Source organism: Leucobacter massiliensis, assembly GCF_002982315.1.
GTDB classification, from domain to species: domain Bacteria; phylum Actinomycetota; class Actinomycetes; order Actinomycetales; family Microbacteriaceae; genus Leucobacter; species Leucobacter massiliensis.
This window is the reverse complement of the sequence record NZ_MWZD01000013.1, coordinates 111,368-337,977: the sequence shown is the minus strand read 5'-3', so window position 1 is coordinate 337,977 and position 226,610 is coordinate 111,368. Positions and strand designations below refer to the sequence as shown.

Below are 226,610 nucleotides of genomic sequence, written 5' to 3'. Positions count from 1 at the left end.
TTCGTACAGGGGGTGCTTATGCCGCCCGTTGACCTTCACCTTCTCCATCAGCGGGAAGGTCACGCCGTAGCTCGTGGAGCAGAAGGTCTTGATCTCCTCGGCATCCCCGGGCTCCTGATTGAGGAACTGGTTCGAGGGGAATCCGAGGACCGTGAAGCCGCGATCCGCGTACCGGCGCTGCAACTCCTCCAGCTGCGTGTACTGCGGGGTGAGGCCGCAGCGCGAGGCCACGTTCACGATGAGCACCGCGCGGTCGGCGTAGTCGGCGAGCGACGCGGCCTCGCCGTCGATGGTGGTGAGCGGAATGTCCCGAAGTTCCATGTCCCCAGGTTACGCCCGCCGACCGAGTGCGTGCGCAGAATCGCCGTCCAGCGCGTGCCGTCACATCGCCGCGGCGGCTAGGGTCTTCAGTACGAGCCCGAAGCCGCACGTTCCGGTGCGCCGGCCCGGACCGCAGCCGAGGAGAGGACACCGATATGAGCGACGCCACCACGCCCGGCGCACCCGCAGGCTGGTACCGATCCGAACGCCCCGGACAGCTCCGCTACTGGGACGGCACTCGGTGGACCGAGCACTACGCGCCGGATCCTGCAGCGAGCCCGGCGCCTGCAACGCACGCGGGGCCCTCCGCTCCGCCCGCCGCCTCGGCCGATGCGCCCGGCGCCGCCGCGCCCGGAGCTGCCGCAGCCGCCCCCGCGCCCAGCCGCCGCTCGCTCCCCGGCATCGCGATCGCGGGGATCGTGGTCGGCGCCGTGCTGCTGCTGGCCGGGGCGACCGCGGGCATCGGATTCGCGGCCGGGTGGTTCGGCCCTTCGTCGAGTGTGTCTGAGGCGCGGGAATCGCCCGAGACCGCCGAGCCGCCCGCCTCGCCCGAGCCCTCCGAGAGCCCCGGCACCGCCCCGGGCACGGGGGACACGAGCTGCGACCCGGACTCGCAGGAGGCCACCTCGCTCACGATGTCACTGGTGATGGGCGTCAGCTCGAGCCGCTACACCGCCCACCCCATGTCGGTGACCCCGGCGATCGAGGAACGCCAGGGCCGGTGCCTGCTCACCATGACCGCGGTCCTCGACTCCGGATCGCAGTTCACCGGAGACGACCTCAGCGGCCTGCTGAGCCTCGTCGACGAACACGCCGACGAGGTGCCCGACTCGGTCGAGTACCTGCAGTTCAACCTCCTCGACAGCGACTTCTCGACCCCGCTCTCCCTCGCCGACGCCTTCACGGAGCTCGGCGGCGACGCGACGGGCATCACGGCCGAGAGCGGCGTGATGTTCCCGATGAGCGCGATCAAGGGAACGGAATGAAGCCCCTCGGCACGGCGTTGACACTCGCGGCGGCCGAGTCCGGCCGCTCAGGATGAGGAAAGCAGGTTGAACGGAATGGACCCGGCTCAGGACGACGCCGTGATTGCGCAGGAGATCGACGGGGCCGAGGCGCTCAAGCGCGCGTTCCGCGAGCACCCCGCAGGGGTCTCGCTCATCACGGCACAGACGCCCGAGGGCCCGGTGGGCCTCACCGCCTCGAGCGTGTCCTCGGTGGGCATCGATCCCGCAGCCCTCTCCTTCTCCGTGACGCGGGCCACCGGCAGCGCCGGGGGCATCCTCGGCGCCGACAGCTACCTGGTGCACCTGCTCGACGCACGTCACGCGGGGATCGCCCGCTCCTTCGCGGTCTCCGGCGCGGAGCGCTTCACGCCCGATCAGGGGTGGAGCACGCTGCCCACCGGAGAGCCCTACCTGCCCGGCACCCGGGCCGCGCTGCGCTGCCGCACCCTGCACTCACTCCGGGTGGGTGACTCCGCGATCGTCGTCGCCGAGGTGCTCGGCGCCGTCTTCGGATCCTCAGCGGAGCCGATGGTCTACCACGATCGCGCCTTCCGCGGACTGGGTGAGGGGCCGCTCGGCGGCCCCACCGCCTAGGCTGGGGCCACGGGACGAAAGGACGGGGACATGCCGGAACAGCAGCAGGATCAGCAGCAGATGGGCGCCTACGTGGTGGGCGGCGAATCGTTCGAACGCGACACGAACTACATCGAGGACCGGATCGTCGCCGATCCCGCAGCCGTGCGTGCCCTGCCCGCGCCCCCGAAATCGAAGGTCGGCTCACTCGGCTTCGGTCTGAGCGAGGGCGCGCAGGCGTGGCCGGTGGAGCCGGGACGCTACCGGCTCGTCGCGGCCGCCGCGTGCCCGTGGGCGAACCGCACGCTCATCGTGCGCCGCCTGCTCGGCCTCGAAGACGTGATCTCGCTGGGCCGGCCCGGCCCCGTCCACGACGCGCGCTCCTGGACCTTCGATCTCGATCCGGGCGGGATCGACCCCGTGCTCGGCACCGAGCGACTGCAGCAGAACTACTTCACGCGCTTCCCGGGCTACCCCCGGGGGATCACCGTTCCCGCGATCGTCGACGTGCCCAGCGGCGGGGTCGTCACCAACGACTATCCCCAGATCACGCTGGACTTCTCGACGCAGTGGCGCGAGTTCCACCGCGAAGGCGCGCCGGATCTGCTGCCGGCGGAGCTCACCGAGGAGATGTGGCCGGTGATCGAGCGTGTCTTCACGGAGGTGAACAACGGCGTCTACCGCTGCGGATTCGCCGGCAGCCAGGCCGCCTACGACGACGCCTACGCGCGTCTGTGGGCGGCGATGGACTGGCTCGAGGAGCGACTCGCGACGCGCCGCTTCCTCATGGGCGGCAGTATCACCGAGGCCGATGTGCGGCTCTTCACCACCCTCGTGCGCTTCGACCCCGTGTATCACGGGCACTTCAAGACCAATCGGAACCGGCTCACGGAGATGCCGAATCTGTGGGCCTATGCCCGCGAGCTGTTCCAGACCCCGGGCTTCGGGGACACCGTCGACTTCGTCCAGATCAAGCGGCACTACTACGAGACCCACACCGACATCAACCCGACGCGGATCGTCCCCGACGGGCCCGATCTCTCGAACTGGCTGGAGCCGCACGGCCGGGAGCGCCTCGGCGGCGCGCCCTTCGGCGAGGGCACGCCTCCCGGCCCGGTGCGCGAGTCCGAGCGCGTCACCGCCGGGCACAGTCCGCTCGTCCCGGCCTGACCCCGCGGAAACGGGAGGCACGAGCGGCCGGGCCCGTTGGCCGAGCACCCCGCACGGTCTCGGAGGACGTCAGCTCGGATCGACGGGGATCCCGACCGTGTTCAGGTTCCGCGCCTTGTCCCGGCGCTCGACGCCGAGGCTCAGCACCGCCAGGGCGAAGCCGAGCACCGCGAGCACCGCGCCCACCCATCCGGGCGCGAGGTAGCCGAGCCCGCCCGCGATCACCACTCCGCCGAGCCAGGCGCCGAGCGCATTGCCCACGTTGAAGGCGGCGTGGTTGATCGCGGCGCCGAGCAGCGCCGCCTCGTGCGAGATGCGGATCAGCCGCGTCTGAATCGAGGGAATCAGCGTCGAGGAGGTGAGGCCGAGCAGGAAGACGCTCACGAACAGGCCGACGGCCGACTGCGCGAGGAGCGTGTAGAGCGCCAGGACCACGATGAACGACACGAAGCCCCACACGATCGTGCGCTGCAGATTGCGGTCGCTGGCCCAGCCGCCGAGCAGATTGCCGACGGTCATCCCGACGCCCAGGCAGGCGAGCACCCACGGGACGACACCGGCGCCGAGTCCGGTTTCGCGGGTGGTGACCTCGGCGATGTAGGAGTACACGGCGAAGAAGCCGCCGAAGCCGACGCAGCCAACGGCGATCATGATCCAGGTGCGCGGATTCGCCAGCGCGGAGAGCTCGCGCAACGGGCTCCGCTCAGGGTTCCCCGGGAAGCGGGGCAGGAAGATCAGTGCCAGGAGCAGCGCCGTCGTGTAGATCACGGCGACGAAGACGAGCGCGAGCCGCCAGCCGAAGGACTGTCCCATCCACGTCGCCAGGGGCACGCCGAAGACGTTCGCGAGCGTCAGTCCGGAAAGTGCGAGGGCCACGCCGCGCCCCTGATTGCCCGGTCCCATGATGCGTGCCGCGAGCAGCGAGGCGACACCGAAGTAGGCGCCGTGCGGGAGCGCCGCAATGAAACGGAATACGGCGAGCGAGCCGAATCCCGGCATGCACGCCGAGGCGATCGTGGCGACGATGAAGATGCCCAGCAGCCAGAACGCCAGCGTGCTCTGCGACATGCGCGCCCCGAACACGGCGAAGAGCGGGGCGCCGACGACGACCCCGAGCGCATACGCCGTGATGAGAGCCCCCGCCTGCGCGATGACCGTCTCGGGAGACTGCTCGAAGCCGGGGATCAGCTCGCGTGCGATATCGGGAAGCAGGCCCATCGCCGCGAACTCGGTGACCCCGATGCCGAAGCCGCCGAGGGCGAGGGCGAAGAGCGCGAGTGCGCGGCGGAGCGGGGTGTTCAGCGGCATGACGCCCTTTCGCGGGTGGCGGGTGCGGGTGCGGGTGCGGTGGCCGGCGCGCGCCGGATCGGCACGGCGGCAGCGATCCGACCATGCTACCCGTGAGCGGCCCCCCGGTGCGCGGCCCGCGGCCGCGGCCGGTCATCTGTCCGGATCCGTGCCCCGAACTGGCGTGATCCGCGCGGAGGGGCCGTCGTCAGCGGCGCTCGCGGTTCCACCGCGCCACGGCTGCGGAGATCTGCCCGAGCTCGTCGACGTCGACCCTGCAGCAACCCCCGATGAGGCGCGCGCCGATCGCGGCCCACTCGGCGACGTGCCCGGCGAGCGATGCCGAGCTGCCCGACCAGCTCCGGGTGTCCGCGTGCCACTGCTCGCCACTGTTCGGGTACACGACGAGGGGGAGTGCGCAGGCCTCCCGCATCTCGCGGAGTGCGGCCGCGGCGTCCGCTGCGGCGCAGCAGTTCACGCCGACGGCGATCAGGCCGCGGGTGCGGGCGGCGAGCCGCGCAACGGCGGCGGGGGAGTCGCCCGAGGGGAGCTTCCCGTCGACGAGGGACACGCTGAGGATGCCGGGCGTGTGGCACTCCGCCAGCTCGGCCGCGAGGGCCTCCGCCTCGGTGAGCGACGGGATGGTCTCGCAGAGCAGCGCATCGGCCCCTGCTGCGTCGAGGGCCCGCAGCCTCGGCCGATGCCACGCGCGGAGCTCCGCGACGCCCACGGCGGAGCCGTAGTCGCCCGTGTACTCGCTGCCGTCGGCGCGGGCCGCGCCGTAGGGCCCGATGGAGGCCAGCACCCAGCGGGGCTCACCGGGAACGGAGGCCTCCGCAGGCGCGTCGGCGGCTTCCCGCGCCAGTTCGACGCTGCGCGCGAGCAGCGTCGCGGCCTCGTGCGCGGGCAGGCCGGCGCGCGCGAAGCCGTCCGCCGTGACCTGATACGAGCAGCTCGTCGCGATCCGCGCTCCGGCGGAGAAGTAGTCGGCGTGAGCGGCACGCACCTCTTCGGGTCTGCTGCGCAGCACCTCCGCCGACCACAGGCTCCCGGTGACGTCGTTGCCGCGGGTCTCGAGCCGGGTGCCGAGGCCTCCGTCGAGGGTCAGCGCCCCCGCACGCAGCGCCTCGGCCAGCGTCGGCTCGGCCCGCTCACCAGCCACGCGCCAGCCAGGCTTCGAGGTCGGGCTGCTCGTGGGCGATCGAGGTGTCGTCCCCGTGGCCGGGGCTCACCCGCGTGTCGAGCGGGAGCGTGAAGAGCTTGCTGCGGATCGAGTCGACGATGCCCTCGAAGCTGGAGTACTCCCAGCGGGTCGCGCCCGGCCCGCCCCGGAACAGGGTGTCGCCCGAGAAGACGGTCCGGATCCCGGGCAGCGCGAAGCACACCGATCCCGGGGTGTGGCCCGGGGTGTGCAGGGTGACCACGCTCTCGCCGGCGACGCGGAACTCCGCGCCGTCCGCCAGCTCGAAGTCGGGCCTGCGGTCGCCGTGCACCTCCTCCCACAGGAACAGATCGGCGGGATGGAGGTAGAGGTGCGTGTCGAGCCGCTCCGCCGCCTCCACCGCAGCGTTCACGTGGTCCTCGTGCCCGTGGGTCAGCAGGATCCCCAGCGCCGTGCGCTCGCCGACGCCGCGCACGATCGCCTCGGCGTCGTGCGCGGCGTCGATGACGAGCGCCTCGGAGTCGTCACCGAGCACCCAGACGTTGTTCTCGAGCTCGAAGCCCTCCGGAGGGAACTCGGCCCGGCCCACGCCGATGAACCCCCTCGTCTCGATCCGCTCGATGCGTAGCCCGCTCATGTCTGCACCTTTCAGCGGGCATCCTCGCCCGCGCTCGAACAACTCCCCGGAGAATCCTAGGCCCGCGTGACGACCACGGGGCAGGGCAGCGCCTGCAGCACGCCGTGGCTCACCGAGCCGAGCAGCAGCCGGGAGATGCCGCCGCGGCCGCGGCTGCCGACCACGATCATGTCGGCCCGTTCCGCGGCCTGCACGAGCGCCGCCACCGGCGCCGACTGCACGATCTCGCGGCGCACCTCGAGGTCGGGGTAGCGCTGGGCCAGGCCGGCGACGCCGATGGCGATCGCCTCCTCTGCGGCTGCGCGCTGCGACTCGACGAGCTCCTCGCTCCACAGGTACTCGAGGCCGGGGGTGAGCGGAGGCATCCAGGCGTAGACCGCGATCAGCGGCACGCCGCGCGTCGAGGCCTCCTCCGCCGCGAAGGCGATGGCCCGCTTGGAGGGTTCGGAGCCGTCCACGCCCACGACGACGCCGGTGCGGCTCACCGCGTCCGCATCGTCGGCGGGGATCACCGCCACCGGGCAGTGGGCGGTGGCCGCCGCCTTCACCGCACGGGTGCCGAAGAAGGATCCTGCGAAGCGGCTGCCGCCGTGGGCTCCGAGAACCAGCAGATCGGCGTGCTTCGAGGCCTCCTCGAGCTCGGCGATGGGGTGACCCACCACCGCGGTGCCCGTGATCTTCCCCGAGAAGCCGAGGCTGCGCGCGTACTCGGTCTCGCCCTGCAGCATCTGCTCGGAGGCCTGCTGTGCCTCCGAGAGGAAGGCGACGCTCTCCGAGAGGAACGAGTCGTCGGCCACGTGCAAGAGCTCGACCGAGGCCCCGCGCTCGGTCGCCCGGGCCAGGCCCCAAGCGAGAGCCGCTCGGCTCTGCTCGGATCCGTCGACTCCGATGAGGTACTTCTCCGACATTTCGGTTCCTTTCCCTTGGCGTTCCCGAGCGCGGGCCGCGCTCAGGCCTCGCGCACCGGGAGGTGCGCGGGATGGTTCCCGGCGAGCTGTTCGATGATGCGCACCACCTGGCAGCTGTAGCCGTACTCGTTGTCGTACCACACGTAGAGCACGGCGCTGTCGCCGGTCACGATGGTGGCGAGCCCGTCGACGATGCCGGCGCGGTTCGAGCCGACGAAGTCGGTGGAGACGATCTCGGCCGATTCGACGTAGTCGATCTGGGTGCGCAGGGCACCGGTCAGCGAGACCTGCTCCAGGAAGGTGTTGAGCTCGTCGCGGTCCGTCTCGCGCTCGAGCTGCAGATTGAGGACCGCCATCGACACGTCCGGGGTGGGGACGCGGATCGCATTCCCGGTGAGCTTGCCCTCGAACTCGGGCAGTGCCTTCGCCACGGCCTTCGCGGCGCCCGTCTCGGTGAGCACCATGTTGAGCGCCGCCGAGCGGCCGCGGCGGTCGCCCTTGTGGAAGTTGTCGATGAGGTTCTGGTCGTTGGTGTAGGAGTGCACCGTCTCGACGTGGCCGCGCTTCACCCCGAAGCGGTCGTTGATCACCTTGAGGACGGGGGTGATGGCGTTGGTGGTGCAGGAAGCGGCGCTGAGGATGGTGTGCTCGTCCGTGATCTTGTCGCTGTTCACGCCGTAGACGACGTTGAGCATGTCGCCCTTGCCGGGCGCGGTGAGCAGCACGCGGGAGATCCCCTGGTTCTGCAGGTGCTGGCCGAGGCCCTCGGCGTCGCGCCACTTGCCGGTGTTGTCGACGAGGATCGCGTTCTTGATCCCGTAGCGGGTGTAGTCGACGCTGGCCGGGTCGTTCGAGTAGATGACCTGGATGCGGACACCATTGGCGAGGATCGCGTTCTCGTCCTCCAGCACCTTGATGGTGCCGTTGAAGGGGCCGTGCACCGAGTCCCGGCGCAGCAGGTTGGCGCGCTTCGCGAGGTCGTTCTCGGATCCCTTGCGCACGACGATGGCGCGCAGGTTCAGGCCGCGACCGCTGCCGGAGTGGTCGATGATGATGCGGGCGAGGAGCCGCCCGATGCGGCCGAAGCCGTAGAGCACGACATCGGTGCCCTCGCCGGGCTGCGCGTCGAGGGCGGGCGCGAGCTGCTCTCGCAGGTAGGCGTCGAGGTCTGCCGAGCCGCTGCTGCGGAAGCCGTTGGCGAGCAGGGCGAGGTCGACCGACACGGGACCCGGCTGGATGCGCGCGAGCGCGTCGACGACCGCGGAGGTCTCGCTGAGCGAGAGCTCGACGTCGTCGATCTTCCGGGCGAAGCTGTGCGCCCGGATGATGTCGATGGGTGAGCGGCCGACGAGGCTGCGGCCGTGAACGGACATCACCACGTCGTGGTCGCGGTAGAGCTGCCCGATCTGCGGAATCATCCGCTCTGCGAGTTCCTGCTTCGCCTTCCAGGTCTCAAGGTGAGCATCGGCACGCTGAATCATGTGAACGGAGGGTTCCTTTCAGTGGTGTGAAGAGGTGTCGGCCTGCCCGCCGGTGACGCCGCAGCGTCTCCGTCCAGTATCCCACGCTCATGACGCCGCGTGACACCGCGATTACCGGGCGCGGCGCCCGGTCGCGCAGGCTGGAGAGGTGCGCTGCGGCGGGGGCCGCGGCGCGATCCGCATCCGACTCGAACCACCCTGAGGAAACGTCATGACCTTCTCGAAGCGCGGCGTGCTCGCCGCATCGCTCACGGCCTTCGCACTGCTGCTCACCGCCTGCTCCGCGCCATCCGGAGGGGATGCGGAGGACGATGCCGGCGCGACCGTCAAGCTCGGCGTCGTCGGCGCGAGCGACCCCTACTGGGAGACCTTCGTCGACGCCGCCGAGGAGGAGGGGATCGACGTCGAGCTCGTGAACTTCGACGACTACAACCTCGCGAACCCCGCTCTTGCCGCGGGCGAGATCGACATCAACCAGTTCCAGCACATCATCTACCTCGCGCAGCACAACAACGCGACGGGCGATGATCTGCAGCCCATCGGCGCCACCGCGATCTACCCGCTCGGGCTCTACTCGGAGCAGTACGAGAGTGTCGAGGACATTCCCGACGGGGCCACCGTCGCGATCCCCTCGGATGAGACGAACCGGGCCCGCGCCCTGCTCGTGCTCCAGTCGGCCGGGCTCATCACGCTCAAGGACGGTGGCACCGTCGTCTCGAAGCCGGACGACATCGACGCCGGGAAGTCCCGCGTCAAGGTGCAGGAGCTCGACGCCGCGCTCACGGCGACCTCGCTGGGCGACGTCGCGGCCGCGGTCATCAACAACGACTTCGTCGAGGACGCCGGGGTGAAGTTCTCGGACGCGATCGCGCAGGACGACCCGAGCGATCCGGCCGCGTTCCCCTACATCAACATCTTCGTGACTCGCGCCGACGACACTGAGAACCCCACCTACCTCAAGCTCGTGGAGATCTACCAGAACACGCAGGAGGTGCTCGACGGCGTGTACGAGAACTCCGGCGACACGGCGGAGTTCGTGAAGACCCCCGCCTCGGAGCTGCAGGAGAGCCTGGCGAAGGTGCAGGCGGACATCAAGTAGGGTCGAGCGGGCGCGGCGGCGGTGTGAGTGCGGCCGGCGCGCCCGCCGCTTCCGGCAGGCGCGGCCCGGCCGGCCCTGCCGAGGCGTGCGCCGGAGCTGCAGGAGCGAGGAGAGGAGGCACGATGACCAGGGTGAGCATCGCGCAGGTGAGCAAGGAGTACCCCGCGCGCGGCCGCAGCGGCGGTACGGTGACCGCCGTCGACGAGGTGTCGATCGAGGTGGCGTCGGGCGAGATCCACGCGATCATCGGGTACTCGGGCGCGGGCAAGAGCACGCTGCTGCGCCTCATCAACGGGCTGGAGCGCGTCACCTCGGGCAGGATCCTCGTCGGCGACCAGGACATCTCCGCGATGCGCGAGCGGGAGCTGCGCCGCGAGCGCACCGGCATCGGGATGATCTTCCAGCACTTCAACCTGCTCCGCTCCCGCACCGTCAGCCAGAACGTGGCCTACCCCCTCGTCGTGGCCGGCGCGCCGAAGGCGGAGCGCGCCCGCCGGGTCGTCGAGCTGCTCTCCTTCGTGGGCCTCGCCGACAAGGCCTCGGCCTATCCCGAGCAGCTCTCCGGTGGCCAGAAGCAGCGCGTCGGCATCGCCCGGGCGCTCGCCACGAACCCCGGCGTGCTGCTCGCCGACGAGGCGACGAGCGCGCTGGATCCCGAGACCTCCCAGGAGGTGCTCGCGTTGCTGCGCCGGGTGAACGCCGAGTTCGGCATCACGATCATCCTCATCACCCACGAGATGGAGGTGGTGCGCGGGATCGCGCACCGCGTCACCGTGATGGACGGCGGCCGTGCCGTCGAACAGGGCGACGTCTTCGACGTCTTCGCCCGCCCGCAGACGGACACGGCACGCCGCTTCGTCGCGACCGCGCTGCCGACGCGGCCCGACCCCGCCCACCTGCTGCGCCTCCGGGAGCAGCACCGGGGCAAGCTCGTCGCGGTGACCTTCGCGGACGGCCGGGTGGACCAGCCGATCGTGTTCCGCACCCTCGCCGAGCGCGGCATCGACGTCAGCATCGTGCACGGCGGCGTCACCGAGGTGGGCGGCCGCAGCTTCGGCACCCTCACCCTCGAACTCATCGGAGACGAACTGCAGGTGGAGCACGGGATCGCCGCGCTCGGCCAGCAGGCCGAACTGGAGGTCCTCGCCTGATGGACGCGATCATCGAGTTTCTTCCGAAGGTGCTCGTCGCCACCGGCGAGACGCTGCTGTATGTCGCCATCGCGCTGCTCGTGGGCGGTGCGCTGGGCCTGATCGTCGGCGTCGCGATCGTCGTCACCCGCAGGGGCGGCCTGACGCCGAACGCCGCGGTGTACGCGATCCTCAACTTCCTCGTCAACTTCTTCCGCCCGATCCCGTTCCTGATCCTGATGGTGGCCCTGCAGCCCCTCGCGCGCGTCGTCGTGGGCACGGGCATCCAGAGCCCCGCCTTCGTGTTCGTGCTGTGCTTCGCGGCGACCTTCGGCATCGCGCGCCTCGTCGAGCAGAACCTGCTCACCGTCGACCCCGGCGTGATCGAGGCAGCCCGCGCGATGGGTGCCGGACCCCTGCGCATCATCCTCACGGTGCTGATCCCCGAGGGCCTCGGCCCGCTGATCCTCGGCTACACCTTCGCGTTCATCGCGATCGTCGACATGTCCGCGCTCGCCGGCATCATCGGCGCCGGCGGGCTCGGCAACCTGGCGCTGCAGTACGGCTTCCGGCAGTTCAACCCGTGGATCACCTGGGGCACGGTGCTCGTCATCATCCTGATCGTGCAGCTCGCGCAGCTCATCGGCAACGCGCTCGCCCGGAAGGTGCTCCGGAGGTAGCCCGGGATCGCTCCGGAGGTGGCGCGGGATCGCTCAGGGCTCGGCCGCGGACGGCGGCGAGCGGGGCTCGTGCTGAGTGCAACTAGGCTCGGGGCATGAGCGATTTCACGGTGGCGGATCTGCGGCGGGCGTGCGAGGAGCTGTGGCCGGTCGGCACGGCGGAGTCGTGGGATCGCGTGGGGCTGGTCTCGGGAGCGGGCGACGCGCCGCTGCGGCGCGTGCTGCTCGCCGTGGACGCGGTCGAGGCGACCGTTGCCGAAGCGCTGGAGTGGGGCGCGGACGCGCTCTTCACCCACCACCCGCTGCTGCTGCGCGGCATCCACACCCTCGCCGAGGACACGGCGAAGGGTGCGCTGCTCGCCCAGCTGATCCGCGGCGGCTGCGCGCTCTACGCGGCGCACACGAACGCCGACCAGCCCGAGGGGGGCGTGTCCGCGGTGATCGCCGAGCGGCTCGGGCTGCACGGCGCCGAGGCGCTGGTGCCGGGGGACGGGCCGCGGCCGGGCGAGGTGTTCGGGATCGGGCGGATCGGCTCGCTGGCCGAGCCGGAGAGCCTGCGCGCCTTCGCGGAGCGCATCGCCGCGATCCTGCCCGTCACGGTCGGAGGGGTCCGCGTCGCGGGTGATCCCGGGCGGCGCGTGTCGCGGGTCGCGCTGCTCGGGGGCGCCGGCGACAGCCTGCTCGACCATCCGGCGGTGCGCGGCGCAGACGTGTACCTGTGCTCCGATCTGCGCCACCACCCCGCGCAGGAGTCTCTCGAGCTCTCGGCGGCCGCGGGCGGGCCGGCGCTCATCGACGTCGCCCACTGGGCGAGCGAGTCCCTGTGGCTCGACGGGGCGGCGCAGCTGCTGGGGGAACGCCTGCCCGGCGTCGAGTTCCGCGTGAGCCGCCTGCGGACCGACCCCTGGACGTTCTCGGTGGGCGCCTCCGACGGCCTGAGCGGATAGGCTTGCGGCTATGAAGGCAAGCCCTCGCCAACAGCAGCTGCTGCTCGATCTGCAGCAGCTCGACCACACGATCGCCCAGCTGCGCCGCAAGCGCTCCACGCTGCCCGAGCGGGCCGAACTCACCGCGCTCGCCGAGGAAGCCGCGGCGGTGCGCGACCGCTACATGGCGGCGCAGCGCGAACTCGACGCGCAGAATGCCGACATCGCCCGGGTCGAGGCCGATGCGGAGATGGTCCGGCAGCGCCGAGCCCGTGACGAGCAGCTGCTCGCGGCCAGCACCTCCAGCAAGGAGGCGCAGGCTCTGCAGGGCGAGCTCGACACGCTGCTGCGGCGCACGCGCGAGCTCGAGGACCGTGAGCTCGAGCTCATGGAGGTGCAGGAGCGTGCGCAGTCCGCGTTCGACGCTGCGGCGGCGGCGCTCGCCGGGGTCGACGGCAGGCGCGCGGAGCTGCAGCAGCGCATCGATGAGGCCGAAGGGCGCCTCGACCGCGAGCTCGCCGGGCACGCGGAAGAGCGCGCCGGCCTGGCCGCAGAGATCCAGCGCGACCTCGTGGAGCTCTACGAGGATCTCCGCGGCCGGATCGGGATCGGGGCGGCACGACTGCGCGGCAACGTCTCGGAGGCGAGCAACATGGCGCTCGCTCCCGCCGAGCTGAGCGACATCCGCGCCGCTGCGCCGGACGAGGTGGTCTTCTGCCCGGGCACGGGCGCGATCCTCGTCCGCGTCGAAGAGGAGTAGACTGGGCCCCGGAATGGGTCGGTGAGACGGTCGCGTCGATGCCGCGGCTTCGGTCGCGGGATCGCCGAGGAACGTCCGGGCTGCGCAGGGGAGAACGGTGGGTAACACCCACCCGGGGCAACCCGCGAGAAAGTGCAACAGAGAGCAGACCAGCCGTCCCGGCTCAGCCGGGCCGGTCCGGGTGAAAGGGTGGTGTAAGAGACCACCGGCGTCCGTGGTGACACGGGCGGCCAGGCAAACCTCGTTCGCAGCAAGGCCAGACAGCAGGTGATGACGCGCCCCGCCGAGCCTGCGGGTAGGCCGCTAGAGGGTGCCGGCAACGGCACTCCGAGAGAGATGACCGTCACCGTCCGCTTCGGCGGGCGGGACAGAACCCGGCGTATGATCCGGCCCATTCCGCCCGCCCCTCCGGCGCGGCTAATCGGAGACCGTGAGCAGCTCGAAGCCGTCCTCGCGCACGACGACGGTGTGCTCGAATTGCGCGGTGAGGCTCTTGTCGCGGGTGGTCACGGTCCAGCCGTCGTCCCACTGCTCCCACTCGTGGGTGCCGAGCGTCAGCATCGGCTCCACCGTGAACACCATGTTCGGCTTGATCACGTCGCCGTAGGCGGGTGCGGAGTCGTAGTGCGGGATGATGAGCCCGGTGTGGAACGCGGAGCCGACGCCGTGACCCGTGAAGTCGCGCACCACGCCGTAGCCGAAGCGCTTCGCGTAGGTCTCGATGACCCGCCCGATCACGTTCACCTCGCGCCCCGGCTTCGCCGCCCGGATCCCGCGCATCATCGCCTCGTGGGTCCGTTCGATCAGCTGATCCGCCTCTTCCGAGACCTCGCCCACCCGGAAGGTGCGGTTCGTGTCGCCGTGGAAGCCGTCGAGGTAGGCGGTCACGTCGACGTTGACGAGATCCCCCTCGCCCAGCACCGTGTCGTCGGGCACGCCGTGGCAGATCACCTCGTTCACCGAGGTGCAGGAGGAGGCGCGATAGCCGCGGTAGCCGAGCGTCGACGGGTAGGCGCCCTGGGAGACCACGTACTCGTGCGCGACGCGATCCAGCTCGGCCGTCGTCACGCCCGGTCGCACGGCCGCGCCCACGGCGTCGAGGGCGCGGGACGCGATGCGACCGGCGGCGCGGATGCGGTCGATCTCCGCTTCGGTGTAGGTGTTGTCGCCCGTGTAGGCGGGCGGGGCGGCGAGACCGACGTAGGGCCCGGCCCTTATACACATCTGACGCCGCCGATGGAAAGCAGGGTGGGGGGCCTCGGGGGGGGCGGCGCGCTCGGCGGGGAATGCGGCGGGGAACGGTGCGGGCGGGCGGCAGCGCGCCCGGCACCAGGTGGTGGTGTGCATCGAAGGGCATGCTCCTAGTCTATGAAGAGCACCCGGCAGAGCGCCGGTGCGGAGAGGGAGAGATGAGCAAGCGCGACTGGGGCGTCGAAGACCCGGAGGAGAGCTACTGGTACAACCGCCGCACGGGCGAGGTGGAGCGGGGACCGCAGTCGCTCGCGGTGGATCGGCTCGGCCCGTTCGCGAGCGCGGAGGAAGCGGCGCGGGCGAACGAGATCGTGGCCGAGCGGGCGCGGAAGTGGGCGGAGGAGGACGCGGCGGAGGACTGAACGGGGCTGGGATCCGAGTTCCGCGTGGCCCGCGCGGAGCATTGCGGTGCTGTAACACGAACGTCACGCGACCGCGATAGTCTGGGGCTGGCGGTGCGGGCGCGCCGCCCGTTCCGTGCGCAGGACGCGCGGGACGCGCCTGAGCGAACGGAGCCGGTGTGAGCAAGCAGCGCGATTTTGTTCTCCGCACCATCGAGGAGCGCGGCGTGAAGTTCGTGCGCCTCTGGTTCAGCGACGTCTCGGGGACGCTGAAATCGGTGGCCCTGGCGCCCGCAGAGGTGGAGGGCGCGTTCAGCGAGGGGATCGGCTTCGACGGCTCGGCGATCGAGGGATTGACGCGCGCCTACGAGTCGGATCTGCTCGCGGTTCCCGATCCTTCGACCTTCCAGCTCCTGCCGTGGCGCAGCCAGACCGCTCCCACGGCGCGCATGTTCTGCGAGATCCGGACGCCCAACGGGGAGCCCGCCGTCGCGGACCCGCGGAATGTGCTCAAGCGCACGCTCGCGAAGGCCGCCGAGCGGGGATTCACCTTCTACACGCACCCCGAGATCGAGTTCTACCTGCTCAAGTCGAAGGACTTCGGCGCCGAAGGCCCGGTGCCGGTGGACCGTGCCGGCTACTTCGACAATGTGCCGGGCGGCACCGCGCACGACTTCCGCCGGGAGAGCGTCAACATGCTCGAAGAGCTGGGCATCTCGGTCGAGTTCAGCCACCATGAGGCCGGGCCGGGGCAGAACGAGATCGATCTGCGCTACGCGGACGCGCTCACCACCGCCGACAACATCATGACCTTCCGCACGGTCGTGAAGGAGGTGGCGATCGCGCAGGGCGTGCACGCGACCTTCATGCCGAAGCCGCTCGCGGGCCAGCCCGGCTCGGGCATGCACACCCACCTCTCCCTCCTGGAGGGCGACACGAACGCCTTCTACGACGCCGGAGCCCGCTACCAGATCTCGCAGACCGGTCGCCGCTTCATCGCGGGGCTGCTGCGCCACGCTCCCGAGATCACCGCGGTCACGAACCAGTACATCAACTCCTACAAGCGGCTGTGGGGCGGCGACGAGGCGCCCTCCTTCGTGAGCTGGGGGCACAACAACCGCTCCGCGCTGGTGCGGGTGCCCATGTACAAGCCCGGGAAGGGCGATGCGGCGCGCGTCGAGTACCGCGGCATGGACAGCGCGGTCAACCCCTACCTCGGCTTCTCCGTGCTGCTCGCAGCTGGGCTGAAGGGCATCGAGGAGGAGTACGAGCTGCCGCCCGAGGCCGAGAACAACGTGTGGGCGCTCAGCGACGGCGAACGCCGGGCGATGGGCTTCGATCCGCTCCCGACGAGCCTCGACCACGCGCTCGCCGTGATGGAGCGCTCGGAACTGGTTGCGGAGACGCTGGGGGAGCAGGTCTTCGCCTACTTCATCCGCGACAAGCGGCGCGAGGTCTCCGAGTACCGCAGCCAGGTCACCCCCTACGAGCTGTCGTCCATGCTCGACACGGTGTGAGCCGTGGCCGGCGCGGAGCAGGGCGCCGCGCGGCCGACGCTGAAGCTCGCGGAGGTCGCGCGCGCCGGATTCCAGGATCTTTCGGCCGCCCGGGACGAGCTGCACGGGCTCGCGGAACCGCTGGGCGTGCCGATCGGCGTCCTCCTCGACGCCTTCGCGCAGGCGGCCGACCCCGACACCGCGCTGGCGCGGCTGCGCAGCCTCGTCGAAGCCCACCCGCAGACCCTCCGCGGCATCGAGCCGCCCTCGCTGCGGCGCCTCGCGCTGCTCTTCGGGGCGTCGCCCGCGCTCGGCGACTTCTTCGTGCGCAGGCCGGAACGGCTCCGGAAGATCCTCGACTCCGGGGGCCGGCTCATCGGGGCCGTCGAGGCGAGAGACGCCCTGCTGGCGGCCGTGCTGAGCCGCCCGGGCGCGGGGGATCGTGAGCCCGAAGTGCTCACCGCGGACGAGGGCTGGAACGCCCTGCGGGTGCGCTACCGGGAGTTGCTCGCCGAGCTCATGCTGCACGATCTGCGCCTCGGCCGCTCGGGGCGGGCCACCGAGGCCTTCGAGGGGGTCGCGCTCTCGCTCTCGGGTCTCGCCGCGGCGGCGATCGAAGCCTCGCTCGCGGTGGCCAGAGCGGGCGCCGCGGCCGGCAGCGGCGGCGCGCCCGTCGACCCCGAGCGCCTCACTGCGCTACGCCTCGCGGTCGTCGCGATGGGCAAGTGCGGCGCCGAAGAGCTCAACGTCGTCTCCGACGTCGACGTCATGTTCATCGTGGAGAGCGCCGACGAGGAGGCGCTCTCCGGGGACGCGCTGATCCGGCTCGGCACGCGGATCGCGAGCGAGACGATGCGCGGGATCCACGATCCCGCGATCGAGCCGCCGCTGTGGCAGCTCGACGCGAACCTGCGTCCGGAGGGACGCCAGGGCCCGCTCGTGCGCACCCTCGGCTCGATGCTCAGCTATTACGAGCGGTGGGCGAAGGGCTGGGAGTTCCAGGCGCTGCTGAAGGCGCGGCCGCTGGCGGGCGATCTCGAACTGGGCGGCCGCTTCGTCGAGGGCACCCGTGAGGCCGTGTGGGCGTCCTCCTCGCGGGAGGACTTCGTGGGATCGGTGCAGCGCATGCGTCAGCGCGTGACCGAGCACATCGCCGACGAAGAGCTCGAGGTGCAGCTGAAACTCGGCCCTGGCGGACTGCGCGACATCGAGTTCAGTGCGCAGCTCCTGCAGCTGGTGCACGGGCAGTACGACGAGCGGCTGCACCTGCGCGGCACGCTGCCCGCGCTGCGCGCGCTCGTCGAGGGCGGCTATGTGGCGCGCAGCGACGGTGAACGGCTCTCGGAGCACTATCGGGTGCTGCGCGTGCTCGAGCACCGGTTGCAGCTTCGCGATCTCCGTCGCACGGCCCTCATGCCGCGCGACGAGGAGGGCCTGCGCTTCCTGGCGCGCGCGAGCGGGCTCGCCGCCACCGGGGGCGAACTGCTGGCGCTCTGGGAGCGGACGAAGGTCGAAGTGCGCGAACTGCACCTGAAGATCTTCTACGCCCCGCTGCTCAGCGCGGTGGCCGCGCTGCCGGAGGAGGAGCTGATTCTCGGCAGCGAGGAGGCGCGGGCGCGTTTGGCCAGCATCGGCTTTCGCGATCCCGACGGCGCGATGCGGCACCTCGCCGCGCTCACCCGCGGCACCTCGCGCCGCGCCCGCATCCAGCGCAATCTCATGCCCGTGCTGCTGCAGTGGCTGGCGGAGGGCACGGATCCCGACTACGGGCTGCTCGCATTCCGGCGGGTGAGTGAGGCGAACCGCGAGAACCCCTGGTATTTGCGGCTGCTGCGCGATGGCACCGTCGCGGCCGAGCGGCTGACGCGGGTGCTCTCGTGCTCGCGTTTCGTGGCGGAGCTGCTGGAGACGATCCCCGAAGCGGTGGCCTGGCTCGACCGCGACGATGCACTGCAGCCCGTCCCGCTCGACACCCTCCTCGACGAGATGCAGGCGATCGCCTCGCGGCGTCCGAGCGTCGAGGCCGCCGCCGAGGCGCTGCGCACGGTGCACCGGCGCGAGGTGCTGCGCCTCGCGATGGGCCGGGTCGTGGGAGCGATCGACGACCACGCGGTTGCGGCCGGGCTCGACGCGGCCCACACGGCGCTGCTGGAGGGACTGCTGACGGCGCTGTTCCAGGCGGAATCCTCGATCGACGCCGGCACCGGCCAGCCGGGCGCGGGCGTCGGTCTCGAGCTGGCGCTGATCGGCATGGGGCGCTACGGCGGGGGAGAGCTGGGCTTCGCCTCGGACATCGACCTGGTCGCCGTGTACCGAGCGCCCGCCGAGGTCGCGCCCGAACGGTCGGCGCGGACCGCCACGCGGGTGGTCTCCGAGCTGCGCCGCCTCGTCTCGGATCCGCGATTCCCCGTCGACCTGGACTTCGACCTGCGGCCTGAGGGCAAGAACGGCCCCCTGGCCCGCAGTCTCGACGCCTACCGGAGCTACTACGAACGGTGGTCGGTCACGTGGGAGGCACAGGCGCTGTTGCGCGCGCGTCACGTCGCCGGCAGCGCTGATCTCGGTGCGGAGTTCATCGAGATGGCCGACGCGATCCGCTACCCGAGCAGCTTCGGCGAGGAGCAGGTGCGGGAGGTGCGGCGCATCAAGGCGCGTGTCGAGGCGGAGCGGCTGCCCCAGGGCGCCGACCCGAAGCGCCACCTGAAGCTCGGCCCGGGCGGGATCAGCGACGTCGAGTGGCTGGTGCAGCTGCTGCAGCTGCGGGAGGCGCGGCGCCACGAGGAACTGCGCACCGTGTCGACGGAGGAGGCACTCCGGGCTGCGGCACGGCTCGAGCTGCTCACCGCGGAGGAGTCGGCGCAGCTGGGAGACTCCTGGTGCTTCGCCAGCGAGGTGCGCTCGGCGCTGAAGCTCTGGTCTGGGCGGGGCTCGGATGTGCTGCCGGCGGCCTGGTCGGAGCTGGAGGGGATCGCCGGGGTGCTCGGCCTCCCGGGCGGGCACACCTCGGAGCTGGAGGAGCGCTGGTTCAGCGTGTCGCGACGTGCCCGAGCGGTATTCGAACGGGAGTTCTTCGGCTACAGCGATGATGCGCTCATCTCGCACTACTGAGCGTGCCGCCGCGCTCTGCCGGTCCGTAACGCGCACGTCACCGAAACGCCCCCGAAAATTCATTCCTGAAGACTAGCCAGGAACGTTATCGAAGCGTAATGTGATCGTTATGCAGTACTTACAATCATTTCTCGAGGCCCTGCTCGCCGAAGACGGGGCCGAGTTCGAGGACGAACTCGAATCCTGACCGACCGCGCCGCCGCGACAGCGACGTCGCCCGACCACACAGCTGAGGCCCCGATCCGAACCGGATCGGGGCCTCAGCCATGTTCTGGCGGGGCGTCATCCGTGGACTCGTCCGGCGCTCTCATCTCATCTGCCGCGCTCCACCGAGCCGACGAGCGATCCTCTGGCCCGGCCGCCCGGGCCGGGCGGGGCGACGGAGAGGGTCGCGTCCGGACCCGCGCGTGTGGCTGGGACCATCTGGAAACCTCGGGATTCCGCGTCACTTTCCGCGGCACATCGACACAGATAAGGAGGTCCACCTCACAGAAAGAAGGTCCGCACCTCATGATCATCTGGAAAGGCTGGGGCATCATCCCGGTCCTCTACGCACTGCTCGCGGCTGTGCTCCACGCCTTCATCGGCGCCGACCTCCTGCACTTGCCTGCGGCTCGCCTCGGCATCTCACTCGGAGTCCTCCTGCTGCTTGCGGCAGCCGCGACCTGGTTCTCCGGCGTGGCGATGAACCGGACCAGGCCTGAGCGCGCGGTCGAGTTGTGGGCGAAGGAACGTCGCCAGCAGCTCGACACCCTCGTCCAGAGCGGACAGTTCTTCCTCGGCCCGGGGCAGCCGCAGCCGACGTCATTCGAGGAGGCGCAGCGCATGTCCGACGAACTGCTCGCTCACGAGGTCGCGGAGGCCTCGCAGGCGGCGCGGAACCACCACACGCTGTTCTTCATCCCCTACCAGTACGTCGCCTTCTTCACGGCCGCCTGCGCCCTGCTCCTGATCGCTCAGGGCACCTTCGGCAGCGCGAACTGACGCGGGCGCCGAGCGTTCCTCGGCCTCCAGCGCCAGGCGAACGAAAACGCCCTCCACGACGCAGCGTCGTGGAGGGCGTTTCCGTGTCCGTCCATCCCGGAGGCGCGGGGGAACCGGACCGCGATCAGCGGAGGCAGGCCGAGGCCCGGCGTCTACACGCCGTAGTAGAGCTCGAACTCGAAGGGGTGCGGGCGCAGCGCCATCGGAGCGATCTCGTTCTCACGCTTGTAGGCGATCCAGGTCTGGACGAGTTCCTCGGTGAACACGCCGCCCTCGAGCAGGAACTGGTGGTTCGCCTCCAGCGCGTCGAGCGCCTCCTCCAGGGATCCGGGCACCTGGGGGATGTTCTTCGCCTCCTCCGGGGGCAGCTCGTAGAGATCCTTGTCGATCGGCTCCATCGGCTCGATGCGGTTGCGGATCCCGTCGAGGCCCGCCATCATCTGCGCCGCGAAGGCGAGGTAGGGGTTGCCCGAGGCGTCGGGGGCGCGGAACTCGATGCGCTTCGCCTTCGGGTTCGAGCCGGTGAGGGGGATGCGCACCGCCGCAGAGCGGTTGCCTGCCGAGTAGGCCAGGTTGACCGGGGCCTCGTAGCCCTTGACCAGGCGGCGGTAGCTGTTGATCGTCGGGTTGGTGAAGGCGAGCAGTGCGGGGGCGTGGTGCAGGATCCCGCCGATGTACCAGCGGGCGATATCGGAGAGCTGCGCGTAGCCGTTCTCGTCGTAGAACAGCGGCTCGCCGCCCTTCCAGAGGGACATGTGGGTGTGCATGCCCGAGCCGTTGTCGCCGAAGATCGGCTTCGGCATGAAGGTGGCGGTCTTGCCCCACAGCTCCGCCGTGTTCTTCACGACGTACTTGAACTTGAGCACGTCGTCCGCGGCCTTCACCAGGGTGTCGAAGCGGTAGTTGATCTCGGCCTGACCGGGCGCGCCGACCTCGTGGTGCGAGCGCTCCAGTTCGAGCCCGGCCTCGATGAGGCGCAGCGAGATGTCGTCGCGCAGATCCGCCTGCTTGTCGACGGGCGACACGGGGAAGTAGCCGCCCTTCTCACGGGTCGTGTTGCCCAGGTTGCCGCCCTCCATCTTGCGGGCGGAGTTCCAGGAGGCCTCCTCGGCGTCGACCTCGTAGAAGGTGCGGCGGGGGGTCGTCTCGTAGCGCACCGAGTCGAGGATGTAGAACTCGGCCTCCGGGGCGAAGAAGGCGGTGTCGGCGACGCCGGTGGAGACGAGGTACTGCTCCGCCTTCTTGGCGACCTGGCGGGGGTCCTTCGTGTAGATCTCTCCCGTGCGCGGGTTGAAGATGTCGCAGATGAGTATCAGCGTGCGCTCGGCCCGGAACTGATCGATGTAGGCGGTGGTGACGTCGGGGATGAGCTGCATATCGGACTCGGCGATGCCCGCGAAGCCCCGGATCGACGAGCCGTCGAACATCTGGCCGACCTCGAAGAAGTCGAGGTCCACGGTCGCGGCCGGGATGTTGAAGTGCTGCTGCACCCCGGGAAGATCGGTGAACCGGATGTCGACGAACTTGACGTCCGTCTCCGTGATGAAGTCGATGACTTCCTGCGGGGTGTTGAACATGCTGCTCCTTTTCGCCTGTGCGGAGTTCCGATCGGGGTCGCGGTGCGACGCCGAACGGTTGCCATCAACCCTACGCGACGGGGATTTCAGAAGCGTGAGTCTCATGTTTCGCGCGTGTTACGCGGCACTTGCCGGCGATCGCGGGCCCCGATCCCGAAACCTCATCGCAACCGGAGCACGCACCGGGCGACTCCCTTCCGCCTGCCCGGGGGCGTCTCAGGCACGCACCAGGACGGTGCCGGGGATCTTGTCGTGGAAGCCGCGATGGTCGGAATCCCACACCAGCACCGGGATCACCAGGCACAGCAGCAGCGTCCGCACCACCGGCCGCCACAGGCCGATCCATCCGCCGCTCAGCGAGAGCACGCGCATCCCGAGGATCCGGTGGCCGAGCGAACCGCCGATCGTCGGAATGAACACGATCTGCATGAGGGCGAAGAACAGGTAGTTCCACCACTCCGGGTGCGGGCCGCCGATGAGCAGGTAGGCGGGGAGCGCCGCGAGACCCCAGTCGATGCAGATCGCGAGCACGCGACGTCCCAGTCGTGCCACGGAGAGCGGCCCGGTTTCCGGGAGCCCGAGGCGCTCGCCGGGCCAGGCGCTGGGTTCGAGATCGCCGAAGCGCTGAGGCTGGATCTGGGCCATCGGATCAGCGGGGACGCTGCGAGCGGATGCGGTTCGGATCCATGCCCTTCGGGATCCCGACCGGCGCCGCCTGCAGCGAGACGAGGCGGTTGTACACCGCCGCGACCTCGCGTCGGTTCAGCTTCGGCTTCAGACGCACGAGCGTCTTCGAGAGCTTGGGGAGGGGAACGCCGTCCCCGTCGGGCCCGACGTAGAGGTGCACGACCTCGACGTTGCGCATCGCGCGACGGATCTTCCGCTCCTCATCGGCGGCCATGCGCTGCGTCCCCTGACGGGAACCCTCGGAGATGAGGACGATGCCGCCGCGGCCGACCACGCGGTACACCGCGTCCTGATTGCGGTTGATCGCGACCGGTACCTCCGAGCCGCGCCAGGAGCGGCGCAGCGCGCTCTGCACCACGGCACCGACGGCGCCGGGACGGCCCTCGATCTGCTGGTAGGCCATGCGCTCGGCGCGGCGCCCGAGCACGATCATCACGAGGAGGATGCCGACGAGCACACCGGTGAGCGGCCACAGCACCCAGCCGAACCAGTTGCCGCTGAGCAGCCAGGCGAGCAGCACCGAGAGGGCGACGGGCGCGACGAAGGAGAGCAGCAGCGCCCAGGGCAGATTGCGATCGTGGACCTTGGTGGTCTTGTAGATCTCGATCATCTGCCGGATGCGACCGGTCTTCTTCGTCTGCTTCGCCTGCTCTGCTGCCATGTTTCAAGGGTATCGTTTCCCTGCCTCCGCGCGCGCCACCGCGAAGGGGAGCGCATCGGAGTTCGCTCACAGCTGCGCCGGGAACGGGCGATGAGCGGAAAGCGCTCACAGCAGCTGCGAGTCGGTGCCGCGCGGTCGACGCGGGCGGCAGGATGGATGCATGGGCGACAGACGGCGGCGCGGTGCCGCGCAGGAGACCCGCTGCGGGGGAGCGGCGGCGCTCGCCGGACGCGTGATCCGCGTCTGCGCCGCCGGGATCGAGTTGCGCAGCGCCGGAGGCTGCGCCGGCCCCGACGGGCGCGAGCCGCACAGTCCCGCCAGGCACGACGCCGGATGCGCGGCGCTCGGGCTGCCGCTGCACGGGCTGCGCCGGGCGCTGCGCCGCTGGGATGGATGCGGTGCCGCCCCGCTGCTCGAGGAAGCGCTGGACGACGCGATCGCCGAGATCGGGTCCGCCGGGGAGCGCTGGAGCCGGGAACTCGCCGAGGAGGCGGTGGCCTTCGCGATCTGGCGCCGCATCCCTCATGCACTCGCCGACGGCGGGCTCTCGCAGACGGAACGGGCCGCGTCACCCGAGGGAGACGCGGCCCGTGTCCAGCGCGAGAGAAGGGGTCAGATCCCGAGCTGAGCCTCGAAGTCGCCCGCCTCGAGCCGCGCCCGGAGCTGCCCGAGGAAGCGGGCGGCGTCGGCGCCGTCGATGATGCGGTGATCGTAGGAGAGCGCCAGGTAGACCGTCGAGCGGATCGCGATCGCGTCGCCCTCGGGCCCCGACACCACGGCCGGCTTCTTCACGACAGCGCCCGTGCCCAGGATCGCGCTCTGCGGCAGGAACACCAGGGGGGTGTCGAAGAGCGCGCCCCGGGAACCGGTGTTGGTGAGCGTGAAGGTGCCGCCGGCGAGCTCGTCCGGCTTCAGCTGGTTGTCACGCGTGCGCGCCGCGAGATCGGCGATCTCGCCAGCGATCTCGGCGATGTTCTTGTCGCCTGCATCGCGCAGCACGGGCGTGAGCAGCCCCTTCTCCGTATCCACGGCGATGCTGATGTTCTCCGTGGCCGGATAGACGATCGAGTCCCCGTCAACCGTGGCGTTGATGATCGGGAAACTGCGGAGCGCCTCGGCCGCGGCCAGTGCGAAGAACGGCATGAAGGAGAGCTTCGAACCGGTCTTCGCGAGGAACTCGTCCTTCTTGGCCTGACGCAGGCGCGCGACGCGCGTCACATCGACCTCGACGACCGTGGTGAGCTGTGCGGTGCCCTGCAGCGACGCCACCGCACGCTCGGCGATCACCTTGCGCAGGCGGCTCATCTTCTGGGTCGTGCCGCGCAGGGGAGAGACCTCCGCCGGGGCCGGCGCGGGTGCCGCCTGCGCCTGGGACGCTGCAGGGGCAGCCGATTGCCGGGCCGACTCCGCAGCGGCGAGCACATCCTCCTTGCGGATCCGCCCGCCGACGCCGGTGCCGCGCACGGAGGCGAGGTCGACGCCCCGCTCGTGGGCGAGCTTGCGCACGATGGGCGTGAGGTAGCCGGGGGCGTCAGCGGGTGCCGAGGCCTGAGGCGCCGCAGGCGCGGCCTGAGCGGACGGCTGCGCGGGCTCGGCCGGCGCAGCGCCGTGCGCGGGTGCCGATGCCTGCTGGGCGGGGGCGGCTTCGTCCGCGTCGGCGGACGGCTGCGCCGGGGCCTCCGAGGCGGCCGGGGCCGGAGCGGGCTCCGCAGCAGGGGCTGCGGGCGCTTCGGGCTGCTGCGCGGGCTCGGGCGCCGCCGCGGGCGCCTCATCGGCGGATCCGGCGGCAGAACCGCCGACGCGGGCGAGCACGCCGCCCACCTCGACCGTGTCGTCCTCCTGCACGAGGATCTCCTGGAGCACGCCGGCGACGGGTGAGGGCACCTCGGTGTCGACCTTGTCCGTCGAGACCTCGAGCAGCGGTTCGTCCACCTCGACGGTGTCGCCCACGCTCTTGAGCCAGCGGGTGACGGTGCCCTCCGTGATGCTCTCGCCGAGCGAGGGAAGCACGATCTCCTGTCCCTCGCCTCCGGAGCCCGCGGCCTCGCTCTGCGGCGCGGCGGCAGGCGCGGCCTGCGCGGCGGCAGGCGCGGCCTGCGCAGCGGGCTCGGGAGCGGCGGCGGGCTCGGGAGCAGCGGGGGGCTCGGGAGCGGCGGCGGGTGCCGCCTCGGACGCGGCAGCCGGTGCCGCGGCTTCGGCGCTCGCGCCGCTTCCGCTGCCGTCACCGACCGTGGCGAGCACGGCGCCGACCTCGGCGGTCTCGTCCTCCTGCACGAGGATCTCCTCGAGCACGCCCGCCACCGGCGACGGGATCTCGGTGTCGACCTTGTCGGTCGAGACCTCGAGCAGCGGCTCGTCCACCTCGACGGTGTCGCCGACGTTCTTCAGCCAGCGGGTCACCGTGCCCTCGGTCACGCTCTCACCCAGTGCGGGGAGGACCACCGATTCACTCATCGTGCATTCTCCATTCGTTGCTTCACAGTCTGTGCGCCGCGGATCAGATCGCGTGCAGCGGCTTGCCGGCGAGCTTCAGCATCGTCTCGCCGATCGTCTCGTTCTGGGTGGGGTGGCCGTGGACGAGCGGGGCGACGTCCTCGGGGTGCGCCTCCCAGTTCACGATGAGCTGAGCCTCGCCGACGAGCTCGCTCATCCGCGCGCCGATCATGTGCACGCCGACCACGGGACCGTCGTTCACGCGGACCGCCTTGACGGTGCCGGCAGTCCCCAGGATGGAGCTCTTCGCGTTCCCGGCGAGGTTGTACTCGTAGCTCGTCACGTTCTCCGCACCGAACTTCTCGCGGGCCTTGGCCTCGGTGAGGCCGACCGAGGCGATCTCCGGATCGCAGTAGGTCACCTTCGGGATGTTGACGTCCTCGACCACGACCGGGTTCAGCCCGGCGATCTCCTCTGCGACGAAGATGCCCTGCTGGTAGCCGCGGTGGGCCAGCTGCAGGCCGGGAACGATGTCGCCGATGGCGTAGACGCCGGGCACATTCGTCGCGAGCCGCTCGTTTGCGAGCACGAAGCCGCGATCCATCTCGATGCCCACCTCTTCGAAGCCGAGCCCCTGGGTGACGGGGCCGCGCCCGACGGCGACGAGCAGGTAGTCCGCGGACACGGTTGCGCCGTCCTCCAGCGAGACCGTGACGCCGTTCGCGTCCTGCGAGACCGACTTGAAGCGCACGCCCAGCTTGAAATCGATGCCGCGCTTGCGGAAGGCCCGCTCGAGCTGCTTCGAGACGGACTCCTCCTCGTTGGGCACGAGGTGGGGGAGGCCCTCGATGATCGTGACCTCCGCGCCGAAGGAGCGCCACACGCTCGCGAACTCGACCCCGATCACTCCGCCGCCCAGGATCGCGACCCGCTGCGGCACCTCCTGCAGCTCGAGCGCGTGCTCGCTGGTGATGACCCGCCCGCCGATCTCCAGGCCGGGAAGCGTCCGGGAGTAGGAACCGGTCGCGAGCACGATGTGCTTGCCGGTGATCGTGTCCCCGCCGACCTGGACGGTCGTGGGGGAGGTGAGCTTGCCCTCGCCGGCGATCACGGTGATCTTGTTGGCCTTGAGGAGGCCCTGGAGGCCCTTGAACTTGCCGGCGACGAGGTTCTCCCGGAAGGCGTTCACCCGGGCGACGTCGATGCCGTCGAGACTCGTGTTGATCCCGTAGTGCTCACCCTCGCGCGCCACATCCGCGATCTCGGCGGCGTGCAGCAGCGCCTTGGTGGGGACGCAGCCGCGGTGCAGGCAGGTCCCGCCGAGCTTGTCCTTCTCGATGACTGCGGCGCTGAATCCGAGCTGCGTGGCGCGGATCGCCGCGGCGTATCCGGCGCTTCCGCCACCCAGGACGACGATGTCAAACTGCTGATCGGCCAAGTGGGATCTCCCTCGGTGTGTTCGCAACGGTGACAGCGGCCCGGACTGGTCGTCGGACGCACTGCTATCAACCCTACACCGCGGGCCGAGGCGGGCTCGGGTGCTCCCCTGGCGGGCTCCGGGTTCGCTCAGGGCGTGACAGGATCGGGGTCCGCCTCGGCCCGGCCTTCATAGGATGGAAGGGTGACGGAATCGATCTTCTCGGCAGAGTATGCGGAGCGCCGCGCCCTGGTGCCGCGCGGGCTGCCGCTCGTCGTGGTGATGCAGGGGCACAGCGACGCGGGCGGGGTCGTCGAGCAGCTGGAGGAGTACTTCTGGCAGCGCTGCGCGCCCGAGGAGGTCCTGCGCTTCAATTCCGACCTCCTGCTCGACTACCGCGCGCGCCGGCCCATCATCACCTTCGACGAGGATCACCTCGTGGACTACGCGCCGGAGGAGCTGACGCTCAGCCTCGCGCACGACGAGCTCGGCGGGGCATTCCTGCTGCTCTCCGGCTACGAGCCCGACTTCCGCTGGGACGAGTTCATCGACACGGTGCTGCTGCTCGTGCACGAGTTCGAGGTGTCGGTGACCGTGTGGACCCACGCGATCCCGATGCCCGTCCCGCACACGCGCCCGATCTCGATGACCGTCAGCGGCTCGCGCGACGAGCTGATCGAGGCCCGGTCGGTGTGGCGGCCCAAGACGAAGCTCTCCGCCTCGGCGGGGCATGTGCTGGAGTACCGGCTGCACAGCCTCGGCGAGGAGGTCGTCGGCCTCGCGCTGCTCGTGCCGCACTATCTCGCGAACACCGAGTATCCCGCGGCCCTCAGTGCTGCGCTCGACGGCCTCATGGAGGCCACGGGATTGATCCTCGCGACCGATGAGGTGCGCGAGCAGACGAGGCTGTTCCACGCGCAGGTCGACTCTCAGATCGCCGAGAGCGAGGAGTCGCTGGAGATGGTGCGCACGCTGGAGCGCCGGTACGACGCCTACATGGAGGATCGGACGGTCCGCTCCCCGCTGATCGGCGAGGACGGAACGATACCCACCGCGGAGCAGCTGGGGAGCGAACTGGAGCGGTTCCTCGCCGAACGGCAGCGCGACGCGAACGACGGCGGCCGGCCCGAGAGCTGAGCGCACAGAGCGCCCGGTCCGAGCCCGGCCCGAGACGTGCAATAATTGATGTCCTAGCCCATTCAATCCGAGTGGTCGCCCGCAGCGCGGGAATGATTCGGACTTGACATGGGTTTTCATGCTGTGAGCACCCGTCGGCGAAGCCAGGGGTTCCGGCGGGGATCCGAGACAGAGAGGCGGCTGCGTGGCAACTGCATCCACGACCAAGACTCGCGCTCGTTCCGCGAGTGCGGACACGACGGTTGACGAGGCGAACGCGGGCGCGGAGGGCGCCGCCGCGACGAAGAAGCAGACGACGGCCAAGAACCCTGCGGCGGCGAAGAAGCCCGGGGCCGCGAAGAAGTCCCCCGCGAAGAAGGGCGGGACCAAGCGGGCCGCCAAGACGGATCTCGTGGACGAGGCCGTGGCCGAGGATGCCGCGCTCGACGAGGCCGCCGAAGTCGTCGAAGACGAGAAGAAGACGGTGACGCCGGACGAGCCGCTGCCGACCGGTGCCATCGTGCTGAAGGCCTCCGACGAGGAGGACGTGCCGACCGTCACCACGGCGATTCCCGGGGCGACCGCCGATCCGGTGAAGGACTATCTCAAGCAGATCGGCAAAGTGGCGCTGCTCAATGCGGCCGAAGAGGTCGAGCTCGCGATGCGCATCGAGGCGGGCCTGTTCGCCGAGGAGAAGCTCGCCACCGAGAAGGACCTGCCGAAGAAGCTCGAACGGGAGCTGAAGTGGGTCGCGCGCGACGGTCAGCGGGCGAAAAGCCACCTGCTCGGTGCCAACCTGCGCCTCGTGGTGTCGCTCGCGAAGCGCTACACCGGACGCGGCATGCAGTTCCTCGACCTGATCCAGGAGGGCAACCTCGGGCTCATCCGCGCGGTCGAGAAGTTCGACTACACCAAGGGCTTCAAGTTCTCGACCTACGCGACGTGGTGGATCCGCCAGGCCATCACCCGCGCCATGGCCGATCAGGCACGGACGATCCGCATCCCGGTGCACATGGTCGAGGTCATCAACAAGCTGGCGCGCGTGCAGCGTCAGATGCTGCAGGATCTCGGTCGCGAGCCCACCCCCGAGGAGCTGTCGCGGGAACTCGACATGACCCCCGAGAAGGTCATCGAGGTGCAGAAGTACGGCCGGGAGCCGATCTCACTGCACACGCCGCTGGGTGAGGACGGCGACAGCGAGTTCGGCGACCTCATCGAGGACACGGAGGCCGTGGTCCCGGCTGATGCCGTGGGCTTCACGATGCTGCAGCAGCAGCTCGAGCAGCTCCTCGACTCGCTCTCGGAGCGCGAAGCGGGCGTGATCCGCATGCGTTTCGGTCTCGGTGACGGCATGCCGAAGACCCTTGACCAGATCGGCGACACCTTCGGCGTGACGCGCGAGCGGATCCGCCAGATCGAGTCGAAGACGATGGCGAAGCTCCGCCACCCCTCGCGCTCTCAGCAGCTGCGCGATTACCTGGAGTGATGCGGCGACTGCGGTACGCGAAAGCCCCGGCCTCGGCCGGGGCTTTCGCGTTGTCGCCGTGCGGCGCGGCGTGCCGCTCTCAGGCGTTCAGCCGGTGGCTCTCGTCGTGCCACGCTTCGGCCATCGGGCGCAGCTTGGCTTCGTGCTTGTTTGCGTGGTGGGCGCAGAACAGCAGCTCGCTGCCGCCCAGCATCGCCCGCACATAGGCCTGCGCCCCGCAGCTGTCGCAGCGGTCGAGCGCGGTGAGCGGGCGATCAGCAGCCTCGACGGCTGTGGCGCGATCCTGCTCGAGCGTCGTCATGGCGTCCCCCGTTCCTCGGTTGCGTGGTGCTCCTCACCCGGTTCGGGGAGTGCACCTCCATCCAAGCACGCCAGCGCTGAAAGTTCGCGCCCGGATGCCGCCGGTTCGCTGTGCGCGTAGCAGGCGGAGTCCGCGGCCACCCCGGTTCCTCACTCGCCGTGAGCATGGGGCGGGAATGTCGGTGGTCTGCTCTAGGGTGTGTCTGGTGAATCCGCGTCGGCGATCGCGCAGCTGACGCAGGGTGCACCAGACAGGCCCTCGCTCGGGCCGATGCGTCGTCGAACACAGAGGAGATCCCCCAGTGGCAGCACAGCGGTCAGCGGCCTCACCGGCCGAGTCCAGCTACTCCGCGAGGCACCTCACCGTCCTCGAAGGTCTCGAAGCGGTGCGGAAGCGTCCCGGCATGTACATCGGGACGACCGATTCGCGCGGCCTCATGCACTGCCTGTGGGAGATCATCGACAACTCGGTCGACGAGGCGCTGGCGGGCCACGGCGACGAGATCGGCGTGACCCTGCACGACGACGGCAGCGTCACGGTCTCGGATAACGGCCGCGGCATCCCGGTCGATGTGGAGCCGAAGAGCGGGCTCTCCGGGGTCGAGCTCGTGTTCACGAAACTGCACGCCGGCGGCAAGTTCGGCGGGGGCGGCTACGCCTCCTCCGGCGGCCTGCACGGTGTCGGGGCCTCCGTCGTGAACGCGCTGTCGTCGCGTCTCGATGTGGAGGTGGACCGGGACGGGAAGACCTGGGCGATGTCGTTCCGCCACGGGGAGCCCGGCATCTTCGCCGGTGACGGGCCGGACAGCCCCTTCACTCCCTTCGAGCAGTCCTCGGAGCTGCGCGTGGTGGGCAAGGTGAAGAAGGGCGCGACGGGCACGCGGGTCCGGTACTGGGCCGACCCGCAGATCTTCCTGTCCTCCGCCCGTTTCGAGCCGGAGTCGCTGATCGCCCGCGCTCGCCAGACCGCCTTCCTCGTGCCTGGACTCGCGATCGAGATCACCGACCGGCGGGCCGAGGCCCTCAGCGATTCGGGCGAGCCGGCCGTGCACCGCTTCGCCTACGAGGGCGGACTCTCGGAGTTCGTCGACTACCTCGCGGTCGATGCGCCGCTCACGGACACCTGGCGCGTCACCGACACGGGCAGCTTCACCGAGACCGTGCCCGTCATGGACGAGGCGACCGGGCACCTCGTGTCCCGCGAGGTCGAACGCCAGTGCGAGGTGGACATCGCCATGCGCTGGGGCACGGGCTACGACACCGAGGTGCAGAGCTTCGTGAACATCATCGCGACCCCCAAGGGCGGCACCCACCTGAGCGGCTTCGAGCAGGGGCTCACCAAGTTCTTCCGCAAGCAGATCGAGCAGAACGCGCGCAAGCTCAAGGCGGGCGGGGACAAGCCCGAGAAGGACGACATCCTCACGGGGCTCACCGCGGTGGTGACGGTGCGCGTGCCGGAACCGCAATTCGAGGGCCAGACGAAAGAGGTGCTCGGGACCGCGGCGGTGCGCTCCATCGTGTCTCGCGCGATTGTGAAGGGCCTCGAGACCCGCTATGCCTCGAGCAAGCGGGACGACAAGGCGCAGACCGGCGCCCTGCTCGAGAAGATGGTCTCCGAGATGAAGGCGCGGATCGCCCTGCGCGCCCAGCGCGACACGGCACGGCGCAAGAGCTCGCTCGAAAGCTCCTCGCTGCCGGCGAAGCTGATCGACTGCCGCTCGAAGGACGTCGCCGAGACCGAGCTCTTCATCGTCGAGGGCGACAGCGCGCTCGGCACGGCGCGTCCCGCCCGTGACAGCGAGTTCCAGGCCCTGTTGCCGATCCGGGGCAAGATCCTCAATGTGCAGAAGGCCTCCGTCGCCGAGATGCTCGGCAACGCCGAGTGCGGCGCGATCATCAAGGTGATCGGCGCGGGCTCCGGACGCGACTTCGAGCTCGACTCCGCCCGGTACGGCAAGGTCATCCTGATGAGCGACGCAGACGTCGACGGCGCGCACATCCGCACGCTGCTGCTGACGCTGTTCTTCCGCTACATGCGACCCATGCTCGAAGCCGGGCGCGTGTATGCGGCGGTGCCGCCGCTGCACCGCGTGGTCGTGCAGAACGCGGGGCGCAAGCCCAACGACGTCGTCTACACCTACAGCGAGAAGGAACTCCAGGGGCTGCTCGCCGATCTGCGACGACGCGGCAAGAAGTACCAGGAGCCGATCCAGCGCTACAAGGGCCTCGGCGAGATGGACGCCGATCAGCTCGCCGAGACCACGATGGACCGAGAGCATCGCACGCTGCGGCGCGTCCGCGTCGAGGACGCCCACGCCGCCTCGCAGGTCTTCGAGCTGCTCATGGGCAACGAGGTTGCACCCCGCAAGGAGTTCATCGTCGACAACGCGGACGATCTCGACCGCGAGCGGATCGACGCCTAGGGGCGCGGCGGCAGCCGCGCAGTGAGCCCCCGCGGATTCCAGAGGACGGGCTCGGCGCGCGCCTACGGCGCCTCGCCGATGTGCGCGGCGGAGCCGTCGATCGCCTGCCCGGATCCGTCGCGCTTGCCGAGTTCGGTGGGCAGCGTGCGCGCCGAGCCGTCGGCTGCGAGGGCGCGAGGCTCACCGGTGCCCACCCACGCACAGGCGATCTGGTCCTCCCACTTGAGGAAGCGCTGCGCGCGCACGCCGCCGGTCGCTCGGCCCTTCGCGGGGAAGTCGGCCCAGTCGGAGATCTTCGCAGTGGCGACGTCGGTGCCGGGCAGCGTGATGGAGCTGTCGGCGATGGTGACGACACGGGCTTCGGCGCCGGCGGGGACGGATCCGGCGAAGACCACCCGCGCCTCCGGGGCGAGGCGGATGCCTGCCATGCCGCCCGCGGGGCGGCCCTGCGGGCGCACCGAGGCGGCGGAGAAGCGCAGCAGCTGGGCGTCGCTCGTGATCACCGCGATCTCCGCGTCGTCGGGCGCGGCGAAGACGCCGACGAGCCGATCGCCGGGCTTCAGGGTGATGAGCTCGAAATCGGGTTTCGCGGGCAGATCGGAGAGCAGCACCCGCTTCACGGTGCCCTGCTCCGTGAAGAGACCGACCGGGGTGGCGTCTTCGAGGGGCACGAGGCCGACGACCCGGAGCTTCTTATCGGTGACGCCGAGATACTCGCTGAACTTCGCCCCGGCAGAGAACGCGATCGAGGCCGCGGGTACCAGGGGCAGGTCCACAGGCGTGAAACGGTGCAGGCTGCCGTCGCTGAGAATCGCTCCCAGTTCGCCGCGCACCGTGCCATCCACCCGCGCGAGGACGGCGCCGTGCTTGCTCGCGCGGGGGGCGGAGCGGGGCGACACCCCGGACTCCGGGTCGCGGTCGATCCGCAGTGCCCTGCCGGTCACCGAGAGAAGCACCGTGCAGGGGGTGTCGGCGACCTGCAGGGCCGAGGGCGCCGTGGCGCCGCGCGACGGCTTCGCGACGGCGCCCGTGAGCAGTGTGCGCCGCGGGGTGCCGAAGGCCTCCGCGACCTGGTCCATCTCCTCCGACACGACCTGTTGCAGGCGCTCCGGGCTGCCGAGGATCTCGAGGAGCGCCTCGATCTCCGCAGTGAGCTGATCCCGCTCGGCTTCGAGCTCGACGCGGGAGAACTTGGTGAGGCGCCGCAGTCGCAGCTCGAGGATGTACTCTGCCTGCGCCTCGGAGAGGTCGAACACCTGCATGAGGCGCGTGCGGGCGGTCTCGGCGTCATCGCTGGTGCGGATGAGCTGGATGACCTCGTCGATGTCGAGGATGGCGATGAGGAGGCCCTCGACGAGGTGCAGGCGCTCGCGGCGCTTCCGGAGCCGGAACTCGGAGCGGCGGGTGATCACCGAGATCCGGTGATCCAGGAAGACCCGCAGCATCTCGCGGAGCCCCAGGGTCTGGGGCTGACCGCCGACCAGCGCGACCGAGTTGATGCTGAAGCTGTCCTCGAGAGGCGTGTAGCGGTAGAGCTGCTCGAGCACCGCTTCGGGGGAGAAGCCGGTCTTCAGCGTGATGACCAGGCGGAGGCCGTTCTTGCGGTCCGTGAGGTCGGCGACGTCGGAGATCCCCGAGAGCTTCTTGGCCTCGACGCCCTGCTTGATCTTCTCGATGACCCGCTCCGGGCCGACGAGGTGGGGAAGCTCGGTGACGACGAGACCGGTGCGACGGGGGCCGAGCGGCTCCACCGACACCTTCGCCCGGGTGCGGAACGCGCCCCGGCCGCTGCGGTAAGCGTCCTTCACCCCGTCGAGGCCCACGATGATCCCGCCACCGGGGAGATCCGGGCCGGGGATGAACTCCATGAGCTCCTCCACCGTCGCGTCCGGGTGGCGGAGCAGGTGCTTGGCGCCGTCGACGACCTCGATGAGGTTGTGCGGGGCGAGGTTCGTCGCCATGCCGACGGCGATGCCGCTGGCCCCGTTCACGAGGAGATTCGGGACGGCCGACGGCAGCACCTCCGGCTGCATGATCTGGTTGTCGTAGTTGGGGACGAAGTCGACGACGTCCTCGTCGAGGGAGTCCGTCATCGCAAGCGCCGCGCCCGCGAGTCTCGCCTCGGTGTAGCGGGAGGCCGCGGGCCCGTCGTCGAGCGAGCCGAAGTTGCCGTGCCCGTCGACGAGGGGGAGCCGCATCGCGAAACCCTGCGCCATGCGCACGAGCGCGTCGTAAATGGAGGCGTCACCGTGAGGATGCAGCTTGCCCATGACCTCACCGACGACCCGCGCAGACTTCACGTGCCCCTTCTCGGGACGCAGGCCCATGTCCTGCATCATGAAGAGGATGCGGCGCTGCACCGGCTTGAGCCCGTCGCGGGCATCCGGCAGCGCGCGCGAGTAGATGACGGAGTACGCGTATTCGAGGAAGGACCCCTCCATCTCCCGGGAGATGTCGATGTCTTCGATGCGCTCGCCGGGCAGCTCGTGGGGGCTGGGAGCCGCCGATGCGTCGGCGAGTTCGGGGGAGTCGCTGGGTGCGTCGGTCATAATGGAGATCATGCTACCGATGACCGCCGACAACGGTGCGAGGCTTGCCGCGATTCTGCCGAGCGGCCTGGCGTCCGTGGCTCGGGGCCTCGGTGCCGAGCTGCCCGAGCCGCTGCGATTCGCGGAAGATCCGTCCGTCGCCGAGCGGCTCCCCGCCCTGCGCTCCTTCGTGCTGGTGGTGGTCGACGGGCTGGGACACGCGAATCTGAGCGCGGTGCGGGGGCACGCGCCGACGCTCGCCGGACTGCAGCGGCGCCGCATCGAGACCGTCGCTCCCTCGACGACGGGTGCCGCGCTGACCACCCTCACCACGGGCCGGCTGCCCGGCGAGCACGGGCTCGTCGGTTACCGGATCCGGCACCCGCGTCTGGGCCTCGTGACCACGCTGCGGGACTGGGAGGGCATCGATGATCGCGCGCACTGGCAGCGGGGGGTCCCGCTCTTCGGACTCGCCGCCGAACTCGGCGCGCGCGCCGTCGCGATCGGCCGCCCGGCGCACGCGAGCGGCGGGCTGACCGAGGCGATCCTGTCCGGAGCCGAGTACTTGCCCGGCGCCCGGATCGAGGACCGCTTCGCCCTCGCTTCCGCGCTGCTGCGCGGCGGAGACCCCGCTGTGGCGTATCTCTACGTGGACGAGCTCGACAAGGCCGGGCACGAGCACGGATGGCAGAGCGACAAGTGGCTGCGGCGGCTCGAACAGCTGGACGGCGCGCTCGCGGGCTTCCTGCGCTCGCTGCCCGGGCACACCGGCGTCGTGGTCACCGCCGACCACGGAATGGTGGACGTGGAGCCGCATCAGCAGATCGTGCTCGACGAGGATCCGGGTATGCTGGAGGGGGTCGCGGAGGTGGGCGGAGAGCCGCGCTTCCGGTCTCTCTATCTTGAGGATCCCGCCCGCGCGCCCGAGGTTGCGGCGAGGTGGGCGGCGTCCGAGGGTGATCGGGCGTGGGTGGCGACCCGGGAGGAGGCGGTCGCCTCCGGCTGCTTCGGCCCGCTCGCCACGGGCGTGGCGGATCGACTGGGCGACGTGCTCCTCGCTGCGCGCCGCAGGGTTGCGTACTATTCGAGCGCCGATGAGCCGCGCTCGCGCGCGATGATCGGCCAGCACGGCTCCTTCACCGAGGACGAGCGCGGCGTGCCGCTCGCGCTCGGCGGCGCGCTCGCGGGCGGGGGCTTCGGCTCGGCGGTCGCGGCTGCTGCGCGGCTGCGCCACCCGGCGTGAGCCCGGCGGCGCGGCGCGAGGATCGCCGCGCATGGCGCGGCTCGGGCTGAGCCGGGTCGCTTGTACTCACCGATCCGCCCGGTGCGCCGCGATGCTCGGCGCACCGGGCTTCGGCAGGATCAGGCGGGGTCCTCGTCGCTGCGCGTCCCGAAGAGGATGTCGTCCCAGCTGGGAATGGAGGCCCGGCCCTTGCGGCTGCTGCGCTCAGGCGCCTCACGCTCCTGCGCCTCCGGCTGCGCCTGCGGGGTGCCCTCGTCGGCTCGCTCGCCCGTGGCGGGCGCCTCTCCGGCGGACGGAGCGGGGGCGGGCGCGGGCTCGTTCGTCACGCCGGCGCCCTGCCAGATGCTCAGGCGACGCGGTGCGGTCCCCGGATCCGTGTGCTGGGGCTCCTCTGCGGCTGCCTCCGAAGGATGCGCCGCGCCACGGTCGCGATCGCGTTCGCCTCTGCGGCGGCGCAGCGCGTCGAGCAGGTCTGCGGTCTGACTGAGGTCCTCATGAGGTCGCTCACCCGAGTTGATGGCGCGCTGGTCGATCTCGCGCCGCCGCTCGTACTCGCTGTCGGGATCGCTCGGCGCCGCGGCCTCGGGGGTCGCTTCCGCCCCGGCCGCCTGCTCCTGAGCGGCATCGTCGTCCTCGGCCTGGAGCTGCGCGGTGTCGAAGGCGCCGGAGTCGAAGCGACCGGATCGCTCGACATTGTCGACGGCGCGGAGCTTGGGGATGAGGCGGTCGCCGACGTCGCCGAGTTTGGAGAGGGTGGTGGCGTCCGGGTTGACGGGGGAGAGGGTGCCCTTGCGGTGGTCGAAGGACCACACGGCGCGGTGGGCGACGTCGTGGGAGATGAACTCCAGGCCGACCATCCAGCCGTCCTCTTCGTCGCGCCACGAGTCCCACTCGCTCGTGTCCGCGCCGAGCCCGAGAAGCCGCTCGGCGATGACGGCGCCGAACTGCTCGTTGGCCTCGTCCGCTGCGTCGGTGCGCACGGCGACCGCGTGGGCGCGCTCGAGGATGTACCGGCGTTCCGCGAGCACGGGCTCGGCGTAGCGTTCAATGTCGGCCTCGTCGACCCCGAGCGCCTGCGCGACCTGGGCCTGCGACTTGCCCGAGCGGATCTGCGCCTGGATGTCTCGGGGGCTCAGCCGCGGCGTCTCGCGGTCTCTGCGGCTGAGGTGCCGCAGTTCGCTGAGCACGGCGTCGTCGACGATGAGCCGGAACTCGTCGCCGGAGTCGTTCGCAACGATCAGCGATCGATCGTCTCGTCGCACAAGGCGCAGTTCGTCCATCGGCGCATCCCCTTCGTGAGTCGCGATCCAGATTGGCACAGGAGCGCGGCTTCGATGCGCATTGACGCGGCGCGTGCGAAAAACCGGCAGGCCCGTTCCGCGCTCAGAGAACTCACCGCAGAAGAGTTTGCATCCGGAGCGGATCGTAAGGCAGACTGTGGCCGCTCGCAGCTTGGAGGTGCCGTCGCACGGCACGGAAACACAGGGAGACCATGGCCACCGATTACGATGCACCCCGCAAGTCCGAGGAGGACGCCGAGTCCATCGAGGCGCTGAAGGAGCGCGGTCCGGCGAAGGGCGCTTCCGCGATCGATACCGAGGACGCCGACAACCCGAGCATGTTCATCGGGGGATCGGATCTGTCCGATGTCGAACTCGACGTCGTGGTGCTGCCGCAGCAGGACGATGAGTTCACCTGTGTGAGCTGCTTCCTGGTCCGCCACCGCTCGCAGATCGACCACGAGACCGATCTCGGCCCGGTCTGCGCGGAATGCTCAAGCTAAAGAGCATCGCTCTTTAGCGCATTCCGCGCCGGCGCCACCGCGCCGGGAATGTTCAAGCTAAAGAGCGTCGGCGTCTCGGAAACGCATTGCGTTTCCGAAGCCGGCGAAATCGCCGCACACGGCGGCGCGTAGGCGCAGCGCATTCCGTGCCGGTGCGTTACTCCGTGCGGGCCGCTTCGATCGCGTCGGCGAGCGCCCGCGGGTGCCGGGTCGTGATGATCCACACCGGCGCGGGATCCGCGGGGTCGATGTTCTGGATCCGCACGCCGCGCTTGATCCATCCGCGGATGAGGAGAAAGCTCCGAGCGTCCAGCCCGGGACCGATGGCGGCGCGCAGGGCATCCGTGCCGAGGAGCTCGATCTCGCCGAGCTGGTCGACGGGGATTCTCGCCCGATCCGCGGTGAGGAAGCCGTCCGCAACGGCGATGGTGGGGCTGAGCAGCAGCATCGCGGCTGCGACGACCGCGTAGGCGATCACGGCGGTGGGGATCGCGATCTGCGCGTTCACCGGGGTGAGGACGAGCGCGACCGCCGGAATGAGGAGCAGCAGGGCGATGAAGATGCCCGGACCCGGGACGAGCCGCTCGCGGTAGCCGGCCGAAGATGTGCTCTGGGTGGGTGCTGCGCTCATGTCCTCCATTATCGCGGTCCTCGCCCCGGCATCGCCCGTGAGCGGCCGCGATCGCGGTCCGCGCACCCGTGCACCCAGCGGGCTGCAGGCCCAGGCGGCGGCTGGCCGCATCCGGTAGCCTGTCCGGGTGAGCGATGTCGTTGAGGTTCCCATTCGTGCCGAGGTCCCGCCGAGCTACGCGCACCCGGGGGACGCCGGGGCCGACTTGCGGGCCGCGGAGTCGGTCGAGATCGGGCCCGGAGAGCGCGCGCTGGTCGGCACCGGCGTGTCGATTGCGCTGCCGGAGGGCTACGCGGCGTTCGTGGTTCCGCGCAGCGGCCTCGCGGCGAAGCACGGCATCACCGTGCTCAACTCGCCCGGGACGGTGGACGCAGGCTACCGCGGTGAGATCAAGGTGACCCTGCTGAACACGGATCGCCAGCGCAGCTTCACTGTTGAGCGGGGCGATCGCATTGCCCAGCTCATCTGCGCACCGGTGTCGCGGGCCGTGTTCGTGCCCGTCGAGGAGCTCTCGGACTCGGCGCGCGGCACGGGCGGGTTCGGCTCCACCGGCGTACGGGATTGACGACGAGGATCAGAGGCATCGGATCGTGAGCGGTCACGATCATCGGACACGGCCCCGGCGTGGGCCGGGAGGCAAGGAGCGATCAGGACGATGAGCGAAGCAGAGCAGGGCGGCGCCGACGAGGTCGAGCTGCACGAGGGCGCGGCGGCCCCCGAGTTGGACGACTCGAAGTCGGCTCCCGAGGACCGGGCGGAGGCGGGCCCCTTCGACGCGAGCGAGGTGCCCGCGATGCGGCCCTATGTGGACCTGGGGGGCATCAAGGTGGCACCCCGCGAGGGACTGCAGCTGCGGCTCGAGGTCGATGAGCGCGCGAATCGCGTGGTTGCGGTGTCGCTCGAGTATGCGGAGTCACTGCTGCAGGTCCAGGCCTTCGCGGCTCCGAAGACGACCGGTCTCTGGCATGGTGTCCGCCGTGAACTGTCGCAGCAGATGGGCGCGCAGGGCGCGGAGGTGGCGGAGGAGGAGGGGCCGTTCGGTCCCGAGCTCGTGGTGCGCAGCGCCGCCCCCGCCGAGCAGGGCGGGGGGACGCGCGTGGTGCGCTTCGTCGCAGTGGACGGACCGCGCTGGATGCTGCGGGGCGTCATCATGGGGAAGGCCGCCGTTGATGCGGCTGCGCGCGACGCGGTGACGGAGCTGTTCCGCGAACTGGTGGTGGTGCGCGGCGAGCAGCCGATGCCGCCGAGCGAGCTGCTGCCGCTGAAGGTGCCCGCAGGGGTGCAGGCTCAGCGCCCCGGTCCGCAGGGCGGAGCGCAGCCGGCGTGACGGAACGGCCTGAGCTGCAGAGCGAAGCTGAGCCGCAGGATCGCTCGGAGGCGGCGCCCCGGGCGGGTCTGGGCCGGGTCGTCGAAGCCGGGCTGCACGGGGAGGGCGTCTCGGCCCGCGGCGTGCTGGAGGCGATCGGCGGTTGGCGCGGGATCGCGGAGACGCTGCTGCCCGCGACCGTCTACTTGACGATCTTCGTCTTCACCCGGGATGCGCGCGTCTCGGCGATTGCGCCGCTGGCGCTGGCGCTGGCGGCGTTCGGGTGGAGGCTGTTCCGCCGGGAGCCGATGCAGGCGGCGCTCTCCGGCCTGCTGGGCGTGGCGATCTGCGTGGGGGTGACGCTCTTCACCGGCAGGGGCGAGGACTACTACCTGCCCGGCTTCTGGATCAACGGCGCGTGGATCGCGGCCCACACGATCTCACTGCTGGTGGGCTGGCCGCTCATCGGACTGCTGCTCGGGTTCCTGCGGGGTTCGCTGACGGAGTGGCGGAGGGATCCGACGCTGCGGCGAGCCGCGCGCTGGTGCACGCTGTTCTGGATCGCGGCCTTCGCCTCCCGGCTGATCGTGCAGCTGCCCCTCTACTTCGCCGCGCAGAACGGCGACGCGGCGGCGACCGACGCGCTCGGGCTCGCGCGGCTGCTCATGGGGGTGCCCCTCTTCGCGCTCGCGGCCATCCTCACCTGGCTGGTGCTCAGCCGCGTTTCCGGGGGCGTCGACGGGCGCGACGACCAGGCGTCTTCATCAGATGATTCGGGGCCGGGATCCGTTGCGAGCACTGGGGACAACACCCCGTCGACATGATCCCGAGCCCTCGCGTTTCGGTGTAGAATTATCTCGACATCGAGAGACTTGAGACGCGGGCCGGAGTGGTCCGGACTGCGTACCGGGGTCGGAGGAGTCCCCTCCGGCAGATCAACAGAGGAGCCTCATGGGAGCCGTCAACAGCTTCGACGCGAAGAGCACCCTCGCCGTAGGCGAGAAGCAGTATCAGATCTACCGCATCGACCGGGTGCCCGGTCACGAGCGCCTGCCCTACAGCCTGAAGGTGCTGCTGGAGAATCTGCTGCGCACCGAGGACGGCGCGAACGTCACCCGCGAGCACATCGAGGCACTCGGCGGCTGGGATCCCGCCGCCGAGCCCGACACCGAGATCCAGTTCACGCCCGCGCGCGTCATCATGCAGGACTTCACCGGCGTCCCCTGCGTCGTCGACCTCGCGACGATGCGTGAGGCCGTGGTCGAGCTCGGCGGCTCGCCCGATCAGATCAACCCGCTCGCGCCCGCCGAGATGGTCATCGACCACTCGGTCATCTCCGACGTGTACGGCACCCCCGGTGCCGCGGCTCGCAACGTCGAGATCGAGTACGAGCGCAATGGCGAGCGCTACCAGTTCCTGCGCTGGGGCCAGGGCGCCTTCGACGAGTTCAAGGTGGTGCCCCCCGGGACCGGCATCGTGCACCAGGTCAACATCGAGTACCTCGCGCGCGTCACCTTCACCCGCGAGGTCGACGGCGAGCTGACCGCGTACCCCGACACCTGCGTCGGCACCGATTCGCACACCACCATGCAGAACGGCCTGGGCGTGCTCGGCTGGGGCGTCGGCGGCATCGAGGCCGAGGCGGCGATGCTCGGCCAGCCCATCTCCATGCTCATCCCGCGCGTCGTCGGCTTCAAGCTCTCGGGCCAGATCCCCGCCGGCGTCACCGCCACTGACGTCGTCCTCACCATCACCCAGATGCTGCGCAAGCATGGCGTCGTCGGCAAGTTCGTCGAGTTCTACGGCGAGGGCGTCGGCTCGGTGCCGCTCGCGAACCGCGCCACGATCGGCAACATGAGCCCCGAGTTCGGCTCGACCGCGGCGATGTTCCCCGTGGACGACGTCACCCTGGACTACCTGCGCCTGACCGGCCGCTCCGAGGAGCAGATCGAGCTCATCCGCGCCTACACCCAGGCGCAGGGCATGTGGCACGATCCCGCCCGCGAGCCCCAGTTCAGCGAGTATCTCGAGCTCGACCTCGGCACCGTCGTGTCCTCGATCGCGGGACCGAAGCGCCCGCAGGACCGCATCGAGCTCTCGCGCTCGAAGGAGCAGTTCGAGCAGGACCTCAAGAACTATGCACAGGCCGCGAACCCGGCGAAGGTCAAGGACCAGCAGGGTCGCGAGTTCGAGCTCGATCACGGCGCGGTCACCCTCGCCTCGATCACCTCGTGCACGAACACCTCGAACCCCTCGGTGATGCTCGCCGCCGGCGTGCTCGCGCGGAACGCGGCGGCCAAGGGCCTGCGCGCGAAGCCCTGGGTGAAGACCACCCTCGCTCCGGGCTCGAAGGTCGTCACCGACTACTACGAGAAGTCCGGTCTCAAGCACGATCTGGAAACGCTCGGTTTCTACACCGTCGGCTACGGCTGCGTCACCTGCATCGGCAACTCCGGCCCGCTCAATCAGGAGATCTCCGACGCGGTCAACGAGCACGACCTCGCCGTGACCGCGGTCCTCTCGGGCAACCGCAACTTCGAGGGCCGCATCAACCCCGACATCAAGATGAATTACCTCGCGAGCCCGCCGCTCGTGATCGCGTACTCGCTGGCGGGCACGATGGACTTCGACTTCGAGACGCAGCCCCTCGGCCAGGACGAAGACGGCAACGACGTGTTCCTGCGCGACATCTGGCCCGACCCGATCGAGGTGCAGAAGATCGCGGACGAGTCGATCGACTCCGAGATGTTCAAGGCCAAGTACGCGACCGTCTTCGACGGTGACCACCACTGGACCTCGCTGCCCACGCCCGACGGGGACACCTTCGCCTGGGACGAGAAGTCGACCTACGTGCGCAAGGCGCCCTACTTCGACGGCATGTCGCTCACCCCGTCGCCCGTCACCGACATCACCGGCGCACGCGTGCTCGCGAAGCTCGGCGACTCGGTGACGACCGACCACATCAGCCCGGCCGGCAGCTTCAAGGCGGAGACCCCCGCGGGTCAGTACCTCGTCGCCAACGGCATCGCGCCGAAGGACTTCAACACCTACGGCTCGCGCCGCGGCAACCACGAGGTCATGATCCGCGGCACCTTCGCGAACATCCGCCTGCGCAACCAGCTCCTGGCCGCCGAGAACGACGGCAAGGGCGTCGAGGGTGGCTTCACCCGCGACTTCACGCAGGAGGGCGGCCCGAAGTCGTACATCTACGACGCCTCGCAGAACTATCAGGCCGCGGGCATCCCGCTGGTCGTGCTCGGCGGCAAGGAGTACGGTTCGGGGTCGTCCCGCGACTGGGCCGCGAAGGGCACGAGCCTGCTCGGCGTGAAGGCCGTGATCACCGAGAGCTTCGAGCGCATCCACCGCTCCAACCTGATCGGCATGGGCGTGCTGCCGCTGCAGTTCCCGCAGGGCAAGAGCGCCGACGAGCTCGGCCTCGACGGCACCGAGACCTTCGACATCAGGGGCATCGAGCAGCTCAATGAGGGCGTCACGCCGAAGACGGTCGCGGTGACCGCGACCAAGGAGGACGGCACTCAGATCGCCTTCGACGCGGTGGTCCGCATCGACACCCCGGGTGAGGCCGACTACTACCGCAACGGCGGCATCCTGCAGTACGTGCTCCGTTCGCTGGTCTGAGACCCGCGATCGGCCGGCGCGGCCGAGGATCAGGCCCGGACGCCCCGTGCGTCCGGGCCTGATCCGTGCCCGGGCAGCTGCGGCGGGCGCTAACGCCGAAGGTGCCGTGCGGCGATCGGGTCTCCGGCGCTCATGCCGCGGACGATGCGCATGACGCCACCGAGCTGGCCGAGCCCGCTGCACGCGGAGCACAGTGCCACCAGGAGCGACGGCAGCGTGAACATCGTTTCGCCTGCCGCGAGGTCTCGTGCGGCGACTGCGAAGCCGCCCACGGCCAGCATCAGCGCGAGGGTCCCCGTGACGAGACGGACGAAGATCCGCGGCTCGCCATTGAGCAGCCGCACCTGCGCCCACCCCCAGGGTGACGGGGACCGCCACCCCTCGCTGTAGATGGCGCGCAGCTCCTCGCACGCGGCGCGCGCGAGGAGTCTGCCGCTCCGCCAGAGGGCGAACAGCGTCGCGCCACCGGCGATGCAGAGCAACGCTGCGGCGCCCACCACGACGATGTCGATGGGATCGCTGGAGCCGGCGGCTTCGATTGCCCCCGCCAAGCCCGTCGCGACGAAGCCGGCGGGAATCGTGACGAGGAACGCGGCGAGTCCCAGTCCCCAGCGGGACCACCGCTCGTAGTCACGACGGAAGGCGTCCGCTCGTGCGGCCGCGGTGCCCTCGCTCCGTCGATCGCGGATCCCGGAGGTGAGGAGCCGACGGGAGGACGGCAGGATGAACGTGAACCCCATCCCATCGATCGTAGTCGCCTGTTCCGCTCCGTAGCCGTCCGAGCGGCCCGTCTCACGGCGCAGGCAGGAGCTCGACGACGCCGCTCGCGGTGACCGAGTCGAGCGGGAGGCCGTTGCGCTCGGCGATCTCCGCGATGGCACGGGCCGCGTCGGCTGCGCGACCGGAGGAGTGGAGCTGCTTGCGCTGTGCGCCGAGGGCGGCCGCGTCCCAGTTCTCCAGCGTCAGCTGGACGCTGAGAGTCGTCGCCTGTGCTTCGGACTTCGCCTCCACGTCGACGCCGATGATCGCGGCGTCCAAACTCGGCTCTCCTCCCGGGGCGCCTGCCTGGCCCAGGGCACCGGAATCTCGGAGCTCACCCAGTCCTTCGAGAAAGCGGGCGAGGGTGATCGGCGGCGACGCGTCGGACAGGATGGTGACGGAGTCGTAGGGGATGCCCTGGTGAGACCAGCTGAGGGACCAGTACACGCTTCCGAACGCTTCGTGCAGGGCCGCCGAGGCGGCGGACTCACGGACCAGGGCCCCGGCGACGTCGAAGCGACCGGAGTGCGAGGACGCCGTGACCGCGACGGCACGGTCGTCCGTGAAGGCGAGCGCAACGTCACCGAAACGGAGCAGCGCGTCCGCGACCGCCGCTGCGGCCTCCGCCGGCATCTCACGAGCGGGGTAGCCGGAGACGGACGAACGGTTCGCGAGCTCGACGGCCGTCACGACGCACGGTGAGTCGCCCGGAGCGGACCACACCTCGCGGAGAATCCGCGTGATGGCGCTGCGCGAGATGCCCTCGTCGAGACGGACGCGCGCCGAGCAGCTGGGCGAGACATTGACCCGGCTCTTCGTCGTGGTCACCGAAACGTCTCCGCTGTCGCCGACGACCTCTGCGACGCGCGGCGCCGCCTCGCGGGCGGCAGCGGAGAGGGGAGCGCAGGCGGTGAGCAGCGCGGTCGCGGCGAGGACGGCGCACATCGCGCGCCTCACCCGCCTCAATCGGCGCTCGCGCGAGCGGGCCGGGGAGTCCGCTCGCCGAGCGGTCGCGACGGTTTCTCCGCGAGGACCACGGCCGCTGGGCACTCCGTACACGTGCTCGATGCTCGCATCCTTTGACCTGAACCGACCCGGCGCGTGCTGCGCGCAGCTGCCGGAAGCTGAGATCCGAGTATAGCTCTCCGGCGGGTGGGGAACGCACCGCGACGATGCGCAAGCGGTGCTCGGATCCCGCCTCATCTCAGCCGGAGCGCGATCCTCGTCCGATCCCGCGCCAGCGCGCCCGCAGGCGCCGCCGCGAGCACGGGATGCGATCCGCCCCGTGGCTTGCCCGCGCTCCGCAGAGGGTAGGCTGGTGCAATGTTCCGGCCGCCGGCCGGGAGACGGAGGTAGCGCGTGACGATCCTGGATCGCATCGAGGATCCGCGAGACCTCGACGCACTCACCGCGGAGGAGTGCCGGATGCTCGCCGCCGAGATCCGCGAGTTCCTGATCGCCGAGGTCGCGAAGACCGGAGGGCACCTGGGCCCCAATCTCGGCGTCGTCGAGCTGACGATCGCCCTGCATCGCGTCTTCGCGTCTCCGCGCGACCCGATCATCTTCGACACCGGCCACCAGAGCTACGTGCACAAGCTGCTGACGGGACGGAAGGACTTCGCGAGACTGCGCCAGCGCGGCGGCATCGCCGGCTATCCGCAGCGCTCCGAGTCGGAGCACGACGTCGTGGAAAGCTCGCACGCCTCGAGCTCCCTGAGCTGGGCCGACGGGATCTCCCGGGCATTCTCGCGAAGGGCGCTCGGCGATCCTTCCCAGCGGGACCGCCACGTCGTCGCCGTCGTCGGCGACGGCGCGCTCACCGGCGGGATGACCTGGGAAGCGCTCAACAACATCACGGACGACAACGACCGCAACCTCGTGATCGTGGTGAACGACAACGGACGCTCGTACGCCCCGACCATCGGGGGTATGGCGCGCTTCCTCAACTCCGTCCGCACGACCGCCGGCTACCGGGAGCTGCAGGAGGGCAGCGAGCGCCTGTTCTCCGCACTGGGCGCCCCGGGCCGCACCGTCTACCGCGCCGCGCGGGGCGCCATGCGGGGCATCGCCAGCCGGGCCTCGGGCAATCAGGATCTCTACTCGAATCTCGACATCAAGTACGTGGGGCCCATCGACGGGCACGACCTCGAAGCGGTCGAGCAGGGGCTCAGGCAGGCGAAGGGCTACGGGCGGCCCACGCTCGTCCACGTCATCACCGAGAAGGGGCGGGGCTACGCACCCGCCGAGAACGATGTCGCAGATCAGTTCCATTCCGTGGGCAGGATCGACCCCGGAAGCGGCGAGCCGGTGCAGCAGGCGAGCGGATCGAGCTGGACCTCGGTGTTCCGGGAACGCATCGTGGAACTCGCCGAAGCCGACGACCGCATCGTCGGGATCACCGCTGCGATGCTCGCGCCCACCGGGCTCGACCTCCTCGCCGAGCGCCATCCCGGTCGCGTGATCGACGTCGGGATCGCGGAGCAGCACGCGGCGACGAGCGCCGCCGGGCTCGCCTTCGGCGGCCTCCATCCCGTCGTTGCGGTCTACGCCACCTTCATGAACCGCGCATTCGACCAGCTCCTCATGGACGTCGCGCTGCACCGCGCCGGAGTCACCTTCGTGCTCGATCGGGCAGGGGTGACGGGGCCCGACGGGGCGAGCCACAATGGCGTGTGGGATCTGGCGACGCTGCAGATCGTGCCGGGCATCAGGATCGCGGCTCCCCGCGACGAGGAGACGCTGCGCGAGCTGCTCGCCGAGGCGGTCGCCGTGGACGACGGGCCGACGGTGGTGCGCTACCCGAAGGGGGCGACAGGCGGTGCCCTTCCCGCGCTCCGTCGCAGTGACGACGGCGTCGACGTGCTCCGGGACACCGGCGGCGGCGCCGACGTGCTGTTCGTGACCGTGGGGCCGATGGCGCGGCTTGCGCTGGCGGCGGCGGAGCTGCTGAGCGAGCAGGGGATCACCTCGACTGTGGTCGATCCGCGCTGGGTGGTGCCGGTCGCCGGCACGGTCGTGGAGCTCGCGCGCAGTCACCGCCTCGTCATCAGCATCGAGGACGGGATCCGCGTGGGCGGGGTGGGCACGCGGATCCGTCAGTCGCTCCGGGACTCCGGCGTGGACACCGCGGTCGACGAGCGGGGCATGCCCGACGAGTTCCCGGAGCACGCCTCCCGCGAAGAACTGCTGAGTGATGCCGGGCTCACCGCGGAGCGGATCGCGGCCGATGTCGCGGCCCAGGTGCGCGGTGACCGCGTGCCCGTGGCGCGACCGGAATCCGGCTGAGTGGCGCAGGGCCCCGGGGATACCCCCGGGGCCCTGCGCCACGCACAGTGCCGCGCGCTATCGCGCGCCCGCGACGCGCGGATCGTGGAAGGTCCCGCCGAACACGCGCTCGCTCGCGCCGACCCGGTCGAGGTAGGGGGTCGCTCCTCCCGCCTGGAAGGGCCAGCCCGCTCCGAGGATGAGGCAGAGGTCGATGTCCTCCGCGGCCGCGACCACGCCCTCGTCGAGCATGATCTTGATCTCGCCCGCGAGCTCGTCCTCGACGCGGCGCAGGATCTGCTCCTCGCTCACGGGGTGCTTGCCGAGCACGACGGCCTTCTTGCCGGCCTTCGACAGGTCCTCGACCTTGCCGTGCTTCGACTTGGTGAGCGGCTCATCCACCTCGGCGAGCCGGTGCAGGTTCTCCGAGGCGTAAAAGCGCTCGGGGAAGGCGCTCACCATGGTGTCCTGCACGTGCGCGGCGACCTTCCACCCGACGAGGTCGATCAGCTCGAAGGGACCCATCGGCAGACCGATGGGGGCGAGGGCTCGCTCGACCACGGGCATCGGGGTGCCTTCGTCGAGGGCGCGCGCCGCCTCGCCCATGACCTTCGCCAGGAGGCGATTCACGACGAAGCCGGGACGGTCGGCCGTGATCACGGCGCTCTTGCCGAGCTTCTTCGCGATGGCCATGGCCGTTGCGAGGGTCGGATCGTCGGTGCTCGGCGCTTTCACGACCTCGATGAGCGGCATCACCGCGACCGGATTGAAGAAGTGGAAGCCGACCAGACGCTCGGGGTGGGTGAGCTGCGCACCGATCTGCTCGACCGACAGCGAGGAGGTGTTCGTCGCGATCACCGCCTCCGGCGAGATGATCGGCTCGATCTCCGCGAAGACCTGCTGCTTGACGCTCAGCTCCTCGAACACGGCCTCGATGACCCAGTCGCAGTCGGCGTAGAGCGTCTTGTCAGTGGTGCCGCTGACGAGAGCCCGCACCTGGTTGGCGTCGTCGGAGCTGAGTCGCCCCTTCTGCTCCATCTTGTCGATCTCACCGCCGATGTAGGAGAGGCCCTTGTCGACCCGGGCCTGGTCGAGGTCGGTGATGAGCACCGGGACGCGCAGCTTGCGCGCGAAGAGCAGGGCGAACTGGCTGGCCATGAGGCCCGCACCGATCACGCCCACCTTCCGCACGGGCTTCGCGAGATCGCGGTCGGGGGCGCCGGCCGGGCGCTTCGCCCGCTTCTGCACCAGATCGAAGGCGTAGATCGAAGCCGCGAACTGGTCGCCCGAGATCAGCTCGGCAAGCGCCTCGTCCTCACGTTCGAAGCCTCGCACGAGGTCGTCGTCCTTCGCCGCCGCGAGCAGATCGAGAGCGACGTACGGTGCCTTCGCGGCGGTCCCGATCCGCGCCTTCAGCATGTCTCGCGCGATCTTGATCGCGGCAGGCCACTTCGTCAGGCGCTCCAGCTTGCCCGGCACGTGGGGCCGCTCGACCTTCACCGAGCCCGCGATCACTCCGTCGGCCCACGCGACCGAGCGCTCCAGGAAGCTCGCCGAGCCGAACAGCGCATCGAAGAGGCCGAGCTCGTACGCCTGCTGCGGCTTCAGCATCCGGTTGTTCTTCAGCGGGTTCGAGACGATGATCTCGAGCGCCTTCTCGATGCCGATCAGATTCGGCACGATGGTCGCGCCGCCCCAGCCGGGAATGATGCCGAGGAAGACCTCGGGGAAGGCGAGCGCCGCGGCGGAGGAATCGAGCGTGCGGTAGTCGCAGTGCAGGGCGATCTCCATTGCGCCGCCGAGCGCGAGACCGTTCACGAAAGCGAAGCTCGGCACCCCCAGGGAGCCGAGCTTGCCGAGCACGAAGTGCCCGTACTGCGCCATAAGACGGGCGTTCTGTTCGGTGGCGAGCGTCGACACCTTCGAGAGATCGGCGCCCGCGGCGAAGATGAACGGCTTGCCGGTGATCGCGACGGCCCGGATCTCGCCGGCGGCGGCGCGCTCCCGCAGCGCATCGAGCGCGGCGCCGAGGCCCTGCAGGGTCCGCGGGCCGAGCGTATTGGGGCGCGTGTGGTCGCGACCGTTGTCCAGCGTGATGAGGGCCAGGGTGCCTCCGGACGGCAGTGCGACGTCGCGCACGTGCGACTCGGTGATCACCTCGTCGGCTGCCGCCTCGATCAGGGGAGAGAAGTCGATGGTGCTGTAGTCGGTCATGATGTTACTTCTTGCCCTTCTTGCCGTCGAAGTGGGGGTTCTCCCAGATGGCCGTGCCGCCCTGGCCGAGGCCCACGCACATCGCCGTCACGCCGTAGCGCACATCGGGTCGCTGCTCGAACTGGCGGGCGAGCTGGATCATGAGGCGGACCCCCGAGGCGGCGAGCGGGTGCCCGAAGGCGATCGCTCCGCCCCACGGATTCACCCGGGGGTCGTCATCCGCGATCCCGAAGTGGTCGGTGAAGGAGAGCACCTGCACGGCGAAGGCCTCGTTGAGTTCGAAGAGGCCGATGTCGTCGATGGTGAGTCCCGCGCGCCGCAGCGCCTTCTCGGTCGAGGGCACGGGTCCGAGGCCCATCACCTCGGGCTGCACGCCGGCGAAGGCGAAGCCGATGAGGCGCATCTTCGCGGGCAGGCCGAGCTCTCGTGCGGTGTCCGCGCCCGCGAGCAGCGACACGGTGGCCCCGTCGGTGAGCGGCGAGGCGTTGCCCGCCGTCACCCGGCCGTGGGGGCGGAACGGGGTCTTCAGGCCGGCGAGACCCTCCATCGTCGTCTCGGGGCGCCGCCCCTCGTCCTCGGTGGCGAGTCCCCAGCCGCTCTCGGAGCGGGTCGCGACCGGCACCAGGTCCGCCTGGATGTCACCGCGCTCGTACGCAGCCTGCACCTTGTGCTGGCTGAGCATGCCGAAGCGGTCGGCCCGCTCCTTCGTGAGCTCCGGGAAGCGGTCGTGCAGGCGCTCGGCGGTGACGCCCATGTTCAGTGCATCGGCGCTCACGAGCTTCTCGGCGACGAAGCGGGGGTTCGGGTCCGCGTCGAGGCCGATGGGGTGCCGGCCCATGTGCTCGACCCCACCGGCGACGGCGAGGTCGTACTGCCCGGACCCGATGGCGGCGCCCATGAACGAGGCCACGGTGAGCGCTCCCGCGCACATCCGGTCGAGGGCGAAGCCGGGAACGGTGACGGGCAGGCCGGCGAGGATCGACACGGTCCGGCCGAGGGTCAGCCCCTGATCGCCCTGCTGGGTCGTTGCGGCGATGCCGACGTCGTCGATGCGGTCGAGCGGAAGATCCGGGTGACGGTCGAGCAGTCCCTGGAGCGCCTTCACCGCCAGGTCGTCGGCGCGGGTGCCCGCGTACATGCCCTTGTCTCCTGCGCGTCCGAAGGGGGTGCGCACCCCGTCCACGAACACGACCTCTCTCATTGCGGCCACTTCGCCTCCTCAGGTATGTGAACTGCGTCAGGATCCATCCTAGAGACGCAGTCTCACATTCGGCAGTGGGGCGTGAGAATCACGGAAATGCGGCGCTCGCTCGGCGCATCGCTATCCGAGGTCTACAAATGCAGCGCTGATGATTGGTGCAGTCAAGCCAACTTGCCACTCCCGGGCTCCGAGCTCGGTGAGACGCCGTGCAATCGCCTCCGGAGTGGGCGGCTGCGGCGGCCGCCAGGCGACCGCGCGGAGATGATCGGGGGTGAGGAGGTTCTCCACCGGGATCCGCAGTCGTTCGGCTTCCGCGACGACGCCCGCGCGGGCCGCAGCCAGACGCGCCGCCGCCTCCGGGTGCCGCTGAGCCCAGCCGCGGTGATGGGGGATGGACTCCGGATCGCGCGTCCTCGGCCCCGGCAGCTCGTCGCTCGTCTTGCCGGCGAGGACGGCTGCCCACCAGCGCTCCAGCTCGCTGCGGCTCGCCCGGCCCTTGAAGCTCTGCAGCCGTGCGAGCTCACCCGCCGAGCGGGGGTTCGCGGCGGCGGCAGCGACGATCGAGGAGTCCGGGATGAGCCTGCCCGGTGCGACGTCCCGCTCACGTGCGAGCGCGTCGCGGGCGAGCCACAGCTCTCGCGCGATCGCGAGCGCCCGCGGCGTGCGCAGCACGTGTCCTCCGGAGAGCTTGCGCCACGGCTCCGCCGCTCGCGGCTTCTCGGGTCGGGTGCGCACCGCCTCGAACTCCTGCAGCGCATACTCGAGCTTGCCCTGCCGTTCCAGGTCGGCGAGCACCGCGTCCCGCAGATCCGGCAGCAGCGCGACATCCAGGGCCGCGTACTCCAGCCACGCGTCGGGGAGCGGGCGCTGAGACCAGTCGGCCGCCGAGTGCGCCTTCTCCAGATGGATCCCGAGGAGCCGCTCGACGAGCGCGCCGAGCCCGACCCGCTCGTAGCCGAGGAGCCGGGCGCCGAGCTCAGTGTCGAAGAGTCTCGCCGGGCGGAGCCCCAGTTCGGTGAGACAGGGGATGTCCTGGCTCGCGGCGTGCAGGATCCACTCGTCGTTCCCGATCGCCTGGGCAAGCGGCGCGAAATCGCCGATGCCCGTCGGGTCGAAGAGCAGGGGCCTGGCGCCGCGGCGGGAGACCTGGACCAGATAGGCGTCGGAACCGTAGCGGAAGCCGGAGGCGCGTTCCGCATCGACTCCGAGGGGGCCGGTCCCCGAGGCCAGCTCCTCGGCCGCGCGCTCCAGCCCGCGATCGTCGGCGACGAGCGACCACTCGGTGTGCAGTTCGGATTGATCGACCATCGGCTCAGGCACCTTCCCGCTGCGGCAGGCCGGCAAGTAGGCAGAGCAGCTCGGACCAGGCCTCGGCGTGCGCGGCGAACTCCTCGCCGAGGGGCGTCCAGGAGGCGCGCAGCTCGATCTGCGCCGCGTCGCCCTGGTGCTCGAGCGTGCCGAAGCCGCTGGAGAGCGTCTTCGTCGCCGTCCCGGACAGATAGTCGTACCGCGCGCCTCGGGCGTCCAGAGCATCGACGAGCCACGACCAGGCCACGTCGGAGATGAAGGGGTCCACTCCGATCTCCACCTCGAGCGGCGCCTGGGCGAAGCAGACGAGCCGGTAGGGTGCGCCCCACTCGGGCTCCGAGTCCGGGTCGTGCATGAGGACCAGTCGTCCGGCGCCGTGATGCGAGTCGATCGAGCCGTCGGGGGTCAATCCTCTTCGCGGCCCTCGGGCCACGCCGGCGGCGAGAGCGACGGAGCGAGGTGCGATCCGCTCCGGCGCCGGAATCTCCCGCACCACGAGCTCCTCCCGCAGCTGTGCGTGGCGGATCTGATCGGCCGCGACACTGAACTCCACGGGCTGCGGCCCGATCCTCTCCATCACACAGCACACAGTAGGCAGGAGTGGCTCCCGGCGAGCGGTGCCACGCCGCGCAGCGGCGGATCCCCCGGCGATCGGGGTCCCGCCACCTCGGCGCGCCTCCGGCCGGTGCCGCCGCCCGCCGGAGCGCCGGGTCGCGGGTGACAGCCGCTCGCCCGCGGGGGTAGAGTCCTGTGCATGGAGCACTGGGAGCGCACGGTCGGCCGCGTCGTCGGGCTCGGCGCCGGCCTGCTCGCGGTCGGTGCGGTGGGTGCGGCGGCGGTCGGGATGCGGCTGGCGCAGCTCGCCGTCACCCCCGAGGAGCCCGAGACGCCGGTGCGGGTGACCAGGCTGTCCGGCGACGATGGACGGCGCATCGTCTGGCTGAGGGGCACGGATGCGGAGCTGGAGGGCCGGTGCTCATACCTCTTCGACTCCGGCCGAGGTCACGCTCGTCTGGGGCCCGTGATCGATCGCGGACCGGACGGGCTGGCGAGGCCGCTCGTCCAGCTCGACCGCGGCAGCCCGGCGGTCGGCTCTGCCGGGCGGTTGACGGGGTGGTGGTTCACCGACCCAGCCGAGCTCGGGTACCGGACGGAGCGGATCACCTACCCCACGGAGCTCGGCGACGCGGAGGCCTGGCTGGTGCGCCCGCGTTTTCCGCGGAAGAAGCGCTGGGCCGTCCACGTACACGGCAGGGGAGCGCTCCCGGAGGAGGCGATCCGGGGGGTCGCCCCATTCGCGCGTGCCGGCATCACCAGCCTGGTGATCAGTTACCGCAATGATCCGGGTGCGCCTCGCGGTGATCATGGGCGCTACGGCATCGGCATCGCGGAGGCGCGCGACGTGGACGCGGCGATCGCGGAGGCGGCGCGGCGAGGCGCCGAGCGGGTGACCCTCGTCGGATGGTCGATGGGCGGCACCGCGTGCCTCGTCGCGGCGACGCGCGGAGCGCACCGCTCCCTCGTCGACGGACTCGTCCTCGATTCGCCCGGGATCGACTGGACCGCACTGCTGCGCTATCACGCGGCCGCCCGCTCGGCCCCGCGATTCGTCGCCGATCTCGGCATCGGCCTGCTCGGGCGCGGGATCGTGCGCGCAGGCGAGCCGGGCGGGCTCGCGATCGCGGGTCTCTCCGCGGAGGCCTTCGCCGAGAAGCTCGAGGTCCCCGTGCTCATCCACGCGAGCGAGGGCGACACCTTCGTCCCGTGCGACGGGGCTCGCAGGCTCGCCGAGCTCCGGCCGGAACTCGTGCAGCTCCGCCTGCAGCCACGCGGAGAGCACGTGCGCCTGTGGAATGTGGACCCCGAGTCGTGGGAGCGTGTCACCGAGGTGTTCGCGCGGGCGCTGCCGCGTCCGCCCTGGCGCGGCTGAGTCCCGCTTCGCGGGCGGTTCCGCGGCGCAGAGATAGACTTGCCGCGATGACCTCCGATCACCACCGCAGATCCGCGCGCCTCGTCGACCGCAGCCCGAGCATCTCGGGCCCCGAGCTGGTCGCCAATCTCGTGCCGCCGCCCCAGTTCGACCACGCTTCCTTCGCGTCGTACCGCCCCGACCCCGAGTACCCCTCGCAGGAGGAGGCGCGCGAGCTGCTGCGCAACTTCACCGCGCCCGCCGCGCCCGCGCCGCGCGGCGGCTTCTTCGGGTTCGGGCGGAAGAAGGCCGCCGAGGCGCCCGCCGGCGGTTCCGACCGCCCGGGGGTCTACCTCGACGGGGGATTCGGCGTCGGGAAGACGCACCTGCTCGCAGCGACCTGGCACGCCACGGCCGGGCGGCGCTATTTCGGCACCTTCATCCAGTACACGGCTCTCGTCGGCGCGCTCGGCTACAACGGGGCGGTCGGCGTGCTGCAGGGCGCGCGTCTCATCTGCATCGATGAGTTCGAGCTCGACGATCCGGGCGACACGATGCTGATGACCCGGCTCATCGGCGACCTCACCGCGACCGGCTCCCGCATCGTGGCCACGTCGAATACGCCGCCGAACGCGCTCGGCGAGGGGAGGTTCGCCGCGGCGGACTTCATGCGGGAGATCCAGGCGATGTCGGACCGCTTCACCGCGGTCCGCATCGACGGCGTCGACTACCGGCAGCGCGATATCGAGGGCGACGCGATCGTCCTGAGCGACGAGGCGTACCGCTTCGCTCTGGCCGATGTGGCGGCATCGGGCGAGCGCATGACCGATGACGATTTCTCGGCGCTGATCGCCCACCTCGCCACGGTGCACCCCTCGAGCTACGTGGGACTGATCGAGGGCGTGCAGTGCATCGGGCTGCGCGACGTCCACGAGCTCACCGACCAGTCGGCCGCGCTGCGCTTCGTGGCGTTCATCGACCGGGTGTACGACGCGCAGATCCCGTTGCGCGCCACCGGCACCCCGCTCACCGCGATCTTCGGAGGCGGGATGCTGGACGGCGGCTACCGCAAGAAGTACCTGCGCTGCATCTCGCGCCTCAACGCGCTGACGGCGAGCGAGGTCGCCGGGTGAACAGGCCCGGCGGGGGAGGAGGCATGCTCTCCTCGCTGCTGCGCTCCCTCGCCTCTGCGCTGCTCACTCCCGCCCGGCGTTCCGGCACGCGCGGTCCCCGTCGGTATCCGGTCTCAGATGGACCCGCACCGCAGCAGCCGAGTCCCGGGCGTTCCGGCCCGGGGGCGACGCGAGACCTGAGCCGCGCAGAGATCGCCACGCTGCGTCCTGACTATCAGCCGCGACCCGACGGCGATCCCGATCCGGGTGAGGTCGTCTGGACCTGGGTGCCCTATGCGGAGAACGACGGACGCGGCAAGGACCGCCCCGTGCTGATCATCGCCCGGCTCGGCGAGGGAGCCGTGGCGGGCTGCTATCTCAGCACGAAGCCGCACAGCGGCTTCGTGTCGGTGGGGAGCGGCGCTTGGGACGGCCAGGGCCGGGAGAGCTTCCTCGCGCCGGAGCGCGTGCTGCGGGTGACCGCCGACGGGATGCGGCGCGAGGGACACGTGCTGTCCCGGGATCGCTTCGACCGTGCGGTCACGGCGGTGCGGCGGGCGCACGGCCTGCGCGGCTGAGCCGTTCCGTTGCCGCGGAGCGGCAGGCACGGGCGCGGGCTCTGGCGGGGCGGCGGGGCCGGAGCGATAATGGCCCCAGCGAGCCGTTCGGCCGCGCCACGGAAAGGAACGCACATGGGCATTGAAGATCTGAGCAAGCGGGCCTCGGAGCTCGCGGGCAAGGCCGGCGAATTCGCGAAGGCCAACTCGGAGAAGATCGATGAGGCGCTGCACTCCGAGCAGGCCGAGCAGATCAGCGACAAGCTCCTCGACGGTGCCGCCGGCCTGGCGGACCGGGTCACGGGCGGAAAGCACGCGGCCCGCATCGACGAGGTCCGCGACACGCTCGACGGCAAGATCGGCACCGAATAGCGAGGAAGCCCGTTCCGGAGTGACGCCCGGAGCGTGCGCCGCCGGCCCGGACGGGCCCCTTCTGCACAGCGAAGCCCCGGCTGCGACCGGGGCTTCGCTGTGCACGCCGCCGTGGTGGTGCGGGCGCTGCGTGCGGGTGGCGGCCCCGCCGTGCGGCGCGGACCGCCGCGCGGGGGACCGGGGCACGCGCTCACAGCTTATATCGACGTTGTGTTGATAACCTAGCGACACAGCGTCGATAACGAACGGCGCTCGGAAGGACAGCATGTTTCTCGCACTCCGCGAACTCCGCTACGCGCGCGGACGCTTCGGACTCATGGGCGCGGTCGTCGCCCTCATCGCGATTCTGGTCGTCACGCTCTCAGGACTCTCCTCGGGACTCGTCAACGACGGCGTCTCGGGTCTCAAATCCATGCCGGTCTCCGCCTTCGCCTTCGATGAGGGCACCAAGACCGATAACGCGTTCTCGAGGTCCGTCGTCGACGCCGAACAGCTCGCCGCCTGGCAGCAGGTGGACGGCGTCGCCGACGCGGAGCCCGTCGGTGCGGGCATGGTCAATGCGAGCCTCGGTGACGGAACCCAGATCGACCTGTCACTCTTCGGGATCGAGCCCGGCTCGGCGCTCGCTCCGGAGCTCTCTGAGGGGGAGAACTTCTCCTCGCTTTCGGGGGTGGTGCTCTCCGAGACCGCCCGGGACGAGGGAGTGGGGCTCGGGGACATCATCACCCTGGACCGCGTCGACACGGAGCTCCGGGTGGTCGGCTTCACGGAGGGACAGACCACCTTCGGCCATGTCGACATGGCGTTCTTGCATCTCGACACCTGGCGCCTGATCGCCGCGGGCGCCGCGCAACCGGGCTCCCCGACGCAGGAGCAGGTGGACGCGCTCGCGTCCGAACTGGCGAGCGTCATCGCGATCCACGCCGAGCCCGGCGGAGAGCTCGATCTCGCAGCGGGCGACGCATCGGCGCACACCAGCTCGGTGCCGCTCGAGGAGTCCTTCAACTCTTCGCCCGGCTACGAGGCGGAGACGCTCACCCTGAGCATGATCCAGGTGTTCCTGTATGCGATCTGCGCCCTCGTCGTCGGAGCGTTCTTCACGGTCTGGACCATTCAGCGCCAGCACGAGCTTGCGGTGCTCCGGGCGATCGGCGCCTCGGGCCGGTACCTGCTGCGCGACTCGCTCGTGCAGGCCGCGATCCTGCTCGTCGCCTTCACCGGCATCGGCGTCGCCGCCGGGGTGGGGCTCGGGGCGGCTATGCCCGCGGGCATGCCCTTCGCTCTCGAGGCCGGTCCGGTCATCATCGCCACGGCGACGACGATCGTGCTCGGCCTGCTCGGCGCGGCCGTTGCCGTGCTGCGCATCATCAGAGTCGATCCGCTCACGGCACTGGGAGGCCAGCGATAATGTCCATCACATCACCAGCACTGCTCATGCGCGACGTGACCCTCGAGTTCGGGGACGGCGACAGCCGCGTCCGCGCGCTCGACAGCGTCGAACTCGAACTGGCACCCGGGGAGTTCGTCGGTGTCATCGGCCCCTCCGGGGCGGGGAAGTCGAGCCTGCTCGCGACCGCCGGCGCACTCGCGGCACCGGACAGCGGACGCGTGGAGGTGCTCGGGCGGCCGCTCGCGGAGCTCGGTCGCCGCGCGGGTGCGCTCGCGCGCTTTCGCCGCGAGCACATCGGCTTCGTCTTCCAGTCCGGCAACCTCATTCCCGCCCTCAGCGCCCAGGATCAGCTCCGCCTTGTGAACCGGATCGCCGGCGGGCCGCGCTCCTTCGATCCCGCGCCCCTGCTGGACGCCGTCGGGATGGCGCATCGCGCGCGGCATCTGCCGCGCCAGCTCTCGGGAGGGGAGCGGCAGCGGGTGGGCATCGCCCGTGCGCTCGTCACCCGTCCGAGCCTCCTGCTGGTCGACGAGCCCACTGCGGCCCTCGACCGGGCACGCAGCCGGCAGGTGGTCTCGCTGCTGGCCGAGCAGTCCCGGGAGCGCGGCGTCGCGACGCTCATGGTGACGCACGACCACGGGGTGCTGGACCACTGCGACCGGCTGGTCGAGATGGTCGACGGGCGGCTGAGCCCGGTCCCTGCGCCCGCGCACGCGCCCGCAGCCTGAGGGGCGCGTTCGCCTTCGTCCCCGCGCCGGGTGTAAGGTGCAGGGAGAAGTGGGGTCGGACCGAGTCGAGATGCGGAGCCCGTGCCGAAGATCAACGCAGCCACGGTGGCGGAGCATCGCGCGCAGCAGGAGCGTCACCTGCTGCGGGTCGCGCACGCCTTCCTCGAGGAGACCGGCAGGGCGCCCAGCATGGCGGAACTCGCCGAGCGTGCGGGCCTGGCCCGGTCAAGCGTCTACCACTATTTCGGCTCGAGCGAGGCGCTGCTCGCGGCGCTCGTCCGCGACGTGTTCCCGCGGTGGGCGGAGCGGATCACCGGTGCGATGGCGGCCGCCCCGGACGCCGGTGCCCGGGTGCTGGCCTACGCGGTGGAGAATCTGCGTCTCGTGCACGAGGGTGCCCACGCGGTGGCTTCTGCGCTGTCCGCGCTCACGCCGGAGGACGCGATCGACGCGGAGTCCTCCCGGATGCACCTCGCGATCCGGGAGCCGCTGATCGACGCGCTCACGGAGCTGGGTGTGGCGGAGCCGGAGAGCGTGGGGGAGCTGGTGAACGCTGTCGTCCACGCCGCGACCCGTCTGCTGGAGTCGGGCTCCTCGTTTGAGTCCGCGTGCGCCAGCATGTCCGAGGTGCTCGGCCCGATGGCGGGGCGGAGCAGCTCGGCGCCCGCCGGCGCGAGCTGAGCGACGGCCCGGGAGAGGCTGGAGGTCGCTCGGTTCGAGCCCGGCACGGTGAGCACGAGCTGGGCCGACGAGAATGAAATGAAGTGCGCGATACTGGGATCGAATAACTAACGTGTTAGGATAGAAACAGCTCAAAATCAGCCCCGATCCCTTTGTTATCAAGGGATGTACTCGAACCTTGGTTGAGTCAACTAAGGTCAAGAAGTACCCAGAAACCCCTAGTTGAGTACCACGCAGGTACCACGAAACGGAGGCTGATCTATGTCTCGCGAGAAGTTCGGAATCATCGACAAGTTGCCCAGCGGCAACTACCGGGCCCGCTACACCGGCCCCGACAAGAAGCGCTATCCCGCCCCCGGCACCTACAAGACCAAGGGCGCGGCTCGCGCCTGGCTGGCGGATCGCCAGTCCGAGATCAACTCGGGAACCTGGCGGCCCCCCGCAGTCGCCGCCGCCGAGCAGCAGCGCGCTGCAGCCGAGGCCGCCCGCCGCGACGTGACGCTGGGCGAGTACGCCGCGCAGTGGATCAAGACCCGCACGAACTCCCGGGGCGAGGCGCTGCGCCCGCGCACGATCGAGAGCTACGAGGGGTACGTGCGCCCGGCGGGCGTGACCACCAAGAAGGACAAGACGGGTAAGGGCGGGCCGCTCGCCGATATGGTCGGGCGCAAGCTCGGCGAGATCACGCCCGAGATGGTGCGTGAGTGGCGCGCCGCGAAGATCGAGACCGGCCGTGTCTCGCAGACCTCCCGCGCCTACGAGTTCATGAAGTCGGTGCTCAAGACCGCCGTGGACGACGGCATCCTCGATAAGAACCCCTGCCAGATCAGGGGCGGTTCGACGGCCTCGACCGGCAAGAGGGTCGAGCCGCCGACCGATGCGGAGCTGGACGTCATCCTGTCGAGCATCGACAAGCGGTACAAGGCCCTGGTCGTGATCGCCGCCACCGCCGGGCTGCGCTGGGGCGAGGCGACCGAGCTTCGCGCGAAGGACGTGGTGGTCGAGCGCGACAAGGCCGGTGACGTGGACTGCGTGCGCATCAGCGTCTCGCGCCAGGTCATCCACACGAAGAAGACCGGGCGCGACGTCGGCGAGCCCAAGACTCTCGCAGGCGTGCGCACCGTGGCCGTATTCGGCAGGGACGCCCGCATCATCGCCAATCAGGCCCACGGGAAGATCGGCGATGCCCTGCTGACCACCAACCACGACGGCACCGGCTGGCTGCCGCAGAGCGCGTTCTGGCGGCACTGGCACAAGGCCGTCGTCGCCGCCGGACGGCCCGACCTGCCGTTCCACGCGCTCCGGCACTTCGCGGGCACCCGCTACGCGCAGACCGGCGCGACGGCCAAGGAGACGATGGACCGCCTCGGGCACTCTTCTATGAAGGCGGCGATCCGCTACCAGCACAGCGGGAACCGCGACGACGAGCTGGCCCGCCGCATGGCCCAGCAGCGCGCGAGCTGATCGGTCGGCGCGGGCCCGGCGCGGGTCTGTGACATGTGCCCCGCCCCCGCTTCGCGGGTGCGGGGCACCGTCATGTCGACGGTGCCGCGCCGGGCCGGGCAGCACTGCGCAAAATGTACCGTCATTTTTGAGCTGCAAAATGACGGTACAAAATGACGGTACATTTTGAAACCGCCTAGATCCGCATGATTCCGCGGCAAAACGGTCACGGGGCCGCACCGGCGTGTACCGTCATTTTCGGGGACAGAGAAATGACGGTACATCCTCGGTGCATGATCTTGACAGTCGCACATGCGCGCGCGCACGCGCGTTTCCCCTGATAAACGAGTGCTTTCGGCGATCCCTCGCAGTGAGGTTTCAACGCTACGTTCCCGATTTGTACCGTCATCTTGCAGAAATCGCGATCTTGCGGCCCCTGCGGAGAAAAGTCGTTTCGACTGGGTACAAGCGGAAACTGGGTACACGGCCCCGAAATCTGTTGAAATACCAGCAAACACGTTGTACCCGCAGGATGGCTCAAACTGGGTACACGAGTGGGTACAGCCTGGTACAACTGGGTAATGCCACCTTCCACGCCGAGCACCTGACGGGCGAGGGATTCCCCGTCCATGAGGTGCTCGGGCTGATGGATACGGGGTCAGGCGGGCATCTTTGCGCCCTTGGTGCGGTTGCAACGCCAGCACAGCGTCTGGAGGTTCTCGGGCTCGCTAAGGCCGCCCTTGGAGACGGGGATGATGTGATCGACTTCGAGGAGCAGGTTCGGCTCGACGGCGACCGAGACGCCGCACGCGGGGTTCTGGCAGGTGTGGCGGTCACGATCCTTGATCCAACCGCGCAGGCGCGCGGTCATCAGCGCGCGCTGACCGGCAGCCGACTTCGCCCAGCGAATCTTCTGAACGAGCGTCTCTGAAAGGGCGTCGAGCGTCGGGGTATCCAGGTTGATGTTCACCGTCTGGCCGCTGTTGCCACCGGCGGAGACGTACTGGAACTTGTAGTTCGGGTACGGCACCGTGATCGGCGAGAGGTGCACGCCGACGAGGCTCCAGAACTCGTCCGCGTACCGCTGGAGGATGAACGCGGGCGGGTTGATCATCGCGACGATCTCAGCCTCGCGGCGCTGCACGTTCGCTACGGCCTCCTCCAGCCGCGAGATGTCCTCGGCCACTCGCTGCACATCGGCCAGCGTCTCCTGGTTCGCCTTGATCTCGAAGTATTTCATCAGGTACTTGATCGGATCCATGCTCGCGTTGCGCACGACCTGAAGCGAAGCGTTGTGAACGTGGGGCGCGTACTCGGCGACGTTGCGGTCACGCTGGTAGTTCCAGTTCGACGTATTCTCGAAGTTCGCGAGGTGCGCGTACTGGCCGGTGGACGATGCACCCAGCTCGAACGCACCCTGGCCGCGAATCTCCGCGACGTAGTTCACGACCTCGTTGTGCTCGGCGACGACCGAGGCGATCTGAGCGCGGAGCCCCTGGAACTCCTCACCGTTGAAGTACTTGTTCTTCCGGTACTTCCAAATGAGCGGGTTCGCGATGAGGACCCCGGCCAGAGCCAGGAAGAACAGGATCGGGTGAATCGCGCCGAAAAGGAGCGGCAGTACGATCAGTGACGTGATGAAGAGCCACTTGGGCATTGGTTTTCCTCCTGAGTAGAGCTATGTGTTTTTAATTCGTGAAGTCTGTTCTCAGACTATCGAGCACCCCCGACATTGGCGGGGCTGATCACTCCCCGTAGCCGTGCCCACGGTCTCGCTCAGACGCGCGCATAGGGGCATCGTTGAGCTGCGCCATGGTGAGCCTCTTCTGCGCGGCGGCGGTGCGGTCGCGCCAGGTCTCGTACCTCCCGACCGGCTGGCCCTGGCGGGTGAGCTTCGCGTGCTTCGCACGCGCCCAGTCCTCGAAGTCGTCGAGCATCGTCGTGCCGTCAGGGCGCTTCCGGGATTTCGCGAACGCCGTCAGCTGCGCCGACTGCTCGCCGAGGAATTCGGCCCGCATATCGTCATAACTCGGCGGCTGCGGCGCGGGTCCGGCGGCTGCAAGGTCCCGCTCGACATCCTCACGCAGCGCGCGCAGGCGGGCGATCTCGGCCCGCTTCGCAGCGTTGAGCGACTCGGCCTCGCGGCGCTCGTTCTGGGCCGCGAGACGGTCGTCTGCGGTCTCCTGGTCGCGCCGGTCGAGATCCGCCTCTCGTGCGTCGAGCTTGCGCTTGCGAGTCAGCCAGTCGGTCTCGCGCTGAGCAATGTCCTGCGTGCGCTCTTCGAGGTCTGCGTCGGCTTCTTCGAGCTCGGCCAGATCGACGGCGTTCTGGTCTTCCTGCTCGCGTGCGGCTGCCAGACGGTCTTCGGCGATGATCCTGTTGTTGTCGGCGCGGGCGTAGTTCTTCTTGCCGAGGTAGGAGCCCTCGTTGGCCTTGTCGATCTCGGCCTCGACCGGCCAGCCGCGTTCGATCATGTGCTCGCGCATCGCGGTCTGGTAGTCCGAGAGCTTGACCTTGCCACTGACCGACTTGCCTGCCTTCGGGTGCCCGTCGGGGTAGACGACATCGCGGTGCGAGAACCACTTGCGCGAGAACTCGTTACGCAGGAAGCCGGGGTGCTTCGGATCGACCGCATAGCTGTCGAAGCCGAGCTGCATGTGCGGCCTGTGCTCGCTGTACTGGTCGGTGCGCCAGTGCAGACCGTCGTGGCCTCCGGCGACGATGCCGTGCTCGGTGAGGAACTCCTGAGCGTCGTTGAAGTAGCGGCGGGCCTCGTCGGGATCACGGGCGATGCGGCGCGGCTTCGTGAGCGGCTGGCCGGTCTTCTCGCTGATGACCTGCTTGCCGTTCTCGTCGAGCACGTAGCTCACGTTGACGGGGTCGTCGATGCAGAGGTTGTCGGGCAGGTGCACGACGATCTCGGTCAGCTCGTAGTCGTTCGCGGTCTGCTTTCGGAAGAGCTGCGCGTTGCGCGAGGCGAGGTAGTCGAGCGCTTCCTGGAACGAGGTCGCGGGCTTCATTCCGCCGTTGCCGTCGTTTACCCAGTTCTCGTTCAGCGCTTCATCCGCGAGCACGATATTCGGGTTCTTCGCCGCCTCGATCTTTGACTGCTCGGGGTCGAGCGACCGCAGCGCCTCCTTGATGATCGCCTCGTTCGATCCGTGCGGCTGCGCGCCCGCCGAACCCTTCTTCGGCGGGAACTTCCCGCCCGTCTTCGCGTGGGTCGCGCGGAACGCCGCCCGGCCCACTGCTGCACCTGCTTTGCTCACTTCAGTTCCTTTCGTTCGCGTGCTCCATCTCGCTCCCCGGTACATCGGGAAGCGTGCTGTCGCGCGTCGTCACATCGCACGGGGCCCCTCGCTGCGCTACCCCATCCGCTGCGCCGCCGCGACACCCTTACTCACCTGGGGGCCCGCGCTTCGCTACCCCAGGCGCCTAAGAGTGTCATTAACGACCTAGGACACTTTTTCGCTGCGCTCCAAAGTGTCTCGGTCGCCCTGCGGGGCTCCTCGGCCCTGGCGGGCCTCGACGCACACCCCAGACGACAGCCCACCGGGGCCTCGTCTGCGGCGCGCGTAGCACGTCGAGCACCGCGACAGCCTGTTGACTGTCGCGGGCTCTCCGTGGGGGTCGGCAGCGTCACTGCCGACTCCAGCCGCCCGACGAGAACGACGGCTGCGCGTCGGTCTCGTCGTCCGAATCCGGGGGGACCGTCTCGTGCGAATCGCTCGAGACGGTCCCTGCCGAATCGTCGGGGACGGTCACCCCGTCCAGGGCGATCCGCGACGCTGCGATAGCGTCGGTCGCGCCCCTCACGCCCGGGGCGAACCGCTTCGCGATCTCGCGCCCGAACGCCTCGTACTCGCGGGCCTCCGCGAGCTTCGCTGCCTTCTGCGCCGAGGCGGCCTCGGCGAACAAATCCTTGCTGGTCTTCGATGCCACGGTGTGGCTCCTCTCGTTGTGTGGTGATCGGCCCGCCGACGGCGAGCCGGGGGTAGGTCAGGCGGTCAGCCGCTCCACCAGATCGGCGGGCATCCTGTCGAAAAGATGACCGGGGATGTCCTCGCCGCCATGAATGGCGGCGGCGCGATCCGAGTACGCCCGCGTGAACCGGGCGCGGTTACCGGGCGCGCGCCACAACAGCGGCTCGCGCATCATGACGGTGTCCGGGTCGGTGTGCGCGTACATGAGCATCAGCTCGACCGTCTCGGCCTCGTCGAGGGGGCGAGCCAACTTCGAGGCCCGGGCCTGGCGCTCGCGCCACTTGTCGACCTGATCCCAGATGCCCGGATCGGACACGAGGATCGAGGCGCGGGAATAGAGCGCCTTGCCGCGCGTCTTCCGCCCGGCGTCGTCGTGCGGAAGGTACGACACGAACCCGAGGAAGGCGTCACGCGCGCTCCTGCCGCGACCGGCGACCAGAGGGTCGAGGTCGATCAGATCGGCGGCGAGGTCGAGACCGCGCGAGAGCCGACGACGCATCTCGGGGAGCGCGACCCGCGTCGGGCACAGCATGGCACCCTGGGTGTGCGGCGCTGCGCTGTCGCGGTCGTGCAGGCCGACGGCGTAGTCGTGCACCGTGCGCTGCGGATCGAGCACGCCTGCCACGTCTGCGGGCGTCGCGAGGTCGGCGGGAACAGTCAGACGGAACCCCGCGTATCGCGGGCCCCTGGTATTCTTGGTCATAGGAATCTTTCTGACGACACTCGCCCGGTGCGCTGCCAACGCCCGGATACCGCGAGGGTCGTCTCTTCGTTGAGACGGCTCTTGCGGGGGTCAGGCGGCGGTTGCCAGCAGCGCCCGGATGGAGTCCTCGGTCACGAGAACCAGGCGGCCGCGACCAGCGCCGAGAGGGCGAACGGTCTTCAGACGGCCTTCGTCGATCATCCGCCTGACGGTCTTGTGGCTTACACCGAGCCGCGTCGCGGTGTCCGTGATCGTGCGGGTGAGCTGATCGCTATCAGCGGTGCGGACCTTGGTCCGAGAAGTCTTGACAGTAGCCACGAGTGCATCCTTCGAGCAAAAGGCCGGAGCCTTTACCTGGATGCCTGTCTCTGGGGGTCAAGCGGAACTTTATCGAGAGGCGTCACCCTGAGTCTGTCAACCTTGCGGCCTACTCGCCTTGCGGCGGCGGGGTGAGAGTTAGCGCCTGAAGACAACGCTACCGGGTGACCCTTGTTGGCGCAACTAGGGTCACCCGCCCGATTCGTGGGTACCACGGAGGTACCACGCGAGCTGCAAACAGTGCCCCGAAACGAAGAAAACCCCTGGTTTACCAGGGGTTTCTCTCTGTGCGCGATACTGGGATCGAACCAGTGACCTCTTCCGTGTCAGGGAAGCGCGCTACCGCTGCGCCAATCGCGCCTGTGAAGGCTATTCAATTATGAGGCGAGGTGGCGACGGGATTCGAACCCGTGTATACGGCTTTGCAGGCCGCTGCCTCGCCTCTCGGCCACGCCACCGTAGTAGTGGTTGACACTACAAGCGGCCGAGATGAACTCGGCCACTGGAGCGGATGACGAGACTCGAACTCGCGACCCTCACCTTGGCAAGGTGATGCGCTACCAACTGCGCTACATCCGCATTCTGCCGCGTTGCCGCGACCTGAATAACTATAGGGGTGGTCGCTTGCCGGGCGCAAATCAGTGCCGGTCGCCCGGGCGCGCCGCCGGGCGCGATGCCGCTTTCCCGCAGATTGAGCTCGCGATGGGGGCCGGGTTCGTGCTCAATCGCCACGGGACCATTACGGTAGAGACATGGCGTCGCGGGCCCGGGGGAGAGTGACGCAGCTTCTCGCTGCGTCTGTGGTGCTCGTGCTTGCGGCGGCGGTGATCGTGGCGGTGATGCACCGTCAGGAGATCCGGGATCATTTCTCGGGCTTGGGCTATGAGCCGACGCCCCGTGTCGAGCAGCTCCGGGAGGATCTGTCGTTGACGGATGCCGGAGACCGGATCTTTCTGGCGACGCGGCCCACGGTGGATGCCGGCACGGAGTTCAACGACCGCTGCGCGGGTGTCGACCATGCCGAGCAGGGCCACGTCCTCGGTTGCTACAAGGAGGACCGGATTCACCTGTTCGAGGTGAGGGACGAGCGGATCGACGGGATCGTCGAGGTGACGGCCGCGCACGAGCTGCTCCACGCGGCGTATGGGCGCCTGGGGGAGGGCGACCGGACCGCGCTCGCTGAGCGGCTGCGGCGCGAGTATGAGCGGCTGGCGGAAGACGACCCTGAGCTGCGTGAGCGCATGTCCGTCTACGAGCATCTCTCCGACGGGGCCTTCGCGAATGAGCTGCATTCGGTGCTGGGCACGGAGGTGCGGGAGCTGCCGCCCTGGCTGGAGGAGCATTTCGGCCGGTGGCTGTCTGATCGCGATGCCCTGGTGGATCGCTTTGTCGAGTATCACTCGGTGTTCGTGGCACTGCAGGATCGGGCTGATGAGCTGCAGGAGGAGATGTCGGCGCTCCGGGAAGAGGTGGAGCGCCGGAAGGCGGACTATGACGTCGCCGTGGATGAGTTCAACGCGGAGGCGAACGATTTCGCGGCTCGGAACGGGCGGGCGGAGTTCGCCGACGATCCGGAGGAGTTCGAGCGGATCCGCTCGGAGCTGGATGCGCGGCGGGGCGAGCTCGAGGAGGTGCTGGAGGGCTTGCAGGCCGATATCGACCGCTACAACGCACTGCGTGAGCAGCTCGCGGCGCTGAGCGAGGTGAGCTCTGAGCTCGAGCAGCAGCTCAACAGTGAGCTCGCTCCGGTGACGACACGCCCGGACGAGTGATCCGAGTCCATTGAGATGACGGCGCAGTCGGGGAGGTGCGCCTCGGTGTCCGTCGTTCCGTGTATGATCGTTGAGGCAGTGCGGATCGGTGATCCGCCTGAGGGCGATTGGCGCAGTTGGTAGCGCGCTTCCTTCACACGGAAGAGGTCATCAGTTCGAGTCTGGTATCGCCCACTCCGAGAACCCCTGGCTCCGCCGGGGGTTCTCTTGTTTCGGATTAGCGGCGCAGCAGGGCGAGGGCGGTGTCGATCGAGCGCGCGGACTGTTCGGGGTCGACGCGCACGAGCGCGAAGGCGGCGATGACGAGTCCGGCGCAGCTGTCCGCGAGCGTCTCCTGCTCTGCCGGGTCGAGCTGCGGCAGCCGGGCGCGCACTCCCGCGAGCATGGCGTCCCGCAGCTCGGTGCGGTACGCGGCGATGGTGTGCGCGACGGCCTCGTCGTGCCCGATGGGCGCCCCGGCCGAGTTGACGAGCATGCACCCGCTCGTCGCGGGCAGCGTGCCCTGCGCGAGCAGCGCGGTGCGCAGGCCACTCAGGTACTCCTCGAGCGCGCCGGCCTGCACCGGTGCGACGGTGAGCGGGCGCAGACGCGGGCGGATGACCTCGTCCAGGTAGCTCTGCACCGCCGCGTCGAAGAGGCCGCGCTTCGAGCCGAAGGCGTGATAGATGCTGGATCGTCCCACACCGGTCGCCCGCTCCAGCTCCGGAAGCGAAGCTCCCTCGAAGCCGTGCTCCCAGAAGACGGCTCGGGCCGCGCGCACCGCATCGACGGTGTCGAAGGTCTGGATCCGCCCCATCTGAGCCTCCCGCTTTACGAACTGACCGTTCCAGTATATTCTAGAACGACCAATACACAATAGCCGCGTGCAGACGCGGAAACGGGGGAGTACACCATGATCGTCGTGAGTCTCGTGCTGGCCGGCCTCGCCGCGCTGCTGCACGTCTTCATCTTCACTCTCGAGTCCATCGCGTGGACCGGCGAGCGCGCCCGCGCCGTGTTCGGGACCGGCACCGTCGAGCAGGCCCGGAGCCAGCAGGCGCTCGCGTTCAACCAGGGCTTCTACAACCTGTTCCTCGCGATCACGGTGGCTCTCGGCATCGTCTTCTTCCTCGCCGCTCAGCCGGTCATCGGCGCCACGCTCGTGTTCACAGGAGCGGGATCCATGACCGCCGCAGCGCTCGTCCTGCTGCTCTCCAGCCCGGACAAGGCCTCTGCCGCGCTCAAGCAGGGCGTCATCCCCGCGCTCGCGGTGATCACGCTCGCGATCGGGCTCGCGCTCTGACGCCGTCACCACCCGTATCAACGGCCGCTCCGCGCTGAGCCAGGACGGTCGACGGCTCCGGCACCGCTCCGGGAGCCGGTCGGCCCGGCACATCATCCGAATCAGACCCCGATTCCCACGGATCCACACCCGGATCCCCGACCCGAAAAGGCAGCTCCATGTCGCAGACCACCAGCACCCAGATCCAGCTCGCAGCCCGTCCGCAGGGCTGGCCCACGCATGACGACTTCCGCACGGCCACCGTCGAGTACGGCGACCTCCGGCCCGGCGAGGTGCGCGTGCAGAACGCGTACATCTCCGTCGACCCCTACATGCGGGGCCGCATGAACGACGTGAAGAGCTACACCCCGCCCTTCGCGCTCGGAGAGACGATGACCGGCGGAGCGATCGGCCGCGTCATCGAGTCCGCTGCCGAGCAGTTGCCGGTGGGCACGCTTGTCCAGCACGACCTCGGCTGGCGCGACATCGCTCAGGCGGACGCCTCCGCCTTCCGCGCCGTTCCTGAACTGCCGGGCGTGCCGCTCTCGGTGCGGCTGGGCATCCTCGGCATGACCGGGATGACGGGATACGTCGGCCTCACGGCGGTGGCCGGGATGCGCGAGGGCGACACGGTGTTCGTCTCGGGCGCAGCCGGGGCCGTCGGCACGGCGGCGGGCCAGATCGCGCGGCTGCTCGGCGCCAAGCGCGTGATCGGCTCGGCCGGATCGGCCGAGAAGGTCGCCCTGCTCACCGAGAAGTACGGCTACGACGCAGCATTCAACTACAAGGACGCCCCCGTCCGCGAGCAGCTCGCCGAGATCGCCCCCGAAGGCATCGACGTCTTCTTCGACAATGTGGGCGGCGACCACCTGGAAGCGGCCCTCGATGTGATGAACGACGGCGGGCGGATCGCGCTCTGCGGTGCGATCGCGGGCTACAACACGACCGAGAAGCCCGCCGGGCCCGACAACATGGCGAACATCATCACGCGCGCGCTCACCCTGCGCGGCTTCACCCTGGGCCGCTACGTGCAGCTGGCGCCCGAGTTCCAGGAGAAGATGGCGGCCTGGTTCGCGGCGGGCGAGATCGCCTACGACGAGACGATCGTCGACGGCATCGACCACGCGGTCGATGCCTTCCTCGACATGATGCGGGGCGCCAACACCGGCAAGATGCTCGTGCGCATCGCCGATCTGGAGAGCTGAGCCGGAACGCTCGGCGCGAGGAGGGCGCGCGTCACCTGGGCGGGGGTGATGCGCGCCCTATTCCGCGAGGAGGTGGCGTAAGTAGCGCTCGGGAGCGTCGAGAAAGCGGCAGTGATGATCGACGAGCTGGAGTTCCCCCCATGCAGCCTCGCGGATGCCCCAGTCGCCGAGTTCGAGGATCGTGGCACCGGGGAGTGAGGTGAGGATCGGCGAGTGCGTGGCGCAGATCACCTGGGTGCCGCGGGCACGCATACGGTCGAGGGCTGAGAGCCAGCTCAGCAGCGAGGTGAAGGAGAGACCCGCCTCGGGCTCGTCGAGCAGCGCAAGACCGGTCACGAAGCGCTCGGGATCGAGCTTCTCCGACAGGATCGTGTTGAAGGACTCGCCGTGGCTCATGCGGTGATAGCTCGGATCCGGGCTCCCGAACTCGGCGAGATCTTCGAGATAGGAGTAGTAGCCGTGCATCGTCTCGGCCCGCAGGAAGAAGCCCCACCGCGAGGAGGCCAGACCGTGCTCGACGCGCAGCCACTCGCCGAGCGGCGACTCGATGCCCGCGCTCGCGCGACCCCCGTTCGTGCTGCCGCCCTCGGCCGGCAGACCGACCGCCTCGGCGATGCCTTCCAGCAGGGTGCTCTTCCCCGATCCGTTCTCGCCCACCAGGAAGGTCACCCCGGGCGAGAACTCCCAGCCTTCGCCGCCTGCGACGCGCAAGAATGCGCGCACTGCGGGAATCGTGGCGGGCCAGCGCGTCTCGTCGATCGCGGCGTCGCGGAAGACGCGTACGCGCCGCACCCGGCGGGCGTCCGTCTGCCAGTCAGCCGCTCGTCGCGCCCGCTCCCGCTCGCGGGCCTGCGCCTCGTCATCGATCCGAGTCATGCGCTCAGGCTAGCGGGCACCCCCGACAGGCCCCGGGTCGGGAGGCCGGCAGAATCGTCGAAGGCGCCGCCGCGCCCTCGCTTCGAGGGGGAGCAGGCAGGGGGAGAGGTCAGGAGAGCCGTCCGTGTCGGGGGACCGGACTAGAATCGTGTGGTCAGCGATTCCCTCTCGAAGGAGCTCACCCGTGGCCGATGGCTTCTCCCTGTTCACCGATCGATCGATCGTCGCGATGCGCGTGGGCGGCGAACTGCGCGACCTGGCGACCGAGGTGACGGAGTCGGACACGGTCGAGCCGGTGACGATCGACTCGGAGGAGGGGCTCAGCATCCTGCGCCACTCGGCCGCGCACGTGCTCGCGCAGGCGGTGCAGCGCATCAACCCCGAGACGAAGCTCGGCATCGGTCCCCCCATCACCGACGGCTTCTACTACGATTTCGATCCCGCGCAGCCCTTCACGCCGGAGGATCTCCGGCTCATCGAGAAGGAGATGCAGCGGATCATCAAGCAGGGTCAGCGCTTCGTGCGCCGCGTCGTCACCGAGGAGGAGGCGCGTGCCGAGCTGGCCGAGGAGCCCTACAAGCTCGAGCTGATCGGCCTGAAGGGCGGAGCGGGCGACGAGAACGGCGAGAGCGTCGAGGTCGGCGGCGCCGAGCTGACGATCTACGACAACATCGACCCGAAGACCGGCGAGCTCTGCTGGAAGGATCTGTGCCGCGGCCCGCACGTGCCGAACACGCGGATCATCGGCAACGGCTGGTCGCTGATGCGCTCGGCGGGAGCCTACTGGCGCGGCAGCGAGAAGAACCCCATGCTGCAGCGCATCTACGGCACGGCCTGGCCGAGCAAGGACGAGCTGCGGGCCTACCAGACGCGCCTGGAGGAGGCCGCGAAGCGCGACCACCGCAAGCTCGGCAAGGAGCTCGACCTGTTCTCCTTCCCGGACGAGATCGGCTCCGGCATGTCGGTGTGGCACCCGCGCGGCGGCATCATCCGCGGCGAGATGGAGCAGCACGCCCGCCGGCGCCACATCGCGGCGGGCTACCACTACGTGTACACGCCGCACATCTCGAAGGAAGACCTCTTCTGGCAGTCGAACCACCTCGTCAACTACAAGGACGACATGTTCCCCGCGATCCACCTCGACGAGGTCGCGGACGACGACGGCCACGTGGTCAAGCAGGGCCAGGACTACTACCTGAAGCCCATGAACTGCCCGATGCACATCCTCATCTACAAGGAGCGCTCGCGCAGCTACCGTGATCTGCCCCTGCGACTCGCCGAGAACGGAACGGTCTACCGCTACGAGCGCTCGGGCGCGCTGCACGGGCTCACCCGCGTGCGCGGCTTCACGCAGGACGACTCGCACCTCTTCGTCACCCCGGATCAGCTGCAGGAGGAGGCGGGGAAGGTCCTCGACTTCATCATCTCCATGCTGCGCGACTTCGGTCTCACCGACTTCGAACTCGAACTGTCCATGCGGGACGACGAGAAGGACAAGTGGATCGGCACGGACGAGTTCTGGGAGAGCTCGACGGATGCGCTGCGCCAGGTGGCCCTCGCCTCCGGGCTCAAGCTCACCGAGGTGCCGGGCGAGGCCGCGTTCTACGGCCCGAAGATCGACCTCAAGACGCGCGATGCCATCGGCCGCGTGTGGCAGCTCTCCACGGTGCAGGTCGATCCCAATCTGCCCGAGCGCTTCGAGCTCGAGTACACCGGAGCGGACGGCGAGAAGCACCGCCCCATCATGATCCACCGCGCGCTCTTCGGCTCCATCGAACGCTTCTTCGCGATCCTGCTGGAGCACTACGCCGGGGCGTTCCCGGTGTGGCTGTCGCCCGTGCAGGTGGTGGGTATCCCCGTCGCCGAGCAGTACGGCGAGTACCTCGACGGGGTCATCGCGCAGCTGCACGAACGCGGCGTGCGGGCCGAGGTCGACCACAGCGACGACCGGATGCCGAAGAAGATCCGCACCCACACGAAGGCGAAGGTGCCCTTCCAGCTCATCGCAGGGGAGGACGACCGCGCAGCCGGCGCCGTCAGCTTCCGCTTCCGCGACGGCACGCAGCTCAACGGCGTGCCCGTGGCGGAGGCGATCGAGCGGATCGTCGGCTCCATCGACGCGCACGAGCAGGTCTCGACGGCATGGACCGAGTAGAGTCCCTGGCCGAGTCGGGGGCCGTGGGCACCCCCGACGAGCTGCAGCGCCTGTGGGTGCCGCACCGCATGGTGTACGTGGCTGACCATCACCAGCCGGACCACAACGACTGCCCGTTCTGCGCCGCTCCCGCCCGCAGCGACGAGGACGCGCTCATCGTCGCGCGCGGCACGACCGCCTACGTGCTGCTCAACCTCTTCCCCTACAACAACGGGCACCTGCTCGTGTGCCCCTACCGGCACATCTCTCAGTACGACGAGGCAAGCCATGAAGAGGTCGCGGAGATCGGCGCGCTCACCCAAACGGCGATGCGTGTCGCGCGCGAGGTGATGGGCTGCGACGGCTTCAACATCGGCATGAACCAGGGCGAGATCGCGGGGGCAGGCATCGCGGCCCACCTGCACCAGCACATCGTGCCGCGCTGGGCCTCCGACCACAACTTCTTCCCGATCATCGCGAAGACGAAAGCCCTGCCGCAGCTCCTCGGGGACGTGCGCGCCTCCATCGCCGCCGCCTGGCCCGTGGACCCCGGACCGGCCGGCACCGCATCCGCCGGCTGAGGCCGCGGCGCACCGCAGATCCCTACACTAGTTTTCACGCAGACACACAGACGAAGGAGCTCCCGTGTCCGGACACTCCAAATGGGCAACGACGAAGCACAAGAAGGCCGTCATCGACGCGAAGCGGGCCAAGGCCTTCGCGAAGTACATCAAGAACATCGAGGTGGCCGCCCGCATCGGCGGTGCCGACATCGCGGGCAACCCGACCCTCGCCGACGCCGTGCACAAGGCGAAGAAGAACTCGGTTCCCGGCGACAACATCGACCGCGCCATCAAGCGCGGCGCCGGCCTCACCGGCGACGCCGTGGAGTACACGACGATCATGTACGAAGGCTACGGCCCGAACGGCGTGGCGCTGATGATCGAGTGCCTCACCGACAACAAGAACCGTGCGGCCGCGGAGGTGCGCACCGCCCTCAGCCGCAACGGCGGCACCCTCGCCGACCCCGGCAGCGTCGCCTACAACTTCAACCGTAAGGGCGTCATCACGGTGCCCGCGGAGGGCACGACCGAGGACGACGTCCTCATGGCCGTGCTCGAGGCCGGCGCGGAAGAGGTCACCCCGACGCCGAACGGGGAGGCTTTCGAGGTCATCACCGAGGCATCCGAGCTGGTCGCCGCCCGCACCGCGCTCGTCGACGCCGGCATCGACTACGACTCGGCCGACGCCGAGTTCGTGCCAAATCTGAAGGTGGAGATCGACGCGGACACGGCTCGCAAGGTGTTCCGCCTGATCGACGCGCTCGAGGACAGCGACGACGTGCAGAATGTCTTCTCCAACTTCGACCTGAGCGCCGAGGTGCAGGCCGAGCTCGCGAACGACGAGTAGCGGGGGAGCGCCCGCCGTGGCTCGCATCATCGGTGTGGACCCCGCTTCGGCGCTCTGGGCAACGCATCGCGCCCAGCGCCGCGTGCGCAGGAGCCGCCGTCGGCTGCTGGAACGGTGAGAGGGGTATACAGGTGGCTCGCATCATCGGTGTAGACCCAGGCCTGACCCGCTGCGGGATCGGGATCGTCACGGCGGGCGCCTCGCGGCGTGTCACCTTCGAGCACGTGGAGGTGCTGCGGAGCTCGGCCGAGACGCCGCTGCCCGAGCGCATCCACCGCATCGGAGCCAGCATCGAGCGCCTCCTCGACGGCGAGAAGCCGACGGGGATCGCGCTCGAGCGCGTGTTCGCGCAGGACAACGTGGCGAGTGTGATGGGCGTGGCGCAGATCAGCGGGGTGGTGATGTACCTGGCGGAGGCGCGAGGGATCCCCGTCGCCCTCTACACGCCGAACGAGGTGAAGGCGCAGGTGACCGGCTACGGCGCGGCCGACAAGGCCCAGGTGACCACGATGGTGACGCGCCTGCTCGGCCTCGCGGAGCCCCCGAAGCCCGCCGACGCTGCGGACGCGCTTGCCCTGGCGATCACCCACGCTTGGCACCTCGCTCGTGGCGGCGCTGCGGTGCGCATGGAGCGATTCGGCAGGCAGGCAGCCGTCCCCGGGGGCGAGACGCCGGCGCAGCGGGCCTGGCGTGAGGCCGAGTCGAAGCTCGGGCGTCGGCGCGGCGCACGCTCCTGAGCGGGCCGGGCGCGGCGTTCCGCGGGGCGCCCGGATCCTCGCTCAGTGCGCGCCGCGTCGCTGTCCGCCGTGCTGGTCGTTCTCGTCGTTCTCGTCGTTCTCTCCGGGCTCTTGAGCGGTTCGCCGCGTCGGGCCCGCGGACCCGCCACCGGCTGCATCGTCGCGGTCTTCGGAGTCGGGGAGCACGATCGGCAGCGTGATCGTGCCGGTGTGCAGCGCCTCATCGATGACCTGCTCGACCTGGCGCTGGCGGCGCAACTGGATCCGGCTGAGTGCGCGCTGCTCGGGGAGGCTCCAGCCGAAGCGGACCGCGAGCAGCCTCACCGCGGCGGTGACCACGACGCACACGATTCCTGCGGTGACCACGGGAACACCGAGTGCGAGCAGCGCCGTGAGCACCGCGACGCCGGCCAGGCTCGCGACGGCGTAGAGGGAACCGACGTGCATGAGCGCGATCGGGATGCTGAGCATGACGTCCCGCAGCACGCCGCCGCCCACCGCCGACACGGTTCCGATGAACAGCGCCGGCACCACCGGGAGGTCCATCTCGAGCGCCTTGGTCGTGCCGATCGCACCGAACATGCCGATGCTCAGCGCGTCGAGCACGGTGATCGCCGGATCCAGCTTCCGCAGGAAGCGGGGGAGCAGCATGCCGAGAAAGGCGGCGCCCGTCGCGACGACGAGGAAGAGGTTGTTGGAGAAGGCGATCGGGGTGCTGCCGAGGAGGATGTCGCGGAGGAAGCCCCCGCCGATGCCCGAGGCGATGCCGATGATCGCGACGCCAAGCAGGTCGATGCGCTTGAAGCCCGCCGCGAAGAGCGCGCCCTGCAGGCTGCCGACCCCGACCGCCACGAGGTCGGCGGCGAGCGGGGTGCGGAAGGTCTCGTCCAGCATCCCCCTATTGTCCCCCAGGGCCCTGCCCGCCGCAGCGCCCCGGTTCGAGCCGCGTGACTTCGGTGCGGCGCCCCCGATGCCGCGCCGCCCACCAGCACGGACGGGAGCCCGATCTGGGGGATACTGGGCGGGTGCCTCTGTACCGTGACCAAGGAGTCGTGCTCCGCACGCACAAGCTGGGCGAGGCGGATCGCATCGTGACGCTGCTCACCCGCGGCCGCGGTCTCCTGCGTGCCGTCGCGAAGGGCGTGCGGCGCACCTCCTCGAAGTTCGGGGCGCGTCTGGAACCGTTCATGGTCGCCGATCTGCAGTGCTTCGAGGGCCGCACCCTCGACACGATCACCCAGGCTGAGACCCTCGGCGCATACGGGCCGGCGATCAGCGCAGACTACGATCGCTATCTCGCGGGCAGCGTGATCGTGGAGACCGCCGAGCGGCTCGCGGAGGGCGAAGGCTCGCGCGAGCTCTACGCGCTGCTCGTGGGCGCCCTCCGCACCCTCGCGGCGGGGCGCATCCCCCCGGAGCTGGTGCGCGACGGCTACCTCCTGCGCGCGATGTCCCTCGCTGGGTGGACGCCGTCGTTCGACGTCTGCGCACGCTGCGGCGCGCCGGGACCGCACACCGCGATCTCCGTGCAGCTCGGCGGCTCCGTGTGCGAGGCGTGCCGCCCGCCCGGTTCGCCCCGTCTCGACCCGGGCTCGCTCACCCTGCTGCGGGCGCTGCTCGCCGGGGACTGGGACGCTGCCCTCAGCTCTTCCGAGCGAGAGCGGCAGCAGGCCGCCGGAATCGCCGCCGCCTACACGCAGTGGCACCTGGAGCGCGGGCTGCGGTCCTTCAGCGCACCGAAACGCTGAGCTGGACGGCGCCGGAGTTCCGCCGCGGAGCCGCCGCGCCGATCCCGAATAGAATATGCGCATGCCCGTTGCCCCCGACTCCCTCGTGCCGGTCGACTGGACGGGCGAGCGGCCGCCTCGCTTCAGTGGTCCGCCACCGCGGCACGTCGCGATCGTGATGGACGGCAACGGCCGCTGGGCGAACCAGCGCGGCCTGCCGCGCGTGGAGGGGCACCGCATGGGGGAGCAGGCGCTGCTCGACGTTGTCGCGGGCGCGATCCAGGCGGGGGTGACGCACCTCAGCGTGTACGCCTTCTCGACGGAGAACTGGCGTCGCTCGCCCGATGAGGTGCGGTTCCTGATGGGCTTCAACCGGGATGTGCTGCGGCGACGCCGAGCCCAACTCGACGCCTGGAACGTCCGCATGCGCTGGGCGGGTCGCACGCCGCGCCTCTGGGGCTCGGTCATCAAGGAGCTGCAGGCGGCGGAGCGCGCCACCGCGGGCAACACGGGCCTGACGCTCACCATGTGCGTCAACTACGGCGGACGCAACGAGCTCACCGACGCGGTGCGGGCGATCGCCGCCGAGGTGGAGGCCGGCCGGCTCACCTCGCGCGGGATCACGGAGCGCACCATCGAGCGGCACCTCTATGTGCCCGAGCTGCCCGATGTGGATCTCTTCCTGCGCAGCTCGGGGGAGCAGCGGACGAGCAACTTCATGCTGTGGCAGTCGGCCTACGCGGAGATGGTGTTCCTCGACACGCTGTGGCCGGATTTCGGCAGGCAGGATCTGTGGCGCGGGATCCAGGTGTATCACTCGCGTGATCGCCGCTTCGGGGGCGCGGTCGACACCCCGGGCGCCGGGGCCTGAGCGATCCGTCCCCTCCCGGCCCTCCCTCGCCCGGCTCTGGGCACCGCAAGAACGCGCACCTCAGCCGAAACCGCGCATTTCCGCCGAGTCCGCAGGGACCTGCGCCACAGAAGCGCACGGACTCGGCGGGAATGCGCGGACTCGCGACTCGGGGAAGGGCGGGCGGGCGCGGAGGGCCGATCTGAGAGAATGGTCGCGATATGACTGCACAGACTCTCAGCGACCCGCGCCTGCGGATCGGCCCGCTCGCCCTCGACGTGCCAGTGGTGCTCGCGCCCATGGCGGGCATCACCAACACGGCCTTCCGGCGGCTCTGCCGTGAATACGGCGCTGGCCTCTACGTCAGCGAGATGATCACGAGCCGCGCGCTCGTGGAGCGCACCCCCGCCTCACTGCGGCTCATCAAGCACCACGAGAGCGAGACGCCGCGGTCGATCCAGCTCTACGGCGTCGATCCGCGGACCGTCTCGGAGGCGGTGCGCTTCCTCGTCGACCAGGACCTCGCCGACCACATCGACCTCAACTTCGGTTGCCCCGTTCCCAAGGTCACCCGCAGGGGCGGTGGTTCGGCGCTGCCGTGGAAGAGCGATCTGTTCCGCGCCATCGTGGAGGAGGCGGTGCGCGCGGCGGGAGAGATCCCGCTGACGGTGAAGATGCGCAAGGGCATCGACGAGGATCACCTCACCTACCTGGACGCTGCGCGGGCCGCCGAGGACGCTGGGGTGGCGGCGATCGCGCTGCACGGCCGCACCGCCAGCCAGTTCTACTCGGGCGAGGCGGACTGGGCGTCCATCGCGACGCTGAAGCAGACGGTGACGAGCGTGCCGGTGCTCGGCAACGGCGACATCTGGTCGGCCGACGACGCGATCCGCATGGTCCGGGAGACGGGCTGCGACGGGGTGGTGGTGGGGCGAGGCTGCCTCGGACGGCCATGGCTCTTCGGAGACCTGGCAGCGGCCTTCAGGGCCGAGGCCGGCGAGATCTCCTGGGACGAGGCCCGCGCGGCGACGGCGCAGCCGGCCCTGGGCTCCGTGATGGCGGCGATGCGCCGCCACACCGAGCTCCTGGTCGAGTTCTTCGATGGCGAGGAGGATCGCGCCTGCCGCGACATCCGCAAGCACGTTGCCTGGTACTTCAAGGGCTACGGGGTGGGCGGCGACACCCGGCGCGCGCTCGCGGCGGTCGAGTCCCTGGCCCAGATGGATGAGATCTTCGCGACGATGGATCCCGGGATGCCCTACCCGGGCGAGGGTGCGGAGGGACAGCGGGGCCGGGCCGGCAGCCCGAAGCGGGTGCACCTGCCGGACGGCTGGCTGAACAGCCGCACGAGCGAGCTGGCGGACCGGGCCGCGGTCGCCGAGGGGGAGCGCGTCGACGGGGGCTCGGACGGTGGGTGAGGCGCGGGCGCTGCTGCGCGCGCCCGGGCGAGCCATGCTCCCTGCGGGCTACGGCCCGGAGGACACCGAGCGCTTCCTGCCCGAGCAGCATGGCGGAGCGCGCACCGACTTCGCCCGCGATCGCGCACGCGTGCTGCACTCCAGCAGCTGGCGGCGGCTCGCCGCGAAGACGCAGGTGCTCAGCCCGGCCTCGGGAGTCGACTTCGCGAGGAACCGCCTCACCCACTCGCTGGAGGTGGCGCAGATCGGCCGCGAGCTGGCGGTGGCCCTGGGGCTCTCCCAAGACGTGGTGGACACCGCCTGTCTCGCACACGACCTCGGCCACCCGCCGTTCGGGCACAATGGGGAGCGCGCTCTCGACGAGTGGATGGCGGGCTTCGGCGGTTTCGAGGGCAATGCCCAGACGCTGCGGATCCTCACCCGGCTCGAGCCCAAGCACTTCGGGCCGGAGGGCGAGAGCGTCGGCCTGAACCTGACCCGCGCGACGCTCGACGCCAGCTGCAAGTACCCCTGGGCGCTGGGCGAGTCGGCGGCGGGCGGCGCGAAGTTCGGATACTTCGAGAGCGACGCCGCGGTGTTCCGGTGGGTGCGGCGCGGGGCCCCGGAGCGTCGCAAGTGCATGGAGGCCCAGGTGATGGACCTCTCCGACGACATCGCCTACTCCGTGCACGACTTCGAGGACGCGATCGTGAGCGAGCACATCGACCCCGAGATCCTGACGGCCCGCTCGGGGCACACCGCGCTCATCCGGGCTGTCGCGGAGTGGGCAGACGGGCGCTTCACCTCCGATGAGCTGGGCGAGGCGTACGATCGGATGTCCGCCGGCGCGAACTGGCTCACGAGCTGGGACGGCTCGCGTCGCGACCAGGCCAAGCTGAAGAACTTCACGAGCGACATGATCGGGCGCTTCGCGCGCGCTCCGATCCGCGCCACCCTGGAGGCCGCGGATGGGACCTCGCTCGCGCGGTACGGCGCCGATCGTGATGAAGCGGCGGAGTTGCTCGTCCCGCGCGAGATCCGTGCCGAGATCGCGGTGCTGAAGGGCATCGTGGCGGCCTTCGTGATGCAGAGCGGCAGGCGGCAGCCGACGTATCGTCGGCAGCGCAGCCTGCTCATCGAGCTGCTGCACACGCTGTGGGAGTCGGGAGGCGCCGCGCTCGAGCCGGCCTACGCCGCGGACCTGCGGGCCGCGGGCTCTGAGGCTGAGGCGCGCCGGGCTGTCGTCGACCAGGTGGCGTCGCTGACGGATCAGTCCGCCATCGCCTGGTACCGCCGTCTGTGCGAGGCACCGCTCGCTTAGGGAGAACGCATCGCGTTCTCCGCGAGCGGTGCTGACGCCACCGCGTCAGCTGGCTTGAGAGGCGGCGCTCAGCGGCGACGATAGACTTCGCACTATGGCAGGCCGGATCCGCGCGAGCGACGTCGAGGAGGTGAAGCGGCGCACCAATCTCGGTGACCTCGTGGGCGACTACGTCACCCTGAAGAACGCCGGAATCGACTCGATGAAGGGTCTCTGCCCCTTCCACGACGAGCGCAGCCCCAGCTTCCACGTGCGCCCGGCGCTCGGCTACTACCACTGCTTCGGCTGCGGAGAATCCGGTGACGCCATCACTTTCCTGCAGCGCATGGACCATCTCACCTTCGCGGAGTCGGTCGAGCGTCTCGCCGCGCGCATCAACTATCCGCTCAGCTATGAGGAGGGCGGTGCACGGCGCGAGGACGGACCGAATCGTTCCCGCCTGCTTGCGGCGAACCAGGCCGCCGCACAGTTCTATGTCTCGCAGCTCGCGAGCGACGAGGGCGCGGCGGCGCGCGAATTCCTCACCCAGCGCGGCTTCGACGCCGCCGCTTGCGAGCGATTCGGCGTCGGTTACGCCCCCCGCGGCTGGGATCACCTCACCACGCATCTCCGCGGCCAGGGCTTCACGCCGCAGGAGCTGACGCAGGCTGGTCTCGTCTCGGAGGGGCAGCGAGGCGTCTACGACCGTTTCCGGGGCCGTGTCGTGTGGCCGATCCGCGACACCAGCGGACAGACCGTCGGTTTCGGCGCACGCCGGCTCTACGACGACGACAACGGTCCGAAGTATCTCAACACGCCCGAGACGCCCGTCTATCACAAATCCCAGGTCCTCTACGGACTCGACCTCGCAAAACGCGGCATCTCGCGCGGCAGGCGCGCGGTGGTCGTGGAGGGCTACACCGACGTGATGGCCTGCCACCTCGCAGGCGTGGACACCGCCGTCGCCACCTGCGGCACCGCCTTCGGCAAGGACCACATCTCCGTGCTGAGGCGCATCATGGGCGATGACGCCGCCGCGGAGGTGATCTTCACCTTCGACCCCGACGAGGCCGGGCAGAAGGCGGCGCTGCGCGCCTTCAGCGAGGAGAAGCGCTTCAGCGCCCAGACCTATGTGGCGGAAGCGCCCGAGGGGCTCGACCCCAGTGATCTGCGCCTGCACCGGGGCGATGAGGCGGTCCGCGAGCTCTTCACTCGCAAAGAGCCGCTCTTCAAGTTCGCGCTGAGACAGGCCGTCCGGCGATTCGACCTCAACTCCGTCGAGGGGCGCGTCGCCGCGCTGCGCGCCGCAGCCCCCATCGTCGCAGGCATCAAGGATCCCTCGCTCCGGCCCGGATACACCCGAGAGCTCGCGGGCATGCTCGGCGCGGAGCTCGCTGAGGTGCAGCAGGCCGTGCGGGCGATGGAGCGCGCCGGATCCCAGTCCCGCCGCTCCGGCCCGCAGTATGACGGCGAAGGCGGCGCCTCGGCAGCCGTCGCGCCCGATCCCGCGCCGGCGCCGCGACGGGTCTCGCTCTCGACGCTCCGCAGCACCCCGACCACCTGGCTCGAGCGCGACGCGCTCATGGCGATGCTGCAGCAGGGTGACGCCATCGGCGCAGACCTCATGCGCCAGGCCGTCACCGCTCAGGTGACGGAGCCCGAGCTCAGGGTCGTCCGCGACGCCATCGCGGCCGCCCTTCCCGCGCTGGGCACCCCCGGCTGGCTCGAGGTGGTGCTCGCCGCCGCCCCCGAGACCCATCGCGATCTCGTCCGCGAGCTCGCGATCGCGCCCATGCCGCAGCGTCGCGCCGAGCAGCTCGCCGCCTACGTGCGCGATGTGGTCATCTCCCTGCTCGACCGGGACCTGCTCTCGCTCAAGCAGGAGCTCCTGGCGCGGCTGCAGCGCATCGGTGACCACACCGACCCGGGCGCGCGACGCATCCAGGAGCAGCTCGTCGCGCTGGAAGCTGCGCGACGCGGCCTCCGGGAAGAGTAAACTCTTCACCCATGGCCAAGCCCGTCGTCGACGCCGATCCGATCGTCCGAGTCTCCGACCTCTCGCTGTCCTATCCGGCGCACGCCGGCGGCCGCGAGTTCGAGGCCGTAGAAGGCGTCAGCTTCGAGCTCGCCCGGGGCGGGGTGATGGCGCTGCTCGGAGAAAGCGGCTCCGGCAAGTCCACGATCGCCCGGTTCCTCGCCGGCCGAGCCGACGACGCGGGGGAGAAGTCGGCCCGGATCAAGCTCACCGGCGGCGCCGCCGAGGTGATGGACGTGCCCCTGCGTCGCCTCGGCCGTCGGAGCCGCGCCCGCCTCACCGCCTACGTCGGCCACCTCGCCCAGGACGCGGGTGCGACGCTCACGCCCGAGCTCAACGTGGGCGACATCCTCTTCGAGCCGATCGTGGAGCGCAGCAAGCACTTCGACCGCGAGCAGCTCGGCGAACGCATCGCCGAGATGATGGACATCGTGGCGCTCCCGCTCGCGAAACTGCAGGAGTACCCCTACGAGCTCTCCAAGGGACAGCGGCAGCGCGTCGCGGTCATGCGGTCCCTGATGCTGGATCCCGCGCTGCTCATCGCCGACGAGCCCACGCTCGGTGTCGATGCGAACAACCGGCCCAAGATCGTCGAGCTGCTCCAGTGGTACCGGGAACGGACCGGCGCGTCGATGCTGCTCATCAGCCATGACATCCGGATGCTCGAGGCACTCGTGCAGGACGTGCTCGTGCTGCAGCACGGGCGGACCGTCGGACAGGGCGACATCAACGAGATCTTCCGCCACGCGGACCACGGCTACGTGCAGCTGCTCGCCCAGGCGCTGCGGGCGACCGCGTACGACGAGATCGCCGAGGAATAAGCGCCAGCACGCGGGAGCCCTGCGATCCCCGCCGGCAGCCTCAGAGCGGCGACCCGCCCGGGTCCCCACTGAGCCCGCCCGATTTGCGGAGCGTTTTCCGCTCTTGCTACGATGATGGGGTTGCTTCGGCAATGATCCCCTGTAGCTCAGTTGGCAGAGCGCTTGACTGTTAATCAGGATGTCGCTGGTTCGAGCCCAGCCGGGGGAGCGCTCAGGCCCCCGCCGTCAGGCGGGGGCCTTTTCGCGATCCAGAGGAGGGCGCATGGACGAGGCAGTGCCGAGCAGCGTGGAGGCGAACGGCGCGCCGCGCCCCCACGTCATATCCATCGCGGCCTACGGGGAGCCGAGACTGGACGAGAGCGCATGGCTCGCCCCCGGATCCGTCGTGGTCGGCGACGTCGAGATCGGCGCCGAGAGCAGCGTCTGGTACAACGCCGTGGTCCGCGGCGACTCGAACGCCGTCCGGATCGGGAGGCGCAGCAACCTGCAGGACGGCGTCGTCGTGCACACGCAGCGCGGCAACGGCGGAGCTGCGGTCATCGGCGATGACGTGTCCATCGGTCACAACGCCGTCGTCCACGGCGCCACCATAGAAGACGGTTGTCTCATCGGCATGAACGCGACCGTGCTCAGCGGGGCCGTCGTGGGGGAGGGATCCCTCGTCGCCGCCGGAGCACTCGTGCCGCAGGGCGTCGTCATTCCGCCGCGATCCCTCGTCGCCGGGATTCCCGGCCGCGTCGTCCGCGAGCTCCGGGAAGAGGACCGGGAGGCGGTCAGCCAGAACGCCGAGGTCTACCTCGAATACACGCGCCACCACCGGGCCGCGACGCGCGGACGACACGACGAAGTGTGAGGCGGGGCGCCCATGCACTATGATCGGTGAGGTGCCTCGGCACCGCCCGCGCTGCTCGCAGCCCGGGGCTGTAGCTCAATGGTAGAGCCCCAGTCTTCCAAACTGGTTACGCGGGTTCGATTCCCGTCAGCCCCTCCACTCCGTAAGCCCCGCATGAGCGGGGCTTACTTCGTTCCGGGCGTGCCGCCATCGCCGAGAACCTCGAGCGCGGGCGAGTCGCGCGAAGGTGCGACGGAGCGCTCCGCTGTTGCGGAGCTATTTCGATACGATGGACACACATTGCGAACGGCATGTATAATCTCAGCCGTGACATAGACGTTCCGCGGGCCGGCGGAGGCCCGCACGGCTCCGGGAGAGGAACGCGTGACTCACTTCCTCCAGCAAGAGCCGTGGGCCGAGCTCCAGCGCCACCTCGGCAGGACGGTGGTCCAGGCGAGCGGCGAGGGGTGGCACTATCAGGCCTTCCTCGAGCCCGGTCGCGGTGGATCCCGACTTTACGCCCCATACGGCCCCGTCGTCGAACGCCCCGGAGCACTCCGTGAGGCTCTCGAATCGCTCACCGAGAACACCAAGAAGCTCGGGGCGGTCTACCTCCGCGCGGAGCCGAGCGGCAGCGTGGATCCCGCCGAGTTCCCGCTGCTCGGGCTTCGCCGGGCTCCCCGGAGACAACCGGAGCACACGCAGATCATCGACATCGACCGGCCGTTCCCTCAGGTGCTCGCGGAGTTCGCCAGCAGCCAGCGCAACCGTCACCGCAACGCTGCGAAGAAGGGGCTGCGCGTGGAAGCAAGCAGCGATCCGGCGGAGGTCGAGCATCTGATCCGACTGCTCGCCGAGGTCTCGGCGCGCACCGGGATGCACGCGCACCGGGCTGACTACCTGCGTGCCACGGCGCGCGTGCTGCTCCCGCTGCAGGCGGGTCGCGTCTACCTGCTTCGCTCCGGCACAGAGGTCATTGCCGCGTCCCTGATCTTCGATGACCCCGACTGCCGCTACTACGCGCACGGCGCCACGAGCACCGCGCACCGCCGCCTGTCGCCCGGCACGGTCATGGTTGGCCAGATGATCGAGGATGCCTGCGCGAGTGCGCAGACGAGTTTCGACCTCTACGGGGTCGTGCCACCTGAGGTGCGAGACCACCCCTGGACCGGGTTCAGCGACTTCAAGCGCTCATTCGGCGGCCGCCAGCGCGACTACGCGGGCACCTGGGAGTTTCCGGCCGACCATGGACGCTACCTCCTGTACACGGGCCTGCGCAGACTGGTCTCTCGAGAGGGCAGATCCGCGGGCCGGCGCGGGGGTGTCCGGTGAGAAGCGTGGCTGCCCTGCTCGCGGCGCGCCTCCGCTCGCTGCGCGCGGTCGCCGCGCATGGCCGCCGCCTTCGCCGCACGCCCTCGTTGCGCGACCGGCATCGCTCGCTGCAACGGCTCCTGGACGGGGCGGACGACGTCTGAGCTCGGGGAAGCGATGGGCCCGCCCCGGCCTGGAGGCGCCTGCGCTCGCGGGTGAACCGCGCAGACAGGCGAACCGGACGGGCGGCGGCTCCCAAGGACGCTGCGTGTGAGGCGGGACTTTCGGCTAGACTTGCTCGGGTTGCGCGCAGACGCGCGAGACGACTGTGAAACCTGCGGGTACCGGGGCGTAGCTCAGCTTGGCTAGAGCGCCCGCTTTGGGAGCGGGAGGTCGCAGGTTCGAATCCTGTCGCCCCGACCAGGGCCCACCAGCCCGTGACGCAGCAGATACTCCGACGATGAGAGGCCAAATTGCCCAAGACGACCGCTGAGAAGCTCACTCCGACCCGCGCCAAGCTGAGCGTCGAGGTCACGCTCGACGAACTGGAGCCCTACCTCAAGCAGGCCTACAAGACGATCGCCGAGCAGGTCTCCATTCCCGGCTTCCGCAAGGGCAAGGTGCCGGCCCCCATCATCGATCAGCGGGTCGGCCGTGAGGCCGTCATCCAGGAGGCCGTGAACGCCTCCCTCGACGACTTCTACCAGTCCGCCCTCGCCGAAGCCGAGGAGCGCCCGATGGGCCGCCCCACGGCGGACGTGGAGCAGTGGCCCGACGCCAAGGATCCGAAGAGCACCCTCGTGCTCGTCTTCGAGGTCGAGGTGCGCCCCGAGTTCACCCTGCCGAAGTACGACGGCCTCAAGCTGACCGTCGACAACGCCAAGATCGACGAGGAGGCCGTGGAGGCCGAGCTCACCAAGCTGCGCGAGCGCTTCGGCACGCTCGTCACCGTCGACCGCCCCGCCAAGACCGGCGACTTCGTCGAGCTCGACCTGATCGCGCGGATCGACGGCAACGAGGTCGACCAGGCGAGCGGCGTCTCCTACGAGATCGGTGCTGGCAACCTGCTCGCCGGCACCGACGAGGCCATCGAGACGCTCACTGCCGGCGAGTCCACCACCTTCACCTCGCAGCTGCTCGGAGGCGAGTACGAGGGTCAGGACGCGGAGGTCGAGGTGACTCTCACCGCCGTCAAGGAGCGCGAGCTGCCCGAGGCCGATGACGAGTTCGCGCAGCTCGCCAGCGAGTTCGACACCATCGCCGAGCTGCGCGAGAGCCTCGGCGAGCAGGCCGCGCGCGCCGCCGTGTTCGCGCAGGGCCAGCAGGCACGCGACCTCTTCACCGAGACCCTCATCGAGCAGGCCGGGATCCCCGTGTCCGAGGAGCTCGTCGAGGAGGAGGTCCACCGTCACCTCGAGAACGAGGGCCGCCTGGAGGACGACGAGCACCGCGCCGAGGTGCGCAAGTCGACCGAGCAGCAGATCCAGCTGCAGCTGCTGCTCGACGCGATCGTCGAGGCAGAGGGCGTCACCCCCACGCAGAACGAGCTCTCGCAGTACATCTTCCAGTCTGCGCAGCAGTACGGCATGGAGCCCACCCAGTTCCTCCAGGCGATCAGCCAGGGCAACCAGATGGGCGTGATCCTGGGCGAGGTGACCCGGAACAAGGCCCTCGCCATCGCGCTCGCACAGGCCGAGGTCGTCGATCAGGACGGCAACGCCGTAGACCTGAGCGAGTTCACCGCGGTCGACAGCGAGGACGAGGCCGAGGCCGAGGTGGTTGCGGAGGCCGAGGAGATCGTCGAGGAGGCCGAGGCTGCGGACGCCGCCGAAGCCCCCGCCGAACTGTCGGAGGAAGACGCCAAGAAGGCCGCCCGTTCCGCCGCCGCCAAAAAGGCTGCCGCGACGCGCGCAGCGAAGAAGGCCGCCGCCGAGGCCGAGAAGTCCGCGGAGTAGTCCCGCTTCTGCTTGCTTCCGGATCCCCCTCCCCGTCCGCGGGCGAGGGGGATCCGTGCATCTGCGCACGATGCGTCGCGGCGCACCCCTTGCCCGCGGTGGCAGCGAGCGCGGCGATACCGATCGTGCCCGCCACGCCCACGGCGAACACGGCGACGCGCAGCCCGGCGAGTCGATACGCTCGAAGCAAGCTACAACGAATGGAGCGCCGAATGGCAGAACAGACGCCACCGAACAGCGTGTTCGATCGCCTGCTGAAGGACCGGATCATCTGGCTCGGCTCGGAAGTGCGCGACGAGAACGCGAACGAGATCTGTGCGAAGATCCTGCTCCTCGCCGCCGAGGATCCCGAGGCAGACATCTACCTCTACATCAACTCGCCCGGCGGCTCGATCACGGCAGGCATGGCCATCTACGACACGATGAGCTTCGTCCCGAACGACATCGTGACGGTGGGGATCGGCATGGCGGCGTCCATGGGCCAGTTCCTGCTCACGGCGGGAACCCGCGGCAAGCGCTACATCACGCCGAACGCGCGCGTGCTGCTGCACCAGCCGCACGGCGGTTTCGGCGGGACGGCGAGTGACATCCAGACCCAGGCCGAGCTCATCGTGTCGATGAAGAACCGCCTGGCGGAGATCACCGCGGCGCAGACCGGCAAGACCGTGGAGCAGATCAACGAGGACGGGGACCGGGATCGCTGGTTCTCGGCTGAGGAGGCGCTCGAGTACGGCTTCGTCGACTTCATCCGCGAGTCGGCGAGCGACGTCGTCGGCGGCGGCGGCACCAGCAAGTAGGCCAGAGAGAGTGGATCGACTTCCCATGAACATTGCCATGCCCAGCGCCCGCTACGTGCTGCCCTCCTTCGAGGAGCGCACCGCATACGGCTACAAGCGCCAGGATCCCTACGCCAAGCTGTTCGAGGATCGGATCATCTTCCTCGGCGTGCAGGTCGACGACGCCTCGGCCGACGACGTGATGGCGCAGCTGCTGGTGCTCGAAAGCCAGGATCCCGAGCGCGACATCACCATGTACATCAATTCGCCCGGCGGCTCGTTCACCGCGATGACGGCGATCTACGACACGATGCAGTACATCCGCCCGCACATTCAGACCGTGTGCCTCGGACAGGCGGCTTCGGCGGCCGCGGTGTTGCTCGCGGGGGGCACGCCGGGCAAGCGCCTGGCCCTGCCGAACGCGCGCGTGCTCATCCACCAGCCGTCCACGGGTCAGGCGGGTCACGGCCAGGCCTCGGACATCGAGATCCAGGCCCGCGAGATCATGCGCATGCGCGAGTGGCTGGAGGAGACGCTCTCGAAGCACTCGAAGCGCTCGGTCGAGGAGGTCAACCGGGACATCGACCGCGACAAGATCCTCAGCGCGCACGAGGCCCTCGAGTACGGGCTCGTCGATCAGGTGCTCACCAGCCGCAAGAACCCGCAGCCGGTGCTCGGACAGTAGGCTGTTTCTCGGCGCGCCGCCTCCGGCCCCTCGGTCGGAGGCGGCACGCCGCAGGCGGCGTGCCGTCCGTGAATGTCGGTGGTGCCCGCTAGTCTCGAAGAGTCGTCCCCCTCCGAGTGTGAAGGAGCATCCGCATGGCGAAGATCGGCGAGAGCAGCGAGCTGCTCAAGTGCTCGTTCTGCGGGAAGTCGCAGAAGCAGGTGCAGCAGCTCATCGCCGGCCCGCAGATCTACATCTGCGATGAGTGCGTGGCGCTCTGCAACGAGATCATCGAGGAGCGCCTCTCCGAGCATCAGAGCAGCGAGAGCGCCGACTTCACGCTCCACAAGCCGCGCGAGATCGCCGACTTCCTCGACCAGTACGTCATCGGTCAGTCGCGCGCGAAGCAGTCGCTGGCGGTCGCGGTCTACAACCACTACAAGCGCGTGCGCGCGGGATCCGCGCTCGTCAGTGCAGATGTCGCGGCCGAAGAGGTCGAGATCGCGAAGTCGAACATCCTGCTGATCGGTCCGACGGGGTGCGGGAAGACCTACCTCGCGCAGTCGCTCGCCAGGCAGCTCGGCGTCCCCTTCGCTGTCGCCGATGCGACGGCGCTCACCGAGGCGGGTTACGTCGGCGAGGACGTCGAGAACATCCTCCTGAAGCTGCTGCAGGCCGCCGACTTCGACGTCCAGCGCGCAGAGACGGGCATCATCTACATCGACGAGATCGACAAGATCTCCCGCAAGGCCGAGAATCCCTCCATCACGCGCGACGTCTCGGGCGAGGGCGTGCAGCAGGCGTTGCTGAAGATCCTCGAGGGCACCGTCGCCTCCATCCCGCCGCAGGGCGGGCGCAAGCACCCGAACCAGGAGTTCATCCAGCTCGACACCACCAACATCCTGTTCATCGTCGCAGGTGCCTTCGCGGGGCTGGAGGAGATCATCGGATCGCGACTCGGCAAGGGGGGCATCGGCTTCGGTTCGCCGGTCTCCAGCCGGCGTAACGACGAACAGCTGTTCGCTGAGGTGCAGCCCGAGGACCTCCACAAGTTCGGGCTCATCCCCGAGTTCATCGGCCGCCTCCCGGTGGTCGCGACGGTCGATCCGCTCGACGTCGATGCGCTCACCCGCATTCTGACCGAGCCGAAGAACGCGCTGGTCAAGCAGTACCAGCGCATGTTCGAGATCGACGGCGTGCGCCTGGAGTTCGAGGACGCCGCGCTCGAGGCGATCGCGGAGCAGGCGGTCGAGCGCAAGACCGGAGCGCGGGGACTGCGCGCCATTCTGGAGAACCTGCTCGGGCCCGTCATGTTCGAGGTGCCCTCCTCCGGTGACGTCGCGAAGGTGGTCGTCACCCGCGAGTCGGTGCTGGGGGAGTCCGCCCCGCTCGTCCTGCAGGCCCGCCGCGGAGGCCGCGAGAGCGCCTGAGCGCCGCGGGGATGCGTGCCGCCCAGTATCACGATTTCAGGGTTCAGCCTTCGGCGCTCAGGTGAGCCAGTCGTCGTCCTCGTCGTCGGCAGGAGGCGCAGCTGAGTTCCGCTCCGCCTCGACGAGCGGCTCGCCCGAGGGGCCGAGCGTCACCGTGAGCAGCGGCGCGAGGCCGTCGCCGCCGAGCGCGCAGCGCGGCCTGCCCTCCAGCCAGGTGAGCGTCCACGCGGACGCTCCCGGATGGGCGGCCTCCGCCTCGGCGATCACCGCGTGGAGCGCCGGGGGCACGCCCGAGTGGGGCGGTTCGCCCACCCGCCAGCGCGCCCCCAGCTGCACGACTACCCCTCCGTCTGCTCGAGGCGGATCTCGGCGACCGTGACGGCCTCCACCTCGGCGGCCTCGATGCGCAACTCGGCGATGCGCCCCACCGCTGCGAGGTCTTCCGCGGCGAGAGCCAGTCGATCGCGGATCGCGGCCGGGGCGTGCACCACGGCCAGTTCGACCGGGGTCCGCTGCGACGCCTTCGCCGCAGTCTTCGCGCCCCGCACGCCGATAAGCGCACCGCCCACGAGACCGAGCAGCTCATCATCGGCGTCGCCACCCGCCAGGCCGGCGGCCTCTTCCGCGAGCGGCCAGGACGCCCGATGGACGGAGCCCTCGCCGAACCACGACCACACCTCTTCAGTGGCGTAGGGCAGGAACGGCGCGAGCAAGCGGACGAACACCGAGAGCGCGGTGCGCAGCGCCGTCACCGCCGAGGCCTGCGGCTGGCCGACGCCGTTGTGCGCGCGCTCCTTCACGAGTTCGAGGTAGTCATCGCAGAAGGTCCAGAAGAACGACTCGGTGAGCTCGAGCGCGCGCTGATGGTCGTAGTTCTCGAACGCCCGAGTCGCGTCCTCGACGACGCGCGCCAGGCCGGCGAGCATCGAGCGATCCAGCGCCTCGGACACCGTGCCCGCGCCGGACGCGTCGAAGCTCAGCGTGAACTTCGCGGCATTCAGCAGCTTGATCGCCAGGCGGCGCCCGATCTTGATCTGGGTGGGGTTCTGAGGGTCGAATGCGGCGTCAGTGCCGAGCTTCGCCGAGGCCGCCCAGTAGCGCACCGCGTCCGAACCGTGCTGCGCGAGCAAGCCGGCCGGCGTCACGACATTCCCCTTCGACTTCGACATCTTCTTGCGGTCGGGATCGAGGATCCAGCCCGAGATGCCCGCGTGCCGCCACGGCAGCGCGCCGGCCTCGAGCTCCGAGCGCAGCACCGTCGAGAACAGCCAAGTGCGGATGATGTCCTGCCCCTGGGGCCGGAGACTGAAGGGGTAGACCAGCTCGAAGAGCTCGGGGTCGCGCTCCCAGCCGCCCGCGAGCTGCGGTGTCAGCGAGGAGGTCGCCCAGGTGTCCATCACGTCGACCTCGCCCTGGAAGCCGCCCGGCACGCCCCGCTGCTCGGCGGTGTAGCCCGCGGGCACATCGCTCGACGGGTCGACCGGGAGCTGGTCCTCGTTCGGCAGGATCGGCTCATCGAACACCGGATTGCCCTCGGCGTCGAGCGGGTACCAGACCGGGATCGGCACCCCGAAGAAGCGCTGGCGCGAGATCAGCCAGTCACCGGAGAGCCCCTCCACCCAGTTCTCGTAGCGCACCCGCATGAAGTCGGGGTGCCACTCCAGTTCGCGTCCGTGCGCGAGGAGTCGCTCGCGCAGCCCCTCGTCGCGGGCGCCGTTCGTGATGTACCACTGACGCGTCGAGACGATCTCCAGGGGTTTGTCGCCCTTCTCGAAGAACTTCACCGGGTGCGAGATCTTGCGGATCTCGCCCACCAGTTCGCCCGAGGCCTGCAGCGCCTCGACGATCGCGGCCTTCGCACTGAAGACGGTCTTGCCCGCGATCGCGGCGTAGGCTTCGCGGCCCCGCTCGCTGGTGATCGCCTCGGGAGCCTCGGCGAGCACGCGGCCGTCGAAGCCGAGGATCGCGCGGTTCGGCAGACCGAGCTCCCGCCACCAGATCACGTCGGTGACGTCGCCGAAGGTGCAGATCATGGCGATGCCGGTGCCCTTGTCCTGCTGTGCGAGGTGGTGGGCGACGACCGGCACTTCCACGTCGAAGAGCGGCGTGCGGACCGTGGTGCCGAAGAGCGGTTGGTAGCGCTCGTCGTCGGGGTGGGCCACCAGCGCGACGCAGGCGGCGAGCAGCTCTGGGCGGGTGGTGTCGATGAGGATGTCACCCTCGCCGACGGCGCCGCTCGACTCGGTGCGGTGGAAGGCAAGCGTGTGGTACGCGCTCGGCTGCTCGCGATCCTCCAGTTCGGCCTGGGCGACCGCGGTGCGGAAGGTGACGTCCCAGAGCGTGGGCGCCTGCGCCTGATATGCCTCGCCGCGCTGCACATTGCGCAGGAAGGCGAGCTGGGAGGCGCGCAGAGATTCCTCGCCGATGGTGCGGTAACTCTGCGTCCAGTCGACGGAGAGTCCGAGCGTGCGCCACAGCTCCTCGAACTGCCGCTCGTCCTCGACGGTGAGCCGCTCGCAGAGCTCGATGAAGTTGCGGCGCGAGATGGGCTGCTGATCCGCCGCCTTCACGCTCTTGCCGTCGCCGCCCTCGTGCGGGGGCACGAAGTCCTCGACGTAGGGGAGCGAGGGGTCGCAGCGCACGCCGTAGTAGTTCTGCACGCGGCGCTCGGTGGGCAGGCCGTTGTCGTCCCAGCCCATCGGGTAGAACACGCGCTTGCCGCGCATGCGGTGGAAGCGGGCGACCGTGTCGGTGTGGGTGTAGCTGAAGACGTGTCCCACGTGCAGCGAGCCGGAAGCAGTGGGCGGGGGCGTGTCGATGCTGTACACCTCATCCGCGACGGCGCCTTCGCGATCGAAGCGATAGGTGCCTTCGCGCTCCCACACCTCACCCCACTTCGCCTCCAGGCCTTCGAGTGCCGGCTTCTCGGGGATCGCGCTCATGCGTGGGGCTCCGCTTCTCGATCCGGGGTGCGCGCCGGATCGTGGTTCGATGTGGGCGGCACCGTGTGGTCGCGCGGCCGACTGCTCCGCACTGGTGCCTGATGGTGTGGTGCGTCCAGCTTAGCGGGCGGCCGCGGGAAACTCGCGAGCGTGTACCGTTCTCGCGAGCGTGTACCGGAATCACCGCGATCACGGTACACGCCCGCAAGAATGGAGCACAGCCGCGGGGAGTGAACCCCGCGACTGTGTGAACGGGCTGCCGCGCGGCGCTCAGTCGGTGATCAGCCCGGGGTAGGCGTCACCGTACTCCTTGAGCCAGGCATCCACGGCGCCCTGCGGGTCGTTTGCGTACTCGTCGCCGGTCACGAGGCTTTCGAGCGCGCCGTAAGCCTCGTCGTCCAGCTTGATCTGCGCGATGTACTCGGCGACCTCGGGCATCTCATCGGAGAAGCCCTGCTTGGCGAGGAAGTGCAGCGTCTCGGGCTCGCCCATCGCCCCACGCGGGTCCTTCAGGTCCTTCAGCGGGAAGGCGTCGTTCGCCCAGAACGGCCGCCAGAGGGTGACGACGACGTCCTCTTCGCGATCGATCTTGTCCTGCAGCGTGGCGAGCATGGTCGCGGTCGAGGAGGTCACGAGCTCGTAGTCGCCGTCGAGGCCGTACTCGGGCATGGCGACTTCCTGCGTCTGGCGGGTGAGCCCGGCCCCGGGCTCGATGCCGATGATCTGCCCGTCGAAGCGGTCCGCGGCCCCGGCGAGGTCCTCGATGGAATCGATGTCGACGTACTCGGGCACGGCGAGGGTGAGGACCGCGCCGTCGTAGTAGCCGCCGAGGTCTTCGATCGAGTCGCCGAACTGCTTCATGTAGTCGGCGTGAGTGACCTCGGGCCAGGCGGAGGGGTAGATGTCGAAGTCGCCCCCGGCGAGGCCCGCATAGAGCACGCCTGCCTCGGTCAGCTCCTCCATCTCGACGGTGTAGCCCATCTTGCCGAGCTGGTCCTCGAGCAGATAGGCGGTGCTGAGGCCGTCGGTCCACGCGGGGAGGTATCCGAGCGTCACGGTGCCCTTGTCGCCGCCGTTCTCGCCGTTCTCGCCGTTCGCGTCGCCGCTGTTCGAGCAGCCGGTGAGTGCGAGCGCCGCAGCCGCCCCGAGGGCGAGCAGTCCGGTCAGGGTGCGCTGGTGCATGGTGCGTCCTTTCGTCGTGCCGGAAGGCACGTGGGTGGGATTCGGTGAGGTTCGGGATCGCGGCCGCTCAGGCGGCCTTCGCGAGGCTGCCCGTCCGGCGCGCGTCGCGCCTGCGGCGCAGGCTGCCGAGCAGCGAGTGGCGGTAGTCGCCGGGGTTGCCGAGCGCGGCCGTGACGCGGTCGAGGAAGACGGCGAGGATCACGACGCTGAGGCCGGCCTCCACGCCCTGCGCGATGTTGAGCGTCGAGATCGCTGCCACGACCTCCTTGCCGAGGCCGTTCGCCCCGGCCATGCCGGCGACGACGGCCATGGAGAGCGAGAGCATGATCACCTGGTTGACGCCGGCCATGATCGTGGGCATGGCGAGCGGCAGCTGGATGCCGCGCAGGATCCGGCCGGGTGAGGCGCCGAAGGCGTATCCTGCCTCGACCGTCTCCGTGTCGACCCCTCGGATGCCGAGTTCGGTGAAGCGCACGCCTGGGGCGACGGCGAAGAGCACCGTGGCGAACACACCGGGTACGAAGCCGATGGTGAAGAGGATCACGGCGGGGATGAGGTAGACGAAGACGGGCATCGTCTGCATGAAGTCGAGGATCGGCTTCAGGATCGCGCTGAAGGTGTCGCTGCGGGCCGCCGCGATCCCGAGCGGCACTGCGATGAGCACGGCGATGGCGGCGGCGATCAGGACGAGTGCGAGCGTGAGCATCGCGTTCTCCCACTGGCCCATGGCGACCACGAGCAGCAGGGTGACGGCCGTCCCGAGGGCGAGCTGCCAGGAGCGCACGAGCCAGCCGATGAGGGCGAACAGCACGATCAGCACCGGGAAGGGCACGGCCGTGAGCACATCTGCGAGGCCTTCCACGAGGAATCGCACGACGACGGTGATCACGTCGAGCAGGCCGTCGAAGCTCCGCTTGAACCAGTCGAGCCCGTCGGCCACCCACTCGCCCAGGGGAATCCGGATCCCGTCCATCAGCGCACCTCCTCGTTCTCGTCCGCCACCGCTTCGACCGCGGCTCCGCCCGCCTGCTCGGCGTTCGCGATGATCGGCCCGACCGAGGCGAGCGTTTCGGTGATCGTGGACTCGGGCACGGTCAGCGTCGGCTCGATGACCGGGATCTCGGTCGTCATGGTGGGGAGGTCGGTGAGCGCGGCGAGCAGTGTCACACGGGGGACGACCCCGATGAGGCGATCCTGCTCATCGGTGACCGCGACGGGCAGCGGGCTTTCCACGGCGAGCTCGAACAGCTCGGAGATGTGCTGATCCCGCGACACGATGGACGGCGTGGGCCGGAGCCGCTCGGTGATGTCGGTGCCGCCCTCCCGCACCTGACGGAGCACGTCCTTGTCGCGGACCACGCCCAGCAGCTTCCGGTTGCCGGTGGTGACGAAGCAGGCGGAGGTCTGCAGATCGCGCATGGTCCGCAGGGCGGTGCGCGGGCCTGCCGATGCGGAGACGACGGCCAGCGGGGGTTCCATCACGTCACCGGCGGTGAGGACGCGCGCACGGTCGACGTCTTGCACGAACTGGGCGACGTAGTCGTTCGCGGGGTCGGTGAGGATGTCGTTGGGGGTGCCCACCTGCACGATGCGACCGTCGCGCATCACCGCGATCCGGTCGCCGAGGAACATCGCCTCGTTGAGATCGTGGGTGATGAAGACGATGGTCTTCTGCAGTTCCTGCTGCAGTTCGACGAGCTGCTCCTGCATCTCGCGGCGGATCAGCGGGTCGAGCGCGGAGAAGGCCTCGTCCATGAGCAGGATGTCGGTGTCGGCGGCGAAGGCGCGCGCGATGCCGACGCGCTGCTGCATACCGCCCGAGAGCTCGCCGGGGAGGTGATCCTCCCAGCCGGTCAGGCCGACGCGCTCGAGCCAGTGGCGGGCGCGCTCCCGACGCTCGGCGGGCGCGACACCCTGCAGTTCGAGCCCGTAGGCGACGTTGTCGAGCACGGAGCGGTGGGGGAGCAGCGCGAAGTGCTGGAAGACCATCGACATGCGGTCGCGGCGCAGCTCGCGCAGCTGCTGGCCTGCGAGCCCGACCACCTCGGTGCCGAAGACGCGGATGGAGCCGTCGGTCGTGTCGTTGAGGCCGTTGAGCATGCGGATGAGGGTGGACTTGCCGGATCCGGAGAGCCCCATCACGACGAAGATCTCACCCTTGCGGACCTCGAAGGAGGCATCGATCACCGCCGCGGTGCCGAGTGAGCGGACGTCCTCGCGTGTGGCACCGGCGCGCAGGCGCTTCACGACCTCGCGGGGCCGGCGTCCGAAGACCTTGGTGGCGTTCGCCACCTCGATCGCCGGCTCTGCAGCTGTGTTGTTCAAGCTCTACTCCTCGGTTCGTCGGGTCGGACAGGATCGAGGGCATGCCGGATACTGCGGCGAAGGCGGGCCCGGTGCGGGCGCATCTCTCCCGGCGGCCGCTCGATCGGCCGAATGCATATTGCGGAGGAACGGGTCCTGCGGCATCCCAACCGCTCCGGGCGGTGGAGGTCACCGCTGCAGTACCGGGCGGCGAGTGGGATGCGAAGCGCGTGGCCCCCTCAACGCTGAGTCGAAGCTAACAACGCGGCGGGGCCGAGTGCAAGAGAAGGTCATCTGCGACACGCCCGGGAAAGCGGCGCTTATGTCCCTTGATCTGGAGATTTGTCAAGGGGCTATCGTTACCAGTTCGTTATCTGGGCGAGCCGCGGCGAGGTTCGGCCGCACCGCACGCCGTGGCGGCTGGCTGCGGTAGACTACTCCGCAGCGACTGCGAACCGGCGATCACCGGGGAGTCTTCGGAAGAACAGCGGAGGGCCGCGCCGGGTGACCGGGGCGGCGGCCGCCCAGTAGAACCGAACGGGTACGGCCCGTCACAGCCGAACGAAGGGGCCGTGGCCGATCCGCCAGGATCGCGCTCCGGCAAGCGGGGTGGTACCGCGGGAGATGGGGCGTCGCCCCGGATCCCGTCCCGGCACTGCAACACCGTCGATATGCGTCGCGACCGTGGATGTCAGGGGTCGCGCGCAGACTGGCGGCAGACAGACCGAACATCAGGAGCCATCAATGCCGTACCCCCAGCAGCCGACCGGAGCCTCCGCGACGAGCGCCGCCACGAAGCCGGACCGAGCGCCGGGCTCGGCGTTCGGCGTCGCCGCCTCGCCGCGCTTCCCTGAGATCGAGGAGCGGGTGCTCTCCTTCTGGCAGGCGGACGGCACCTTCCAGGAGTCGATCCGGCAGCGCGAGGGGGCGCCCGAGTGGGTCTTCAACGACGGCCCTCCCTTCGCCAACGGACTTCCGCACTACGGTCACCTGCTGACCGGATACGCGAAGGACGTGTTCCCGCGATTCCAGACGATGCGCGGCAAGAAGGTGGAGCGCCGCTTCGGCTGGGATACGCACGGGCTCCCGGCGGAGCTCGAGGCGATGAAGCAGCTGGGCATCACCGAGAAGTCGCAGATCGAGCAGATGGGGATCTCCGCGTTCAACGAGAAGGCGCGGGCATCGGTGCTGCAGTACACGCGCGAGTGGCGGGAGTACGTCACCCGGCAGGCGCGGTGGGTCGACTTCGAGCACGGGTACAAGACGCTCGACCTCAGCTACATGGAGAGCGTGATCTGGGCATTCAAGCAGCTCTATGAGCGGGGCCTGGCCTACGAGGGCTCGCGGATCCTGCCGTATTGCTGGCGGGACGAGACGCCGCTCTCGAACCACGAGCTGCGCATGGACGACGACGTGTACCAGATGCGCCAGGACCCCTCGGTCACGGTCGCCTTCCCCCTCACCGGCGCGCGAGCTGCCGAACTCGGGGTCGAGGGCGTGCGGGCCCTTGCCTGGACGACGACGCCCTGGACGCTGCCGACGAACGCCGCCCTGGCGGTGGGACCGCAGATCTCCTACGCCGTGGTGCCCGCGGGCCCTGCCGGGGCCGGCGACGGCGGCGCTGCGGGGGAGGCCCGCTACCTGCTGGCTCAGGAGCTCGTGGGCGCACACGCCAAGGATCTCGGCTACGCCTCCGCAGAGGAGGCGACCGCCGCCGTCGAGCGCACCGTGCTCGGCGACGAACTGCTGGGCGTGCGATACGAACCCCTCTTCGACTATTTCACCGACGCCGAAAGCTGGGGCACCGAGCACTGCTGGCAGCTGCTCGTCGACGACTACGTCTCGACGAGCGATGGCACCGGCATCGTGCACCAGTCTCCGGCGTACGGTGAGGACGACTACCGCATCACCACGGCGGCGGGCATGCCGACGATCGTCAGCCTCGACGACGGCGGGCGCTTCATCGGCGCCGTCACCGATGTGGCAGGTGAGCTCTGGATGGACGCCAACCGGCCGCTCATCCGACTGGTGCGCGAGCGCGGCCGCCTGCTGCGCGAGGCGAGCTACGAGCACTCGTACCCGCACTGCTGGCGCTGCCGCAACCCGCTCATCTACAAGGCGGTGAGCAGCTGGTTCGTGCGCGTCACCGACATCAAGGAGCGCATGCTCGAGACCAACGAGCAGATCACCTGGGTGCCCGAGAACGTGAAGCACGGCCAGTTCGGCAAGTGGCTGGAGGGGGCGCGCGACTGGTCGATCAGCCGAAACCGCTACTGGGGCAGCCCCATCCCGGTGTGGAAGAGCGACGACCCCGAGCACCCGCGCGTCGACGTCTACGGCTCGGTCGCCGAGCTGGAAGCGGACTTCGGCGAGCTGCCGCGCAATGAGGCGGGCGAGGTCGATCTGCACCGCCCGTACATCGACGCACTCACCCGTCCCAATCCCGACGACCCCACCGGAAAGTCGACGATGCGACGCATCGAGGACGTCCTCGACGTCTGGTTCGATTCGGGATCGATGCCCTTCGCCCAGGCCCACTATCCCTTCGAGAACGAGGAGTGGTTCGACACCCACCAGCCGGCTGACTTCATCGTCGAGTACATCGGTCAGACGCGGGGCTGGTTCTACGTGCAGCACGTGCTTGCGACAGCGCTCTTCGACCGCCCGGCTTTCACGAGCGTGATCAGCCACGGCATCGTGCTGGGCAGCGACGGCAACAAGATGTCGAAGTCGCTGCGGAACTACCCCGACGTGAACGAGGTCTTCGAGCGCGACGGCTCCGACGCCATGCGCTGGTTCCTCATGGCCTCGCCCGTGGTGCGCGGCGGCAACCTGGTCGTCACCGAGGAGGGGATCCGCGAGGGCGTCCGTCAGTTCATCCTGCCGCTGTGGAACAGCTGGTACTTCTTCAGCCTGTACGCCAACGCTGACGGCACCGAGGGTGAGTGGCGCACCGACAGCGACGACCCGCTCGATCGCTACATCCTCGCGAAGACCGGACAGCTCATCCGCGAGGTCGAGCGGCACCTCGACGGCCTGGACACTACCTCCGCCGCCGAGGCGCTGCGCGCATACGCGGAAGTCCTCACCAACTGGTACGTGCGCCGTTCCCGCGATCGCTTCTGGGAAGGAACGCGAGGGGAGCAGGGTCGCCCCGAGAACCGTCAGGCCTTCGACACCCTGTACACCGTGCTCGAGACAGTCGCGCGCGTTGCCGCGCCGCTCGCTCCGCTCGTCACGGAGGAGCTCTGGCGCGGGCTCACCGGAGAGCGTTCGGTGCACCTTGCCGACTGGCCCGACGCGGGGCGCTTCCCCGAGGATCCTGAGCTGGTGGCCGCCATGGACGAGGTGCGTCAGATCACGTCCCAGGCGCTCGCGCTGCGCAAGGCGCGCCGCCTGCGGGTGCGCCTGCCCCTCGCAGAGCTCACCGTCGTGAGCGGACTACCCGAGGCGCTGGAGCCGTTCGTCGGCATTCTGCGCGAGGAGCTCAACGTCAAGTCGGTGCGGCTGGTGGAACAGCGTGAGAGCAGCGCCGAGGAGCACGGCATCGTCCAGAGCCTCGCCGTGAACGCCCGGGCCGCGGGACCGCGGCTCGGCAAGCAGGTGCAGCAGGCCATCACGGCCGCCAAGGCCGGCGACTGGAGCGAACGCGACGGGGTGGTCGTCGCCGGAGGCATCCCGCTCGAAGCCCACGAGTACGAGCTGACCCTGCGCACCTCCGCCGACGACAGCGAAGCGGGACCGGCACTGGCGCTCCTTCCCGGAGGCGGGTTCGTCCTGCTCGACACTGAGACCAGCCCCGAACTGGAGGCGGAGGGGATCGCGCGCGACGCGATTCGCGCCGTACAGGAGGCGCGGAAGAACGCCGGACTCGAGGTGAGCGACCGCATCGAGCTGACGCTGAGCGCGGCGCCCGTACTCGCCGCCGCCCTCGAAGCGCACGCCGAGCTGATCGCGGCTGAAACGCTGGCGCTCGGGCTCACCGTGCGCGCCGCAGCTGACGCCGAGGCGCTCCCCGAGTCGCAGGCCGCCGGAGACCGGAGGCACGTCTCGGCCGCCCGGGCGCTCGGAGCCGGCAAGGAGCCGGTGATCATCGCGATCGAGGCACGAGAGCGAGGTGCACGATGAGCGGCGGAGCGCGCGCCGCGGAGCGCGTCTACGAAGAACTGCTCACCCGGGTCGGCGAGGCGAACCCGCGCCCGCGCATCGAACCGGTGCGCCGGCTCGCCGAGCTCGCGGGCTCACCGCAGCTCTCCTACCCGGTGATCCAGATCGCCGGCACCAACGGCAAGACCTCCACGAGCCGCGCGATCGAGTCGCTGCTCCGCGCGCACGGCCTGCGCACCGGGCTCTTCACCAGCCCCCACCTCGTCGACTTCACCGAGCGCTTTCAGCTCGACGGCGCACCCATCGACGGAGCGGTGCTCGCAGACGCCTGGGAGGAACTGCGGCTGCCGCTGGAGGTGGTCGACGCCGAACTGCACGCCGCCGGCCAGGGACCGATCACCTTCTTCGAGGCACTCGCCGTGCTGGCCTTCACCGCCTTCGCGGATGCCCCGGTGGACGTCGCGGTGATCGAGGTCGGCATGGGGGGCGAGTGGGACGCCACGAACATCGCGGATGCGCGCGTGGCCGTCTTCACGCCGATCGACCTCGATCACACCGCGATCCTCGGACCCGACATCGAGACGATCGCGCGCACCAAGGCCGGCATCATCAAGCACGGCAGCACGGTCGTGTCTGCATGGCAGGATGAGGCGGCGCTCGCCGAGCTCGCCGAGGCAGCGGACCGTGCAGGATCACGCCTGCTCGTTCTCGGCCGGGACTTCGCGCTCACGGAGGACCGCCTCGCGGTCGGCGGCAGGCAGCTCGAGGTCACCGGGACGACGGGGCACGCCTATGACCCCGCCTTCGTTCCGCTCTTCGGGCGGCACCAGGCCGAGAACGTTGCCCTCGCCATTGCCGCCGTCGAGGCCTTCTTCGGCGCTGAACGCCCCGTCCCCGAAGAGGTGCTCGACGAGGGACTCGCTCAGCTCGTCTCGCCCGGACGCCTGCAGCTCATCTCCGCAGACCCCGTCATCTACGTCGACGCCGCGCACAACCCGCATGGCGCCGCAGCGCTGGCATCGGCAGTGGCGGAGTCCTTCAGCTTCGAAGAGCTGGCGCTCGTCATCGGGGTGGTCGCCGACAAGGATGCGCGCGGGGTGCTCGAGGCGCTCGCCCCCATCGCGCACCGCGTCACGCTCACTCCCGTCGACTCGCCGCGGAGCAGCGAGACCTCAGAGCTTCGCGAGCTCGCCGAAGAGGCCATCCCGGGGACGCCCATCGAGGTCGCCGAGTCGCTGCCGGAGGGCCTCGACGAGGCGCGCGCCTGGGCCGAGCGCGCGGATGGCCGCGCGGTGCTCGTCGTCGGCTCGGTGCTCCTCGCCGGCGAGGCGATCGCGCACGCGCGCTCCGAGGGCTGGAGCATCGCATGAGCCCCGCACCGGACGGCCCCGCGCAGACGGGGCCCGAGGAAGAGCCCGAGCTCGTCCTCTCGCCCTCCGAGCGCATGGCTCACAACTCGGCGCTGCGCATCGCCGGCGGGCGGAAGGACGTCACCTCGACGCAGAAGGCGCTCGCCTCGATCGTGCTCGGCTTCGAGCTCATCATCGTCGTGCTCATCGGGCTCACCCTCTTCGGGCTCGGGACGTTCGAGCCCCGCGAGCTCGGCTTGTACATCGGTGGCGGGCTCGCGCTCGTGATCGTCGTCGCCCTGGCGGCAATGCGCCGAGCGCGCGTGGGAATCGTCATCGGCTGGGCGGTGCACGCGCTCATGCTGGCGACCGGCATCCTGCTGCCGGCGGCCGCGCTCGTGGGACTGCTCTTCACCGGTCTCTGGGTCTACTGCATGATCAAGGGCGCGCGCATCGACCGCGACCGGGCGGCCTGGATCGCCGCCCAGCTCGGACGATGACCCCGCCCCGCTAAGCTGAAATGTCGGCGGCCCCCGGCCCGCCGACCACGGTCCACCGAACCCCCCGACGAAGGAGCGCGAATGTCCGCCGAAGAAACCCTCATCCTCGTGAAGCCCGACGGTGTCGCCCGCGGACTCACCGGCGAGATCCTGCGCCGCATCGAGGCGAAGGGCTACGTCATCGCCGATCTGCGCATGGTGCGCGCCGATCGCGAGCTGCTCGCCGCGCACTACGCTGAGCACGAGGGCAAGCCGTTCTACGAGCCCCTGATCGAATTCATGAGCTCGGGCCCCGTGGTCGCCGTGCGCGCCTCGGGCGAGCGGGTGATCGAGGGCTTCCGCTCGCTCGCCGGCGCGACCGACCCGACCGTCGCCGCGCCGGGCACCATCCGCGGAGACCTCGGCCGTGACTGGGGTCTCAATGTCCAGCAGAACCTGGTGCACGGCTCCGACTCCACGCTCTCGGCGGAGCGCGAGCTCGCGCTCTGGTTCGCCTGACCCGCCGCCTCGGCCGCCGCGCACTCGCCGCATGACCACGCCAGAGTCGCTCACTCCGGCCGAGGCGCGGCGGGTCGCCCTCGCGGCGCAGGGCTTCCGCCGCACCCCGAAGCTGCGTCTGCGACGCCCCTTCGACCCCGCGCTGGAGCGGCTGCACGTGCTGCAGATCGACTCCGTCAACGTCTTCGCCCGCAGCCATTACCTGCCGGTGTTCTCGCGCCACGGTGGCTACGACACGACCGCACTCGACCGGCTGCTGTGGGGCAGCGGAGAGTACACCGAATACTGGGCGCACGAGGCGGCATTCATCCCCGTGCGCGACCGACCGCTGTTCTCGTGGCGCATGCGCGATTTCAGGGAGCGGCGTGGCGCTGACTGGCGCGCCACCGCACAGTCGCGGACGGTGAGCCGGGTGCGCGAGCGACTCGCCGCGGAAGGCCCGAGCTTCGTGCGCGAGCTCGAGGAGGAGGCTCGCGAGAGCCGCGGCCCCTGGTGGGACTGGGGCGAGACCAAGCGTGCAGTGGAGTATCTCTTCGCCATCGGGGAGGTGGTTTCTGCCGGACGCGAGGGATTCCAGCGCCGCTACGCGCTCGCCGAGCAGGTGCTGCCGGAAGCCGCGCTCAGGGAGGTCTCCCGTGCGGAGGCGCAACGCGCCCTCATCGAGCGGGCTGCCCGCTCGCTGGGCGTCGCCACCCTGGCCGACCTCGCCGACTACCATCGCCTGAAGACCTCAGAAGCGAGGACCGCGGTGCGTGCGCTGAGCGAGGAGGGGATCCTCGTCCCCGTTCGCGTCGCCGGCTGGACAGGGCCCGGTGGACGACCGGAGCCCGCCTGGCTGCACCGCGACGCCCGCGTGCCCGCCCGGCTCTCACCCGACGCGCTCCTCACCCCCTTCGACCCTGTGGTCTGGTTCCGTCCGAGGGCGGAACGGCTCTTCGACTTCCACTATCGCATCGAGATCTACACCCCGAAGGAGCAGCGTCGCTACGGCTACTACTGCCTGCCGCTGATGGTCGGCGGCCGCCTCGCCGGGCGCCTCGACCTCAAAGCCGACCGGCGGGGAAAGCAACTGCTCGTGCAGGCGGCGTGGCGGGAAGACAAGGCTCCGTCCAGGACGGTCGAGGCGGCTGCCACGCTCCTCGCCGAAGCAGCCCGCTGGCAGGGGCTCCACAGCGTCACCGTGTCCGGTGCAGGGAATCTGCCTCTTCCGAGACGCATCGACGCGAGCTGAGCCGCGTGCCGGATGAGTGCTCGTCCTCCGCCATCCGCCGGCATGTGGCCCTCGAAGCCGGCCACCGCATTCGATAGCATGCACATGGACGGACGATAGGGAAGCGGCCGTCAGCCGAGCAGCAGCCGAAGGAGTCTCAGCATGGGCACGCGCATCACCCTCGCCGGATCGGACGGATTCGAGTTCAACGCCTACCGGGCCGAGCCCGCGGGCGAGCCCCGCGGCGGCGTCGTGGTGCTCGGCGAGGTGTGGGGCGTCAACCACTGGGTGCGTTCCGTTGCGGACCGCTGGGCGGACGAGGGCTACCTCGTGATCGCGCCAGCGATGCTCGATCGCGTGCAGTTCGGCTACGAGAGCGACGACTACTCCCGCCTGCCGAGGGAGATCGTGGGCCAGTTCGATCCGGAGGCCGGTCTGCTCGACCTCGCCGCAGCCGTGGAAGCCGCGAGCGAGGGCGGCAGGGTGGGGGTGACCGGCTACTGCTTCGGCGGCATGCTGTCGTGGCGCGCCGCCGCGCTCGTCGACGGGGTGTCTGCCGCCTCCGGCTACTACGGCGGGGGAGTCCCGCGCTACATCGGCCTGACCCCACGCGTGCCCACCGAGATGCACTTCGGCACCCGCGATCAGGGTATCCCGATGGAGCAGGTCGAGGAGCTGCAGGCCGCGCACCCCGAGGTCGACATCTACAGCTACGACGCCGACCACGGCTTTTGCTGCGAGGAGCGCGACCGCTACGACGCGGATGCCTGCCGCTCCGCAAGCGCCCGGTCCCGCGAGTTCTTCCGCCGCCATGTCGGCTGAAGCCGCGACTGACCTTGCGGCCGACCCCGCTGTCGCGCCCGCGGTGGTGCTGATTGCCGTCGACGAGGCGCTCGCCACGCTCGAACGCTCGCCGCTCTCGCGTAAGCGGGCGATGCTGCTCGCCCTCCTCATCGACCGCGCGATCGATGAGGTGCCCGCGGGCGACCCGCTCGCGCGCTGTCGCCACCTGGTGCGCGGCGCGCTCGGTGAGGTGCTGCGGCTCGCCGCACTGCATGAGCAGGGTCCGCGCCTCGTCCTGGATACAGTGCCCGTCGAGGATCCCGAGTCGCTGAGCGAGGCGGACTACATGGTCTCCGTCTACTGCGGCGGAATGGCGCCGAGAGTGCGCTTCGCCTGGCCGGATGGGCGCAGGGAGGACGCGCTCCCGCTGCTGCGCTCGGCCGCTGCGGCGCTGCGCGCCGTCCTGGCCGAATCCCGCTGAGCCGATCCTGCGGACGCCCTATTCCTCCGCGTCCGCCTCCTCCTCGGGCTGCCCGGCCGCGGCGACGACCTTCTCGAGGTAGCCGGCGAAGTCGCCGTCGACGGCCTGGTTCCACTGCCGGCCGTTGACGATGACGGTCGGCGTGCTCACGAGACGCTGCGGCTGATCCGCGGCCTGCAACTGCACCCCGTCGGCACCGATCAGCTGCGCCCCATCGGCGAGGCCCTGCACGCCCGTCTCGCTCACAGCCTTGTAGTTGGCGGCGATGAAGGCACCGAAGCGCACCTCGCGCACGCACTGCCGCAGCTCGATCGTGTTTTCGGCGCCCGCGGCCTCCGCCTGATCGAGCAGTTGCTCGTCGGTGAGTCCGGTCGTATTCTCCTCGGGCTGCACCCCGGCGCTGAGCAGCGTGTTGTGGAGGGTGAAGGCGACGTCGGGCTGCTGTTCCACGACGCACGCGAAGAGGTTCGCTGCCCGAGTGGAGTACTTCGATCCGAGGGACGTGCTGTCGAGGAAATTAATGGGGTACACCTCAAGGTTGATGTCGCCCGTTTCCAGGTGGTCGCGCAGCACGCTCCCGTACTGCTGCTCAAAGGCACCGCAGTAGGGGCACATGTAGTCCACGTAGATGCTCACCTCGGTGGGCGGCACGTCGAAGTCCGCGTCCGGCGCCTGTCGTTCCTCGCCCGGCTGCAGGGCCGGCGTCTCCACGACCTGGAGCCCCTTCGTGAAGACGGCGCCTCCCGAGGCCATGTTGAGCGGTCCCGGCCCTGCGGGCCGGAGCGTCTGCGAGAGGATCAGCGCGACGATCGCGAGCACGGCGAGCACGCCGACCACGATCCCGCCTTGGATCATGAGGCGCCGGCGGCGCTGCCGCCGCCGCTCCTCCTCCTGCGCCAGCCGTGCCCGCTCGCGCGCCTGCTCCCGACGCTCGTTCTTCGTGAGCTTCTCCGCCATCCGATGTCTCTCTCCGTCAGGCAGCCGGGGGGGCGACTGCACCCTCGTCCCCCCGGGTCCCAATCTATACCGAGTCTGGCCACAGATGCGCAACACCGGTGCGCATCACGGTCCAATTCGATGAGAAGGCTATGAGAAAGCTGCGCTGCGGTGCTAGCCTGAGCACATGAGCGAACTCGACGACGTGATGAAGTCGGTCGTGCAGCAGGTCGACGGCGCCCTGGGGTGCGCCGTGGCAGATCTGCGCTCGGGCGCTCTGCTCGGCGTCGCACATCATGTTCCGTACTTCACGCAGGAGTACCTGGAGGCGGTGGCGGCGGCCGCGGTCGAGATGTTCCGCGGCCCCACGGTGCGGCACGTCGAGGATCTCATCTCGGCCAAGCGGGGACGGCCGAGCGAGCACCTGCTCGAAGAGATGCAGATGACCACGCGCTACACGATTCACTTCATGATGATCCTCCCCAACCATCCGGAGGCGCTCGTCGTGCTCATCACCACCCGCGACACCTCGATCGGGCTGGGGTGGGCGGCCACGCGCGGTTCCGTGCTCGAGATCGAGCCGATCCTCGACCGTTTGGAAGCCTGAGGCGACACCGTGTCGATGCCACCGAGCCCAGCACGCCAGGAGGCGGAGGCGCTCGCGCACGACGTGCCGGCGGAGCGGTACGACCGGGTGGTGAGGCTCGCGCAAGCGATCTTCGGGGCCCCCATCGCGGCCCTCAACCTCATCGGCAACGACTCGCAGTACACCGTCGCCTCCCTCGGCTTCCCGAAGGGGGAGATCGCGGTCGACGACTCCGTGTGCCGGGTCACGGTGCAGCAGGACGAGATCCTGGAGGTGCGCGATCTGCGCGAGGACGACCGCTTCGCCTCCATCCCCGCCGTGACCGGGGGCCCCCGGGTGCGCTTCTACGCGGGCATCCCGGTCCGCGGCCAGAGCGGTCAGAACGTCGGCGCACTCTGCATCCTCGACCTCGTGCCCCGCACCCTCGGCCGCCAGCAGCGAGAGATGCTCTCCGACCTCGGCGCCCTGCTCGAACGCGAACTCGCCGTGCAGGAGGAGATGGACCTCGCGGGGCAGGTGCAGCGGCTGATGCTGCCCACCGCCGCCCCCGACATCGGCGGCGTCGAGATCGCCGGCCGAGTGCAGCCTGCGCGGGAAGCGGGGGGCGACTACTTCGACTGGTATGTGGTCGATGATCCGGACGGCGAGGGACGGCGACTACAGGTGGTGCTCGGGGACGTGATGGGCAAGGGTCTCGCCGCCTCGCTCATCGCCTCCGAGGTGCGCGCGGTGATGCGGGGCCACTCGCGCGATGCCGAAATCGACGAGGCGGTCCGGCGCACCTCGGCCACCACCCGCCACGACCTCGAAGCCAACAACCGCTTCTCAACGCTGTGGGTGGGACGACTGGACCCAGCCACCGGTGCGCTCGACTACCTCGACGCCGGGCACGGCCTTGCGATCATCGCCTCGGATCGGGGCTACCGTCGGCTCGACCAGCCCTATCTGCCGCTCGGCATGCCCATCGAGGACGAGTGGACGCGCGACGACGACACGGTCGCCGAGGACGAACTGCTCGTCGTCGTCTCGGACGGGGTCTTCGACGTGCTCGACGACTCCTTCGAGCAGGTCGAGGCGAAGCTGAAGGACATCCTCGACCCGGGACTGAGTTGCCAGCAGATCGTGGATCGCATCGTCGATTTCGCCGTGGCGAATGCTGCGACGGACGACGTGACCGCGCTCGCGGTGCGGCGGACCGGCGCCGAGCCCGCCTTCGACGCGGGGACGGCCGAGGGAACGACTACGAGCCATCGGGTGGGTTCCGGCAGCGGAACCAGCGGAACCGGCACGGCCGGCGGATCTCAGGAGATCCCGGCGCCGGAGGGGTGATCGGAAGACGAAGAAGGAGCGATTGATGGACTTCACCGAGGAAGACCGGGGCGGCTGTGTGGTGCTGGCGCCCGAGGGCAAGTTCAACCTGGTGTCCGCGCCGCCGTTCAAGGCGCGCATCGACGAGCTCGTGGCGGGTGGGCGAGTTCGCATCGTCGTGGATCTGCACGGTGTCGACTTCATCGACTCTTCCGGGCTGGGGGCGCTCATCGGCGGGCTGAAGGCTGCGCGGCAGCAGGGCGGGGATCTGCGCATCGCCGCGCCGGGAACCCAGGTGCGCGCCGTCCTGAAACTCACCAATCTCGACCGGATCCTCTCCCCCCACGACACTGTGGAGGAGGCGAGCGGTGACTGGTGACGGGGGGCCTCGACGCACGGAGTACACGCTCGAGGGCTTCGCCGTCCCCGAACAGCTCGACGCCGTGCATACGCTGCTGGCGCAGGCCGCGGGCGACCATCCCTGGCTCGATCCGACGGACGTGATGCTCTTCGAGACCGCGATCATCGAGATCGCGAACAACGTCGTCGAGTACGGACGCCCCGAGGGCGAGGTGCGCTGGAAGTTCACCATTCGCGTGCACGAGGAGGAGATCGAGGCGGAACTGGAGGACACGGGCCAGACCTTCACGCCGGAGCACGGGCGGGAGATGCCGGGCGAGGATGCCGAGGGTGGTCGCGGGCTCGCGCTCGCCGAGGCCGTGCTCGACCAGATCGAGTTCCAGCGCTTCGAGGACACGAACCACTGGCGGATGGTGCGCCGCCTGGGCGGGCTCGCCCGGGGCTGAGCCGGTCACGGAACGCTGCGAGAAAGGACGGAAGATCATGCCGGACATCGACCCCCCGGTCTCCTACGACCTTGAGGCCGCGCAGCTCAACACCCTCGCGACCGAGGGCAGTGCCGTGCTCGATCCCGGCAGCGGAGAGGCGGGGAGCGAATCCGCGGCCCCGGCGGAGGCGTCGGCGAGCGAGGCCGCGGCCCCGGCGGAGGCGTCGGCGAGCGAGGCCCCGGTCCCGGCTGCCGATGCATCCGCCGCCCCACCGCCCGCACCGGAATCGGCCGCACCGCAGGCACCGGCGAGCGAAGCGCCCGCGCCGGCTTCGGAGAGCGCCGCCGCACCGGCCCCGGCCTCCGAGTCTGCTGCCGAGGCGGAGTCGGTCTCGGGATCCGGCGTCGCTTCGGACTCGGGATCCGATTCCGTCTCCGCTTCCGATTCCGTCTCAGCTTCCGACTCCGCATCGGCCTCTGCTTCGGCTTCGGCTTCCGGCAGCGAGACCGCCAGTGAGTCGGCGACCCCCCACCGCGCAGCGTTGCGTGCCGCCCATGCGCAGGCCACCGCCGCCGAGATCCCGCACTACTCCGACGCCGGGCTCACCAACGCCTCGATCTCCTACGGCGGGGGCGCCGATTCGAGCCTGGGCAGCACGGAGGCCGGCAAGGCGCCATACGGCGGGGTGGGCAGCGGCAGCTACAACGGTCACACCGTCAGCTACAACACCGCGATCACCACCTCGAATGGCCAGATCACCGAGGATAACTTCCACGCGGTGATCGCCGCGACGAACATCACGATCAACGGTGTGCAGGCGCACTTCGTGGCATTCCCCATGTACATCGGCAACACCCTCTACACGGGCTACCTGACAACCGACGACGGACTGCTGATCGCGGTTCAGGCCCTTCCCGCCGGGGGCATCTCCGTGTACAACATCAGCGCGCTCTTCTACTACTTCAACGGCGACTCGCAGACTCCTGGCGAGATCACCTCGGACAGCGAAGACGCCGCGAATTCGGAGTCGGAGTCGGCGACCGATTCGGATACGGACAGCGGCACCGACTCCGGGACGGATAGCGGGACCGACTCGGGGACCGACAGCGGCACCGATTCCGGAGCGGACAGCGACACGGATTCGGGTACCGATTCCGGTACGGACTCGGGTACCGACAGCGGCACTGACTCGGAAACGGACTCCGGGACCGACAGCGGCACGGATTCGGGGACCAATTCCGGCACGGACAGCGGCACGGATTCCGGCACCGATTCCGGAACGGGCTCCGGGACCGACTCGGGCACGGATTCCGGCACCGATTCCGAAACGGGTAGCAGCACAGATTCGGGCACCGACAGCGGCACAGACTCGGAGACGGATAGCGGCACCGACTCCGGAACGGATTCGGGGACGGACTCGGGCACAGACTCCGGGACCGACTCGGACACGGATTCTGGCACTGACAGCGAGACAGACTCCGGGACCGACAGCGGAACCGAATCGGGTACGAATTCGGGAACGGATAGTGGGACCGACTCCGACACGGACTCGGGGACGGACAGCGGCACCGATTCGGAAACGGGTAGCGGAACGGATTCTGGTACCGACAGCGGAACGGACAGCGAGACAGACTCCGGCACCGACAGTGGCACTGATTCGGGCACAGACTCGGAGACCGGTTCGGGGACCGACAGCGGCACCGATTCCGAAACGGACAGCGACACGGATTCCGGTACCGATTCCGGTACGGACTCGGGCACCGACAGCGGCACTGACTCGGAAACGGACTCCGGGACCGACAGCGGCACGGATTCGGGTACCGATTCCGGTACGGACTCGGGAACAGACTCCGGCACCGATTCCGAAACGGATAGCAGCACCGATTCGGGTACCGACTCCGGAACTGACTCGGGTACTGACTCCGAAACAGGGTCCGGTACTGACAGCGACACCGACTCCGGAACGGATTCCGGCACGGACAGCGGGACCGATTCGGACACGGACTCGGGGACTGATTCGAGCACGGACTCCGGGACCGACAGCGGGACCGACTCGGGCACGGATTCCGGAACCGACTCGGGTACGGACTCCGGCACCGACAGCGGGACTGACTCGGGCACAGACTCCAACACCGAGAGTGGCACGGATTCTGGAACCGACTCTGGGACTGACAGCGGGACCGGCTCCGAAACGGACAGCGGCACCGATTCGGAAACGGGTAGCGGAACGGATTCTGGTACCGACAGCGGAACGGACAGCGAGACAGACTCCGGCACCGACAGCGATACCGATTCGGGCACGGACACCGGCACGGACTCGGGGACTGACAGCGGCACCGACTCAGGCGCGGATTCCGGAACTGACTCCGGCACGGATTCGGGGACCGATTCCGGCACGGACAGCGGCACGGATTCCGGCACCGATTCCGGAACTGACTCCGGGACCGACAGCGGGACCGACTCAGGCACGGATTCCGGAACCGACTCGGGTACGGACTCCGGCACCGACAGCGGGACTGACTCCGGCACAGACTCCAACACCGAGAGTGGCACGGATTCTGGAACCGACTCTGGGACTGACAGCGGGACCGGCTCCGAAACGGAGAGCGGAACCGACTCGGGTACGGATTCCGGCACTGACAGCGAGACGGATTCGGGAACGGATAGTGGATCCGATTCGGGGACGGACAGCGAGACGGACTCCGGAACCGACTCGGGGACCGATTCGAGCACGGACTCCGGCACCGATAGCGGGACCGACAGTGGCACCGACTCCGGAACGGACTCGGGCACCGGCAGCGGGACCGACTCCGCGACGGAGTCGGAAACGGATAGCGGTACTGATTCGGGGACCGACAGCGGTACTGATTCGGGGACCGACAGCGGCACTGATTCGGGGACCGACAGCGGAACGGACTCGGGAACGGAAAGCGGAACGGACTCGGGCACCGACTCCGAAACAGACAGTGGAACCGATTCGGGTACCGACAGCGGCACTGATTCGGGGACCGATTCCGGCACCGACTCGGGGACCGGCTCCGGCACGGACTCGGGCACCGACTCCGAAACAGACAGTGGAACCGATTCGGGTACCGGCAGCGGCACCGACTCGGAGACCGATTCCGGCACCGACTCGGAGACCGACATCGGCACCGATTCCGGCAGCGGCACCGACTCGGGCACCGGCTCCGGCACGGATTCGGGCACTGACTCGGGCACTGACTCCAACACCGACAGTGGCACGGATTCTGGAACCGACTCTGGCACGGATAGCGGAACCGATTCGGGGACGGACAGTGAGACGGACTCCGGCACGGACAGCGGGACCGATTCGGACACAGACTCGGGTACCGACAGCGGCACAGACTCGGAGACGGATAGCGGCACCGACTCCGGAACGGATTCGGGGACGGACTCGGGTACGGGCTCCGGGACCGACAGCGGGACCGACTCGGGCACGGATTCCGGAACCGATTCCGAAACGGAAAGCAGCACAGATTCGGGCACCGACTCGGGCACGGACAGCGGCACCGACTCGGGGACCGACAGCGGCACGGATTCCGGCACGGACAGCGGCACGGATTCGGGGACGGACTCCGGCACCGACAGCGGGACCGACTCAGGCACGGATTCCGACACCGACAGCGGCACCGACTCCGGAACGGATTCGGGGACGGACTCGGGCACAGACTCCGGGACCGACTCGGACACGGATTCGGGGACGGACAGCGAGACAGACTCCGGTACCGACAGCGGGACCGGCTCGGGCACGGATTCCGGCACCGACTCCGAAACGGGTAGCAGCACAGATTCGGGCACCGACTCCGGAACGGACTCGGGCACGGACAGCGGCACCGACTCGGGGACCGGCAGCGGCACCGACTCGGGGACCGACAGCGGCACGGATTCCGGCACGGACAGCGGCACGGATTCCGACACCGACAGCGGAACTGATTCCGGGACGGACTCCGGTACTGATTCGGGGACCGACAGCGGCACTGATTCGGAGACCGATTCCGGCACTGATTCGGAGACCGATTCCGGCACCGACTCGGAGACCGACAGCGGCACCGACAGCGGCACGGATTCGGGTACCGACAGCGGGACCGACTCAGGGGCGGATTCCGGTACGGATAGCGGCACTGACTCGGGCACAGACTCCAACACCGAGAGTGGCACGGATTCTGGAACCGACTCTGGCACGGATAGCGGAACCGATTCGGGGACGGACAGTGAGACGGACTCCGGAACCGACAGCGGAACGGACTCGGGTACGGACAGCGAGACAGACTCCGGGACCGACAGCGGGACCGACTCGGGCACGGATAGCGGGACCGACTCGGGCACGGATAGCGGGACCGACTCGGGCACGGACAGCGGGACCGACTCCGACACGGACTCGGGGACGGACAGCGGAACTGATTCCGGTACGGACTCCGGCACGGACTCAGGGACCGTCTCCGGTACTGATTCGGGCACTGACAGCGGCACCGACTCGGGAACGGACTCCGGAACTGATTCGGGTACGGACAGCGGCACCGACTCGGGTACCGACAGCGGGATCGACTCGGGCACGGGCTCGGGGACCGGGTCGGGGACGGACAGCGGCACCGGCAGCGGCACGGACTCGGGGGCCTCGCTCGAATCCGAGGGCGGGACTGGCGGGGGACCGGGGTTCGGCTCTGAAACCGGGGAGCCGACGGGGGGCGCGGGCGGATCCGGATTCGGCGTGGAGATCCCGCTGGCGGTCGTGCCCGACGCCGGGAACGGCAGGGAGCCCTGGTCGGGATCGGGAAGCGAGGAGGGATCGCTGCCACTCGTCCAGAGCGAGTCGCAGCGGCAGGTGATCTACGAGTCGGTGAGCGGCACGCTCTCTTCCAGCGACTCCGAGTCCTCGGTCAGCGACTCCCTGATCGAGAGCCTCTCGCAGGCCGAGAACCACCTGAGCAGCGAGTCGGCCGCCCCCGCGCCGGGCTCGCGGTTCGCCTCTCTGCTCGCCGACATCGAAGAGTTCGGAAGCGAGCGATGAGCACAGCACCACCCACGATGAGTGCCGCGAACGCGGCGCAACCCGCAGTTCCCAAGTCCCGTCCCCGGAGCGCCGCGGCGAGCGGCAGCCACCCCAAAGCAGGCACCGCCGCCCGCCCCCGAGAGAGGAGCGCGCGTGGCACGCATTCGTGAGGGCAAGTTCGCCTCGCTGCAGACCAAGCTGCTGTGGACCGCGCTCTTCTTCGCGCTGTTCCTGATCGGCCGCAACATCCCCATTCCGCTGCTGCACGGTGAACTCGCCGGCAGCGGCCTCCAGTTGCTCGCCGCAGCAAACGTCGCGACCGGCGGCGATTTCTTCTCACCGTCGCTGTTCTCGCTCGGCCTCGGCCCGTGGATGGCGGCGGCGATCCTGTGGCGCTTCCTCTTCATCGGCAAGTTCGTGCGCGGGCGGAAGATCCCCCAGACCACGGAGGATCGCGCACGGAACGTCTTCGTCGTGATCCTCGCCGTCATCCAGGCGATCGCCATGGTGTCGCGCTACGAGGTGAGCCCGATCGGCTGGCCGGGCGACGCCGGCCGCGCACTGGCCGAGTCGATCGTCGTCCTGCTGCTCACCGCGGGCGCGCTCGTCGTCGCCTGGCTCGCGCACCGCAACGAGGAACTCGGCCTGGGCGGCATCACCATGTTCATCCTCTATCAGCTCGTCTTCACCTTCGTCGGCAACCTCGACAGCCTGCCCGCGGCTGTTGCTGAGGCGGGCGAGTCAGGCATCCTGTGGGTGATCGTCCTGGCCTGCGCGGGTGCCATCGGATTCGCGATCCTGAGCGGGGTTCGCGAGGTGCGCCTGCACGTCAACAAGGTCTCGATCGACAGCGGCTACATCGGCGTCTCCTACCTGCCGATCAAGTTCAACCCCGCCGGGCCATCGCCCATCATGTACTCGCTCGCGCTGCTCGTGATCCCGCAGAGCGTGGCGCGCGCGCTCGGGGCGGTGCTTCCCGGGGCGGAGACGGGTGCGGACCGCTTCCTCGACGTCTGGTCGCTCGCGCACCCCGTCGGTTTCATCGCCTACCTGCTGCTGCTCTTCGGCCTGACCCTCTTCTTCGGGCTGCTCACGATTGACCCGCGCGAGACGGCGAAGCGCATGCGGGATCGCGGGGAGTACTTCGACGGAATCCCCCCGGGGGCTGCCACGCTGCGCCACCTGCGCTCCCGCGTGCTGCGGCTCTCGGCGATCAGCGGTGCGCTGCTCGTCCTGCTCACCGGCCTGCCGCTCGCCTTCCTCGGCGCGCACCCCGCCCTCCAGTACCTGCTCATGCTGCCTGGAACGCTGATGATCGTGATCGGGCTCCTGTGGCGGCTGCGCGAGGAGATCGCCGACACCCTGATCGGCAAGCGCTACGATTTCGCCTTCGACACGCGCGTCCGGGAGGTGCGGGCATGATCGACTTCGTCCCGGCCTGGTATCCGCCCGAGCGCCCCTGGTACTCCACCGAGGAGGTGTGGTTCCGCGGCGAGACCGAGCCGCAGATCGATGACACCGTCTCCCGCCTGCGCATCTTCCGCGAGGGCGATGAGCAGGCGCGGCTCCTGATCCTCAACTACGCGCCGGGGCTGCGCCGCACCCTGCACGCCCAGGGCCTGTTCGACGTGCCTTACTGGTCGTTCTTCGACGAGGTGCAGGGGCTCGACGACGACTACGCGCGCCCGCTGGACTTCCTGGACCTCGACTGGCCGGCCGACGTCGCCTTCTTCTACAACCCCTTCGTGGTGACGGTGATGCGCGGCGCCGGTGTCTACGCCCGGGTGTACCTCTCGCGGGCCGGAACGCTGCACTCGGTCCGCTACTACGGCGACGGCATGCCCACCGTGGAGCACGTCTACGACGACCGTGGCTTCCTGTCGAGCGTGCTCATGCACGACGAGGTGGGGCTGCCCGTCACCCAGTACTACCTGTCGCGGGCGGGGGATGTGATCGTCAGCGAGGATGTGCGCTCGGGCAGGATCGACGTGGTGCAGGGCGAGGACGAGCGCTTCCGGCACCCCTCCTACGAGAACTGGGAGGCGCTGATCGCCGACTTCCTGGCCGCCGAGCTGGGCGGGGGCGGTCCGGAAGACACGGTCGTGCTCGCGGTGTCGCCGCAGCACGACGCCCTCGTGGCCTCAGCGCTCGGAGCCCAGCTCCTCGTGCTCTCGTGCTCGGCGGCCCGCCCCGCTCGCGTCGACGAGGCCCTGCTCGCACGTGCGGGGGCGGTGTTCGCGGACTTCGGTGATCCCTGGGGCGACGATCCCGAGCCCTCCGGGGCCTGGTCGACGCTGCCGGTCCTCTCGATCTATCCGCTCGAGGATCGTCCCGGCTTCGGGGCGAGCGCCAACGAATCGCGCGTGTACGTATCCGTCTTCGCGGACGGCATCGACGCCGCCGAACTCGACTTCGCGATCGCGACGATGGCCCCGCAACTGGTGCGGGATCGCACCCACCTGCTCGTCTGCACCGCCCGCCCGCAGGACCTCGACCACGTGCACGCCGTGCAGGGCGTGATCGCGGGGTATCACCGGCTCGATCTCGCCGTGCTGGAGGAGGACGAGACACTCCGCCTCGCCGTCGACGTGGGCGTCGCCGATGAGCCGGAGGAGAAGATCCAGCTGACGAGCGTGGAGAGCGAGGCGGAGCTGAGCCGCGTGATGGCGCGGAGCCGGGTGCTCGTGGATCTCGGCCCGCGGCCGAGCATCCGCCTCTCCGCCGCGGCGATCGACGCCGGGGTGCCGCAGATCAACCGCGCCGAGCACGAGCTGGCCACGCACCGCATCAACGGCTACACGATCGGAGACGACGATGAGCTCGGCGCCGCGCTGGACTACTTCCTGAACGGCCTGGAGCACTGGAATCAGTCGCTCGTGCAGTGCCGGGTGCTCGTGGACCTGTTCAGCCCGCGCGAGGTGCTGGCCCGGTGGGAGCTGATCCGAGAGGGGGTGGCCCATGCGCGTGCTGCAGATCGGCCGTGACGATTGGTCGGCATCGGCGCTGGTGCCGGAGGGCGTCGACTGGGTGTTCATCGAGGCCGGGCAGGCCTCCTCCTTCGAGCCGGCGCTGATCGGCCCGGTGGAGGCGACCATCGTGGACGCCCCCTGCGGGCTGCGAGCGCTGGAGTCGATCGACGAGCTCATCGCCCCCTACACGCTGCTGATCGACTGGCCGCTCAGGGAGGTGTTCGGCGCCGAGCACCAGCACTTCTTCACCCGCAAGGCCGTGGTGTTCGAGGACCTCGCCGAACGTCAGGCCGTGATGGAGGGGCTGCCTCGCCGCTTCTTCGCCCGCCCCTTCGGCGAGAAGCTCGGGGTTCGGGCGGCGCGTCTCTCGCCCTATCATCGGGGTGCGGGCGGCCACGAGGGGAACACGGCACTCGCGGCCGAACTGGACCGCGAGGGGGAGTGCCGGCAGATCGTGATGTGGCGCGAGAACATCCGCTACGAGAACGACCGCGCCCTGGAGCTGTGGCCCGAGTTCACGCGCGACCCCGGGTGTGAGCTGGAACTGCACCTCCAGCTTGTGCAGAACGGATCGCCCGAGGCGATCGTCTTCCACCGCGCCTACTCGGAGGCCGAGCTGGCCGAGCCGATCGTCTTCGATCACCCCGTCAGCGGGCACCTCTCGGCGTCGTTCTTCGCCCGCGGTCACGGCCGGGTGCGGATCGGCCCGCTGCACTACCGCCGCTCCCGGCTGGGCACCGGGCACTTCCTGCCCGGCGGGCGTCGCATCGTCGATCACCGTCGCGAAGAGCTGTTCACCTACTTCCACCCCGGCGACCTCACCCCGCCGTTCAACGTCTACTTCGCCGGATACCGCCCGTCCGAGGGTTTCGAGGGCTACTACCTGATGGCGAGCCTCGGGCACCCGTTCCTGCTCGTCAGCGACCCGCGCCTGGAGGGCGGCCGCTTCTACCTCGGCAGCGCGGAGCTGGAGGGCAAGCTGCTCGCCGTGATCCGCGAGCACATCGAGGCGCTGGGGCTCGGCGAAGAGGACGTGATCTTCTCGGGCCTGTCGATGGGCGCCTTCGGGGCGTTGCACTACGGTGCGCAGTTCCGTGCGCACGCGATCATCGCGGGCAAGCCGATCATCGACCTCGGTCACCTCGCCGGCCGCGCACGTCTCGAGCGCCCGAAGGACTTCCTCACGAGTCTCGACGTGGTGAACTTCTGGGATCGGGATCTGGTGCGCACGACGGGGACGATCCGGGATCCCGGATCGGATCCCGCCGCCGAGTCGCACGGGGCCGCGGATCCCGAGGGCACCTCCGATCCGCTCGAACTTCTGTTCTCCAAGGACGACCCTGGCCGCGACCCCGACCTCGGGACCCACCCGGTGCGGGATCGCGCCGCCGTCGACGCCTTCACCCGTGAACTCGTCGCCCGCTGGCACGGGGAGCCCGGCTTCGGGGACACGCGGATCCTGCTCACCTACATGCAGGACGACGACTACGACGACACGGCCTATGTGACGCTACTCGCCTCCCAGACCGGCAAGCCCACCACGGTCATCGCACGCGGCTACCCGGGCCGGCACGACGACGACAGCGCCTCGATCGTGACGTGGTTCTCGAACCAGTACCGGCGGGTCATTTCCGAGTACCAGGAGGGACGAGATGCAGACTCGACGAAGCGGTGAGATCGCGACGGTGCGCTGGGGCCTGCCCAGCAGCCCTGCCGCGCTCTACGGCTCCGCGCTCCTCATCGACCCGGCGGCGCGCGCCGGGGCCGGCGAGCTGCGCCTCGTGAACCCGCTCATGCCGAGCGGCACGATCCTGCAGGAGTGGCACTCGAGCACCGACTACCGGGCGCTGCGCCACTCGCCGACGCTGCCGCTCCTGCACCCCGGCCGCAGCTACCGGCTCGACCCCGAGCTCCGCTCCGATCCGCCGGACACCGTGCTCTTCGAGCTGCGCTGCTACGACCGCTTCGACCGCCTGCTCGGCGCCGAGGTGCTGCGGCCCCCGGAACACCGTTTCGAGACCCCCGCCGCCTGCCACCACTACACGATCCGGCTCGTGAACGCCGGCTGCGACGAGCTGCGCTTCACCTCGTTCACGCTGCGGGAGGAGGACGCGGATGAGCAGCAGCGAGGCCGCGGCCCGGCGCACCATCGCGAGCGTCGCCGCACTGGAGCGGTCCGTGCGCGCCCTCGACGACGCGGGGCTGCGCGGCAGGACGGCGGAGTTCCGCGAGCGGATCGCGGGCGGCGAGCGGCTCGACGCGCTGCTGCCCGAGGCCTTCGCGGTGGTGCGCGAGGCCGCCCTGCGGGTGCTCGGCAAGTTCCCCTACGAGAATCAGCTGCTCGCCGGGCTCGTGATGCACCGGGGCGGGATCGCGGCGATGAAGACGGGCGAGGGCAAGAGCCTGACGGCTACCCTGCCGCTCTACCTGAACGCGCTCTCGGGTCGCGGCGCGATCTTCGTCACCGTGAACGCCTACCTGGCGCGCCGCGACGCCGAGGAGTTCCGCCCGCTCTTCGAGTTCCTGGGCCTGAGCCTCGCCGCCGGGGTGCCCGAGCCCGGCGACGACGATTTCAGCACCGCGGAGAAGCAGCGCATCTACGCCGCCGATGTGGTCTACTCGACCAGCGACAAGCTCGGCTTCGACTACCTGCTGGAGAACCTCGTGGGCACTGGCGAGGAGAAGTACCTGCGCCCCTTCAACTACGTGCTCATCGACGAGGCCGACGCGGTGCTGCTCGACCTCGCGCAGATGCCGCTCGTCATCTCGGGCTCGCCGCGCGTGCAGTCGAACCTCTACCCCCTCGCCGCCGAGTTCGCAGCGACGCTCCGCGAGGGCGCCGACTACGAGGTGGACGAGGCCTCCGGCACCGCCACCCTCACCGAGGACGGAATCGCGGCGGCGAGCCGCTACTTCCACGTGGACAACCTCTTCGCGCCCGGACTCTTCCAGCTCAACCGCCATGTGAGCCTCGCCCTGCGGGCGCGCACCGGCTTCGAACCGCTGCGCGACTACATGGTCATGAACGATCAGCTCGTGCTGCTGAGCTCCGTGACCGGTCGCCTGCTCGAGGGCAACAAGCTGCAGGGCGGGCTGCACCAGGCCATCGAGGCGCGCGAGGGACTGGCGACCACCACGGAGAACCGGGCGATGGCCTCCGTCACCTACCAGAACCTCTTCCGCATGTTCGCGAAGATGAGCGGCATGACCGGCACCGCGCGCGGCGCCGAGAAGGAGTTGTTGCGCTCCTACGGCACCGAGGTGGTCGAGATCCCGACCCACCGGCCCGTGATCCGCGTCGACGAGCCCGACATCGTGGTGGCGAGCGCCGACGAGAAGCTGCGCCTCGTCATGGACCACCTGGAGGAGATGCGCCGCACCCGGCGCCCGATCCTCGTCACCACTGCCTCCGTGAGCAGCTCCATGGAGATCTCGCGGCTCCTCCTCGAACGCGGGATCGAGCACAATCTGCTGACCGCCCTGAGCGAGGCGAAGGAGGCCGAGATGGTCGCTGAGGCGGGGCGCGTGGGCGCGATCACGGTCGCCACGCTGATCGCGGGCCGCGGCACCGATATCAAGCTCGACGAGGAGTCGCGTGCGCTCGGCGGGCTCGTCATCATCGCCACCGAGAAGCTGCCGAATCGTCGCGTCGAGGGTCAGGTGCGGGGCCGGGCCGGGCGACAGGGCGACCCCGGCAGCAGCCGCTTCTACGCCTCCCTCGAGGACGAGGTCTTCGTGCGCTTCGGATCGGTGCCGCAGGAGCGGGTGCGCGGACGGGCGTGGAGGGAACGCACGATGCACCGGCTGCTGAACCGCGCCCAGCTCGCCAGCGAGGAACGCGCCAGCGGTGCGCGCACGCTCTCCCGCGACTTCGACGTGGCGATGGCCCGGCAGCGGGATCTCGTCTACGCGATGCGGGATCGGATCCTCACCGGGCCTCCCTACACGGCACAGGAGCTGCGCGGCATCGCCTCCGGGGTGATCGCCGAAGCGGTGAGGGCGGAGGAGTGGGAGACGCCGGGCAAGCTCATGCGCTACGTGTTCGACACCCTCGCCTACCGGCTGCCCGACGACTTCGACCGTCTCGATCGAGGCGACCGGCGACGGGTGCACGAGTACCTGCTCGGCATCTTCGCGCGCTCCGTGCGGGGCACCGAGGAGGGACTCGGGGATCCGGAACTGTTCGGGCGATTCCAGCGGCTCGTCTTCCTGAAGGCCATCGACGCCGCGTGGATCGAGCAGGTCGACTTCCTGGAGCAGCTGAAGACGGTGGTGCAGGATCGGAATATGGCGCAGCATCGTGTCGAGTACGAATACCGCAGGGAGGCCTACTTCGCGTTCGAGGAGATGAAGCGGCGGATCGAGCGGGACGCGGTGCGGCTGCTCAGCCTCAGCCGGATCGAGCGGGGCGCCGACGGCGGGCTCGTGGTGCAGTTCGCGTAGGCCGGGGCGGATCGGGGAGCGAGTGCGGGTCTTCAGCGTGAACAAGGCGATCGGCGCCGCGTCGAGCGGCGTCGAGTATGCGCAGCACTACCGTCGCGGGCTGCTCGCCGGGATCGACTGGGTGGACGATCGCTACGTCTTCACGGACTACATCGGCACGAACCTCTGCGTCTACACGGATCGGCTCGGCTTCGAACGCTCGCGGGTGACGTGGATCTACGACCTCGTGACGGGCCGTGAGACGCGACCCTGCGTGCTGCGCGCGGACGATGTGCTCGCCGCGATCCCGCAGGAGCACGAGCCGCTCCGCGAGACGCTGGGCGTGCCGGGCTGCGTCGAGGTGGCGTTGACGGGCTCGCCGCTGCGGCACCGCATCAGAACCGTGGAGGACGGCCTGGTGGATCGCGTGGAGACCCTGGCGGGGGAGCGGCTGCTGCGCGTGGAGCACTACACGGATGCGCTGCACAGCGTGGAGCACTTCGCCGCGGGGCGTGCGGTGCGCCGCGAGTTCTTCACCGCGGACGGGCGGCTCGCCGCGGAGCAGTGGCTGCGCGATGGCGAGATCGCCCGCACGCGCATCACCGCCGCGTCGCCGTTGTATGACCCGGCCCTGCCGCGCCGCCGCGGACGACCGCTGCGTGCGGGAGGGGAGCTGCTGCTCGAGGGGCGGTCCGCGTTCCTCCGCTTCGTGTTCGCGCAGCTCTTCGACAGGGATGACGACGTGGTGATCGTGGACCGTCCGCTCGATGTGATCGACGCGGTCGCGCCCGTGATCGGGGACCGGCGGCTCTACTCGGTGGTGCACGCCGAGCACTACGATCTCAAGCGGATCGAGGACGGCGTCCTGCTCTGGAACAACCACTACGAGCACGTCTTCTCCCGGCCCGATCTGGTCGACGGGCTGATCGTCTCCACGGAGCGCCAGCGCGGCATCCTGGAGCGGCAGCTCGCGCGCGCGCATCGCGAACGCCGGGCCGCAGATCGCCGTCTGCACGTGGGAGATGAGGCCGCGTACCGCCCCTCACGGGTCTCCGCGATCCCCGTCGGCTTCGCGGCGGCGCGCGAGCCCGCCGCGCACCACGACCCGCTCGCGCTCGTCACGGCGAGCCGCCTGGCCGCCGAGAAGCACCTCGACACGCTCATCCGCGCCGTCGCCGAGGCCCGCCGCGAGCTGCCGGGGCTGCGGCTCGACATCTACGGCGAGGGGCGGCGCGATCCGCTCCTCGCGGCGATCGGGGAGACGGACTCCGGCTCGTACGTGCGACTCATGGGTCACCGGCCGCTCGCGGGGGTACTGGGCGCCTACGGCCTCTACGTCACCGCCTCGACCTCGGAGGGTTTCGGCCTGTCACTGCTGGAAGCTATCGCCGAGGGGCTGCCCGTGGTCGGCTTCGACGTGGACTACGGCAACCGCGAGATGGTCGAGTCCGGCGTCAACGGGCTGCTCGTGCCCTGCGGCTTCCGGGACGGCGGCATGTCGGAGCGCGATGTCTCGGCGCTCGCCGCAGGGATCGCGGAGGTGCTCGGTGCGGAGGCGGCCTCCTCCGGCGCCTACGAGCGCATGCGGGCGGCGAGCCTGCGGCGGGCCGCCGACTTCGGCGAGGAGCGGGTGCGCGAGCGATGGGCGGCCCTGCTCGGCGCCTCCGGGGGAGGCCGATGACGATGCTCGCGCTCTTCGACGACTACGAGCACCGCACCCGGCTGCTCGCGCGCTCGCTGCGCATCGCCGGCGTGCCGCACACGCCCGTCGTGATCCGATGCACGGGCCTGCCGCCGGAGGGCGTGCGCAGCCCCATCGCGGAGTACACGGGCCTGCGCGGCGGCGGAGAGCCCCTGTTCTTCGACGAGGTGCCGGTGCCCCCGTGGTGCGAGATCCGGCAGGGACGTGAGCCCTTCGGCGAGATCCTGCGCGACGGCGCGCGCATCGCCCGCATTCGCTATGAGCCGAACTCGTACCGCCGTGTGGAGCGCGTGGAGTGGGTGCTGCCCGACGGCACGCTCAGCCACGCGGAGCACTACGACCGCAGCGGCTCGCGCTACGCGGTCACCCACTATGCGCCCGGCCGCGATGGCCGGGTCATCGCCCAGCAGACCGTCTACAGCGGGCCGGGGCCCTGGCGCATCGACGTCGACCACGGGGCCAAGACGGTCATCATGCGTTCCCGCACCGAACTGCGCGCCTTCCCCTCGGTGTCCGCCTTCGTCGCGCACTTCGTCACCGAGCAGGGCATCGACGCCGAGAGGATCCTGATCAACTCGCTCTCGTACCCGCTGTTCACGTCCTGGCTGCTGGCGGACGAGCCGAACACGACCCTGTTCTGGCAGGAGCCGATGCCGGGGGAGGTGCCAGGGAACATGGTCGCAGAGCTGGAGCGTCCGCGGGCGCTCACCCGCATCGTGTTCGGCGAGGAGCGGCTGCGACGGAAGGTGGCGGCACGCCATCCGGGCACCCCGGTCGCGCTCGACACGCTCTCACCGCTCGACCAGTTCGCCGAGCACCGCGGGTACGAAGCCCGGCGCGTCTTCACGCTGACGAACAGCGACGAGCTGCCAGCGCTCCCGGAGCTGCTGGAGGCCCTGCCGGGGGTGCGCTTCGTGGTGGCCGCCCTCACGCTGATGAGCGAGCGGCTGCATGAGCTGGGGCGACGTCACGCCAACCTCACGCTGATCCCGACGGCGAGCCGGCGCCGCATTCGCGAGGAGCTCGATCGTGCCTCCGTCTACCTCGACGTGAACGCGGGCTCGCAGGTCCTCGACGCGGTGCCCGCCGCCTATCACCTGGGCCTCGTGGTGCTCGCCCACGCGCCCGTCGCGAAGTCGCCCGCCCACGCGCTCGTCTGCGCCGGCCCGGGCGAGCTGCGCGAGCGCCTCGCCACGGCGACCGCGGGCCCCGAGGGACGGGCAGCGGAGCTCGCCGAACTGCAGGCGCAGGCGTGTCCGCTCTCGACGCCCGCGGACTACCGTCGTCTGCTTCCCGGCTGAGCCGGGACGCCGCTGCGGAGACCAGGCCGGCACCGTGCCGCAGGGTCGTGCGACGGTCCGCCCGGAACCGCCGCCGGGATCATCGGCTACGCTGGGGGCCGTGTACCCCGCCCGCTCCCCGCTGCTCGGCGCGCGGGCGCTCGCGCTCTCAGCGACCGCGGTGGTGGCGCGACGGCTCGGCCTGGAGCGCCTCCGCGAGCGCGCGAACCGGCCCCTCATGGAACTCGCCGAGATGCAGCCGGTCACGGCGGCCTGGTGGCGGGAGCGGCGCACCCGCCCTGGCGCGCTCCACTACCTCGCTCTGGGCGACTCCACTGCACAGGGCATCGGCGCCTCCGTGCCGGGACGGAGCTACGTGGGTCAGCTCGCAGATCGCATCGAGGCGCGGCTGGGTGAGCCGATCGAGGTGACCAATCTGGGCGTCTCGGGTGCCCCGTCCGCGCTGTGCGCGCGCGATCAGCTGCCCCGCGCCGCGAAGGCCCTCGCGAAGCGGCCCGCGGATCTCGTCACCCTCGCGATCGGGGCGAACGACATCGCCGACTGGGAGCCGCGCGCCTTCCACCGCAACCTCGCCGCCATCCTCGACGCGCTGCCCGCGCACGCGATCGTTGCGGAGCTGCCCTGCTTCCATCTCCCGTGGAACGATCGCAAGGTGCGGGAGGCGAACGCGATCGTGCACACGCTCGCCGCCGCTCGCGGCCTGGCCGTCGTGCCGCTCTACGCCGCCACCCGGCGTCGCGGCCTGCGCGGCATTCTCACCGAGTTCGCCGCCGACGCTTTCCACCCCAACGACCGCGGCTACGAGGTCTGGGCGGATGCCTTCTGGCCGCTCGTGCGCGCCCGGCTGGACGAGATTCGCGCGCCGGAGCGGAACCGTCGCGCGCGCGGCGACGACGGATCGCGCGCGAGTGCTGCATTGCCGCCGAGAATTTAGGCAACTGCAGTTGCGACAGGTGGCTTATGCAACTACAGTTGCTTCCATGCCACCCGAAACGCAGTCACCCATCGGCGGCGTCGCCGACGACCTCGCAGCGGCGGTCGCGCTGCGCGAGCTCGCCGACCGCCTGGAAGACGCCGCCGTCGAGCGCGCGCTGCGCGAGGGCTGGGGCTGGGGCCAGCTGGCGGAGGCCCTCGGCGTCACTCGGCAGGCCGTTCACAAGAAGCACCTGCGGCGCGTGGAGCAGGCCGGCATCGACCTGAGGAGGCGACGTGGCTGAGGAGCGACCCCTGGTGCCGCCGGACACCGCGGCGAATGCCCGCGGCCTGATGATGGCGGCGATCGTCGAAGCCCAGCGACGCGGTTTCGGCACGGTCGAGGCCGAAGACCTGCTGCTCGCGATCGCCGCCGACACCCACACCGCGACCGGGCGCTTCCTCGCCGAACGCGGACTCGACCACGCGGGCGTCGCCGAGGCGCTGCGCGTCGAGCGGGAGCGGTCCCTCGGCTCCGTCGGCGTCGCCCCTCGCGATCCCGCCACGCTCGTCGCCACCCGGCTCGGCCGCCCGAAGTGGACCGCGAGCCTGCGCACCGCCTTCGAGCGGGCGCAGAAGGTCGCCGCCCTCGACCGCCGGGGCCGGCACCGCATGACCGCCTTCGACCTGCTTGCGGGCGTGCTGCAGGCCGAACTCGGCACCGTGCCGCGTGCCCTCGCCTATGCGGGGATCGACCGCGTGGCGCTGCTCGCCGAACTCGCCGAGCGGAGTAGCCCCGACAGCGGCTGACGCGCCACTCCGCTCGCCCGCGGGCACGCCCGTTCCCGTCCCGCTCCGCACCCCGGAGCGTCACCCGCCCACCCGGGCGGTGTCTCACCGTGCCTGGGGATCCGCTGCAGCGGCGACCCCGAGCGCTCGCAACCCGAGTGGCGGATGGCGATGGGGGTGCAGAGCGAGGCGGTGACTGTGTTTTTTTTTACAGAGAGAAGCGGGAAGCCGAGCCCGGCCCCCCCCCCGCGGGCCGGGGGGGGGGGGGGGGCCCCCCCCCCCCCCTCCCCCCCCCCCGCCGCTCGCCATCGAGGCGCAGGGCTTCGTCAAGACCTTCGGCGCCCACCGCGCGGTCGACGGCGTCGATCTGCTCGTCCCCGCCGGCACCGTCTACGGCGTACTCGGCCCCAACGGCGCCGGCAAGACCACCACCATCTCCATGCTCGCCACGCTGCTGCGCCCCGACGGCGGCAGCGCGCGCATCTTCGGTCACGACGTGGTGCGCGAACCCCACGCGGTGCGGCAGCTCATCGGCGTCACCGGCCAGTACGCCTCGGTCGACGAGAAGGTGAGCGGGATCGAGAACATGATCGTCTTCGGGCGACTGCTCGGCCTCGGCCACCGGGCTGCGAAGGCCCGCGGCGCGGAGCTGCTGGAGGCATTCGGACTGGCCGAGGCGGCAAAGCGCCCGGTCGCCAAATACTCCGGCGGCATGCGCCGGCGCCTCGACCTCGCCTCCAGCCTCATCTCGCAACCGCCGCTCATCTTCCTCGACGAGCCCACCACCGGCCTCGACCCGCGCACGCGCGGGCAGATGTGGGAGGTGATCCGCGATCTCGTGGGCGGCGGTTCGACGGTGCTGCTGACCACGCAGTACCTCGACGAGGCGGATCAGCTCGCCGCGCGCATCGCCGTGATCGACCGCGGGCGCGTCGTCGCGGAGGGCACCGCCGACGACCTCAAGGCCTCGGTCGGCACGGCCGCACTGCAGCTGCGACTCAGCGACCCCGCGCAGACGGGGGAGGCACTCGCCACCGTGCAGGCGGTGCTCGGGATCGAGGCCACCGCGAACCCGGAGGCCTCCCGGCTCACCGCGCCCATGGCCGACCCGGACCGGGTCACCGATCTGCTCGTGGCGCTGCGCGAGCGGGGGATCCGGCTCGCCGAGGTGAGCGTGCAGAAACCGACGCTCGACGAGGTGTTCCTCACCCTCACCGGGCACGGCGCGGAAGAAGGCACCGATCCTGGGGGGCCGGATCCCGATCCGGCGCACCCCGGCAGCCCCGATGCCGCGCCGGGTCACGCCACCGCATCCCACCCGCGGCCGCGGGCCGGCCGCGGCCCATCCCGCCCCGACACGACCGAGGAGTCCGCCGCATGAGCGCCATCATCACCCCGCAGCCCCCAGTCCTCCCCGCGCAGCTCGGCCGACGCGTCGGCCTGCGCGACACCCTCCGGCAGACCGCAACCATGGCCTACCGCGCACTCCTGCGGTTGCGCCGCACCCCCGAACAGTGGGCCGACGTGCTCGTCATGCCGTTCCTCTTCACCTTCATGTTCGCCTACCTCTTCGGCGGGGCGATCGCCGGGAGCGTCGGGGACTACCTGCCCGCGCTGCTGCCCGCGATCGTGGTGCAGGGCGTGGTGCAGGCCTCGCTCGTCACCGGCACGCAGCTCCGCGAGGACATGGACACGGGCGTGTTCGACCGCTTCCGCTCCCTGCCCATGGCGCGCATCGCGCCACTCGGCGGAGCGCTCCTGACCGACACGATCCGCTACGCCGCGATCACCGGCCTCACCATCTTCGTGGGCGTGATCATCGGCTGGCGGCCCGGCGGAGGCTGGGGGCTCCTCGCGGCCGCGCTGCTGGCGATCGTCACCGCCTGGGCGGTGAGCTGGTGCTGGGCGCTGCTCGGCGTCACCGCCCGCACCGCTGGCACGGTGCAGGGGATCGGCATGCTCGTGCTCATGCCGCTCACCTTCGTCTCGAACGCTTTCGTGCCGGTCGACACGCTCCCCGCCTGGCTGCAGACGGTCGCCGCGTGGAATCCGCTGTCGCACCTCATCACCGCCTTCCGCGAGCTCGCCAACGAGGGTGTGTGGGGAGCCGACGCATGGTGGACCCTGCTCGGAGCGGCCGTGATCGTCGCCCTGTTCGCCCCGCTCACGGTGCGGGCCTACATGCGGAAGGCCTGAGGATCGCCCCGCCCCGGGTGCGACGGCACGCATCCCGGGGCGGGCCCCGCCGGGACGATCCACCAGCTTCGCGCCCGCGCATCTCTTTCCCGTAGCAACGCTGCTGCTGTCGATAACGTATGCTCTACCCGTGAACCCGCCGGTGCTGCCCGTGGTCCCCTTCACGCAGACGTGGGGGATCCTGCTGCTCGCGCTTGCCGTCGGCGGCGTCACCCTCTGGGCCGCGCTCCGACGGATGCCGGACCGCAGCCGACGGGGCGTGCTCTGCGGGATCGCGATCGCGAACTGGGGATTCTCCACCTGGTTCACCTTCGACCGGATCGCGGAGCCGGCCTTTCCGGACTTCGTGTTCTCGCGCAACTGGCCGCTGCACTTCTGCACGATCGCGACGATCCTCCTCGTGCCCGCGATGCTCGTGCGCTCCGGCCCCGGCGCGGCGTGGTGGGTGCGGCCGCTGCACGCACTGCTGTTCTTCCCGGGCGCGCTCGCCGGCTTCCTCGCGCTGTGCGCGCCCTCCGCGGAGTACATCGGCGCGCCGCTGCTCAGCGTGGGTGCGCTGTTCTACCTGGTCCACGGGCTGAACGTGGTGCTGCCCTTCGCGCATGCGGGGCTCGGCTACTACCGGCCGCGCTGGCGCGACGCGGCCCTCTCGCTCGTGTTGTTCACGGTGCTCGCCGTCGCGCTCTTCCTCGTCACGCTGCTCGCGCGCGCCTTCGTCGATCCGCGGGCGAACTACATGTACTTCTTCGACCCCGAGGGATCGGCGATCCTCGAGGCCCTGTGGCGGCTCATCGGCGTGCCCTTCGTGTACGAACTGCCGCTCATCCCGCTGCTCTACCCGGTGCTGCTGCTCATGGTCGCCGGGCACCGCGCCGTGGAGCGGGCCGCGCAGGCCATCGCCGCGCTCCGCGCTCGCGGCCTCGGGCTGGCCGGCTGAGCGGAGCCGCGGAGCGGGGATCCGCCGGGCCGGGCGTCGGCGTTCACTCCCGGGAGCCTCCGGCGCCGTCCGGATCCGCCGCCGGGCGAGGCCCGTCCCCACGATCCGCGTCCGCGTCCCCGCGCTCCCGGGCCCGCTCGCGCAGTCGTTCCCAGCGGCGCAGGCGCTCGCCGATCTCCCGCTCGTACCCGCCCGCGGTCGGCTCGTAGAACCGCTCCCGTTTCAGGCCCTCCGGCAGATAGGACTGACCGGAGAAGCCCTCCGGCGTGTCGGGGTCGTAGCGGTAGCCGCTCCCGTAGCCGAGTTCACGCATGAGCTTCGTGGGAGCGTTGAGGATGTGCGCGGGCGGCATCAGCGATCCCGAGCGCTTCGCGGCCCGCGTCGCCCGCCCGAGCGCGCGGTACACCGCCACCGACTTCGGGGCCGTCGCGAGATAGACGACGGCCTGCGCGATCGCCAGCTCGCCCTCCGGCGAGCCGAGCCGCTCATAGACGTCCCACGCGGCGAGGGCCTGGTGGATCGCCTCGGGGTCGGCGATCCCCACGTCCTCGCTCGCGAAACGGACAAGGCGCCGGGCCACGTAGAGCGGATCCTCGCCGCCGGCGAGCATGCGGGCCAGCCAGTAGAGGGCCGCGTCGGGGTCGGAGCCGCGCATCGACTTGTGCAGCGCGGAGATGAGGTTGTAGTGGCCCTCCTGCGACTTGTCGTAGAGCGGGGCGCGCTGCTGCACCACATCCGCGAGGGCGGCCGGGTCGAGCGGCGGGGTGCCCGCGGGCAGGGCGAGCAGTTGCTCGGCCAGGTTCAGCAGGTAACGCCCGTCGCCGTCGGCCATCGCGAGCAGCGCCTCGGCGGCCTGCGGCTGGAGCGGCAGCGGGCGGCCGAGGAGCTGCTCCGCGCGGTCCAGCAGGGTCCGCAACGCGGCCTCGTCCAGCCGCCGCAGCACGAAGACCTGGCATCGGGAGAGCAGCGCGCCGTTCAGCTCGAAGCTGGGGTTCTCGGTCGTGGCGCCCACGAGCGTGATCGTGCCGTCCTCCACGTAGGGGAGGAAGGAGTCCTGCTGAGCCCGGTTGAAGCGGTGGATCTCGTCGACGAACAGCAGCGTGCCCTGGCCGATCTCCCGCCGCTTCGCCGCCGCCGCGAAGACCTTGCGCAGCTCCGCCACCCCCGAGAACGTCGCCGAGAGCGGCTCGAAGACGAGGCCGGTGGCGTCAGCCAGCAGCCGCGCGATGGTGGTCTTGCCGCAGCCGGGCGGCCCCCACAGGATCGTGGAGACGAGCCGCCCCTGGGCCACCATCCGCCCCAGCGGACCCTCGGGGCCGAGCAGGTGCTCCTGCCCGACGACCTCAGAGAGTCGCCGCGACCGCAGCCGGTCGGCCAGCGGGCGCGTGGCGTCGTCGATCTCGAACAGCGACGGTGCATCGTTCTGGCTCATCGCGCGTCCTCCCGCTCCCGAGGCTGCGGGCCGCCGGTCATGGCCTCCCCGCCTCCGCGCCTGCGCGGCTCGGCGCCGCAGCATGCTCGTGCCCACCATGCTACGGCGTGTGCCCGCCGGTGCGGAGGCCGGGGTGCGCCTCGCATCCGAGTGCGCCGCCATCGGTCCGGTGACGACGTCGCGGAGGGGGCCGGTCCGGCGCGCCGGCATCGGCCTGGCCGGAGCGCCCCCCATCCGCGAAGCCGCTCAGACCGCCGGGGCCTGCTCGCGCAGCACGCGCGCGAAGGAGCCCGCCAGCTCCTCGCGCTCGGTGAGGGGGAGCACCTCGGCGACGTACAGGCCCTGCACGTGGGCTCCCGCATCGGAGTGCGGATCCCCGCCCACTGCACCTCGGGCGGCAAGGCGATCCTCGCGAGCCTCGGCGACGAGGAGGTCCTCCGGCTCTACCCGGACGGGCTGCTGCCCTGGCCGGGTGCGCGCCTGCGCACCGTCGGCGAGCTCCTCGACGAGCTCGCCGGGGTCCGCGAGCGGGGTCACGCGCTCAACACGGGCGAGAGCGAGCGGGGGATCCGCGCCGTCGGGGTCGCGGTGGGCCCGCCTGAAGCTGCGGCGCACGCCGCCATCACCGTCTCGGTCCCCGCGCAGCGCTTCGACGACGAGATGCAGCGCCTGCTGCCCGCGGCGCTCGCACGCGTGCGGGCGGAGCTGGTGGAGTAGCGGGCACGGGCATGGAGGCCGCTTGACGCCGCCGTGTCACCGGTGTATTCAGTGGTGACGATGATCACCCTGACCGTGGTGGTGCCGTCCTTGAACGACGCCCAGATGCTGCGCCACTGCCTTGCCGCCCTGGCCGCCCAGACCCGGCCGGCGGATGAGGTGCTCGTGGTCGACAACGGCTCCGTCGACGACACGGTTCGGGTGGCGCGCGAGTGGGGCGCCCGGGTCGTGAGCGAACCCCGCCGCGGGGTCCTGCGGGCGACCGCAGCGGGCTTCGACGCAGCCCGCTGCACGGTGATCGGGCGGCTCGACGCCGACTCGCGGCCCGCCCCCGACTGGGCGGCACGGGTCGTCCAGCGATTCGCCGACGATCCCACGCTCGATGCGCTCACCAGCAACGGCCACTTCTACGGCGGCGGGCCGATCCGGCGCTTCGTCGGCAGGCACCTCTATATCCGCGGCTACCTCTTCATCTTCCGGGCCGTCCTCGCTCGCATGCCGCTCTTCGGCTCGAACCTGGCCCTGCGCCGAGCCACGTGGCAGGAGATCCGCCCCCGCGTGCACGTCGAGGACCCGCGCGCGCACGACGACCTGGAGATCAGCCTCGCCCTCGGCCCCGACGCCGGCGTCGACTACGATCCCGGCCTGCGCGTCGGGGTGTCGGTGCGCCCGCTGTACTCGTGGCGGGCGTTCCTGCGCCGCGCGGCGTGGGCCTTTCACCAGATCGCGGTGCACCTGCGCGAGGTGAGCTGGCCGCGGCGGGTGATCGGCTGTGCGCGCGGGCGCCGCGATCGACGTCGCAGGCAGCGGATGCTCGGGGTGCGCGCTGAGGCCTGAACGGTGCGGGCCGGACTGGGGAGCGGCTCTGGGAACGCTCACCGCCCCATCAGGCGCAGCATGGCCAGGGTGAGCTGGTGCGGCGCGGTCTCGCAGGGGCTGTGACCGTCGGGCAGCACGAGCAGATCCGCTCCGAGCCGGCGGGCGAAGCCACGGTGGTCCTCAAGCCGCCACACATCGCCTCTGCCTGCGACGACGAGGATCGGGATCCCGGTGGCACGCAAGGGTGCGGCGAGATCCGGGGTGCGCTGCATGAGCTCCAGGATGTCGCCCACGCTCGACGGCCGGGTGAGCGCGAGGCGGGCGCGGATGAAGGCGGCGCGGTCGGCGGGGGCGCGATGCACATTGGCGCGGAGTGCCGCGATGAACACCGGCCCGAGCGAGCGAGCGCGCACCCGGGGGTGCAGCGGCCCGAGTATCTTGAAGCCGCGCAGTGCACGGCCGGCGAGCGGCGGCGTCGAGAGCAGCGTGAGGCTCGCGAAGCGCTCGGGAGCGCGCAGGGCCGCGGCACCGGCCACGGTCCCCGCGAAGGAGTAGCCGAGCACGTGTGCGGGCGCGGCGCCGGCGCCGAGCATGGCGAGCAGGTCGTCGACGAAGAGACCGAGCGTGTAGCTGCCGCCCGGCGGGCTGAGACGTTCCGGCCCCGCCTGCCAGGACTCGTACTGCCCGGCCAGGTCGTACGATTCGACGCGGCAGCCGGCCGCCGCGAGGAGCGGCAGCATGAGCGTGAAGTCCTCCTTCGAACCGGTCATGCCCGGGACGAGTAGCACGCGTTCGCCATCTGCCGGCCCCATCGATACCCGCGCCAGCGGCCCGCTCGGCGCCGCGAACTCGTCGCGCACGGCACCGGCCGGCAGCACGCTCCAGTCGATGGGTCCGAGCGCGGCATCGCACACCGCGGCCTCACGCAGCGCTGCCACGACATCCCCCTCGACGGCGTCTGTCCCGGCCACCCAGAAGCTCGGCTGATCGGATCCTCCCGGCTCATGCACGGACTCATCATAGGCGACCCGGCCCGGCATCCCCGGTCGCGCGACGTCAAGGGGTGGTGCTCGCACATCGACTTCGCATAGCATCGAAAGGCACGGAGACCGAGGCGGACCGCAGCGAAGCGGCGGCGCATGAAGGGAGACGGGCATCTCGCCCGGGATGAGCATGGATCTGCAGTTTCTTCGCCCCCTGTACGAGACCGACGCCCCCGTCGCGACGGTGTATCTCGACACGAGCCGCGACTCGCACGACGCCGCCAGGCGGATCGAGGTGCGCTGGCGATCGCTGCGCCGCTCGCTGAGCGAGCAGGGCGCCGAGGAGGTGACCCTTGCCGCCCTCGACGAGGCCGTCGGCGGCGGCGAGCACATCCCGGGGCCGCAGGGCGAGGCGCTGTTCGCCGCGGAGGGCCGGTTGCTCGGCGCCTACACGCTGGCGCAGCCGCCCGCCTTCGACACGGCGACACACGGCCCGGTCGCCGACCCACTCGTCCTCGCCATCGACTACGACCACCAGTTGCCCTACGTCGTGGTCGCGATCGACCGGGCTGGCGCCGATGTGGACGGCTACCCGGCGGTGTCGGCGCAGCCGTCGTTCCAGCGGTCCTTCGCGGGATCGACCTGGCATCTCACGAAGGTGCGCGGCGGGGCGGAGGCGCAGGCCACCTACCACCGGCGCAGCGAGAACCTGTGGAGCGAGAACGCCGCGCAGACGGCCGCCGACATCCGGGCCGCCATCGACGCCGTGAGCGCCGAGGTGGTGTTCGTCGCGGGGGATCCGAAGGCGATCGGCATGCTGCGCGAGCACCTGGGGGAGCGGCTGCTGGAGGACCGCGTCGTCTTCGTCCACGGCGGCCGCGCCGACGAGGGATCGCTCGCGACGCTGCGCGAGAGCGTCGACGCGGGCATGGACGTCGCAATGCGGCAGAGTCACCGCGCCGTGCTCGACGCCTTCGAGGCGAAGCTCGCCGGCGGGCTCGCCCTGCAGGGAATGCCGGCGGTGATGGAGGCGCTCAGTGAGGGACGCGTCGAGACGTTGCTGCTCGCGGCGGACCGGGATCAGGATCCGGAGCTCTACGCACTCCGGGACGAGCCGATCGCGCTCGGCACCGCCCCCACCTCCTTCGGCGAGGGGGCCGAGTCCTTCTCAGCCCCTGCGGCAGCGCTGCTGCTCCGCTCCGCCGCCTTCGGCGACGCGGCGTTCACCGAGATCCTGCCGCCCGAGGGTGCCGAGCGCACCCCGATCGAGGACGGCGTCGCCGCGATCCTCCGCTACTGACGCCGCCGGGCAGCACGCGCGGAGCACGCGCCGAGGAGATGGGACGCTTCTGCCGAGGTCGCGCTCGTGGGCGAGGCTCGGGAGCTGGACGCGAGTGTGACGTTCCGTGACGCGCGATGACGGCGAGCGCGTAACACAGCTGCCGGTTTGCTTATGTGTCCCATACGCTGAGCTTCTGAATTCGGTGATCCATCCGGGATCGCCGTGGAAGCGAGATGGCAGACGCACATGGCGACACACGCGCACACGCCCACCGCCGCGGGCGCCGCGACGGCGACCCTGGCAGGCAGACCGGTCTCACGCCTCGCATTCGGCGCCGCGCGGCTCACCGCCGGCGACGGCTGGGGCGCCCCGCGAGATCCCGCAGCCGCCCGGGCGCTGCTGCTCGCGGCCGTCGACGCCGGGTTCGACCTCGTCGACACCGCGGACGCGCTCGGCCCCGGCGTCAGCGAGCAGCTGATCGGCGAGGCGCTGGGCGGGCGCGACGACGTGCTCGTCGCCACCAAGATCGGCATGCTGCGGCCCTCGGTGCGCAGCTGGCGCGTGCTCGGGCACCCCGACTACCTGCGCCAGCAGATCCATCTCAGCCTGGGGCGCCTGCGTCGCGAGCGCATCGAGCTGCTCTATCTGCACCGGATCGACCCCCACTACCCGCTCGCCGATCAGCTCGGCGTGTTGCAGGAGGCGCGGGATCGCGGGGACGTGGGCGCCATCGGCGTCAGCGAACCGAGTGCCGAGCAGCTGGAGCGGGTGCTCGAGCTCGAACCCGGTCTCGAGGCGGTGCAGAGCCTCTACAACCCGGTCGCGCGGCAGAACGCGCCCGTCGCGGCCCGGCTCGGCGAGCTCGGGATCCCCTTCGTGGCATACTGGCCGCTCGTGGGCCGGGGGTTGCGCCCCGAGCACAAGCGGCGGCTCTTCGCCGCATTCGGGGCGATCGGTGCGGGCGCGGGCCTTACGCCGCACCAGCTCTGCCTGGCCTGGATCTTCACCACGCAGCCGCACGCGCTGGCCGTTGCGGGATCGCGCTCGCTCGACCACCTCGTGCAGAACCTTGCGGCGGCGGGCGCCGCACTCGACGCGGCGACCGTGGCCGAGGTCGACGGGGCCGTGCGCGACGTGCTCGGCGACGTCGCCTTCGACCCGCGATTCCCCGAGGAGGACGCATGAACCGCACCCCCACCGATCCGCTCGCGGTCTACACGGCGTGGGGCTCCGCCGCGCGAGACACGGCCCCGGCGACCCCCGGCACGCCCTTCGCGGGAGCCGATGCGGCGCTCGTGGATCGCGTCACGGCCCGCATCGACGCGCTGCGCCCCGAGCTCGAACGGCTCGCGATCGAGCTGCACGACGATCCCGAGATCGGATTCGAGGAGCACCGCAGCGCGGCGCGCATCGCCGAGCTGCTCGGGCGCTACGGCCACGGGGTCGAACTCGGCTCCTTCGGCCTCGCCACCGCGTTCCGCGCGACCGCGGGTCCGGACGCGGGCACGGGTGCGACCGCGGGTGCGGGTGTGACCGCGGGTGCGGACGGGCGCGCCGGATCCGACACCCACACAGCCCCTCACTTTGCGATCGTCGCCGAGTACGACGCCCTGCCCGGCATCGGCCACGCCTGCGGCCACAACATCATCGCGGCCATCGCCGTCGGCGCCTTCCTGGGCCTCGCCCCCGAGGCGGAGCGCCTGGGCGGCCGCCTCAGCATCATCGGCACCCCCGCCGAGGAGGGCGGCGCGGGCAAGGAGCACGTGATCCGCGCGGGAGGCTTCGACGACGTCGACGCGGCCGGCATGGTCCACCCCTCGGTGGGCGACCAGGTCTCGCCGATCTACGGCACGGGCACGAGCGGCGTGCGGCGGATCCGCGTGCGCTATCGCGGCCGCGCCGGACACGCCGCGCTCAGCCCGTATCTCGGACTCAACGCGCTCGACGCGGTGGTCACCGCCTACCAGTCGGTGGCGCAGCTGCGGCAGCACATCCTGCCCGTGGACCGCGTGCACGGCATCATCACCAACGGCGGCGCCGCCGCGAACGTGATCCCCGAGCTCGCCGAGGCTGAGTTTCTGGTGCGCTCCACCGAGATCGAGACGCTGAAGGTGCTCACCGAACGGGTGATCGACATTCTCGAGGCCGCGGCGCTCGCCACCGGCACCCGCGCCGAGATCGACGCGGACTTCGAGCCGCCCTACCTGCCGCTGAAGCAGAACGTCGCGCTGGTGAAGCACTGGGCCAGGCACCTCGAACGGCGCGGCCGCACCGTCCCGCTAACGCCGGCCCGCCCCGCGCAGGGCGGCCCCTCCACCGACATGGGCAATGTGAGCTGGCTGATCCCGAGTATCCACCCTGCCCTGGGCCTGGGCGGCGCCCCCGACGTGCTGCCCCACAACGCCGCCTTCGCGGCGACCACGATCGAGCCGCCCGCCTTCGCGGCGCTCGCCGACGGGGCCGCGGCGCTCGCGGGTCTCGCCGCCGACTACCTCGCCGATCCCGCGCTGCGCGACGCCGCCCGCGAGGAGTTCAAGCAGCGGGGCGGCCGGAGGAGGTGGGAGCAGTGACGACCACGGTTCCTGAGCGGATCCGGCCCGCCGCGCCCGCCCGCCGCCGCGCGATCCCGCGCTGGCTGCGCGTGCTGCTGCGCAGCGTCTTCGACCTGGTGCTCGTGGTCTGGCTCGCCGCCACGCTGGCCTACCTCGCGCTGCGCCTCGTCCCCGGCGACCCGCTCGACGTGCTGCTCTCGGGGGTGCAGGACGCGACGCCCGAGATGCGCGCGGCCATCGCGGCGCAGTACGGCCTCGACCAGCCGGTGATCGTGCAGTATCTCGGCTACCTCGGCGGCGTGCTGCGCGGCGATCTCGGCACCAGCTACCTGCGCGGCGCGCCCGTCACCGAGGTGCTGTTCAGCGAGCTGGCCCCCACCGTCGAGCTGACGGTCGCCGCGATGCTCATGGCCGTGCTCGCCTCGATCGGCATCGCGCTCGCCACGAGCGGCCGGCGCAGGGCGGTGCGCTTCCTGTCGCAGTCCTTCGAGATCGTCGCGGTCTCGGTGCCCTCGTTCTGGCTCGGGATCGTGCTCATGACGGTCTTCTCATTCGGCCTACGCTGGGTGCCGGCCTTCGGCAACGAGACGCCCGCGGCGCTGATCCTGCCCGTGATCACCCTGGCCGTGCCGCTCGTGGGGGTGATCACGCAGATCCTGCGCGAGCGCATGGAGCATCAGCTGCACGAGCCCTTCGTCACCACGATCCGCGCTCGCGGCGTGGGCGAGGCGGGGTTGCGCTCGCGCCACCTGCTGCGCCACGCGAGCGTGCCGGCGCTCACCCTCAGCAGCATCATCTTCGGCTCGCTGCTGACGGGCACCGTGATCATCGAGACCCTCTTCGCGCGGCCGGGTATCGGCCGGGTGATCGTGATGGCCCTGCAGAACCGGGACGTGCCCGTGGTGCTCGGCTTCGTGATCTTCGCCGCGCTGGTCTTCATCGTCATCAACACCGTCGTCGATCTGCTGCTGCCGCTGATCGACCCGCGCCTGAAGGAGCAGCGATGAGCCTCGACGCACTGAACGCCTCGGTGGGTTCGGGATCGCCGTCCCCGGTGCCCCCCGACCGTGCCGGCCGTGCCACCCGCCGTGCCGACCGCACTGGCCGTGCCACCCGCGCCCTGCCGCCCGCCGGCGTGCTGCTCGCGCTCGCGATCTTCGCGCTGCTGGTGCTCGCCGCGATCGCCCCCACCCTCTTCGCCGCGCAGGATCCCATCGCGAGCGACCCCCGCAACTCCTTCGCGTCCCCCAGCCTCGAGCACTGGCTGGGCACCGACCAGCTGGGTCGCGACCTCTTCTCCCGGCTCATCCACGGTGCACGGTACTCGATCCTGCTGGGGCTCGGCGCCACCCTTATCGGCCTCGTCGGGGGCGTGCTGCTGGGGGTGCTCGCGGGGTATGCGCGCGGCGTGTGGGATCGCGCGATCACGCGCTTCCTCGACGTGCTGCTCGCCTTTCCCGATGTGCTCGTTGCGCTCGTGACCATCACCGTGCTCGGCCCGGGGGAGTGGAGCCTGATCTGGGCGGTGGGGCTCGGTCGCATCCCCGGATCGGCGCGCCTGGTGCGCGGCGAGGTGCTGCGCATTCGCGAGTCGGGCTTCGTGCGCTCGGGCGTGGGGCTCGGGCTCGGCCCGGCCCGCCTGATCCTGCGCCACGTCGTGCCCAACAGTCTCGGCCCCGTGCTCGTGAACGCCGTGCTGGGCGTGGGGGTCTGCATCATCTTCGGGGCCTCGCTCAGCTTCCTCGGCCTGGGCGCCGTGCCGCCCACACCCGAATGGGGCCTGATGCTCTCCGAGGCGCGGCAGTACCTCAGCATCGCGCCCTGGACGGCCATCTGGCCCGGCATCTTCATCACGGTCACGGTGATCTCGATCACCGTGGTTGGGCGCTGGCCGCAGCAGCGCTTCATCGCGAAACGGAGCTCGCTATGACCGCCCCACTCGTACAGATCGACGACCTCACAGTGCGCTTCGGCGACACCGTCGCGGTGAGCGGGCTCGGTTTCGAGCTGCGCGCCGGCCGGTGCGTGGCGCTCGTGGGCGAGTCCGGATCGGGCAAGTCGGTGACCGTGCGCAGCCTGCTCGGGCTGGTGGGTCGCGGATCGACGGTGGAGGCTGCCGCGCTGCGGCTGGGCGAGCGCGATCTGCTGACGCTCGGCGAGGACGAGTGGCGCGAGCTGCGCGGATCGCAGATCGGCCTCGTGCTGCAGGACGCGCTCGTCTCGCTCGACCCGCTGGCCCGCGTGGGGGCGCAGGTGGCCGAGCCGCTGCGCGCGCACCGCCTCGCCGGCCGCCGCGAGCGCCGCGATCGCGCCATCGAACTGCTGCGCGGAGCCGGCGTGCCCGAGGCGGAGGTGCGGGCGCGGCAGTTCCCGCACGAGCTCTCGGGCGGGTTGCGCCAGCGTGCGCTCATCGCAAGCGCGGTGGCGGCCGCCCCGCCGGTGCTCATTGCCGACGAGCCGACCACCGCACTCGACGTCACCGTGCAGGCGCAGGTGCTCGAACTGCTCGACGGGCTGCGCGCGCAGGGCACGGGGCTGATCCTCGTCAGCCACGACCTCGCCGTCGTCTCGCAGCTCGCCGACGAGATCCTGGTGCTGCAGCGCGGCCGGGTCGTGGAGCAGGGACCGGCCGAGCGGGTGCTCGGCGCGCCCGAATCGGACTACACCCGCCGGCTACTGGCGGCGATCCCCTCCGAGCGGTCCCGCGGGCGGCGGCTCGCCGCGGGCCCCGCCGCGGCGCCGGCGAACGGGCCGGCAGGCGGTGCGCCCGGCGCCGTCGTCGACGCGACCGTCACCGCGCCCGTCGCCACCGCCACGCCCGCAGCCGCCGGCGCCACTGCCGCGCCCGCAGCCGCCGCAAGCGCGCCCGGGCCGGAGGAGCCGCCCGTGCTCCAGGCGCTCGGCCTGGTGAAGCGCTACCGGCGACCGGGCGGCGGCCGCACGACCGCGCTCGACGGCGTCTCCTTCGCGCTGCGCCGCGGCAGCACCCTCGGCCTCGTCGGCGAGTCGGGCTCGGGCAAGTCGACCGCCGCCGACGTGGTGCTCGGCTACACCGCTCCCGACGCGGGCGAGGTGCTGCTCGACGGGCTGCCATGGTCGGCGGCGCGCGAGCGCGAGCGTCGCCCGCGCCGCTGCCGCATCCAGGCGATTTCGCAGGATCCGCTCGGCTCCTTCGACCCGCGCGTGAGCGTGCAGGCGATCCTCGTCGAGGCGCTCGAAGCCGTGGGCGTGCCGCGCACCGAGCGCCGCGACCGGGCCGTCGAACTGCTGGAGCGGGTGGAGCTCGGACCCGAGCACCTCGGCCGCAACCCGCTCGAACTCTCGGGCGGCCAGCGCCAGCGCGTCGCGATCTCACGCGCGCTGGCGACCGATCCCGAGGTGATCGTGTGCGACGAGGCCGTCTCGGCGCTCGACGTCTCGATCCAGGCGCAGGTGCTCGACCTGCTCGCCGAGTTGCAGCGCGGCACCGGCGTCTCGCTGCTGTTCATCTCGCACGACCTCGGCGTGATCCGGCACATCGCCGATCAGGTCATCGTGATGCGCCGCGGCCGGGTGGTCGAGGCGGGTCGCACCCAGGCCGTGTTCGAGCACCCGCAACACGAATACACCCGGCAGCTGGTCGAAGCGATCCCGAAGCTTCGCTTCTCGGCGCGGTCCACCACGCGAGCGGGGGATCCGGCCGCCGAGCGCACCCGAGCGGTGCCGGGACCGACCCCGCCACAGGCAGGACCGACACCCACCGACCACCCCCTCAACGAAAGCGTTCAGCACTCATGAAACCCAAGAAACTCCTGATCCCCGCCCTCGTTCTCGCCGCGGCCCTCGGGCTGTCGGCCTGCTCGGGCAGCGCGTCGTCGACGAACCCGTCGGGCGAGGCCGGCACCCCCGTCTCGGGCGGCACGCTCACCTACTTCGCGAACACCGAGCCCCCCGTGTGGGACGGGCAGCGGATCCCGAGCCTCAACGCCAACTCCATCAACAGCTCCATCTTCGACACGCTCGTGGCGCAGGATAAGGACGGCAGCTACAAGCCCGACCTGGCGACCGGGTGGGAGATCAGCGACGACGGGCTCACCTACACCTTCACGCTGCGCGAGGGGGTCACCTTCCACGACGGCACGCCGTTCAACGCCGAGGTGCTGAAGCAGAACCTCGACCGGCCGCTGAACGAACCCGATCTCGCAACCGTGTCGACGGGGATCGCCGAGAATGTCGTCGTCGACGACGACACGCTCGAGGTGCACCTCAGCCGCCCCAACGCGGCGTTCATCCACGCCCTCTCCACCCCGCACTGGCCGATCTACTCGGGCAAGGTGCTCTCCGAGCACACCCCGGCCGAGCTCTCCGCCTCGCCTGAGCTCTCGATCGGCACCGGTGCGTTCAAGGTGAAGGAGTACACGAAGGGCTCGCAACTCGTCCTCGAACGCAACGACGACTACGACTGGGCGCCCGAGACCTGGGAGCACGAGGGACCCGCCTACCTCGACGAGGTCGTGATCCAGTTCGTGCCCGAGACGCAGGCCCGCATCGGCGCGCTCACCTCCGGCCAGGCCGACGCGATCGACCAGATCCCGCCGCTCAACATCCCCGAGGTCGAGGGCGCCGGGCTCACCGTGCTCGAGAAAGACAACACCGGCACACCCTACTATCTCGCGCTCAACCCGAACCTCGCCCCCTTCGACGACAAGAATGTGCGCATCGCCTTCCGCGAGGCCATCGACATCGACGGCCTGCTCGAGGGCGTCTACAACGGCGTGCAGAAGAAGGCGTGGAGCACCACGTTGCCCGACACCCCGCCCGTCGGCTCCTTCGATGAGAGCCTGGTCGACAGCTGGGGCTACGATCCGGAGCACGCCGTCAAGCTGCTCGAGCAGGCCGGCTACACCGACGTCGACGACGAGGGATACCGCGTGAAGGACGGGAAGCGGCTCACCCTGCAGTGGGACGTCGACAGCCTCTACGTGCAGACCGATCAGCGGCAGCAGCTGGGCGAGGCCATCGCCTCGTCGCTCAAGGACGTCGGCATCGAGGTGATCCGCACCCCCTACGACACGGCCGCCTACACCGCCGAACTCGCGAAGGGCAAGCACCACATCGCCGACGCCTCGCGCGGCTACGCCGACGTCGGCACCTCCGTGGCTCCGTTCGCGACGATCTCGATCCCCAGTTCGAACGGCGGATCCGGCATCAACTACGGGCTGCTGAGCGACCCCCAGATCGACGCCGCCTACGGCGTCATCTCCACCTCGCAGGATCCCGAGGAGCGGATCGCCGCGGCCTACGAGGTGCAGCATCGCATCCTCGACGAGGGGTACGCCGTGCCGATCTACATTCCCAAGAAGATCGTCGGCACCACGAATGCGGTGCAAGGCTGGAAGTTCGACGCGGTCGGCTACACCGACAGCTTCTACGACGTCTGGCTGCACCAGTGACCCGCGGTTTTTCTCTCTGAAGTCTAGGACCACCACCCACTCCTCCACACTGCTTATCGTCGGCAGCGTCAGATGGGTGTAAGAGACAGGGGCCACCTCGAAAGGAACCTCCCATGCCCCGCATCGACCTCTTCTACTACGGCGACACCTCGCCCGGCCAGTCGCCCGCCGCCCTCTACCGCGATATCGAACAGCAGGTGGTGCTGGGCGATCGCCTCGGCTACCACGGTGTGTGGTTCACCGAGCATCACTTCGGCTCGCGCGGCGAGATCCCCGAGCCCCTCACCCTCATCGCCCGCCTCAGCGGCGTCACCGAGCGGATCAGGCTCGGCGCGGCCGTCGTGTGCGCGCCCTACTACCACCCGATCCGGCTCGCCGAGCAGGCGGCGCTCGTCGACGCGCTCTCGGGTGGACGGCTCGACCTCGGCGTCGGCACCGGCATGACCACCGACGAGCTCGCCGCGGTGTGGGGTTTCGAGCCCGAAGACGCCTCCCGGCGCGCGCGCGAGATCCACGAGATCCTGCGTCAGGCCTTCGATGAGGGCGTGGTCGACTACCGGGGCGAGTTCTACTCCTTCGAGGGCGTGGAGATCTCGCCCCCGCCCGGCCGCCCCGCTCGCGACGTGATCTGGACGGCGGCCGGCCGCAACGCGATCCCGCTCGCGAGCGAGCACGGCTTCCGGCTCATGATCCCGCGCCCGCTGCCCCTCGCCGAGCGGCTGCGCTTCAACGAGGAGTATCGCAGCGCGGTGCCCGGCGGCGAGGTGGTCCACCTGCGCTCGGGCCTCGTGGGTCCCACCCGGGAGATCGCCCGCGAGCGCGCCGTGGAGTTTTTGCGCGAGTATGCCGCGATCTACCTGCGCACCGACTGGCGCGGCGGCCCCGACAGCGCCGACTTCGACGACATCGCCGAGCGGCTCTCCTTCGCCGTGGGCACCGCGAGCGAGGTGGCCGACAAGATCTGGGAGTGGACCGCGCAGTTCGACGGCACCGAAGAGACGGCGATCCAGTTCAGCGGGCCGCACGTGCGGCGCGAGCACGTGCTCGAGTCGATCGAGTTGTTCGCGGCCGAACTGCCCGGCCTGCAGGCCGACGCCCAGCACACCGCTACGCCGTGGATCGACCGCGGCATCGCCGACCGGCCCCTGCCGGACGGACTCACCCCCTACAGCAGCGACATCGGCGATCCCGATGTGAGCCGCGCCGCCGCGGGCCGCGAACCTGCCCGCGCCTAGAACCCACCCCGACCAGGAGACACCCATCATGAACGCACACCCGCTGCATCCGCCCCTCGGCACCCGGAGCCCGCTCGACAGCACCGATATCGGTGAGCGCCTGCGCATCGGCTTCATCACCCACCTCGACCAGCACGCCGATCTGGCAAGCATCTACCGCGAGAACATCCGCCTCGCGCAAGAACTCGAACGGCAGGGCTACGACAGCGTCTGGATCGCGACTCGCCACTTCGGCAGCGGCTGGTCGACGCTGCCCACGCCCTACTCCTTCCTCGGCGCCCTCGCCACGAACACCGAGCGCATCGGTCTCGGCACGGCCGTGCTGCCGCTCATCTTCGACGACGCCGTGCGCGCCGCCGAGGAGCTCGCGGTGATCGATCACCTCTCGGGCCAGCGCCTGCTCGTCGGCCTCGGCAAGGGCGTGCCCAGCGACTCCTACCACGTCTTCGAGGCCTACCACCCCGACCGTGACCGGGCCTTCGAGCAGAAGGTCGACACCCTGCACTGGGCGCTCGAAGGCAGTCGGGTCGAGGGGGGCAGCGCCTCGATCTACCCCGCCGCGCCCGCCCTGGAGGGGAGGCTCTTCCACGGCAGCTCGAATCTCGAGACCATCCGCTACGCCGCGCGCCGCGGCGACGCGTTCATCCTCGAGCGATTCGGCAACGGGCCCGAGCGGCACCCCGACGAGCGCCGGAACTTCCAGCGGCGACAGGCCGACTCGGTGCTCGAGTACCGTCGCATCTTCGCCGAGACCTGGGGCGCCGCGCGCACCCCCTGGGTGGTCACCTCGCGCACTGCCTACCCCGGCGAGACCACCGAGCTGGCGCTCGCCGAGGCCGCGGGTCGCGCCGCGCACTGGAACGCCTATGCGGCGCAGCTCGGCCGCGTCAATCCCGAGCACAGCCCGGCCGATCAGCTGCTCTCGGACAACTTCGTCTGGGGCGATCCGGCGACCCTCGCCGCGGACCTGCTCGACGACCCGACGGTCCCGCTGAGCGACGAGCTGGTGCTCGGCATCCACCCGACCCTGCACACCATCGACGAGACCGTCGAGAAGGCGCGGATCCTGATCGACGAGGTCGTGCCCCTGCTGCGCGAGGGGTGGGCGCGGCGCCGGGCCGAGCTGCTGGCCGGGGTGGCCGGGCTCGGCGCCGAGAGGGTGCTCTCGTGAACGCGGCGGTTGCGGGCACTCAAGACCCCTTCGCCGCGAGCTGGCACGACTGGCAGCGGCAGCGTCTCGCCGCCGCGACCGAGCCCCACGGGCCCGCCGCCCTCACCCTCACCGCCTGGCTGAGCGAGGAGCCGCGCGAGCTGCCCGCCCTTCCGGGCACCTGGCGAGCGGCCGGAACGAGCATCGTGGGATCGGGCTTCGCCCCCGGCGAGATCACGCTGCCGGGCGGCGAAGCCGTGACGGGCGAAGCGGTGCTGGACGACGGCGTCACCGAGCTGCGCGCGGGGGAGCGGGCGCTGCGCCGCTTCGAGCGCGACGGTTCCCTGGCGCTGCGGATCTTCGATCCCGCGTCACCCGGACGTCTCGGGTTGCGCGCGATCGAAGCCTACGACCCCGAGCCGCGGTGGCGGCTCGGGGCACGCTTCGAACCGGGAGAGCAGCGTCGGGAGATCGAGCTCGCCGACGGGTACCGCCGGACCGCGGCGACCTCGGGATCGCTCGCCTTCGAGCTCGACGGCGAACCGTTGCGTCTCACCGGAACCGTCGGTCCCGCCGGCATTTCGGTGGTCTTCGGCGACGCCACCAACGGGGTCGAGAGCTACGGATTCCGGTTCCTCACGGTGCCGCTGCCGGATGACGAGGGCCGCACCGTGGTCGACTTCACCCGTGCCTATCTGCCTCCCTGCGCGTTCAGCGACCAGTTCGTCTGCCCGCTGCCGGTCGCAGAAAACCGCCTCGCGGTGCCGATCCGCGCCGGTGAGCGCGTCGTGCTCCGTTGAGCGCGCCGTGCTCCGGTAACCGCGTCGAAGCGAGGGTGGCGCTCCGGCGAGGCGAGTTCCGTCGCCCCAGTACACCTCAGGAAAGCGAGCAGCGATGACCATCTCAGACCTCACCCACACCTCCGACCGCGGGCAACGCGAGGCGGTCGCCTTCGACGCGCGGCACTACCGCGACGTCGTGGGCGCCTTCCCCTCCGGGGTCACCGTCATCACCACCCAGGGGGTGGCGGGCCCGGTGGGCTTCACCTGCCAGTCGTTCTACAGTGTCTCCATCGATCCGCCGCTCGTCTCCTTCTCCGTCGCCCGCACCTCCCGCAGCCTTCCCGCGGTGCGCGCCCACGGCAGCGCGGTCGTCAACTTCCTGGGCGCTGGGCAGCGCCACCTCAGCGCCCAGTTCGCCAGATCCGGCACCGACAAGTGGCAGGGAGTCGCCTGGAACCCCGAGGGGACGACCGGCGCCCCGATCCTCGACGGGGTGACCGGGTGGGTGGGTGGCGCCGTCGAGCGAGAGATCGAGGCCGGCGACCACATCATCTTCCTGCTGCGCGTCACGGCGCTGCAGGCCGAACCCGGTATCGAGCCCCTCGTGTTCCATCGCGGCAGCTACCGCGACCTCGAATACGAGATCTGACGAGGAAGGCGCCGCCCACGGGGCTGTCCGGATGCGTCCTCTGAGCGTTCCGGATTTCAGCGCCGCGATGTCCGGCGCTTCAGTCGCCGGGGGTGATGAGGCCGTGCTCGTAGGCGAGGATGACGAGCTGGGCGCGGTCGTGGGCGCCGAGTTTGGTCATGATGCGGTTGACGTGGGTCTTCGCGGTGTGGCGTGAGATGTAGAGGGCGTCTGCGATGTCCTGGTTGGATCGGCCGCGGGCGACGAGGAGGAAGACTTCGCGCTCGCGCTCGGTGAGCTCGGAGAGCGCGGGCAGCTCGCGGTGGTCGAGGCGGGGGCCGTCTCTGAGCACGTAGCGGGCGATGAGGCCGCGGGTGGCGGCGGGGGAGAGGAGGGCGTCCCCTGCGTGCACGGCCCGCACCGCGCGCACGATGTCCTCGGGCTCCGCGCCCTTGCCGATGAAGCCGCTCGCGCCCGCGCGCAGCGCGGAGACCACGTACTCGTCCTCCTCGAAGGTGGTGAGGATCAGGACGCGCGTGCTCGCGAGTTCGGGATCGTCGCAGATCTGCCGGGTGGCTGCGATGCCGTCGAGCTCGGGCATGCGGATGTCCATGAGCACGACGTCCGGGCGCAGGCGGGCGGCCTCGGCGACGGCGTCGCGGCCGTCCGCGGCCTCGCCGACCACGGTGAGATCGTCGTGGACGGCGAGGATGCCTGTGACGGCCTGGCGGATCAGGACCTGGTCGTCGGCGATGAGCACGGTGGTCACGGCGCCGCCTCCGGTAGCGGCGCGGTGGTGCCGGCGGCGGCCGTCTCGGCGGACGCCGCGCCGGTGAGGGGCAGCTTGACGGAGAGCCGGAATGCTCCGTCCGCGAGGCCCGCTTCGACGCTGCCGCCCAGCGCGGTCACGCGCTCGCGGATCCCGAGCAGGCCGAGGCCGGACGCGGGCTCGTCGCCCGCCGGGGGCGGGGCCTGGGTGGCCGCCGCGGTCTGGGCCGCCTCGATCTGGGCCGCCGCCGGGCCCACAGGGTTGCGGCACTCGATCCGCAGCGCGTCCTCGCCGATGTCGATATTCAACTCAGCGCGGCGCTCCGTTCCGTGCTTGAGAGCGTTGGTGAGCGCCTCCTGCGCGACGCGGTAGGCGGTGCGGCCCGCGGCCCCGCTCACCCGTCCGGGGTCGCCGCCCAGGCGGAAGGCGAGGTCGAGGCCGGCTTCGCGCATTCCCGCCACGAGGGCGCCGAGCCGGTCGAGCCCGGGCTGCGGGGCGTCCGCGTCGGCGTGCGTGGCCTCCGTGCGGAGGTAGCGCAACAGCTCGCCGATCTCGGCGATGCCCCCGCGTGCCGCCTCGCGGATCACGGCGAGGGCGTCGCGGGCGCGCTCGGGCTGCGAGGCGACGAGCCCGTCGGCCAGACCCGCGTTGAGGTTGATGACGGCGAGCTGGTGGGCGACGGTGTCGTGGAGTTCGCGGGCGATCCGCAGCCGCTCCTCGGTGACGCGGCGGCTGGCCTCAGCCTCCCGGGTCTGCTCGGCGCGCTCGGCCCGCTCGGTGACGGCGGCGATGAAGGCGTGCCGGGATCGCGTGCTGTCCCCGAGCGCTGCGGCGATCGCGACCGCGGCGGCGACCTGGAGGGCGCGGGGCGAGAACGAGTCCCATCCGGTCAGTGCGAGGCTCAGGAGCAGCACGCACCCGGCTGCGATGGCCGTGGCGATGAACGCGGTGCGGCGCGCAGCGCGGTTCGCGAGCGTGAACGCAGCGATCGTCAGCGCGATCCCCGGGCCGATCGAGGGCAACTCGCCGAGCTCCGTGCCGACGAAGCACGCGAAGGCCGTCGCGAACACGGTCAGCGGGTGGCGGCGGCGCAGGAACATGAGCCCCGCGGCGAGGAACAACAGCAGCAGGCCGAGTGTCTGCCGGAGCGCGAACGCCTCCGCCGGGGGCGCGGGGGGAGGGCCGCCGGGGTCGGCCCCGTCGAATCGCCCAAACGGGCCGAAAGGCCCGAGACCCGGCCCTCCGCCGAAGCCGATGCCGAGCACCCCCGCCAGGACGCTGCCGCCCAGCACCACCACGAGAGCGGCGGTGAGATCCATCGCCCACCCCGGCCAGCGGGCATGCGCAGCCCCGGCGTGCGGCGTTCCGTCCGCGCCCGGGTCTCGCGTCTCGCTCATGACTCCCAGTCTGCCCAGATCCGGCATCGCGCGCGTCACCCGCGCGCGGCAGTTCCCGATACCGCGGTCGCGGTACCCAGGTGTACCCGGCGGGGTGACGCGCCGGGGTCGCCGGACCGGAAGACTCGATCCTGTCGCCCGGACGGATGCGCATCCGCCCGGGCCGCCACGTCACCGGCCACCGTTCGCCGGTTCGATCCCGCTATCGGAAGGAATCGCATGTACTGGACCATGCTGCGGCGCGAGCTGCTGGGCCGCAAACGGCAGACCGTCATCGTCGCGGTCGGCCTCGCGGTTGCGATCGCGCTGGTGATCGTCGTCTCCGCGCTCTCGACCGGGGTGCGGCAGGCGCAGACCGAGGCCCTGCAGGGCGTGTACGGGGTGGGCACCGACCTCACCGTGACCGGGACCCCGGCACAGCCCGAAGACGGGGGCGGCCCCCGCTTCGACTTCGGCAGCGGGGACGGCACCACCGGGGACGACGGCACCCGGACCCTCGCCACCTCCCGGCTGATGACCGACCCGCGCCAGGGCACCCTCGCCGCCGACACCGTGACCACGGTCGCCGCGCTGGACGGCGTTGAGGCCGCGACCGGCGCACTGAGCCTCACCAACACCACCTTCACGGGGCAACTGCCCGACACCTCGCAGCTCCAGGCTCCAGGTCAGGGCGGCCAGGGCGGCCCGCCCGCGGGCGGACCCGATGGCGCGGGAGGGAGTTCCTTCGGCGTGGACAGCTTCACCGTGCTCGGCGTCGATCCCGCCGCCTCCGATGTCGGCCCGCTCTCGGCCACCACCGTCACCGACGGCCGCGCGCTCGACGCATCGGACGCGGGCCAGCTGGTCGCGGTGGTCGACTCCCGCTACGCCGAGAGCGCCGAGCTCGCCGTCGGCGACACGCTCTCGGTCGGCGGCAGCGACACTGAGATCGTCGGCATCGTCTCATCCACGAGCGACGAGGCGGAGACCGCCGCGAACGTCTACCTGCCGATCGACACCGCCCGCACCCTCGCCGGAGCCGACGACGTCGTGTCGACCGTGTACGTGAGCGCCTCCTCGGCCGCCGGGATCGACGCCGTGCAGCAGGAGATCGAGGACGCCCTCCCGGATGCGACCGTCAGTTCGCAGGCGGACCTCGCCGCGCAGGTCTCGGGATCGCTCAGCAGCGCCTCCTCGCTCATCACGAACCTCGGCCTGTGGCTGTCGATCATCGTGCTCGCCGTCGCCCTCGCGATCGCGATGCTGCTCACCAGCTCCGGGGTGGCGCGCCGCACCCGCGAGTTCGGCACGCTCAAGGCCATCGGCTGGTCCAACGGCCGCGTCGTCGGCCAGCTCGCCGGCGAATCCGGCGTGCAAGCCCTCCTCGGCGGGGTGGCCGGCCTGATCCTCGGCCTCGGCGCCGTCGCGATCGTCAACCTCATCGGCCCCACCATCGGGGGCGGCACACCAGCCGCCGCGGGCGGCGGAGCCGGGGGAGCCCCGACCGGGGCCGGCGGACCGGGCGGTATCGAGGGGGGACCGGGCGGTATCGGCGGTGCAGCCGGCCGCCTCGGCACCACCGTCTCGGAGATCACCCTGCACGCCCCGGTCACCCTGTGGGTCGTCGCCCTCGCCCTCGCGCTCGCCCTGCTCGGCGGACTCCTGGCCGGCGGCTTCGGCGCCTGGCGCGCCGCACGGCTCAGCCCCGCCGAAGCCCTCCGCTCCGTCGCATGACCCCCGCACCGGCAGATCCCGACCCCGATCACGGTTCCGCTCAGGATCCCGAACGAAACGAGACGAACATGACCACCACCGCACCCCGCAGCCTCGACGCCGCGAACGGCGAAGCCGCCGGTCCCGGCTCCAGCGGAGCCGCCGAGCACGCGGACGGCGCGCCGATCCCCGCGACCGAGCTGCCCGGTCCCGTCGCCGCTCCCGCACCGGAAGGCACTCCGGCAGACGCACCGCCCGATCCGCCGCTCTACGTGCTGCAGGGCGTCACCAAGCAGTACCGCGCCCGCGGCGGCACCATCACCCCGCTCACCGGCGTCGATCTCACCGTCGCACCCGGCGAGTTCCTCACCATCCAGGGTCCCACCGGGGGCGGGAAATCCACGCTACTGCAACTGCTCGGCGCCCTCGACCGCCCCACCAGCGGCACCATCGCCCTGAACGACACCCAACTCGGCACCGCGAGCGCCGCGGAGCTGACGAGGATCCGCGCCACCCAGCTCGGCTTCGTCTTCCAGGCCTTCAACCTGATCCACACCCTCACCGCCGCGGAGAACGTGAACGTCGCCCTCGAAGCCCGCGGCGCCCTCGGTCCCGCGCACGCCGCTCCCGGCGGCAAGCGGGAAATCCGCGCGGAGCTCGTGCGGGAGGCCCTCGCCAAGGTCGGCCTCGCCGACCGCGCGGATCACCGCCCCGGCGAGCTCTCCGGCGGCCAGCAGCAGCGCGTCGCCATCGCGCGCGCCATCGTCACCGGTCCCCGCGTGCTCCTCGCCGACGAGCCCACCGGCAACCTCGACGAGGCCATGCGCGACGAGATCCTCACTCTTCTCGAAGGGCTGAACCGTGAGGGCCTCACCATCATCGCCGTCACCCACGACACCGCCGTCGCCAGGCGCGCCGACCGGCGGCTCCGCCTCGAGAACGGCACCCTCCACGAGCTCTGAGCGGCGAGTCGTGGGCGCGGTGCGCAGCTCGCCGCGGAGCACTCGCCGTTGCTCGCATGCGGGTCGGAAGCGATCCGTCGTTCCTTCCGGCCCCCACTGCACGGACCAGTCGCCGCCACTTCGCGGTGCACGTCCTCCTGACAGGTGACATCGGCGCGCACCGCGACGACGGAGCCCTCCGGAACCTCGTCATCGATCCGCTGCTGGATCCCGGGCTCGCACCCACCAACGTCTTCGCGGCGGGCTGCAACGCGGATCGCCTCGCCGCCCTCGCCGCGCGCGGCCTCCGCGCCGGCGCCGCGCTCACGGGCGCGGGACTCGGAGCGGGCACCGAACCCGGCCGCGGCGCGGAGACCGTGATCGACCGGCACGTCTTCGGCAACTCGATCCGCTCCCTCCAGATCGCCTGAGCCCCGGACGGGCTGACGGCCGGGACGAGGCTCACCGGGGGCGGAAGGCGTCGGCGCGGTGCGCGAGCCTGATGACAAGCAGCACGCCGCGCTCGTGGTCGAGGGAGAACAGCACGCGGTAGTCCCCACGGCGCGCGGAGCGCAGTCCGTTCAGTTCGTCGCGGAGGGGCTTGCTCATGCGCTCAGGGTTCTGCGGCAGTGTCGCCGTGGTGAACTCCACGACCGCGGCGGCAATCCGCGGGGGCAGGCGATCCAGGCTCCGCAGCGCCGCGGGGGAGAACTGGACCTCCCAGCTCATCGCGGCGGCAACCCGAAGCGTGCCCGCACCTCGGCAACCCCGAGCGTGGTTCCCTCAGTGCCGGATCGGAGGGCCTCGGCGACATCCTCGTGCGTGCCCGGCTGCGAGAGCCAGAAGATGGTCTCCTGAAGGGATTCGAGGTCGTCCTCGCTGATGAGCACGGCCGCGCCCCGCCCGTGCCGGGTGATGCGGATCCGCTCGTGCTCCGTCTCGACCTCATCGACGTAGCTGGACAGCCTGTCCTTCGCCTCGCTCAGCGACACCGTCTTCATGCTCACCACTCTAGCCAGAACTCCGGCCAATCACGGCTCCGCACCGCGCGTCTCCGGGTCGCGGCGCCCCTCAGCCGCCGATCGCAGAGAGGGCGGCGGCGAGGGCGAAGCCGAGCACGGTGGCGATGCCCGCGAGATCCTTGGCGCGCCCCTGGGCCTCGGGGATCATCGAGTCGACCAGCATCACGAGCAGCGCGCCCGCGGCGAAGCCGTTGAGGCCGGAGCGCACGCCCACCGATGCGGCGCCGGAGAGCGCCCAGCCCGCGACCGTCGCCCCGGCGCACAGCGCCGCCACGGCGGCCCACAGGCCGAGCACCGCGGGACGCTTCACCCCGCCGTCGAGCAGTTCGGCCGACGATCCGATGGACTCCGGCAGATTCGAGACGAAGATCGCGACGACGAGCGCGATGCTCACCCCCTCGCCTTCCGCGAGCCCGAAGCCGAGGACCAGCTGCTCCGGGATGCCGTCGAGCAGCGCCCCGAGCGCGAGCGGCACCCCCGCCGCCGCAGCCTATACCGAAAAAAGCTACTAACAGAGGAGCAGAAGGATTTTTTTTTTCAATGGGAAAGCCGGCAAACGAGACCAGCCCCGGTCTGGTGGGCTCGGAGATGTTTAAAGAAGCCCCCCCCCTCCCGCCCCGGCCGCGACGCGCCGCTCCACGAGCCGGTCGGCGGTGAAGTAGACCGTCGCACCCAGCGCCACCCCGAGCGCGAGCGGCACCGGCCCGCCCTGCTCGAAGCCCTCCTCCCACAGTTCGAAGGCGATGCTCGCGATCAGTGCGCCCGCCCCGAAGCCGAGCACCACCCCGAGCACCCGATCCGGCCACCGGCGCACCCCGGCCAGGAGCGCGCCGATGACCAGCGGCACCGAGCCCACCGCGCCCCACAGCACGCTCACGAGCACGAGGGGACCCTGCGGTCGATTCCGTCTTCCATATCGAGTTCGCCTCCTGAGATGGGACGGGGATCGGTTGGCGGAGAGTGACGGCACGCGACGCGTGCCCAGGGTTTGCATAGGCTCCGCCGGTCCCAGTATATGAATCGCCGGGGATTCGGACTTGGCTGTAGTGAGTGAACCGTGCGCGAATCCTCTGTGCAGTGCAGGCGGCGCGGGGCGGGAGCGGGACGTCGAGGGGCGATCGGGGAGGGACGACACCCTTCGCGTCGGCGGCGTCGCGCACACCGACCGCGACGCCGCCGCACGGCGCCCGCTCCGCTCGACCGCGCGGACCCGCATCCCGGGGCAGTCAGCGGCTCCGAGCCTCCCGGCCCGCGCATGGGAGGCGCACAGGGGCGCTGCCCGGGGCCGGATTCCTGCCGATTGGGGAAAAACACAGCTCTCGTGCGCCGGGGAATCTGCGTTTTTCCCCGCTCGGCCGCTCTCCGGCAGTGCTCGCCGGAGATGCAGGCCGCGGCTGGCGGAGCAGAGCGCGTCATAAGTTGTCGCGACAAGCAATCCGGCGGCATCTTGGTGTGCGGTATGCGCATCGTATGGGCGCGGATCCCCCGCCCCGCTGCGGAGTTGCGCGGAGCCGAGGGACCGATCCGGCGGTCTGCGCAACCGCTCTCACCCCTAAGGAGTCACTCATGCTCATCGCATTCTGGATCGTCGGCGGCCTGCTCGCACTCGCCTTTCTCGCCGCCGGGCTGATGAAGATCGCCCGTCCCAAGGAGGCCCTCGCCGCTTCGGGCATGGCCTGGGCGGCCGATTTCAGCAGCACGTCGGTCAAGTGGATCGGGATCGCGGAGGTGCTGGGCGCGCTCGGGATCGTGCTGCCGCCCCTCACCGGGATCGCGCCGGTGCTCAGCCCCATCGCGGCGATCGCACTCGCCGTGCTCATGGTCGGCGCCATCGTCGTGCACGCGCGGCGCAAGGAGCCCTTCGCGCCCGCGCTCGTGCTGGCGATCGTCTCGATCGTCGTGGCGATCCTCGGCTTCGTCGCCGTCGCCTGACGCCGCGGCTCTCCGCGCCCCCGCGCCGGAACCCGAACGCGACTGCCGGTCCGGCGGGCGCAGCGGATCACGGCGGCGAAGGTGCCTCAGTAGTCCTCGATGCCGGCCATGCTCTCGTAGCGCTCGCCCACCGGGGGCTCGATCGCATTCAGGCGGGCGAGCTGCTCGGGGGAGAGGACGAGCGCGTCGGCGGCGACGTTCTCCTCCAGGCGGGAGACGCGCTTGGTGCCCGGGATGGGGGCGATGTGCTCCCCGCGGGAGAGGATCCAGGCCAGCGACACCTGCGCCGCGGTCGCCTCGGCCTCGCGGGCGACCGCCTCGACCACCTCCACGATCCGCAGATTCGCCTCCAGCGCGCCCGGCACGAAACGCGGGTTCGTGGCGCGGAAGTCGCCGGCAAGCTGCTCCGTAGAGCGGATCGCCCCCGTGAGGAAGCCTCGGCCCAGCGGCGAATAGGGCACGAAGCCGATCCCGAGCGCGGACAGCGTGGGCAGCAGCGCTCGCTCGGGATCCCGGCTCCACAGGGAGTACTCGCTCTGCACGGCGGTGACCGGGTGCACGGCGTGGGCGCGGCGGATCGTCCCGATCCCCGCTTCCGACAGCCCGTAGCCGCGGATCTTGCCCTCCCGCACGAGTTCGGCGAGCGCTCCCGCGGTGTCCTCGACGGGCACCTGCGGGTCCATACGGTGCTGGTAGTAGATGTCGATGCGGTCGGTGCCGAGACGGCGCAGCGAGCCCTCGACGGCGAGCCGCACGTTCTCGGGGGAGCCGTCGATCGCGTACCAGGAGCGATGATCCCCGCCCGGGCGCGCGTCCGCCCCGCCCGCCGCCTCGCCGCGGTGGCTGAGCGTGCCGAACTTGGTGGCGAGCACCACCCGGTCGCGATCCGCCCCGAGCGCCTTGCCGACAAGTTCCTCGTTGATGTAGGGGCCGTACATCTCGGCGGTGTCGATGAGGGTGACGCCGAGGTCGAGTGCGCGACGGATCGTGCGGATCGATTCGGCGTCGTCGCTCGCGGCGCCCGCGTAGAAGGCGGACATGCCCATGGCGCCGAGGCCGATGCGGGAGACGTCGATGCCACCGAGGGTGGTGTGCTGCATGGTGGTGACCCCTTCCGTGGCCGGGAGATGCCGAGAAGCGGGATCGGCGTGTGCGCGTCGTCCGGCCGAGCCGACGTGTTTCGCCGCCGAGGCTACTCCTGCTCCGCGGGAAGCGCGAGCGCTTCCGGGCTCACTTCGCCGAGATTCTCAGCCCGGGCACCGGCCGCACGGTACCTCGCACCAGGGCGGGATCACCGGGCGCCCCCGCGTAGCGGGAGTCCGCCCGCTGCGAGCACGCAGCCGAGCAGCACGACCGGCACGCCGAGCAGCAGGCTCGGGGTGAGGGGTTCCGCGAGGACGAGCGCGCCGAGCCCGATCGCGACGAGCGGGTTGACATAGGTGAAGAGCGTCGCGCGGGCGGGACCGACCTCGGCGATGAGGGCGAAGAACACGATGAAGGCCGCGGCCGTGCACAGCACCGTGAGCAGCACGATCGACGCCCCGCTCGCCGCGGTCGGCGGCCGCTGCGGGGTGAGCAGCGCGAAGGGGGCGTAGGCGAGGCCGACGACCGCGAGCGCGAGGGTGATCGAGCCGAGCGGCGGCACCCCGTCGAGCTTGTGGGCGACGATGAAGGGACCGGTGGCGTAGAGGATCGCGACCAGCAGCACCTCGCCGATCGCCAGCAGCTCCGCGTGCGCGGCGCCACCGCCGCCGAGGGCGACGATCGCGACCCCCGCGAAGCCGAGCAGCAGCCCCGCGGCGCGCAGCGGCCGCAGCGCCTCGCGCTGGCCGCGCAGCACCGCGATGATCGCCGCGAACAGCGGCACGGTCGCGACGAGCAGCCCGGTGAGGCCGGAGGAGATCGTCTGCTCGGCGTGCGCGAGCAGCACGAAGGGACCCGCCATCTCGACCGCCGCGAGGGCGAGCACCCACGGCCAGCGCCGCAGGGCCGGGAGCAGCGCCCCCCGGCGCAGTGCGAAGGGGAGCAGCAGCAGGGCCGCGCCGCCCGTGCGGATCGCGACGACCGCGGGCGGCGAGAAGGTCTCGACGGCGGCGCTGATGAACAGGTAGGGCAGCCCCCACAGCACCGACATGATCGCGAGCAGCACCCAGCCGCGCGCGGTGAACGGGGACGATGTCACACGATGATCTTCGCACGCGGAGCCCGCTCGTGGAGTCGAATGCTGGAGCAGGTGAGCCGCTCGGACCACTTCTGGGTCTTGCTCAGCGCGGAGGACGAAGCGGTCCGCGTGCGTTTCAGACGGGGTTCTGAGAAGCTGGGCGCATGAAGCGAGTGCGGACCGTGGTGAGCAGCTACCCGCTCGTGCTCGCCTCCCTGCTGGTGGGAGCAGCCGGGCTGGTCCTCCTCGCAGCATCCGCGCCCGTCCTCGCCTCCTGGCTCGTGGGCCTCTACGCGCTCGGCGTCGCCGCGTGGGAGGCGATCGGGATGATCCGGGAACTGCTCAGGGGACGCGGAGGGCTCGACGTGCTCGCCGTCACCGCGATCGTAGCGGCCGTGCTCGTGGGGGAGCCGTGGGCCGCGCTCGTGGTGGTGTTGATGCTCACCGGTGGTGCGGCACTGGAGGACTACGCCGAGCACCGTTCGAAGCGGGAACTCACGGCTCTGCTGCACCGGGCGCCGCAGCTCGCGACCCGCCTCGCGGGCACGGCGGTCGCGGGGCGGAGCGCGGCGGGCGACCCGCGCGCGGATCCCGCCGCCGGGGCGGGGACGGAGGGCACGGGGTCCCCGGCCGAGCCGATGACGGAGGACGTGCCGGTCGAGGCGGTGCGGGTCGGTGATCCGCTGCTGGTGCGCCCGGGCGCGCTCGTCCCCGTGGACGCGGTGCTCGTCTCGGAGCGGGCCGTGTTCGACGAGTCCTCCCTCACGGGCGAGAGCCTGCCCGTCGAGCGCGCGGTGGGGGAGCGGGTGCCGAGCGGCGCGGTCAACGGAGCGTCGGCGGTCACCGTGCGGGCGACGGCCGTCGCCGCAGACAGCGAGTTCCAGCAGATCGTCCGCCTCGTCGAGCAGGCGGCGGGTAGCCGGGCCCGGGTGGTGCGGCTCGCCGACCGCTACGCGCTGCCGTTCACGGTGCTCGCGCTCGCGATCGCCGGGATCGCGTGGGCGGTCAGCGGTGAGGCGGTGCGCTTCGCGGAGGTGCTCGTCGTCGCGACCCCGTGCCCGCTGCTCATCGCCGCCCCGGTCGCCTTCCTCGGCGGCATGAGCCGTGCCGCGCGCTTCGGGCTCATCGTGAAGGGCGGCGGCACGCTCGAACAACTCTCCCGGGTGCGCTCGGCCGCCTTCGACAAGACGGGCACGCTCACGAGCGGCCGCCCGTCGCTCGAACGGATCCTGCCCGCGTCCGGCTTCGCCGAGGCCGAGGTGCTGCGGCTCGCGGCCTCAGCCGAGGTGTACTCCTCGCACGCTCTGGCCGGCTCCGTGGTCGCGGCCGCCCGCGAGCTCGGCTATCGTCTGCAGGAGGTGACGCAGGCGGCCGAGCAGGCCACGAACGGCGTCACGGCGACGCTCGCGGATGGGCGGACGGTGCGCGTCGGCAAGCCCTCCTGGCTGCGCGGTTTCGCACCCGGGCTGGATCCCGTCGCTCTGCGCCCGGGGGAACTCGCCATTTACGTCGCGGTCGACGAGAGTCCCGCCGGGGCGATCGTGATGCGCGACCGGGTGCGCGAGGAGGCGGTATCTTCGCTCGACGAGCTGCGCCGGCTCGGGATCGAGCGCACCGTCATGGTGACCGGCGACGTGGCCGCAACCGCCGAGCCGATCGCCGCGGGCCTCGGCATCGCCGAAGTGCATGCCGAGTGCCGCCCGGCCGACAAGGTGCGGATCGTGAGCGGGATCCAGCCGCGCCCCCTCATCATGGTCGGCGACGGCCTGAACGATGCCCCCGTGCTCGCCGCCGCCGACATCGGCTTCGCGATGGGCGCCCGCGGGGCGACGGCCGCGAGCGAGTCCGCCGACATCGTGAACCGCTTCGACAGCCTCGCCGGCCTGCCACGCGCGGTCCGGATCGGCCGTGACACCGTGCGGATCGCACTGCAGAGCATCTGGCTCGGGATCCTCATCAGCGTCGTGCTCATGCTGATCGCCGCCTTCGGCTTCCTCCCCGCGCTGCTGGGCGCCTGGCTGCAGGAGCTCGTCGACCTCATCGCGATCCTCGGCGCTCTCCGCGCCGTCGGCCCCCGGTCCGAGCGCCGCCAGCGGGAGGGGCGCTGACGCCGCGGCGCGGGTTCCGTCGCTGGAGAGGAGAGAGCCGCCCAGTCCCGCATCCGAATGAGGAGCGGCCGTCCTCGCACGGCCACGGTCACGGCTGCATCCTCGGGTCCTCGGTGGGGTCGGCGTACATGGGAGGGCAGCCGGTGCTCACGGCCTCGGGGCGCAGCTCGAAGTGCCAGGACTCGTTCGCGTAGATCTGGCACAGCCCGTAGGCGCCGCCACGCGCCGAGAGCCACGCGGTCGCGTCCGCCGGTCCGAGATCCACGGCCGTTCCCTTGACGTGCTCGGAGCGTTGCGGCGTGGCCACCCACCGCGCGGCCTCCTCGGGTGAACCGTACTCGGCGATGGCCTGCCGCAGCAGTTCCTCCTGCTCTTCCGAAGAGCGCCAGCCACTGGTGACGAGGATCTGGACGCCGTCGGCCTGCGCCTCGGTGGCGGCCTGCCGGAGGGCGGACAGCAGGGCGGGATCGAGCCGCGTCACCGTCTCCGCGTCGCCGAAGGGCGAGGCCGCGCCGGCCGTCGTCTCGCCGCTCTCGCCGAGTCGGCGCCTCGCAGTATCCTCGCCGCCCGGCGCGTCACCGGGGCTCGGATCCGCCGCAGTCTCCTCGCCAGGATCGTCCCCGGTCGGCCCGGTCGGAGCCGGGGCCGGCACGGCCCGCGCGTGCGCCGTCGCCGGGGCTCGTCCGGAGCCGGTGTCGGAACCAGGGGTAGAGCTGAAGGCGAAGGCGAATCCCAGCGCCGCCAGCACCGCGGTAAGCGCGACCGCCGCGAATGTCAGGGCAGCGGCGCGGCGGCGGGACGGCCGGGATCTCGGGTGCGTCGGATGCGTCATGTCTGCCAGCCAAGCAGGGCTGGTGTTGCGAGAGCGTCTGCGTTTTCCGATACGCTCCCGATACGCGCGGCTTCCTAGAATCGTGGTGTGCGCGTGCTGATCCTCGAAGACGAGCCGCTCCTCGCGGAGGCGGTGCGCGACGGCCTGCGCCTGGAGGCGATCGCCGCCGACATCGCCCCCGACGGGTACGCCGCGCTGGAGCTGCTCGCGATCAACGACTACGACATCGCGGTGCTGGATCGCGACGTGCCGGGGCCTTCCGGCGACGAGGTCGCGCGACGCATCGTCGCCTCGGGAGCCGGGGTGCCGATCCTGATGCTCACGGCAGCGGACCGGATCGACGACAAAGCTTCGGGCTTCGAACTCGGTGCCGACGACTACCTCACCAAGCCCTTCGAACTGCGGGAGCTGGTGCTGCGCCTGCGGGCGCTGGATCGCCGCCGCGCCCACCTCCGCCCGCCCGTGCGCGAGTATGCGGGACTGCGCGTCGATCCGTTCCGCCGCGAGGTGACTCGGGACGGCCGCTACGTGGCGCTCACGCGTAAGCAGTTCGCGGTGCTCGAGGTGCTGGTCGCCGCGGCGGGCGGGGTGGTGAGCGCCGAAGAGCTACTCCGGCGTGCGTGGGACGAGAACGCCGATCCGTTTACGAACGCCGTGCGCATCACGGTCTCGGGGCTGCGCAAGCGGCTCGGGGAGCCTTGGCTCATCGCGACCGTGCCGGGCGTCGGGTACCGCATCGGCTCGGGGGAGACGATGCGCGACCGTGCGGCGCCGGAGACGGGGGAGGCGGCGGGCCCCGGTGGATAGGCGACCGGGGCCGAGCGTGCGCCTCAAGCTCACCCTGAGCTACGCCGGCTTCCTCATTATCGCCGGGGCGGTGCTGCTCGGGATCGTGTGGGTGTTCCTGCTGCGCTATGTGCCGCCCGAGGCTGCCCGCACCTTCGAGGCCGGCTTCTTCCCGGGCCGGGGCGATCTGGCGCGTGCCTTCTTCCCCGCGGCGGCCTGGGCACTCGCCTTCCTGCTCGTCTTCGGCCTGGCGGGCGGCTGGCTGCTCGCGGGCCGCATGCTCAGCCCGCTCGACCGGATCGCTCGGGCGACCCGTCTTGCCGCTCAGGGTTCCCTGTCGCATCGCATCGAACTGCCGGGGCATGCGGACGAGTTCCGGGAGTTCGCCGACGGCTTCGACGTGATGCTCTCCCGGCTGGAGGCCCACGTGGCCGAGCAGCAGCGCTTCGCCGCGAACGCCTCCCACGAGCTGCGCACCCCGCTCGCCATCACGCAGGCCCTCCTGGACGTGGCCCGCGCCGATCCGCAGCGGGACGTCGGCGCCCTGCTCGACCGGCTGCACGCGGTGAATGCGCGCGCGATCGCCCTCACCGAGGCGCTGCTCACGCTCAGCCGCGCCCAGCGAGCCGCTTTGACCGCCGAAGCCGTCGATCTCTCGCTCCTGGCCGAGGACGCCGCCGAGACGCTGCTCCCGCTCGCCGAGAAGCGCGGCATCGCGATCGACGTCGCGGGCGACGCGACTTCCGCCCTCGGCTCGCCAGTGCTGCTGGCCCAGCTCGTGACGAACCTCGTCCACAACGCCATCGTCCACAATGTCCCCGCCGAGGCGGCGACGGGCGGATCGGGCGACGGCCCCGGCTCAGGCCGCGTGTGGATCACCGCCCGTGCAGACCCGGATGCGGCGATCCTCACCGTCGAGAACACTGGAGCCCCGCTCGATCCAGCCCTCGTCACAACGCTCACCGAGCCCTTCCGCCGCGGCGGCGGACGCGCCCGCGACGACCACGGTGGGGTCGGGCTCGGCCTCGCCATCGCGAGCCGCATTGCGGAGGCGCACGGCGGCTCCCTCGCCCTGGAGGCCCGCCGGGGCGGCGGACTCAAGGCCACCGTCCGCCTGCCCGCCCCGACCCGACGCTGATACCCCCTGATCTCAGGAATCCGGCCCGCTTCGTACGATTTCCCGGACCCCAAGCCCGGGCAACACGGGCCGGAATGTTTTTTCTGGCGCTTGAGCGGGGTCCCCCTACTGCGACCACAGAGCTTCTGTTCGGCAACGCTAGATGTGTGTGGGCTCAGGCGGTGGCCTCGTCGCGGGATCGGAGCCGCCAGAGGGCCAGGGCGGAGACGAGGATCGCGGCAGAGGCCATGAGCCACACCGGCCCCCACGCGGGATCGGGGCGGCCGGGCTGCGGGACCGCCCAGAACGGGGTCGCCTCGACCACCTCGTGCGGGAGCCCCAGCACATCGCCCAGGGCGGCGAACAGCACCACGAGCCCGTACACGGTCCAGGCGATGCCGGTCGCAGCGCGCGGCAGCAGGGCGCAGGCCGCGGCGGTGACCGCCATGACCAGCGCCAGGGGCGGCCAGTAGGCGAGCGCTCCCACCGCGAAGCGGCCCAGCTGGGAGGGATCCCCGATCTGGCCCCCGTAGGCGGCGCCCATCGCCAGCCCGCCCACGAGCAGCATGAGCGCCGCGCAGACGGCGGGCACGGCGAGGCGCGCCAGCCCCCACGCCCAGCGCGACACGGTCGCGGTCCACTCCAGCTCGGCGAAGCCCGCGGCCTCGTCGGCGCGCAGCGCGAGCGTCGACTGCACGGCGAAGGCGGTGACCAGCACGGCCAGGAACACGAGCAGGAAGCCGAGCAGCCCGTCCATCTGCGAGTCGGCGCCGCCCGTGAGTGCCTGCGCGATCGGTGAGGAGCCGAGACCGTCCAGCACATTGCTCATGGCGGTCGCCACGCCGCCGAGGAAGAGACCGGCGACGGCGGTGCCGAGCAGCCAGGAGAGGATCGCGGCGCGCTGGAGCCTGAGCGGCAGCCCCAGCACGGTGCGGGTGAGCGGGGAGGCGCTGGCGCGGCCAGGTCGCGGCGCGACGATCCCCGCTCCGAGGTCGCGCGTGCGGCCGATCGCACAGGCGACCGCGATACCGATCAGGCCGAGCGCGAGGAGAGGCAGCAGCGCCCACCACTGGTCTTCCCCAAAGGAGCGCGTCTGCTGCGCCCAGCCCACCGGGGAGAACCAGGTGAACCACGCGGGTGTCTCCCCGTCGGCGTTCAGATCGGCGGCCACCCGCACGAGGAACGCGGCGGCCAGCACGACCGAGGCCCACGCGGTCGCGGCGCGCCCGGTGGCGGCGAGCTGCCCGGTGAACGCCGCAACCCCGGCGAAGGCGATCCCGAGCCCCGACCACGAGAGCCCCATGAGCAGCGAACCCGCCACCGGCAGCCCCATCGCCACGGCGGCGAGACCGCTGAGCAGCCCCGCCGCCACCGCGAACGCGGCCGTGAGCAGCCACCCCGCTGCGGGCAGCGCGAGACGCCCCAGCCCGGCGGCCCGCAGCAGTTCGAGACGACCGGACTCCTCCTCGGCCCGGCCATTGCGGGTGACGAGGAAGACGCACACGAGCGCGAGGGTGATCGCGCCCGACATCCAGAGCTTGATGTTCAGGATCCCGCCCGTCGTCGCCGCCGCGTACGGCAGTCCGGTGAGCGCGGCCACGGCGGGCGTGTTCGCGATCTGCGCGTAGGCGTCGCGGGCCGCCTGGTCCGGGAAGGTCTGCGCCTGATAGGCGATCACCATCACCACGAGCACGCCGAGCACGAGCGCCCACACGAGCATCCGCAGCCAGTTACGGCGCAGCACGAGCCGCGTCGCGATCGCGAGTCCGGAAAGCTGAGCGCTCATCGATCCGGCTCCGCTCCTGAGCGCGATCCGGGAGCGGGGACCGATCCCGGAGCCGTGCCCGGTCCGGATCCCGGTCCGGCTCCCGCGTCCTCGCTCCCGGCGCCGTCCCCGCGGTAGTGCGCGAGGAAGCGCGCTTCGATGGCCGGAAGATCCTCGGAGCCGTCGATGGTGAAGACGTCCACCGTGCGGCCCTGCTTGATGATGGTCGCCGTGTCGCAGAGCTGCTGCACCTCGGCGAGAATGTGGCTGGAGAGCAGCACCGTGCGCCCCTCCGCCTGCAGCTCACGCACGCAGTCGCCGAAGACGGCCTCCATCACGGGGTCGAGCCCGCTCGTCGGCTCGTCGAGGATGAGCAGCTCCGCGCGGCTCGCGAGCGCCGCCACGAGCGCGACCTTCTGCCGGTTGCCCTTGGAGTAGGCGCGCGCCTTCTTGCGCAGATCGAGGTCGAAGCGGTCCGCGAATGCGCGGATGCGGTCCGGCTCCCGCTGTCCGCGCAGGCTGCTGAGCACGTCGATGGCCTCGCCGCCGGTGAGCCCGCGCCACAGGGTCACCTCGCCGGGCACGTAGGCGAGCCGCCCGTGCAGCGACACGGCGTCGCGCCACGGGTCGCCGCCGAAAAGCCGCAGCGCGCCCTCATCCGCGCGGATGAGGCCGAGCAGGATCCGGATCGTCGTCGATTTGCCCGAGCCGTTCGGCCCGAGGAACCCGGTCACCGTCCCGGGCTCGACCCGGAGGTCGAGCCCGTCGAGCGCGCGAGTCTTGCCGAAGTGCTTCACGAGGCTCTGGACCTCGATCACCGGTGCGGCCATGGTGTGCCTGCCTTCTTCGCGTCGTGCCTGCGGCGAGGCCGAGCGCCTCCCCACGCATTCTCCACCCGATCGAACTGTGAGGCGACCGTGTCCTTCCTGTGATCCGAGATCCTGGGTTGCGATAGCGATCCCGGGCCTGGCGGGCGCCGAGGGGCCCGCAACGGGGGCACGCCGGGTCACCCCAATGGAGGTCACCGCGAAGACGAGGATGATGACCGCCAGCACGACGGGGCCCGCACGCGCGCGCGTCATCGCCGGGAGCGCCGAGGGCTTCACTCGTGAAGACGGGTCCTGCGCCCCGGAGCCGGCCAGTCGCTGCACCCTGCGCCTCGGCGCGCTGCTCGAAGCCGCAGCATCCGGCGAGAAACGAGATATATCGTGTTACGCTGCCGAACAGCGTCTCCGGCGATCTCATCGTCGACGGGCACCAGGGCCGGCTGAGCGTGAATGCCGTGTCGGGCGATGTGCAGCTTCGCGGCCTGGACGGGGCCCTCAGCGTGAACAGCGTCTCCGGCGCGGTCGCCGCGACCGGGAGGCTCAGCCGGGCCGCGATCGATACGGTGTCGGGTGCGATGATCCTCGACGCGCACGGAGCGATCGACGAGATCGCCCTGCACACGGGAGCGGCGCGGCCACGATCCAGCTCGACGCGGGACTCGCCGCGAGCTTCGACGTGCACACGGTCGGCGGGCGCGTGGTCGTGGACGGCGTGCAGCGCTCCAGCAGCGCTCCGACGCACTTCGTCGGCTCGAGCGGCGAGCTCGCCGGCTCCTTCGCCGAGGTGCGTGCCCGCTCGGTGTCGGGCGCGGTGACGGTGCTGCGCGGTGAGCCAGGACGCTCCGGCGGCGGGATCGGTGGCGCGGAGGCGGGCAACGGCGCGGAGGCGCCCGCCGGCAGCACCTCCGCGGAGCGGAGCGACTGTTGGCCTCGGTGTTCTCCCACGGCGAGCTGCGCCTCTACCTGCTCAGCCTGCTCTCCGAGGCCCCCCCCGGCACGGTTACGAGCTCATGCAGGCGCTCGCGGAGCGCACGGGCGGGACCTACACGCCGTCAGCCGGCACCGTGTACCCGAGGCTCGCGAAGCTCGAAGAAGAGGGGCTCGTCACGAAGTCGGCGGAGGGCCGCAAGACCGTCTACGCGATCACCCCGGCAGGCCGCGCCGAGCTGGACGGCCGCGCCGATGAGCTCGACGGCATCGAGGCGGGGCTCTCCGACAGCGTCCGCATGATCGCCGAGGAGGTGCGCGGCAGCGTGCGCGAGGCGATGCGCTCCCTGCGGGCCGAGCTCGCCGCGGCGGCCCGGGACGGGAGGACCGGTGCCGGTGCCTCGCGCGGCGCCGGCGCGGCTTCGGGATCCGGATCGGGAAGCGCGTCCGCCGCGGATCCGGCGCCGGCGCCGGATCCGCGAATTCCGGGAGCGACGGCGCAGCATCCGCGAACGCCGCCGGGCCCACCGGGGATCCCCGCGCCCGCAGCCGCGCCGAGCTGCATCGCGCCGACGCCATGGTGAACGACTTCCGCGCACGGGTCCGCAGCGAACTCCGCGGCCATGTGGCACGCGGCGGCACCCTGCCCCCCGGCGCCACCGAAACCCTGGAGGCATCGCTCGCCGAGACGCTCCGTACCCTGAAGGCCTCCCTGCCCCGCTGAGTCCGAGCGCGCCGCCACCGCACGGCGGGACCGATGCGGTGCGCAGAGCAGACGCATAGACTGAGCAGCAGCCGTCTCCGCAGGCCGGGGCGACTCGTACCGTTCCGTCTCCGAAAGCAGGCGCACCATGCAGGTATCCGGAAAGCTCATCGTCATCACCGGTGCGGGCAACGGGATGGGACGCGAGACCGCGCTCCAGCTGCTGGAGAAGGGCGCACGCGTAGCGGGAGTCGATCTGTCGGCCGAGGGCCTCAGCGAGACGAAGGAGCTCGCGGGCGCGAACGGAGCCCGCTTCTCCGAGCACGCGCTGTCCGTCACGGATCGCGCAGCGGTCGAGGCGCTTCCGGCCGCCGTGGAGGAGGCGCACGGTCAGCCCGCTGACGGCATCGTGAACATGGCGGGGATCATCCACCGCTTCGCGAAGGTGCAGGATCTCGACATCGAGGAGATCGAGCGGGTGATGAACGTGAACTACTGGGGCACGGTGTACCCGGTCAAGGCGTTCCTCCCCGTGCTGCTGCGCCGCCCGGAGGCACTGATCGTGAACTTCGCCTCAATGGGCGCACTGCTGCCGGTGCCCGGGCAGGGGGCCTACGGATCCTCGAAGGGCGCGATCCGGCTGTTCACCGACACCCTCTACGCGGAGCTCGCGGACACCCGGGTGCAGGTGCACCTCGTGTTCCCCGGCGCAATCGCCACCAACATCTCCGCCAACTCCGGGGTGAGCGCGCCCGGGGGCGGAGCGGCCACCGCCGAGGACGCCCAGAAGTCCGCGATGCAGCCGATGGACGTGAGGGACGCGGGGGCGATCATCGTGCGCGGCATCGAGTCCGGCAGCTACCGCGTGATGATCGGGAAGGACGCCAAGACCTTCGATCGGCTTGCGCGGCTCTCGCCCACCAAGTCGATCCGCATGATCGCCAAGAAGGTGTCGGAGGCGATGGGGCTGTAACCCCGGTCCGGCACCGCGCCGAGGATTCCGAAGCCGCGCGGCTGCGTCACCGATGACACGGTCCTCGGCGGGACGATATGGTCCTCGGATCGGCCCCACGGCTCGAGCCGGAGCCTTCGTTCGGCTCCGCGGAGCACTGAACGGCTCCGGCGCCGGAGGCGTGCTCGAATCGCTGGAGGCGGGGCGGGCCGCGGGGGTACACTTGCCGGGCGCGTCCAAGGGCGGGTCGGAGGGAGCGTGCGATGGCGGGGGAAGCCCAGGAGGGTCTCGACGCGGGGCCGTTCTTCCACGGCACGAACGCGGAGCTCGGGGCGGGGGAACTGCTCACCCCCGGCTTCCGATCCAACTACCGGCCCGAGGTCGTCATGAACCACGTCTACTTCACGGCGCTGCTCGACGGGGCGGGCCTCGCGGCCGAGCTCGCCGTGGAGCTGAGGGGCGGCGAGCCGCACGTCTACGAGGTGGAGCCGACCGGCCCCTTCGAGGACGACCCGAACGTGACCGACCAGAAGTTTCCGGGCAACCCCACCCGTTCCTACCGCTGCGCTCACGCCCTCCGCGTCGTCCGCGAGCGAGACGACTGGACGCGCCTCAGCCCGGAGGCGCTCCGCGCCTGGCGCGAGCGCCTCGCTGCGATCCACGACACCAGGGCCGAGATCATCAACTGAGCGCCCGCGCCGCCGCGGGTGACCGTCGCGGTGTCAGCTCCCCATGGTGTTGATGATGAGCCCGACGTGAGTGAAGAAGTTCAGCGCCCCGAAGAGGAAGAAGCCGAGTCCGGGCAGCCCGATGCAGATCCCCACGATCCACTGCCACGCGGTCCGCGGCGCCCCCGCACGGTAGCCGCGCAATGCGAGCGGGAAGAGGACGGCCCCGATCCCGGTCACGCCGAACATGCCCGACATGAAGGTGGCCTCCACCCAGGGCCACTGCGCGAAGGCGCCGCTGATCGGCTCCTCCGGCGGCGCGGCGAAGAGCTGGAAGATGAGTCCCGCGAAGGCGATCGCGCCCAGGGCGAGCCCGAGCCCGACGATGATGATGTTGAGCGGTGCGATCACGGCCGCGAGCTCGCGCGCCCGGTCTTCCGTCTCCGGCAGCTCCCGGCGCCGCCACAGCAGCACGGCGCTGCCGAGCAGCAGCACGCCGAAGCCGAGGCTCGGCTCCCCGAAGATGATGTTGTCGAAGGGGAAGTACTTCGCGAGCGGCCAGGTGAGGGTCATGTGCGCGCCCGTGAGCGTGAGGATCGTTCCGAGCACGCCGAAGGCCACGGCGTAGCCTTCCAGGCGCGCGGGCTTGCCGAGCTGCAGGGCGCGGGCGAGCCACACGACGGTGAGCAGGCCGGCGCCGGCGGCGACGGACATGATGGTGTTGTAGGTGGGCATCTGGGTCCAGTCGATGACCAGGCCCTCCGCCGCAGCGATGGTGGGGTGCATGGGGTGCTCCTTTCACTCGCGGGTGCGGAGTGCGGGCCGCCTCTGCCGGGGCGCGCGCTGTCGCGATGGGATCTCACTCGGATCCTACGCCCCTCCCGCGTGCGGGGGCGTGTGTGCCGGGCTCTTGCACGGCCGGCACCGGGGCTCAGGGGCCGCGGCGGGCAACAGCCGCGAGGGCGATCCACCGCGGGCCGACCCGGTCGATGAAGCGGCCGAGCACCACCCCGGCTGAGCAGAGTGCCGACGCCCTGGGGATGAGCAGCAGGCCGGTGGGGCACCCGAGAGACGGTTCCGCAGTCGGCGTGCCGATATACCGGGCACAGTCAACGTATACCGCGGGGTATACGTGCATCATGGCGACGACGATCAAGGTGTCTTCCGAGCTTCGGGATCGAATCAATCGCGAAGCCCGCGACGTGGGGCTGACGGCCTCATCTAATCTGCAGCAGGCCGACATGCTCCCGATCGTCCTCCCGGTGACCACGACGGATCGCGGCTGGCCGATTCACGTGCTCCTACGCGGGCAGAGCCTGCTGCCGCCCCGGCCGAGCTACGCCATGACCGAGCAGCCGCGCACCGTCACCCGTGAGCGCCTGGGCGAACGGGCCGGGGTGGTCGACGGCCGCACCATGCGAGAGATCGAGCTGTGGCTGCGTGACTTCCTCGGATTCGCCTGAGGCGGGGCGGCTGCGGGGCGCGGGGGGCGAGGGGCAGGAGAATGGTCCGGTGACCGACACCTCGCCCTCCATCATCGCGCCGCGGCCGCGGCACCTGCTCCGACTCGCACCCGGGCAGGGCGAGCACTGGGTCGCGCTGCGGGCGCTGCTGTCGGTCGGGGCGCCGCTGATGCTGCTGTGGGGGATCGGGCGCCTCGAACTGGCGCCCTTCGCGGTGTTCCCGGCGTTCGCCACGGTGTTCGGCCGCCGCTACGGGCATCGCCACCGCCTCCGCGTGCAGGGGGTCGTCGCGCTCGCGCAGCTGCTGTCGGTGCTGCTCGGTGCCCTGGTGCCGGTGCTCGGGGGCGGCCCATGGGTCGCGGTCGGCGCGGCGGTGCTGCTCGTCGCCGTCGCGTCTCTCGTCGGGGATCTGACCGGGTGGACGCCGGTCGGCCCCATGTTCCAGCTGTTCGCGTTCGTCTCGCTCGCGTCGGCACCGGTCACGGCCGAGGGCCTGACTGCCGGGGCGCTGGTCGCGGCAGCGTCGGCCGCGTGGGCGATGGTGCTCGGGGGCGTCTGGGCGCTGGGCCGGCGGGTGGCGCGCGCCCGCGGTGTGATGGAGCCGGAGCGCCCCGCCCCGCCGGCCCGGCGGCCTCCCGGCTCGCTGTGGGCCGACGCCGGCATGTACGCGGTCGCGACGGCGATCGCCGGGGCGGTGCCGACACTGCTCGGGATCGGGCATGTGGGGTGGGCGATGGTGGCGGCGGTCGCCGGCCTCGCCGCACCGAACGCCTTCAACCGGGTGCTGCGCGCGACGCACCGCACCCTCGGCACGCTCGCCGGCATCCCGCTCGCGATCCTCGTCCTCGCGGTCCGCCCGGGGGAGCTCGGCACCGTGCTGCTGATCATCCTCCTCACCGGCGCGATCGAGCTGGTCGTGACCCGCAACTACGCGCTGGCGCTGGTCCCGATCACGCCGCTCGTGGTCCTGATGGGGCGGCTGAACGCCCCCGGTCTCCCGGCCGGGGAGCTCATCCTCGACCGGCTCGCCGAGACACTCATCGGTGCCGCGACCGCGATCCTCGTCGCCCTCGCGCTCGCGCTCGCTTCCGCCCCGCGCCGAACTCCATCATTGACCGTTCATTCAAGAACGAGGTAACCTGCTCGCATGGTGGGCACGCCGAGATTCGACCGCGCGGAGGTGCTCGCGCACACCGCGCGCACCTTCGCCGAGCGCGGCTACGCCGGCGCCTCGATCAGCCACCTCGTCGACGCCACCGGGCTGCTGCGCGGGAGCCTGTACGGGGCATTCGGCAGCAAGGCCGGACTGTTCCGGGAGGCGCTGCGACAGGCGGTCGCCGCCTCGCCCGGATCGGCGCCGCTGGTGCTCGACCTCATCGTCGTCGCGCTGCGGGAGCGCGCCGCCCACGACCCGGCCGTCTCCGAGACCGTGCGCAGCGCGCTGCGCGCGCTCGGCGAGGCCGGCGCGCAGCCCGGGGAGCTGCTCTACGCGCGCCTGCTCGACCGGGCAGGCCTCCCCGGGCGAACCGCGACGGCGGGCGCCCCCTGACGGAAGGAGCCGATCATGGCAGAGGTGACGATCGAGGGCGAGGAGCTGGTCTTGACGATCCAGGGGATGCGCCGCCTGTGGTCGCTGAAGAGCGAATTGCGGATCCCGCTCGCCCACGTGCGCGGTGCGACCGCCGACCCCGGGCTCTCCACGCGCTTCACCGGCTTCTCGGCAGTGGCGGAGTGGCCCGGGCGGAAGGTGATCGGCTCCGACTGGTACGGCAGGTACCTCGGCGGCACCTTCACCCAGGACGGGGACCGGGTCTTCTGGGACGTCGCCGACCCCGCGAAGGCGATCGTCATCTCGGCAGACTGGGGCGAGTTCCGGCGGCTCTACATCGAGGCCAAGGATCCGGAGGGCACCGTCGCCATGATCGAAGCAGCGCTCGCCGCGCGAGCCGCAGGAGCCCCCGCACCGGAGTGAGCTGGGCACGGGGAAGGCGCCCTGCGCGAATCCGTCCGATCCTCGCCCTCCGGCGGGCGTATAGTCCTCTGTGTCGTCGCTTTGTACCGGAGGAGTGCATCATGGGCGTGCTGGAGCCCCTCTCGCTACTGCTCGGCCTCGCCGCGCTCGCGTACCTCGCGTACGCCCTCGTGAGGCCGGACTGGTTCTGACCGTGTGGGGGTCCGCCTTCGTCGCGCTCGCCACCGTCGCGCTGGTGCTCGCCGTCGCGTACCGGCCGCTCGGCGACTACCTGGCGTGGGTGTTCACCTCCGAGCGCCACTGGCGCGTGGAGCGCTGGTGCTACCGGCTCGCGGGCATCCGTCCCGAGCGGCCGCACACCTGGCGGGGCTACCTGATCGCGGTGCTGGCCTTCTCCGCGGTGGGGATCGTGCTGCTCGTCGCGATCCTGATGCTCCAGCCCTGGCTGCCGTATTCGCTCGGGCTGCCCGCCATGAGCGCGGATCTCGCCTTCAACACGGCGGCCTCCTTCGTGGGCAACACGAACTGGCAGTCGTACTCGCCGGAGCAGACCGTCGGCTACACCGCCCAGGCCGTGGGGCTCACCGTGCAGAACTTCGTGTCCGCGGCGGTGAGCATGGCGGTGGCCGTGGCGCTCGTGCGCGGTTTCGCCGCGCGCCGCGGCACCGGCGGGCTCGGCAACTTCTGGGTCGACCTGGTGCGCGCGAACGTGCGCGTGCTGCTGCCGCTCTCGCTGCTCGCCGCGGTGATCCTGCGCGCGGGCGGCGTGATCCAGAACCTCTCGGGTTTCACCTCGGTCGAGACGGTGGCCCGGGGGCGTGCAGTCGCTGCCGGGCGGTCCGCTCGCCTCGGAGGAGGCGATCAAGATGCTCGGCACGAACAGCGGTGGCTTCTTCAACGCGAACTCGGCGCACCCCTTCGAGAACCCGACGCCGTGGACCAATATGCTCCAGGTGATCCACGGTGATCGCGGTCGTCGAGGGCTTCACTGGGGGCGCGGCGCCCTCGGGCGGATCGGCGATGCCGCCGAGCTTCACCTGGGCGCTCGCGCTCGGCTTCTGGGGCTGCCTCTATACGGCGACGGTGGCGGAGTCGGTGGCGGAGGGGCGCGGGCGAGCGCAGTCGCGGAACCTGCGCGAGGCGCTGGCTCGGACCCCGGCCCGGCGGCTCGCGGACTACCGGGCCACCCGGGATCCGGGGGCCGAGCGCGCAGCTGCGGAGACGGTCGACGCGGCGGCGCTGCGACCGGGAGTCGTCGTCGTCGTGGGGCCGGGCGAGACGATCCCCGCCGACGGCGAGGTGGTGTGGGGCGCCGCCCCCGTGGACGAGTCCGACTTCACGGGGCGACCCGGTCCGGCGATCCGCGAGGCCGGAGGCGACCGGTCGTGCGTGACGGGCGGCACCCGCGTGCTCGCCGACCGGCTCGTCGTGCGCGTCACCGTGCCGCCGGAGGCGAGCGCCCTGGAGCGCACCATCGATCTCGCCAGCCGCGCCCACCGGCAGAAGTCCTCGGTGGAGGTCGCGCTGAGCGCGCTGCTGGCCTCATTCACGCTCGCCTTCGTGTTCCTCGCAGTGACCCTCAACTCCGCTTCCTCGCCGGTGGCCCCCGCGGTCTCGGTGCCGGTGCTCATCGCCGTGGTGGTGTGCCTGATCCCGACCGAGATCGCCGCCCTCATGTCGGTGACGGGCATCGCGGGCATGTACCAGCTGCTGCGCCGGAGCGTGCTCGTCACCTCGGCGAAGTCCCTGGAGACGGCGAGCGAGATCACCACCGTGCTGATTGACAAGACCGGCACCGTCACCCGCGGGCAGCGCACCGCGACGGCGTTGCTGCCCCTCACCGGGCACGACCGCGCCGAACTCGCGCGCGCGGCCGCGCTCGCCTCAGCGGGGGACCCCACGCCCGAGGGCGTCTCGACTCTGCGGCTCGCGACGCAGCTGCTGGCGGAAGAGGGCGCGGCGGTTCCCTGGCGCGCAGCTGGTCCCGCTGGGACGGGGGCGGATCCCGCTGGGAACGACGTGGCTTCCATTGCGAACGGGGTGGATCCCGCTGGGACCGGGGCGGATCACGCTGGGAAGCTCGGCGCCCTCGGCGCGACCGCGATCCCCTTCTCCGCGGCGACCCGGCTCTCGGGCGTGGATCTGCCCGACGGCACCCGCCTGCGCAAGGGCGCCGCCTCGGCGGTGTCCGCCTGGCTGAAGCGGCAGGGCGCTCAGCCCTCCGCCGCGGTCACCGCGGAGCTGCGCACCCTCACCCGCGGGATCGCCGCCTCGGGCGGCACGCCCATGGTGGTCGCCATGCGCCCGGTGACGGGCCAGGCACGGGCGCTCGGGGTGATCGAGCTGGAGGACGTGGTCAAGGACTCGGTGCGCGAGAAGATCGCCGAGCTGCGCCGTCTCGGGGTGCGCACCCTCATGGTCACGGGCGACCACCGCCTCACGGCAGAGGCGATCAGCCGCGAGGCGGGCATCGACGAGTACCTGGGCGACGCGAGCCCGGAGGACAAGCTCGCGCTCATCAGGCGCGAACAGCGCGCCGGGCACCTCGTCGCGATGAGCGGCGACGGCCTGAACGACGCGCCGGCGCTCGCGCAGGCCGACATCGGGATCGCGATGAACACCGCGACCGGTGCGGCGAAGGCCGCCGCGAACATCGTGATCCTCGACGACGATCCCGCCCACCTCGCCGACATCATCCGGGTCGGCCGCCGCCAGATGGCGACCCGCGGCGCGCTCATGACCTTCAATTTCGCCAACGACCTCGTGCGCTACGCGACGCTCTTCCCGGCGCTCTTCGTCGGCGCCTTCCCCGGGCTCGCCGCGCTCAACGTGCTCGGGCTGCACTCGCCGGCCTCCGCGATCCTCTCGACCGTGCTCTTCAGCACCGTGGTGATGGGGATCCTGGTGCCACTCGCCCTCATCGGCGTGCCCTACCGCACCAGCCGGCCCGGCCCCGCGCTCACCCGCAATCTGATCTACTGCGGCCTGGGCGGGCTGGTGGTCCCCATCATCGGCATCAAGATCATCGACCTGCTCGTCAGCCTGCTCCCCGGATACTGAGGAAGGTTCTGAGGCACACCATGAGACGACTCACGCGCCGGCTGCTCGCCGAGGCCTGGTCCGGGCTGCGGATCATGCTGATCTGCACGGTGCTGCTCGGGATCGCCTACCCGCTGGTAGTGCTCGGGATCGGGCAGTTCGCGTTACCGGAGCAGGCGACCGGCTCGCTGCTGCGCGACGAAGCGGGCGCGGTGCGCGGGTCGTCGCTGATCGGGCAGGATTTCGCGGACGCGGACGGGGATCCGCTGCCGCAGTACTTCCAGCCGCGGCCCTCGGCCGCCGGCTACGACGCGGCCGCCTCGCTCGGCTCGAACCTCGGCTCCGAGAGCGCCGCCCTCGCCGCGCAGATCGAGGAGCGCCGGACGCAGCTGGCGGCCTTCAACGGCGTCGCTCCTGAGGCGGTGCCGCCCGACGCGCTCACCGCCTCCGGGTCTGGCCTCGACCCGCACATCAGCCCGGCATACGCCCGTCTCCAGGCGGCGCGCGTCGCCGAGACGCGCGGCCTGTCGCTCGACGAGGTCGAGAGGCTCGTCGAGCGCTGCACGAGCGGGCCGGATCTCGGCCTCTGGGGCGAGGCCCGTGTCAACGTCGTCGAGCTGAACCTCGCCCTCGACGGGCGCGTAGCGGCTCGGGCCCCTCGCCGTAGCGCCGCGCCCACGCCGAAGAGGCCGCCCGCCCGGTCCTCCCGCAGCGTCGCATCCGAGCCGGGGCTGTTGACGAACGTCAACGGCTGGGTAGAGTGGTTCAGCCAGGTCCACCGTCCCGCCCGAGACCACCGGAGAAGCAGCCCATGCCCATGACCGTCGCGGCCTTCGGCGCCGTTTCCGCAAGCGATCCGCTCGTCCCCATGACCATCGAGCGCCGGGATCCCGGCCCCCGCGATGTGCGCATCAAGATCCGCTACGCCGGCATCTGCCACTCAGACATCCACACGGTACGCGAGGAGTGGCGGCCGATCACCTTCCCGCAGGTCGTCGGCCACGAGATCGTCGGCGAGGTCGAGGCGGTGGGCAGCGAGGTTACGCGGCACCGGGTCGGGGATCGCGTCGGCGTCGGCTGCCTGGTGAACTCGTGCCGCGAGTGCGAGCCGTGCCGCGCAGGGCTCGAGCAGTACTGCACGGGAGGCGGGGTGGGCACCTACGCCTCGGTGGACCGCGACGGCACGATCACGCAGGGCGGCTACTCCACGCACATCGTCGTCGACGAGCACTTCGTGCTGCGCCTGCCGGAGGCGATCCCGTACGAGCGGGCGGCGCCCCTGCTGTGCGCCGGCATCACGCCGTACTCACCGCTGCGGCACTGGAAGATCGGCCCCGGGTCGAAGGTCGCCGTCGTCGGCATGGGCGGGCTCGGGCACATGGGCGTGAAGTTCGCGGCCGCGCTCGGCGCGGAGGTCACCGTGCTCTCGCACACCCTCTCGAAGCGCGAGGACGGGCTGGCATTCGGCGCGCAGGAGTACGCGGCGACGAGCGATCCCGAGACCTTCACGCGCTTCCGCGGCCACTTCGACTTCATGCTCTCCACGATCAGCACCGGCTTCGACCTCGACGCATACCTCTCCCTGCTGGGGCTCGGCGGCACCCTCGTGAGCATCGGCATGCCGCCGGAGCCGCTCAGCGTGCGGGCCGGTTCGCTGTCGCGCTGGAAGTCCTTCGCGAGCTCCGGCATCGGCGGCATCCCCGAGACCCAGGAGATGCTGGACTTCTGCGCAGAGCACGGGATCGCCCCGGAGGTCGAGCTGATCGCAGCCGAGCAGATCAACGAGGCCTACGAGCGGGTCGTCGCCTCCGATGTGCGGTACCGCTTCGTGATCGACGTCGCAACGCTGTAGCGCGAGGCGGGATGGCCCGCGCATCCTCGCGGAACGGCGCAGCCGGCCTCGCGCGCTGGCGCACGGATCACGCCGTGAGCGTACGCACTGTCCAGAATGTCAGTGGTCGGGAGTAGCCTGCTGCACATGGAACCCACGCGCACCGTCCGCCCCTTCGAGGTCGTCAGCGAATACGAGCCGAGCGGCGATCAGCCCGCCGCGATCGAGGAGCTTGCGAGGCGGATCAACGCGGGCGAGACCGACGTGGTGCTGCTCGGCGCGACCGGCACGGGCAAGTCGGCGACGACGGCCTGGCTGATCGAGGCGGTGCAGCGGCCCACCCTGGTGCTCGCCCACAACAAGACGCTCGCCGCGCAGCTGGCCAACGAGTTCCGCGAGCTGCTGCCCAACAACGCGGTCGAGTACTTCGTGAGCTACTACGACTACTACCAGCCCGAGGCCTACGTGCCGCAGACCGACACCTTCATCGAGAAGGACTCCTCGGTCAACGCCGAGGTGGAGCGGCTGCGGCACTCCACCACGAACGCGCTGCTCAGCAGGCGGGACACCGTCGTGGTGTCGACCGTCTCCTGCATCTACGGCCTCGGCAAGCCCGAGGAGTACTACGAGGCCATGGTGCCGCTCGTGGTCGGCGATGTGCTCGACCGCGATGTGCTGCTGCGCCGCTTCGTCGACATGCAGTACCAGCGGAACGACATCGAGTTCGTGCGCGGCAACTTCCGGGTGCGCGGCGACACGGTCGAGATCATCCCGATGTACGAGGAGCTCGCGATCCGCATCGAGTTCTTCGGCGACGAGATCGAAGCGCTCTACTATCTGCACCCCGTCACCGGGGACGTCATCAAGCAGGTCGAGACGGTCTCCGTGTTCCCCGGCTCCCACTACGTCGCGAGCCGGACGGTGATGAACCGCGCGATGGGCACGATCTCGGCCGAGCTCGACGAGCGGCTCGCCGAGCTGAAGCGCCAGAACAAGCTGGTGGAGGAGCAGCGCCTGCGCATGCGCACCACCTTCGATCTCGAGATGATGGAGCAGATCGGCTTCTGCTCCGGCATCGAGAACTACTCCCGGCACATCGACGGCCGGCAGCCGGGGGAGGCGCCGCACTGCCTGCTCGACTACTTCCCGGACGACTTCCTCGTGGTCATCGACGAGTCGCACGTGACGGTGCCGCAGATCGGGGCCATGTACGAGGGGGACGCCTCCCGCAAGCGCACCCTCGTGGATCACGGCTTCCGCCTGCCGAGCGCCCTCGACAACCGGCCGCTCACCTTCGACGAGTTCAAGGAGCGCGTGGGGCAGACGGTCTACCTCTCGGCGACGCCGGGCAAGTACGAGCTGGAGCGCGCTGACGGCGTCGTCGAGCAGATCATCCGCCCCACCGGCCTGATCGACCCCGAGATCGTGGTGAAGCCCTCGCAGGGCCAGATCGACGACCTGCTCGAAGAGGTCCGGATCCGCGCCGAGCGCGACGAGCGCGTGCTGGTGACGACGCTGACGAAGAAGATGGCGGAGCAGCTCACCACCTTCATGGAAGAGGCAGGGATCCGGGTCCGCTACCTGCACTCCGACGTCGACACGCTGCGCCGCGTCGAGCTGCTCACCGAGCTGCGGGCCGGCGTCTTCGACGTTCTCGTCGGCATCAACCTGCTGCGCGAGGGTCTCGACCTGCCAGAGGTGTCGCTCGTGTCGATCCTCGACGCCGACAAGGAGGGCTTCCTGCGCTCCTCCACCTCACTCATCCAGACCATCGGACGTGCGGCCCGGAACGTGTCCGGACAGGTGCACATGTACGCCGACACGATCACCCGCTCCATGCGGGAGGCCATCGACGAGACGAACCGTCGTCGCGAGATCCAGATGGCCTACAACGCCGAGCACGGGATCGATCCGCAGCCACTGCGCAAGAAGATCGGAGACATCACCGCGCTGCTCGCGCGCGAGGCCGCCGACACCGAAGACGTGCTCTCGCGGACCGGAGCGCACGCACAGCGCAAGGGGGGCTCGTCTCAGCGCGCGAAGGGGAAGGCCGCGGCGCGAGCGGGCGCGATCGCCGGAGAGGGCGCCGCCCAGCTCGAGCAGCTCATCTCCGAGCTCACCGAGCAGATGCTCGGCGCGGCCGAGGAGCTCAAGTTCGAGCTCGCCGCTCGACTGCGCGACGAGCTCGCGGAGCTCAAACGCGAACTGCGCAGCATGGACGCAGCGGGCCACCTCTAAGTATCCGCCTCAGCCCGCGTTCGGTGTCCGCCCTGCGCGATACGACGCGTCTCGAGCGGGGCGGTCTTGGACGGTTCGGACACGCGATCCGGCGCGGCCGCGGGGCGCGGTCCCGACTCCCTCAGCGGAGCGGCAGGGGGTGATCGCCCTTGACCACGAAGTAGCTGCCGCGGATCTCGCCCGCGAGCTTCGAGCGCTGCCGTGCCCACTTGAAGGCGGCGAGCTCGGCGGGGGGCTCCATGCCGGACGAGAGCTTGAAGCCGACCGCCCGCTTGCCGCCGGGCGCCTTCTCCCACAGCACGTTCACGGCGAGCCCGTCCGCGAAGTACAGCGCGGGCCAGAACAGCTCGTCACTGTCGTATGCGAAGACCTCCAGCACCCGCGACGCCGGCTCGATCCCGCGCTCCTCGCGCAGGACGCGAAGCACCCACTCCACGATCTCCGGACGCTCATCGGGCGTGCAGACGGCATAGTCAACGCCGAACTTCGTGTGGAAGTAACGCGCCTCGTTGGCGCGCAGACCCGCGAGGGCGTCCGCGGCCGGCGACTCCTCGAGCCCCGCGGTGGACACATCCCGAAACGAAACCGTGTGCATGGACTGATGCTAGCCCGATCCGGCGCGAAGAGGCGAGCCCCGTCCTGCATCGGGATACGCAGGCGCGCGGGCAGTCGATGGGGGCTGGCCGCGCTCAGAGCAGCACGTAGCCGTAGCGATCCGCGATCCGGTCGATGACCCCGCTGAGCTCTGGGCGGTCGAGGGGGATCACGGCGAGCGGGTGCGCGGGGAGCGCCTCGCGCGCGGGCTCCCAGAGCGCGACGACGCGCGCGGACGGCACGAGCGAGGAGGCCGCGCGCACTCCGTCCAGCTCGGGATAGGCGCGCCGGATCGCTCGCGCCCACTCCCGCGAGCGCGAGCGCTCCCCGGAGGCGATCGCGGCGTTCCCGCCGGCGACGGCGACCCAGTCGCTGTCGCTCAGCTCGAGGAGGCGGAGGCGGCGAAGCGGCTCGAACACCGCGAGGGTGGGCGTGCCTGCCCGGCGTCGGATGATCCGATGCTGCTGGAAGACCTCGAGCAGGCACGTGGCGAACGGCGAATCGAGCGCTGCGCCGAGTCCGCCCGGGTGCGAAGGCCGGCCGGCGCCGCCCGGCTGAGGCCCGGAACCCGCTGCGCCCGCATCCGCGCCTCCGCCCTCCGCGAGCACCGCGTACAGCACTCCCTCGCCCGGGTGCTCGCCCACGGGCTCGGCTTGCGGATCGAAGCGCCCGTCGAGGGGCCCGAAATCGCGGAAGTCGAACCAGCGAGCGGGGTAGGGTCCCGCGGCCCGGAAGATCCGCGCGAGGGCGGTGCCCGGCGGAGTCTCGGACACCCAGCTGGGGTCACGGTCGAGCGCCGGGAAGCGGGCGGGATCGGGTGCCGGCAGCCACTCGCTCACGGCAGGCGATTGAGCGCGTCGTCGACGGCCGCCGCGGCCACGGCGGGATCGCCGCCCTGGGCGAGCCACTCGAGCGGAGCGAGCTCCTCGCCCTCGACGCGCATCCGCGGCGACGGCGAGCTGAGCACCCGCTCGACGAGCAGCAGCGGAGCGCCGGGCGGAACGGCGGCGGCGACGGCTGACCATCCCGGCAGCTCGCGCCCCTCCGGGAACTGGAAGCGGGGGAGGTGCCAACCGTCGCTCCGCCGCTGGGCGAGGAGCGTGCCCGCCGCGCAGCGCTGACGCACCCGCGCCGGCGTGACGCCCAGCGCCTCTGCCGTCTCGCTGACGGACCAGGCGTGCCGTTCGAGCTGCCGCTCCCACTGGAGCCCCCGCGTGGCGGCAGGCAGGGCCGAGGGCGCGGTGAGCGCCGCCTCGTCGACGCCCAGGCGCGCCAGGGCCGCGATCTCGCCGGCGGTGAGCCCGCGGGTGCCGCTGCGCTGGTGCGCGACGATCCCCTCGAGCATCTCCTCGGCGATCGGGAGCTCGTCGCTCTCGATCTGCGTGACGAGCGCGAGCAGGCGTTCCCGTGCCCCGCCGCCGGGGCTGCGCTGCGCGCGCAGTCGCCCTCCCGAGATCTCCGCGATCGACATCTCGTTCTCCTATCGCTTGCTTACCTCAATAATACCCGCAAGCACCCCGCTGCGGGAAGTCCGCCCCTCGCGAAATATTCGTATCTATGTTCGAAGCAGAGGCTTCGGTCTCGTAGGATGGGGGAGTGACTTCCGCACCCGCTGCACAGACGCCCACCCCCATTCGCTCCTCCGCCACCCACGCGCAGATCAGCGTGCAGGGCGCCCGGGTGCACAACCTCCGGGACGTCGACCTGAAGATCCCGCGCGACTCGATGGTGGTCTTCACCGGGCTCTCCGGCAGCGGAAAGTCCAGCCTCGCCTTCGACACGATCTTCGCGGAGGGGCAGCGCCGCTACGTCGAGAGCCTCAGCGCCTATGCGCGGCAATTCCTCGGGCAGGTGGACCGGCCCGACGTCGACTTCATCGAGGGCCTCAGCCCCGCGGTCTCCATCGATCAGAAATCGACGAACCGCAACCCGCGAAGCACCGTGGGCACCATCACCGAGATCTACGACTACATGCGCTTGCTGTGGGCGCGCGTCGGCGTGCCCCACTGCGCGGTCTGCGGCGAGCGGATCGAGTCCCAGACGGTGCAGCAGATCGCGGACCGCCTCATGGAGCTACCCGACCGCACCCGATACCAGGTGCTCGCCCCCGTCGTCAGCAAGAAGAAGGGGGAGTTCGTCGACCTCTTCCAGGACCTCGCCGCGAGCGGCTACTCGCGCGCCCTCGTCGACGGGGAGCTGATCCAGCTCTCGGATCCCCCGAAGCTCAAGAAGCAGGTGAAGCACGACATCTCCGTCGTCGTCGACCGGCTCGTCGCCGGCCCGGAGGTGCTCGGTCGCCTCACCGACTCCCTCGAGACCGCGCTCCGGCTCGCGAACGGCACCGTCGGCATCGATTTCGTCGACCGCGCGGCCGATGCGGAGGATCGCACCCGCGTGTTCTCGGAGCGGCTGAGCTGCCCCAACCAGCACCCCGTGCAGCTCACCGAGATCGAACCGCGCACCTTCTCCTTCAACGCCCCCTTCGGCGCGTGCCCCGTCTGCTCCGGCCTCGGCACCAGCATGTCGGTCGACGAGGATCTCGTGCTCGGAGACCCCGAGCTCTCCCTCGCGGAAGGGGTCATCGTGCCCTGGACCAGCCAGGGCAAGAGCCTCTACCAGTACTACGAGAAGCTGCTGAACGGTCTCGCCCGCGACCTCGACTTCTCGCTCGACACCCCCTGGGAGCAGCTCAGCGACGAGGTGCGCCAGGCCGTGCTCTACGGCAACGACTTCAAGGTCAATGTGCGGTGGAAGAACCGCTTCGGTCGGGAGGTCAAGTACTCCAGCGGCTTCGAGGGCGTCATCCCCTTCATCGAGCGGCAATACGCGGAGGCCGAGAGCGACGCGAAGCGCGACCGCTGGCAGGAGTTCCTGCGTGAGGTGCCCTGCCACGCCTGCCACGGCCAGCGTCTGAAGCCGGAGGTGCTCGCAGTCACCGTCAACGGCGAGTCGATCGCCTCCGTCACCGAGTTCAGCCTCACCGATGCGCAGCGCTTCTTCGACGAGGTCCGGCTCACGGAGCGCGAGGCGCGCATCGCCGCACAGGTGCTGCGCGAGATCCGCCTCCGCTTCGACTTCCTCATCGAGGTGGGCCTCGGCTACCTCACCCTGGCGCGCGCCGCGGGCACGCTCAGCGGCGGCGAGGCCCAGCGCATCCGCCTCGCCACCCAGATCGGCTCCGGCCTGACGGGCGTGCTCTACGTGCTCGACGAGCCGAGCATCGGACTGCATCAGCGCGACAACCGGCGCCTCATCGAGACCCTGCTCAAGCTGCGGGATCTCGGCAACACCCTCATCGTCGTCGAGCACGACGAGGAGACGATCGAGGCCGCCGACTGGATCGTCGACATCGGCCCGGGAGCGGGCGTCGAGGGCGGCACGGTCGTCCACTCGGGGCACTACTCCGAGCTCCTGGAGAACGAGCGCTCGATCACCGGGGACTACCTCGCGGGACGCCGCAGCATCGAGACGCCCGCGAAGCGCCGCAAGCGCGACCGGAAGCGCGAGCTGAAGGTCGTCGGAGCCCGATCCAACAACCTCAAGAACGTCGACGCGGTCTTCCCCCTGGGCGTGATGACCGCGGTCACCGGCGTCTCCGGCTCCGGCAAGTCCACGCTCGTCAATGACATCCTGTACCGCGTGCTCGCCAACCAGCTCAACGGCGCGCGTCTCGTGCCCGGCAAGCACACCCGCGTCACGGGCCTCGAACACCTCGACAAGGTCGTGCATGTCGACCAGGCACCGATCGGACGCACCCCGCGCTCGAACCCGGCGACCTACACCGGGGTGTTCGACAAGATCCGCTCCCTGTTCGCCGAGACGCCCGAGGCGAAGACCCGAGGCTACCTGCCCGGACGTTTCAGCTTCAACGTGAAGGGCGGGCGCTGCGAGGCCTGCTCGGGCGACGGGACGCTGAAGATCGAGATGAACTTCCTGCCCGATGTCTATGTCGCCTGCGAGGTCTGCGGCGGTTCGCGATACAACCGCGAGACCCTCCAGGTGCGCTACAAGGGCAAGAACATCTCAGAGGTGCTCGAGATGCCCATCGCGGAGGCCGAGGAGTTCTTCCGTCCGATCTCCTCGATCCACCGCTACATGAAGACGCTCGTCGACGTGGGCCTCGGCTACGTGCGGCTGGGGCAGAGCGCCACGACGCTCTCGGGCGGCGAGGCGCAGCGCGTGAAACTCGCGACCGAACTGCAGAAGCGCTCCAACGGCCGCAGCATCTACGTGCTCGACGAGCCGACCACCGGCCTCCACTTCGAGGACGTGCGCAAGCTGCTCCTCGTGCTGAACGGCCTCGTCGACAAGGGCAACACCGTGATCACGATCGAGCACAACCTCGATGTGATCCGCAGCGCCGACTGGGTCATCGACCTCGGACCCGAGGGCGGTTCGGGCGGCGGCACGATCCTCGCGGAGGGCACGCCCGAGCAGCTCGCCAAGCACCCAGAGAGCCACACGGGCCGCTTCCTCGCGGAGGTGCTCCAGGGCTGGGCGGCCAAGTCGGCCCGCGCGGCCGAGCGCGGCCGAGAGCAGCGGGAGTCGGCTTGAGCCCAGACGACCCCCGGCTGGCGTTCCGTCCCGCACAGGGCGAGATCCCGACGAGCCCCGGGGTCTACCGCTTCAGCGATCGCCACGGCAGGGTCCTCTACATCGGCAAGGCGAAGAACCTCCGCGCCCGCCTCGCGAACTACTTCCAGCCCGAGCACTCACTGATGCCGCGCACGCGCACCATGCTCATGCTGGCCGCGAAGCTCGACTGGACGGTCGTCGCGACGGACACCGAGTCGCTGGTGCTGGAGCACACCTGGATCACCGAGTTCAAACCCCCCTTCAACGTCCAGTTCAAGGACGACAAGAGCTATCCCTACCTCGCCGTCACTCTGCGCGAGGAGGCGCCTCGCCTCATCATCACGCGGAACGAGCGGATCCGCGGCGCCCGCTACTTCGGCCCCTACCCGAAGGTGTGGGCGCTCCGGGAGACGACGGCGCTGCTGCAGCAGGCCTTCCCGATCCGCACCTGCAACGACGCCGACTACAAGCGCGCCATGCAGAGCGGCAGGCCCTGCCTCGCCGGGCAGATCGGCCGGTGCAGCGGCCCGTGCTCCCAGAAGCTGAGCATCGAGCAGCACCGCGCACGCGTCGACGAGCTGGTGTCGTTCCTCGCGGGCGGTGATCGCTCGCACCTGAAGCGGCTGCAGCGCGCCATGCGCGAGGCCGCGGCCGAGCAGCGCTACGAGGATGCCGCGCGATTGCGCGATCAGGCGCAGGCCGTCGAGCACGTGATGGAGAAGAACGCCGTGGTGCTCGGCCTCGACGTGAACCTCGACGTCTTCGGCCTGCGCGCCGATGAGCTCGCCGCCGCCGCCCATCAGTTCATCATCCGGGGCGGCAGGATCCGCGGTGAGCGCAGCTGGATCGTCGACGTCGAGCTCGACGACTCGCCCGGGACCCTGCTGGAGCAGGTGATCCAGTCAGCCTACGAGGGGGACCGCGAGCCCCCGCCGCAGATCCTCGTCCCGCAGCTCCCCGACAACACCCCCGAACTGGAAGAGGCCCTGAGCGCCAGGCGCCCGCGGCAGGGACGCGTGCGCCTGCACGTGCCCGAGCGCGGCGACAAGGCGCAGCTCATGGAGCGCGCCGTGCTGAACGCGGGGGAGCACCTGATCCGCCACAAGCTCAAGCGCGCCGCCGACCTCACCGCCCGGACGGACGCCCTCGCGGAGCTGCAGCGCGCTCTCGGGATGGACGAGGCTCCGCTCCGCATCGAGTGCATCGATGTCTCGCATCTGCAGGGCACGGGCGTGGTGGCCTCGCTCGTCGTCTTCGAGGACGGACTGCCCGCGAAGGGCGCCTACCGCAAGTACCGGATCGAGCAGACCCGCGACGACACCGACTCGATCCACCAGGTCGTCTCGCGCCGCGCCGCGCAGTTGCGGCAGCTGCGCGAGAGCGGCGAGGCTCCGAGCGGGATCTACCGCGACCGGCCGCAGCTGCTCATCGTCGACGGCGGCGAGCCCCAGGTCAAGGCCGCCGCCCGCGCGCTCGCCGAGGCGGGCATCACGGACGTCGCCCTCTGCGGGATCGCGAAGCGGCTCGAGGAGATCTGGCTGCCGGGAGACCCGTTCCCGGTGATCCTGCCCCGGACCAGCGAGGCGCTCTTCCTCGTGCAGCGGATCCGCGACGAGGCCCACCGCTTCGCGATCACCTTCCAGCGGCAGCGCCGCAGCACCTCCATCGCGAGCCGGCTCTCGGAGATCCCGGGGCTCGGCCCGAAGCGCGTGCAGGCGCTGCTCAAGCACTTCGGTTCCGTGGCGCGACTGCGCTCCGCCACCCCTGCCGAGCTCGCGGCCGCCCCCGGCCTCGGCCCGAAACTGGCCGAGCAGGTGCTCGCCCACCTCAGCTCCGAAGCCGGCCCAGCGGCTAAGCTTGAGACGTCGGGAAGCACGGGCTCGGACGGGGAGGAACTCGAATGAACGAGCAGCGGACGCAGCAGGAGATCCTCATCGTCACCGGGATGTCCGGGGCGGGTCGCAGCACGGTCGCGAACACCCTCGAGGACCTCGGCTGGTACGTCGTCGACAACCTTCCGCTCTCGATGCTGAAGACGCTCGCCGACATGGCCGACCGCTCGGGCGGTGCGCTGCCGCGCATCGTCGCGGTCGTGGACGTGCGCGGCCGCGACCTCTTCGGGGAGATCCAGGACACGGTCTCCCAGCTGCGCGAGACCGCGACCGTGCGCATCGTCTTCCTCGACGCCACGGACGAGATCCTCGTCCGGCGCTACGAGTCGGTCCGCCGCCCCCATCCGCTGCAGGCCGAGGCGGGAAGCCTGCTCGAGGGCATCCGCCTGGAGCGTGAGCGGCTGCAGGAGCTGCGGGCCTCCAGCGACGTCGTCATCGACACCTCCCGCTACAACGTGCACGATCTGTCGACCGCGACACGGGAGCTGTTCTCGGACGACAACACGCCCGGACTGCAGCTCTCCGTGGTGAGCTTCGGCTTCAAGTACGGCGCACCGACGGACGTCGACCTGATGGTGGACATGCGCTTCCTGCCGAACCCCTTCTGGATCCCCGAGCTCCGGCCGCTGACGGGGGTGGACCCCGAGGTGAAGGAGTACGTGCTCGGCCGCGACGGCGCCGCCGAGTTCCTGGAGCACTACGTCGCCGCGCTCACTCCCGTGCTCGCCGGCTTCCAGCGCGAGAACAAACGGCACGCCTCGCTCGCGGTAGGATGCACCGGCGGCAAACACCGCTCGGTCGCGACCGCCCGTGAGCTCGCCGACCGTCTCGCCGGTCTTCCCGGCGTCAGCGTGACGCTGCGCCACCGCGACCTCGGTCGCGAGTGACGCGCGCCGTCAGATCGATTTTCGCGCCCCCGCGCCAGACTCCGAAAGGACCCATTCGTGCTGTCGACCCCCGAGGTGAAGAGTGAGCTCGTTCGTTTCCCGGTGCAGCGCACCAGCGAACGGACCGCGGAGGTGGCGACGGTCCTGCGCCTCGCCGGGGGGCTGCACACCATCTCGGGGCGCATCGCGCTGGAAGCGGAGCTGCACACCCCGCAGATCGTGCAGCGGGTGCGCAAGGATCTCGCCGAGCTCTACGGGGTCCGCTCCGAGGCGAAGCAGCTGCCCCCGTCGAGCACCCGGCCGGGGGCGCCGCAGTTCCTGGTGCGCGTGCTCGACGGCGAAACGCTCGCGCGCCAGCTCGGGCTGCTCGACCAGCGCCGGCGCCCGATCCGCGGCCTGCCGAACCGGCTGACGACGGGCGCGCAGGCCGAGCTCGCCGCCGTCTGGCGCGGGGCCTTCCTCGCACGCGGCGGGATCACCACCCCCGGCCGTTCCGCCGGGCTCGAGATCGTGTGCCCGACGAGCGAGGTGGCGATGGCTCTCGTGGGGGCGGCCGGACGCCTCGGGATCGACACGAAGAGCCGCGAGATCCGCGGCCAGAACAAGGTGGTGATCCGCGACGGCGAGGCGATCGGCGAGATGCTCGGCGCGATGGGCGCCGCGCAGGCCCGCGCGAGCTGGGACGAGCTGCGGCGCGCGCGCGAGACCCGCGCCACCGCCAACCGCCTGGTCAACTTCGACGACGCGAACCTCCGGCGTTCCGCGCAGGCGTCGGTCGCCGCCTGCGCGCGCGTCGAGCGTGCCCTGGAGATCCTGGGGGAGGGCGTGCCCCAGCACCTGCGCTACGCCGGTGAGCTGCGTCTCACGCACCGCGAGGCGAGCCTCGACGATCTCGGCGCGCGCGCCGATCCGCCGCTCACGAAGGACGCCATCGCTGGCAGGATCCGGCGCCTCCTCGCGATGGCGGACAAGGAGGCCGAGTCGCGCGGCATCCCCGGCACGGAGGCCAGCCTGCCCGAGGAGCTCGACACGCTGTAGGGGGTCGCGTGACAGAGCCGGAACACTAGACTGGAACGACAACTGTCCACCCAGAGATTGGAGCACCGCATGGCTGCCTACTCACTTCCCGATCTTCCCTACGATTACGCCGCTCTCGAGCCGCACATCAGCGGGAAGATCATGCAGTTGCACCACGACAAGCACCACCAGGCCTACGTCACCGGCGCGAACACCGCGCTGGAGCAGCTGGCGGAGGCCCGCGCCAACGACAACCTGGCCGCGGTGAACAAGCTCGAGAAGGATCTCGCCTTCAACCTGGGCGGTCACGTCAACCACACGATCTTCTGGAACAACCTCTCGCCCGAGGGCGGGGAGCGGCCCGAGGGCGAGTTCGCTGCGGCGATCGACGAGTTCTTCGGCTCCTTCGAGCAGTTCCAGGCGCACTTCACGGCGACCGCGCTGGGCGTGCAGGGTTCCGGCTGGGCGGTGCTCGCGTGGGACGCGCTCGGGCAGCGCGCCAACGTCGTGCAGCTCTTCGATCAGCAGGGCAACCTTCCCGCCGGCACCGTGCCGCTGCTCATGCTCGACGTCTGGGAGCACGCCTACTACCTCGACTACCTCAACGTGCGCGCCGACTACGTGAAGGCGTTCTGGAACATCGCCAACTGGCAGGACGTCGCGCAGCGCTTCGAGCGTGCTCGCACGCAGACCGCCGGCCTGATCTGACCGTCCGCCCCGAGCCTCCGAGGAGCCCCCAGCCCCCATGCGCACCATCGACTCCCTGGGACCGCTGCGTTCGCGCACGGTGATCGTCCGCTGCGATCTCAACGTCCCGCTCTCCGACGGCGTCATCACCGATGACGGCAGGATCCGTGCCTCGCTCACCACGATTCGCGAGCTCCGCGAGTCGGGTGCGCGGCTCGTGCTGATCAGCCACCTCGGACGCCCGAAGGGAGCACCCGAGGCGCGGTTCTCGCTGCGCCCGGTCGCGGAGCGCATGTCGGAACTGTTGGGGGCTCCCGTTGGCTTCGTGGGCCAGACCGTCGGTGCCGAGGCCGCGGAGGCTGTCCGCGGTCTCGGCGACGGTGACGTGCTGCTGCTCGAGAACCTGCGCTTCAATCCGGGGGAGACCAGCAAGGACGAATCGGAGCGGCGTGCCTTCGCCGCGGAGCTCGCCGCCTTCGGCGACGCCTTCGTCTCCGACGGTTTCGGCGTGGTGCACCGCCGCCAGGCGAGCGTGTACGAGCTGGCGCAGCTGCTCCCGAGCGCAGCCGGGCGCCTGGTGGCGGCGGAGCTCGACGTCCTGCGTCGCCTCACCGACGATCCCGCGCGGCCCTACACGGTGGTGCTCGGGGGCTCGAAGGTCTCCGACAAGCTCGGGGTGATCTCGCATCTCCTCGAACGCGTCGACACGCTGCTCATCGGCGGCGGGATGCTGTTCACCTTCCTCGCCGCGCAGGGACACGACGTCGCGTCGAGCCTGCTCGAGCAGGATCAGCTCGACACGGTGCGCGGCTACCTGGCCGAAGCGGAGCGGCGCGGAGTGCGGATCGTGCTCCCCGAGGACGTGGTGGTCGCCGCGGCGTTCGCGGCGGATGCCGAGCACGAGGTCGTCGCGGCGGATGCCATCGGCGCTTCCCGTTTCGGTGAGGCCGCCATCGGCCTCGACATCGGCCCCGCAGCGGCGGACCGCTTCGCCGAGGTCATCCGCGACTCGGCGACGGTGTTCTGGAACGGCCCGATGGGCGTGTTCGAGATGGAGGCCTTCGCGAACGGCACCCGGACCGTCGCGCAGGCGCTCACGGAGACTACCGGCTTCACGGTCGTGGGCGGCGGCGACTCGGCTGCGGCGGTGCGCGCCCTCGGCTTCGACGACCAGCAGTTCGGCCACATCTCGACGGGCGGGGGAGCCAGCCTCGAGTATCTGGAAGGCAAGCCGCTCCCGGGCCTGGAGGTGCTCGCGTGAACGAACAGACAGCTCAGCAGACCGCGCAGGGGAGCGCAGCCGCCGAGCGGCGCGAGCCGCTGCCGCTCGTGGATCGGACCGCGCTGATCGCGGGCAACTGGAAGATGAACCTCGATCATCTCCAGGCGATCGCGCTCGTCCAGAAGCTCGCCTGGAGCCTGAAGGATGCGAAGCACGACTTCGGCGAGGCCGAGGTCGCGGTCTTCCCGCCCTTCACCGACCTCCGCTCGGTGCAGACCCTGCTCGCGGCAGACAAGCTCTCGCTGGTGCTCGGCGCGCAGGACGTCTCGCCGCACGAGGCCGGCGCCTACACGGGTGACGTCTCGGCCTCGATGCTTGCGAAGCTCGAGGTGCGCTACGTGCTGGTGGGCCACTCCGAGCGGCGGCACGGTCACGGCGAGAGCGACGAGCTCGTCGGCAAGAAGGCCCTCGCCGCGCACCGCGCGGGCATGGTGCCCATGATCTGCGTCGGCGAGACCGCCGAAGACCTGGAGCAGCACGGCGCCGCAGCGATCCCGCTCGCCCAGCTCACCGCCGCGCTCGCCGAGCTTCCCGCCGACGCCGAATTCGTCGTCGCCTACGAACCCGTGTGGGCGATCGGCAGCGGCCAGGCGGCCACCCCCGAGCAGGCGGAAGAGGTGGCCCGCGCTCTCCGGGAAGCGCTGCGTGATCTGCGGGACGACGAGCGTGCGGCGGCGACACGCATCCTCTACGGCGGCTCCGTCGCCAGCCAGAACGTGGCCGGCTTCCTCCGGCAGCCCAACGTCGACGGCGCACTCGTCGGCGGCGCGAGCCTCAAGGCGGAGGAGTTCTCCCGGATCGTGCAGTTCAAGAAGCACGTCACCGCCGGATAGCCCCGCGCCCGGAGCACCCCGGGTCCCGTGTTCCGCCCGAAACCGGGGCGCCGCCGGGACGCCGCAGCCGCTCCGGCTATACTGGACGCTGGCCCACACGCCCTCGACCCTCGAAAGGTGATCCGCGTGCTCATCCTCAAGATCGCACTGATCGTCATCCTCGTGATCACGAGCCTGCTGCTCACCCTCTTCATCCTGCTGCACAAGGGTCGCGGCGGTGGCCTGTCCGACATGTTCGGCGGTGGCGTGACCTCGAGCCTCGGCTCCTCCGGCGTTGCGGAGCGCAACCTCAACCGGATCACCGTCGTCGTCTCGCTCGTCTGGGTCGCCTCGATCGTCGGGCTGGGCTTGCTGGCCCGCTTCTCGGTCGTCTGAGCCGCACCGCACGTCACCACCTCGCGTCTCCGGGAGAGGGCCCGGAGACGATGCAGCCTCGTCAGAAAGGACTACATGGCCGGCAGTAACGCCATTCGCGGCGCGCGCGTCGGATCCGGACCCATGGGGGAGAAGGATCACGGAGCACGCGCGGAACGCATTCAGGTCTCCTACTGGGATGCCCTCGGCAACGAGACGGTCCGCTCCTTCGCGGCCGATGTCGCGCCCGAGGAGATCCCCGAGCAGATCGACTCACCGACGACCGGGCTCCCCGCCGGCAGGGATCGAGAGAACCCGCCGCTGCTTCCGAAGAACGAGCCCTACAAGACGCACCTCGCCTATGTGAAGGAGCGTCGCACGCCCGAGGAGGCGGAGGAGCTGCTGGAGGCTGCGCTGCAGAAGCTGCGCCAGCGCCGCGGCACCGCCCGCGCCTCGGCCTGATCGGGCGGCGCACGACTGAGGCTCCCCGCCGTTGCCGCGGGGAGCCTCAGTCGTTTCGCGCGAAGCTGGGGTGCGCGCCCGGCGGCACCCTGTCACCGCAGCTGCCACCGGCTCAGCGGCGGCCGCCGCTCACAGCTCCGCCGCCAGCGCGAGAATCGGGGCGGCGTCCCCGGCATCGACGGGGAGCAGAAGCACGGGGCGTCCGCGCTCCGCGAGCACCTGGCGATCCCCCCGGGCCTGGGCCGCGATGAGCGCGGCGAAGCCTCCGTCGCTCCCCGGGATGGGAAGGTCGCGATCCGCGCCCTCGACCACCTGCAGGAAGGCACCGATTGCCGGACCACCCTTGTGCAGCTGGCCCACCGAGTGCAGATAGGAGGGGCCGAAGCCGAGCGCGACCGGCGCGCCGAGCGCCGATGCGAGACGGTCGCGCAGCGAGCGGAGTGCGCGGACGGTCTCTCCCTCGGGATCGACGTAGGCCTGGATCGCGAGATAGCCGCCGGCCGGCACCGCGTCGCGCAGCTCGGCGGCGAGCTCGGCGGGCACCGGCCGCACGGCAGGGGTGCCGTCTCCCGGCTCAGCCGCGCCGAGCGCCGCCCGCGCGGCCACCTTCGCGGACTCCACATCCGGCTGGTTGAAGGGGTCGATCCCCATCAGCCTGCCGAGCGCCGCCGTGGCGAGCTCCCAGCAGAGCATCTGCGCGCCGAGCGGCCCCGCCACCCCCAGATCCCAGCCTCGATCGGAATCGGACGAGACGTCGTCGTCGCGCTCGATGCCGTCCCCCACGAGCACGCGCAGCGTGTTCTCGGGGGGGGCCGCAAACTCCGGCGCCTCACGGGGCAGCGCGATCGGGAGCACGCCGCGGCCGTCCTTCCCGGTCGACTCCGCGACGAGCTGCTCGATCCACGAGCCGAGACCGCTCCGCGCACCGTCTTCCTCCGCAACGGCGAGCACGGCGCGGCCGGGCAGGCCGGCCGCGATCGCCGCGGCCAGGCGGAGGCCGGGGTTCTCGGGCGAGTCCTCGGCGAGCGCCTCGCGCACGCCTTGCGCCTCGCCGAGTAGCGCACCCAGCTCGACGCCGGCGAGTCCCGACGGCACGAGGCCGAAAGCGGTGAGCGCGGAGAACCGGCCGCCCACGTTCGGATCGGCCGTGAAGACCCGGCGGCCCGCCGCCCGCGATTCCTCATCGAGCGGCGATCCCGGATCGGTGACGATGACGATCCGGCCCGCCGCGTCGATGCCCGCGTCCCGGAACGCAGCCTCGAAGGCGGCGAGGTGACTGCGCGTCTCGATGGTGCTGCCCGACTTCGAGCTCACCACCACCGCGGTGCGCGGCAGCAGGCGGGCGTCGAGCACGCGCCGCACGGCGGCCGGGTGGGTGGAGTCGATCATGGTGAGCGGCGCCCCCGCGGCGCGGGTGATGACCGCGGGCGCCAGGCTCGAGCCGCCCATCCCGCACAGCACGATCCGGTCGACGCCCTCGGCGGCGAACTCCTCGCGCAGCGCCTCGATCCGCCGAACGAGCTGGGCGGCCTCAGCGGCCGCGTCCGTCCAGCCGAGCCGGATCCTGGCCTCCGCCTCCGCGTCGGCACCCCACAGCGTCGCATCGTGCGCGAAGACGCGGCTCGCAACCCGGTCCTCGACGAGCCGGCGCAGCGGCCCCTCGGCGTCGTCGAGCCGGGATCCGAAGCTCAGCCGGACACTCATGCGGACGCCGCCCGCTCCAGCTCGCGCTCCACGGTCGCGCAGAGCTCCGCCCACGAGGCGTCGAACTTCTGCAGCCCCTCAGCCTCCAGTTGCCCGGTCACCTTGACGTAGTCGACGCCCAATGCGTCGATCGCGTTGAGCAGCTGGTTCGCCTCCAGATACTCCGAGGTGATCGTGTCACCACGCACCTCGCCGTGATCCGCGAAGGCGCGCAGCGTGGCCTCGGGCATCGTATTGACCACGTCGGCGGCGACCAGCTCGGAGACGTACAGCGTGTCGGGCAGCGAGGGGTCCTTCACACCCGTCGAGGCCCACAGCGGACGCTGCGCATTCGCTCCGAGTTCGAGCAGCAGTCGCGCACGCTCCGAGGCGAAGGACTGCTCGAACACCTCGTAGGCGAGGCGGGCGTTGGCAACCCCCGCCTGGCCCTTCAGCGACGCCGCCTCCTCCGTGCCGAGCGCGGTGAGCCGCCCGTCGATCTCGGTGTCCACGCGCGACACGAAGAACGACGCGACGGAGTGGATCGCCGAGAGATCGTGCCCAGCCTGGCGCGCCCGCTCCAGGCCCGTGAGATAGGCGTTGATGACCTGCCGGTAGCGCTCGAGGCTGAAGATCAGCGTCACGTTGACGCTGATTCCGGCCGCGATGGTCTCGGTGATCGCCTCCAGTCCCTCGACGGTCGCGGGGATCTTGATCATGGCGTTCGGCCGGCCGACCCGCTGCCACAGCTCGCGCGCCTGCGCGACGGTGCCCGCGGCGTCGCGGGCGAGGCCCGGCTCGACCTCGATGGAGACACGGCCGTCACGGCCGCCGCTCTGCTCGAACACCTCCGCGAACACGTCGCAGGCGTCAGCGACGTCCGCGGTCGTCAGCTCGATGATGGTCTGCGCGGCGTCCAGGCCGCGCCCGGCGCAGGAGGCGATGCGATCGCCGTAGCCGACGCCGCCGCCGATCGCCGCCGCGAAGATGGTCGGGTTCGTGGTCACGCCGACCACGTCGTGGCTGCCGATGAGCTCGCGCAGCTCACCGCTCTCGATGCGCTTGCGCGAGAGATCGTCGAGCCAGATGCTGACACCGGCCCGGCTCAGTGCTGCAGTAGGGGAGAGGGTCACGCGGTGCTCCTAGCGCTCGTTGCTGGCAATGGTCTCGCGGGCCGCGGCGACCACGGCGTCGGCCGTGATCCCGAACTCGCGGAACAGGGTCTCGTAGTCGGCCGAGGCGCCGAAGTGCTCGATCGAGACGGAGCGGCCGCGGTCTCCCACGAAGCGCTCCCAGCCGAGCGAGAGGCCCGCTTCGACGCTCACGCGGGCGGACACGGCCGCGGGCAGCACGCTCTCGCGGTACTCGGGACTCTGCTCCGCGAACCACTCCAGGCAGGGAGCCGAGACGACGCGCGCGCCGACGCCCTCTGCGGCCAGACGCTCACGCGCCTCCACGGCGAGCTGGACCTCCGAGCCGGTCGCGAGGAGCAGCACGTCGACGCTCCCGGTGGGAGAGTCCGCGAGGACGTAGGCGCCGCGGCGCACGCCCTCGGCCGCCTGCTCTGCCGTGGCGAAGTCACCGCCGCGCGGCAGCACCGGCACGTTTTGGCGGGTGAGCGCAAGCCCGGCGGGGCCCTCGCGGCGGCTCAGGATCTCGTGCCACGCGATCGACACCTCGTTGGCGTCCGCGGGACGCACGACGGCGAGGTTCGGGATCGCGCGCAGCGTTGCGAGCTGCTCGATGGGCTGGTGCGTCGGACCGTCCTCGCCGAGTGCGATGGAGTCGTGCGTCCAGACGAACACGCTGGGCACGTTCATGAGCGCGGCGAGGCGCACCGCCGGGCGCATGTAGTCGCTGAAGATGAGGAAGGTGCCCCCGTAGGCGCGCGTCTTGCCGTGCAGCTGGATCCCGTTGAGGATCGCCCCCATCGCGTGCTCGCGGATGCCGAAGTGCAGCACCCGGCCGTAGGGCTCGCCCGTCCACGTGGACGTGGAGCGCGAGGCCGGCACGAAGGAGGGGACGCCCGGGATCGTGGTGTTGTTCGAGCCGGCGAGGTCGGCCGAGCCTCCCCACAGCTCGGGCATGATCGGGCCGAGCGCCGCGAGCACCTTCCCGCTCGCGGCGCGGGTGGCGATGCTGTCGCCCGGTTCGAACACGGGCAGCGCCTCCAGCACGCCCTCGGGCAGTTCCTCCGCCTCGACCCGGTCGAAGAGCGCCTTGCGCTCGGGGTTCGCCTCGGCCCACGCGTCGAAGGACCGCTGCCACTCGGCGCGCTTCTGCGCGCCCCGCTCCACGGCCTTGCGCGTGTGCGCGATCACCTCGGGGGCGACCGCGAAGTGCTGCTCGGGATCGAAGCCCAGCTCGCGCTTCAGGCCGGCGAGCTCATCGGCGCCGAGCTTGGATCCGTGGATGCCCCCGGTGTTCTGCTTGCCCGGCGAGGGCCAGCCGATGATGGTCTTCAGGATGATGAGGCTCGGCTTCGTGGTCTCGGCCTGGGCGGCGAGAACGGCGCGGTGGAGCTCGGCGACGTCCTCGACGTAGGCGCCGGTCTTCTTCCAGTCGACCTCGATCACCTGCCAGCCGTAGGACTCGTAGCGCATCGCCACGTCCTCGGAGAAGGAGATGTTCGTGTCGTCCTCGATGGAGATCTGGTTCGAGTCGTAGATCGCGATGAGGTTGCCGAGTTCCTGGTGGCCGGCGAGGCTGGATGCCTCGGCGGTGACGCCCTCCTGCAGATCCCCGTCGCCCGCGATGACGTACACGAAGTGGTCGAAGGGGCTGGTCCCGGGCGCGGCCTCCGGGTCGAACAGCCCGCGCTCGTAGCGAGCGGCGAAGGCGAAGCCCACCGCAGAGGCGAGACCCTGGCCGAGCGGCCCGGTCGTGATCTCCACGCCGTCGGTGTGACCGTACTCCGGGTGACCCGGGGTCTTCGAGCCCCAGGTGCGCAGGGCCTTGAGGTCGTCGAGCTCGAGACCGTAGCCGCCCAGGTAGAGCTGCACGTACTGGGTGAGCGAGGAGTGCCCCACCGACAGGATGAAGCGGTCGCGGCCGACCCATCGCGGGTCGCTGGGATCGTGACGCAGCACGCGCTGGTGCAGCAGATACGCCGCGGGGGCGAGGCTGATCGCGGTGCCCGGGTGCCCGTTGCCGACCTTCTCGACCGCGTCGGCGGCCAGCACGCGCGCGGTGTTCACCGCGAGATCGTCGATCTCATCCCACTGCAGTTCGTTTCCCAAGAGTCACCTTTCCCAGCGCGCGAGCGGGCGCCTCCCGCTCGACCCCCTCAATCCTACTGGCAGGGCCCGGCCCGCGGGCGGGGATTGACGGGTAGGATGGAGGGTGATGTCCACGCAGATCCCCACCCAGTCCACGGCGTCGCCGAGCGCGGAGCGCCGCGGCTTCGGCCGAACCCTGAAGAACTATGTGGCGCTCACGAAGCCGAGGGTGATGGAGCTGCTGCTCGTGGTCACGGTGCCGGCGATGATCCTCGCCCAGGGCGGTCTGCCGAACCCCCTGCTGGTGCTCGCGACGCTCCTGGGCGGCGCGATGAGCGCCGGGTCCGCCGGAGCCTTCAACTGCTACCTCGACCGCGACATGGACCGCAAGATGAAGCGGACGAAGAACCGTCCGCTCGTGACCGGCGAGATCTCCGACCGCAACGCCCTCGTCTTCGCATGGGTGCTCGGCGTCGTCTCGGTCGGCTGGCTGCTGCTCACCACGAACTGGCTCGCCGCGGCGCTCTCGGCCGCCGCCATCTTCTTCTACGTCGTCATCTACACGCTCCTGCTCAAGCGCCACAGCGAGCAGAACATCATCTGGGGCGGGATCGCGGGCTGCTTCCCGGTGTTGATCGGCTGGGCCGCGGTGACGGGCGATCTCGACTGGCCGGCGTGGATCTTCTTCCTCATCATCTTCCTGTGGACCCCGGCGCACTACTGGCCGCTTTCCATGCGCTACCGCGAGGACTATGCGGCGGCGGGGGTGCCGATGCTCGGCGTGGTGCGGGGCCGCACGACCGTGGGCCTGCAGGTGATCCTCTACACCTGGGCGACCGTGGTCTCGAGCCTGCTGCTCATCCCGGCGGCCGGCATCGGGTGGCTCTACACGGTGGTCGCCCTGCTCTCCGGCGGGTACTTCATCCTGCAGGCGCACCGGCTGTACGGGAGCGCGATCCGCGGCCAGGAGGGGAAGCCGATGCAGGTCTTCCACGGCTCGATCACGTACCTCTCGGTGATCTCGCTCGCCATCGCGATCGACCCGCTGCTGCCCTTCTAGCCACTTCCTCTTTTCCTTTCCCTTCCTCCCCTCCGACTCCGCTCCCGCCGAGCGGGGAACAAGCCTCGATGCGACAGCGGCGGCGTGATGCCGTCCCAAAGCTCGCCGTTCAGAGGAGAGAAGCGCAGCCCGGACAGTGCGCGGATGCTGCGTGGTTCTCCGCTCGACGAGGGGGAAACCACGCAGCGGGGAAAGGGGAGGGGAAGCGGATAAGCAGGGGAGGGGATCAGGAGGCGAGCGCGGCGGGGCGCTTGAGGCGGAGCACCACCACCGTCATGGTCGCCGCCGTGAGAGAGGCGAGCACCATGTGCACGCCCACGGCGACGGGCGGAAGCCCGTTGCGCGCCTGATAGACGCCGACGAGGATCTGCACCACCAGCACCGCCAGCAGCGCGAGCGACCACCGCATCGGCCGGAGACGCCGCGCCACCGACCAGGCCACGAGCACCAGCGTCAGCGTCAGCGCCGCATAGCCCGGCCAGGCGTGCACGTGGCTGAGCAGCTCGGCGTCGAAGCCGTCCCGCACGATTGCGGCGTCGCCCGAGTGCGGGCCCGCGCCCGTGGTGAGGACGCCGAAGACCACCGTGATCGCCATCACGAAGGTGGTGATGTGGGTGGTGATCGCGAAGCCCTTCGGGACGGCGCGCTCGCGGGGAAGCGGCGGCTCGTACATCCGCACCAGGAAGGCCGCGGTGACGCAGACCAGCACGAGCGAGGCGACGTAGTGGAAGCCCACGAGGTTCGCATTGAGGTGGAACCACACCACGAAGGCGCCGACGAGCGCCTGGGCGACCACGAGGCCCAGCACCACGGCCGAGATCGCGCGCAGATCGCGGCGTCCCGTCCGGGACCGCAGCCGCCAGCTGAGCACGAACACCGCGATCGCCGCGAGCAGCAGCGGCCCGGAGATGGTCCGGTTCGTGAACTCGATGACGCCGTGGATGCCGAGCTCAGGCGTGGGCACGAGCGAGCCGGGCGTGCAGACCGGCCAGTCCGAGCAGCCGAGGCCCGAACCCGTGAGCCGCACGGTTCCGCCCGTAGCGATAATCGCGACGTTCAGCACGAAGGAGATCCAGGCCGTGATGCGCAGCGCGCGCGGCGGGCCCGCCCAACGCTCGCGCGGTTCGGCGGGAGACTGGGCGGCCCCGGCAGGGGTGGTCGCAGCGGACAACGGCTCTCCTCTCGGCGGCTGCCCACTCGCGCCCGGGGGTGCGCCCCTCCCGTTTTCCACGGGAAGCTGTAGAATGGGAAGCTGTGGTTGCGTGCGGCGAAACCGGAACACGGTGCGCGGCACCGGATCGAGCGGTTTCGTTCCAAAGCCCAGAATACTGCACCGCTGCAGGGCCGAGACTGTGTGCCCGAAACGGTGCTCCCGCGCGCGCGGGGATGCCCGGAGATGATGAAGAATTGAGGGGGGATCATGCCTGAGGTATTGATCGACCGACCCGAGCTCGAAGGCTTGGGGCAGTATGAGTTCGGCTGGCACGACAGCGACACCGCCGGCGCCGCAGCTCAGCGGGGCCTGAACGAGCAGGTCGTGCGGAACATCTCCGCCCTGAAGAACGAGCCGGAGTGGATGCTCCAGCGGCGGCTGAAGGCGCTGCAGATCTTCGATCGCAAGCCGATGCCCTCGTGGGGGGCCGATCTCTCCGAGATCGACTTCGACAACATCAAGTACTTCGTGCGCTCCACGGAGAAGCAGGCGACCACCTGGGAGGACCTGCCCGAGGAGATCAAGGACACCTACGAGAAGCTCGGGATCCCCGAGGCCGAGCGTCAGCGCCTGGTCGCCGGCGTTGCGGCGCAGTACGAGTCCGAGGTCGTGTACCACCAGATCCGCGAGGATCTGGAGCAGCAGGGCGTGCTCTTCCTCGACACGGACACGGCCCTGCGCGAGCACCCCGAGATCTTCGAGCAGTACTTCGGCACCGTCATCCCCTCCGGCGACAACAAGTTCGCTGCGCTGAACACCGCGGTGTGGTCGGGCGGCTCCTTCGTGTACGTGCCGAAGGGCGTGCACGTGGAGATCCCGCTGCAGGCCTACTTCCGGATCAACACGGAGAACATGGGCCAGTTCGAGCGGACGCTCATCATCGCGGACGAGGGCAGCTACGTCCACTACATCGAGGGCTGCACGGCACCCATCTACAAGTCCGACTCGCTGCACTCCGCGGTCGTCGAGATCATCGTGAAGAAGAATGCGCGCGTGCGCTACACGACGATCCAGAACTGGTCGACCAACGTCTACAACCTGGTGACGAAGCGCGCCGTGGCCGAGGAGGGCGCCACCATGGAGTGGGTCGACGGCAACATCGGCTCGAAGGTCACCATGAAGTACCCGTCGATCTACCTGACCGGTGAGCACGCGAAGGGCGAGACGCTGTCCGTCGCCTTCGCCGGCCCCGGCCAGCACCAGGACGCGGGGGCGAAGATGATCCACCTCGCACCCCACACGAAGTCCTCGATCCTCTCGAAGTCGATCGCGCGCGGCGGCGGACGCACCGGCTACCGCGGCGAGGTGCGCGTGGAGGCGAACGCCCACCACGCCGCGAACTCGGTGGTGTGCGACGCGCTCCTCGTGGACACGATCTCGCGCAGCGACACCTATCCGGCGATCGACATCCGCACGGACGACGCCGAGCTCGGCCACGAGGCGACGGTCTCGCGGGTGAGCGAGGAGCAGCTCTTCTACCTCATGAGCCGTGGCCTCGCCGAGGAGGAGGCGATGGCGATGATCGTGCGCGGCTTCATCGAGCCGATCGCGCGGGAACTGCCCATGGAGTACGCGCTCGAACTCAACAAGCTCATCGAGATGGGCATGGAAGGATCCGTCGGATAATGACCGAAGCTGTAGCCGAGAAGCAGACCGCCCAGCACGGCCTGGTGGCGCACTCCGACGGCGACTGGGCGAACCGCGTGCCCGTGCAGACCCGTTCCGAGCGGCCGAAGTCCACGAACGTCGCCGACTTCGCGCCGGTCACCGGCCGCGAGGCGGTGTGGAAGTACACCCCGGTGGCGAAGCTCGACGCGCTCCTGAACGGCGAACTCGACGGCGGGCGTCTTCCCGTGTCGGTGGGCGAGGCGCCGGGGGTGAGCTCCGAGTGGATCGCCCGCGACGATGCCCGCATCGGCCGCGCCGGCATTCCGGAGGAGCGCGCCGCAGCAGCAGCGTGGAGCGCCTTCTCCGAGGCGCATCTGCTGCGCGTCGCCTCCGAGGAGAAGGTGACGGCGGTCGTGTCGCGATCCGGGCTCGACGCGAGCCCGCGGGCCGCGCACACGGTGATCGAGGCGGCGCCCCACAGCGAAGCGCTCATCATCCTCGAGAACTCGGGGAGCGCACAGCTCTCCGAGAACGTCGAGATCGTCGTCGGCGACGGGGCGAAGCTCACCGTCGTCAGCGTGCAGCAGTGGGCGGACGACGCCATCCACCTCGCCAGCCATTATGCGACGGTGGGCCGGGACGCCTCGCTCGTCCACATCGTCGTCTCGCTGGGCGGCGGTGTCGTGCGCCTCAACCCCTCCATCCACCTCGATCACGAGGGCGCCAACGGCGAGGCGCTCGGCGCCTACTTCGCCGACGCCGGGCAGCACCTGGAGCACCAGGTCTACCTCGACCACGACGCACCGCACACGCGCAGCCGCGTCACCTACAAGGGTGCGCTGCAGGGGGAGGGCGCCCACACGGTGTGGATCGGCGACGTGCTGATCCGCAATAGCGCGACCGGCACCGACAGCTACGAGCAGAACCGGAACCTCGTGCTCAGCGAGGGCACGCGGGCGGACTCGATCCCCAACCTCGAAATCGAGACGGGCGACATCGCGGGCGCGGGCCACGCCTCCGCCACGGGGCGCTTCGACGACGAGCACATCTTCTATCTGCGCAGCCGCGGCATCTCCGAGGAGGAGGCCCGCAAGCTCGTGGTGCGGGGCTTCCTGCTGGAGGTCATCGCACAGATCGGCGACCCCGCCACCGAGGAGCGTCTGCAGGCCGCCGTCGAGGCGGAGCTCGGGGAGTCGCCCACGGCACTCGGGGGAGCGTGAGTGGCGCGACAGAGAGTGCTCGCGGTGAGCGAGCTGGTGCAGGATCAGGCGACCCGCGTGGTCGTCGAGGACGTGCCCATCGCCGTGGTGCTGGACGGCCAGGGCGAGGTCCACGCGATCGGCGACACCTGCAGCCACGGGCAGATCAGCCTGTCCGAGGGCTTCGTCGAGGGTGACACCCTCGAGTGCTGGGCGCACGGCTCGGCATTCTCGCTGCGCACCGGCGTTCCCCAGAATCTTCCGGCCTACGAGCCGGTCCCCGTGTACGTCGTCGAGATCGAAGACGGCGACGTGTACATCGACCCCAACGTTACGAAAGAGATTTAGACCATGAACTCCGTTCTGGAAATCAAGGACCTGCACGTCAGCGTCGAGACCGAGCAGGGGGAGAAGCAGATCCTCAAGGGCGTCGACCTCACGATCAAGCAGGGCGAGACCCACGCGATCATGGGCCCGAACGGTTCGGGCAAGTCGACCCTCGCCTACGCGATCGCGGGACACCCGCGCTACGAGGTCACCGGCGGCTCGATCCTGCTCGACGGCGAAGAGGTGCTCGAGATGGAGGTGGACGAGCGCGCGCAGGCCGGGCTGTTCCTCGCCATGCAGTACCCGGTCGAGATCCCCGGCGTGACGAACGCCAACTTCCTCCGCACCGCGAAGACCGCGATCGACGGGGAGGCCCCGGCGATCCGCACGTGGATGAAGGACGTGAAGGAGGCCATGGGCAATCTGCGCATGGACGAGTCCTTCGCCTCGCGCAACGTCAACGAGGGCTTCTCGGGCGGCGAGAAGAAGCGCAACGAGATCCTGCAGCTGGAACTGCTGAAGCCCCGGTTCGCCGTGCTCGACGAGACCGACTCCGGTCTCGACGTCGATGCGCTGAAGATCGTCTCGGAGGGCGTGAACCGCGCGAAGGAGGCCACGGGCCTCGGTGTGCTGCTCATCACCCACTACACGCGCATCCTGCGGTACATCAAGCCCGATTTCGTGCACGTCTTCGTCGATGGCAAGGTCGCCGAGGAGGGCGGGCCGGAACTCGCCGAGCGTCTCGAGGAGGAGGGCTACGACCGCTTCCTCACCGGCGCCTCGGCCTGAACCCGGCACTCGGATAGGTTGGATTCCATGAGCGACGAAGCAGCGGCCGTCCCGCAGTCGATCGATCCCGAGTTCCGCGAGCAGGCGTTCGAGGCGCTGAAGAACGTCTCCGACCCTGAGCTCGGCGTGAACATCGTCGACCTGGGCCTGATCTACGATCTCGCCTTCGACGAGGAGCATGACGCGCTCGTGATCAGCATGACGCTGACGAGCGCCGGCTGCCCGCTGACGGACGTCATCGAGAACGACATCGCCGAGGCGCTCGACGGGCTCGTCACGGCCTTCCGCATCAACTGGGTGTGGATGCCGCCGTGGACCCCCGAGCGCATCACCGACGACGGCCGCGACATGATGAGAGCATTGGGATTCGCGATATGACGCGGATCGAAGAGCGCAGGCGAGCAGCTGCGGGACGGCGGTGGGCGCCGAGGTGAGCGCAAGCGCAGGAACGGCACCGCTCGGCGGCCGGGGAGTGGGATCCCAGGATCCCGCGCCCCGGCCGTCGAATCCGCTGCGCTCTCCCGACGATCCTCGCCTGAGCAGGATCGCCGGGCCGAGCGCGCTCGTCATCTTCGGCGTCACCGGGGATCTGTCGACGAAGAAGCTGATGCCGGCGGTCTACGACCTCGCGAACCGCGGCCTGCTGCCCCCGGGGTTCGCGCTGGTGGGCTTCGCCCGCCGCGACTGGCAGGATCGGGACTTCGCGGAGATCGTGCACGACGCGGTCCGCAAGCACGCGCGCACGCCGTTCCGCGAGGAGATCTGGCAGCAGCTCGCGGAGGGCATCCGCTTCGTGCAGGGCCAGTTCGACGACCCGGGCGCCTACGCGCGGCTGCGGGAGACCGTCGAGACGCTCGATCGCGAGCGCGGCACGATGGGCAACCACGCCTTCTACCTGTCGATCCCTCCCGCCGCCTTCCCCGAGGTCGCGGCGCACCTGTCGAACTCCGGCCTCGTCGAGCAGGAGCGGGACGATCAGCGCTGGCGGCGGGTGATCATCGAGAAGCCCTTCGGGCACGACCTGGCCTCGGCGCGAGAGCTCAACCGGGTGCTCGAGTCCGCGTTCCCCGCCGACTCCATCTTCCGCATCGACCACTATCTCGGCAAGGAGACGGTGCAGAACATTCTGGCGCTGCGCTTCGCCAACGCGATGTACGAGCCGATCTGGAACCGCAACTACGTCGACCACGTGCAGATCACGATGGCCGAGGACATCGGCGTCGGCGGCCGCGCCGGGTATTACGACGGGGTCGGAGCGGCGCGCGACGTCATCCAGAACCACCTGCTGCAGCTGCTCGCGCTCACCGCCATGGAGCAGCCGATCAGCCTGAGCGCGCGGCACCTGCGCGCCGAGAAGGAGAAGGTGCTGGAGGCGGTGTCGCTGCCCGAGGACCTCGCGACGGCGACCGCCCGCGGGCAGTATGCCGCGGGCTGGCAGGGCGGTGAGCTGGTGCGCGGATTCCTGGGCGAGGCGGGGATGAACCCCGAGTCGAGGACCGAGACCTACGCGGCGATGAAGCTGCACGTGAACACCCGCCGGTGGACCGGTGTGCCCTTCTACCTGCGCACCGGAAAGCGGCTGGGCCGGCGGGTCACCGAGATCGCGGTCGTCTTCAAGCAGGAACCCGGGGACCTCTTCGGCCGGGCGCAGCGCACTGAGCAGGGCTCGAATGCGCTGGTGATCCGCGTGCAACCCGATGAGGGCATCACGATCCGCTTCGGCGCGAAGGTGCCGGGGAGCGGTACGCGCGTCCGTGACGTGACGATGGACTTCGGCTACGGCCACGCCTTCACGGAGGCCAGCCCTGAGGCCTACGAGCGCCTCATCCTCGACGTGCTGCTCGGCGACGCACCGCTGTTCCCGCGTCAGGCCGAGGTGGAGCTGTCGTGGCGGATCCTCGACCCCGTGGAACGATTCTGGGCAGGCCTGGACGGGCCGGTGGAGCAGTACGCTCCGGGTTCGTGGGGCCCCGCCTCGGCCGACGAGATGCTGGCCCGCGACGGGCGGAGCTGGAGGCGACCGTGATCGAGAACCTTCCGGACACCACCGTCAGCGCGGTGTCGCGACGGCTGCTGTCGATGCGGCAGGAGGCCGGCGTCTCCGCTCTCGGGCACGTGCTCACCCTCGTGATCAGTGCCGAGGGGTCCCTGGACGAGTCGGTGATCGAGGCCGCGAACCACGCGTCGAGCGAGCATCCGATGCGCGTGATCGTGCTGATCACCCGCCCCGAGGCTGAGCCGCGCCTCGACGCGGAGATTCGCGTGGGCGCCGACGCGGGCGCGAGCGATGTGATCGTGCTGCGCGCCGGGGGAGCGGTGGCGAGCGGCGTCGAGGGCCTCGTGACCGGACTGCTGCTTCCGGATGCCCCGGTCGCGGTGTGGTGGCCGGCCTCGGCCCCGGATCGCCCCGGCGCCGATCCGCTCGGCCGGATCGGACAGCGACGCATCACCGACGCGGCCGCGGTGGGCGGTGCGGGCTGGGAGACGCGGATCGCGGGCTACACTCCCGGGGACACGGATCTCGCGTGGACGCGGCTGACACGCTGGCGCGAGTATCTCGCGGCAATCCTCGATCAGCCTCCGCACGAGACGGTCACCGCCGTCGAGGTGATCGGCTCCGAGGCCTCGCCGTCCACGGAGTTGCTGGCCGCCTGGCTCGAGCTCGCACTCGAGGTGCCGACCTCCTGCACCCTGCTCGACCGCTCGCTCCACGCGGAGGGGCTGCACTCGGTGCGGCTCGTCCGGGCTGGCGGGGACGCGGTGCTCGAACGGCTGTCGCCCACTCGCGCCGAGCTGCGGCAGCCGGGCCAGCCGACCCACGAGATCGTGCTGCCGCGGCGCACCCTCAGCGAGTGCCTCGCCGAAGAACTGCGCGGCCTGCACGAGGACGTGATGTACGGACGGGTGCTCGCCCAGCTCGCGCGCACCCGCAACACGAACCAGAGCTGACACCATGAACGAAGGAGCCGGTGTGACCACAGGCACAGCGAATATCGGGGTCGTCGGCCTCGCCGTGATGGGCGCGAATCTCGCCCGTAATCTCGCCAGCCGCGAGGGCAACACGGTGGCGGTGTACAATCGCAGCCCCGAGCGCACTCGCACGCTGCTCGCCGAGCACCCCGAGGCCGGCTTCGTCCCGGCGTACTCGGTCGAGGAGTTCGCGGCGAGCCTCGCCCGCCCGCGCACCGCGATCATCATGGTGCAGGCTGGCGCCGCCACCGACGCCATGATCGACGCCCTGGTCGAGGTCTTCGAGCCCGGCGACATCATCGTGGACGGGGGCAACGCCTACTTCCCGGACACGATCCGCCGCGAGCGCGCGGTCCGGGAGACTGGCATCAACTTCGTGGGCGCCGGGATCTCCGGCGGCGAGGAGGGCGCGCTGAAGGGCCCGAGCATCATGCCGGGCGGATCCGATGAAGCCTGGCAGACGCTCGGCCCCATCCTGCGCTCGATCGCCGCGGTCGCGGAGGGGGAGCCCTGCGTCACCCACATCGGCCACGACGGGGCCGGCCACTTCGTGAAGATGGTGCACAACGGCATCGAGTACGCCGATATGCAGCTCATCGCCGAGGCCTACGACCTCATCCGGCGCGGCACGGGCATGTCTCCCGCCGAGATCGCGGAGGTGTTCGCCGAGTGGAACCGCGGCGAGCTGGAGTCGTACCTCATCGAGATCACCGCGGAGGTGCTCCGCCAGGAGGACGCCGCAAGCGGGGGGCCGCTCGTCGACGTCATCCTGGATCAGGCGGGCGCGAAGGGCACCGGCGCCTGGACCGTGCAGACGGCGCTCTCCCTGGGTGTGCCCGCCTCCGGCATCGCCGAGGCGACCTTCGCGCGCTCGCTCTCCTCGCACCCCGAGCAGCGGGCCGCCGCGGCTGGGCTGCCGGGCCCGGCGGTTGCCCCCGCGCTCGCAGACCCCGCCGCCTTCATCGAGGACGTGCGGCAGGCGCTCTACGCCTCGAAGATCGTCGCCTACTCGCAGGGCTTCGACGTGATCCGCGCGGGCGCCGCCGAGCACGGCTGGAGCATCGACCTCGGTGCGGTCTCGCGAATCTGGCGCGCCGGCTGCATCATCCGCGCGCAGTTCCTGAACCGGATCGCCGAGGCCTACGCGGCCGAGCCTGGGCTGCCGCTGCTGCTCTCCGCGCCCTACTTCGCCGAGGCGCTGGGCCGCGGCCAGGCCGCCTGGCGGCGGGTGGTGGCGCACGCGACCGGCGCCGGCATCCCCGCGCCCGCCTTCGCCTCCTCCCTGGCCTACTACGACGGGCTGCGTGCCGAACGACTGCCGGCAGCTCTGGTGCAGGGTCAGCGGGACTTCTTCGGCGCTCACAGCTACCGGCGCGTGGATCGCCCGGGCAGCTTCCACACCCTGTGGTCGGGGGACCGCAGCGAGGTGGAGGTCTAGGGCGTGCCGAGCACTCCCAGGCCCCGGCTGGCTCGATTCGCGGACCTCGCTGCGCTCAGCGAGGCGGTCGCGGAGGAGACGATCGCACTGTGCCGTTCGCGCCAGGCCGAGGGCGCGGTCCCGTGCCTCGTGCTGACCGGCGGCAGCGGGGGAGCAGCGGTGCTCGCCGCCCTCGCGGCTCACCCGGAGCTGCGCACGGTCGACTGGCGGCGCGTGCGCCTGCTCTGGGGCGATGAGCGCTGGGTGCCCGCCGGTCATCCCGAGCGCAACGACCGCCTCGCCGACGAGACGCTGCTCGCAGCCGTCGCGCACGATCCCGCGCTCGTGCATCGCGTGCCCGCCAGCGACAGCGGCCTCGACCTCGACGGTGCCGCGGCCGCCTACGCGGAGCTCGTCGACGGGCTCGAGCGCATCGACCTGGTGCTCAGCGGCGTGGGCCCCGACGGGCACGTCGCCTCGATATTCCCCGGCCGGGACGATCTGCTGTCCGCAACGGCCTCCGCGATCCCCGTACGCGACTCGCCCAAGCCGCCGCCCGAGCGGGTTTCGCTCACTCTCCCCGCGCTGAACCGCGCCGAGCGCTCCTGGCTGCTCGCGGCGGGGGCCGCGAAGGCGGAAGCCGTCGCCGGGATCGTCGCACCCGGCCCGGAGACGCTGCCCGCGGCTCGGCTGGCGGGATCCGCGGAGACGACGCTGTGGGCCGACGAGGCCGCCCTCGGCGCGCAGTGAGATGCGGGCGGGTAGACTAGCGAGGTTGTCCACCCACCGCCGCGCGCCGCGCGTCACGAGCAAGGAGCCCCGCACCCGATGATCACCGTCGAAGACCTCGCGATCGACGTGGGCGCACGCCGCCTCATGGAGGGCGTGACGTTCCGGGTCAACCCGGGCGACAAGATCGGGCTCGTGGGTCGCAACGGCGCCGGCAAGACCACCCTCACCCGCACCCTGTCGGGCGAGCTGCAGCCCGCCGAGGGCAGCATCTCGATCACGGGTGAGCTCGGCTTCCTGCCGCAGGATCCGCGCAGCGGAGACCCGGAGCAGATCGCCCGCCACCGCATCCTCGACGCACGCGGCCTCGGGACGCTCACGAAGAGCATCGCGAAGGCCACCGAGGACATGGCCTCCGACGACCCCGCCGTCGCCGAGAAGGCCATGAAGCGCTTCGGCAACCTCACCGACCGCTTCCACGCGCTCGGCGGCTACGCCGCCGAGTCGGAGGCCGCCTCCATCTCGCACAACCTCGGCCTGCCCGACCGCATCCTCGATCAGCCGCTGAAGACGCTCTCCGGCGGTCAGCGCCGCCGCATCGAGCTCGCTCGCATTCTGTTCTCGGACGCGGACACGATGATCCTCGACGAGCCCACCAACCACCTCGATGCCGACTCGATCGTGTGGCTGCGCGAGTTCCTCAAGGGCTACAAGGGCGGTGTCATCGTCATCTCCCACGACATCGAGCTCGTCGGCGAAACCGTCAACCGGGTATTCTACCTCGATGCGAACCGCCAGGTCATCGACATCTACAACATGAACTGGAAGCTCTACCTGCGTCAGCGCGCCGCCGACGAGGAGCGCCGCCGCAAGGAGCGGGCGAACATCGAGAAGAAGGCTTCGGCACTGAAGGACCAGGCGGCCAAGTTCGGTGCGAAGGCCACGAAGGCCGCCGCCGCGCACCAGATGGTCGCCCGCGCCGAGAAGATGCTCGCGGGCCTCGAAGACGAGCGCCAGGTCGATCGCGTCGCGAAACTGCGCTTCCCCGACCCCGCGCCCTGCGGCAAGACCCCGCTCATGGCGAAAGGCCTCTCGAAGTCCTACGGTTCGCTGGAGATCTTCGCGGGGGTCGACCTCGCCATCGACCGCGGATCGAAGGTCGTGGTGCTGGGTCTGAACGGCGCCGGCAAGACGACGCTGCTGCGGCTGCTGGCCCAGGTGGACGAGCCGGACACGGGCGAGATCGTCGCGGGGCACGGCCTGAAAGTCGGCTACTACGCGCAGGAGCACGAAACGCTCGACGTGCAGGCGAGCGTGCTGCAGAACATGGTCTCGGTTTCGCAGCACCTCACCGAGACCGAGGCGCGCCGGGTGCTGGGCTCGTTCCTCTTCACCGGCGACGATGTCCACAAGCCGGCCGGGGTGCTGTCCGGCGGCGAGAAGACGCGGCTCGCGCTCGCCATGCTCGTCGTGTCCAGCGCGAACGTGCTGCTGCTCGACGAGCCCACCAACAACCTCGACCCCGCCAGCCGCGAGGAGATCCTCGACGCCCTCGCCCACTTCACGGGCGCGGTGGTGCTCGTCTCCCACGACCAGGGCGCCGTCGAGGCGCTCAACCCCGAGCGCGTGCTCATCATGCCGGAGGCCACCGAGGACCACTGGTCGAAGGACTACCTGGAGCTCATCGAGCTGGCCTAGCCGGGTCGCGTTCCCCGCTCCGATCCTCCGTCGCACGCGACGGCGGATCGAGGCGCGTGATCGCGAAGGCCGCACCGTCCTGCTGCATCCCGTTCGAGTAGTACTCGACGTGAGGCTCCTCATCGAGGTCGAGGCTTGCCTGGCAGACGAAGTCGCCGGCCACGCAGTAGTCGCGCAGCCGCTCGGCGTAGGCGTCCAGGCTGCCCGGCGGCCGCGGCAGGATGCCGTTCAGCTCCGGATCGAAGTCGCCGACGCCGGTCGGTTCGCCCCCCACGAAACGGGGGTCGCCGTAGAGCACGACCGCGAGCACCCGCTCGGCCGCCTCGGGCGTCAGCTCTCCGACCCGCTGCCCGACGAGCCGCACATCGGGCGCCGCGAGCACATCGCCCACGACGAGCGCGCCCTGCGAGTAGCCGAGCAGCACGAAGCGCTGATCCGGGCAGCTCTCTGCCTGCACGTTCAGGGTGTCGACGAGGGTTCTCGCGCCGACCGTGCCGCCCTCCTTCACATCGGTGTCGGCGGCGTAGTCGAGGTCGAGACGCAGCACCTCATCGGGCCGCGCCTCGGAGATGGCGCGCGCGACCGGGTCGAGCAGCTGCCCGCGCGACGGCTCGCCCGTCCCCCTTGCCGTGACCACGAGATAGGGAAGGCACTCGAGCGGCTCCACGATGGGCTCCGGGTGCGCCTCGGCGTCGTACTCCTCGGCCGCCTCCGGCTCGGCGGGATCCTGGGTCACCTCCGAGAGGGACTCGCGCGCCTCGGAGGGGTCGATCGTCGGCGCGCACGCCGCGAGCGGCAGCAGGAGCGCGGCAAGCAGCAGCACCGCTGGTGTCCTACGCATCGATCAGCGCATCCTCTTCCTCGGCGTCACTCGGACCGCGCCGGCGACGGCGCTCCGCAATGCGCCGATCCTGCTCGCGCACGGCGGCACTGCCCGCGTTGAGGCCACGGTACTCGCGGCGCGCCGCGTAGGCCACGCCGATGCCGGCGATCACGATGAAGACGTACCACTGCAGCGCGTAGGAGAGGTGGGGCCCCTCGTCGCGCTCCGGCTTCGCGGGCAGCACTCCGTGCTCGCCCGGGGGGTCCTCCGAGACGAGCATGCCGTAGGCGCCCGTGTAGGCCTCGCCCGCGACGCCCAGCATCCGAGCCAGCTCCGGCAGCTCGATGCTCGCGACCGTCCGGCCCTCCGTCGTACGCCCCGGGATCGCGGGCTCAGAGGCCCGCAGCCGCACCACCACGCTCACGGGGCCGTCCGGCGGAGCCGGGAGGGCGCTCGCGTCGAACTCGTCTCCTTCAGCGGCGCTCCCGTCCACCGGCACCCAGCCGCGGTCGACGAAGAACACCCCGCCGTCGCTCGTGCGGAGGGCCTGGATGAGGTTCGAGCCCACACCCTGCGGCCCCGGCCGATTCCGTGCCAGGGCGGGCTCACCGAAGTACTCGCCCTCGACCACGAGCTGCCGCCACTTCTGGGCGTCCTCGTCGAAGGCGTCGCGCCGCGGCAGCTCCTCCGAGAGCGGAGCGGGCGCCGCGTCGTAGTTCGCGTCGATCCGGGCGATCTCGGCCCGCGCCTCGGCTCGCCGCTCGAACTGCCAGTTGCCCAGGAGCACGCAGGCGATCGAGAAGACCAGCAGCATCGCGAAGTAGCCGATCCAGCGCGGTGAGCGCAGGAACGACCAGCCGACGCGGGCGGGCTCCCCGCCGGAACGCGGATCACGCACGGCCACGGAGATCCTCCACCCCACGCACCTCCAACGGAAAATCACGGGCGGCCAGGAACGCGCGCAGCGTCTCACGGTGCTCCGCGCAGGCGAGCCAGGTCTTCCGGCGCTCCGGACCGTGGATTCTCGGATTTCGCCACAGGATCGCCCAGACCGCCGCCTCCCGGCACGCGGCCCGAGAGCACTCGAACGGCTGCTCCGTCGCTCCGCCGAGCGCGCCCAGCGGCGTTCCGGCTCCCGCGCCCGTCACGAAGACCCCTCCGCCGGCGGGTGCTCCCGCGGCGCCGCACGGCGCTCCGGATCCACCTCCATGACGATCAGCGAGCGAGCCGGATCCTCGGCCTCGTCGCGCGGGGCGGGGGAGCCTTCGAGCTCCGCCGGAGCGGGGGCCTCCGGGGCCTCGCCGCCGTTGTGCGCGACCGCATTGCCCACCATCACCGCGAACCAGGGCAGGATCACCGCGCCGGCCGCGGCGAGCAGCACCCACCATCCGCGCACCCAGAACAGCGAAGCGACGCACACGACGCGCAGGCTCATCGCGATGAAATACATGCGCATGCGGTGCGCGCGATCGTCGGCCGGGTTCACCCCAGCCGAGGTCACACTGTAGCTCTTCGCCATTCGCCTCTTCTCCGGTCCCGACCAGCCTACGCCCGTCTGGCTGGACCTTCGCCTCGCGCGCGGGCGCGTCCAGCGCATCCGCGGGCAGCGGTCGCCTAAGGTTGATCGCAGCCGTTTCGTCGGAAGGACCTACATGACCACCTCGCGCACCGTACTCGTCACCGGAGGCAACCGCGGCATCGGCCGCGCGATCGCCGAGCGCATGATCGCGGACGGCCACCGAGTGGCGGTCACCGCCCGCTCCGGCGAAGGCCCCGAGGGCGCGCTCACCGTGCGGGCCGAGATGACGGACGCGGCCTCCATCGACGCCGCCTTCACCGAGATCGAGGCCCAGCTCGGGCCGGTGGAGGTCGTCGTCGCGAACGCGGGCATCACCCGCGACACCTTGCTGCTGCGGATGACGGAGGAGGAGTTCACCTCCGTCATCGACACGAACCTCACCGGCACCTTCCGGGTCGTGAAGCGCGCCGCGAAGGGGCTCCTCAAGGGACGCTTCGGCCGCGTGATCCTCATCTCATCCGTCGTCGGCCTCTACGGCTCACCCGGCCAGATCAACTACTCCTCCTCGAAGGCGGCGCTCGTCGGCTTCGCTCGATCGCTCACCCGGGAACTCGGCGGGCGCGGCATCACCGCGAACGTCATCGCACCCGGCTTCATCGAGACCGACATGACGGCGGCGCTGCCCGAAGAGCAGCAGCGCCAGTACCTCTCCTCGATCCCCGCGAACCGCTTCGGGCAGGTCGCCGAGATCGCCGGCGCCGCCTCCTTCCTCGCCGGGGACGACGCCGCCTACATCTCAGGCGCGGTCATTCCCGTCGACGGGGGACTGGGCATGGGTCACTGAGCGCGTTGCGCTCAGCGACCCTCTGAATGCCCAATACCCGAGGCCGGGGCGGCCTCGGCGCACGCGCCGCGCGACGCGATGCGTCGCCTTGAGCGGCGGAGCGGGGATGGGTCACTGAGCGCGTTGCGCTCAGCGACCCTCTGAATGCCCAATACCCGAGGCCGGGGCGGCCTCGGCGCACGCGCCGCGCGACGCGATGCGTCGCCTTGAGCGGCGGAGCGGGGATGGGTCACTGAGCGCGTTGAGTAGCGACCACGCTCGCGTGAGTCTGCTCAGCAGCTGAGAAGAGTATCGCCGAGCGCTCCGTTAGGCATACCCTGGGGTCATGAGCACTCACGAGCACCCTCGGTCACTCACCCGCGTCGTCGTCGACGCCCAGCACCTCGCCGACCTCTACCGGGCGCCGGAGATCCTCCGGGTCGTCAATGTGTGGGACGCGGCCAGCGCGCGAGTCGTCGCCGAGCTGCCCGGCACCCGGGCCATCGCCACCGCGGGGCACGGGATCGCGGCCTCCTTCGGCTACCCGGACGGCGAGCACATCCCGCTCGAGCGGATGCTGATGAGCGTCGAGCGCATCGCCGCCGTCACCCAGCTGCCCGTCACCGCCGATCTCGACGCGGGCTTCGGCGACTCCGGCGAGGCCGTGCGCAGGGCCATCGGCGTCGGCGTGAGCGGTGCGAACATCGAGGACCGGCTGCGCCCGCTCGCCGAGTCCGTGGAGGTGATGCGTGCCGCCGTCGAGGCCGGACGCGCAGAAGGCGTCGCCTTCGTGCTCAACGCCCGCACCGACGCCCTGGTGCGCGGCGGCGACCGCCCCCGGGACGAGTCGATCGCCGACGCCATCGAGCGCGGCCGCGCCTACCTCGAGGTGGGTGCCGAGTGCATCTTCGTGCCGGGTGTGCTCAACGCCGATGAGACGCGCCGCCTCGTCGAGGGGATCGGCGAGCGGAAGGTCAGCGTCATCGGGCTGCCCGGCGCGCTCACCGCAGCCGAGTACGAGGCGCTCGGCGTCGCCCGCATCTCCTACGGTCCCATGCCGCAGAACGTCGCCCTCACGGCGCTCAAGCGTCTCGGCGGCTCACTGCTCGCCGACGGGGTCATCCCCGAGGACACCGAGATCCTCAACAACTTCTGAGCCGCACGGCGCCGGACCGCACGCGGGCCCGGTGCCGCCTCACCGCAGGCGGTCGAGGTGCGGGATGACGAGTGCGAGATCCTCCTCGATGGAGATGTCCGCGGCCTCCCGCACCACCGGCTTGGCGTTGAAGGCGACCGAGACGGCCGCCGCCGCCATCATCCGCAGGTCGTTCGCCCCGTCGCCGATCGCCATGGTCGCGCTCGGCGGCACGCCCGCCTCGTCCGCCCACTCCCGCAGCGCATCCGCCTTCGCCTCCGCGTCGATCACCGGTCCGACGGTCCTGCCGGTGAGCTTCCCGCCCGCGAGCTCCAGCCGGTTCGCGCGCCAGCGATCGACCCGCAGATCCGCCGCGAGCGGATCCAGCACCTCGTGGAAGCCCCCGGACACCACGGCCACGATCCCGTGCCGCTCGTGCACCGCGTCGATGAGCTCCCGGATGCCCGTGCTGGGTCGCACGCGCCGGTACACCTGCTCGAACACGGACTCGGGCGTCCCGGCGAGCGTGGCGACTCGCTCGCGCAGGCTCTCGGCGAAGTCGAGCTCACCGCGCATGGCGCGCTCCGTCACCTCGGCGACGAGCTCGCGACTGCCCGCGGCGTCGGCGAGGAGCTCGATCACCTCGTCCTTGATCGTGGTCGAGTCGCAGTCGAGCACGACGAGCAGGCGGGCGGGATCGGCGGGGGAGTGACTCATGGCGTCAAGCCTATGGCGTGCCGACGGCACCGCGTGCGGACGGACACTAGGCTGGTGGGCATGGTCAATGTGCTGCGATTCTCGGATGTCACCTATGTGCGCAACGGCCGGCTCATCCTCGACGGCGTCGACTGGTCGGTGGAGGACTCGGAGCGGTGGGTGATCCTCGGCCCGAACGGCGCGGGGAAGACGACGCTCATGAAGCTCGCGACCGCGAATGACTATCCGACGAGTGGCACGGTGGACGTGCTCGAGAAGCGCCTCGGCAAGGTCGACGTGTTCGAGCTGCGCAATCGGATCGGTTTCGTCTCCTCGGCGACGGGACGCCGGATCCCCGCGGCGGAGCTCGTGCGGGACCTGGTGCTCACCGCGGCCTACTCGGTCGAGGGCAGGTGGAACGAGAGCTACGACGAGGTCGACGTCCGGCAGGCGGAGCGGATCCTCGCCGAGTGGGACCTCGCCGACTTCGCGGAGCATCGCTACGGCACGCTGAGCGACGGGGAGCGCAAGCGCGCGCTGATCGCTCGGGCGGTGATGACCGATCCCGAGCTGCTGCTCCTCGATGAGCCGAGCGCGAGTCTCGACCTCGGTGCCCGTGAACGTCTGCTGCAGATGCTCTCTGGCTTCGCGCGGTCGCCGTATTCCCCGGCGATGATCATGGTGACCCACCATGTCGAGGAGGTGCCGCCGGGCTTCACCCACGTGCTCATGCTGCGCGAGGGCCGGGTCCAGGCCGCGGGCCCGATCCGCGAGACGCTCACCTCCGAGAACCTCGAGGCGACCTTCGGGATGCCGTTCGAGCTCAGCGAGCACGACGGACGCTACGCGGCGGTGGCGCGACCGGAGCCCGCGCAGGGCTGAGAGGCTGGGGGAGCGGCGCGTCGTCTCGCGCAGCGCACCGCTCGGTCTGGTAGAGTGGGTCGCTGGTGCGACTCCGTCGCAATCTCCCAAGACCTCGCGGTGTGCTGCTACACACCCACTCCAAGGCAAGCGAAGGAACACTCATGAAGACCGACATCCACCCCGAGTACAACGCAATCGTCTTCCGCGACCTGGCCTCGGGCGAGACGTTCCTCACCCGTTCCACGCTCACCAGCGAGAAGACCATCGAGCTTGACGGCGAGACCTACCCGGTCATCGACGTGGAGATCTCCAGCGCCTCGCACCCGTTCTACACGGGCAAGCAGCGCATCATGGACTCGGCGGGCCGCGTCGAGAAGTTCAACCAGCGCTTCAAGGGCTTCGGCGCCTGAGCAGCGCACGACGAGGAAGGGCGGGGGCCGTGTGCCCCCGCCCTTCCTCGTTTCCGGACGCGATGCGGACGCTTCCCGGGGCCCGCCTCGCTCAGAATCGGCGAATCGGCCACGATCCGTCCGCGACGAAGGACGGGTCGCGCACCCGCCGCATGTAGTCCTGGAAACTCGCGGCCTGCGATGCGGCCCACGCGACCTGCGCACTGTGCAGCTCGTCGAGCTCCTCGGGGATGACGTCGGCGTACTTCCGGGCGATGCACTGGAGCACGCGGCCCGCGGCGATCGCGTCGTCGCCGGCGTCGTGCGCGTTGCCGATCTCGACGCCGTAGTGCGCGGCGACCGCCTCGAGCGTGCGCTTGCCCTTCCGATAGCGGTCGAGCTGCTTGTCCAGCACCAGCGGATCGATGACGGGGGAGAGCTCGGCGGGGAGCGTGACCCCGTGCCGCGCCGCCTCCGCCGCGAGCAGGGTGAGATCGTAAGGGGCGTTGTAGGCGACGATCGGGAAGCCGCGCTCGATCATCTCGCGCAAGCGGTCGACGATCTGCTGCACGCCGACGGCGGCCGCGATGCCGCTCGCGCGAGCGATGTCCGTGGAGACACCGTGCACCTGCACGGCCGCGGCCGGTATCTCGACACCGGGATCGAGCAGCCAGTCGTAGCGCTCAGCCACTTCGCCGCCGGCGCCGATGAGCGCGACGGTGGCGCTCACGATGCGGGCGCGGCTCGTGTCGACGCCGGTCGTCTCGGTGTCGAAGACGGCGAGGTCGGAGGCCCAGAGGGGGAGTTGCGCGGTCACGGCGCTCCTTTCGTCTGCGTCGATGCTATCGAGTGCGCGCAACCGGGTGCGCCGTCGGACGAGGCGGACGCAGCTCCCGCCCAGTCCGCTTCGCTACGATCTCCGGGTGACCTCAGCCGCCTCGACCATCCGTGAGCCCGCGCCGGGCGCAGTCCCGACGCTCGGCGCGGACACGCGGTACTGGTGCTACGGCGCTGACGAGGGGCCCGCCCTGATCCTCGTGCACGGCTTCCGGGGCGACCACCACGGCCTGGAGGGCATCGCCCGAGGGCTCGCCGAAGGCCTGCCGGAACTCCGGATCCTGGTGCCCGATCTGCCGGGCTTCGGCGCGAGCCCGGCGATCCCCGGCCGCGTGCACTCGATCGAGCTCTACGGCGAGTGGTTGCGCGCCTTCGCAGCCGAAACGGCGCCCGGGGGCTTCGCCGTGCTCGGGCACTCCTTCGGCTCACTGGTGGTGGGCGCGGCGATCGCGGGCGGACTCGCACCCGAGCGCCTCATCCTCGTCAATCCGATCTCCGCGCCCGCGCTCGCCGGCCCGAAGGCGGCGCTCACGCGGCTCGCGGTGGGCTATTACCGGGCAGCGGAACTGCTTCCCGAGGGGGCGGCGCGCGCCCTGCTCGGCAACCCGGTGATCGTGCGCGTGATGAGCGAGGTCATGGCGAAGACCCGTGATCCGGAGCTGCGGAACTGGATCCACGCGCAGCACGCGGCCTACTTCAGCCGTTTCTCGGACCCGTCGACGCTGCTCCAGGCCTTCCGCGCCTCCGTCTCGCACACGGTCTCCGAGTTCGCGCCCGCGTTCACGATGCCGACCCTGTTGATCGCGGGAGAGCGGGACGACATCACGCCGCTCGCGCGCCAGCTGGAGCTGCAGCGGCGCGTTCCCGCCGCGCTGTTGCGGATCGTCCCGGGCACGGGCCACCTCGTGCACTACGAAGCGGTGGCCGACGCGGTCGCCTTCGCGCGCGAGTTCCTCACTTCGCCGCGGGCGGGAGTGCTCCGCGAAGCCGGCACGGGGGAGCGGGGCGTCGCGGATCGCGACCCGGGGGAGCAAGAAGCGGGCGGATCCGGGCTCGCGGGACCGGGCCGGGGTGCCGCGTGAGGGTGCAGCGGATCTCGGATCTCGATGCGCCGGCGCTCGCGGACTACACGAGTCTCACGGATGTCGCGCTGCGGCGGGTGCGCGAGCCGGCGGAGGGACTGTACCTCGCCGAGTCGCCGAAGGTGATCGAGCGGGCACTCGGCGCCGGCCACCGGCCGCGCTCCGTGCTGCTGCTGGAGGAGTGGCTGCCGCGCGTCGAGCCGCTGCTCGCCGCGTTTCCCGAGGTGCCCGTCTACATCGGCGAGCCCGCGCAGCTCGAAGCGCTCACGGGCTTTCATCTGCACCGTGGCGCGCTCGCCTCGATGCACCGGCCGGAACCGCTCGACCCGGTCGCGCTGCTGCGCGCCTCGCGCCGGGTCGTCGTGCTCGAGGACCTCGCCGACCACACGAACGTCGGGGCGATCTTCCGCAGCGTGGCGGCGCTGGGCGCCGACGCAGTGCTGCTGTCGCCGGCGTGCGCGGATCCGCTCTACCGGCGGGCCGTGCGCGTGAGCATGGGAGCGGTGCTGCAGGTGCCGTGGGCACGGCTGCCCGACTGGCGTGAGGCGGGGCCGATGTTCCGCTCCGAGGGATATGAGCTGACGGCGTTCGCACTGCGCGACGACGCCGAGGATCTCGCGGATTTCGTGCACGAGCTGCCCGAGCGGCTGGCGCTGGTGTTCGGCACCGAGGGCGCCGGGCTCAGCCGGCGTGCGCTCGCCTCGGCCGCACGCTCCGTCGTGATCCCGATGGAGCACGGCGTGGACTCCCTGAACGTGGCGACCGCCGCGGCCGTCGCCCTGTGGGCCGTGCGCTCTGCGGACGGGGCGCCGAGACGCGCCGCGGCGGAGCTGGACGCGGCCGTGCGGCCCCGGACCGGCGCTGCCGGCTCGCCGGCGCAGGGGAGCGGGGCGTGAGCCGCCTCGGCGGGAGGGGCCGCGCACTCGGCTTCGTGCTGCTGTGGGCGGCGATCGGCGTCGGATCCTACGTGCTCGGGGTGCGCAATCCGCTGGGCCAGCGCGCGGAGGACACGGCACTCGACGCGGCGGACTTCACTTTCAGCCCGCCGCCGCCGCTGAATCTGGTGTCGGTGCCCACGGTGGCGGTCGCGCTGCTGATCGTCGGGGGGATCGCGTTCTTCGCGCACGGCATCCGGAGGGCGGCGGTCGTGACCCTGGTCCCCGCGCTCACGATCGTCGCTTCGCAGCTGCTCAAGCAGCAGTTGCTCACCCGGCCCCAGCTCTTCGAACTGGACCTGCCCAATACCTTTCCCAGCGGCCACATGACGGTGTTCGCGGCGCTCACCGGAGCGCTCATCTGGGCGGTGCCTGCGCGGATCCGCGGCATCGTCACGCTCGGCGGGGCAGCGCTGCTGGGCGCGGCGGGCTGGCAGCTGCTCGCCTTCGGCTGGCACCGGCCCAGCGACGTCTTCGGAGGTCTCGCCCTGGCCGCGCTCGCCTTCTCGCTGGCCTGCCTGATCCGGCCGGCGACGGTGCGCGGCACGCCGTTCCTCGCACGCACGGTGTCGATCGGCCTGCTCGTGGTGACCGGCGCGGTGGCCGCGGCGGCGCTCGTGCTCGTCGGGCTGGCCGTGTTGCAGGAGAACGCGGCGCTCATGCTGAGCGCCGGCGAGTTCGGCGGCGTATCGCTCGCGGCGCTCGCGGCGCGCACGCTGTTCCTCCTGTGCTCCGCCAGATCGTGAACTCCGCCGGGCGCCGAGCACTCGGGCTTCCAGGTGTGCCGGCGCCGCCCGTGTGCCGGCGCCGCGGCGACGATACGCGAGCGCGCGGCACTCCCACGGTTGTTCGATAATCTATATTATGTCAGTTCTCGTGTGGCTGGGGGCGCAGTCTCCCGCCCGCGCACTCCCTCCCCACGCCCGCCGGGCCGCAGCGCGCTACGCTTGACTGTCGCGCCGCGAGGCGCACCATCGCCGCACGGTCCCCGAGGAGCACGCATGGTCAGATCGGTCCGCCGCTTCATCGCCGGCCGAGGGTCGCCGGCAGTCCGCGATGAACGAGACGTCACCGTGCGGGATGCCCTCCGTTCGCCCCGCCTGCTCACCCGCGAGGCGCTCGCCGGCCTCGTCGTCGGGCTCGCGCTGATCCCCGAGGCCATCTCCTTCTCGATCATCGCCGGCGTCGATCCCCGGGTCGGCCTCTTCTCCTCATTCGTGATGGCCGTGTCGATCGCATTCCTGGGCGGCCGTCCCGCGATGATCACCGCCGCGACGGGCGCCGTGGCGCTGGTGGTCGCGCCGATCGCTCCCCGATACGGCCTCGACATGCTGATCGCGACGATCCTGCTCGCCGGCGTGTTCCAGATCCTGCTCGCCGCCCTCGGCGTCGCGAAGCTCATGCGCTTCATCCCCCGCAGCGTGATGGTCGGCTTCATCAACTCCCTCGCGATCTTCGTGTTCATGGCCCAGATCCCGCACCTCATCGGCGTCCCCTGGGCGGTGTATCCCCTGGTCGTGGCCGGCATCCTCATCATCCTCATCGTGCCGCGCCTGACGCGCGCCATCCCCGCTCCCCTGGTCTCCGTGGCGCTCGTCACGGTCGCCGCGGTGGCCCTCTCCATCCACGTGCCGACCGTGGGCGACCAGGGCGAACTCCCGCGCAGCCTGCCGTCGTTCTTCCTCCCGGACGTCCCCCTGAGCTGGGAGACCCTGAGCATCATCGCCCCCTACGCCGCGGGGGTCGCGGTCGTCGGATTGATGGAGTCCCTGCTCACGGCGAAGCTCGTCGACGAGATCACCGATACCCGCTCGGACAAGACCCGCGAGTCGTGGGCGCAGGGCGCCGCCAACATCCTCTCCGGGTTCTTCGGCGGCATGGGCGGCTGCGCCGTCATCGGCCAGACCATGATGAATGTGCGGGTATCGGGGGCGCGCACGCGCATCTCCACATTCCTCGCCGGCGTGTTCCTGCTCGTGCTCGTCGTCCTCCTCGGAGATCTCGTCGCCGCGATCCCGATGGCGGCGCTCGTCGCGGTCATGATCATGGTCTCCGTGGCGTCATTCGACTGGCACAGCGTCCGCCCGGCGACCCTCCGGCGCATGCCGCTCAGCGAGACCGCCGTGATGCTCGCGACGGTGGCGTGCGTCGTGCTCACGCATAACCTCGCGATCGGCGTCATCGCGGGAGTGTTCTTCGCCTCGCTCCTGTTCGTGCGCAGGGTCGCGAGGTTCGTGGGCGTCGAGCGGCGGGTCGAAGTACGTGAGGGCGCTCCCCTGGCGCGCTACATCGTCACGGGCGAGCTGTTCTTCGCATCGAGCAACGATCTGACGACGCTCTTCGAGTACCGCGCGGACCCGCAGCGGGTGGAGATCGACATCTCCGGATCGCACGTCTGGGACGCATCGACGGTCGCGGCGCTGGACGCGATCGTGACGAAGTACGCGCAGCTCGGCACCGAGGTCGAGATCACCGGCATGAACGCCGCCACGAGCGCACTCCTCTCCCGGCTCTCGGAGCACCCCCGCTCGGACGACCCGCGCTCGGACGACCCGCGCTCGGCGGGCCCCGGCTCGGAGCAGGCTCCCGGCGCGGCCTAGACTGGAATCCATGTATGTCAAGATCTGCGGGCTGCGCGACGCAGCGACCGCACGGCACGCAGTGGCGAGCGGAGCAGACGCACTCGGCGTGGTGATGAGCGCTCGGAGCCCGCGCAACGCGGGCGTCGGCGAGGCGGCGGAAGTCGTCGCCGAAGCACGGCACGGAGGGATCGACGCGGTGCTCGTGGTCGACGCGATGCCCGCCGTCCGCGCCGCCGAGACCGCGCTCCGGCTGGGCTTCGAGGTGCTGCAGCTGCACGGCGACTACGATGCGGCGGACTTCGCAGCTGCGCAGCGGATCCTCCCACGGGTATGGCGTGCCGCCTCGCTGGCCCGGGATCCCGGACTGCGCGCGGGCGACCGCGGTGAGGAGCGCCTCCTGCTCGACGGGGCGGTGCCCGGCTCCGGAGCGGGCTGGGATCTGTCCCCCCTCGCGCCGGGGACCGCGCTGCGCGCTCGGATCGGCGAGGGATGGGTGCTCGCGGGAGGGCTGGATGCGCGGAATGTCGCCGACCGGGTCCGCGCAGTCATGCCCTGGGGCGTCGACGTGTCGAGCGGGGTCGAGCGCGAGCCGGGGCTGAAGGACCCGGCCCTGATCGAGCGATTCATCGTCGCCGCGCGCGGCGCGGCGGGCACGGAGGAACGATGAGCAAGCAGCATCACACTGGCAAGCGGACCATGAAGATCACGGTGCCGACGCCACCCCCGGTCCCCCACCCCGCACTTATCCCCGGCATCGGAGTGGAGCAGACCGGGCTCAGCTTCCGGACCAACTGGCTCGTCTTCTCCGTGACCGTCGTGCTCACCCTCTCCGTGATCGTCTGGGCCTTCGCCGCGCCCGACAGCGTCGGCGCAGTCGGCGCCGCCTCCCTCGCCTGGGTCAGCGGCAACTTCGGCTGGCTCTTCGGCGCACTCGCGATCCTCGTCGCGCTCTTCATGCTCGTCATCGGCTTCGGCCCGACCGGGGGCATCCGCCTCGGCGCAGACGACGAGCAGCCGGAGTTCTCAATGGGCTCGTGGATCTCGATGCTGTTCGCGGCCGGCCTGGGCATCGGGCTGCTGTTCTACGGCCCGCTCGAACCGCTCACCTACTTCCTCGATCCCGCGCCGGGCGTCGCCGCCCCCGCCGGCTCGACGGAGGCGGCGCTGCCGGCCCTCGCCCAGACCATCCTCCACTGGGGGCCGATCGCGTGGGCCTTTTACGCGCTCGTGGGCGGCGCTATCGCGTACAGCACCTACCGTCGCGGGCGCCCCCCGCTCATCTCGGCGCTCTTCGAGCCCGTCTTCCCCGGCGGCGGCAACCGGCTGCTCGGCCGGATCATCGACGTCTTCGCCATCATCGTCACGCTCTTCGGCACGGCGGTCTCCCTCGGCATCGGAGCGCTGCAGATCGAAAGCGGATTCCGCATTGTCACGGGCCTCGGGGACCTCGGGAACACCTTCCTCATCGGGGCGCTCGCGGTCCTCACCGCCTGCTTCATCGCCTCCGCGGTGTCCGGCGTGAAGCGCGGCATCCGACGGCTCTCCAACCTCAACATGATGTTCACCGGCGCGCTGGAACTGTTCGTCCTCGTGGTCGGCCCCACGGTCTTCCTGCTCAACTTCCTCCCCTCCGCCGTGGTGGAGTACTTCCAGGAGCTGCTCTTCATGCTCGCCCGCAATCCCAACGAGGGCCCGGAGACGGCGGAGTTCCTCGCGCAGTGGACGACCTACTACTGGGCATGGTGGGTGTCGTGGACGCCGTTCGTCGGCATGTTCATCGCGAAGATCTCCCGCGGGCGCAAGCTGCGCGAGTTCGTGGTGACGGTGATGCTCGTGCCCTCCGCCATCGTGATCGCGTGGTTCGTCGTGTACGGCGGCACCGCCATCTCCATGAGCCTCTCGGGCGAGGAGCTCAGCACGGGCGGCTCCGGCGAGGAGGTGCTCTTCGAGGTGCTCCAGCGCCTTCCCTTCGGCATGATCACCTCGGTGGTCGCGATGTTCGCGGTGCTCATCTTCTTCGTAACCGCCGCCGACTCGGCGTCGATCGTCATGGCCTCCATGTCGCAGGGGGGACGACCCGAACCCTCCAAGTGGGTCACGATCGTCTGGGGGCTGCTGCTCTCGCTCATCGCGGTCGCGCTGCTGCTCGCCGGAGGACGCGACACCCTCGGCGGCCTCCAGTCGCTGATGGTGGTCTCCGCGCTCCCCTTCGCGTTCGTCGTCATCGGGGTGATGATCTCCTGGGCGAAGGATCTGCGCACCGACCCCTACATCATCCGTCAGCGTTACGCGCGTGCCGCGATCGCCCAGGGGGTCCGCCGCGGCATCGACGAGTACGGCGACGACTTCGTCTTCGGCGCGAGCGAGGTGCCGGCGCACGAGGGCGCGGGGGCCGACTTCGACAGCGCCGACCCGGCGCTCACCGACTGGTACGTGGACGCGACGACAGGCCCCATCCAGCACGTGGCGCGGGAGGGCGGGGAGATCGCGCCCGGCCGCTCCTCCCGGGCCATCGAAGAGGCCGAGCGGAACTCCGCCGAGGAGCAGGCGCTCCCTCCCGGCAGGGACCCGCTCCCCGAGCTGACGCCCGGAACCGACGGGGCCGCGAGCTCGGCGAGCGCCGCGCGCGACGCCTCTCCCCCGCAGCGGTGAGCCGCGGCTCGAAGCTAGCGCTTCTCGGCACAACCTTGTAACCTGTTCGTTATCTTCTGCGCCCCCTCCCCACCCGGCGCCTCCCCCCCGGCGCCCCACGATCCGGAAGACTGCATGACCCAGCCCACACCCCCGAGCGGCACGAGCCCGTATCCGTCACGTCGATCGCTCCGCGAGGCACACGCCGCCGGAGCCGCCGGAGGCACCGGAGTCGAGCCCCCCTCCGAGGATCCCCTCCCCCGCAGCGGGCGCACCACGACGGCGCCCGCCTCCGCGGCCGCATCGTCGGATGCTCCCGGCACCGGGCCACGCGCGGCCGCGGATCCGCGGCCCGCCGAGACGCGCCTCGGGGCGACGCACTCGGGAACGAACGATTCCGAGCCGGCGTCGGTCCGGTCCCCCATCATCGAGCACACGCCCGCCACCGGCATTCCGCCCTCCGCCTTCCCGGCCCGCCGGGTGCCGGCACGCCGCCGGCTCGCCGCCGTCGCCGCCGCCGCGAGCGTGTGCGGCCTCACGCTGACGATCGCGCTTCCGCTGACGCAGGAGACGAGCGCCGCGTCGAGCAATGCGGCGGTGCACTCCGCGCAGCAGCTCTTCTCCGAGGTCTCCGTCGACGACATGCCGTCCTCGTTCACCGAGATCACCGCAGCGGTGCCGGACACCTCCTCCCCCACCGCGTTCGCCTTCAACGACCGGGTGCTGGTCAACTATCCGTTCACGAGCCCCGTCACGCTCACCGACGGCTTCGGCTACCGGACCGCGCCCGTCGCGCAGTTCCACGACGCCCAGGACTTCGCCGCGGCTGCGGGCACCCCGGTGCACGCGATCGCGGACGGCACCGTACTCGAGGCCGGCTTCGCGAGCGACGGCTGCGGGTTCGGCCTGAAACTGGAGCACGAGCTCGACGGCACGGAGGTGACGAGCCGCTACTGCCACATGGAGATGGGCTCGCACGAGCTCGCCGAGGGCGACACCGTCCGCATGGGCGAGCAGGTGGGTCGCGTCGGCAACACGGGCATGTCCTTCGGAGCGCATCTCCACCTCGCGATCCGCGTGGAGGACGAGCCGGTGGACCCCATGCCGTTCTTCGCCGAGTACACCCGCAAGCCGCGCACCGAGACCGCGACGGCCGCCAAGCCCGAGGCCTCGTCGAGTTCCGGGAACGTGACCGCCGGGGGCTCCTGAGCGGCTGACGAGTGCTCCTGAGCGGCAGCCGCAGCATCGCTCGGCACGGCCCCGGGCCCGCGGCCCGTCCTCCGCTCCGAGAACCTGGCGGGACGGCGCCGCGAAGCGGTCAGAGTCCCGCAGCCGCGGTGGTCGCCTCCGCCCAGGCGGCGAGCTTCGCCGCGGCCGCCCCCGAGTCGATCGCGGCTTCGGCCGCGCGCATCTGCTCACCGAGGCGCTCCAGCAGCGCGCGCTCCGCGGACTCGGGGCGCTCCGCCAGTTCGTAGGCCACGAGGCCGGCCGCGGCATTGAGCAGCACGATGTCACGGATCGGCCCGCGCTCCCCCGCGAACACGCGATGCACGACCGCCGCGTTCTCCTCGGGCGTACCGCCCACCAGCTCCGAGATCTCGGCTCGCGGGATACCGAGATCTCGCGGATCGATATCGTGCTCGGTGAGGCCGCCGCGGCTCACCTCCCACACCCGGGAGTGACCGGTGGTCGTGAGCTCGTCGAGTCCGTCATCGCCGCGGAAGACCAGTGCGGAAGCCCCCCGGAGCCTGAAGACGCCGACGAAGATCGGCACCCGATCGATGTCCGCGACGCCGACGGCCGATGCCTCTGGCCGCACCGGGTTGCAGAGGGGGCCGAGGAAGTTGAACACGGTGGGAATGCCCAGTTCTCCCCGCGCACCCGCCACATGGCGGAATCCGGGCAGGAACCGGGCGGCGTGGACGAAGGCGATCCCGGCACGGTCGAAGGCGCTCCGCAGCTGTTCGGCATCGAGCGAGAGATCGATCCCGAGCGCAGAGAGCACATCGGAGGATCCGGAGAGGCTGCTCGCAGCCCGATTGCCGTGCTTGACCACCGGCGCACCGGCCGCCGCGGCCGTGATCGACGCCATCGTCGACACATTGACGGTGCCGAAACGGTCGCCTCCGGTTCCGACGATGTCGAGCGCCATCGCCGGGAGGCTGATCGGCGCGGCCTCGGCGAGGATCGCATCGCGGAAGCCGATCACCTCCTCGACCGTGACCCCCTTGGATCGGAGCGCGACCAGAAAGCCGCCGATCTGGGCACCGCTGGCCTCGCCCGTCATGAAGCGAGACATGGCCCACTCGGCCTGAGCCACGCTCAGGTCGTGCCCGTCGAGCAGGGCGGTCAGCACAGTCGGCCAGTTGCGTTCGTCGATCATGCGGCGATTCTATCGATCAGGACCCTCGGGATCCGCGTCATCATCAGATGATTACGCGTGCGATTGTGCAAATCCGACGCGTCAAAACCGGTAGGCTATGGAGGAAACTTGCAGAAAGTTCGGCGCGCCGAGTCTAGGTGAAAACGCACACCAAACTTTCAGCCATAATAGAGGGGTGACTACGACCACTATGAATACCAAGGCAGCCGCACCCTCGGTGAAGCGGCCGAATATCGTCGCCGTGGGCACCATCGTGTGGCTCGGCAGTGAGGTCATGTTCTTCGCGGGTCTCTTCGCGATCTACTTCACCCTCCGCGCGATGAACCCCGAGTTGTGGGCCGAGCAGACGGTCAAGCACAACTTCCCCTTCGCGCTGGTCAACACCCTCATCCTGGTCGCCTCCTCATTCACCGCACAGGCCGGCGTCTTCGCAGCAGAGCGGATGCAGCCCCGCGGCACGGGATGGAGCCCGCGGAAGTGGGGCACTGTCGAGTGGTTCTACCTCACGGTCCTGCTCGGCGCGATCTTCGTCTCAGGCCAGGTCTGGGAGTACGCGACCTTCGTCTCCGAGGGCGTCACCCTCGCCTCGGACCCCTATGGCTCCGCCTTCTACATGACGACCGGCTTCCACGGCATCCACGTGACCCTGGGCCTCGCCGCGTTCCTGCTCGTCATCGGCCGGATCTACGCCGTCAAGAACTTCACGCACAAGGAGGAGACCAGCGCCGTCGTCGTGTCGTACTACTGGCACTTCGTCGACATCGTCTGGATCATCCTCTTCATCGTCATCTACGTCCTCAAGTAGGGTCAGGAGTAATCGAGATCATGGCTCGCGCCAAGAAGAACGTCCGCAAGTCGGGGCGTCGGCACCCGCTTGCCACCGCCGCGCTCGTCGCCGTCGGCCTGCTGGTCACCGGCGCCGCGTACACCGGCTTCAGCCAGACCTCGGCAACCGCCGAGATCGACCTCGAGTCCCCCGCGACCATTGAGGCCGGCGAGAAGCTGTTCGGCGCCAACTGCGCCACGTGCCACGGCGCGAGCGCCCAGGGCACCGACGACGGCCCCTCGCTCATCGGCGCGGGCGCCGCATCGGTCAACTTCCAGGTCGGCACCGGGCGCATGCCCCTCGCCTTCCAGGGCCCGCAGGGCATGGTGAAGCCGGCGCAGTTCACCGAGGACCAGACGCTGCAGATGGCGGCCTACGTCGCCTCGCTCGCCCCCGGGCCCGAGCTGCCGGACAGCCGCTACCTGCAGGGCGACGGCGACGTCGCGAACGGCGGCACCCTGTTCCGCATCAACTGCGCGATGTGCCACAACGTGGCGGCCGCCGGCGGTGCGCTCACCCAGGGCAAGTTCGCTCCGGCCCTCACCGGAGTCGCGCCGACCCACATCTACGAGGCGATGGTCACCGGGCCGCAGAACATGCCCGTGTTCAGCGACGCGAACATCAGCCCGCAGGAGAAGTCGGACATCATCTCCTACCTGAAGTACATCGAGGAGAAGCCCGCGGTCGGCGGCATCACCCTCGGATCGCTCGGCCCCGTGGCCGAAGGCCTCTTCATCTGGGTGATCGGTCTGGGCGCGATCGTCGGCCTCACCGTGTGGGTCACCGCGAAGTCCAACTAGTGCGGCGACGCGCAACGAGTTCATGAGTCAGGAATCAAGGAGCAACATGGCAGAGGAAGCGAAGAACAACGGTGGCCATGACGCCGTTGTCGCCGCTCAGGGCCACGATCACGTCGAGGCCGCGGTCGGCACCGCGGTGATCGCGTCCGACGCGGTGCAGAATCCGGGTCTTCCCCCGCACCGCAAGCGGGTGACGGATCTCGACCCGAAGAAGGCCAAGAACGCCGAGCGCGGGGTCTACTCGCTCTTCTACCTCTCGATCGCCGGCAGCCTCGGCGCCGTCATCGCCTACATGGCGATCCCGATCGAGACCGGCGACCTCATGGCGATCCGGCTGCAGACCCTCTTCGTGGGTCTCGGCATGGCGCTTGCGCTGCTCGCCATCGGCATCGGCGCGGTCCACTGGGGCAAGGCACTCATGGCCGATCACGAGTCCAT

Annotated in this window: 207 protein-coding genes, 7 tRNA genes, 1 other RNA gene and 3 pseudogenes (2 of these 218 running past the window's edge); 148 read left to right on the top strand and 70 right to left on the bottom strand. The window is 70.6% G+C overall.

Features of this window, described 5'->3' with window-relative positions:
- On the bottom strand, positions 1–321 hold the 5' portion of the coding sequence (locus B4915_RS03765; RefSeq protein WP_105804489.1) for a glutathione peroxidase. It extends 165 nt beyond the left edge of the window; the window shows 321 of its 486 coding nt (coding positions 1–321); the start codon lies at positions 319–321; its stop codon lies beyond the left edge, outside the window.
- Positions 322–476: 155 nt separating this feature from the next.
- Here B4915_RS03765 and B4915_RS14760 point away from each other — a divergent pair, with 155 nt between their 5' ends.
- From B4915_RS14760 to B4915_RS03750, 3 genes are all read left to right on the top strand, one after another.
- Positions 477–1,307: a DUF2510 domain-containing protein gene (locus B4915_RS14760; RefSeq protein WP_105804488.1), complete on the top strand. Its 831-nt coding sequence runs from the start codon at positions 477–479 to the stop codon at positions 1,305–1,307.
- A gap of 75 nt (positions 1,308–1,382) precedes the next feature.
- Positions 1,383–1,922, top strand: a complete 540-nt coding sequence (locus B4915_RS03755) for a flavin reductase family protein (RefSeq protein ID WP_105804487.1) — start codon at positions 1,383–1,385, stop codon at positions 1,920–1,922.
- Between the two features lie 30 nt (positions 1,923–1,952).
- The gene (locus B4915_RS03750; protein WP_105804486.1) at positions 1,953–3,071 is read left to right on the top strand and encodes a glutathione S-transferase family protein; all 1,119 of its coding nucleotides are present in this window, start codon (positions 1,953–1,955) and stop codon (positions 3,069–3,071) included.
- Between the two features lie 69 nt (positions 3,072–3,140).
- Here the strand turns inward: B4915_RS03750 and B4915_RS03745 are convergent, their stop codons facing one another.
- The 5 genes from B4915_RS03745 to B4915_RS03725 all read right to left on the bottom strand — a co-directional run bounded on the left by B4915_RS03745 (position 3,141) and on the right by B4915_RS03725 (position 8,546).
- Positions 3,141–4,379: an MFS transporter gene (locus B4915_RS03745; RefSeq protein WP_105804485.1), complete on the bottom strand. Its 1,239-nt coding sequence runs from the start codon at positions 4,377–4,379 to the stop codon at positions 3,141–3,143.
- A gap of 187 nt (positions 4,380–4,566) precedes the next feature.
- Positions 4,567–5,520, bottom strand: a complete 954-nt coding sequence (gene mmuM / locus B4915_RS03740) for a homocysteine S-methyltransferase (RefSeq protein ID WP_105804484.1) — start codon at positions 5,518–5,520, stop codon at positions 4,567–4,569.
- A complete protein-coding gene (locus B4915_RS03735; RefSeq protein WP_105804483.1) occupies positions 5,510–6,157 on the bottom strand; it encodes an MBL fold metallo-hydrolase in 648 nt (215 codons plus the stop codon). The genes mmuM and B4915_RS03735 overlap by 11 nt, the downstream gene beginning before the upstream one ends.
- Before the next feature lie 56 nt (positions 6,158–6,213).
- The gene (locus B4915_RS03730) at positions 6,214–7,065 is read right to left on the bottom strand and encodes a universal stress protein (protein ID WP_105804482.1); all 852 of its coding nucleotides are present in this window, start codon (positions 7,063–7,065) and stop codon (positions 6,214–6,216) included.
- 41 nt (positions 7,066–7,106) lie between these two features.
- Positions 7,107–8,546 carry a glyceraldehyde-3-phosphate dehydrogenase gene (locus B4915_RS03725; protein WP_105804481.1) on the bottom strand — a complete coding sequence of 480 codons (1,440 nt, stop codon included), beginning with the start codon at positions 8,544–8,546 and terminating at the stop codon, positions 7,107–7,109.
- A gap of 211 nt (positions 8,547–8,757) precedes the next feature.
- Here B4915_RS03725 and B4915_RS03720 point away from each other — a divergent pair, with 211 nt between their 5' ends.
- From B4915_RS03720 to rnpB, 6 genes are all read left to right on the top strand, one after another.
- A complete protein-coding gene (locus B4915_RS03720) occupies positions 8,758–9,645 on the top strand; it encodes a MetQ/NlpA family ABC transporter substrate-binding protein (RefSeq protein WP_105804480.1) in 888 nt (295 codons plus the stop codon).
- A 122-nt stretch (positions 9,646–9,767) separates the two neighbouring features.
- Complete coding sequence (locus tag B4915_RS03715) at positions 9,768–10,796, top strand: methionine ABC transporter ATP-binding protein (RefSeq protein ID WP_105804479.1); 1,029 nt, start codon at positions 9,768–9,770, stop codon at positions 10,794–10,796.
- Positions 10,796–11,455, top strand: coding sequence for a methionine ABC transporter permease (locus B4915_RS03710; RefSeq protein ID WP_105804478.1), 660 nt, complete (start codon positions 10,796–10,798; stop codon positions 11,453–11,455). The genes B4915_RS03715 and B4915_RS03710 overlap by 1 nt, the downstream gene beginning before the upstream one ends.
- Positions 11,456–11,550: 95 nt before the next feature.
- Positions 11,551–12,402 carry a Nif3-like dinuclear metal center hexameric protein gene (locus tag B4915_RS03705; protein WP_105804477.1) on the top strand — a complete coding sequence of 284 codons (852 nt, stop codon included), beginning with the start codon at positions 11,551–11,553 and terminating at the stop codon, positions 12,400–12,402.
- Positions 12,403–12,412: 10 nt separating this feature from the next.
- Positions 12,413–13,141 carry a zinc ribbon domain-containing protein gene (locus B4915_RS03700; RefSeq protein WP_105804476.1) on the top strand — a complete coding sequence of 243 codons (729 nt, stop codon included), beginning with the start codon at positions 12,413–12,415 and terminating at the stop codon, positions 13,139–13,141.
- Positions 13,142–13,155: 14 nt separating this feature from the next.
- Positions 13,156–13,539: RNase P RNA component class A (rnpB, locus tag B4915_RS03695), an RNA gene on the top strand.
- 19 nt (positions 13,540–13,558) lie between these two features.
- Here the strand turns inward: rnpB and map are convergent.
- Entirely contained in the window at positions 13,559–14,488 is a 930-nt protein-coding gene (gene map / locus B4915_RS03690; RefSeq protein ID WP_425436302.1) for a type I methionyl aminopeptidase, read from the bottom strand.
- A 62-nt stretch (positions 14,489–14,550) separates the two neighbouring features.
- On the opposite strand from map, the gene B4915_RS03685 reads away from it, so the two are divergent.
- The 4 genes from B4915_RS03685 to B4915_RS03670 all read left to right on the top strand — a co-directional run bounded on the left by B4915_RS03685 (position 14,551) and on the right by B4915_RS03670 (position 20,321).
- Positions 14,551–14,754, top strand: coding sequence for a methionine aminopeptidase (locus tag B4915_RS03685; RefSeq protein WP_105804474.1), 204 nt, complete (start codon positions 14,551–14,553; stop codon positions 14,752–14,754).
- Positions 14,755–14,912: 158 nt separating this feature from the next.
- Positions 14,913–16,250: a type I glutamate--ammonia ligase gene (glnA, locus tag B4915_RS03680; protein WP_105804473.1), complete on the top strand. Its 1,338-nt coding sequence runs from the start codon at positions 14,913–14,915 to the stop codon at positions 16,248–16,250.
- Between the two features lie 3 nt (positions 16,251–16,253).
- On the top strand, positions 16,254–19,337 hold the full coding sequence (locus tag B4915_RS03675; protein WP_181158447.1) for a bifunctional [glutamine synthetase] adenylyltransferase/[glutamine synthetase]-adenylyl-L-tyrosine phosphorylase: 3,084 nt from the start codon (positions 16,254–16,256) through the stop codon (positions 19,335–19,337).
- Positions 19,338–19,847: 510 nt separating this feature from the next.
- Positions 19,848–20,321 (top strand): hypothetical protein, encoded by a 474-nt coding sequence (locus tag B4915_RS03670; RefSeq protein WP_105804472.1) that lies wholly within the window; start codon positions 19,848–19,850, stop codon positions 20,319–20,321.
- Positions 20,322–20,473: 152 nt separating this feature from the next.
- On the opposite strand, the gene glnA (B4915_RS03665) is transcribed toward B4915_RS03670, so the two are convergent.
- The 3 genes from glnA (B4915_RS03665) to B4915_RS03655 all read right to left on the bottom strand — a co-directional run bounded on the left by glnA (B4915_RS03665) (position 20,474) and on the right by B4915_RS03655 (position 23,246).
- Entirely contained in the window at positions 20,474–21,898 is a 1,425-nt protein-coding gene (gene glnA / locus B4915_RS03665) for a type I glutamate--ammonia ligase (protein WP_105804471.1), read from the bottom strand.
- A gap of 216 nt (positions 21,899–22,114) precedes the next feature.
- Positions 22,115–22,543, bottom strand: coding sequence for an RDD family protein (locus B4915_RS03660; RefSeq protein WP_105804470.1), 429 nt, complete (start codon positions 22,541–22,543; stop codon positions 22,115–22,117).
- A gap of 4 nt (positions 22,544–22,547) precedes the next feature.
- Positions 22,548–23,246: a DUF4191 domain-containing protein gene (locus tag B4915_RS03655; RefSeq protein WP_105804469.1), complete on the bottom strand. Its 699-nt coding sequence runs from the start codon at positions 23,244–23,246 to the stop codon at positions 22,548–22,550.
- A 160-nt stretch (positions 23,247–23,406) separates the two neighbouring features.
- On the opposite strand from B4915_RS03655, the gene B4915_RS03650 reads away from it, so the two are divergent.
- Entirely contained in the window at positions 23,407–23,874 is a 468-nt protein-coding gene (locus B4915_RS03650) for a hypothetical protein (RefSeq protein ID WP_105804468.1), read from the top strand.
- On the opposite strand, the gene sucB is transcribed toward B4915_RS03650, so the two are convergent.
- Both sucB and lpdA read right to left on the bottom strand, forming a co-directional pair.
- Positions 23,859–25,700 carry a 2-oxoglutarate dehydrogenase, E2 component, dihydrolipoamide succinyltransferase gene (sucB, locus tag B4915_RS03645; protein ID WP_105804467.1) on the bottom strand — a complete coding sequence of 614 codons (1,842 nt, stop codon included), beginning with the start codon at positions 25,698–25,700 and terminating at the stop codon, positions 23,859–23,861. The genes B4915_RS03650 and sucB overlap by 16 nt on opposite strands.
- Before the next feature lie 43 nt (positions 25,701–25,743).
- Complete coding sequence (lpdA, locus tag B4915_RS03640; protein WP_105804466.1) at positions 25,744–27,117, bottom strand: dihydrolipoyl dehydrogenase; 1,374 nt, start codon at positions 27,115–27,117, stop codon at positions 25,744–25,746.
- 183 nt (positions 27,118–27,300) lie between these two features.
- Here lpdA and B4915_RS03635 point away from each other — a divergent pair, with 183 nt between their 5' ends.
- A complete protein-coding gene (locus tag B4915_RS03635) occupies positions 27,301–28,233 on the top strand; it encodes a proteasome assembly chaperone family protein (RefSeq protein WP_181158446.1) in 933 nt (310 codons plus the stop codon).
- Between the two features lie 184 nt (positions 28,234–28,417).
- Positions 28,418–29,698: an RNA polymerase sigma factor gene (locus tag B4915_RS03630; protein WP_105804465.1), complete on the top strand. Its 1,281-nt coding sequence runs from the start codon at positions 28,418–28,420 to the stop codon at positions 29,696–29,698.
- Positions 29,699–29,777: 79 nt separating this feature from the next.
- Here the strand turns inward: B4915_RS03630 and B4915_RS03625 are convergent, their stop codons facing one another.
- On the bottom strand, positions 29,778–29,999 hold the full coding sequence (locus tag B4915_RS03625) for a DUF7455 domain-containing protein (RefSeq protein ID WP_105804464.1): 222 nt from the start codon (positions 29,997–29,999) through the stop codon (positions 29,778–29,780).
- A gap of 301 nt (positions 30,000–30,300) precedes the next feature.
- Here B4915_RS03625 and B4915_RS03620 point away from each other — a divergent pair, with 301 nt between their 5' ends.
- Complete coding sequence (locus B4915_RS03620; protein ID WP_105804463.1) at positions 30,301–32,421, top strand: DNA gyrase/topoisomerase IV subunit B; 2,121 nt, start codon at positions 30,301–30,303, stop codon at positions 32,419–32,421.
- Positions 32,422–32,483: 62 nt separating this feature from the next.
- Here B4915_RS03620 and B4915_RS03615 read toward each other — a convergent pair whose 3' ends face one another.
- Positions 32,484–34,970, bottom strand: a complete 2,487-nt coding sequence (locus B4915_RS03615) for a DNA gyrase/topoisomerase IV subunit A (RefSeq protein WP_105804462.1) — start codon at positions 34,968–34,970, stop codon at positions 32,484–32,486.
- 19 nt (positions 34,971–34,989) lie between these two features.
- Here B4915_RS03615 and B4915_RS03610 point away from each other — a divergent pair, with 19 nt between their 5' ends.
- Complete coding sequence (locus B4915_RS03610) at positions 34,990–36,192, top strand: alkaline phosphatase family protein (protein ID WP_245907323.1); 1,203 nt, start codon at positions 34,990–34,992, stop codon at positions 36,190–36,192.
- A 119-nt stretch (positions 36,193–36,311) separates the two neighbouring features.
- Here the strand turns inward: B4915_RS03610 and sepH are convergent, their stop codons facing one another.
- Positions 36,312–37,472, bottom strand: coding sequence for a septation protein SepH (gene sepH, locus B4915_RS03605; RefSeq protein ID WP_105804460.1), 1,161 nt, complete (start codon positions 37,470–37,472; stop codon positions 36,312–36,314).
- A gap of 212 nt (positions 37,473–37,684) precedes the next feature.
- Here sepH and B4915_RS03600 point away from each other — a divergent pair, with 212 nt between their 5' ends.
- Complete coding sequence (locus B4915_RS03600; protein WP_105804459.1) at positions 37,685–37,975, top strand: DUF4193 domain-containing protein; 291 nt, start codon at positions 37,685–37,687, stop codon at positions 37,973–37,975.
- 157 nt (positions 37,976–38,132) lie between these two features.
- Here B4915_RS03600 and B4915_RS03595 read toward each other — a convergent pair whose 3' ends face one another.
- Positions 38,133–38,606: a DUF3093 domain-containing protein gene (locus B4915_RS03595; protein WP_105804458.1), complete on the bottom strand. Its 474-nt coding sequence runs from the start codon at positions 38,604–38,606 to the stop codon at positions 38,133–38,135.
- A gap of 127 nt (positions 38,607–38,733) precedes the next feature.
- Between B4915_RS03595 and dut the strand changes: the two genes are divergently transcribed.
- From dut to acnA, 4 genes are all read left to right on the top strand, one after another.
- Positions 38,734–39,171: a dUTP diphosphatase gene (dut, locus tag B4915_RS03590; RefSeq protein WP_105804457.1), complete on the top strand. Its 438-nt coding sequence runs from the start codon at positions 38,734–38,736 to the stop codon at positions 39,169–39,171.
- A 90-nt stretch (positions 39,172–39,261) separates the two neighbouring features.
- Positions 39,262–39,933: a DUF3710 domain-containing protein gene (locus B4915_RS03585; RefSeq protein WP_105804456.1), complete on the top strand. Its 672-nt coding sequence runs from the start codon at positions 39,262–39,264 to the stop codon at positions 39,931–39,933.
- Complete coding sequence (locus B4915_RS03580) at positions 39,930–40,736, top strand: DUF3159 domain-containing protein (protein WP_105804455.1); 807 nt, start codon at positions 39,930–39,932, stop codon at positions 40,734–40,736. The genes B4915_RS03585 and B4915_RS03580 overlap by 4 nt, the downstream gene beginning before the upstream one ends.
- Positions 40,737–40,863: 127 nt before the next feature.
- Entirely contained in the window at positions 40,864–43,551 is a 2,688-nt protein-coding gene (gene acnA, locus B4915_RS03575) for an aconitate hydratase AcnA (RefSeq protein ID WP_105804454.1), read from the top strand.
- Positions 43,552–43,640: 89 nt separating this feature from the next.
- Here acnA and B4915_RS03570 read toward each other — a convergent pair whose 3' ends face one another.
- On the bottom strand, positions 43,641–44,291 hold the full coding sequence (locus B4915_RS03570) for a hypothetical protein (RefSeq protein ID WP_105804453.1): 651 nt from the start codon (positions 44,289–44,291) through the stop codon (positions 43,641–43,643).
- A gap of 52 nt (positions 44,292–44,343) precedes the next feature.
- Positions 44,344–45,255 carry a hypothetical protein gene (locus tag B4915_RS03565; protein ID WP_105804452.1) on the bottom strand — a complete coding sequence of 304 codons (912 nt, stop codon included), beginning with the start codon at positions 45,253–45,255 and terminating at the stop codon, positions 44,344–44,346.
- Between the two features lie 414 nt (positions 45,256–45,669).
- Here B4915_RS03565 and dxs point away from each other — a divergent pair, with 414 nt between their 5' ends.
- Positions 45,670–47,595, top strand: a complete 1,926-nt coding sequence (dxs, locus tag B4915_RS03560) for a 1-deoxy-D-xylulose-5-phosphate synthase (protein ID WP_105804451.1) — start codon at positions 45,670–45,672, stop codon at positions 47,593–47,595.
- A gap of 57 nt (positions 47,596–47,652) precedes the next feature.
- Here dxs and B4915_RS03555 read toward each other — a convergent pair whose 3' ends face one another.
- The 4 genes from B4915_RS03555 to B4915_RS03540 all read right to left on the bottom strand — a co-directional run bounded on the left by B4915_RS03555 (position 47,653) and on the right by B4915_RS03540 (position 52,874).
- The gene (locus B4915_RS03555) at positions 47,653–49,788 is read right to left on the bottom strand and encodes a 3-hydroxyacyl-CoA dehydrogenase NAD-binding domain-containing protein (RefSeq protein WP_105804450.1); all 2,136 of its coding nucleotides are present in this window, start codon (positions 49,786–49,788) and stop codon (positions 47,653–47,655) included.
- A 4-nt stretch (positions 49,789–49,792) separates the two neighbouring features.
- Positions 49,793–50,989 carry a thiolase family protein gene (locus B4915_RS03550; RefSeq protein ID WP_425436308.1) on the bottom strand — a complete coding sequence of 399 codons (1,197 nt, stop codon included), beginning with the start codon at positions 50,987–50,989 and terminating at the stop codon, positions 49,793–49,795.
- Between the two features lie 120 nt (positions 50,990–51,109).
- Positions 51,110–52,297: an HRDC domain-containing protein gene (locus tag B4915_RS03545; RefSeq protein WP_105804448.1), complete on the bottom strand. Its 1,188-nt coding sequence runs from the start codon at positions 52,295–52,297 to the stop codon at positions 51,110–51,112.
- Between the two features lie 4 nt (positions 52,298–52,301).
- Positions 52,302–52,874 carry a DUF3000 domain-containing protein gene (locus tag B4915_RS03540; RefSeq protein WP_105804447.1) on the bottom strand — a complete coding sequence of 191 codons (573 nt, stop codon included), beginning with the start codon at positions 52,872–52,874 and terminating at the stop codon, positions 52,302–52,304.
- 177 nt (positions 52,875–53,051) lie between these two features.
- Between B4915_RS03540 and B4915_RS03535 the strand changes: the two genes are divergently transcribed.
- The 8 genes from B4915_RS03535 to B4915_RS03500 all read left to right on the top strand — a co-directional run bounded on the left by B4915_RS03535 (position 53,052) and on the right by B4915_RS03500 (position 60,510).
- Positions 53,052–54,227, top strand: coding sequence for an alpha/beta hydrolase family protein (locus B4915_RS03535; protein WP_105804446.1), 1,176 nt, complete (start codon positions 53,052–53,054; stop codon positions 54,225–54,227).
- A gap of 47 nt (positions 54,228–54,274) precedes the next feature.
- Positions 54,275–55,339 carry a cell division protein ZapE gene (gene zapE, locus B4915_RS03530; RefSeq protein WP_105804445.1) on the top strand — a complete coding sequence of 355 codons (1,065 nt, stop codon included), beginning with the start codon at positions 54,275–54,277 and terminating at the stop codon, positions 55,337–55,339.
- A gap of 23 nt (positions 55,340–55,362) precedes the next feature.
- On the top strand, positions 55,363–55,896 hold the full coding sequence (locus tag B4915_RS03525; protein ID WP_105804444.1) for a hypothetical protein: 534 nt from the start codon (positions 55,363–55,365) through the stop codon (positions 55,894–55,896).
- 114 nt (positions 55,897–56,010) lie between these two features.
- Positions 56,011–56,247, top strand: coding sequence for an antitoxin (locus B4915_RS03520; protein ID WP_105804443.1), 237 nt, complete (start codon positions 56,011–56,013; stop codon positions 56,245–56,247).
- Between the two features lie 265 nt (positions 56,248–56,512).
- The gene (locus B4915_RS03515; protein WP_105804442.1) at positions 56,513–57,655 is read left to right on the top strand and encodes an ABC transporter permease; all 1,143 of its coding nucleotides are present in this window, start codon (positions 56,513–56,515) and stop codon (positions 57,653–57,655) included.
- A complete protein-coding gene (locus tag B4915_RS03510; protein ID WP_105804441.1) occupies positions 57,655–58,365 on the top strand; it encodes an ABC transporter ATP-binding protein in 711 nt (236 codons plus the stop codon). Before B4915_RS03515 ends, B4915_RS03510 begins: the two co-directional genes overlap by 1 nt.
- An 81-nt stretch (positions 58,366–58,446) precedes the next feature.
- Positions 58,447–59,046 carry a TetR/AcrR family transcriptional regulator gene (locus B4915_RS03505; RefSeq protein ID WP_105804440.1) on the top strand — a complete coding sequence of 200 codons (600 nt, stop codon included), beginning with the start codon at positions 58,447–58,449 and terminating at the stop codon, positions 59,044–59,046.
- Between the two features lie 261 nt (positions 59,047–59,307).
- On the top strand, positions 59,308–60,510 hold the full coding sequence (locus B4915_RS03500; protein ID WP_105804439.1) for a tyrosine-type recombinase/integrase: 1,203 nt from the start codon (positions 59,308–59,310) through the stop codon (positions 60,508–60,510).
- Between the two features lie 637 nt (positions 60,511–61,147).
- Here B4915_RS03500 and B4915_RS03495 read toward each other — a convergent pair.
- From B4915_RS03495 to B4915_RS03460, 8 genes are all read right to left on the bottom strand, one after another.
- Positions 61,148–62,146, bottom strand: a complete 999-nt coding sequence (locus tag B4915_RS03495; protein WP_105804438.1) for an HNH endonuclease — start codon at positions 62,144–62,146, stop codon at positions 61,148–61,150.
- A gap of 88 nt (positions 62,147–62,234) precedes the next feature.
- Entirely contained in the window at positions 62,235–63,758 is a 1,524-nt protein-coding gene (locus B4915_RS03490) for a hypothetical protein (protein WP_146120020.1), read from the bottom strand.
- Between the two features lie 370 nt (positions 63,759–64,128).
- Complete coding sequence (locus B4915_RS03485) at positions 64,129–64,431, bottom strand: hypothetical protein (RefSeq protein ID WP_105804436.1); 303 nt, start codon at positions 64,429–64,431, stop codon at positions 64,129–64,131.
- Positions 64,432–64,488: 57 nt separating this feature from the next.
- Positions 64,489–65,175: a hypothetical protein gene (locus tag B4915_RS03480; protein WP_105804435.1), complete on the bottom strand. Its 687-nt coding sequence runs from the start codon at positions 65,173–65,175 to the stop codon at positions 64,489–64,491.
- Positions 65,176–65,265: 90 nt separating this feature from the next.
- On the bottom strand, positions 65,266–65,493 hold the full coding sequence (locus tag B4915_RS03475) for a helix-turn-helix domain-containing protein (RefSeq protein WP_181158444.1): 228 nt from the start codon (positions 65,491–65,493) through the stop codon (positions 65,266–65,268).
- Positions 65,494–65,781: 288 nt separating this feature from the next.
- Positions 65,782–65,853: transfer RNA gene (locus B4915_RS03470), tRNA-Val, on the bottom strand.
- A 27-nt stretch (positions 65,854–65,880) separates the two neighbouring features.
- Positions 65,881–65,951: transfer RNA gene (locus B4915_RS03465), tRNA-Cys, on the bottom strand.
- Between the two features lie 45 nt (positions 65,952–65,996).
- Positions 65,997–66,072, bottom strand: a tRNA-Gly gene (locus tag B4915_RS03460).
- 197 nt (positions 66,073–66,269) lie between these two features.
- Here B4915_RS03460 and B4915_RS03455 point away from each other — a divergent pair.
- Positions 66,270–67,265 (top strand): hypothetical protein, encoded by a 996-nt coding sequence (locus B4915_RS03455; protein WP_245907322.1) that lies wholly within the window; start codon positions 66,270–66,272, stop codon positions 67,263–67,265.
- 101 nt (positions 67,266–67,366) lie between these two features.
- Positions 67,367–67,439: transfer RNA gene (locus B4915_RS03450), tRNA-Val, on the top strand.
- Positions 67,440–67,482: 43 nt separating this feature from the next.
- Here the strand turns inward: B4915_RS03450 and B4915_RS03445 are convergent.
- Positions 67,483–68,061 (bottom strand): TetR/AcrR family transcriptional regulator, encoded by a 579-nt coding sequence (locus B4915_RS03445; RefSeq protein ID WP_105804432.1) that lies wholly within the window; start codon positions 68,059–68,061, stop codon positions 67,483–67,485.
- Between the two features lie 96 nt (positions 68,062–68,157).
- Between B4915_RS03445 and B4915_RS03440 the strand changes: the two genes are divergently transcribed.
- Both B4915_RS03440 and B4915_RS03435 read left to right on the top strand, forming a co-directional pair.
- Positions 68,158–68,547, top strand: a complete 390-nt coding sequence (locus B4915_RS03440) for a DUF1304 domain-containing protein (RefSeq protein ID WP_105804431.1) — start codon at positions 68,158–68,160, stop codon at positions 68,545–68,547.
- A 158-nt stretch (positions 68,548–68,705) separates the two neighbouring features.
- Positions 68,706–69,731 carry an NADP-dependent oxidoreductase gene (locus B4915_RS03435; protein WP_105804430.1) on the top strand — a complete coding sequence of 342 codons (1,026 nt, stop codon included), beginning with the start codon at positions 68,706–68,708 and terminating at the stop codon, positions 69,729–69,731.
- A 57-nt stretch (positions 69,732–69,788) separates the two neighbouring features.
- Here the strand turns inward: B4915_RS03435 and B4915_RS03430 are convergent, their stop codons facing one another.
- Complete coding sequence (locus tag B4915_RS03430) at positions 69,789–70,607, bottom strand: AAA family ATPase (protein WP_105804429.1); 819 nt, start codon at positions 70,605–70,607, stop codon at positions 69,789–69,791.
- A 229-nt stretch (positions 70,608–70,836) separates the two neighbouring features.
- Here B4915_RS03430 and thrS point away from each other — a divergent pair, with 229 nt between their 5' ends.
- The 4 genes from thrS to ruvC all read left to right on the top strand — a co-directional run bounded on the left by thrS (position 70,837) and on the right by ruvC (position 74,888).
- A complete protein-coding gene (gene thrS / locus B4915_RS03425; RefSeq protein WP_219845082.1) occupies positions 70,837–72,762 on the top strand; it encodes a threonine--tRNA ligase in 1,926 nt (641 codons plus the stop codon).
- A complete protein-coding gene (locus tag B4915_RS03420; RefSeq protein ID WP_105804427.1) occupies positions 72,750–73,322 on the top strand; it encodes an HIT family protein in 573 nt (190 codons plus the stop codon). Before thrS ends, B4915_RS03420 begins: the two co-directional genes overlap by 13 nt.
- Positions 73,323–73,386: 64 nt before the next feature.
- Positions 73,387–74,151: a YebC/PmpR family DNA-binding transcriptional regulator gene (locus tag B4915_RS03415; RefSeq protein WP_105804426.1), complete on the top strand. Its 765-nt coding sequence runs from the start codon at positions 73,387–73,389 to the stop codon at positions 74,149–74,151.
- A gap of 131 nt (positions 74,152–74,282) precedes the next feature.
- Positions 74,283–74,888, top strand: coding sequence for a crossover junction endodeoxyribonuclease RuvC (gene ruvC / locus B4915_RS03410; protein WP_105804425.1), 606 nt, complete (start codon positions 74,283–74,285; stop codon positions 74,886–74,888).
- Positions 74,889–74,930: 42 nt separating this feature from the next.
- On the opposite strand, the gene B4915_RS03405 is transcribed toward ruvC, so the two are convergent.
- Complete coding sequence (locus B4915_RS03405; RefSeq protein WP_105804424.1) at positions 74,931–75,782, bottom strand: trimeric intracellular cation channel family protein; 852 nt, start codon at positions 75,780–75,782, stop codon at positions 74,931–74,933.
- 131 nt (positions 75,783–75,913) lie between these two features.
- Here B4915_RS03405 and recO point away from each other — a divergent pair, with 131 nt between their 5' ends.
- The 16 genes from recO to clpX all read left to right on the top strand — a co-directional run bounded on the left by recO (position 75,914) and on the right by clpX (position 89,986).
- The gene (gene recO, locus B4915_RS03400; RefSeq protein ID WP_105804423.1) at positions 75,914–76,636 is read left to right on the top strand and encodes a DNA repair protein RecO; all 723 of its coding nucleotides are present in this window, start codon (positions 75,914–75,916) and stop codon (positions 76,634–76,636) included.
- Positions 76,637–76,697: 61 nt separating this feature from the next.
- Complete coding sequence (locus B4915_RS03395; RefSeq protein WP_105804422.1) at positions 76,698–77,486, top strand: isoprenyl transferase; 789 nt, start codon at positions 76,698–76,700, stop codon at positions 77,484–77,486.
- Positions 77,487–77,686: 200 nt separating this feature from the next.
- Positions 77,687–78,883, top strand: a complete 1,197-nt coding sequence (dusB, locus tag B4915_RS03390; RefSeq protein ID WP_105804421.1) for a tRNA dihydrouridine synthase DusB — start codon at positions 77,687–77,689, stop codon at positions 78,881–78,883.
- Positions 78,884–78,917: 34 nt separating this feature from the next.
- The gene (locus B4915_RS03385; protein ID WP_105804592.1) at positions 78,918–80,183 is read left to right on the top strand and encodes a deoxyguanosinetriphosphate triphosphohydrolase; all 1,266 of its coding nucleotides are present in this window, start codon (positions 78,918–78,920) and stop codon (positions 80,181–80,183) included.
- A 94-nt stretch (positions 80,184–80,277) separates the two neighbouring features.
- On the top strand, positions 80,278–82,158 hold the full coding sequence (gene dnaG / locus B4915_RS03380) for a DNA primase (RefSeq protein ID WP_105804420.1): 1,881 nt from the start codon (positions 80,278–80,280) through the stop codon (positions 82,156–82,158).
- 11 nt (positions 82,159–82,169) lie between these two features.
- Positions 82,170–83,018 (top strand): ATP-binding cassette domain-containing protein, encoded by an 849-nt coding sequence (locus tag B4915_RS03375; RefSeq protein WP_105804419.1) that lies wholly within the window; start codon positions 82,170–82,172, stop codon positions 83,016–83,018.
- Positions 83,019–83,153: 135 nt separating this feature from the next.
- Positions 83,154–83,226: transfer RNA gene (locus B4915_RS03370), tRNA-Asn, on the top strand.
- Positions 83,227–83,280: 54 nt separating this feature from the next.
- Entirely contained in the window at positions 83,281–83,871 is a 591-nt protein-coding gene (locus B4915_RS03365; protein ID WP_105804418.1) for a gamma carbonic anhydrase family protein, read from the top strand.
- A gap of 64 nt (positions 83,872–83,935) precedes the next feature.
- Positions 83,936–84,009: transfer RNA gene (locus B4915_RS03360), tRNA-Gly, on the top strand.
- A 225-nt stretch (positions 84,010–84,234) separates the two neighbouring features.
- On the top strand, positions 84,235–85,182 hold the full coding sequence (locus tag B4915_RS03355) for a lipid II:glycine glycyltransferase FemX (RefSeq protein WP_105804417.1): 948 nt from the start codon (positions 84,235–84,237) through the stop codon (positions 85,180–85,182).
- A 5-nt stretch (positions 85,183–85,187) separates the two neighbouring features.
- Entirely contained in the window at positions 85,188–85,325 is a 138-nt protein-coding gene (locus B4915_RS14620; RefSeq protein ID WP_181158443.1) for a hypothetical protein, read from the top strand.
- Between the two features lie 181 nt (positions 85,326–85,506).
- Positions 85,507–85,584 (top strand) — tRNA-Pro (locus tag B4915_RS03350).
- Positions 85,585–85,634: 50 nt separating this feature from the next.
- Positions 85,635–87,116, top strand: coding sequence for a trigger factor (gene tig, locus B4915_RS03345; protein ID WP_105804416.1), 1,482 nt, complete (start codon positions 85,635–85,637; stop codon positions 87,114–87,116).
- A 212-nt stretch (positions 87,117–87,328) separates the two neighbouring features.
- Positions 87,329–87,913 (top strand): ATP-dependent Clp protease proteolytic subunit, encoded by a 585-nt coding sequence (locus B4915_RS03340; RefSeq protein ID WP_245907321.1) that lies wholly within the window; start codon positions 87,329–87,331, stop codon positions 87,911–87,913.
- A 25-nt stretch (positions 87,914–87,938) separates the two neighbouring features.
- Positions 87,939–88,577 (top strand): ATP-dependent Clp protease proteolytic subunit, encoded by a 639-nt coding sequence (locus B4915_RS03335; protein ID WP_105804414.1) that lies wholly within the window; start codon positions 87,939–87,941, stop codon positions 88,575–88,577.
- Between the two features lie 134 nt (positions 88,578–88,711).
- The gene (gene clpX / locus B4915_RS03330) at positions 88,712–89,986 is read left to right on the top strand and encodes an ATP-dependent Clp protease ATP-binding subunit ClpX (protein WP_105804413.1); all 1,275 of its coding nucleotides are present in this window, start codon (positions 88,712–88,714) and stop codon (positions 89,984–89,986) included.
- 57 nt (positions 89,987–90,043) lie between these two features.
- Here the strand turns inward: clpX and B4915_RS03325 are convergent, their stop codons facing one another.
- From B4915_RS03325 to B4915_RS03305, 5 genes are all read right to left on the bottom strand, one after another.
- Positions 90,044–90,322: a Fe-S oxidoreductase gene (locus tag B4915_RS03325; protein WP_105804412.1), complete on the bottom strand. Its 279-nt coding sequence runs from the start codon at positions 90,320–90,322 to the stop codon at positions 90,044–90,046.
- Positions 90,323–90,324: 2 nt separating this feature from the next.
- A complete protein-coding gene (gene valS, locus B4915_RS03320) occupies positions 90,325–92,928 on the bottom strand; it encodes a valine--tRNA ligase (RefSeq protein ID WP_105804411.1) in 2,604 nt (867 codons plus the stop codon).
- 270 nt (positions 92,929–93,198) lie between these two features.
- Positions 93,199–94,110, bottom strand: coding sequence for a glycine betaine ABC transporter substrate-binding protein (locus tag B4915_RS03315; protein WP_105804410.1), 912 nt, complete (start codon positions 94,108–94,110; stop codon positions 93,199–93,201).
- A 67-nt stretch (positions 94,111–94,177) separates the two neighbouring features.
- The gene (locus B4915_RS03310; protein ID WP_105804409.1) at positions 94,178–95,083 is read right to left on the bottom strand and encodes an ABC transporter permease; all 906 of its coding nucleotides are present in this window, start codon (positions 95,081–95,083) and stop codon (positions 94,178–94,180) included.
- Entirely contained in the window at positions 95,083–96,435 is a 1,353-nt protein-coding gene (locus B4915_RS03305; protein WP_105804408.1) for a quaternary amine ABC transporter ATP-binding protein, read from the bottom strand. The genes B4915_RS03310 and B4915_RS03305 overlap by 1 nt, the downstream gene beginning before the upstream one ends.
- Before the next feature lie 723 nt (positions 96,436–97,158).
- On the opposite strand from B4915_RS03305, the gene ileS reads away from it, so the two are divergent.
- The 7 genes from ileS to B4915_RS03270 all read left to right on the top strand — a co-directional run bounded on the left by ileS (position 97,159) and on the right by B4915_RS03270 (position 105,342).
- Positions 97,159–100,542 carry an isoleucine--tRNA ligase gene (gene ileS / locus B4915_RS03300; protein WP_105804407.1) on the top strand — a complete coding sequence of 1,128 codons (3,384 nt, stop codon included), beginning with the start codon at positions 97,159–97,161 and terminating at the stop codon, positions 100,540–100,542.
- On the top strand, positions 100,539–101,891 hold the full coding sequence (locus B4915_RS03295; RefSeq protein ID WP_105804406.1) for a bifunctional folylpolyglutamate synthase/dihydrofolate synthase: 1,353 nt from the start codon (positions 100,539–100,541) through the stop codon (positions 101,889–101,891). Before ileS ends, B4915_RS03295 begins: the two co-directional genes overlap by 4 nt.
- Positions 101,888–102,370, top strand: coding sequence for a DUF4233 domain-containing protein (locus tag B4915_RS03290; protein ID WP_105804405.1), 483 nt, complete (start codon positions 101,888–101,890; stop codon positions 102,368–102,370). The genes B4915_RS03295 and B4915_RS03290 overlap by 4 nt, the downstream gene beginning before the upstream one ends.
- Positions 102,371–102,451: 81 nt before the next feature.
- A complete protein-coding gene (ndk, locus tag B4915_RS03285) occupies positions 102,452–102,868 on the top strand; it encodes a nucleoside-diphosphate kinase (RefSeq protein ID WP_105804404.1) in 417 nt (138 codons plus the stop codon).
- Positions 102,869–102,899: 31 nt separating this feature from the next.
- A complete protein-coding gene (locus B4915_RS03280) occupies positions 102,900–104,099 on the top strand; it encodes a winged helix-turn-helix domain-containing protein (protein WP_105804403.1) in 1,200 nt (399 codons plus the stop codon).
- A 141-nt stretch (positions 104,100–104,240) separates the two neighbouring features.
- Positions 104,241–104,900: a dienelactone hydrolase family protein gene (locus B4915_RS03275; protein ID WP_105804402.1), complete on the top strand. Its 660-nt coding sequence runs from the start codon at positions 104,241–104,243 to the stop codon at positions 104,898–104,900.
- Between the two features lie 43 nt (positions 104,901–104,943).
- Complete coding sequence (locus B4915_RS03270; protein WP_181158442.1) at positions 104,944–105,342, top strand: hypothetical protein; 399 nt, start codon at positions 104,944–104,946, stop codon at positions 105,340–105,342.
- Positions 105,343–105,360: 18 nt separating this feature from the next.
- Here the strand turns inward: B4915_RS03270 and B4915_RS03265 are convergent, their stop codons facing one another.
- Positions 105,361–106,299: a DsbA family protein gene (locus B4915_RS03265; protein WP_105804400.1), complete on the bottom strand. Its 939-nt coding sequence runs from the start codon at positions 106,297–106,299 to the stop codon at positions 105,361–105,363.
- Between the two features lie 166 nt (positions 106,300–106,465).
- Here B4915_RS03265 and B4915_RS03260 point away from each other — a divergent pair, with 166 nt between their 5' ends.
- Genes B4915_RS03260 through B4915_RS03245 form a run of 4 tightly spaced genes read left to right on the top strand, consistent with a single transcriptional unit; the run spans position 106,466 to position 108,978 of the window.
- Positions 106,466–106,885 carry a hypothetical protein gene (locus tag B4915_RS03260; protein ID WP_105804399.1) on the top strand — a complete coding sequence of 140 codons (420 nt, stop codon included), beginning with the start codon at positions 106,466–106,468 and terminating at the stop codon, positions 106,883–106,885.
- Positions 106,886–106,900: 15 nt separating this feature from the next.
- Positions 106,901–108,193, top strand: coding sequence for a PP2C family protein-serine/threonine phosphatase (locus B4915_RS03255; protein ID WP_245907332.1), 1,293 nt, complete (start codon positions 106,901–106,903; stop codon positions 108,191–108,193).
- Positions 108,194–108,218: 25 nt separating this feature from the next.
- Entirely contained in the window at positions 108,219–108,551 is a 333-nt protein-coding gene (locus B4915_RS03250; RefSeq protein WP_105804397.1) for an STAS domain-containing protein, read from the top strand.
- On the top strand, positions 108,541–108,978 hold the full coding sequence (locus B4915_RS03245; protein WP_181158441.1) for an ATP-binding protein: 438 nt from the start codon (positions 108,541–108,543) through the stop codon (positions 108,976–108,978). The genes B4915_RS03250 and B4915_RS03245 overlap by 11 nt, the downstream gene beginning before the upstream one ends.
- 63 nt (positions 108,979–109,041) lie before the next feature.
- Here the strand turns inward: B4915_RS03245 and B4915_RS03240 are convergent, their stop codons facing one another.
- From B4915_RS03240 to B4915_RS14385, 3 genes are all read right to left on the bottom strand, one after another.
- Positions 109,042–109,527, bottom strand: coding sequence for a hypothetical protein (locus tag B4915_RS03240; RefSeq protein ID WP_105804395.1), 486 nt, complete (start codon positions 109,525–109,527; stop codon positions 109,042–109,044).
- A gap of 153 nt (positions 109,528–109,680) precedes the next feature.
- On the bottom strand, positions 109,681–109,806 hold the full coding sequence (locus B4915_RS15015) for a hypothetical protein (protein ID WP_281258189.1): 126 nt from the start codon (positions 109,804–109,806) through the stop codon (positions 109,681–109,683).
- Between the two features lie 111 nt (positions 109,807–109,917).
- Entirely contained in the window at positions 109,918–113,583 is a 3,666-nt protein-coding gene (locus B4915_RS14385) for a hypothetical protein (protein WP_146120019.1), read from the bottom strand.
- 106 nt (positions 113,584–113,689) lie between these two features.
- On the opposite strand from B4915_RS14385, the gene B4915_RS14380 reads away from it, so the two are divergent.
- The 14 genes and pseudogenes from B4915_RS14380 to B4915_RS03170 all read left to right on the top strand — a co-directional run bounded on the left by B4915_RS14380 (position 113,690) and on the right by B4915_RS03170 (position 129,199).
- Entirely contained in the window at positions 113,690–113,989 is a 300-nt protein-coding gene (locus B4915_RS14380) for a hypothetical protein (protein WP_146120018.1), read from the top strand.
- A 135-nt stretch (positions 113,990–114,124) separates the two neighbouring features.
- A complete protein-coding gene (locus B4915_RS03230; RefSeq protein WP_105804393.1) occupies positions 114,125–115,393 on the top strand; it encodes a hypothetical protein in 1,269 nt (422 codons plus the stop codon).
- Positions 115,390–116,955 carry an accessory Sec system protein Asp1 gene (gene asp1, locus B4915_RS03225; RefSeq protein WP_105804392.1) on the top strand — a complete coding sequence of 522 codons (1,566 nt, stop codon included), beginning with the start codon at positions 115,390–115,392 and terminating at the stop codon, positions 116,953–116,955. Before B4915_RS03230 ends, asp1 begins: the two co-directional genes overlap by 4 nt.
- Positions 116,930–118,615, top strand: coding sequence for an accessory Sec system protein Asp2 (gene asp2 / locus B4915_RS03220; protein ID WP_105804391.1), 1,686 nt, complete (start codon positions 116,930–116,932; stop codon positions 118,613–118,615). Before asp1 ends, asp2 begins: the two co-directional genes overlap by 26 nt.
- Positions 118,593–119,033 (top strand): annotated as a pseudogene (gene asp3 / locus B4915_RS15075) (accessory Sec system protein Asp3); the annotation flags it as partial. The gene asp2 and the pseudogene asp3, both read left to right, overlap by 23 nt.
- 22 nt (positions 119,034–119,055) lie before the next feature.
- A complete protein-coding gene (locus B4915_RS03210; RefSeq protein WP_105804390.1) occupies positions 119,056–121,383 on the top strand; it encodes a preprotein translocase subunit SecA in 2,328 nt (775 codons plus the stop codon).
- A 37-nt stretch (positions 121,384–121,420) separates the two neighbouring features.
- Positions 121,421–123,043 carry a glycosyltransferase gene (locus B4915_RS03205; protein ID WP_181158440.1) on the top strand — a complete coding sequence of 541 codons (1,623 nt, stop codon included), beginning with the start codon at positions 121,421–121,423 and terminating at the stop codon, positions 123,041–123,043.
- Positions 123,040–124,365, top strand: a complete 1,326-nt coding sequence (locus B4915_RS03200; protein WP_105804388.1) for a glycosyltransferase family protein — start codon at positions 123,040–123,042, stop codon at positions 124,363–124,365. The genes B4915_RS03205 and B4915_RS03200 overlap by 4 nt, the downstream gene beginning before the upstream one ends.
- Before the next feature lie 100 nt (positions 124,366–124,465).
- On the top strand, positions 124,466–125,299 hold the full coding sequence (locus B4915_RS03195) for an SGNH/GDSL hydrolase family protein (protein WP_105804387.1): 834 nt from the start codon (positions 124,466–124,468) through the stop codon (positions 125,297–125,299).
- A 46-nt stretch (positions 125,300–125,345) separates the two neighbouring features.
- On the top strand, positions 125,346–125,582 hold the full coding sequence (locus B4915_RS03190; protein WP_105804386.1) for a hypothetical protein: 237 nt from the start codon (positions 125,346–125,348) through the stop codon (positions 125,580–125,582).
- Positions 125,575–126,087: a hypothetical protein gene (locus B4915_RS03185; protein WP_105804385.1), complete on the top strand. Its 513-nt coding sequence runs from the start codon at positions 125,575–125,577 to the stop codon at positions 126,085–126,087. The genes B4915_RS03190 and B4915_RS03185 overlap by 8 nt, the downstream gene beginning before the upstream one ends.
- Positions 126,088–126,373: 286 nt before the next feature.
- Positions 126,374–127,447, top strand: coding sequence for an ATP-binding cassette domain-containing protein (locus tag B4915_RS03180; RefSeq protein ID WP_146120017.1), 1,074 nt, complete (start codon positions 126,374–126,376; stop codon positions 127,445–127,447).
- Positions 127,444–128,262, top strand: coding sequence for an ABC transporter permease (locus B4915_RS03175; RefSeq protein WP_105804384.1), 819 nt, complete (start codon positions 127,444–127,446; stop codon positions 128,260–128,262). The genes B4915_RS03180 and B4915_RS03175 overlap by 4 nt, the downstream gene beginning before the upstream one ends.
- A 130-nt stretch (positions 128,263–128,392) precedes the next feature.
- Positions 128,393–129,199: a TMEM164 family acyltransferase gene (locus B4915_RS03170; RefSeq protein ID WP_181158439.1), complete on the top strand. Its 807-nt coding sequence runs from the start codon at positions 128,393–128,395 to the stop codon at positions 129,197–129,199.
- A gap of 43 nt (positions 129,200–129,242) precedes the next feature.
- On the opposite strand, the gene B4915_RS03165 is transcribed toward B4915_RS03170, so the two are convergent.
- Entirely contained in the window at positions 129,243–130,631 is a 1,389-nt protein-coding gene (locus B4915_RS03165) for a replication-associated recombination protein A (protein WP_105804382.1), read from the bottom strand.
- Between the two features lie 348 nt (positions 130,632–130,979).
- On the opposite strand from B4915_RS03165, the gene B4915_RS03160 reads away from it, so the two are divergent.
- Both B4915_RS03160 and B4915_RS03155 read left to right on the top strand, forming a co-directional pair.
- Complete coding sequence (locus B4915_RS03160; RefSeq protein WP_181158438.1) at positions 130,980–131,348, top strand: IclR family transcriptional regulator domain-containing protein; 369 nt, start codon at positions 130,980–130,982, stop codon at positions 131,346–131,348.
- A gap of 60 nt (positions 131,349–131,408) precedes the next feature.
- Positions 131,409–132,185: a glycosyltransferase family 2 protein gene (locus B4915_RS03155; protein ID WP_219845076.1), complete on the top strand. Its 777-nt coding sequence runs from the start codon at positions 131,409–131,411 to the stop codon at positions 132,183–132,185.
- Between the two features lie 38 nt (positions 132,186–132,223).
- Here B4915_RS03155 and B4915_RS03150 read toward each other — a convergent pair whose 3' ends face one another.
- Positions 132,224–133,177 carry an alpha/beta fold hydrolase gene (locus B4915_RS03150; protein WP_245907320.1) on the bottom strand — a complete coding sequence of 318 codons (954 nt, stop codon included), beginning with the start codon at positions 133,175–133,177 and terminating at the stop codon, positions 132,224–132,226.
- 163 nt (positions 133,178–133,340) lie between these two features.
- Here B4915_RS03150 and B4915_RS03145 point away from each other — a divergent pair, with 163 nt between their 5' ends.
- The 11 genes from B4915_RS03145 to B4915_RS03095 all read left to right on the top strand — a co-directional run bounded on the left by B4915_RS03145 (position 133,341) and on the right by B4915_RS03095 (position 146,232).
- Positions 133,341–134,450 (top strand): baeRF2 domain-containing protein, encoded by a 1,110-nt coding sequence (locus B4915_RS03145; RefSeq protein WP_105804379.1) that lies wholly within the window; start codon positions 133,341–133,343, stop codon positions 134,448–134,450.
- 228 nt (positions 134,451–134,678) lie between these two features.
- On the top strand, positions 134,679–135,617 hold the full coding sequence (locus B4915_RS03140) for an aldo/keto reductase (RefSeq protein WP_105804378.1): 939 nt from the start codon (positions 134,679–134,681) through the stop codon (positions 135,615–135,617).
- Complete coding sequence (locus B4915_RS03135; protein WP_105804377.1) at positions 135,614–137,002, top strand: amidohydrolase; 1,389 nt, start codon at positions 135,614–135,616, stop codon at positions 137,000–137,002. The genes B4915_RS03140 and B4915_RS03135 overlap by 4 nt, the downstream gene beginning before the upstream one ends.
- A complete protein-coding gene (locus B4915_RS03130) occupies positions 136,999–137,991 on the top strand; it encodes an ABC transporter permease (RefSeq protein WP_105804376.1) in 993 nt (330 codons plus the stop codon). The genes B4915_RS03135 and B4915_RS03130 overlap by 4 nt, the downstream gene beginning before the upstream one ends.
- Complete coding sequence (locus B4915_RS03125) at positions 137,988–138,914, top strand: ABC transporter permease (protein ID WP_245907319.1); 927 nt, start codon at positions 137,988–137,990, stop codon at positions 138,912–138,914. The genes B4915_RS03130 and B4915_RS03125 overlap by 4 nt, the downstream gene beginning before the upstream one ends.
- A complete protein-coding gene (locus tag B4915_RS03120; protein ID WP_105804375.1) occupies positions 138,911–140,761 on the top strand; it encodes a dipeptide ABC transporter ATP-binding protein in 1,851 nt (616 codons plus the stop codon). The genes B4915_RS03125 and B4915_RS03120 overlap by 4 nt, the downstream gene beginning before the upstream one ends.
- Complete coding sequence (locus B4915_RS03115; protein WP_105804374.1) at positions 140,758–142,416, top strand: ABC transporter substrate-binding protein; 1,659 nt, start codon at positions 140,758–140,760, stop codon at positions 142,414–142,416. The genes B4915_RS03120 and B4915_RS03115 overlap by 4 nt, the downstream gene beginning before the upstream one ends.
- Positions 142,417–142,529: 113 nt before the next feature.
- Positions 142,530–143,651, top strand: a complete 1,122-nt coding sequence (locus tag B4915_RS03110) for an LLM class flavin-dependent oxidoreductase (protein ID WP_105804373.1) — start codon at positions 142,530–142,532, stop codon at positions 143,649–143,651.
- A 28-nt stretch (positions 143,652–143,679) separates the two neighbouring features.
- Positions 143,680–144,822 carry an LLM class flavin-dependent oxidoreductase gene (locus B4915_RS03105; protein ID WP_105804372.1) on the top strand — a complete coding sequence of 381 codons (1,143 nt, stop codon included), beginning with the start codon at positions 143,680–143,682 and terminating at the stop codon, positions 144,820–144,822.
- Complete coding sequence (locus B4915_RS03100; RefSeq protein ID WP_105804371.1) at positions 144,819–145,601, top strand: DUF1684 domain-containing protein; 783 nt, start codon at positions 144,819–144,821, stop codon at positions 145,599–145,601. Before B4915_RS03105 ends, B4915_RS03100 begins: the two co-directional genes overlap by 4 nt.
- A 94-nt stretch (positions 145,602–145,695) precedes the next feature.
- Complete coding sequence (locus tag B4915_RS03095) at positions 145,696–146,232, top strand: flavin reductase family protein (protein WP_105804370.1); 537 nt, start codon at positions 145,696–145,698, stop codon at positions 146,230–146,232.
- Between the two features lie 79 nt (positions 146,233–146,311).
- Here the strand turns inward: B4915_RS03095 and B4915_RS03090 are convergent, their stop codons facing one another.
- Both B4915_RS03090 and B4915_RS15010 read right to left on the bottom strand, forming a co-directional pair.
- Positions 146,312–146,980, bottom strand: coding sequence for a response regulator (locus tag B4915_RS03090; protein ID WP_105804369.1), 669 nt, complete (start codon positions 146,978–146,980; stop codon positions 146,312–146,314).
- Complete coding sequence (locus B4915_RS15010) at positions 146,977–148,377, bottom strand: sensor histidine kinase (RefSeq protein ID WP_105804368.1); 1,401 nt, start codon at positions 148,375–148,377, stop codon at positions 146,977–146,979. Before B4915_RS15010 ends, B4915_RS03090 begins: the two co-directional genes overlap by 4 nt.
- A gap of 219 nt (positions 148,378–148,596) precedes the next feature.
- On the opposite strand from B4915_RS15010, the gene B4915_RS03080 reads away from it, so the two are divergent.
- The 3 genes from B4915_RS03080 to B4915_RS03070 all read left to right on the top strand — a co-directional run bounded on the left by B4915_RS03080 (position 148,597) and on the right by B4915_RS03070 (position 151,441).
- On the top strand, positions 148,597–150,090 hold the full coding sequence (locus B4915_RS03080) for an ABC transporter permease (RefSeq protein WP_105804367.1): 1,494 nt from the start codon (positions 148,597–148,599) through the stop codon (positions 150,088–150,090).
- Positions 150,087–151,031 carry an ABC transporter ATP-binding protein gene (locus B4915_RS03075; RefSeq protein WP_342747274.1) on the top strand — a complete coding sequence of 315 codons (945 nt, stop codon included), beginning with the start codon at positions 150,087–150,089 and terminating at the stop codon, positions 151,029–151,031. The genes B4915_RS03080 and B4915_RS03075 overlap by 4 nt, the downstream gene beginning before the upstream one ends.
- Before the next feature lie 125 nt (positions 151,032–151,156).
- Complete coding sequence (locus tag B4915_RS03070; RefSeq protein ID WP_146120015.1) at positions 151,157–151,441, top strand: hypothetical protein; 285 nt, start codon at positions 151,157–151,159, stop codon at positions 151,439–151,441.
- Between the two features lie 31 nt (positions 151,442–151,472).
- Here the strand turns inward: B4915_RS03070 and B4915_RS03065 are convergent, their stop codons facing one another.
- From B4915_RS03065 to B4915_RS03050, 4 genes are all read right to left on the bottom strand, one after another.
- Positions 151,473–151,739, bottom strand: coding sequence for a type II toxin-antitoxin system RelE family toxin (locus tag B4915_RS03065; protein ID WP_105804364.1), 267 nt, complete (start codon positions 151,737–151,739; stop codon positions 151,473–151,475).
- Complete coding sequence (locus B4915_RS03060) at positions 151,736–152,011, bottom strand: type II toxin-antitoxin system Phd/YefM family antitoxin (protein ID WP_105804589.1); 276 nt, start codon at positions 152,009–152,011, stop codon at positions 151,736–151,738. The genes B4915_RS03065 and B4915_RS03060 overlap by 4 nt, the downstream gene beginning before the upstream one ends.
- Positions 152,012–152,081: 70 nt before the next feature.
- Entirely contained in the window at positions 152,082–152,507 is a 426-nt protein-coding gene (locus B4915_RS03055; RefSeq protein WP_181158437.1) for a ZIP family metal transporter, read from the bottom strand.
- Positions 152,508–152,624: 117 nt separating this feature from the next.
- Positions 152,625–152,909, bottom strand: coding sequence for a ZIP family metal transporter (locus B4915_RS03050; protein ID WP_146120014.1), 285 nt, complete (start codon positions 152,907–152,909; stop codon positions 152,625–152,627).
- Positions 152,910–153,598: 689 nt separating this feature from the next.
- Here B4915_RS03050 and B4915_RS03045 point away from each other — a divergent pair.
- On the top strand, positions 153,599–153,964 hold the full coding sequence (locus tag B4915_RS03045; RefSeq protein ID WP_105804362.1) for a DoxX family protein: 366 nt from the start codon (positions 153,599–153,601) through the stop codon (positions 153,962–153,964).
- Between the two features lie 86 nt (positions 153,965–154,050).
- On the opposite strand, the gene B4915_RS03040 is transcribed toward B4915_RS03045, so the two are convergent.
- Both B4915_RS03040 and B4915_RS03035 read right to left on the bottom strand, forming a co-directional pair.
- On the bottom strand, positions 154,051–155,064 hold the full coding sequence (locus B4915_RS03040) for an aldo/keto reductase (RefSeq protein WP_105804361.1): 1,014 nt from the start codon (positions 155,062–155,064) through the stop codon (positions 154,051–154,053).
- A 191-nt stretch (positions 155,065–155,255) separates the two neighbouring features.
- A complete protein-coding gene (locus B4915_RS03035) occupies positions 155,256–156,146 on the bottom strand; it encodes a DMT family transporter (protein WP_245907317.1) in 891 nt (296 codons plus the stop codon).
- 143 nt (positions 156,147–156,289) lie between these two features.
- Here B4915_RS03035 and B4915_RS03030 point away from each other — a divergent pair, with 143 nt between their 5' ends.
- Positions 156,290–158,233 carry a heavy metal translocating P-type ATPase gene (locus tag B4915_RS03030; RefSeq protein ID WP_105804360.1) on the top strand — a complete coding sequence of 648 codons (1,944 nt, stop codon included), beginning with the start codon at positions 156,290–156,292 and terminating at the stop codon, positions 158,231–158,233.
- Positions 158,234–158,321: 88 nt separating this feature from the next.
- Here the strand turns inward: B4915_RS03030 and B4915_RS03025 are convergent, their stop codons facing one another.
- Entirely contained in the window at positions 158,322–159,065 is a 744-nt protein-coding gene (locus tag B4915_RS03025) for a M15 family metallopeptidase (RefSeq protein ID WP_105804359.1), read from the bottom strand.
- Between the two features lie 87 nt (positions 159,066–159,152).
- Here B4915_RS03025 and B4915_RS03020 point away from each other — a divergent pair, with 87 nt between their 5' ends.
- Together B4915_RS03020 and B4915_RS03015 are read left to right on the top strand one after the other, a co-directional pair.
- A complete protein-coding gene (locus B4915_RS03020; protein ID WP_105804358.1) occupies positions 159,153–159,872 on the top strand; it encodes a response regulator transcription factor in 720 nt (239 codons plus the stop codon).
- On the top strand, positions 159,865–160,989 hold the full coding sequence (locus tag B4915_RS03015) for a sensor histidine kinase (protein ID WP_105804357.1): 1,125 nt from the start codon (positions 159,865–159,867) through the stop codon (positions 160,987–160,989). Before B4915_RS03020 ends, B4915_RS03015 begins: the two co-directional genes overlap by 8 nt.
- A gap of 154 nt (positions 160,990–161,143) precedes the next feature.
- Here the strand turns inward: B4915_RS03015 and B4915_RS03010 are convergent, their stop codons facing one another.
- Both B4915_RS03010 and B4915_RS03005 read right to left on the bottom strand, forming a co-directional pair.
- Entirely contained in the window at positions 161,144–162,754 is a 1,611-nt protein-coding gene (locus tag B4915_RS03010; RefSeq protein ID WP_105804356.1) for an ABC transporter permease, read from the bottom strand.
- Positions 162,751–163,563 (bottom strand): ABC transporter ATP-binding protein, encoded by an 813-nt coding sequence (locus B4915_RS03005; protein ID WP_105804355.1) that lies wholly within the window; start codon positions 163,561–163,563, stop codon positions 162,751–162,753. The genes B4915_RS03010 and B4915_RS03005 overlap by 4 nt, the downstream gene beginning before the upstream one ends.
- 1,007 nt (positions 163,564–164,570) lie before the next feature.
- Between B4915_RS03005 and B4915_RS15070 the strand changes: the two genes are divergently transcribed.
- The 3 genes from B4915_RS15070 to arr all read left to right on the top strand — a co-directional run bounded on the left by B4915_RS15070 (position 164,571) and on the right by arr (position 166,831).
- Positions 164,571–165,071 carry a PadR family transcriptional regulator gene (locus tag B4915_RS15070; RefSeq protein ID WP_425436295.1) on the top strand — a complete coding sequence of 167 codons (501 nt, stop codon included), beginning with the start codon at positions 164,571–164,573 and terminating at the stop codon, positions 165,069–165,071.
- Between the two features lie 267 nt (positions 165,072–165,338).
- Entirely contained in the window at positions 165,339–166,163 is an 825-nt protein-coding gene (locus B4915_RS02990; RefSeq protein WP_105804354.1) for an SDR family NAD(P)-dependent oxidoreductase, read from the top strand.
- A gap of 242 nt (positions 166,164–166,405) precedes the next feature.
- Entirely contained in the window at positions 166,406–166,831 is a 426-nt protein-coding gene (gene arr / locus B4915_RS02985; RefSeq protein WP_105804353.1) for an NAD(+)--rifampin ADP-ribosyltransferase, read from the top strand.
- A 33-nt stretch (positions 166,832–166,864) separates the two neighbouring features.
- Here arr and B4915_RS02980 read toward each other — a convergent pair whose 3' ends face one another.
- Positions 166,865–167,596, bottom strand: coding sequence for a DUF981 domain-containing protein (locus tag B4915_RS02980; protein WP_105804352.1), 732 nt, complete (start codon positions 167,594–167,596; stop codon positions 166,865–166,867).
- Between the two features lie 353 nt (positions 167,597–167,949).
- Here B4915_RS02980 and B4915_RS02970 point away from each other — a divergent pair, with 353 nt between their 5' ends.
- The 10 genes and pseudogenes from B4915_RS02970 (at position 167,950) to uvrB (ending at position 177,353) form a co-directional block, all read left to right on the top strand.
- Entirely contained in the window at positions 167,950–168,273 is a 324-nt protein-coding gene (locus tag B4915_RS02970; RefSeq protein WP_105804350.1) for a type II toxin-antitoxin system PemK/MazF family toxin, read from the top strand.
- 49 nt (positions 168,274–168,322) lie between these two features.
- Positions 168,323–169,411, top strand: coding sequence for an FUSC family protein (locus tag B4915_RS02965; RefSeq protein WP_105804349.1), 1,089 nt, complete (start codon positions 168,323–168,325; stop codon positions 169,409–169,411).
- Between the two features lie 9 nt (positions 169,412–169,420).
- Positions 169,421–169,822, top strand: a complete 402-nt coding sequence (locus B4915_RS14360; protein WP_146120013.1) for a TetR family transcriptional regulator — start codon at positions 169,421–169,423, stop codon at positions 169,820–169,822.
- A 15-nt stretch (positions 169,823–169,837) separates the two neighbouring features.
- Positions 169,838–170,245 (top strand): hypothetical protein, encoded by a 408-nt coding sequence (locus B4915_RS02955; RefSeq protein ID WP_105804348.1) that lies wholly within the window; start codon positions 169,838–169,840, stop codon positions 170,243–170,245.
- A 101-nt stretch (positions 170,246–170,346) separates the two neighbouring features.
- Complete coding sequence (locus B4915_RS14355) at positions 170,347–170,436, top strand: potassium-transporting ATPase subunit F (protein ID WP_146120012.1); 90 nt, start codon at positions 170,347–170,349, stop codon at positions 170,434–170,436.
- A pseudogene (locus tag B4915_RS02950) lies at positions 170,427–171,204 on the top strand (potassium-transporting ATPase subunit KdpA); the annotation flags it as partial. The gene B4915_RS14355 and the pseudogene B4915_RS02950, both read left to right, overlap by 10 nt.
- 4 nt (positions 171,205–171,208) lie before the next feature.
- The gene (locus B4915_RS02945; RefSeq protein WP_105804347.1) at positions 171,209–173,305 is read left to right on the top strand and encodes an HAD-IC family P-type ATPase; all 2,097 of its coding nucleotides are present in this window, start codon (positions 171,209–171,211) and stop codon (positions 173,303–173,305) included.
- A 20-nt stretch (positions 173,306–173,325) separates the two neighbouring features.
- A pseudogene (gene kdpC, locus B4915_RS02940) lies at positions 173,326–173,919 on the top strand (potassium-transporting ATPase subunit KdpC); the annotation flags it as partial.
- Between the two features lie 176 nt (positions 173,920–174,095).
- Positions 174,096–175,136: an NAD(P)-dependent alcohol dehydrogenase gene (locus B4915_RS02935; protein WP_105804345.1), complete on the top strand. Its 1,041-nt coding sequence runs from the start codon at positions 174,096–174,098 to the stop codon at positions 175,134–175,136.
- 126 nt (positions 175,137–175,262) lie between these two features.
- Positions 175,263–177,353: an excinuclease ABC subunit UvrB gene (uvrB, locus tag B4915_RS02930; protein ID WP_105804344.1), complete on the top strand. Its 2,091-nt coding sequence runs from the start codon at positions 175,263–175,265 to the stop codon at positions 177,351–177,353.
- Positions 177,354–177,474: 121 nt separating this feature from the next.
- Here the strand turns inward: uvrB and B4915_RS02925 are convergent, their stop codons facing one another.
- From B4915_RS02925 to B4915_RS02915, 3 genes are all read right to left on the bottom strand, one after another.
- Positions 177,475–177,948, bottom strand: a complete 474-nt coding sequence (locus tag B4915_RS02925; RefSeq protein ID WP_105804343.1) for a phage tail protein — start codon at positions 177,946–177,948, stop codon at positions 177,475–177,477.
- Positions 177,949–178,042: 94 nt separating this feature from the next.
- Positions 178,043–178,786 (bottom strand): RES domain-containing protein, encoded by a 744-nt coding sequence (locus B4915_RS02920; protein WP_105804342.1) that lies wholly within the window; start codon positions 178,784–178,786, stop codon positions 178,043–178,045.
- Complete coding sequence (locus tag B4915_RS02915; RefSeq protein WP_105804341.1) at positions 178,783–179,418, bottom strand: hypothetical protein; 636 nt, start codon at positions 179,416–179,418, stop codon at positions 178,783–178,785. Before B4915_RS02915 ends, B4915_RS02920 begins: the two co-directional genes overlap by 4 nt.
- A 161-nt stretch (positions 179,419–179,579) precedes the next feature.
- Here B4915_RS02915 and uvrA point away from each other — a divergent pair, with 161 nt between their 5' ends.
- The 9 genes from uvrA (at position 179,580) to B4915_RS02870 (ending at position 189,936) form a co-directional block, all read left to right on the top strand.
- Positions 179,580–182,501, top strand: coding sequence for an excinuclease ABC subunit UvrA (gene uvrA / locus B4915_RS02910; protein WP_425436307.1), 2,922 nt, complete (start codon positions 179,580–179,582; stop codon positions 182,499–182,501).
- Positions 182,498–184,426: an excinuclease ABC subunit UvrC gene (gene uvrC, locus B4915_RS02905; RefSeq protein ID WP_105804339.1), complete on the top strand. Its 1,929-nt coding sequence runs from the start codon at positions 182,498–182,500 to the stop codon at positions 184,424–184,426. The genes uvrA and uvrC overlap by 4 nt, the downstream gene beginning before the upstream one ends.
- Entirely contained in the window at positions 184,423–185,301 is an 879-nt protein-coding gene (rapZ, locus tag B4915_RS02900) for an RNase adapter RapZ (protein ID WP_105804338.1), read from the top strand. Before uvrC ends, rapZ begins: the two co-directional genes overlap by 4 nt.
- Positions 185,302–185,358: 57 nt before the next feature.
- Positions 185,359–186,339, top strand: a complete 981-nt coding sequence (gene whiA, locus B4915_RS02895; protein WP_105804337.1) for a DNA-binding protein WhiA — start codon at positions 185,359–185,361, stop codon at positions 186,337–186,339.
- 69 nt (positions 186,340–186,408) lie between these two features.
- Positions 186,409–187,026 carry a superoxide dismutase gene (locus B4915_RS02890; protein WP_105804336.1) on the top strand — a complete coding sequence of 206 codons (618 nt, stop codon included), beginning with the start codon at positions 186,409–186,411 and terminating at the stop codon, positions 187,024–187,026.
- Positions 187,027–187,063: 37 nt separating this feature from the next.
- On the top strand, positions 187,064–188,266 hold the full coding sequence (locus tag B4915_RS02885; RefSeq protein ID WP_105804335.1) for a phosphoglycerate kinase: 1,203 nt from the start codon (positions 187,064–187,066) through the stop codon (positions 188,264–188,266).
- Between the two features lie 59 nt (positions 188,267–188,325).
- Positions 188,326–189,120: a triose-phosphate isomerase gene (gene tpiA / locus B4915_RS02880; RefSeq protein ID WP_105804587.1), complete on the top strand. Its 795-nt coding sequence runs from the start codon at positions 188,326–188,328 to the stop codon at positions 189,118–189,120.
- Between the two features lie 126 nt (positions 189,121–189,246).
- Positions 189,247–189,495, top strand: a complete 249-nt coding sequence (gene secG / locus B4915_RS02875) for a preprotein translocase subunit SecG (protein WP_024355871.1) — start codon at positions 189,247–189,249, stop codon at positions 189,493–189,495.
- Between the two features lie 75 nt (positions 189,496–189,570).
- Complete coding sequence (locus B4915_RS02870; RefSeq protein ID WP_105804334.1) at positions 189,571–189,936, top strand: RNA polymerase-binding protein RbpA; 366 nt, start codon at positions 189,571–189,573, stop codon at positions 189,934–189,936.
- 129 nt (positions 189,937–190,065) lie between these two features.
- On the opposite strand, the gene B4915_RS02865 is transcribed toward B4915_RS02870, so the two are convergent.
- From B4915_RS02865 to tkt, 3 genes are read right to left on the bottom strand one after another with little or no spacing between them, the layout of a single operon-like run.
- A complete protein-coding gene (locus B4915_RS02865) occupies positions 190,066–191,640 on the bottom strand; it encodes a glucose-6-phosphate isomerase (protein ID WP_105804586.1) in 1,575 nt (524 codons plus the stop codon).
- A complete protein-coding gene (gene tal / locus B4915_RS02860; RefSeq protein ID WP_105804333.1) occupies positions 191,637–192,752 on the bottom strand; it encodes a transaldolase in 1,116 nt (371 codons plus the stop codon). Before tal ends, B4915_RS02865 begins: the two co-directional genes overlap by 4 nt.
- Before the next feature lie 9 nt (positions 192,753–192,761).
- The gene (tkt, locus tag B4915_RS02855; RefSeq protein ID WP_105804332.1) at positions 192,762–194,858 is read right to left on the bottom strand and encodes a transketolase; all 2,097 of its coding nucleotides are present in this window, start codon (positions 194,856–194,858) and stop codon (positions 192,762–192,764) included.
- 106 nt (positions 194,859–194,964) lie between these two features.
- Here tkt and B4915_RS02850 point away from each other — a divergent pair, with 106 nt between their 5' ends.
- Entirely contained in the window at positions 194,965–195,897 is a 933-nt protein-coding gene (locus B4915_RS02850; RefSeq protein ID WP_105804331.1) for a heme o synthase, read from the top strand.
- A 226-nt stretch (positions 195,898–196,123) separates the two neighbouring features.
- Here B4915_RS02850 and B4915_RS02845 read toward each other — a convergent pair whose 3' ends face one another.
- A complete protein-coding gene (locus B4915_RS02845) occupies positions 196,124–197,068 on the bottom strand; it encodes a COX15/CtaA family protein (protein WP_245907316.1) in 945 nt (314 codons plus the stop codon).
- A 249-nt stretch (positions 197,069–197,317) separates the two neighbouring features.
- On the opposite strand from B4915_RS02845, the gene sufB reads away from it, so the two are divergent.
- The 10 genes from sufB (at position 197,318) to B4915_RS02795 (ending at position 207,847) form a co-directional block, all read left to right on the top strand.
- Positions 197,318–198,736, top strand: a complete 1,419-nt coding sequence (gene sufB, locus B4915_RS02840) for a Fe-S cluster assembly protein SufB (protein ID WP_105804330.1) — start codon at positions 197,318–197,320, stop codon at positions 198,734–198,736.
- The gene (gene sufD / locus B4915_RS02835; RefSeq protein WP_105804329.1) at positions 198,736–199,938 is read left to right on the top strand and encodes a Fe-S cluster assembly protein SufD; all 1,203 of its coding nucleotides are present in this window, start codon (positions 198,736–198,738) and stop codon (positions 199,936–199,938) included. Before sufB ends, sufD begins: the two co-directional genes overlap by 1 nt.
- Positions 199,939–200,265 (top strand): non-heme iron oxygenase ferredoxin subunit, encoded by a 327-nt coding sequence (locus B4915_RS02830; RefSeq protein ID WP_105804328.1) that lies wholly within the window; start codon positions 199,939–199,941, stop codon positions 200,263–200,265. It begins immediately after the preceding gene.
- A gap of 3 nt (positions 200,266–200,268) precedes the next feature.
- Positions 200,269–201,033, top strand: a complete 765-nt coding sequence (gene sufC / locus B4915_RS02825) for a Fe-S cluster assembly ATPase SufC (RefSeq protein WP_105804327.1) — start codon at positions 200,269–200,271, stop codon at positions 201,031–201,033.
- A gap of 27 nt (positions 201,034–201,060) precedes the next feature.
- A complete protein-coding gene (locus B4915_RS02820) occupies positions 201,061–201,411 on the top strand; it encodes a metal-sulfur cluster assembly factor (protein WP_245907315.1) in 351 nt (116 codons plus the stop codon).
- 94 nt (positions 201,412–201,505) lie between these two features.
- Complete coding sequence (zwf, locus tag B4915_RS02815; protein ID WP_105804326.1) at positions 201,506–203,059, top strand: glucose-6-phosphate dehydrogenase; 1,554 nt, start codon at positions 201,506–201,508, stop codon at positions 203,057–203,059.
- Complete coding sequence (locus tag B4915_RS02810) at positions 203,056–203,982, top strand: glucose-6-phosphate dehydrogenase assembly protein OpcA (RefSeq protein ID WP_105804325.1); 927 nt, start codon at positions 203,056–203,058, stop codon at positions 203,980–203,982. The genes zwf and B4915_RS02810 overlap by 4 nt, the downstream gene beginning before the upstream one ends.
- 4 nt (positions 203,983–203,986) lie before the next feature.
- Positions 203,987–205,441, top strand: a complete 1,455-nt coding sequence (gene gndA, locus B4915_RS02805) for an NADP-dependent phosphogluconate dehydrogenase (protein WP_105804324.1) — start codon at positions 203,987–203,989, stop codon at positions 205,439–205,441.
- Between the two features lie 3 nt (positions 205,442–205,444).
- Positions 205,445–206,170, top strand: a complete 726-nt coding sequence (pgl, locus tag B4915_RS02800) for a 6-phosphogluconolactonase (protein ID WP_245907314.1) — start codon at positions 205,445–205,447, stop codon at positions 206,168–206,170.
- Between the two features lie 78 nt (positions 206,171–206,248).
- Positions 206,249–207,847, top strand: coding sequence for an ABC-F family ATP-binding cassette domain-containing protein (locus tag B4915_RS02795; protein ID WP_105804323.1), 1,599 nt, complete (start codon positions 206,249–206,251; stop codon positions 207,845–207,847).
- Here B4915_RS02795 and B4915_RS02790 read toward each other — a convergent pair.
- Genes B4915_RS02790 through B4915_RS02775 form a run of 4 tightly spaced genes read right to left on the bottom strand, consistent with a single transcriptional unit; the run spans position 207,831 to position 210,189 of the window.
- Entirely contained in the window at positions 207,831–208,688 is an 858-nt protein-coding gene (locus tag B4915_RS02790; RefSeq protein ID WP_105804322.1) for a cutinase family protein, read from the bottom strand. The genes B4915_RS02795 and B4915_RS02790 overlap by 17 nt on opposite strands.
- The gene (locus B4915_RS02785; protein ID WP_245907313.1) at positions 208,681–209,574 is read right to left on the bottom strand and encodes an SURF1 family cytochrome oxidase biogenesis protein; all 894 of its coding nucleotides are present in this window, start codon (positions 209,572–209,574) and stop codon (positions 208,681–208,683) included. The genes B4915_RS02790 and B4915_RS02785 overlap by 8 nt, the downstream gene beginning before the upstream one ends.
- Positions 209,561–209,791 (bottom strand): hypothetical protein, encoded by a 231-nt coding sequence (locus B4915_RS14860; RefSeq protein ID WP_105804581.1) that lies wholly within the window; start codon positions 209,789–209,791, stop codon positions 209,561–209,563. The genes B4915_RS02785 and B4915_RS14860 overlap by 14 nt, the downstream gene beginning before the upstream one ends.
- Before the next feature lie 23 nt (positions 209,792–209,814).
- Complete coding sequence (locus tag B4915_RS02775; protein WP_105804321.1) at positions 209,815–210,189, bottom strand: DUF3099 domain-containing protein; 375 nt, start codon at positions 210,187–210,189, stop codon at positions 209,815–209,817.
- A gap of 133 nt (positions 210,190–210,322) precedes the next feature.
- Between B4915_RS02775 and fabG the strand changes: the two genes are divergently transcribed.
- Positions 210,323–211,033: a 3-oxoacyl-ACP reductase FabG gene (gene fabG, locus B4915_RS02770; RefSeq protein ID WP_105804320.1), complete on the top strand. Its 711-nt coding sequence runs from the start codon at positions 210,323–210,325 to the stop codon at positions 211,031–211,033.
- Between the two features lie 325 nt (positions 211,034–211,358).
- A complete protein-coding gene (locus tag B4915_RS02765; RefSeq protein ID WP_105804319.1) occupies positions 211,359–212,168 on the top strand; it encodes an isocitrate lyase/PEP mutase family protein in 810 nt (269 codons plus the stop codon).
- Between the two features lie 39 nt (positions 212,169–212,207).
- On the opposite strand, the gene serB is transcribed toward B4915_RS02765, so the two are convergent.
- On the bottom strand, positions 212,208–212,864 hold the full coding sequence (gene serB, locus B4915_RS02760; protein WP_105804318.1) for a phosphoserine phosphatase SerB: 657 nt from the start codon (positions 212,862–212,864) through the stop codon (positions 212,208–212,210).
- Positions 212,865–212,924: 60 nt separating this feature from the next.
- On the opposite strand from serB, the gene B4915_RS02755 reads away from it, so the two are divergent.
- Together B4915_RS02755 and B4915_RS02750 are read left to right on the top strand one after the other, a co-directional pair.
- Positions 212,925–213,725 (top strand): ABC transporter ATP-binding protein, encoded by an 801-nt coding sequence (locus tag B4915_RS02755; RefSeq protein ID WP_105804317.1) that lies wholly within the window; start codon positions 212,925–212,927, stop codon positions 213,723–213,725.
- A 143-nt stretch (positions 213,726–213,868) separates the two neighbouring features.
- On the top strand, positions 213,869–214,117 hold the full coding sequence (locus B4915_RS02750; protein WP_053384078.1) for a type B 50S ribosomal protein L31: 249 nt from the start codon (positions 213,869–213,871) through the stop codon (positions 214,115–214,117).
- Positions 214,118–214,208: 91 nt separating this feature from the next.
- Here the strand turns inward: B4915_RS02750 and B4915_RS02745 are convergent, their stop codons facing one another.
- On the bottom strand, positions 214,209–214,913 hold the full coding sequence (locus B4915_RS02745) for an exonuclease domain-containing protein (protein WP_105804316.1): 705 nt from the start codon (positions 214,911–214,913) through the stop codon (positions 214,209–214,211).
- Between the two features lie 106 nt (positions 214,914–215,019).
- Between B4915_RS02745 and B4915_RS02740 the strand changes: the two genes are divergently transcribed.
- From B4915_RS02740 to B4915_RS02710, 7 genes are all read left to right on the top strand, one after another.
- The gene (locus B4915_RS02740) at positions 215,020–216,015 is read left to right on the top strand and encodes an alpha/beta fold hydrolase (RefSeq protein WP_245907312.1); all 996 of its coding nucleotides are present in this window, start codon (positions 215,020–215,022) and stop codon (positions 216,013–216,015) included.
- A complete protein-coding gene (locus B4915_RS02735; protein WP_105804314.1) occupies positions 216,012–216,911 on the top strand; it encodes a TrmH family RNA methyltransferase in 900 nt (299 codons plus the stop codon). The genes B4915_RS02740 and B4915_RS02735 overlap by 4 nt, the downstream gene beginning before the upstream one ends.
- Entirely contained in the window at positions 216,908–217,696 is a 789-nt protein-coding gene (locus tag B4915_RS02730; RefSeq protein ID WP_105804313.1) for a phosphatase PAP2 family protein, read from the top strand. Before B4915_RS02735 ends, B4915_RS02730 begins: the two co-directional genes overlap by 4 nt.
- Positions 217,697–217,951: 255 nt before the next feature.
- The gene (locus B4915_RS02725) at positions 217,952–219,550 is read left to right on the top strand and encodes a SulP family inorganic anion transporter (RefSeq protein ID WP_105804312.1); all 1,599 of its coding nucleotides are present in this window, start codon (positions 217,952–217,954) and stop codon (positions 219,548–219,550) included.
- Between the two features lie 10 nt (positions 219,551–219,560).
- Positions 219,561–220,199: a phosphoribosylanthranilate isomerase gene (locus B4915_RS02720; RefSeq protein WP_105804311.1), complete on the top strand. Its 639-nt coding sequence runs from the start codon at positions 219,561–219,563 to the stop codon at positions 220,197–220,199.
- Positions 220,196–222,184, top strand: coding sequence for a BCCT family transporter (locus B4915_RS02715; protein ID WP_105804310.1), 1,989 nt, complete (start codon positions 220,196–220,198; stop codon positions 222,182–222,184). Before B4915_RS02720 ends, B4915_RS02715 begins: the two co-directional genes overlap by 4 nt.
- Positions 222,185–222,298: 114 nt before the next feature.
- The gene (locus B4915_RS02710; protein WP_105804309.1) at positions 222,299–223,372 is read left to right on the top strand and encodes a M23 family metallopeptidase; all 1,074 of its coding nucleotides are present in this window, start codon (positions 222,299–222,301) and stop codon (positions 223,370–223,372) included.
- Between the two features lie 109 nt (positions 223,373–223,481).
- Here B4915_RS02710 and trpD read toward each other — a convergent pair whose 3' ends face one another.
- Complete coding sequence (gene trpD, locus B4915_RS02705; protein ID WP_105804308.1) at positions 223,482–224,546, bottom strand: anthranilate phosphoribosyltransferase; 1,065 nt, start codon at positions 224,544–224,546, stop codon at positions 223,482–223,484.
- A 190-nt stretch (positions 224,547–224,736) separates the two neighbouring features.
- Here trpD and ctaE point away from each other — a divergent pair, with 190 nt between their 5' ends.
- The 3 genes in view from ctaE to qcrA are tightly spaced (at most 46 nt apart) and all read left to right on the top strand, a layout consistent with a single transcriptional unit that may run on beyond the window.
- Positions 224,737–225,351 (top strand): aa3-type cytochrome oxidase subunit III, encoded by a 615-nt coding sequence (gene ctaE, locus B4915_RS02700; protein WP_105804307.1) that lies wholly within the window; start codon positions 224,737–224,739, stop codon positions 225,349–225,351.
- A gap of 20 nt (positions 225,352–225,371) precedes the next feature.
- On the top strand, positions 225,372–226,172 hold the full coding sequence (gene qcrC / locus B4915_RS02695) for a cytochrome bc1 complex diheme cytochrome c subunit (RefSeq protein ID WP_105804306.1): 801 nt from the start codon (positions 225,372–225,374) through the stop codon (positions 226,170–226,172).
- 46 nt (positions 226,173–226,218) lie between these two features.
- On the top strand, positions 226,219–226,610 hold the beginning of the coding sequence (gene qcrA / locus B4915_RS02690; protein WP_105804305.1) for a cytochrome bc1 complex Rieske iron-sulfur subunit. Its footprint extends 724 nt past the window's final position; 392 of the gene's 1,116 nt are visible here — the first part of the coding sequence; it begins with the start codon at positions 226,219–226,221; its stop codon lies off the right edge, out of view.

Bases quoted from the DNA above. Each gene is read 5' to 3' on its own strand.
- B4915_RS03715 (WP_105804479.1), top strand. From the start codon at position 9,768: ATGACCAGGGTGAGCATCGCGCAGGTGAGCAAGGAGTACCCCGCGCGC.
- B4915_RS02885 (WP_105804335.1), top strand. From the start codon at position 187,064: ATGCGCACCATCGACTCCCTGGGACCGCTGCGTTCGCGCACGGTGATC.
- B4915_RS03420 (WP_105804427.1), top strand. From the start codon at position 72,750: ATGGACCGAGTAGAGTCCCTGGCCGAGTCGGGGGCCGTGGGCACCCCC.
- B4915_RS03025 (WP_105804359.1), bottom strand. From the start codon at position 159,065: ATGACGCATCCGACGCACCCGAGATCCCGGCCGTCCCGCCGCCGCGCC.
- B4915_RS03570 (WP_105804453.1), bottom strand. From the start codon at position 44,291: ATGGGGTTCACGTTCATCCTGCCGTCCTCCCGTCGGCTCCTCACCTCC.
- B4915_RS03260 (WP_105804399.1), top strand. From the start codon at position 106,466: ATGAGCGAACTCGACGACGTGATGAAGTCGGTCGTGCAGCAGGTCGAC.
- B4915_RS03405 (WP_105804424.1), bottom strand. From the start codon at position 75,782: ATGCTGGACGAGACCTTCCGCACCCCGCTCGCCGCCGACCTCGTGGCG.
- acnA (WP_105804454.1), top strand. From the start codon at position 40,864: ATGGGAGCCGTCAACAGCTTCGACGCGAAGAGCACCCTCGCCGTAGGC.
- map (WP_425436302.1), bottom strand. From the start codon at position 14,488: ATGCACACCACCACCTGGTGCCGGGCGCGCTGCCGCCCGCCCGCACCG.
- B4915_RS03480 (WP_105804435.1), bottom strand. From the start codon at position 65,175: ATGACCAAGAATACCAGGGGCCCGCGATACGCGGGGTTCCGTCTGACT.
- B4915_RS03290 (WP_105804405.1), top strand. From the start codon at position 101,888: ATGAGCCCCGCACCGGACGGCCCCGCGCAGACGGGGCCCGAGGAAGAG.
- B4915_RS03310 (WP_105804409.1), bottom strand. From the start codon at position 95,083: ATGGACGGGATCCGGATTCCCCTGGGCGAGTGGGTGGCCGACGGGCTC.
- B4915_RS03720 (WP_105804480.1), top strand. From the start codon at position 8,758: ATGACCTTCTCGAAGCGCGGCGTGCTCGCCGCATCGCTCACGGCCTTC.
- B4915_RS02720 (WP_105804311.1), top strand. From the start codon at position 219,561: ATGTATGTCAAGATCTGCGGGCTGCGCGACGCAGCGACCGCACGGCAC.
- thrS (WP_219845082.1), top strand. From the start codon at position 70,837: ATGCGCGTGGGCGGCGAACTGCGCGACCTGGCGACCGAGGTGACGGAG.
- B4915_RS03445 (WP_105804432.1), bottom strand. From the start codon at position 68,061: ATGGGGCGGATCCAGACCTTCGACACCGTCGATGCGGTGCGCGCGGCC.
- B4915_RS02955 (WP_105804348.1), top strand. From the start codon at position 169,838: ATGGCAGAGGTGACGATCGAGGGCGAGGAGCTGGTCTTGACGATCCAG.
- B4915_RS02775 (WP_105804321.1), bottom strand. From the start codon at position 210,189: ATGGCGAAGAGCTACAGTGTGACCTCGGCTGGGGTGAACCCGGCCGAC.
- B4915_RS03210 (WP_105804390.1), top strand. From the start codon at position 119,056: ATGAGCAGCAGCGAGGCCGCGGCCCGGCGCACCATCGCGAGCGTCGCC.
- fabG (WP_105804320.1), top strand. From the start codon at position 210,323: ATGACCACCTCGCGCACCGTACTCGTCACCGGAGGCAACCGCGGCATC.
- B4915_RS03335 (WP_105804414.1), top strand. From the start codon at position 87,939: ATGAACATTGCCATGCCCAGCGCCCGCTACGTGCTGCCCTCCTTCGAG.
- sepH (WP_105804460.1), bottom strand. From the start codon at position 37,472: ATGGACGAACTGCGCCTTGTGCGACGAGACGATCGATCGCTGATCGTT.
- B4915_RS03755 (WP_105804487.1), top strand. From the start codon at position 1,383: ATGGACCCGGCTCAGGACGACGCCGTGATTGCGCAGGAGATCGACGGG.
- B4915_RS03040 (WP_105804361.1), bottom strand. From the start codon at position 155,064: ATGCAGCACACCACCCTCGGTGGCATCGACGTCTCCCGCATCGGCCTC.
- B4915_RS03125 (WP_245907319.1), top strand. From the start codon at position 137,988: ATGAGCCTCGACGCACTGAACGCCTCGGTGGGTTCGGGATCGCCGTCC.
- B4915_RS03115 (WP_105804374.1), top strand. From the start codon at position 140,758: ATGAAACCCAAGAAACTCCTGATCCCCGCCCTCGTTCTCGCCGCGGCC.
- B4915_RS03255 (WP_245907332.1), top strand. From the start codon at position 106,901: ATGCCACCGAGCCCAGCACGCCAGGAGGCGGAGGCGCTCGCGCACGAC.
- valS (WP_105804411.1), bottom strand. From the start codon at position 92,928: ATGAGCGCGATCCCCGAGAAGCCGGCACTCGAAGGCCTGGAGGCGAAG.
- B4915_RS02755 (WP_105804317.1), top strand. From the start codon at position 212,925: ATGGTCAATGTGCTGCGATTCTCGGATGTCACCTATGTGCGCAACGGC.
- B4915_RS02935 (WP_105804345.1), top strand. From the start codon at position 174,096: ATGCCCATGACCGTCGCGGCCTTCGGCGCCGTTTCCGCAAGCGATCCG.
- B4915_RS03710 (WP_105804478.1), top strand. From the start codon at position 10,796: ATGGACGCGATCATCGAGTTTCTTCCGAAGGTGCTCGTCGCCACCGGC.
- B4915_RS03375 (WP_105804419.1), top strand. From the start codon at position 82,170: ATGGCCAAGCCCGTCGTCGACGCCGATCCGATCGTCCGAGTCTCCGAC.
- B4915_RS02925 (WP_105804343.1), bottom strand. From the start codon at position 177,948: ATGCACACGGTTTCGTTTCGGGATGTGTCCACCGCGGGGCTCGAGGAG.
- asp1 (WP_105804392.1), top strand. From the start codon at position 115,390: ATGATCGACTTCGTCCCGGCCTGGTATCCGCCCGAGCGCCCCTGGTAC.
- B4915_RS03250 (WP_105804397.1), top strand. From the start codon at position 108,219: ATGGACTTCACCGAGGAAGACCGGGGCGGCTGTGTGGTGCTGGCGCCC.
- B4915_RS03520 (WP_105804443.1), top strand. From the start codon at position 56,011: ATGGGCATTGAAGATCTGAGCAAGCGGGCCTCGGAGCTCGCGGGCAAG.
- asp2 (WP_105804391.1), top strand. From the start codon at position 116,930: ATGCGCGTGCTGCAGATCGGCCGTGACGATTGGTCGGCATCGGCGCTG.
- B4915_RS03265 (WP_105804400.1), bottom strand. From the start codon at position 106,299: ATGGCGGAGAAGCTCACGAAGAACGAGCGTCGGGAGCAGGCGCGCGAG.
- B4915_RS03660 (WP_105804470.1), bottom strand. From the start codon at position 22,543: ATGGCCCAGATCCAGCCTCAGCGCTTCGGCGATCTCGAACCCAGCGCC.
- B4915_RS03610 (WP_245907323.1), top strand. From the start codon at position 34,990: ATGACCGCCGACAACGGTGCGAGGCTTGCCGCGATTCTGCCGAGCGGC.
- sufB (WP_105804330.1), top strand. From the start codon at position 197,318: ATGCCTGAGGTATTGATCGACCGACCCGAGCTCGAAGGCTTGGGGCAG.
- B4915_RS02865 (WP_105804586.1), bottom strand. From the start codon at position 191,640: ATGAGTGTCCGGCTGAGCTTCGGATCCCGGCTCGACGACGCCGAGGGG.
- B4915_RS02970 (WP_105804350.1), top strand. From the start codon at position 167,950: ATGGCGACGACGATCAAGGTGTCTTCCGAGCTTCGGGATCGAATCAAT.
- clpX (WP_105804413.1), top strand. From the start codon at position 88,712: ATGGCGAAGATCGGCGAGAGCAGCGAGCTGCTCAAGTGCTCGTTCTGC.
- B4915_RS03120 (WP_105804375.1), top strand. From the start codon at position 138,911: ATGACCGCCCCACTCGTACAGATCGACGACCTCACAGTGCGCTTCGGC.
- B4915_RS03615 (WP_105804462.1), bottom strand. From the start codon at position 34,970: ATGACCGACGCACCCAGCGACTCCCCCGAACTCGCCGACGCATCGGCG.
- B4915_RS03190 (WP_105804386.1), top strand. From the start codon at position 125,346: ATGCCACCCGAAACGCAGTCACCCATCGGCGGCGTCGCCGACGACCTC.
- B4915_RS03555 (WP_105804450.1), bottom strand. From the start codon at position 49,788: ATGACCGACTACAGCACCATCGACTTCTCTCCCCTGATCGAGGCGGCA.
- B4915_RS03750 (WP_105804486.1), top strand. From the start codon at position 1,953: ATGCCGGAACAGCAGCAGGATCAGCAGCAGATGGGCGCCTACGTGGTG.
- B4915_RS03140 (WP_105804378.1), top strand. From the start codon at position 134,679: ATGGCGACACACGCGCACACGCCCACCGCCGCGGGCGCCGCGACGGCG.
- B4915_RS03315 (WP_105804410.1), bottom strand. From the start codon at position 94,110: ATGCACCAGCGCACCCTGACCGGACTGCTCGCCCTCGGGGCGGCTGCG.
- B4915_RS15070 (WP_425436295.1), top strand. From the start codon at position 164,571: ATGCAGGCGCTCGCGGAGCGCACGGGCGGGACCTACACGCCGTCAGCC.
- qcrC (WP_105804306.1), top strand. From the start codon at position 225,372: ATGGCTCGCGCCAAGAAGAACGTCCGCAAGTCGGGGCGTCGGCACCCG.
- B4915_RS03435 (WP_105804430.1), top strand. From the start codon at position 68,706: ATGTCGCAGACCACCAGCACCCAGATCCAGCTCGCAGCCCGTCCGCAG.
- B4915_RS03595 (WP_105804458.1), bottom strand. From the start codon at position 38,606: ATGAGCGCAGCACCCACCCAGAGCACATCTTCGGCCGGCTACCGCGAG.
- trpD (WP_105804308.1), bottom strand. From the start codon at position 224,546: ATGATCGACGAACGCAACTGGCCGACTGTGCTGACCGCCCTGCTCGAC.
- B4915_RS03625 (WP_105804464.1), bottom strand. From the start codon at position 29,999: ATGACGACGCTCGAGCAGGATCGCGCCACAGCCGTCGAGGCTGCTGAT.
- B4915_RS02795 (WP_105804323.1), top strand. From the start codon at position 206,249: ATGATCACCGTCGAAGACCTCGCGATCGACGTGGGCGCACGCCGCCTC.
- B4915_RS03275 (WP_105804402.1), top strand. From the start codon at position 104,241: ATGGGCACGCGCATCACCCTCGCCGGATCGGACGGATTCGAGTTCAAC.
- B4915_RS03685 (WP_105804474.1), top strand. From the start codon at position 14,551: ATGAGCAAGCGCGACTGGGGCGTCGAAGACCCGGAGGAGAGCTACTGG.
- B4915_RS03745 (WP_105804485.1), bottom strand. From the start codon at position 4,379: ATGCCGCTGAACACCCCGCTCCGCCGCGCACTCGCGCTCTTCGCCCTC.
- B4915_RS15015 (WP_281258189.1), bottom strand. From the start codon at position 109,806: ATGTACATGGGGAATGCCACGAAGTGCGCCTGCACACCGTTGATCGTG.
- B4915_RS02765 (WP_105804319.1), top strand. From the start codon at position 211,359: ATGAGCACTCACGAGCACCCTCGGTCACTCACCCGCGTCGTCGTCGAC.
- B4915_RS03655 (WP_105804469.1), bottom strand. From the start codon at position 23,246: ATGGCAGCAGAGCAGGCGAAGCAGACGAAGAAGACCGGTCGCATCCGG.
- B4915_RS03005 (WP_105804355.1), bottom strand. From the start codon at position 163,563: ATGGCCGCACCGGTGATCGAGGTCCAGAGCCTCGTGAAGCACTTCGGC.
- zapE (WP_105804445.1), top strand. From the start codon at position 54,275: ATGACCTCCGATCACCACCGCAGATCCGCGCGCCTCGTCGACCGCAGC.
- B4915_RS03105 (WP_105804372.1), top strand. From the start codon at position 143,680: ATGAACGCACACCCGCTGCATCCGCCCCTCGGCACCCGGAGCCCGCTC.
- rapZ (WP_105804338.1), top strand. From the start codon at position 184,423: ATGAACGAGCAGCGGACGCAGCAGGAGATCCTCATCGTCACCGGGATG.
- ctaE (WP_105804307.1), top strand. From the start codon at position 224,737: ATGAATACCAAGGCAGCCGCACCCTCGGTGAAGCGGCCGAATATCGTC.
- ndk (WP_105804404.1), top strand. From the start codon at position 102,452: ATGTCCGCCGAAGAAACCCTCATCCTCGTGAAGCCCGACGGTGTCGCC.
- B4915_RS03725 (WP_105804481.1), bottom strand. From the start codon at position 8,546: ATGATTCAGCGTGCCGATGCTCACCTTGAGACCTGGAAGGCGAAGCAG.
- B4915_RS03155 (WP_219845076.1), top strand. From the start codon at position 131,409: ATGATCACCCTGACCGTGGTGGTGCCGTCCTTGAACGACGCCCAGATG.
- B4915_RS03385 (WP_105804592.1), top strand. From the start codon at position 78,918: ATGCTCCCTGCGGGCTACGGCCCGGAGGACACCGAGCGCTTCCTGCCC.
- B4915_RS03585 (WP_105804456.1), top strand. From the start codon at position 39,262: ATGAGCGAAGCAGAGCAGGGCGGCGCCGACGAGGTCGAGCTGCACGAG.
- B4915_RS02710 (WP_105804309.1), top strand. From the start codon at position 222,299: ATGACCCAGCCCACACCCCCGAGCGGCACGAGCCCGTATCCGTCACGT.
- B4915_RS02850 (WP_105804331.1), top strand. From the start codon at position 194,965: ATGTCCACGCAGATCCCCACCCAGTCCACGGCGTCGCCGAGCGCGGAG.
- B4915_RS03700 (WP_105804476.1), top strand. From the start codon at position 12,413: ATGAAGGCAAGCCCTCGCCAACAGCAGCTGCTGCTCGATCTGCAGCAG.
- B4915_RS03175 (WP_105804384.1), top strand. From the start codon at position 127,444: ATGAGCGCCATCATCACCCCGCAGCCCCCAGTCCTCCCCGCGCAGCTC.
- sucB (WP_105804467.1), bottom strand. From the start codon at position 25,700: ATGAGTGAATCGGTGGTCCTCCCCGCACTGGGTGAGAGCGTGACCGAG.
- B4915_RS03060 (WP_105804589.1), bottom strand. From the start codon at position 152,011: ATGAAGACGGTGTCGCTGAGCGAGGCGAAGGACAGGCTGTCCAGCTAC.
- B4915_RS03075 (WP_342747274.1), top strand. From the start codon at position 150,087: ATGACCCCCGCACCGGCAGATCCCGACCCCGATCACGGTTCCGCTCAG.
- B4915_RS03340 (WP_245907321.1), top strand. From the start codon at position 87,329: ATGGCAGAACAGACGCCACCGAACAGCGTGTTCGATCGCCTGCTGAAG.
- B4915_RS03030 (WP_105804360.1), top strand. From the start codon at position 156,290: ATGAAGCGAGTGCGGACCGTGGTGAGCAGCTACCCGCTCGTGCTCGCC.
- B4915_RS03735 (WP_105804483.1), bottom strand. From the start codon at position 6,157: ATGAGCGGGCTACGCATCGAGCGGATCGAGACGAGGGGGTTCATCGGC.
- B4915_RS03200 (WP_105804388.1), top strand. From the start codon at position 123,040: ATGACGATGCTCGCGCTCTTCGACGACTACGAGCACCGCACCCGGCTG.
- B4915_RS03165 (WP_105804382.1), bottom strand. From the start codon at position 130,631: ATGAGCCAGAACGATGCACCGTCGCTGTTCGAGATCGACGACGCCACG.
- B4915_RS15010 (WP_105804368.1), bottom strand. From the start codon at position 148,377: ATGAGCGAGACGCGAGACCCGGGCGCGGACGGAACGCCGCACGCCGGG.
- B4915_RS02820 (WP_245907315.1), top strand. From the start codon at position 201,061: ATGAGCGACGAAGCAGCGGCCGTCCCGCAGTCGATCGATCCCGAGTTC.
- B4915_RS02980 (WP_105804352.1), bottom strand. From the start codon at position 167,596: ATGCACCCCACCATCGCTGCGGCGGAGGGCCTGGTCATCGACTGGACC.
- arr (WP_105804353.1), top strand. From the start codon at position 166,406: ATGGCGGGGGAAGCCCAGGAGGGTCTCGACGCGGGGCCGTTCTTCCAC.
- B4915_RS03080 (WP_105804367.1), top strand. From the start codon at position 148,597: ATGTACTGGACCATGCTGCGGCGCGAGCTGCTGGGCCGCAAACGGCAG.
- B4915_RS03110 (WP_105804373.1), top strand. From the start codon at position 142,530: ATGCCCCGCATCGACCTCTTCTACTACGGCGACACCTCGCCCGGCCAG.
- B4915_RS02870 (WP_105804334.1), top strand. From the start codon at position 189,571: ATGGCCGGCAGTAACGCCATTCGCGGCGCGCGCGTCGGATCCGGACCC.
- B4915_RS03515 (WP_105804442.1), top strand. From the start codon at position 56,513: ATGTTTCTCGCACTCCGCGAACTCCGCTACGCGCGCGGACGCTTCGGA.
- ileS (WP_105804407.1), top strand. From the start codon at position 97,159: ATGCCGTACCCCCAGCAGCCGACCGGAGCCTCCGCGACGAGCGCCGCC.
- glnA (WP_105804471.1), bottom strand. From the start codon at position 21,898: ATGTTCAACACCCCGCAGGAAGTCATCGACTTCATCACGGAGACGGAC.
- B4915_RS03365 (WP_105804418.1), top strand. From the start codon at position 83,281: ATGGACGAGGCAGTGCCGAGCAGCGTGGAGGCGAACGGCGCGCCGCGC.
- B4915_RS03095 (WP_105804370.1), top strand. From the start codon at position 145,696: ATGACCATCTCAGACCTCACCCACACCTCCGACCGCGGGCAACGCGAG.
- serB (WP_105804318.1), bottom strand. From the start codon at position 212,864: ATGAGTCACTCCCCCGCCGATCCCGCCCGCCTGCTCGTCGTGCTCGAC.
- B4915_RS02990 (WP_105804354.1), top strand. From the start codon at position 165,339: ATGCAGGTATCCGGAAAGCTCATCGTCATCACCGGTGCGGGCAACGGG.
- B4915_RS02790 (WP_105804322.1), bottom strand. From the start codon at position 208,688: ATGCGTAGGACACCAGCGGTGCTGCTGCTTGCCGCGCTCCTGCTGCCG.
- B4915_RS03440 (WP_105804431.1), top strand. From the start codon at position 68,158: ATGATCGTCGTGAGTCTCGTGCTGGCCGGCCTCGCCGCGCTGCTGCAC.
- B4915_RS03280 (WP_105804403.1), top strand. From the start codon at position 102,900: ATGACCACGCCAGAGTCGCTCACTCCGGCCGAGGCGCGGCGGGTCGCC.
- B4915_RS02915 (WP_105804341.1), bottom strand. From the start codon at position 179,418: ATGTCGATCGCGGAGATCTCGGGAGGGCGACTGCGCGCGCAGCGCAGC.
- dnaG (WP_105804420.1), top strand. From the start codon at position 80,278: ATGGCAGGCCGGATCCGCGCGAGCGACGTCGAGGAGGTGAAGCGGCGC.
- B4915_RS03545 (WP_105804448.1), bottom strand. From the start codon at position 52,297: ATGGTCGATCAATCCGAACTGCACACCGAGTGGTCGCTCGTCGCCGAC.
- B4915_RS03535 (WP_105804446.1), top strand. From the start codon at position 53,052: ATGGAGCACTGGGAGCGCACGGTCGGCCGCGTCGTCGGGCTCGGCGCC.
- B4915_RS03600 (WP_105804459.1), top strand. From the start codon at position 37,685: ATGGCCACCGATTACGATGCACCCCGCAAGTCCGAGGAGGACGCCGAG.
- B4915_RS02890 (WP_105804336.1), top strand. From the start codon at position 186,409: ATGGCTGCCTACTCACTTCCCGATCTTCCCTACGATTACGCCGCTCTC.
- B4915_RS03565 (WP_105804452.1), bottom strand. From the start codon at position 45,255: ATGTGCGCCGTCCTCGCCGCGACCGCGCTGCTCACCGCCTGCGCTCCC.
- B4915_RS03670 (WP_105804472.1), top strand. From the start codon at position 19,848: ATGATCATCTGGAAAGGCTGGGGCATCATCCCGGTCCTCTACGCACTG.
- B4915_RS03540 (WP_105804447.1), bottom strand. From the start codon at position 52,874: ATGGAGAGGATCGGGCCGCAGCCCGTGGAGTTCAGTGTCGCGGCCGAT.
- B4915_RS02725 (WP_105804312.1), top strand. From the start codon at position 217,952: ATGGTCAGATCGGTCCGCCGCTTCATCGCCGGCCGAGGGTCGCCGGCA.
- B4915_RS03295 (WP_105804406.1), top strand. From the start codon at position 100,539: ATGAGCGGCGGAGCGCGCGCCGCGGAGCGCGTCTACGAAGAACTGCTC.
- B4915_RS03525 (WP_105804444.1), top strand. From the start codon at position 55,363: ATGCTCTCCTCGCTGCTGCGCTCCCTCGCCTCTGCGCTGCTCACTCCC.
- B4915_RS03145 (WP_105804379.1), top strand. From the start codon at position 133,341: ATGGATCTGCAGTTTCTTCGCCCCCTGTACGAGACCGACGCCCCCGTC.
- B4915_RS02715 (WP_105804310.1), top strand. From the start codon at position 220,196: ATGAGCAAGCAGCATCACACTGGCAAGCGGACCATGAAGATCACGGTG.
- sufD (WP_105804329.1), top strand. From the start codon at position 198,736: ATGACCGAAGCTGTAGCCGAGAAGCAGACCGCCCAGCACGGCCTGGTG.
- B4915_RS03510 (WP_105804441.1), top strand. From the start codon at position 57,655: ATGTCCATCACATCACCAGCACTGCTCATGCGCGACGTGACCCTCGAG.
- B4915_RS03065 (WP_105804364.1), bottom strand. From the start codon at position 151,739: ATGAGCTGGGAGGTCCAGTTCTCCCCCGCGGCGCTGCGGAGCCTGGAT.
- B4915_RS03705 (WP_105804477.1), top strand. From the start codon at position 11,551: ATGAGCGATTTCACGGTGGCGGATCTGCGGCGGGCGTGCGAGGAGCTG.
- B4915_RS14760 (WP_105804488.1), top strand. From the start codon at position 477: ATGAGCGACGCCACCACGCCCGGCGCACCCGCAGGCTGGTACCGATCC.
- dusB (WP_105804421.1), top strand. From the start codon at position 77,687: ATGACTGCACAGACTCTCAGCGACCCGCGCCTGCGGATCGGCCCGCTC.
- B4915_RS03495 (WP_105804438.1), bottom strand. From the start codon at position 62,146: ATGCCCAAGTGGCTCTTCATCACGTCACTGATCGTACTGCCGCTCCTT.
- B4915_RS03650 (WP_105804468.1), top strand. From the start codon at position 23,407: ATGGGCGACAGACGGCGGCGCGGTGCCGCGCAGGAGACCCGCTGCGGG.
- B4915_RS03730 (WP_105804482.1), bottom strand. From the start codon at position 7,065: ATGTCGGAGAAGTACCTCATCGGAGTCGACGGATCCGAGCAGAGCCGA.
- B4915_RS03500 (WP_105804439.1), top strand. From the start codon at position 59,308: ATGTCTCGCGAGAAGTTCGGAATCATCGACAAGTTGCCCAGCGGCAAC.
- B4915_RS03010 (WP_105804356.1), bottom strand. From the start codon at position 162,754: ATGAGCGCTCAGCTTTCCGGACTCGCGATCGCGACGCGGCTCGTGCTG.
- B4915_RS03430 (WP_105804429.1), bottom strand. From the start codon at position 70,607: ATGACTCGGATCGATGACGAGGCGCAGGCCCGCGAGCGGGAGCGGGCG.
- B4915_RS03135 (WP_105804377.1), top strand. From the start codon at position 135,614: ATGAACCGCACCCCCACCGATCCGCTCGCGGTCTACACGGCGTGGGGC.
- B4915_RS14355 (WP_146120012.1), top strand. From the start codon at position 170,347: ATGGGCGTGCTGGAGCCCCTCTCGCTACTGCTCGGCCTCGCCGCGCTC.
- sufC (WP_105804327.1), top strand. From the start codon at position 200,269: ATGAACTCCGTTCTGGAAATCAAGGACCTGCACGTCAGCGTCGAGACC.
- B4915_RS03045 (WP_105804362.1), top strand. From the start codon at position 153,599: ATGCTCATCGCATTCTGGATCGTCGGCGGCCTGCTCGCACTCGCCTTT.
- gndA (WP_105804324.1), top strand. From the start codon at position 203,987: ATGAACGAAGGAGCCGGTGTGACCACAGGCACAGCGAATATCGGGGTC.
- B4915_RS02750 (WP_053384078.1), top strand. From the start codon at position 213,869: ATGAAGACCGACATCCACCCCGAGTACAACGCAATCGTCTTCCGCGAC.
- B4915_RS03550 (WP_425436308.1), bottom strand. From the start codon at position 50,989: ATGAGAGAGGTCGTGTTCGTGGACGGGGTGCGCACCCCCTTCGGACGC.
- B4915_RS14360 (WP_146120013.1), top strand. From the start codon at position 169,421: ATGGTGGGCACGCCGAGATTCGACCGCGCGGAGGTGCTCGCGCACACC.
- uvrB (WP_105804344.1), top strand. From the start codon at position 175,263: ATGGAACCCACGCGCACCGTCCGCCCCTTCGAGGTCGTCAGCGAATAC.
- B4915_RS03395 (WP_105804422.1), top strand. From the start codon at position 76,698: ATGCCCGTTGCCCCCGACTCCCTCGTGCCGGTCGACTGGACGGGCGAG.